Consider the following 229,422-nt stretch of genomic DNA (forward strand, 5'->3'; position numbering starts at 1 on the left):
GGTGCTGCTCAAGTCGGTCGACGGCATCGGCAGCCCCGGCGCCAAGACCGGGACCTACCGCCAGATCGTGGCCGACACCCCGTCGTTCGTGCGCACCGGCTTCAAGCTCTTCCTGCAGGAAGACGTGGAGCGGGGCCACCGCCTCATGACACCCCGCGAGGTGATGAGACTGCGGCCCCGGCCCGACTACGTCGTCTTCGAGTAGGGCCTCAGCCCTTGATGCCCGTCTCCGCGACGCCCTGCACCAGGTAGCGCTGGAGGAAGACGAACACCAGCACCAGCGGCGCGATCGAGAGCAGCGCCGCCATGAACAGCTCGTGCAGGTTGATGGTCTGCGCCGTCAGGAGCGTCGAGAGCGAGACCTGCACGGTCCACTTCGACGGGTCCTGGCCGACGACCAGCGGCCAGAGGAACTGGTTCCACGCGGCGATCACCGTGATGACCGAGATGGCGGCGAAGAACGCCATCGAGTTGGGCACCACGATCCGGAAGAACACGCCGAGGTAGCCCAGCCCGTCGATGCGGCCGGCCTCCTCGAGCTCTTTCGGGAAGTTCAGGAAGTACTGCCTGAACAGGAATGCCGTGAACCCGCTGAACATCACCGGGACGATGATGCCCTGGTAGGAGTTCACCCAGCCCAGCCGCGAGACGATGATGAAGCTCGGCACGAAGGTGACGGCCGGCGGCACCATCAGGGTCACGAGCACCGCGTAGAAGATCGGCGTCGAGAACCTGAAGGGGATGCGGGCCAGCGCGTAGCCGCACATCGAGGCGAGCAGCACGGTGCCGGCGGTCTGCGCCAGCGCGATCACCGACGAGTTGATGAGGCTCTGCTTGAAGCTCACCGACGGGTCGTCGAACACCTCCTTGACGTTGCCCCAGTGCAGCGACTTCGGGAACAGCGTCCAGTCCGGCGAGGTGATGTCGGTCTCGGCCGAGAGCGCGTTGCGCAGCATCAGGTAGAACGGCAGCAGGAACAGCAGCGTCGCGACGACCAGCGCGCCGTAGCGCGCCACTGCCCCGAGGACGGAGCCGGGTGTGCGGTGGTGCGGCCGGTGCGTGTGCGAGGTGACGGGGGCGTCCTGCGCCACGGTGGCAGTGCTCACTTCTCCGCCCTCCCGAAGCCGAAGATCCTGCCCTGCACGAGGGTGACGATGATGATGAGGATGGCCAGGATCATCGCGCCGGCGCTGCCGTGGCCGTAGTCCTGGTTGCCCTGCGCGGTGTAGTAGAGGTAGACCAGCGGCGGACGCGCGAGCGAGCTGTTGCCCAGCAGGTTGTAGAACTCGTCGAACGCCTGGTACGCCGCGATCAGCAGGAGCAGCAGCACCGACACCGACGTGGTGCGCAGCTGCGGGACCGTGATGAAGCGGAACGTCTGCCAGCCGGGCTTCGCGCCGTCGACGTAGGCCGCTTCGTAGAGCTCGGGCGAGATCCGCTGCAGGCCGGCGAGGAACAGGATGATGTAGAAGCCGAGCTGCAGCCACAGCCGGACCGTCGCCAGCACCAGCCAGTACCACGGTGGGCTGATCGACGACAGCCACGCTATGTTGTCGAAGCCGAACGCGCCGATGACCTGGTTGGCCAAGCCGAAGCGCACCCCGTTGAAGATGGACAGCTTCCACACCATGGACGCGACGACGTAGGAGCACGCGGTCGGCAGGAAGAACGCGGAGCGGAAGAACGCCCTCGCGATCGTGACCTGGTTGAGCAGCACGGCGAGCAGCAGCGCCAGGGCGAAGGTCAGCGGCACGATGATGGCCGCGAAGATCGTGAAGGTCCACAGGCTGCTGCGGAACGGGCCCGGCTTGAGCAGGTCGACGTAGTTGTCGAAGCCGATGAAGTTGGTCGAGGTGACCGTGTTCTGGGCGCTCGTGAAGCTGAGGACGGCGCTCCAGATGATGGGCAGGTAGACGAAGACGACCAGGCCCAGCAGGAACGGGCCCGCGAACAGCCAGAACGCGCGGGTGGCTCCCTTGTTGCCCCGCCGGCGCCGCCGCGGCGGCGCAGTCGTGGCAGTCGGTCCCACAGCCGTGGTGGCGTCAACTGTGCTCATGGACACTCCTTGTCCGTCAGAGCCGTCGGGGCCGGCACCCTGCACGGGTGCCGGCCCTGCGGCGCGGGATCACTTGGAGAGTCGGGCCAGCTCTGACTCGACGACGGCCTTGGCCTTGGCCAGGTTGGAGTCGACGTCGCCCTTCTTGCGCACGATGGCGGTCGCGGCGTCGGCGTAGGCGGAGTTCATCTTCGGCGTCCACATGGGGTTGCCCGGCACCGCGTAGTCGTTGAAGATCTTGAGCGCCTCGGCCGGCACGCCGCTCTGCAGCTTGGTGGCCTTGGCCGCGAGCGCCTTCTTCGGCGGCACGTGGAAGCCGTAGGAGGTGTTGAAGTCCTCCTGGTCCTTCTCGTTGTCGACCCAGAGCCACTTCGTGTAGGCCTTGGCCGCGTCGACGTTCTTCGACTTGGCGCTGACCATCGAGGTCCACCCGCCGAGGAAGGTCGACGGCTTGCCGACGCTGGCGGAGAGCTTCGGCCAGGGGACGACGCCCACGTCGTCGCCGAGCGCCTTCTGGATCCCGGGGTAGGCCCACAGGCCGCACCACTGCATGGCGGCGAGGCCCTGGGTGAACGACGACGGGTCCCACCAGTCGGTGGGGGCGCCGAGCAGGATCGTGCCGCTGTTGGCCAGCTGCTGGAGCTTGAGGAACGACTGCTTGACCTCGGGGGTCAGGAACCCCGGCTTGCCGTCCGGTGTCAGGAAGTCGCTGCCGGCCGCCCAGCAGATCTGGCCCAGCAGCGACCCGCCGCCGAACGCCGGCGTGACGCCCGCGTCGTTGCCGATGAAGAGGCCCTTCATCTTGTTGCTGGACAGCGCCTTCGTCACCGAGATGAGCTCGTCCATCGTCGTCGGCGGTTGGACGCCGGCCTTCGACAGCAGGCTCTTGCGGTAGTAGAGCAGGCCCATGTCGTCGACGATCTTGACGCCGTAGATCTTGCCGTCGACCGAGGTCGCCTTGATGTCGGCGTCGGTGTAGTCGGCCTTGTTGACGATGTCGTCGAGCGCGACGCACTGGCCGCTCTTGACCGAGTCGACGTCGACGTTGCTCTCGTAGACGTCAGGACCGTTGTTCGACAGCAGGCCGGAGGCCAGCTTCGAGGTGTAGTCGCCCGGGGTCCACTGCACCTTCACGTTGGCGTCGGGGTACTCCTTGGCGTAGCGCATGACCGCCTGCTGGGTGCCGGCCTCGCCGTAGAGGTGGTACCACTGGCTGAGGGTCGGCTTGCTGCCACCACCCCCGCCGCCGCCTGATCCCGCCGAGCTGGTCGACCCACCGCCGCCGGAGGCGCTGCCGCCCACCCCGCCGCTGTCGCCGCCGCACGCGGCGAGCGCGCCGGCGAGACCGACACCTCCAGCGAGGGCGAGGAAGGTGCGGCGGGTCGAGGCCGGGAGCCCGTCGAGTGAGACGCTGCCGTCTGGTTCTTCGTGTGTCATAGCGGACTCTCTTCGTTGTGAGCGCTAACACGTGCCCGCAGACCGGGCTTCGGTGGTCGACGCGACCACGGGGGTCGCGAGGACGAGGTCGAGGCCTGCTCTGCTGGACCGGACATTCGCACCGTACGGAGGTGGGAGCCCCTGGCCAAGCATTCGACGGTCACGAATCAATAACGTGCACCGACGCGGCCGGCTATCGGACGAAACCGATCACTCAGAAGGGCGAAACGCTCAGAAAGTCCTTGCCTGGGCGAAAGAAATCGGCGTGCGGCGGGACGCAGTGGTGCGGCCCGCGACCGGCGCCACCCCTGCCACGCCCAGCGCGGCGAGCATGAGCGCGCCACCGACCACGCCGTCCAGCAGCCAGTGGTTGGCCGTCACGACCACGACGAGCAGGGTGCCGACGGCGTAGGCGTAGGCCGCCGCCCGCTGCCACCTGTGCCTCGCGAGACCAGCCAGCACCAGCGCGACCCAGACCGCCCAGCCGACGTGCATCGAGGGCATCGCGGCGAGCTCGTTGGTCGCCCCGCCCAGGCCGCGTGGTGCGGAGGCGTGCGCGCCCCACCAGCCCCAGGCGGAGGTCGCGTCCAGCACGTCGGTGTAGCCGCCCAGCAGGCGCGGTGGTGCGGTCGGGAAGAGCAGGAAGCCCACCAGCGCCGCAGCGGTCGCCAGCACCAGCGCGCGACGCGCCGGCCGGTAGACCGCCGGGCCGCGGCGCCACACGAGCAGCAGGACCGCGGGTGTGACGACGTAGTGCAGCACCGCGTACCAGTAGGCGGCGCCGACCTCGAGCCAGCGCACGTGCAGCACCGCGTCGTTGAGCACGTGCTCGACGTCGATGTCGAGGAACCGCTCGACCGACAGCACCTGCCGCGCGTGGCGGCGGGCCTCGGCGACGTCGCCGTCGGCGAGCAGGCGGCTGGTGGTGTAGCCGACGTAGAGCAGGGCCAGCAGCAGCAGCTCGCGCGCCGCCGGCAGGGCGCGCAGCGGCGCGCGCAGGACGCGGGCCACGGGGGCGGCGGGGACGACGGCGGGAGCGGTGCGCTCGAGGGTGGGGGCGCTCACGGCTGCTGCTCCAGGACGGGCTGCCGCAGCACCGGGAGCAGCACGGTGTCGACGAGGTCGAGGACGAAGGACTCGTCGACGGGCTGGCGCATCGCCAGCCGGGCCATGAGCAGGGCGGGGAGCAGGTCGTGCGCCAGCGGCAGGCGCGCTGCGCCGGCCGGCAGCTCGCCACGGGCCACGGCGCGCTCGACGATCTCGACCATGACCCGGCGCCGCGGCTCGGTGAGCCGCTCGCGGACCGCGGTGCACAGGCGCTCGTCGGTCTTGGTCGCGTGGGCGACGCTGGCGAACAGCCCGGAGCGGCTGGCCGCCACGGTGCCGAACGCGCGGGCGGCCTCGAGGAGGTCGTCGCGCAGGCTGCCGGTGTCGGGCACCACGAAGCCGCAGTCGCCCACCAGGCGCAGGGCGTCGACGATGAGCTCGGCCTTGTTGGACCAGCGCCGGTAGATCGTGGCCTTGCTCGCCCGGGCGCGCTTGGCCAGCGCGTCCATCGAGAGCGCTTCGTAGCCGGTCTCGGCGAGCAGGTCGAGGGCCACCGTGCAGAGCTCGCGCTCACGGGCGTCGAGCTGGGCACAGGGCGAGGTGTCCGACAGGGCCGCGGGCGGCCCGTCGACGGTGGTCGGGGGTGCGGACAGCACGGTCACGAGCCCCTCCTCTCCTGTCCCGAGTACGGTACCGTACCGTACTCCTCGATGCCAGGGACTCCAGTCCCGACATCACCCGGTCGGCGCAGCGCGGTACCGGGCCGGTGGTCCCAGCCTGGCCGGTCGGGCGGCCCGCGCCCACGGTGCTGGCTGGAGTCCGCGAGGTGGGGCCAGCACCACCGTGCACCCCGGGTCTGACAGCGACGGACGGCGCTCAGCCGCCGAGCGCGGCGAGGTAGCGCAGCGCCCGGACGCCGGGCAGGAAGAAGTACGCGCCGCCGCGGACGGTGACGAAGGCGGGGAGCCCGCGCGTACGCCGGCGCACCGGCACCGCCTGCTCGGTGAAGCTGTGACCGGTGGGGAGGTGGCCGCCGAGCAGCGGGTCCGCGTCGTCGTAGAGGCCGTCGAACTGGGCGTTGAGCGCCCACGTGTGCGTCACGAACTCGAACTGGCGGGCGACGTCGGCGCACAGGCACAGGAAGTGCAGGCCGCGTACGTCCCCCGCCTCGTCGTCCCAGCGCGGGAGCTCGCCGCCGGCCAGGACGCCGGCGAGGTCGACCGGCGGGCCGTACTCACGGCCGCGCCTCATCAGCCGGTGGCGCTTGCCCACGGCCACGGAAGCGTCGGTGCCGGGCTTCGGCGGCAGCGAGTCGCGCGGGTTGGTGCGCCGCACGTGCGCGCCGACGGGGCACACGTGTCCAGCGAGGTCCGCGGCGTAGCCGAACTCGTTCGACTCCGCGAGCGCCGGGTCGTCGTGCTCGGGCGACTGCGTCACGGGCGCGCCGCCGGGCCAGCGACCGACCATGCGGGCCGCGAGCCGGGTGCGAGCCGCCCCGTCGCTGCTGCCGTCGGCCCGCCGCGTGCACTGGTCGAGGAACCGCCAGAAGGCGTGGACGTCCTGCTCGAGCTGCCGGACGACGAGGTAGGACCCGTCGCGGCCGAGGTCGCGCCGGCCGCCGGCCGTCTCCGGGAGCACGTCGAGCCGGTCCGTGGCCGCGTCGACCGTCGGCGTCGGCGGCACCTGGTCGTGCTCGTTGCGGTAGCCCAGCACGAACTCGCCGGCACGCACGGTGTGCATCGCCGGCCCCGGGCGGCCGAAGCCGGCGATGGCCGGCTGCGAGACGCCGTCGCGGAACCCGAAGTGCTCGACCGGCCCGAGGTCGTGCGTGTCGAGCGCGCGCACCAGCCGCAGGCCCGACGCCTCCGCGCGCGCAGCCTCCTCGTCGCGCAGGCGGGCTACCTGCTCGTCGTCGGGCGCGTAGAGCAGGAGCAGCAGGTCGGGCGACGGGCTCCCCGGCCCGCCCCACTCCCAGCCCGCCGGCGCTGCCGCGCCCACGTCGCCCAGCAGTCGGCTGCGGTGCGGGCTGGTCATGCCCTCCTGGACCTCGACGGGGAACTCGGCGAGCGACGCCTCAGCGAGCCCGAGCCGGCGCAGGCCCTCGTGCGTGACCGCGACGTTGACCGCACGCCCGTCGGGGCGCCCGGACCCGGCGCTCACCCGCGGCACCAGCGAGGCGAGCCAGCCGCGGGCCCGAGCCGGGTCGACCACCTCGAGCACGAGGTAGCAGGCGCCGCGCAGCTTGCCGTAGCCCTGGAAGACCAGCGCCTGCACGTCGTCCTCGTCGACTCGCTCGATCGCGAGCCGCCCTCGCCTGCTCAGAGCCGTGCCAGCCACCGCGCCGCCTCCTGCTCGGTCATCGGCCCGCGCAGCCCGGCACGGATCGCCGCGTTCTCGTCGACCGTCACGGCCGCGAGCTCCGGGTAGGCCGACCACCACACCGGCGTCTCGATCTGGTGGCCGCGGATGAACGCCTTGAAGCCGACCTCGTCGTGCGCGCCGTCGCGGACGAGCCAGCGGGTGCGCGGAAAGCCCTCCTCCACGCCGAAGACCGTGTTGAGCACCCACGCGATCTGGTCGACGAAGTCGTTGTTGTAGCTCTCGAGGCTGCCGTCGTAGTAGCTCGTGAACAGCATCCGGTCGCCGACGCGGTCGAAGCGGGCGAAGTGCACCGTGCGCAGGCCCGAGAGGCCCTGGTGGTTGAAGACGTGGCGGGCGACGTAGTCGCCCACGGCGATCGACATGCTGCAGGACACCGACCAGAAGCGCCCGGGCTTGACGGGCGCGATGCTCGTGAAGGCGTTCTGGACGCCGTAGTCCTCGGCGTCGCCGAGGGCGCGCAGCCGCGCCGGGTCGAGGGGTACGCGTGCGGCCGGGTCCCGCCGCTCGTGCCGGCGCAGCGCGAGGAACCACAGCACCAGAGCCGGCAGCACGACCGGCAGCAGCACGAGCAGCGCAGCCGGCACCGCCACGCGGTGGGCCGCCTCACGCAGGCGGAAGCGCAGCGCCGGGCGGGCGGGCCGGTCGAGCGCCTCCGTGAGGTCGGGCCGGGACGCGACCTCGCGGCGGAGCCGTTCACGCACCTCTCGGCACGATCTCTCGACCGGGCCGCCCTCGTCGAGGGAGTCCTCGAGCGCGGCGCGCAGGCGGGCTTCGAGGCGTACCTGCTGCACCGTACGTCCGACGTCGTGGACGTAGACCACGGCGCTCCTCTGCCGGTGGCTGCGCAGGAAGCGGGCACGTCCCGACGGGCGCGCGACCGCGGGGTAGCCCTGGCAGCAGCCGAGGAGCCGGTCGAGTCCCTCGTGCTGGGAGAGCGCCCTCAGCAGCCGGCGCTCCGGCGCGTCGCAGTCGAGCATCAGGAAGAGGAGCGGAGAGGTCTGCTCGTCGACGACGACCACCCGCGCGAAGTGCAGCCCGGGCAGCTCGGCGAAGGGCAGCACGTCGTTCGCGGCAGGGTCGTCGGCCATCGCGGTGAGCACCTCGCGCAGGCCGGGCAGCCGCCCGGGTCGAACGGCCGCGCGGATGGTGACCGCGACCTGGTGGGGCATCAGAGCGGGTGCCGGATCCCGCCGAGCTGCTCGACGAGCTCGAAGCGGTCGAAGGCCACCCGCACCTCGCGGATCCGGTCGCCCTGCAGGTGGAAGATGTCGATGCCGGGCACGGAGACGTGCCGGTCGGTGAGGTGGAGCCCGAGGAAGCTGGCCCGGTGCGTGCCCGTCCAGGTGAAGCGCACGGCGGCCTTGTCGTCCTGCCAGAGGATGTCGTCGATCGTGAAGTGCACGTCGGGGAACGCCTTGAAGAAGACACCGAAGAAGCGCTTGACCTCTGCGTGGCCGGTGGCGAGCCCGGTCGGCACCCAGGCCGGGTCGTGGAAGGCGATGTCCTCGGTGAACAGCGTGTCGACGTAGGACACGTCGTGGGCGTTGGTCAGCTTGTCGAAGTAGCTGCGGGCGACGGCTTCGGTGTCCACCGGCTCAGGCGCCCGGTGAGGCGATGAGCTCGCGGAAGTAGTCGTTGAGCAGCCGGCCTCCGGGGTCGTAGCGCCGCCGGTGGGCGTCGAACTGCTCGATGCGCGAGCCGAACGCCTTGTCGACCTGCTCGCGCGTCAGGAAGTTGGTCTGGTTGAACAGCGGGACCCCGCCGAGGTCGCTGCACAGCTGGTTGTAGGCCCGCAGGAACTGGTCCCAGCCCTCGCTGCCGGTGGACACCGGGTCGAACGTGATGACGGTCCCGTTGTAGCTGTAGGAGAACAGCGAGCTCTGGTCGTCGTTGATGCGGTAGCCCACGCTGAGGAGGTCGACGCGGTAGCCGGTGCGGCGGTAGTGCTCCTTGGTGAAGGCGAAGTAGGCCCGCAGGCACTCGACGTAGCGCTCCTCGGGGAACGCCCAGATGCTGAAGGTGTAGCGGGCGTTGGTGGGCACGACGGGGTAGCGGATCTGCTGCGCCATGGCCGCCGTGCGCTCGCCCTTCACGAAGGTCAGCAGGGCGAAGACGATGAAGCGGTTGTAGAGGTCGTAGAGCAAGCCCCTCAGACGCCTGCTCCTCACCAGGGTGGTGACCCGATGGCCGAACAGTGGCGCGGCGTGGCTCCAGACGTAGTTGCGCAGCTTCCACTGCCAGGACGTCAGCGTGCGCGGGTCGCCGACCGGCTCGTAGTGGCGGAACTCGACGGTCACGCTGTCGGTGAAGGGGTTGATGTAGAGCATCATCGACTCGCCGCGGGCGCTGAGCTCGGGCAGCCGGGCGGCGAACTGCTCGAAGGTGAAGTGCTCGTGGTGGACGCTGAGGGCGTCGAGCCGGCGCACGCGGAACGTGGCCTCGTAGACCACACCGAACAACCCGTAGCTCGAGCGCGCCACCTGGAGCAGCTCCGGGTCGTCCTCGGTGAACTCGACCAGCTCGCCGGAGGGTGTGACCATCTTGATCGCGACCGCGTAGGACGCGAGCTGGCCGAACTCGCCCGCGAACGACGCGTCCTTGGTGCCGCCCGTGCAGGCGCTGCCGATGGTGATGTTGCCGAGCTCGACGTTGACGTAGAACTGCAGGCCGTTCTTGCGCAGCAGGATGTTGACGTCGAGGTAGAGCGCGCCCGCCTGCGCCGTCACCGTGTCGTCGCGGATCTCGAGGATGCGGTCCATCTTGCGCATCACCAGCAGCGTGCCGCCTTCGGCGACGCCGCAAGGGGTCGTCGAGTGGTTGGACCCGACGGCGCGCACAGGAGCGGGATAGCGCTCGGGGTCGCGCATGACCTCGACGATCTGCTCGACCGTCTCGACCTCCACGACGACCCGCGGCGCGGAGACGATCGAACCGAACCAGTTCGACACTCGGATCGACTGCATGGGGGCCTCCTGGGCGCCGTTGATCACAACACACCACCGGGGCAGGTCCGTGTCAAGCGCCTGCCCTCCCAGACATTGACAGGGGCGCACCACCGGCGTCACCGTCGTGACAACGGCTCTGCGCGAAGGGGAAGCCATGCTGCTGAGTCCCGCTGCTGCGCGGAAGACGCTCGCCACGATCCGCATCGTCAACGGCGCCGCCGGCCTGCTCGCGCCCCAGCTGCTGCTCGGCCGCCTCGGCACCGACACCCGGCTGGACCGGTCGGGCTTCTACCCCTTCCGCATGTTCGGGATCCGCACCGTGCTCATCGGCGCCGACCTTCTGGTGCTGCAGGGGGAGCAGCGCCGGCGGGCGGTGCAGCTCGCGGTCCTGATCCACACCACCGACACGCTGTCGGCGGCGACGGCAGGGGTACGCGGTGACCTCCCCCGCCGTGCTGCGGTCGTCACGACCCTGGTGTCGGCGACCAACACCGCGCTGGCGCTGGTGGCCGCGTCGGGGGAGTAGGCGCAGGATGGCTCGATGGTCGACACCCTGTGCCCCTCCTGCGGCTCTCGCTCACCGGACGTGCTCGACGTCCTCACCGACCAGCGGCGCCGCTACAGCTGCCAGCGGTGCGGCGAGGTCTGGGTCGCCGGGGACCCGCAGCCGGTGCCTCGCGCGGCCGGCGGCCGACGCCCGGCTGTGCAGGCGTACTCGCGGTCCAGAGCCGACTTCCCGACGCCCGAGCAGGTGGAGCCTGACCGACGCGCCCGCGTCGAGGCGCTGAAGGCGCGCTTCCTCGCGGAGCACCCGGCCCCTGAGCCGCGCGTGGCGGAGTTCTGGGCGACCTATCAGCGGGTCTTCGCCGAGGACGGCCTCGACCGGGCCGACCCCAAGGCGTTCCACTTCTTCGCCAACAGCCCGGTCGGGGCCTACGCGGGCCAGATGACGGTCTTCAACAACGAGTGGAAGGACCTCGGGCCGCGGGAGGGCGCGCGACGGGTCGCGGAGTCCGTGCGGTTCCTGCTCTACGGCCCGGAGGACCAGGTCATCGAGGACCGGCTGACCTACCTCGTGCAGCCTGGTTGCCCCATCGGCATGAAGGGGTGGAAGGAGGCCCTGCTCACGAAGGTCCTCTGCATCGTCGAGCCCGACCGGTTCCTGCCCATCGTGACCTACGGGAGTCCCGACGTCGGCAAGCGCGCTCTGGCGCGTTCCATCTGGGGCCTCGAGCTGCCGGCGGCCGACAGGACGTCGATGACCCTGGGCCGGCTCGTGGTCTGGAGCAACGACCTGTTGCGCGCCTTGGCGGGTGACGGCTTCGCGCACGCGGAGCATGCGTCGTCGTTCCTGTGGTGGGCGAAGGACTTCGCCGGCGATCTCGCCGGCGCAGCGCCCGCGCGCGCCGCCGGAGGCAGTGCCTCGAGGAGGTGAGGGGTGCGCGAGGGGGGACTTGAACCCCCACACCCTTTCGGGCACTGGCACCTGAAGCCAGCGCGTCTGCCATTCCGCCACTCGCGCATGCACCGCCGGACCCACGCGGAGCGACCGCGGAGCGAACCTCCGGGCAGCCGGAGCAGGACGTTGCAGTCCCTGAGGGTAGCAGCCTCCACAGGCACGCGTACGCGTCGGGACGTCCCGCGGCCCCTGCGCGTTACGATCGGGGTGCGCCACCGCTGGTGCGCCGACGAGCGAACTCCGCCTGGCAGAGGCCCCGGCGGGATCCGACGACGCGAGACGAGGGAGGTGCCGTGGGCGTCCTGCAGCGCTTCGAGCGGCGCGTCGAGACCCTCGTCAACGGCGCGTTCGCCCGCGCCTTCAAGTCCGAGGTCAAGCCGGTCGAGATCGCGGCCGCGCTGCAGCGCGAGGCCGACGACAAGGCCCAGGTCCTCTCCCGCGAGCGGGTGATGGTGCCCAACTCCTACGTCGTCGAGCTCAGCCCGCGCGACTCCGAGCGGCTCGACCCCTGGTCCGAGCCCCTGCGCGCCGAGCTGGCCGCGATGGTGGCCGAGCACGCCGAGGCCCAGGGCTACTCGCCGACGGGCCGGGTCGGCGTCGAGTTCGAGCGCCACGACGACCTCGACACCGGCATGTTCCGCGTGCGCTCGCGGGCCGACGCGGCACCCCCGCCCGTCCGCGTCGAGGCGCGCCGGGCCCCGGCACCCGCCCCCGCTCCGGCGGGGGCCGCCTGGTCGGAGCAGGAGCGGCGGCCTCCGGCACCCGTCCCGCGCGGCGCCGACGCGACGGTCGTGCAGCGGGTCGCGCGCACCCCCGAGCCGTGGCTCGAGGTGGAGGGCGCGCGCGTACCCCTCCGCCAGGGCGTCACCGTCATCGGCCGCGGCTCCGAGGCCGACCTGCGCCTCGACGACCCCGGTGTCTCGCGCCGGCACGCATCCCTCCAGGTCGCAGGGTCCCGCGCCCGGCTGCTCGACCTGGGCTCCACCAACGGCACGATCGTCGCCGGCCAGCGGGTGCGCGACACCGACCTGCGCGACGGCGACACGGTGGTGCTGGGCCGCTCGACCGTCGTCTTCCACAGCGACGCGGTCGCCCTGCGACCCGACGCCTACGGACCCGCCGGCGAGGACCCCGACTCCTTCGTCCCGGGGCTGCGATGATCTCGCCAGCAGCGGCGACGAAGGGCTGGTGACGTGGAGGAGCTCTCGGGGCTCACGCTCGGGGTCATCAAGCTCGGGTTCCTGGCCGTCCTGTGGCTGTTCGTGCTGACCGCCGTGGGCGTCATGCGCTCCGACCTGTTCGGCACCCGGCTCGCGCGCCGCGGCACCGGCTCGGGCGGCGCCATCCGCGCGGAGCGCCCTGCGCGGGCCTCCCGGGCGCCGAAGGAGCCGCGCCGCCGCCGTGGCGCCCCGACCACGCTCGTCGTGACCGAGGGCCCGCTCGCCGGCACGACGGTCCCACTGGGACCGGTGCCCATCACCGTCGGCCGGGCGCCCGACAACACGATCGTGCTGGCCGACGACTACGCCTCCGGCCACCACGCGCGGCTGTTCGGCCAGGACGACGAGTGGTACGTCGAGGACCTCGGCTCCACCAACGGCACCTGGGTCGAGCGCACCCGCGTGGCGAGCCCGACCAGCGTGCGGGCCGGGGTGCCCGTACGCGTGGGCCGCACCGTCCTCGAGCTGCGGAAGTAGGCGCATGGCGACGGCACTGCGGTTCGCCGCGCGCTCCGACGTGGGCCTGCTGCGCGACGGCAACGAGGACTCCGGCTACGCCGGCCCGCGGCTGCTCGCGGTCGCCGACGGCGTCGGCGGGCACGTCGCCGGCGAGGTCGCGAGCTCGCTGGCGATCGCCACCATGGCAGCCCTCGACGAGGACCCGCCCGGCAACGACCTGCTGACCTCGCTGCGCGCCGCCGTGACCGCGGCCAACGAGCAGATCGGCGCGATGATCCTCGGCGACCCCGCGCTCGAGGGCATGGGCACGACGCTCACCGCGCTGCTGCGTACCGGCTCCCGCCTCGCGCTCGTGCACGTCGGCGACTCGCGCGGCTACCTGCTGCGCGACGGCTCGCTCGAGCAGATCACCCACGACCACACGTTCGTGCAGTCACTGGTCGACGAGGGCCGCATCACCCGCGAGGAGGCCGGCTCCCACCCCCAGCGCAACCTGATCACCCGCGCGCTCTCCGGCCACGGAGAGGTCGAGCCCGACCTCTCCGTCCGCGAGGCCCGCGCTGGGGACCGCTACCTGCTCTGCAGCGACGGGCTCTCCGGCGTGGTCTCCGACGAGACCCTTCACGAGGTGCTCACCGAGGCCGTCGACCCGGACGCCGCGTGCGAGTCGCTCGTGCAGTACGCGTTGCGCGCCGGCGGCCCCGACAACGTCACGGTCGTGGTGGCCGACGTCGTCGACACCGGCGCGAGCCCGTCGCAGGTCCCGCAGGTGGTCGGCGCGGTCGCCGACGAGCGCGCCGGTCGCGGCGGCGGGATGCTGCCGCGGCCCTCGGCCGCCCAGCGCGCGGCCGCTCTTCGTCCTGCCGCCATCGAGGTGGCGACGCCCCCGCCGCCCGAGCGGCCGCGGCGCTGGCCGATCGCGCTCGTGCTGGTGCTCGCCCTTGCGGCGCTCGGCGCCGGCGGGTGGGGCGCCTGGCACTGGTCGCAGGGCCAGTACTACGTCGGCGCCCACGAGGGCCACGTCGCGATCTACCGCGGCCTGCCGCAGTCGCTCGCCGGCGTCTCGCTGTCCTCGGTGGTGCAGGACGAGCCGGTCGCCCTCACCGACCTGCCCGACTTCGCGGTGCAGAAGCTCAACGACGGGATCGCGGCCGACAGCCTCGCCGACGCCCGCGTCCGCGTCACGACCCTCGCCGAGCAGGCGGCACGCTGCCGGCAGACCCCCGACGCCGCCGAGTGCCACGACGCCGACGACGAGCTGGCCACGACTCCCAGCGCCAGCCCGGGAGCGACGTCGTGACGACGACCAGCGCGATGACGCTGACCCCCCAGGCGACGCGCAGCCGACGGGGCGCGGAACTGTTCCTGCTGGTCGTCGGCGGGTTGGTCTTCGTGGGCGCGTACGCCGCGGTCGGCCTCGGCGTCAACGGCGAGCTCCCTGCCAACCTCGGCACCTACGGCGCGTTCCTCGCGGTGCTGCTGCTCGCCGCCCACCTGGTGGTGCGCCGGACGGCCCGCTACGCCGACCCGGTGCTGCTGCCGGCGGTCGGGGTCCTCAACGGGCTCGGCCTGGCGATGATCCACCGGCTCGACCTCGCCGACGTGAAGCGCGGCGAGGAGGCGCGGGGCGCGCTGCCCAGCGGCGACGCGCTCTCGCAGCTGACCTGGATGACCGTGGGCGTCGCGCTCTTCGCGCTCGTGCTCATCGGCGTGCGCGACCACCGCACCCTGCAGCGCTACACCTACACCGCGATGGTGCTCGGCATCGGGCTGCTGCTCCTGCCGCTGGTGCCGGGCATCGGCGTGACGCTCAACGGCTCGCGCATCTGGATCCGCGCCCTCGGCTTCTCGTTCCAGCCCGGCGAGGCCGCCAAGGTCGTGCTGATGGTGTTCTTCGCGGGCTACCTCGTCGTCAAGCGCGACGTGCTCGCGCTGGCGGGGCGGCGGGTGCTGGGGGTCGACCTCCCGCGCGGGCGCGACCTCGGCCCGCTGATGCTCGTCTGGCTCGCCTGCCTGGCGATCCTCGTCTTCGAGAAGGACCTCGGCACCTCGGTGCTGTTCTTCGGCTCGTTCGTCATGCTGCTCTACGTCGCCACCCAGCGGCGCAGCTGGCTGATCCTCGGCGCGCTGCTGTTCGCCGTGGGCGGGTGGTTCGCCTACAAGTCCTTCGGCCACGTGCACGTGCGCGTCGACGCCTGGCTGCACCCCTTCGCCCACCCCGAGCTCGGCCCGACCCAGTTGACGCAGGGGCTCTTCGGCCTGGCGGCCGGCGGCATCCTCGGCACGGGTCTGGGCCTCGGGCGGCCCGACCTCGTCCCGCTGGCCAAGAGCGACTTCATCGTCGCCTCGATCGGCGAGGAGCTCGGGCTCACCGGGCTGATGGCCGTGCTGCTGCTCTACGGGATCATCGTCGAGCGCGGCCTGCGCACTGCGATCGCCTCCCGCGACGCCTTCGGCAAGCTGCTCGCGGCCGGCCTGTCCTTCATCATCGGCATCCAGGTGTTCGTCGTCGTCGGCGGTGTCACCCGGCTCATCCCGCTGACCGGCCTGACCACGCCGTTCCTCTCCTACGGCGGGTCGTCGCTCGTCGTCAACTGGATGATCATCGCGCTGCTGCTGCGCATGAGCGACGCGGCCCGGCGCCCCGCACCCGTACCGTCGACGGCCGCGAGCACCGCGAGCGCGACCACCGGGCGACAGCCGGCGGTGCAGCCGTGAACCGCCCCCTCCGGCGCATGGCGGCGGCGATGATGGTGCTGTTCGCGCTGCTCATCCTCAACGTCAACTACCTGCAGGCCGTCGAGGCGGGCAGCCTCAACGCCAAGCCGGGCAACCGGCGGGTCCTGCTGCTCGAGTACAGCAAGCAGCGCGGCCCGATCAACGTCGGCAGCCGGGCGATCGCGACGAGCGTCAAGACCGACGACCAGCTCGTCTACCAGCGCACCTATCCCAGCCGCGGGCTGTTCGCCCACGTCACGGGCTACTGGTCGCTGTTCGACAAGACCGGCATCGAGAAGGCGCAGAACCCGGTCCTGTCGGGCACCGACGACCGGCTGCGCATCCGCCGGCCGATCGACCTCGTGACCGGCCAGAGGATCCAGGGCGGGGCCGTGCAGCTCACGCTCAACACCAAGGCCCAGCAGGCCGCCACGGTCGGGCTGCAGAAGGCGGGCTCGGTCGGCGCGGTCGTCGCCATCGAGCCGAGCACCGGCAAGATCCTCGCCCTGCAGAGCCTGCCGACCTTCGACCCGACACCGCTGGCGAGCCACGACGCCGGCACGGTGCTGAAGGCCTACGACGCGCTCAACGACGACCCGGCCAAGCCCCTGCTCGACCGCGCGCTGGGCGAGAACTATCCGCCCGGCTCGACGTTCAAGCTGGTCACGGCGGCCGCGGCTCTCTCGTCGGGCAAGTACACCCGGCTCGGCAAGGTGCCCGGGCAGGCGAGCCTCGACCTGCCGCAGACCGACAAGGACCTGCCCAACGAGAACGGCCGGCCCTGCGGCGACGGCAGCCCGACCCTGCAGGTCGCGCTCGAGAAGTCGTGCAACACCTCCTTCGGCGCGATCGGCATGGCGCTCGGCCCGGACGCCCTGCGCGAGCAGGCCGAGCGCTTCGGCTTCGACGACACCGAGCTGACCGTGCCGCTGCCGGTGGCCACCAGCTCGTTCCCCGGCAACCCGACGCCGCCGCAGGTCGCGCAGAGCGCCATCGGCCAGTTCGAGGTGAAGTCGACCCCGCTGCAGATGGCCATGGTGGTCGCGGCGATCGCCAACAAGGGCTCGCTCATGAAGCCCTACCTCGTCGACCGGGTGCTCGGGCCCGACCTGACGGTGCTCGACCGCACGACGCCCGAGCAGCTCAGCGAGGCCGTCACGCCGGAGGTCGCGGGCGAGCTCACCACGATGATGGAGGACGTCGTCACCAACGGCACCGGCACCAACGCCCGGATCGACGGCGTACGCGTCGCCGGCAAGACCGGCACCGCGCAGGTCGGGGGCGGCAAGAACCCGCACGCGTGGTTCGTGTCCTTCGCCCCCGCCGACGACCCCAAGGTCGCCGTCGCCGTGGTCGTCCCGAACGGCGGGACAGCTCGAGAAGTCAGCGGCAACCAGGTTGCCGCACCCATCGCGAGAGCCGTGATGCAAGCAGTGCTCGGAGGTACGTCGTGACGCTGTCCGAAGGAAGCCTCCTCGGGAGCCGCTACGAGCTGCGGGTGCTGCTCGCCCGCGGCGGCATGGGCGAGGTGTGGCGCGCCGTCGACACCCGGCTCGGCCGCGAGGTCGCGGTCAAGGTCCTGCACTCGGCCTACGCCGGCGACTCCGACTTCCACGAGCGCTTCCGCGCCGAGGCGCGCAACACCGCCGCCTTCAGCCACCCCGGCGTCGCGCAGGTCTACGACTTCGGCGAGGCCGACGGCACGCCCTACCTCGTCATGGAGCTCGTGGCCGGCGAGCCGCTCTCGACCGTGCTCGACCGGCAGGGCGCCATCGGCGTGCCGCGCACCCTCGACGTGCTCGCCCAGACGGCCCGGGCCCTCGAGGCCGCGCACGCCGTCGGCGTGGTGCACCGCGACGTCAAGCCCGGCAACCTGCTCGTCACGCCGGACGGCACCGTCAAGGTCACCGACTTCGGGATCGCCCGCGCCGCTGACGCGCTGCCGCTGACCGCCACGGGCACGGTCATGGGCAGCGCCCCCTACCTCTCGCCCGAGCAGGCGCACGGCCGCGCGGCGACGGCCGCGAGCGACGTCTACGCGCTCGGCGTCGTGGCCTACGAGTGCCTCGCGGGGCATCGGCCCTTCGTCGGTGAGACCGCTGTCGACGTGGCGGCCGCCCACGCGCAGGACGCGCCGCCGCCGCTGCCGCCGGCGATCCCGACGCCGCTCAAGGAGCTCGTCCTCGCCATGCTCGGCAAGGACCCGGCTGCCCGGCCCGACGACCGTGCGGTCGCCGAGCGCGCCGAGGCGCTGCGGGGCGCGGGTGCCGCCGGCGCGGTGGGCACGCTGACCTCGGCCCAGACGGCGGCGCTGCCGCCGCTGCGCCCGGACCCCACGCCCACGCGTGCCCAGCAGCTCGCGCCGCCGGTCGGCGCCCAGTCCGCGCTGCGCCCGTTCACCCCGGAGCCGCGGCGCCGGCGCGGAGCGCTCGTCGCCCTGGTCACCGCTGCGGTGGTGATCGTCGCCGGCGGTGCCTACGGGCTCAGCCTGGCCCTGACCGGCGGCAGCGGCGACGGGGGCTCGGCCGACCCGGGCACCGGCTCGGCACCCGCCGCGCCGGTCGCGACTGCCACCTCGGGGTCGCCCGCGGCGTCCGAGGCTCCAGCGCCGTCGGCGGAGGCGTCCACGCCGGCGGCGGAGCCGACCCCGACCCCTACGCGGGCGAGCACGCCCACGCCGACCCCGACACCGCGTACGACACCGACGCCGACGCCGAGCGACACGGCCAGCGCGACGCCGACCCCGACCCCCACGCCCACGTCCTCGGCGAGCCCGAGCAGCGCGGCGTTCGACCCCGACGCGCTCGTGGGCGGGCCCGAGACCGAGGCCTACGCGGCGATCAGCGCCGCCGGCTTCTCCTTCGCGCGCCTGCACCGGGCCCTGGACGACAGCCACACCGCGTGCACCGTCGCCGACGTGCAGCCGGACGGCGACAACTCCTACGACGTGACCGTCTGGTGGCCGAAGGACGGCGCGACCGCGTGCGCGCCGCTGTCCAAGGGCGGCGCGGCGCCGCAGTCCGTCGCAGTCGGCGGCGACAATGCAGGCGGCGGACATGCAGGTGGCCACGGTGCCGGCAGGCACGACGGCCGCGGCAACGGTGGCTCCGGGAAGGGTGACACGTGAGCGAGACGCCACCGGTGGTCCTCGGCGGCCGCTACGAGGTGCGCGAGGTGCTCGGGCGCGGCGGCATGGCCGAGGTGCACCGGGCGCTCGACCTGCGCCTCGGGCGCATCGTCGCGGTGAAGATGCTGCGGGCCGACCTGGCGCGCGACCCCGAGTTCCAGGACCGCTTCCGCCGCGAGGCGCAGTCGGCCGCGTCGCTCAACCACCCGACGATCGTGGCGGTCTACGACACGGGCGAGGACGTCGTGAACGGCGCCCGCGTGCCGTTCATCGTCATGGAGCTGGTCGAGGGCGCGACCCTGCGCGACCTGCTCGCGTCGGGCCGGCGCCTGCTGCCCGAGCGGGCGCTCGAGATCACCGCGGGCATCCTCACCGCTCTCGACTACAGCCACCGCCACGGCATCGTCCACCGCGACATCAAGCCCGCCAACGTCATGCTCACCCCGCGCGGCGACATCAAGGTCATGGACTTCGGCATCGCCCGCGCGGTCGCAGAGGCGACCTCGGCCATGACGCAGGGCTCCGCCGTCGTCGGCACCGCGCAGTACCTCTCGCCGGAGCAGGCCCGTGGCGAGCAGGTCGACGCGCGCACCGACCTCTACAGCACCGGGTGCGTGCTCTTCGAGCTGCTGACCGGCCGGCCGCCCTTCGTCGGCGAGTCCCCGGTCTCGGTGGCCTACCAGCACGCCCGCGAGCTCGCGCCCGCGCCGAGCACCATCGACCCGGCCATCTCGCGCAGCGTCGACCTGGTCGTGCTCAAGGCGCTGGCGAAGGAGCGCACCGACCGCTACCAGACGGCCGCCGAGATGCGTGCCGACGTGGAGCGCGCCCGCGGGGGCGGCGCCGTCCTGGCCCGGCCGACCGACGGCACGATGGCCACGACGGTCCTGCCGCCGGTCGCCGCCCGCACCACGGTCCAGCGCGGCGTCCCGGTGGAGCGGGTCGTCGAGCGCCGCGAGGTCCCGCCGCCACCGCCGCGGCGGCACGGTGGCGCCTACCTGCTCCTCGCCCTCGCCGTCCTGGCAGTGGTCGCCGGGGGCATCGTGCTGGCCCAGCGCTACTTCGTCAACGACAAGGTGCTGGTGCCCAACGTCTCCAACATGACCGTGCAGGAGGCGACCGCCCGGCTGGTCGCCGGCCACCTGACCGTCAACCCGAAGACCACGCCGCGGCCGGATGCGCAGGTGCCGGAGAACAACGTGGTCGACACCGACCCGAAGGGCTCGGTCAAGAAGGGCACGCAGGTCACGCTCATCGTCTCCAGCGGGCCCGACAAGGTGAAGGTCCCCAGCGTCGTGACCAAGGACTACTCCGAGGCCGCCGACGACCTGCAGGCGCTGGGGCTGGTCCCGGTGCCGACGCCCACCGACTCGGCCGAGGACAAGGGCACCGTGCTCGCTCAGGACCCGGCGCCGAACACACCGGTCCTCCCGGGCACGACGGTCAAGGTGCAGGTGGCGAGCGGGAAGGTGCCGGTGCCCAACGTCGTCGGCAAGGCCCGCCTCGACGCCATCCAGACCCTTGCAGCGAGCGACGGCCACTTCGGCTACTCCTCGCGCAGCGTCGCGGTGACCGACCCCGGCCAGGACGGAGTGGTCCAGAGCACCATCCCCGACACGAGCCAAGGCACATCGGCACCCAAGGGCAGCAAGATCATCCTGGTGATCGGCAAGTACACCGCCCCGCCCCAGTCGAGCCCGCCGGCGAGCGAGCAGCCCCCGGCCGGCGGTGGCGACGCCTCCTCGCAGCCGCAGCCGTCGTGACGACGCTCGGCGCCTAGCCCGCCGCGCCGACGACGGGGGCGAGCCCGCGGCTGCGCTCGAGGGCACCCTCGTCTCCGCAGGTCACGAGCCAGTTGGCGAGCATGCGGTGCCCGCCCTCGGTCAGCACCGACTCGGGGTGGAACTGCACGCCCTCGATCGGGGCGTGCCGCGCGCGGGCCGCCATGATGACGCCGCCCGCCGTCGTGGCCGTGACCTCGAGCTCCGGCGTCACGGTCGAGGGCTCGATCGCGAGCGAGTGGTAGCGCGTGGCGGTGAAGGGGCTGTCGAGCCCGGCCAGCACCCCGCGGCCGTCGTGCTGCACGGAGCTCGTCTTGCCGTGCAGCAGCTCGGGGGCGCGGTCGACGGTGGCGCCGAAGGCGACGCCGATCGCCTGCAGACCCAGGCACACGCCGAAGACAGGGGTGTCGCGGGAGGCGGCGGCGCGTACGAGCTCGACGCTCACGCCCGCGCGCTCCGGCGTGCCGGGACCGGGCGAGACGAGCACTCCGTCGTAGCGCCCGTCGAGGGCCGTCTCGACGTCGACCTCGTCGTTGCGGCGCACCTCGACCTCGGCGCCGAGCTGGCCGAGGTACTGCACCAGGTTGTAGACGAAGCTGTCGTAGTTGTCGACGACGAGGATCCGGGCGCTCACGGCGTCAACCCTACGCGGGGGCGGACCTCAGGAGTCGACCGTCACGCGGGTGAACGGCAGCACCTGCTCGGCCCACGGGAACACCACCGTGAACAGCAGCGCCACCACCGCGGCGACCAGCACGAGCGCGAGCAGCAGCCGCACCGCCACCGGCCCGGGCAGGTGGCGCCAGATCCATGCGTACAACGGCTAGCCCCTCTTCACCGCTGAGCGCAGCGTCAGGTCGACGATGAGCCGCTGGGTCGAGGCCCAGCGCGGGTTGCAGGTGGTGAGGGTCATCTTGCGCTCGGTGGCGTGCGCGCCCGGCTTGCCGGGCACCGGGGCGATGACCTCCACGGCGGTCGGCTGCACCAGGAACCACGGCTTGTCGACGACGTAGGTGTAGGTCGTGTCCCGCGTGATGACGACGACGGTGTCTCCCGGGCGCATGCGGTCGAGGTTGCGGAACGGCTCGCCGTTGGTGGCCCGGTGTCCGGCCAGCGCGAGGTTGCCGCGCCCGCCCGGCAGAGCCGTGCCGACGTAGTGACCGATGCCCTCGTGCAGCTGCTCGGCGTCGACGCCCTCGACGATGGGCTGCGCCCAGTCCTTGCCGAGGCGCGGGATGCGGATCAGCGCGAGCGGCGTCCCCTTGGGCGGGCGCACCGCCGGCGACGGCGTCGGGCTGGCGCTGGGAGCCGCGCTGGCGGACGCGGACGGGACGGGTACGCCGTAGTCGGGTGCCGTCGGCGACGCCCACGACGAGCGCAGGTCGGAGATCGCCGAACTGCGCGCCTGCGCCGCCGCGACGTTGGTCCACCACAGCTGGTAGACGACGAACAGCAGCACGACGGCGCCCGCGGTCATCAGCAGGTCGCCGACCACCGTGAGGGCGCGGGTGCTGCCCCTCACGACGGGGGCGTCGGTGCCGCCGACGCCGCGGGCGAGGCCGCGCCCAGGCCGAGGGGACCGTCGAAGGCCGGCAGCTCGAGGGCGCCGCGGCGCAGCTGGTAGCCGAGCCCGACCCGCGTGACGTAGTCGCGGAAGACGCGCACGGAGGGCTCGGCGTCCAGGGCGGCCTCCAGCGCGTCGGGGTCGCCCACCGCCCGGACGACGAACGGCGGGGCGTAGGTGCGGCCGTGCAGGTAGAGCACGTTGCCGGCACAGCGTACGGCGCTGGTGCCGATCAGCCGCTGGTCCATGACCGCGACGCCGCGTGCACCACCGGCCCACAGCGCGTTCACGACGCCCTGGATGTCCTGCTGGTGCACGACGAGGTCGTCGGGCCGGGTGCCCGGCGGCAGCGCGGGGTCGTCGGCGTCGCGCGGGCTGTCGTCGAGCGTGACGGTGAGCCCGTCGCCGCTGACCGGGTCGAGCCCCGCCCGGCGGGCGAGGACGTCGGCAGTCTGCTGGGCGGCTCCCGCCGGGCCGCCGGCCGCGCGGCTGCGCTGCTCGACGGCGTCGCGCAGCCGCGTCACCTGCGCCTCGCGCACCCGCACCTGGTGCTCCTGCGCCGAGATGAGGTCGACGAGGTCGGTGCGCGACCCGGCGCGCGGGTCGTCACCGGCCGAGACGGCCCCGGCGGCGAACAGCAGGCCGGCCAGCGCCGCGACCACGGGCACCAGGACGCGCCAGCGCCCTGCGCCCTCCGGTCGCGTCATCGCCTGCACCCCTCGCCTCGTGCTCGAACGTCTACGCTAACGGGGTCCCGCCCGTGCCCGTTCCGTCACCCGAGGTCCTCAGTGCCCAAGTCGCGTCTCCGTCGCAAGGCCGCCTACACCCCGCCGCAGGAGCGTGTGGCGGCCGTCCACGTGGGCAACCCGCGCTGGCTGGTGCCGCTCATGCTGGCGTGCTTCGCGGTGGGACTGCTGTGGATCATCGTCTACTACGTCAGCCAGACCGACTACCCCATCGGCTCGATCGGCGCCTGGAACATGGGCGTCGGCTTCGGGCTGATCCTGGTCGGCTTCGGGCTCTCGATGCGCTGGCGGTGAGGCCGCTGGGAACTCGTCACCCGCGGGACCTCGTGTCGCGCGGGTGACGTGCCGATGACCGCGGTGCGGCCGACGGATGGCCGAATCCCACCGGTGTGATTCTCCACAGGGGTTCTCCACAGTGTGGAGAACCCCCCGCTCAGCGGGCGCTCAGGAGATGCAGTCCAGGAACCCCTGCGTGCCGGCGGGGTGCCGCAGCTCGCAGGCGGCGACCGTGGACGCGCTGGTGCCCGCCCCGAACTGGCCGAGCACGTCGACGGTGCGCCAGGTCGTCAGGGCGAGGGCGGCGAGCAGGACCGCCACCAGCGCCACGCCCTGCACGAGCGCCCGGCGCGCCGCAGGGGCGTAGACCAGCGCTGCAGCCGCCAGGGCACCACCGACGAAGCCTCCGGCGTGCGCCCGCCAGTCGACGCCGTTCATGACGAAGCCGAGGGCGACGTTGACCGCCAGCAGCGTCCACAGCCCGCTGGACTCGCGCCCGAGCCGACGGTTGACGACCAGGTGCGCGGCGAACAGCGCGAACACCGCCCCCGAGGCGCCGAGGCTGGCGCTGCCGAGCGAGGAGAACGCGTACGACGCCGCGACCCCGCACACCGCACCCAGCAGGTAGAGCGCGGCGAAGCGCACCCGGCCGAGCGCCGCCTCGAGGGGCGGGCCGAACAGCCACAGCGCGTACATGTTGAAGAGCAGGTGGAGCAGGTTCTGGTGCAGGAAGGCCGCCGTGACCAGGCGGTACCACTGGCCGCTGGCCAGCCCGGCCGAGAAGCCGCCGAAGGACGGGCCGCCGGAGTACATCCAGAACCGCGGTGCGATCGAGCTGTCGGTCGTGGTCAGCAGCAGCAGCACGACGTTGACGCCGATCAGCACCTTGGTCACCCAGGCGGGGTCGCTCGTAGCCCGGCCGCCGAAGGGGGTGCGGGGCGTGCGCACGCCCCGGTTGCCCTCGCGCACGTCGTCGGGGCACTGGAAGCCGACGGCCGCCGGGATCATGTCCTCGGGGCAGATCGGCCGGTTGCACCGCGTGCACCGGACGTAGGTGACCCGGTCGGGGTGCCGGTAGCAGGTCGGCTCAGCGGCCGGCGGCGCGCCCGCGGGCTGGCCCGGCTGCTCGGGCTGGTCGGGCTGCGTCATCGGCGGGCGGAAGGGCGGGCGGTCATGCCCCCGACGCTACGCGAGCGACGGGGGCACGGCGGCCCAGGAGGTGCGCGCGGCGGCTACTGCTCGCGGGTCTCCACGACGACGGACTCGATGCGCACGTCGTCGGACGGGCGGTCCATCGCGCCGGTCGAGACGGCGGCGATGCTGTCGACGACCGCCCGGCTGTCGGCGTCGGCGACCTCGCCGAAGATCGTGTGGCGGCGGTTGAGGTGCGGCGTCGGCGCGACCGTGATGAAGAACTGCGAGCCGTTGGTGCCCGGGCCGGCGTTGGCCATGGCCAGCAGGTAGGGAGCGCTGAACTGCAGCTCGGGGTGGATCTCGTCGGCAAAGCGGTAGCCGGGGCCGCCGGTGCCGGTGCCGAGGGGGTCACCGCCCTGGATCATGAACCCGGAGATGACGCGGTGGAAGATCGTGCCGTCGTAGAGCGGGCGGCTGGTGCGCTCGCCCGACGAGGGGTCGACCCACTCGCGCTGGCCCTGCGCCAGCTCGGTGAAGTTGGCGACCGTCTTGGGCGCGTGGTTCGGGAAGAGCCGCACGACGATGTCGCCCTTGTTGGTCTTCAGGGTTGCGTAGAGCTCTTCGGCCACGAGGCGTCTCCCAGCGTTGCTTCAGCATCCGGGCGCACGCGTGCGCCGGAGTGGACGCAACATCCTGACACGACCACCATGATCAGGGAGGCATGGGCCCCGCCCGCGGTGGGGAAGGGGCTCAGAAGATCGTCCATGCTCCTGGAGGTAGACATCGTGAAGCGTCCCTTTGCAGGGGATCGGACCCCGCCCCCCGTCGTGCCGCCCGCTTCGGTCGCGAGCACGGCCAGTGCCGCCAAGCTCGCACTGGCCAGCGGCGCAGCGGCCGTCGCCGGGTCCTCGGCGGTCGCCGCAGCGCGCGAGCGCGCCACCCCGCTGGTCGACGCCGCACGCGAGCGGGCGACGCCGGTGGTGGAGGCGGCGCGCGAGCGAGCGACGCCCGTGGTGGAGGCCGCGCGCGAGCACGCCACGCCGCTGCTCGAGTCTGCCCGCGAGCGGGCGACCCCCCTGGTGGAGGCCGCGCGCGAGCGCAGCACCCCCCTGGTGGAGGCAGCCCGCGAGCGCACCTCGAGCGCCGTGCAGGCGGCCCGCCCGCACGTCGAGGCCGCTCGCGAGTCGGCGCTGACGGCGACCCGCGAGAACGTGATCCCCGCCGTCCACGACGCCGCGGTGCGGGCGTCGGAGAAGGTCGAGGAGGTGGCGCCGCGCGTCGCCGCCGCCGTCGGAGGTGCGGTCACGACCGCGCTGGCCGCCAGCGAGCCCGTCCGCGAGGAGGCGCTCTCGCGCGGCGCGGCGGCCATCGCCGCGCTCAAGGGCGAGGTCGTCGTGGTGCCCAAGCGCCGCCGGCGCGGTCGTCGGCTGCTCGCGCTCTTCGCGCTCGCCGGGGTGGCGGGCGGCGCGGTCGCGGCCTGGCGCCGCAGCCAGCGCTCCGACCCGTGGACCGTGCCCTCGACCAGCGGTTCGGCGACCACCGGCATCACGCCCAAGCACGCCGCGGGCACATCGCGCCCCGCCGGCACGGGGTCGGCAGCATCGACGACCGGCGGCCCGCTGCTGGCCACCGGCAGCAGCAGTGCGACGAGCAGCGCCACGTCCGGCAGCTCCACCAGCGCGCCCTCGGCCGGCGTCGCCGCGTCGGGCTCGTCCGGAGGTCCCGGCCCGGTCGCGGTCGACCCGGACGACCGTGCCGAGCTGGCGGTGGACACTCCCGAGGCCCCGCCGGAGACGCTCGAGTCCGACGGCATCCACGTGTCGACCCCGCCCGCCGACGTGCTGGGCGGAGCGGCGGGCGGCACCGGTGCGGCTGACGCGACCACGCCGGTCCTCGACGACGACGTGCCGACGCCGGCCGAGGGCAGCGCCAAGGTGCACGGCGACGTCTTCGAGGTCACCGACGAGCCGGGCAAGGGCGGGGCCGGCACGAGCTGAGCCGGCCGCTCGCTCACAGACGCCGAGAGCCCCGCGGACCCGGTCCACGGGGCTCTCGTGCTGTCCCGAGGACGCGGTCGTCAGCTGCGCCCGACCAGGCGCCGGGCGGTGCGCACGTCGCTGCCCAGCCGACCCAGGTGCGCGGCGAGCTCGTCGCCCGCTGCGAGCAGCGCGGCGTCGTCGAGCGGCTCGAGCGCGTCGAGCACGAACAGCGCCGACACCGTGTCGTCGCGAAGCGCGGTGCGCCGGCCCTGGCGCCAGTTCCAGCGCCGGCAGGTGACCGCGACCTCGTCGCGCCACACGACCTCGCCCGCCTCCGGATGCTCGACGACCGGCTCCCCTGCGTCGACGGTGTCGAACGGCTCGTCGCCTGCGGCGCGCACGAGCTGCGGCGCGCCGGCGTAGCGGTCGAGGTCCTCCCCACCCACCGGCACCGAGTGCAGCACCGACACCGCGTTGTAGACGTCGGTGAGCCGGTTGACCCGCGGCAGGCCGCCCGCCGCCCGCCGCAGCAGTGCCTCCAGGCTGTTGCGCGTGCGTTGCGGCTTCGCGCCGAACGCCCGGTAGGCCTCGCGCCACGCTGCCACGTGCGGCAGGTCCTCGACGGCCCGGCCGTCGAGCGCGGTCATCGCCGCCCGCTCAGCGCGCACGAGCAGCTCCTCGCTCGCGGCGTCGCTGGGACCGGGCTCCAGGCCTTCGACGACCAGCAGCAGCGCACGGTAGTCGGGTCGCAGGGCCAGCACCTGCGGGTCGACGCGCGCTGCGGCGAGCAGCGCCTCGGTCTCGGGGCGCATGCGGGCTCTCCGGAGGGCTCGGGCGGAGCGCGTACGCCTGCGGCCGAGCGGCGACGCGGTGGTGCGGGTGTGGAGACGAGGGGAATCGAACCCCTAACCCCCGCCTTGCAAAGGCGGTGCTCTGCCAATTGAGCTACGTCCCCGGGTCGGGGTCCTCGCCCGCCGGGCGCTCCCGGTGCGGCGTGCGCCGGGTTCCTGCGTCAGACGGGGTCGGTGCCCTCGCGCCAGAGGTCAGCGCCGGCGCGCTGCTCCTGCACCGTGCGCACGGCCCGGGCGGTGAGCACGCCGACCGCTCCGGACACGGTCAGCACCAGCAGTGCCTTCACCGGGACCTCCTCACGAGAGGGCGCCTCGCCGGACGAGGGTGCCGGGGAGGACGTGGGCCTAAGTGGACTTGAACCACTGACCTCTTCCTTATCAGGGAAGCGCTCTAACCAACTGAGCTATAGGCCCGTCGTGCACGAGCGGCGCAGGGGCGGACCCCCGGGCCGACCCGGTGCGCGTCGATGATAGCCGAGCCCACGACCGCCTCGTGCAGGCGGCCGGGCGCTCGACGCCGAGCGGAGCCGCTCAGCCGTCCTCGGTCAGGGTCAGGTGCAGCCCGCCGACGACGGCGGCCGACACGTTGTAGATGAACGCGGTGAGCGTCGCGAGCGCGGTGATGAGGATCGCGTCGACCGCGGCCACGCCCGCAGCGAGCCACAGCACCCGCTTGAGGCTGAGCCACTCGCTGAGGTCGGTGCCGTTGTCGGTGTTGTTCTTCGTGACGTCGGCGACGGTCTTGGTGACCGAGTCGAAGACGCCCATGCCGTCGAGCACGCCCCACAGCACGGCGACGGCGACGACGAGCACGATGCCGAGGGCGATCGAGAGCAGCGCCGAGAGCTTCATGACCGACCACGGGTCCACCCGGCTGAGCACGAGCCGGGCGCGCCGCGGCGCCTTGGCCGCCCGCTCGCGAGGGGCCGAGCGGGCGAAGGGGCGGGCGCCCGCGCGGGCCGAGAGCGGCCCACCGCCGGCCGGTCTCGGGGACTCCACCGGGCGCGCCTCGGTCGAACTCACTCGGCACCGTCCTCGTCATCGGCGTCGGCGGGAGCGCCGCTGGCCAGATCGTCAGCGTCCAGTTCGGTCGCGTCAGGGGAAACGGTACCCGCTGCGAGGTCGTCCTGGACCTCCACGACCTCCGGCTCACCCGCACCGGTGGGCGTGTCGGTGCCGGTCACGGCCTCGACGGCGGTCGACGGGTCGTGCGTCGCGACCTCGACCTCGGCCGCCTCGACGGCCTCCTCGAGCGCCTCGTCGTCGGTGTCGGGCTCGGCGTTGCGGGCGATCGAGAGCAGCGTGTCGCGCTTGCCCATGACCACGAGCGTCACGCCCATGGTGTCGCGACCTGTGGGCCGCAGGTCGGTGACGCGGGTGCGGATGACGGTGCCGCTGCTCGTGATGGCGTAGACCTCGTCGGTCTCGCCGACCACGAGGGCGCCGACCAGACCGCCGCGGTCGTCGGTCACCCGGTGCGCGCGCAGGCCCAGCCCGCCGCGGCCCTGGACGCGGTAGTCCTCGACCGGCGTGCGCTTGGCGAAGCCGGCGTCGGTCGCCGTCAGCACGAACTCCTCAGCGCCCTCGCGCACGACGTTCATGGACAGCAGCTCGTCGCCCTCGCGGAAGCGCATGCCCGTCACGCCGCTGGTGGCACGGCCCATCGGGCGCAGCGCCTCGTCGCTGTTGCGGAAGCGCACGGCCATCGCGCCCTTGCTGACGAGCAGCAGGTCGTCCTCGGCGCTGGCCAGCCGCGCCGAGATGAGCTCGTCGTCCTCGCGCAGGTTGACGGCGATGACACCGCCGGCGCGCGGCGAGTCGTACTCGGTGAGCCGGGTCTTCTTGACGATGCCCCCGCGGGTGGCGAGCACGAGGTAGGGCGAGACGTCGTAGTCGCGCAGGTCGAGCACCTGGGCGATCTTCTCGTCGGGCTGGAAGGCGAGCAGGTTGGCGACGTGCTGGCCGCGCGCGTCGCGCGCCGCCTCCGGCAGCTCGTAGGCCTTCGCCCGGTAGACCCGGCCCTTGTTGGTGAAGAACAGGATCCAGTGGTGCGTCGTCGTCACGAAGAAGTGCTCGACGATGTCGTCCTCGCGCAACTGCGCACCGCGTACGCCCTTGCCGCCGCGCCGCTGCGAGCGGTAGAGCGCGGTGCTGGTGCGCTTGGCGTAGCCGCCGCGGGTGATCGTGACGACCACCGGCTCCTCGGCGATGAGGTCCTCCATCGACATCTCGCCCTCGGCGGCGATGATGGGGGTACGCCTGTCGTCCCCGAACTTCTCGACGACCGCCGCGAGCTCCTCGCTGACGATCTGGCGCTGTCGCTCCTCGCTGGCGAGGATCGCGCGGTACTCCGCGATCTCGGTCTCGATCTCGGCCAGCTCGTCGATGATCTTCTGCCGCTCGAGGGCGGCGAGGCGGCGCAGCTGCATGTTGAGGATCGCGTCGGCCTGCTCGGTGTCGACCTCGAGCAGCTCGATCAGCCCTTGGCGCGCGTCCTCGACCGCCGGCGAGCGGCGGATGAGCGCGATCACCTCGTCGAGCATGTCGAGGGCCTTGACCAGGCCGCGCAGGATGTGGGCGCGCTCCTCGGCCTTGCGCAGCCGGTAGCGGGTGCGCCGGACGATGACCTCGACCTGGTGGGCGACGTAGTGCTTGACGAACTCGTCGAGGCGCAGCGTCTTCGGGATGCCGTCGACCAGCGCCAGCATGTTGGCGCTGAAGTTGTCCTGCAGCTGGGTGTGCTTGTAGAGGTTGTTGAGCACGACCTTGGCGACGGCGTCGCGCTTGAGCACGATCACCAGGCGCTGGCCGAGGCGCTCGTTGCCCTCGTCGCGCACGTCGGCGATGCCCGCGACCTTGCCGTCCTTGACCAGGTCGGCGATCTTGGTGGCCAGGTTGTCGGGGTTGACCTGGTAGGGCAGCTCGGTGACGACCAGGCAGGTGCGGTTGTTGATCTCCTCGACGTTGACCACCGCGCGCATGGTGATCGAGCCGCGGCCGGTGCGGTAGGCGTCCTCGATGCCGCGGCGGCCCACGATGAGCCCGCGGGTCGGGAAGTCGGGGCCCTTGACCCGCTCGAGGAGCGCCTCCAGGAGTTCCTCGGCGCTCGCGGTGGGGTTGGCCAGTGCCCACTGCACGCCCGAGGCGACCTCGCGCAGGTTGTGGGGCGGGATGTTGGTGGCCATGCCGACCGCGATGCCTGCGCTGCCGTTGACCAGCAGGTTGGGGAACCGGCTCGGCAGGACGTCGGGCTCCTGCGCCTTGCCGTCGTAGTTGGGCGAGAAGTCGACGGTGTCCTCGTCGATGTCGGCCATCATCTGCATGGCCAGCGGCTGCAGCCGGCACTCGGTGTAGCGCATCGCCGCGGCCGGGTCGTTGCCCGGCGAGCCGAAGTTGCCGTTGCCGTCGACGAGCGGGTAGCGCAGCGACCACGACTGGGCCAGGCGCACCACGGCGTCGTAGATGGACGAGTCGCCGTGCGGGTGGTACTGGCCCATCACCTCGCCGACGATGCGGGCGCACTTGCTGTAGCCACGGTCGGGGCGGTAGCCCCCGTCGTACATGCCGTAGAGCACCCGGCGGTGCACCGGCTTGAGCCCGTCGCGCACGTCGGGCAGCGCCCGGCTCACGATGACGCTCATCGCGTAGTCGAGGTAGGACTGCTGCATCTCGACCTGGAGGTCGCGCGGCTCGACGCGACCGCCGGGCGGCGGCGTGACAGGGGTCTCGGTCACTCTTTGGATCTCCTACGCGGGCGGGCGGGGCGGGCGGACGGGCGCTGCGGTGCTCGGCGCCGCGCTAGATGTCGAGGAAGCGGACGTCCTTGGCGTTGCGCTGGATGAAGCTGCGCCGCTGCTCGACGTCCTCGCCCATGAGGACCGAGAACAGGTCGTCGGCCGCGGCGGCGTCCTCGAGGCTGACCCGGAGCAGGACCCGCCGGTCGGGGTCCATGGTGGTCTCCCACAGCTCGTTGGCCGGCATCTCACCCAGGCCCTTGAACCGCTGGATGCCGTCCTCCTTGGGCAGCCGCTTGCCGTTCTCGACGCCGAGCGCGATCAGCCCGTCGCGCTCGCGGTCGGAGTAGGCGTAGGAGACCGGCTCGCGCCCGGCCCACTTGAGCTTGTAGAGCGGCGGCTGGGCGAGGTAGACGTTGCCGTTCTCGATCAGCGGGCGCATGAAGCGGAACAGGAACGTCAGCAGCAGGGTGCGGATGTGCTGGCCGTCGACGTCGGCGTCGGCCATCAGGATGATCTTGGAGTAGCGCAGCTTGGCGATGTCGAAGTCGTCGTGGATGCCGGTGCCCGCCGCCGAGATCAGCGCCTGCACCTCGTTGTTCTGCAGGATCCGGTCGATGCGGGCCTTCTCGACGTTGAGGATCTTGCCGCGGATCGGGAGGATCGCCTGGAAGCGGGAGTCGCGCCCGCCCTTGGCCGACCCGCCGGCGGAGTCGCCCTCGACGATGTAGAGCTCGCACTTGTCGGGGTCGGTCCACTGGCAGTCGGCCAGCTTGCCGGGCAGGCCGCCGGACTCGAGCAGCCCCTTGCGGTTGCGGGCCAGGTCGCGCGCCTTGCGCGCGGCGACGCGGGCGCTCGCGGCGGCGATCGCCTTGCGGACGATCTCGCGGCCCTCCTGGGGGTTCTGCTCGAGCCACTCGCGCAGCTTGTCGTTGCAGACCTTCTGGACGAACGAGCGCGCCTCGGTGTTGCCGAGCTTGGTCTTGGTCTGCCCCTCGAACTGGGGCTCGCCCAGCTTGATCGACACGATGGCGGTCAGGCCCTCGCGGATGTCCTCGCCGGTGAGCCTGTCCTCCTTGCGCTTGATCAGGTTCCAGGTCTCGCCGAAGTCGTTGACGAGGTTGGTGAGCGAGGAGCGGAAGCCCTCCTCGTGGGTGCCGCCCTCGTGGGTGTTGATGGTGTTGGCGAAGGTGTAGACCGACTCGGCGAAGCTGGTGTTCCACTGCATCGCCACCTCGAGGGAGAGCGTGCGCTCCTTGTCCTCGGACTCGAAGGCGATGATGTTGGGGTGCGCCGCGCCCTTCTTGGCGTTGAGGTGGCGCACGAAGTCGCTGATGCCGCCCTCGTAGTGGTAGGTCACGTCGCGCGCGGCCTTGATCTCGGCGTCGCCCCCGGTCTCCTCGACCCGCTCGTCGCGCAGCGAGAGGGTGAGCCCCCGGTTGAGGAACGCCATCTCGCGGAAGCGCGTCGAGAGGGTGTCGAAGGTGTAGTCGGTGGTCTCGAAGATCTCCGGGTCGGCCCAGAAAGTGACCGTGGTGCCGGTCGCGTCGGTCGGCTCGCCGCGCTCGAGCTCGGCGACGGGCGCCCCGCGCACGAACTGCTGGCGCCACACGTAGCCGTCGCGGCGCACCTCGACCTCCACCCGGTGGGAGAGCGCGTTGACGACCGAGACGCCGACGCCGTGCAGGCCGCCGGAGACGGCGTAGCCGCCGCCGCCGAACTTGCCGCCGGCGTGCAGCACGGTCAGCACGACGGTGATGGCCGGCTTGCCCTCGGAGGGCACGATGTCGACCGGGATGCCGCGCCCGTTGTCCTCGACGCGCACGCCGCCGTCGGGGAGGATCGAGACCTCGATCGTGTCGCAGTAGCCGGCCAGCGCCTCGTCGACCGAGTTGTCGACGACCTCGTAGACGAGGTGGTGCAGGCCGCGCTCGCCGGTGGACCCGATGTACATGCCCGGGCGCTTGCGCACCGCGTCGAGGCCCTCGAGCACCGTGATGGCGCTGGCGTCGTAGGTCGGCAGGCCGTGCGCGTCGCCCATCCCGGCGCCCGGTGAGACGGCGTCGCCGGCGGGCGAGGCTGTCGTGGGGTCGGTGGTGGCGTCGGTCGTCGCGGTCACGCTGGTGTCGGTCACGAGCACCCTTCACGGCACGCGGGTGCTCTGCGCGGCTGCACGTGAGCGCGCCGCGGAGGCCTCCCGCTCTGCAAGAGGGGGGTCCGTGTGGCCGCCGCCTCCGCGGACGGAGGCTGCGACCTGCGGCTCGTCCCCCTCGGGACGGGTCCAGTCTACCCGGCGCAAGGGCCCGCAGCCCGTCGTCCACACCCGCAGAACGGCCTCAGATGCCCCGTGGCGCGACCGGACCCCGGTTCGCGACCCCTCCTACGTCGGCGGGGGCGGCCGGCGTGGGACGGCGGTCAGCCGTACGTGTCGCGCGGTCCGCGCCCGCGGACCGTCAGCGGGCCCTTCCGCCACGACGGCGCAGCGGGCCCGAGAACCTTGATCGAGGTGCAGACCCCGCGCCCCAGCTCGGCCGCGATGCGTGCCTGGATGGCCGGCACGAGGTCGCGCAGCTCGGTGGCCCACGCGGTCGAGGACGCGCGCACGGTCAGCACGCCGTCCTCGAAGGACTCGGGCGTCGCGTGCGCCGCGACGTCGGCGCCGACGACGGCGTCCCACCGGCCGAGCAGCGCGCCGACCGCGGCGTCGAGCTCCCAGCCGCGGTCCCTGACCAGGCGGTCGACGGCGCGGGAGAAGGCCTGCGGGTCGCGGTCGTCGGGGCGGGGTCCGCTGCGCACCTCGTCGACGGGGCGCCGGCGCGCGGTGCGCCCGGCGGGCGGGCCGTCGAGCCCGCCGCCCGCCGCGGGGGCAGTGCCCCGGCGCAGGCCCCGGCGGCGCGCCTCGGCACGGGCGGCCGCGAGCGCCTGGCGCGCGACGTCGACACCGCTGCGCACCGGCGGGAGGTCCGCAGGGTCCGGCACCTCGGCGGGCGCCGCGGGGTCGCCGGCCCCGGGCGGCGGCTCGGCGCTCACGGGGAGCCGACCTCGGAGGCCGGCGCTGCGTCGCCGACGCGCGCGCCCGAGCCGACAGGCGTCACCTCGCCCGCCTGCACGAGCAGGCGCGCACCAGCGAGCTCGCCCGGCACGTCGGCCTCCACCGCGGCGGTGATCAGCACCTGCTCGGCACCCGACACCCGCCGCGCCAGCCGCTCCCGGCGCGAGGAGTCGAGCTCGGCGAACACGTCGTCGAGCACGAGCACCGGCTCGCCGCCGTCGGCCCGCAGCAGGTCGTAGGACGCGAGCCGCAGCGCCAGCGCGTAGGACCACGACTCCCCGTGGCTCGCGTAGCCCTTGGCCGGGGTCGCACCCAGGCCGAGCACGAGGTCGTCGCGGTGGGGGCCCACCAGGCACACCCCGCGCTCGAGCTCGCTCGAGCGGGCTGCGGCGAGCGAGGCGAGCATGACCTGCTCGAGCTCGGTGCGCTCGGCGGGCAGGGGCCCGCCCGTCTCGGCGCCGACGCTGCTGCGGTAGTCGAGCGAGGTGGGCCCGCCGCCCAGCGACACCTCGTCGTAGGCCTGCTCGACCCGCGGGCCCAGCGCCGCCACCAGCGAGAGGCGTGCCGCCAGCAGGTCGGCACCGGCCCGCGCCAGGTGCGCGTCCCACACGTCGAGCGTCGACACGTCGTACTGGCCGCCGGCCGACGCGTACCTCGCCCCTCGGCGCGCCGCGCCCGCAGACTTCAGCAGCGCGCTGCGCTGCTTGAGCACCCGGTCGTAGTCGGCCCGCACCGCGGCGTAGCGCGGTGCGCGCGACACGAGCAGCTCGTCGAGGAAGCGGCGCCGCTCGCCGGGGTCGCCCTTGACCAGCGCGAGGTCCTCGGGCGCGAACAGCACCGTGCGCAGCGCGCCCAGGACCTCGCGCGGTCGCGGCACCGGCCCGCGGTTGATGCGCGCCCGGTTGGCTCGACCCGGGTTGATCTCGATCTCGACCAGCATCGAGCGCTCGTCGCGCACGATGCCGGCGCGCACCACCGCGCGCTCGGCACCGACGCGTACGAGCGGGCCGTCCGAGGCGACCCGGTGCGAGCCCAGCGTGGCGACGTAGCCCAGCGCCTCGACCAGGTTGGTCTTGCCCTGCCCGTTGCGCCCGAGCAGCGCGGTCACCCCAGGCTCGAGCGCGACCTCCGCGCTCGCGTAGGAGCGGAAGTCGGTGAGCGAGAGGTGCCGGACGTGCATCTCGTCGACGCGGCGGCCCCGCTAGGCGGGGGCCTCCGCCTCGCCCTTCGCGACCGCGTGCACCGCGTGGCCGCCGAACTGGTTGCGCAGCGCGGCAACCGCCTTCATCGCCGGGGAGTCCTCCTGGCGGGAGACGAAGCGGGCGAACAGCGCGGCGGAGATGACGGGCGCCGGCACGCGGTGGTTGATCGCCTCCTCGACGGTCCACCGGCCCTCGCCGGAGTCGTCGACGTAGCCGGTGATGTCGGCCAGCTCGGGGTCCTGCTCGAGGGCGAGGACCAGCAGGTCGAGCAGCCAGGAGCGGATGACCGTGCCCTGGGTCCAGGACTTGATGACGCCGGGCACGTCCTCGACGACGGGGGAGGCGCTGAGCAGCTCGTAGCCCTCGGCGTAGGCCTGCATCATGCCGTACTCGATGCCGTTGTGGACCATCTTGGCGAAGTGCCCGGCGCCCACGGGCCCGGCGTGCACGAAGCCGGAGTCGCCCTCGGGCTTGAGCGCGTCGAAGATCGGCTGCGCCTTCGCGACGTCCTCCGCGCTGCCGCCGACCATGAGCGCGTAGCCGTTCTGCAGGCCCCACACGCCGCCCGAGACGCCGGCGTCGAGGTAGCCGATGCCCTTGGGAGCGAGCATCTCGGAGTGCACCAGGTCGTCGGTGTAGCGCGAGTTGCCGCCGTCGATCACGACGTCGCCCTCGGAGAGCAGGCCGCCCAGCTGCTTGACGGTCTCCTGCGTGGGCCCGCCGGCGGGGACCATCACCCAGACCAGCCGGGGTGCGGGCAGCCGCTCGACCAGCGCCTCGAGGCTGTCGACGTCGCGCGCCGAGTCGGGGCTGCGGTCGAAGCCGACGACGGTGTGGCCGGCGCGGCGCAGCCGCTCGGCCATGTTGCCGCCCATCTTGCCGAGCCCGATGATGCCGATGTCCATGGTGGCCCTCTCCTGCTGGTGGAAGCGTGTGGCTGCTGTGCGGTGCGTGCTCGTGCGTCCGCGAGCGTCCCCTACCCCGCTGTCAGGCTCCTGAGAGCCGCACCGGCATCAGCAGGTAGCGGTAGTCGCGGCTGGGCTCGGCGTCGGCGGTCGCCCGGCCGGTGAGGACGGCGGGCTTGGTCGCCGTCGTGAACGAGAGCTGGGCGTAGGGGGCGTCGATCGCGCCGAGGCCGTCGAGCAGGTAGCCCGGGTTGAAGGCGATCGAGATCTCGGCGCCCTCGAGGTCGGCCTCGAGCGTCTCGGACGCCTGCGCGTCGTCCCCGCTGCCGGCCTCGAGCGTGACGGCACCCGCGGTGAAGGCGAGCCGCACCGGGGTGTTGCGCTCGGCGACGAGCGCCACACGCTTGACCGCGTCGACGAAGGGAGCGGTCTCGAGCACCGCGATGCTCGCGGACTCGCTGGGCAGGAGCGACTGGTACTTGGGGAACTCGCCGTCGAGCAGGCGGGTCGTGGTGCGGCGCGAGCCGCCCTCGAAGCCCACGAGGTTGTCGCCGGCACCGCCGGAGGACAGCGCGACCACGACCTTGTCGCCGCTGGCCAGCGAGCGTGCGGTGTCGGACAGCGTCTTGGCCGGCACGAGCGCCACGGCGGAGAGCCCCGCCTGCTCGGGCGACCAGGCCAGCTCGCGGACGGCGAGGCGGTAGCGGTCGGTCGCGGCCAGCACGACCTTCTCGCCCTCGATCTCGACCCGGACACCGGTGAGCACGGGGAGGGTGTCGTCGCGGCCGGCCGCGATCGAGACCTGGGAGACGGCGGCGGCGAAGGCGTCCCCGGGCAGCGAGCCGGAGGCCGAGGGCATCACCGGCAGCGCGGGGTACTCCTCGACGGGCAGGGTGAGCAGGGAGAAGCGCGAGCTGCCGCAGCGCACGACCACCTTGGAGCCGTCGCTGGCGACCTCGACCGGCTGCTGGGGGAGGCTGCGGCAGATGTCGGCGAGCAGCCGGCCGCTGACCAGCGCCCGGCCCGGCTCGGAGACCTCGGCCTCGACCGTGACGCGTGCGGAGACCTCGTAGTCGAACCCGGCGAGGACCAGGCCCTCGTCGGTGGCCTCGACCAGCAGGCCGGCGAGGACGGGCACCGGGGGACGGGCGGGCAGGCTGCGGGCAGCCCACGCCACGGCCTCGGCGAGAACTTCGCGCTGGACCCGGAACCTCACGTCTCCACCTTCCTCGACACGCACCGTCGGCACAGAGCCTCGACGCACAGCGGGACTGCCGTCCTGCGGGGCGACGCTATCGCTCGGCGCCGACATCCACAGCAGGGGCGCCACCCCGTTCCTCGCAGGTGTCATCTCCATAGGTATCTGTAGAGCTAGTCATAGGGGCTGTGGACGCTGTGGACACCCGCCCCGGGGTCGGGCCGGACGGCGGCCGCTCGCCGGCTGCGGCGCAGGTCACGAGGGCTCACGGGCCCGGCTCGGACCGCGCGGTCGGGCCGGTGGGCCCTGTGGGGAGCGTGTGCACGACGCAGGGCACGAGTGGCACGGCCTGGGGACGAGCCCGCGTCCCACGGGTGGACCCACAGGTGTGTCCACTCCGCAGCCCCCGCAATCCACAGATCTATGCACAGCATGTGCAGAACGCACGGGGGCGTGCAGGGGCGCCGCTCGGGGCGGGCGGTGGTGCGGCGGCAGCCGCGCTGGACGGCGCGGCTGGACGGCGCGGCAGTCGGCCGCGGCAGTCGGCCGCGGCAGTCGGCCGCGGCGCAGGGGTGCCTCAGCCCTGTCGGGACTGGCTCTTGATCCGGTTGGTGAGCTCGTGCACCTGGTTGTAGAGCGCGCGCTTCTCGGGGAGCTGCTGGCGGATCTTGCGGTCGGCGTGCATGACCGTGGTGTGGTCGCGGTTGCCGAACTGCTGCCCGATCTTGGGCAGCGAGAGGTCGGTGAGCTCGCGGCAGAGGTACATCGCGATCTGGCGCGCCTGCACGAGCCCCCGGGAGCGGGAGGACCCGCACAGGTCCTCCATCGACATGCCGAAGTAGGCCGCCGTCTGCGCCATGATCGTCGCGGCCGTGATCTCCGGGCCGCGCTCGTCGGGGATGAGGTCCTTGAGCACGATCTCGGCCAGCGCGAGGTCGACGCCCTGGCGGTTCAACGACGCGAACGCCGTGACCCGGATCAGCGCGCCCTCGAGCTCGCGGATGTTGGTCGAGATCTTGCTGGCGATGTACTCCAGCACCTCGGGCGGGGCGTCGAGGCCGTCCTGCGCGGCCTTCTTGCGCAGGATCGCGATGCGCGTCTCGAGGTCGGGGGGCTGGACGTCGGTGGTGAGGCCCCACTGGAAGCGGTTGCGCAGCCGGTCCTCGAGCGTCACCAGCTGCTGCGGCGGCCGGTCGCTCGAGAGGACGATCTGCTTGTTCTGGTTGTGCAGCGTGTTGAACGTGTGGAAGAACTCCTCCTGGGTGCCTTCCTTGTTCTCCAGGAACTGGATGTCGTCCACCAGCAGCACGTCGATGTCGCGGTAGCGCTTGCGGAACGTCTCGCCCTTGCCGTCGCGGATCGAGTTGATGAAGTCGTTGGTGAACTCCTCGGAGCTCACGTAGCGCACGCGTACGCCGGGGTAGAGGCTCGCGGCGTAGTGGCCGATGGCGTGCAGAAGGTGGGTCTTGCCGAGGCCCGACCCGCCGTAGACGAACAGCGGGTTGTAGGCCTTGGCGGGCGCCTCGGCGACCGCGACGGCGGCAGCGTGGGCGAAGCGGTTGCTCGCCCCGATGACGAAGGTCTCGAACAGGTAGCGCGGGTTGAGCCGGGTCGGCTCGGCGCTGCGGCCGGTGCTCTCGCGCCCGGTGCCGGGGCGGCTGCCCTCGAGCGGCGCAGCGGTCGGCGCCACCGGAGCGGCCTCGGCGGACTCCGGGGGAGCGCTGGGAGAGGGGATCGCGCCCGGTGCCGGCTCGGCGGCGCCGTCGGCCAGCGTGTCGTCGAGCGTGACGACCAGGCGCACCTCGCGACCCAGTGCGCGGGAGAGGCTCTGGGTCACGATCGGACGCAGGTCGGTCTCGAGCTGGGAGCGGATGAAGTCGTTGGGCGCTGCGACGAGGGCGGTGTCGTCGTAGAGAGCGAGGGGGCGCGTCAGCCGCAGGAACGGGCGGGTGCGCGGCGGCACGAGGCCATCGCCGCTGTCGACCAGCTCGTCGAGGGTGCGGTGCCAGATCGGGGCGAGGTCCCCGGGATCATCAGCCATCCGGGGCACCTCCTCGCGCTCGCATCTCGACCCGCCCGACATCGCTCACGCCTGTCGTCCACACGGTTGTCCACAGTTGTGGACGACGTGGAGGTTGCTCGCGAGGGGCCGACGCTAACAACCTCGGAGCCCCCGTAGCAACCGTTCCGCCGAATCCGGCGGACCCGCTCCGGCGTGTCGACAGGCTGGCACTCGGAGTCGCCGAGAGACTAGGCGGTCCACTGCCGTCGGGTGCGCCGGGGTCCACAGGATGCCCGCCCGGGCAGCACCCGCCGCTCCCTGCACGACACCCGGCGTTTGACCGTGCCGTGCCGTCCCGCGTACCGTGAGCCGGTCGAGCAGGAGCCGACCTCTTTGGCGTGCGCAGCGACTGGCGCGCCGGGTCGGGTCGTCCTGCTCCCCCGTCTTCGTCGATGCAGGAGCCCCGCACCCGTGAGCAAGCGCACCTTCCAGCCGAACAACCGTCGTCGCAGCAAGACCCACGGCTTCCGGCTGCGCATGAGCACCCGCGCGGGCCGCGCCATCATGTCGGCCCGCCGCCGCAAGGGCCGCGAGAAGCTCTCCGCCTAGCTGCGCGCCGCTCCGTGCTCGCGCGCCCGAACCGCCTGCGCCGCTCCGGGGACTTCACCGAAGTGATGCGCCGCGGGGCCGGGCACGGCCGTGGCGCGTCGCGCTCCGTGGTGGTCCACGTCGCGCTCGAGCACACCGTCCCACCCGCGTGCCCCGGCCCGCGGGTGGGATTCGCCGTCTCCAAGGCGGTCGGCAGCGCCGTGACCCGCAACCTGGTCCGCCGCCGCCTGCGCGCCCTGACCCGCGCCCGGCTGACCGGGTGGCCGGCGGGCGCCGACGTCGTGGTGCGCGCTCTCCCCGCCGCAGCCACCGCCACCGTCGACCAGCTCGGCTCCGACCTCGACCGCGCGTGGTCCCACGCCTACCGCCAGGTGGCCCGGTGAGCTCGCCGGTCGGCCGGGCGCTGGTGGGCCTGGTCCGCGGCTACCAGCGGTGGATCTCCCCGCTGTCGGCACCTCGGTGCCGGTTCTACCCCTCGTGCTCGCAGTACGCGGTGGACGCGATCTCCTCGCGAGGCCCCATCATGGGGACGGCGTACGCAGTGCGCCGCCTCCTGCGCTGCCACCCGTTCACCGCGGGTGGTTACGACCCGGCACCCGCGCCGAGGGAGCACTCCCGCTCCCGTCGCCGGGACCCACGACCCGTCTAGGAGACCCTGTCCGTGGGCAAGATCCTCGCCCCGCTCGAGTACGTCGTCTCGAAGATCCTCATCGCGTGGCACTCGCTGTTCACGTCGCTGGGGCTCCCCGGTGACGGCGGCATCACCTGGGCGCTGTCCATCGTCGGCCTGGTCGTGGTCATCCGGATCCTGATCACCCCGCTCTTCATCCGGCAGATCAAGGCGCAGCGCGGCCTCCAGCTGCTGCAGCCCGAGATCAAGAAGCTGCAGGAGAAGTACAAGAACGACCGGGAGCGCCAGAGCAAGGAGCTCATGGAGCTCTACAAGCGCACCGGCACGAACCCGTTCGCGAGCTGCCTGCCGATCCTGCTCCAGGCGCCGATCTTCTTCTCGCTGTTCCGGGTGCTCAACGGGGTCGCGCACGAGAAGCGCGTCCCCGGCTTCCCCGGCGACCTCAACCTCGTCCGCGACGCCGCCAACGCGAAGATCTTCGGTGCGAGCATCTCCGACAGCTTCTTGGGCGCTGACAACGGTGCGGCCAAGACGCTCACCGTCGTGCTCATCGTCCTGATGTCGCTGACCTCGTTCCTGACCCAGCGCCAGGTGATGACCAAGAACATGCCGCCCTCGGCGGCCGAGGGGCAGTTCGCGCAGCAGCAGAAGATGCTGCTCTACGTCTTCCCGCTCGTGTTCGCCGTCTCCGGCGTCAACTTCCCGATCGGCGTGCTCATCTACTGGCTCACGACCAACCTGTGGTCGATGGGCCAGCAGTTCTACGTCATCGCCTTCAACCCGACGCCCGGCTCGCCGGCGGCGATCGCGCGCGAGGAGCGCCTGCGCCGCAAGCACAAGGCGACGCCAGGCGCGGGCACCGGCTCCAGCTCGGGCGGCACCCCGGCGGTGGGCGGCGGCGCGACGTCCGACGGCACCGGTTCAGGCCCGAACCTCGCCAAGCGGCCGCCCGGTCAGCGCCAGCAGCCGCGCCGGCAGCCCCGCGCCAAGCGCGACCGGCCTCCGGGCGGCGCAGCTCCGGGCAACGCCGAGCCCGACCCGTCGTAGCCTCGAGGTCCGCCGGTTGCTCAGCACCCGCGTACCGATCCCTGCTCCACCTGTCCCTCCCGGACCCTGCCCCGACGCCCCGAAGCCAGGAGCTCCCGCCGTGACCGACCTGCCCGACACGAACCTCGCCGCCGACGACGTCGCGGACGCTCCTGACGACGCCGTCACGGACGAGGGAGCGGCCTCGGCGGCTCCGGCCGGCGACGACGCACCCGCCGCTCCCTCGCGCCGGGCTGCGCTGGTGCAGCGGCTCGAGGAGGAGGGCGACGTCGCGGCCGACTACCTCGAGGGGCTGCTCGACATCGCCGACCTCGACGGCGACATCGACATGGACGTGGAGGCCGACCGCGCCGTCGTCGCGATCGTGGGCACCGGCCTCGACCCGCTGGTGGGGCCCTCGGGCAAGGTGCTCGACGCGCTGCAGGAGCTGACGCGGCTCGCCGTGCAGACGCAGACCGGCGAGCGTACGCGGCTGCTCCTCGACGTCGGCGGCTTCCGCGCCGCCCGCCGCACGGAGCTGACCGAGGTCGGCCGGAAGGCTGCCGAGCGCGCGCGCGGAGGTGAGCGGGTCGAGCTCGAGCCGATGAGCGCCTTCGAGCGCAAGGTCGTCCACGACGCGGTGGCCGCCGCCGGGCTCACGTCGGAGTCCGAGGGTGTCGAGCCGGCACGTCGTGTGGTCGTGCTGCCGCCCTCTGCATGACCGAGGCGCACGAGGCCAACGGTGTTCCACGTGGAACACCGGACGCAGACGTGGCTGCCCAGGTGTTCGGCGACCGCACCGCGCTCGCGTCCCGCTACCACGCGTGGTTGGCCGGAGCCGGTGTGGAGCGCGGCCTGCTCGGCCCGCGTGAGGTCCCCCGGTTGTGGGAGCGGCACATCCTGAACTCCGTCGCCGTGGCAGAGCTCGTCGGCCAAGGAGCATCGGTCGTCGACATCGGTGCTGGAGCCGGTCTGCCTGGCATCCCGCTGGCGCTGCGGCGCCCGGACCTCCAGATCACCCTCGTCGAGCCGCTGCTGCGACGCGCCACGTTCCTCGACGAGGTGGTGGCGGATCTGGAGCTCGGCAACGTCGTGGTGCGACGCGCACGCGCTGAGGAACTGCCGCGAGCGGCCTGGTCGGTGGCCACGGCGCGCGCTGTCGCTCCGCTCGGGAAGCTGGCCGGGTGGCTGCTGCCGCTCGTTGTGCCCGGAGGGCTGGTCGCTGCCCTGAAGGGCGCTTCCGCCGCCGAGGAACTGGAACGCGACGCGGCGGTGCTGCGCCGGCTCGGGGCGACGACCCTCGCGGTCCGTGAGGTCGGCGGAGTCGACGGCATCCCGGTTGCTACGGCGGTCACGATGCTGCGAGCCCTGGAGCCGGCTCGTCTACCCTCTCGTGGTGCGCGCTCCAACCCTCGCCCCGCCAGCCGCTCTGGTCCCAACCGCCCGCGCGGGGGCCGTCCCCGTGGTTGAGACGGCTGCCGGCCTGGGATGGCCGTTGCCCGCCGCTCGAGGGAGCCGTCGCGGCCTGGGATGGCCGGCGCTCCCGGGCGAGCAGGTGGCAGAGCCTGCCGACATGGCGCTCCCTGGCGGGTTGGCGGACGGCGCCGTCCACGAGTCCCTCGACGCTCACGTCACTGCTCCCCTCGAGACGGACACCGCTGTCCCGCCCACAGGTCGCGTCCCGCACGTTTCACGTGGAACGTCAGCTCCACTGCCCCGACCGGCGACTCCGCGAGTCATCACGGTCGCGAACCAGAAGGGCGGCGTCGGCAAGACCACATCGACGGTCAACCTGGCTGCAGCGCTGGCCTCGGCGGGACTCCGGGTCCTCGTGCTCGACCTCGACCCGCAAGGCAACGCCTCCACGGCACTGGGCATCGACCACACGCGCGGCGTGCCGGACGTCTACGCCGCGCTGATCGAGGGTCTGCCCCTGGCCGACGTGGTGCAGCAGACCCCGGACCTCCCCGAGCTGCTGTGCGCACCGGCGACCATCGACCTCGCCGGCGCTGAGATCGAGCTCGTGCCGCTCGTCGCGCGTGAGTCTCGGCTCCGGCGGGCGATCGAGACCTACCTCGCCAGCCGCACGCCCGAGGACCCGGCGCCCGACTACGTCTTCATCGACTGCCCGCCCAGCCTCGGCCTGCTCACGGTCAACGCGCTCGCCGCGGCCACCGAGGTGCTGATCCCCATCCAGTGCGAGTACTACGCGCTCGAGGGGCTCAGCCAGTTGCTCACCAACATCGAGCTGGTGCAGAGCCACTTGAACCCCTCGTTGCGGGTGGGCGCGGTGCTGCTGACCATGTTCGACGGTCGCACCCGGCTGGCCGCGCAGGTGGCCGACGAGGTGCGCGCCCACTTCGGCGAGCGGGTGCTGTCCACGGCAGTGCCGCGCTCGGTGCGCGTGTCCGAGGCGCCGAGCTACGGGCAGACGGTCGTGACCTACGATCCGTCGTCGAGCGGTGCGCTCGCCTACACCGAGGCGGCGCGCGAGCTGGCCCGCCAGACCGTCGCCATGGAGGTGCGTCCGTGAGTGATCGACCGCGTGGACTGGGCCGGGGGCTCAGCGCCCTGATCCCCACGGCCGCCCGTCCTGCGGAGGCCGCGGAGTCGCCGTTCGGGCGCGCAGCGGTCGGCTCGGTCGAGCCAGAGGCGCTCCGCGAGGGAAGTCCACCGCCGGACGCGAGCCTGACGCCTGAGGCTGCCTCGACGCCCGAGGCCGTGGACGTCGCAGCCCAGGAGGAGCTCGCAGCGCAGGCGCAGGACCAGCCCGCCGTAGCGGAGGACTCCGACGAGCGGGTCGGCGCTGACGCGCAGGACGGCAGCACAGGCGTACCCGCCGTCGCGTCCTACGCCGAGCTCGACCCGGCCACGATCTCGCCCAACCCCCGCCAGCCGCGGACGGTGTTCGACGAGGACGCGATGGCCGAGCTGGTCGAGTCCATCCGCACGGTCGGACTGCTCCAGCCCGTCGTCGTGCGCCAGACCTCGCCGGGCAGCTACGAGCTGGTGATGGGTGAGCGCCGCTGGCGCGCAGCCCAACTGGCCGGCCTCGGCGCAGTCCCGGCGATCGTGCGCAGCACCTCGGACGACGACCTGCTGCGCGACGCCCTGCTCGAGAACCTGCACCGCAGCGAGCTCAACCCGCTCGAGGAGGCCGCTGCCTACGACCAGCTGCTGCAGGACTTCGCGTGCACGCACGAGGAGCTCTCCCAGCGGCTGGGCCGGTCGCGGCCGCAGATCAGCAACACGCTGCGGCTGCTCAAGCTGCCGGCGATCGTCCAGCGCAGGCTGGCCGCCGGTGTGCTGAGCGCCGGGCACGCCCGTGCGCTGCTCGGGCTCACCGACGCCGCTGCGCAGGAGCGTCTCGCCCAGCGCATCGTCGCCGAGGGGCTCTCGGTGCGCGCGGTCGAGGAGATCGTGGCGCTCGGGGAGGCGGGCGAGCCAGCAGTGCGGCGCAAGTCGCTCCGGGCACCTACCTCGCCCAGGCTGGGCGAGATCTCGGAGCGTCTCTCCGACCGCTTCGAGACGAGGGTCAAGGTTGACCTCGGCCGCCGCAAGGGCAAGATCGTCATGGAGTTCGCGAGCCTCGACGACCTCGAGCGCATCCTCGGGCTGCTCGAGCCGCCCGCGAGCCCCGAGCAGCAGCCGTCGGAGCAGCACTCGCCGGAAGAGCAGCACTAGAGACCCACCTCGCGCAGCCGGAGTCCCGATGTCACGTCGCGTCGCCGCCGTCACCCTCGACAACCTCGACGACCTCCCGGTCCGCTGCCGCGGCTGCGTGTTCTGGGAGCTCGACCCGGTGACCGGCGAGCGCGCCGCCAACGACGGCGACCCCCGGCTCGAGAAGGAGTCCTGGGTCTCCTCGGTGCTGCTGGAGTGGGGCTCGTGCGGCCGGATCGTCTACGTCGAGTCGGCGCCGGCCGGGTTCGCGCTCTACGCGCCACCGGCGTACGTGCCGCGCGCGTCCGCCTTCCCCACCTCGCCGGTGAGCGCCGACGCCGTCCTGCTCACCACGATGCACGTCGTGCCGGAGTTCACCGGCGCCGGGCTGGGGCGGGTGCTCGTGCAGACGATCGCGAAGGACCTGCAGAGGCGAGGGGTGCGCGCGGTCGAGGCGTTCGCCGACGCGAAGCACGAGGGGCCGCACTGCCTGGTGCCGGCCGACTTCCTGCTCTCCGTCGGCTTCAAGACCGTGCGCCCGCACCACCGGTTCCCGCGGCTGCGGCTCGAGCTCAAGGCGACGGTGTCCTGGCGGGAGGACATGGAGGTCGCGCTCGAGCGGCTGCTCGGCTCGATGGCGCCCGACCCCGCGCTGCGCCCCGTCTAGCGGGGTCGCTCAGCGCGCGACGAGCGCGTCGAGGTGGAGCGTCCCGGTGGGCGCGTCGTCCTCGGTGGGGAGGTAGAGCCGCTGGATCGCCACGACGACCGCCTCGGCGAGCGCGTCGCGGAAGGTGGGGTCGGCCAGGCGCACCGCGTCACCGGGCGAGGTGAGGTAGCCGGCCTCGATGCGGACCGCGGGCATGCGCGTGCGTCGCAGCAGGTCCCACGTCTTGGCGTGCGTGCGGCAGTCGAGCAGGCCGGTGCGCGCCACGACCTCGCGCTGCACGAGCCCGGCGAAGCGCTCGCCGACGACCGAGCTGTTGCCGCGGCCGCCGCCGAAGAAGTAGGTGGCGACGCCCTCGGCGCGCGGCGAGCGGGACCCGTCGACGTGGAGGGAGACCACGAGGTCGGCCTGGAAGTCGTTGGCGAACTCCGCGCGCGCGGTCTCGTCGAGCTCCATGTCGGGCCGCCGGGTGAGGAACGCCTGCACGCCTGTGGCGACGAGCCGGCCCTCGACGCGGGCAGCGAGGTCCTCGACGACGGCGGCCTCGTCGAGACCGGAGCTCTGCACACCGCGGTCGGACCCGCCGTGTCCTGGGTCGATGACGACGACCTTGCCGGCCAGGCGGGGCCCGCTGCGCGCGATGTGGAGGTCCTCGCGCAGCGCGTCGGGCCGCCCGCCGATCACGGTGCGGCGCAGCCGGTCGAGCGCCTTGAGGGTCGCGGGCCCGCAGATGCCGTCGGGCACGACCCCGACGTTGCGCTGGAACTCGCGCAGTGCGGCGTCGGTGTCGGCGCCGAAGATGCCGTCGGCGCGACCGGCGTGGAAGCCCATGTCGAGCAGCCGGCGCTGCAGCTCGAGGACGTCGTCGCCCGCGAGCGGGTGGGTGACGGTGTAGTGCAGGATCCGAGCGCCCAGCTGCCAGCGCGCCTCGTCGAGCGCGCGGTAGGTCGCCGGGCCGACGACGCCGTCGCCGGTGATGCCGCGCTCCTGCTGGAAGCGACGCACCGCGGAGTCGACCTCGGCGTCGAAGCGGGCGTCCGCGAGCGCGGCCAGCGCGTCAGCGGGCGGCGGCAGCAGCCCGAGCAGGACGAGCTTGTGCCGGATCTCGGCCACCGCAGGGCCGCGCGACCCCAGACGCAGTGGCTCGGTCATCAGGCGGCTCCGGGGAGAAGGACGGCTCGAGCACGAGCGCGCCGGGCGGGCCGGCGCAGCGGGTGCCCGGCAACGGCCCATCGTAACTGCCACCGGGAGGGCAGCCTCGCAACGCGGCCGCTGCTCAGTCCTCGTCAGGGACGCTGGGAGGTACGCGGTTCGGCCCCGCCTCGGCGGGCCGCGGACGGTCCTGGCGGTGCAGGCGGATGGCCACCAGCGCCACGTCGTCCTCCTGTTGCTCCGGCAGCATCTGCGCCAGCAGCCGGTCGCACAGCTGCTCGAGGGGCAGCCCCGACGAGCCGAGGCGGGCGAGGGCCTCCCGCAGCGCCTGGAGCCCGTCTTCGAGGGACTCGCCCCGCCGCTCGACCAGCCCGTCGGTGTAGAAGAGCACGGTCGACTCCCGCTGGACCGTGACGACCTGCTCGGAGCGCTGCTCGGCCGGGTCGATGCCCAGCAGCAGGTCGGGCTCGGCGCTGCTCAGCACGCTCACCGTGCCGTCGGGGTGCAGGACCATCGGCGGCGGGTGCCCCGCGTTGGACCAGCGGATGCGGGTCAGTCCCTGCGCGCGCTCCTCGGGCGTCTGCTCGACGCGGGCCACGACGACGGTGGCGGTGACGCCCACCTGCAGGGTCTCGATCGCGGCGTCGACGCCGCGCAGCACGGCGGAGGGTCCGAGACCGGAGTAGACAGCGATGCCGCGCAGCAGCGTACGCACCTGTCCCATCGCCGCGGCGGCGGCGGTGTCGTGCCCGACGACGTCTCCGATGACGAGCACGGTGGCGCCGTCGGGCTGGAGGAACGCGTCGTACCAGTCGCCGCCGACCTGCGCCGCTTGGGCAGCGGGGACGTAGCGGACGGTGATGGCGGTGTGGTCGGGCTCTACTGGGGCGGTCAGCAGCGAGCGCTGGAGCCCCTCGGCGATGTCGCGCTGCTGGCGGTAGAGGCGGCTGCTGTCGAGGGCCAGCCCGGCACGGCCGGCCATGTCGCGGACGATGTCGAGGTCGCGGTCGTCCAGCGGGCCGCGCGCAGCGCCGTTGAACAGCGTGAGCATGCCGACGGTGCGCCCGCGACCCTGCAGCGGCAGCACGACGAAGGAGTCGGGAGCCAGCTTCGCGACCAGCTCTCGCGCCTCGCCCTCGACGAAGACCTGCGCCACCGACTCGGTCGCGCCGCCGCGGCCATGCACCAGCGTGCCGGCGCGCAGCGCCTGCAGCACGTAGGCGTCGTCCTGCAGCTCGCGGAAGCGCAGCTCGGCGTAGCGGTCGAGCAGGGGCATGGCGGCGGGGTCGACGTGGTGCCAGGCGACGTCGCGGAGCCCGCGGCGCGAGGCGGCGTCGTGGTCGTCGTCGACGAGGGTGACCAGGCACCAGTCGGCCAGCGCGGGGACGACCAGCTGCGCCAGCCGGGCCACCGCCTCCTCGGCCTCGAGCGTGCTGCTCAGGGCGGTCGTGTCCTCGGCGAGCAGCTGGGCCCGCGCCGCCGCCTGCTGCGCCTCGTCGTGGGCGGCGCGCCGCTCGGTGATGTCGAGGAAGTAGACGGCTAGCCCGTCCGGGTCGGGCCAGGCCTGGACCTCGAACCACGCCTCGAGCGGCGCGGGGTACCACGCCTCGAAGCTGGTGGGCTCGCCGGAGACCATGGCCGCGCGGTAGTGCGTCTCGAAGTCGGTGCCGAGCGCGAGCGGGAACAGCTCCCACACGTCCTGCCCGAGCAGCTGGTCGCGCGCGTGGGCGAGCAGCCGCTCGGCCCGCCCGTTGACGTAGGTGAACCGCCACGAGCGGTCGAGGTGGAAGAAGGCGGCGTTCATCGTCTCGAGCACGCGTGCGACACGGGCCTCGGAGTCGCGCTGCGCAGTCGTGTCGTAGGCCGCACCAAGGACCCGGACCGCCGGCCCGGACTCCCCGCCGAGGGCGCGACCGCGTGCCGCGACCCAGCGCATCGCACCGTCGGGACGCACGATCCGGTACTCGGCGCTGTAGCCGCCGCACGTCTCGACCGCGGACTGCAGCGCGTGGGCGACGCGCTCGCGGTCGTCGGGGTGCAGCAACGCGTTGAAGTCGTCGATCGTCCCGACGAACCCGTCGGCGCCGCCGGCGATGCCGAACAGCTGCACCATGCGGCCGTCCCAGCTGAGCTCGCCGGTGCGCAGGTCCCAGTCGAAGGTGCCGACCTCCGCCGCCTCGATGGCCAGAGCGAGGGCGACCTGGCTCGTGGTGTGCTCGTCGCTCAGCGCGGCGAGCTCCAGCTCGGCGACCACGGAGCTGGCGAGCTTGGACAGTATGGAGACCTCGACCGGGGACCAGGACCGCGGCGAGAGGTCGAAGACGCACAGCGCTCCGACGGTGCTTCCGTCTGAGGTGGAGAGCGGCACGCCGAGGTACGACCCCACCTGGCCGCTCGAGACCGGTGGCAGGCCGGAGACCCTGCTGTCGTGGACGGCGTCGGGCACCACCAGCGGCGCGCCGGTCGTCACGGTGACGGTGCAGAGCGAGTCGGCGCGAGGGGAGCGGAGTCCGACCGACGCCGCTGCCCCGCCTGCGCCGCCCACGACCGTCTGCACGTCGGTGATCAGCGAGATCTGCGACGAGGAGGCGTGCAGCAGGGTGGACGCCAGCTCGGCCAGCCGGTCGAGCCCGGTGCCGGCCGGAGCGTGCGCGACCAGGCGCGACGCGGTCGAGGGGCCCTCGCTGGCCGGGGCGTCCGCCATCGGCGCTCCACTCTCCGCTCGGGGCTCGTGCGCTGGCGGCGCGGGCGGCCCTCCTCGTCGTCCGCGCCGGTGCAGGGCGGGGACCTCCATCCTGTCAGCGCTCCACGCGCGCGTCCTCCGGGGCGACGTCGAGCTCGAACCACACGTCCTTGCCGTCGCCGGGCACGGTCTCCGCCCCCCAGCGGCGCGAGAGCGCCTCGACGAGGACCATCCCCCGCCCGTGCTCGGAGTCGGGCGCCGGCGCGCGCGTGGCCGGCATCACCGAGCTGTCGTCGTGGACGGAGACGCGCAGCAGCCGCGGCCAGCGCCGGGCCGTGACCGTGACCGCGCCGCGACCGTGGCGGACGGCGTTGCCGGCGAGCTCGCTCACCAGCAAGGTGGCGACCTCGACGACCGGTCCGGGCGTCGCCCAGGAGGTGAGCACGCGGTCGAGGAACCGGCGCGCGGACCCGGCTGACTCGGGGCTCGCCGGCAGGCGTACCTCCCGCGTGGACCGGTCGTCGCAGTCTGTGCTCACGCTCGGGTCCTACCCCGCCACCGCGCGAACGCACCTCCGCGGCGCAGGCCTCACCCGGCCGGGTGCCCCGACGCCCTCCGACGCGACGAGGACCGCCCACCCGGCGTGCAGGTGGACGGTCCCCCAGCGCGGGCAGTCGCTCAGATCAGGCCTTCGAGGTCCTTGAGCAGCAGGCGCTTCGGCTTGGCGCCGACGATGGTCTTCACGACCTGGCCGCCCTGGTAGACGTTCATCGTCGGGATCGAGACGATGCCGTACTGCGAGGCGATGCCGGGGTTCTCGTCGATGTTGAGCTTGACGATGTCGATCTTGTCGGCGTACTCGCTGCCGATCTCGTCGAGGATCGGGGCGACCTGGCGGCACGGGCCGCACCACTCGGCCCAGAAGTCGACGAGGACGGGCTTCTCGCTGGCGAGGACCTCGGTGGCGAACGTGGCGTCCGTGACTGCCTTGCTCATGTGGTGCTTCCCTTCGGTTGGGCGGTGGGGTGCAGGTGGGTGGGGGTCGCTAGATGAGGACGGCGGCCTGGACGGCGTCGCCGGTGAGGGCGACGTCCTCGAGCGAGGCGAGGTAGCGCTCGGCGTCGAGAGCCGCCGCGCACCCCGAGCCGGCCGCGGTGATGGCCTGGCGGTAGGTGTGGTCGACCAGGTCGCCGGCCGCGAAGACGCCCGGCAGGTTGGTGCGGGTCGAGCGGCCCTCGGTGAGGACGTAGCCGTTCTCGTCGAGGTGGACCTGGCCGTGCAGGAGCTCGCTGCGCGGCGCGTGGCCGATCGCGACGAAGACGCCGGTGACGTCGAGGTCGCGCTCGCTGCCGTCGACGGTCGAGCGCAGCCGGACGCCGGTCACCTTGTCCTCGCCGAGGATGTCGGCGACCTCGGAGTTCCAGGCGAAGGTGATCTTCGGGTTGTCGAGCGCCCGCTCCTGCATGATCTTCGACGCGCGGAGGGTGTCGCGGCGGACCACCACGGTCACCGAGGCGGCGAAGCGGGTGAGGAACGTGGCCTCCTCCATCGCGGAGTCGCCGCCGCCGACGACGACGATGTGCTGCTCGCGGAAGAAGAAGCCGTCGCAGGTCGCGCACCACGAGACGCCCTTGGCCGACAAGCGCTTCTCGTTGGGCAGGCCGATCTCCTTGTAGGCGGAGCCGGTGGCCAGGATGACCGCCTTGGCGCGGTGCTCGGTGCCCTCGCCGTCGACGACCGCCTTGACCGGGCCGGTGAGGTCGAGCGAGACCGCGTCGTCGGTGACCAACTCGGCGCCGAAGCGCTCGGCCTGGGCGCGCAGCGCGTCCATCAGGTCGGGGCCGGTGATGCCTTCGGGGAAGCCGGGGAAGTTCTCCACCTCGGTGGTGTTCATGAGCGCACCGCCCTGCGTGACCGACCCCTCGAGGACCAGCGGGCGCAGGCCGGCGCGGGCCGCGTAGATGGCGGCGGTGTAGCCGGACGGCCCCGACCCCACGATGACCACTTCACGTACGTCGCCCACGAGCAAGTCCTCCCGACACGTCCGACCCGAGCACAGCGCGGAGGCGGCTCCGTACGCTGCCTCCGCTCAACGGATGCTACGGGCCGCCCATTCCCCCGGGCGCTCGCCCGCACGGCCCTCGCCGAGCGGCTCAGCGGCCCGGCCGAGCAGCGTCTGTCACCAGCAACGGTTCCCGCGCCTGCTCGGCGCCGCACGGCTGGCGCACCACGGTCAGCCGCAGCCGCGACGCGCCGACCGGCTGGACGACCAGCAGCGCGGAGCGTCCGCGGAAGCTCCCGGGGAGCACCAGCTCGGGCGCGGCGCCGCCGAGGCCGCCGAGGCACGCGGGCGGGAGCGCGGGCGAGTCGCTGAGGTCGTACGCGCCGGTGAGCAGCACGCGCGCCTGCGCCTCGATCCCGGCGGGCGTGGTGGCGAGCACGACGCCCGACGGAGCGGCGGGGGCAGCCCCGGTGGCGGCGCTCGCCGCGGGCGCCGAGGTCGTGCGCGACGAGCCGCCGCCTGCGGCCGCGGAGGCCGCGGACTCCGCCGCCGCGCCGGCCGAGGCCGCGGCGGACGCCGCGGGCGCTGCCGCCGCCCCCGAGGACCCCGACGAGTCGCTGGCGCCGCCGGTGTCGGGCAGTACGCGGGTGAGCCCGTAGACCGCGAAGCACGCGGCGGCCACGGCGCCGAGCTGCACCAGCGAGCGGTTCGGCCGCGGACGCCGGCGAGCCCGGGCCGCCGGGGCGGACGGAGCCGGCGGCGGTTCCGGCAGGGCGTCGGGCCGTGCGGAGAGCCCGGTGGTCCAGCGGGCGCGCAGCGCCGCCGGCACCGGCTCGACCTGCCGGAGCTCCGCCAGCCCGTCGCGCACGTCGGCGATCGACGCGAGCAGGGCTGTGCAGCGCGGGCACCCGGCGGCGTGCCTGCGCCAGGACACGGCCTCGTCCGGCTCGAGCAGCCCGGCGTCGAGGTCGGCGGCGAGGTCCAGGTCGAGGTGGCCTGTGGCCTCGTCCGGGGTGCGGGCAGGCTGCAGCGGCTCCTCCGAGCTCATCCGGCACCTCCCGACCCGACCGTACGAGGGTCCGACGCAGCGTCCGCGCCGGAGGTTCCGCCCCGGCGTCCAGGGGCGAGCAGCGGTGCCAGCCGCGCGCGGCCGCGGGCGCACCGGCTCTTCACCGTGCCCTCGGCCACCTCGAGCACGTCGGCCGCCTCGCGCACGCTCAGCCCCTCGACGTCGACGAGCACGAGGGCCAGCCGCTGCTCGGTCGGCAGGGTCGCGAGGGCCGCCGCGAGGTCCACGGTGTCCTCGCGGCGCCCGATGGCGTCGACCGGGTCGGCGACGCGCTCCTCGCCGGACTCGCTCTCGGGCAGCGCGTCGGCCGCGCGGACCGTGCGCCGGCGCACGCGGTCGAGGCAGGCGTTCACGACGATGCGGTGCAGCCAGGTGGTGACCGCCGAGTCGCCGCGGAAGCTGCCCGCGGCCGAGGCACGGAACGCGGAGAGCAGGGCGTCCTGCACGGCGTCGGCCGCCTCCTCGCGGTCGCCGATGGTACGCAGCGCCACCGCCCACAGCCGGTCGCCGTGCCGCTCGACCAGCTGCCCGAACGCCTCGCCGTCACCGGTCGCGCGGTGGCGCGCGAGCAGCGCCGCGTCGTCGAGGGCGGCGTAGTCGACGAGCGGGCTCACGGCGTGGTGCCGCTGACGCGCACGTCGTCGACCTCGGCGCGGAAGGCGTCGGCGCGATCGGTCGCCGGCGGCAGCCGGGTCAGCCAGACGGTGAGGTAGCGCGCCTCGACGGCCGGCTGCACGGCCAGCCGCGTGGTGGCGCCCGCCGAGCTGGTGGCGGCCGCAGGCGTACCGGTCGGTGCGGCCGTCGGCCGCTCGCTCGAGGCGTAGACCTGCACCGCGGCGCCCGGCACGGCGAAGTCGAGCTCGACCGCGTCCACCTCCCGCACGCCTCCCAGGTCGAGCAGCAGCCCCACGCCTGCCTTGAGCCCGCCCAGGTCGGGCCGGTGCAGGTAGGCGACCGTGCGCCAGCCCGTGGACGGGTCGCCGTCGACGGCGAGCTCGCCGCGGCCCTCGGTGCCGTTGCCCAGCGGGTCGAAGCCGGTCGCGGCGCGGACGGCGAGCGGCGAGGGGCTCGGGGCCGGCGTCGCCGAGGCGCGCGCGACCGGCTTGCCCGGCCGCACCCGCTCGCCGGGGTCGTGCTGGACGGCGCGGGTCACCTGCCAGGCGAGCAGCCCGAAGCCGACCGCGAGCACGGTGCCGACCGCCGCCGGGGCGAGCCACCGCCGGCGGCCGGGCTCCTCGGCCTCGGCCGGCTCCGGCGCCTCGACCGGCAGGGCGCGGAAGAGCCCCGCCAGCTCGCCGGCCGCCGGCTCGGGCTCCGCACCGAGACCCGTGCAGCGCGCGACGAGCTCGTCGAGCTCGTGGCTGACGTGTGCGCGCACCTGGCGCGGCGAGGTGGCGCGGCCGGGCTCGCCCGCGGGCGGCGGCAGGGCGACGGGAGGCCCGGCGTTCGGGTGGGCCAGCGGCCAGCGGGCGGTCAGGGCGGCGTAGGTGACGGCGGCGCAGCGCTGCGCGGCCGAGCCGGGACCGCCCGGTGCGCCCCAGTGCCGGTCGAGCGAGACCCGCGCGCCGTCGGCGGTGAGCAGCACGTCGCCGGGCGTCAGCGCGGGCAGCGGCAGAGCGGGGTCGCCGAGGGTGGAGACGGCGGTCAGCGCCTCGCCCAGCACGATGCCCAGCGAGCGCACCCGGGCGTCGTCGAGCGGGCCGTCGCGCAGCAGGACGGTCTCGAGGTCCTCGCCGACGACCCACTCGGTGACCACCAGCCCGGCCAGGTCGTCGGCCTCGCCCGGCTCGAGGTGCTCGGCGTCGAGGACGTCGAGCACCCGCACGAACGCGGTGCCGAGCAGGCGGGCGGCGGCGCGCGCACCGGCGAGGACGGCGGCGGCGTCGGGGCCGGGACCCACGAGGTGGACGGCGACGGGGCGGCGCAGCAGCTCGTCGCGCGCGCGCCAGTGCCGCTCGTCGGTGCCCGCGGGTGCGGCTCCCGCCGGTGCGGCGCCGCCCGCGGGGGCGACGTCGAGCGCGTCGACCAGCAGGTAGCGCCCTGCGAGCAGCGAGCCAGGGACCACGAGGCTCGGCTGCACGGGCCCACTGTAGGCGCGGCACGGCCGCTGGGAGTACGCCCTAACGGCGGAGGCTGCCCACCAGTTCGCCCACCTCGCGCACCCGCATCCGCGCGCACGCCCAGAGGTAGCCGAGCAGCAGCACGAGCCCGGCCACCGCGCCCGAGAGCACCTCGGGGCCGAGCGCGTCGCCGAGCAGCCGCCGCAGCCCGAGCAGGACGGTGAGGCCGAGCAGGCCGCCGACGACGGCGGCGAGCACCAGGCGTACGTAGGTGCGCACGACGCGGCGCTCGTCGAGGCCGCCGAGGCGCCGGCGCGCGAGCGTCGCGGTCACCGCGAGCGCCACCCAGTAGGTCACCGCGTAGACCCCGGCCAGGCCGACGGTGCGCCACTCGGCGGACAGCAGCGGGGTGACCGCGAGGGCCAGCGCCGCGTTGCAGGCCGAGACGACGCAGGCGATGAGGAACGGGGTGCGGGTGTCCTCGTAGGCATAGAACGAGCGCAGCAGCACGTGGTGGCAGGCGAAGGGCACCAGCCCGGCTGCGAAGACCGCGAGCACGATGCCGATGTAGGTGCCGTCGGCGCGGCCGTTGGCGCCGTGCCCGAACAGCGCGGCACCGGCGGTCTCGCCGAGCAGCATCAGGCCCGCCGCCGAAGGGACGATCGCGACGCCGACCAGGCGCAGGGCCTGCGAGAGCATCTCGCGCACCCGGCCGGTGCGGCCCTCGGCGGCTGCGGCCGACATCGTCGGCAGCAGCACGGTCACGAGCGACACGGTGATCACCGAGTGCGGGAGGATGAAGAAGAGGTACGCGTTCTGGTAGGCGTTGATGCCCACGCCGCGCGACGTGCCGAACTGGTCGCCCGCCGAGCCGGCCAGCGCCACGACCACTAGGTAGGCCGCCTGGTTGACCAGCACGAACCCGATCGTCCACTTCGCGAGCGTCGCCGCCTTGCCGAGGCCGTAGCCGCGGAAGTCGGTGCGCGGGGTGAAGCGGTAGCCGGCGGCGCGCAGGTAGGGCAGCAGCACGACCGCCTGCGCCACGACGCCGAGCGTCGTGCCGAGGCCGAGGAACGCCGCCTCGCCGTGCGAGACGCTGCCCGCCCGGCCGGGCTCGATGTCGGCGCGCACGAGCAGCAGCCCGACCGCGATGGCGACCACGTTGTTGACGATGGGCGCCCACATCATCGGGCCGAACACCCCGCGGCTGTTGAGCACCTGGCCGAGCACGGTGTAGACGCCGTAGAAGAAGATCTGCGGCAGGCACCAGTAGGCGAACAGCACCGACAGCGGCCGCCCGCTGACGTCGTTGTGGTAGGTCAGCCGGATCACCAGCGGCGCGGCCACCGTCGCCACGACGGTCAGCACGAGCAGCGCGATCCCGGTCAGCGTGAGCAGCCGGTCGGTGTAGGCCTTGCCGCCGTCCTCGTCGTTCTTGGCCGCGCGCACCAGCTGCGGCACGAACACCGCGTTGATCACCCCGCCGACCAGCAGCAGGTAGATCATGTTGGGCACGGTGTTGGCCACCGCGAAGGTGTCGCCGACCAGCCGGGTGCCGATCGCGTAGGTCAGCACGAGCGAGCGCACCAGCCCCAGCACGCGCGAGGCGACGGTGCCGACCGCCAGCAGACTGCTCGACTTGACGAGGCTCACGCGGGAGAGGTCCCTTCGGGGTGGGGCGAGTCGGTGCCGGGTCGCCGGCGGCGCACGATGCGGGCTCCCGCGGCGAAGAGGAAGACGACTCCGGCGAGCGCGACGACCGCCTTGGCGGGCCCCCCGGCTCCTCTGACCCGGAGCCGCAGCGGCTGCGCGTCGCCGAAGAGCTTCCCGCGCGGGGTGATCAGCTGCATCGTGATGTCGGCGGGACCGTTGGCGCTCGCCCTGGTCTGCACCGAGACGCGGGTCGCCTTGCCCGCTGGCACGCGCACGACCTTGGTGGTCTGCACCGAGACGCGGCCGGACTTCGAGAACGCCACGGCGACGCGTACGTCCTGGTCGAGGTCGTTGCGCACGGTCAGCGGGAAGCTCGACCCGCCGGGCACCGTGATGTGCCCGTTGGTCACGACGCGCACCTGCGCCTCGCGGGCGCGCAGCGCGCGCTCCGAACGGTCGAGGAGCGTGGCGCCGTCCTGCGTCGCGACGACCGACTCGAGGCGCAGGCGCTCCGCGGCGTACGCGGCGGCGAGCGCCGTGGCGCGCTTGGTCGTCGCCAGCACGGTGGAGAACTGCGTGCCGGCGGTGGCGTGCGCGGCCACCGAGGTGAGGTAGCTGCGGCTCAGGGACGCCGAGACGGTGCCGGAGGGCACGTCGGCCTCGCGCTCGTCGGTCGCCGGCTCGGCCGCCAGCGGGGCGAGCGAGCTGGGCACCACCCAGTCGGCGGCCGCCAGCGTCGCGTGCAGCGCCCGGGCGTAGCCCGCGCTGACCGGCACCCAGTCGCGGGGCAGCACGACGACCAGGGCCCGCGGCCGGCCGGGCAGCTCGGCGGTGTGCATCGCGGTCTCGGCGAGGAAGCGGGCGAGGGCGTCGGCGCGCCGTGAGGTGCCGGTGAGCAGCCCGGTCAGCGCGGTGTCGGAGAGCAGGGCCGGGCTCGACACGCCGTCGCCGAGGCGCACGTCGGTGCGGGCGGAGGGCGTGGAGCTCGCGTCGGGGTCGGCGGGCACCCAGCTGCCGGGAAGCACGACGGTGTGGACGCCGGCCCGGTCGAGCGCGGCGACCTGCCGCGCCGTCCAGCCCTCGCCCTGCGGCAGTCCGACCCGCACGGCGAGCGAGGCGCCGAGCACGGTGGAGGCGACGGCGCGCGCCCTGGCGACCGCGGCCTTGAGGTCGGCCTCCCGCCGGGCGGCGACCAGCGCGGCCACGTCGACGTCGCCGTAGGGGAGCAGCGTCACCGCCCCGGGCTGCGCGGCCCGGGCCCGCAGGGCAGCGAGCACGTCGGCCGCGGCGGCGCTGCGCGGGCGCCGGGTGCTGCCGGTGGCCGTCGCGACGAGGTAGCCGGTGGGCCGCGCCATCTCGGCGAGGTCCTCCGCGAGCATCGGGTCGAGCGCGAGGGTCCAGCCCTGCGAGGCGTCGAGCAGCGTGCGGAGCCGGCCGTCCGCGGCGACCTCACGGGCGAGGCTGTCGTCGACGAAGACGTCGTCGGCCGTGCGGTGGGGCTCGTCGTGCAGCGGCCAGACGACGGCCAGCTTGGTGGCGCGCTCCTCGTTCGCGGCCGGGACCCAGGGCAGGAAGGTCTTGTCCAGCGCGACGCGGCGGGTGCCGCCATCGGGGTCGTCGGCGCGCACGTCGAGGGAGAGGACGCGCACGCCGACGTCCGGGCCGCCCGACACGGCGGCGGCGGGCAGGACGACGCGGAACCGGTGCGACGCACCCGCGGCGAGGCTCGCCGACACGTCGACCAGGGTGCCCGGCGTCCCCTCGGGCGAGGTCGACTCCACGGCGTTCTGGAGCTGGGCCCGCACGGTGACCGAGCGGCGCACCCACACGCGCACGGTCACGTCCTCGAGCGGCTCGGCCGCGGTGACCACCCCGGTGACGACCACGTCGGTGCCGGGCCGCGCGACCTGGGGGCTGAGGCTCGACAGCGCCACGGTGGCCGGGCCCCCCGTCGGGTCCCCGGGCGCGGGGACCGCGCTCGACGGTGCCGGCGTGGGCGCGGCCGCGGCCGCCGGGCCCAGCGCGCCCGCCAGGCAGGGCAGGGCCACGAGCAGGACGAGGGCGCAGGTGCGGAGTCGCCCGCGCGTCACGCCGTGTCCGAGAGCATCCGCCGGGCGGTGTCGACCAGCCGGCGCTCCCCGTCGTAGGCGAGCCGCTCGCGGAGCTGGTCGATCGGCACCCAGGCGACCTCGGTCACCTCGACGTCGGCGTCGGAGAGCTCGCCGCCGGAGGCCTCGAGCAGGAAGTGGTGCACGGTCTTGTGGACGCGCCGGTCCTCCGCGACGAACCAGAAGTCGACGGTGCCCAGCGGCGCCACGACGCGCCCGCGGATGCCGGTCTCCTCCTCGACCTCGCGGATCGCGGCGTCCTCGGTCGTCTCGCCGGCCTCGATGTGGCCCTTGGGCAGCGACCACAGCAGCCGGCCCCGCCGGTCGAGCCGGCCGATCAGCGCGGCGCGCATCTGCCCCATGTCGACGACGAGCCCGCCGGCCGAGAACTCCTCCACCCGGGAGAGGCGGCGGCGCGCGTTGCGGGCGACCGGCTTGGGGCGGGGCGGGTCCTGCGGCGGTGCGGCGTGCTCCTCGAGGGGCTGGGCGACGGGCTGCGCCGCCGGCTGCTCGGAGGCCGCGAAGGGCACCGGCACGCCGGCTGCGGGCGTCGCTCCGGACGGCCGCTGGCGGCTCGCCCGCCGCGACCGGTCCTCTTCGCCCGGCGTACGCGCCATGACGTCGATGTTAACCGTCGCCGCGACCCCTACCCTTGTAGCCCGTGCCTGTCGCCGCGTCCTCCCCTCCGCCCCCCGAGCCCTCCGACCCGTCGGCGGTGCGGCGCCGCGCGGTCGCCGAGCTGCTGCGCGCGACGCCGGTCACCGAGGACCTCGGCCGCCGGTTCGCCGCCGCCGGCCACGAGCTGGCCCTCGTCGGCGGATCGGTGCGCGACGCGCTGCTGGGCAGGCTGGGCACCGACCTCGACTTCACCACCGACGCCCGTCCCGAGCAGATCCTGGCGCTGGTGCGCCCGTGGGCCGACGCGGTCTGGGACGTCGGCATCGCCTTCGGCACCGTCGGTGCCCGCAAGGACGGCTGGGACTGCGAGATCACGACCTACCGCGCCGAGAAGTACGACCGCGAGTCGCGCAAGCCCGAGGTCTCCTTCGGCGACTCGCTCGAGGACGACCTGCGCCGTCGCGACTTCCGGGTCAACGCCATGGCGGTCGCCCTGCCTGGCACGACCTTCGTCGACCCCTTCGACGGGTTCGCCGACGTCGCCGAGCGCATCCTGCGCACGCCCGGCACGCCGGAGGAGTCCTTCGACGACGACCCGCTGCGCATGATGCGGGCCGCGCGCTTCGCCTCGCAGATCGGCTTCGTGCCGGCCAACGACGTGGTCGCGGCGATGACCGCGATGTCCGACCGGCTCTCCATCGTGTCGGCCGAGCGGGTCCAGGCCGAGCTGACCAAGCTGCTGCTGGGCGACAGGCCGCGCCTGGGCCTCGGCCTCATGGTCGAGACGGGCCTGGCCGACCAGGTGCTGCCCGAGCTGCCCGCGCTCGCCCTCGAGATCGACGAGCACCACCGCCACAAGGACGTCTACGAGCACACGCTGACCGTGCTCGAGCAGGCGATCGCGCTCGAGGGGTCGCTGCCGGGCGGTGGGCCCGACCTCGTGCTGCGCCTGGCCGCCCTGCTGCACGACATCGGCAAGCCGCGCACCCGCGTCTTCGAGGCCGACGGCGGGGTGAGCTTCCACTTCCACGAGGTGATCGGCGCCCGCATGGCGAAGGCGCGGCTCAAGGCGCTGCGCTACGACAAGGCGACGATCGAGGACGTCTCGCGCCTGGTCGAGCTGCACCTGCGCTTCCACGGCTACGCCGAGGGCGCCTGGACCGACTCGGCCGTGCGCCGCTACGTCCGCGACGCCGGCCCGCTGCTCGAGCGGCTCCACGCGCTGACCCGCTCGGACTCCACGACCCGCAACAAGCGCAAGGCCCTCGCCCTGCAGGTGGCCTACGACTCCCTCGTCGAGCGCATCGAGGCGCTGCGCGCCCAGGAGGAGGTCGACGCGATCCGCCCCGACCTCGACGGCACGCAGATCATGGAGGTCCTGGGCGTGCCCCCGGGCCCGGTCGTCGGCAAGGCCTACAAGCACCTGCTCGAGCTGCGCATGGACAACGGGCCGATGGCGCACGACGACGCCGTCGCGGCGCTGCAGGAGTGGTGGGCGGCGCAGCAGTAGCCGCGTACGCCGCTCAGAGCTCCGCGAGCCTCGGCACCACGGTCTCCCCGACCCGCTGCACCCAGGCGGGCAGCCCCGCTGCGCGCGAGCTGACCCAGACCGTGCTGACGCCGAGCTGGGCGTAGGCCCGCATCCGCGCCACGAAGGCGTCGGGGTCGGCCAGGGGGTCGATCCCCGACACGACCGTCTTCGCGACCGAGGCCGGGTCGCGGCCGACGTCCTCGCAGTGCTGGTGCAGCACGGCGGTCTTGGCGGCCAGCACGTCGGGGCCGGCGTCGAACAGGTTGCAGGCGCTGGCGTACTGCGCGACCAGACGCAGCGTCTTGCGCTCGCCCATCCCCCCGACGACGATCGGCGGCCCGCCCGCCTGGAGCGGCTGCGGCTGGCAGATCGTCTCCGCCAGCGAGTAGTGCTCCCCCTCGAACGGCCCGTCGTCGGCGCTCCACATCTGCCGGCAGATCCGCAGCGTCTCCTCGAGGCGCTCGAAGCGCTCGGCGACCGGCGGGAACGGCACCCCGAGGCCGAGGTGCTCGCGCTCGTACCACGCGGCACCGATCCCCAGCACCGCCCGGCCGCCCGACAGGACGTCCAGCGTCGCCAGCGTCTTGGCCAGCAGCCCGGGGTGGCGGTAGGTCACGCCGGTGACGAGCAGCCCGAGCTGGATGCTCTCCGTCTGCCCGGCGAGGAAGCCGAGGGTCGTGTAGCCCTCGAGCATGGGGTCGGTCGCCGGCGCCGTGCCGTCCATCTGGAACCAGTGGTCCATGAGCGTCAGGGTGCGGAAGCCGGCCTGCTCGGCGGCCTGCGCGGTCGCCGCCAGGCCGGAGGCGATGCCCTCCGGCGGGCCGAACGGCGTGAAGTCCATGACGTGCAGGGCGATCTCCATGCGGGCCAATCTGCCGTACGCGGCGCCCTCCCGCGCCGGTTCCGCTCAGACCGCGGCGGCGACCGCAGCCGCCCGCCCCTCGACCGGGTGCGGCGTGCGGCGGGTCACCACCGCGTACGCCGCTGCTGCCGCTGCGTAGGCGAGGGCCATCAGCCACGACAGCGCCGTGCTGTGCCCGCCGGTGGGGACGAGTACGGCCGCCGCGACAGCGGCCGACACGAAGGTGACGTTGAAGACGGTGTCGTAGAGGGAGAACACCCGGCCTCGGAAGGCGTCCTCGACCGACTGCTGGACGACCGTGTCGACGCAGATCTTCACTCCCTGTGCCGAGATGCCGAGCACGAGCGCGGTGGCGACGACCGTCGGGTGCGCGACCGGGAGCAGCGAGGCGGCGGCCTGCGCCACGGCGGCGAGGGCGAGCAGCAGCGCCACCCACGTGCTCTTGCGGATGCGGGTGGTCACCTCGGGCGTCAGCACCGCGGCGAGGAAGTAGCCCACTCCACTGGCGGCGACCACCTGGGCGAGCCCCGCGAGCGCGGCGTCGGTGTCGCTCGGGTCGTGCAGCGTGTTGCGGTAGAGCAGCAGGGTCGCGACCGTCCACAGGCCGTAGACGAAGCGGTGCGCGGCGATCGCGCTCAGCGCGCGGAAGGCCGGCCGCGTGGCCGCGACGTGCGCGGCGCCGTCGGCCATCCCTCGCGCCACGACGCGCAGCGCGTGCCCGAGCGGCGCGGGCACGTTGACCTCGTCGGGACCCAGCTCGTCGCGCGGGATCCGGGAGGCGACCGCCGCCGCGGCGCAGGACAGGACCGCTGCCCCGACCAGCACGCCGGCCTGCGCCCCGTCGCCGCCGCCGAGCAGGGTCCGCAGCCCGAACGCGAGCCCCGCACCGATGAGCGAGCTGGCGGTGCCGGAGGTCGTCGAGACGCTGTTGGCCATGACCAGCTCGCGGGGCGGCACGACGTGCGGCAGTGCGGCCGACAGGGCCGAGAGGTAGAACCGGTTGACCGACAGGATGACCAGGCCGGTGGCGTAGAGCCCGACGCCGGCGTAGTCGGCCGCGACGCACGCGCCGAGCACCAGCACGAGGGCGGCCTTGAGCAGGCTGGCCCGGGCGAGGATGCGCTGGCGGCGCCAGCGGTCGAGCAGCACCCCGGCGAACGGCCCGACCAGGCTGTAGGGCAGCAGGGTGGCCGCGAAGGCGAGGGCCGCGTCGGTGGCGGTGGCCTGGCGCTCGGGGGAGAAGAAGACGAACGAGGTCAGCGCGACGGTCGTCATGCCGTCGGCCGACTGGGCGGTCAGCCGGGTCGCGAACAGCCGGCGGAACCGCCTGCTGCGCAGCACGTCGGCGAGGTCACCCAGGAAGGACCCCGGACTCGGCATCACGCCAGACTAACCGGCTGCTCCCACGACATCGTGGTCCCGGATCGCCCCATAGGGGTCGCCAGGCACCACGATGTCGTGGGGGTGGGGCTAGCGCTCGACGTCGCCGCGGATGAAGGCCTCGACGTTCTGCTTCGCGAGGTCGTCCGCGTACTGCACGGGCGGGGACTTCATGAAGTAGGACGCCGCCGAGAGGATCGGGCCGCCGATGCCGCGGTCCTTGGCGATCTTGGCAGCGCGGACCGCGTCGATGATGATGCCGGCCGAGTTCGGGCTGTCCCAGACCTCGAGCTTGTACTCGAGGTTCAGCGGGACGTCGCCGAACGCGCGGCCCTCGAGGCGGACGTAGGCCCACTTGCGGTCGTCGAGCCACTGGACGTAGTCCGACGGGCCGATGTGCACGTTGCGGGCACCGAGCTCGTGCTGCAGGTTGCTCGTGACGGCCTGGGTCTTGGAGATCTTCTTCGACTCGAGGCGGTCGCGCTCGAGCATGTTCTTGAAGTCCATGTTGCCGCCGACGTTGAGCTGGTACGTGCGGTCGAGCTGCACGCCCCGGTCCTCGAACAGCTTGGCCAGCACGCGGTGCGTGATGGTCGCGCCGACCTGGCTCTTGATGTCGTCGCCGACGATCGGGACGCCGGCCTCGGTGAACTTGGCCGCCCACTCGGGGTCGGAGGCGATGAAGACCGGCAGGGCGTTGACGAAGGCGACCTTCGCGTCGATGGCGCACTGCGCGTAGAACTTGTCGGCCACCTCGGAGCCCACCGGGAGGTAGGACACGAGGACGTCGACGCGCTGGTCCTTGAGCACCTGCACGATGTCGACGGGGGCGTCGTCGGACTCGGTGATGGTCTCGCGGTAGTACTTGCCGAGCCCGTCGTGGGTGTGGCCGCGCTGCACGATGACGCCGGTGGGCGGCACGTCGGCGAACTTGATCGTGTTGTTCTCCGACGATGCGATCGCGTCGGAGAGGTCCTGGCCGACCTTCTTGGCGTCCACGTCGAACGCGGCGACGAACTCGATGTCGCTGACGTGGTAGGGCCCGAACTGGACGTGCATCAGGCCGGGGACGCGGCTGGAGGCGTCGGCGTCCTTGTAGTACTCGACGCCCTGGATGAGGGAGGAGGCGCAGTTGCCCACTCCGACGATTGCTACGCGAACGGAACCCATCCGGAAAGCACTCCTCACGGTTGTTGCGTGCCGGACGGGCCGGCCACGTCGTTGTCGTTGTCATGGGCGGCACGCGGAGCCCGGGGGGCACTGCTGCCGATGGCGCGCTCGTCGTCGATGAGCTCGCCGAGCCAGCGGACCTCGCGCTCGACCGAGTCGAGCCCGTGGTTCTGCAGCGCGAGGGTGTAGGTGTCGAGGCGCTCGCGCGTGCGGACGAGGGACGTGCGGAACTTCTCCCGCCGCTCCTCGAGCCGTGACCGACGGCCCTCGAGCACCCGCAGCCGCGTCGCCGCGTCCGCGTGGCTGAAGAACGCGAGGTGGACGCCGAAGCGCTCGTCCTCCCACGCGTCCGGTCCCGCGTCGGCGAGGAGGTGCTGGAACTCCTCCTTGCCCTCAGCGGTGATCTTGTAGACGATCCGGGCGCGCTTGCCGGCCGTGGCCGGGGCGGCGTCCGGGTCGTCCGGGCTCTCCTGGGCGATCCAGCCGGCCTCGAGCATGGTGCGCAGGGCCGGGTAGAGCGAGCCGTAGGAGAAGGCCCGGAAGGTGCCGAGCAGCAGGTTGATCCGCTTGCGCAGCTCGTAGCCGTGCATCGGACCCTCGTGGAGCAGGCCGAGGACCGCGAGCTCGAGCACGCCGGTGCGCTTGGCTGCCACCGGCCACCCCCTCTCGGTCCGCGACCAGCCCGCTGCCGGTCAGTGGTTCCGCCGAGCCGAGCACCGCTCTCCGATACATCGGTGCGATGTAGCCGACCGATGTAGTGATGCGATGTATCGACTCGATACATCGACGACGATACGGCGCAGTCCGGCGCTCTGCAAACGCGACACGCCGACATCACCCCGCCGGACGCGTACGCGGTGGGCTCGGAGTGCTGCGGCGACCCGGGCCGCCACGCCCCGCCCCGCCCCGCTGATTGGCACGATGTGACTTCTTGCCAATCGGATGGGCAAGAAGTCACATCGTGCGGGCCCACGGCAGCGCTCGAGAGCCGGGCGCACTCGGACGCGGAACTGCGCACCTCGTCGCATCCCGGGCACGCCCGTACGCTGGACGGCGTGCAGGCGCGCACCCGCGACGTGGTCGACTACGCGCTCCAGCGCAGGGCCGCGCTGGCTGCGCTGGCCACCGGGCGCGCCTCGCGCGAGGAGGTCTGCGACGCCCAGCCCTACCTCCGCAGGGCTGCCGTGCACCTGGGCGAGCTGACCGACCGGCTCTGCCCGGTGTGCCGGCGCGAGCAGCTGCTGCAGCTGGTCTACGTCTACGGTGACGAGCTGGGGCAGTTCTCCGGGCGCATCCGCAAGGCGGCCGACCTGCCGGAGATCGCGGCCACGAGCGGCGACGTGAAGGTCTACGTCGTCGAGGTGTGCGCCGGCCCGCCGGTGGTGCCCGGGGTGCCCCGCATCGACCGCGGGCTCGACGGTCGCCGCGACTTCCGGCGGCCCGCACGCACGCGGCAACGAGGCTGCGGATGGAACGCACTGGTCCTGTCGTACGTCGTGGGCGACGGGGTCCCGAGACGCCCACCGCGGCGCCGACCGACGATCGAGGACGAGCTTTGAGCAGCAGCACCCGGCCACCCGCGCCGGCGAAGGGCTTCATCGACTACCCGAGGGCCGGCCGCGGCATGCCGTGGAAGCTGCTGCCCTCGTGGCGCCAGGTGCTGCTGCTCGGGGTGCTCGGCGCGGCCATGCTCGTGGGCGCGTTCTTCGTGGCCTACGCGCGCACGACGGTGCCCAGCGCCGACGCCGCGGCGGTCGCGCAGACCTCGACCGTCTACTACTCCGACGGCAAGACGCTCATGGGCAAGATCTCCGGCGGCACCAACCGCACGATGATCCCCGACATCGACACCATCCCGGTGGTGCTGCGTCAGGCCGTGATGGCCGCCGAGGACCGCGACTTCCAGACCAACAGCGGCGTCTCGCCCAAGGGCATCGTCCGGGCGTTCTGGACCAACATCAAGGGCGACTCCAAGAGCCAGGGCGGCTCGACCATCACCCAGCAGTTCGTGCGCAACTACTACGCCGACGTCGGTCAGCAGAAGACCTACCAGCGCAAGATCCACGAGGCGATCCTCGCCATCAAGATCAACAAGCAGAAGTCCAAGGACGAGATCCTGCGCGACTACCTCAACACGATCTGGTGGGGGCGTCGCTCCAACGGGCTGCAGGCGGCCGCGCAGGCGTGGTTCCCCCGCGGCCTGAACGACTACAAGTCGCTCAACCTGAGCCAGTCGGCGTTCCTGGCGGGGGTCATCCAGGCGCCCGACACGTTCGACTACCGCCGGCACGAGGGCGCGGTCGACGCGGGCAAGCGGGCCAAGGCCGAGAAGCGCTTCCGCTACGTGCTCTCCGGCATGGTCCAGAAGGGCTGGATCACCCAGCAGCAGGCCGACGCCGCCAAGCTGCCGCAGCTGGTCGTCAGGGACGACCTGGTCACCAACTACAGCGACAGCCCCACCGGCTACCTGCTCAAGTTCGTCCGCGACGAGCTCACGAACTGGGGCTTCACCGAGCAGGAGGTCGAGGGCGGCGGGCTGCGGATCATCACCACGTTCGACCACGACGCCCAGGTCGCGGCCGAGACGGCGATGGACCCCGACAAGGGCCAGTTCCCCAAGACCGACGCCGAGGACGTGCACGCCGGGCTCGCCAGCATCGACGTGAAGACCGGCGCGGTGATCGCGATGTACGGCGGCAAGAACTACCTCGAGCGGCAGATCAACGACGCGACGCAGCCGGTTCTCCCCGGCTCGACGTTCAAGCCCTTCGCGCTGGCCGCGGCCATCGAGGACGGGCACAGCATCTTCTCGCGCTACTACGGCAACTCCCCGCTGCCGGCGACCGGCACGCGCAACGAGTTCGGCGACGACTACGGCTCCCGCGTGTCCCTGCTCACCGGGCTCGAGAAGTCCATCAACACCGTCTACGTCGACGCGGCCATGGACATCGGTCCCGAGAAGGTGGTGCACGCGCTCACCGACGCCGGCGTCCCTGCGGATGCGCCGGGTCTCGCTGCGGTCCCCTCCGTGCCGCTCGGCACGGCCAACGTCTCGCCGCTCAACATGGCGCTCGCCTACTCGAGCTTCGCCGGCCAGGGCGTGCGCGTGAAGAAGCCGCACTCGGTGGCTCGGGTGCTCTACCGCGACAGCCGCGACCCTTGGAAGCCGCCGGGCAACCCGACCGTCAAGGCCTTCCCCAAGGACGTCACGGCCGACGTGACCTACGCGCTCTCGCAGGTCGTCGATGCGCCGGGCGGCACGGGCACGGAGGCGCGCGCGGTCCCGGGTGCCGTGGCGGGCAAGACCGGCACCCACGGCCAGGACGACAACACCCTGTCGGCGTGGTTCGTCGGGTTCAGCCCGCGCATCGCCACGGCGGTCGACTTCTACAAGGGCAACGGGCGCGAGGACCTCGACGGCGTCGGCGGCGACACCCACGCCGCCTTCTTCGGCGGTGGCTTCCCGGCGCAGATCTGGACCGCCTACATGAAGGCCGCGGTCCAGCTGAAGCCCTGGAAGACCTCCGACGACTTCCCCGAGCGGGTCTGCAAGAACTGCAACGGGCAGGACACGTCCAACGACAGCACCCCTGCCCCGACGAGCTCGCCGAGCTCGTCGCCGAGCACGAGCGCGACACCCGTACGCCCGACGCCCACCCCCACGCCGACGCCGTCCCAGCCGGCGACCTCCGAGGCGCCGGTGGAGCCGGCGCCCGACGGCTCCGGCGCGCCCGCGGCCCCTGCCGCCCCGCAGCCGGGTGCGTCAGGGTAGGAAAGGACGCCGTGAGCACTCCGCGAAGCGACCCCGCGCCCGTCCCGCCCAGGGAGCCCACGCGTACGTCGCGGGGCGGCGTGCTGCCGACCCTCGACGACCCGGTGGTGGCGGGCGCGAGCGAGCTCGTCGGCGGGCCGGCCGGCCGGCGCCTGCTCGTCGAGTCGCGGTGGTGGACCCCGCTGCGCGTGTGCCTGCTGTTCGCGGCGCTGACGACGCTGGTCTTCGGCTTCGGGGCCAAGGAGCACTGCCGGTCGTCGGGCTGGGTGCCCAACAACATGTACTTCCACGCCTGCTACAGCGACGTGCCGCCGCTCTACTCGGGCCGCGGGCTCAACCAGGGACTGTTCCCCTACGTCCACAGCGACGCGGTGCTCGCCGCCCACGGCGTCTACAGCCAGGTCGAGTACCCCGTGCTCACCGGGATGCTGATGTGGGTCGAGGCGAAGCTGGTGCCGGGCGACAGCAAGGACCCGTTCACCACCTACTTCGACATCAACCTGCTGTTCGCCACGGCCTTCCTGCTCGGCATGGTCGCGCTCACCGCGCTGACCGCTCGCCGACGGCCCTGGGACGCGGCGCTCGTCGCGCTCGCCCCCGCTGTCGGGCTGGCGATGACCATCAACTGGGACATGCTCGCGGTGGTGCTGCTGGCCGGGGCGATGTACGCGTGGGCGCGCGACAGACCGGCGCTGACCGGGGTGCTGCTCGGGCTCGGCACGGCGGCGAAGCTCTACCCGGCACTGATGCTGCTGCCGCTGCTGCTGCTGGGGTGGCGGACCAGACGGCTCGGCCCGGTCGGAGCGGTCGCCGGGTGGGGTGCGCTCACCTGGTTCAACTGCAACATCGCCTTCGTGCTCGTGAACTTCGAGGGCTGGAAGGAGTTCTACTCGCTGAGCCAGAGCCGCCCGGCCGGCTTCAGCTCGATCTGGTACGTGCTCCAGATCAACGGCCACGGCTTCACCCCGCTCAACACCTGGGCCAGCGGCCTCACAGTCGTGCTCTTCCTCGCCATCGCAGTGCTCGCGCTGAAAGCGCCACGCAGACCACGCCTGGCCTCCCTGACCTTCCTCGTGGTGGCTGCGTTCCTGCTCACCAACAAGGTCTACTCGCCGCAGTACCTCCTGTGGCTGGTGCCGCTGGCTGCCCTCGCCCGGCCGCGCTGGCGCGACTTCTGGATCTGGCAGGCCGGCGAGCTCGTCCACTTCTTCGGCATCTGGCTCTACCTGGGGCAGTACGCCGACCCGAAGCGCGGCCTCGGCGACACCGGCTACACCTGGACCGTGCTCGCGCACGTCGCCGGCACGCTGTGGCTCGCCGGCATCATCGTGCGCGACATCCTGCGGCCCGAGTGCGACCCGGTGCGCGCCGACGGACTCGACGACGACCCGGCGGGCGGCGTGTTCGACGGTGCTCCGGACGCCGGTCCTGCTGCGGTGGCGGAGGACCGGCCGGCCGTCCCCGTCGCCGGGTGAGCAGCGCGCTGCCGCAGGACGCGGCTCAGGCGAGCCGGTCGTCGCTGCTCCCGCCGCTCGCCGTGTGGCTGCTGACGCGGGTCGGCGTCTACCTGCTCGTGGCGATCGGGGGCTATGCGTTCCACGACGGACCACTCGTCCCGCACGTGCAGCGCTGGGAGCGGTGGGACGCCCAGCTCTTCGAGCGCATCGCCGCCCACGGCTACTCCTACGCCAACGACGAGGCGTTCTTCCCAGGCTTCCCCCTGCTGCTGAGGGGCATCTCGTCGCTGGGCATCTCGCCCGGGCTGTCGGGGCTGCTCATCTCGCTGGTGGCCGGCGCCGTCGGAGCCCTCGCCCTCGCCCGGCTGGCCGAGCTCGAGGGCGGTCCGGCCGCGGGGGAGCGGGCGGTGCTGCTGCTGGTGCTCTCCCCGGCGGCGGTGTTCCTCGCCGCCGGCTACACCGAAGCGCTCTTCCTCGCGCTCGCGGCGCCCGCCTGGCTGGCGGCCCGGCGCGGCCAGTGGTGGCTGGCCGGCTGCCTCGCGGCGGGGGCGTGCAGCGTACGCATCTCAGGCGTCTTCCTCGTCGCCGCGCTGGTCGTCGAGTTCCTCACCGCGTCCTCCGGCCGCGACGCGGGAACCGGCGCGCGCCGATGGCGCGAGCTGCCCGCGCTCGCCCTCCCGCTGCTGCCGCTGGTGTCCTACGCGGCCTACCTCCAGCACACCAAGGGCGACTGGCTGGCCTGGCAGCACGCGCAGGAGGCGGGATGGGGCCGTCGTTTCACCAACCCGGTCACGGTGCTGCGCACCACGTGGGACGCGGCGTTCGGGTCGAGCCAGGACCTCACCTTCCGCGTGGACTTCCGCCTCGAGCTGGTCGCCATGGCGGTCGGCGTCGTGCTGACCGCGGTGCTGCTGGTCGTGCGGCGCTGGGGAGAGGCGACCTACGTCGGGCTCAGCGTGCTCGCCCTCGGGACCTCGACCTGGTACTTCTCCGTGCCGCGGGCGACCCTGCTGTGGTGGCCGCTGTGGGTCGGGCTGGCGGTGCTGACGCTGCGGCACCGGCTGCTGCTCGTGGCCTACCTCGCCGTCGTGGCGCCGGTGTCGGCGGTGTGGGTCGTGCTGTTCACGACCGGTCGCTGGGCCGGCTGACCGGGCGGCGCACCGCGGGCGGCAGGTACCTCGCGCCGGGGCCCCGCTCGCCCGCACGGTCCCCGGGGTTGGACAGCGCGCAGGTGCGCATCGAGAGGCAGCCGCAGCCGATGCAGCTGGTGAGCCCCTCGCGCAGCGCCACCAGGCCCTCGATCTGCTCGTCGAGCCGGGCGCGCCACGAGCTGGAGAGCCGCTCCCAGTCGGCGGGGGTGGGGGTGCGGGCGAGCGGCAGCGTGGAGAGCGCGTCGCGCACCTCGTCGAGCTTGAGCCCGACGTTCTGGGCGGCGCGCACGAACGCGAGCCGGCGCAGCACCGAGCGCTCGTAGCGGCGCTGGCCGCCGGCCGTGCGCCCGCTGGCGATCAGCCCCTCCTTCTCGTAGTAGCGCAGCGCCGAGGTCGCCATGCCGGCCCGCGCCGCCACCTCGCCGATCGTCAGACTGCCGCTCGCCACGTCCCCACCGCTTGACTTGAAGTTCACTTCAAGATGCAGCCTGCACCGCATGACTCCTCATGCGCAAGCCCCTGTCCGGCCGGTCGCCCTGGTGACCGGCGCCTCCCGCGGCCTCGGCCGTGCCCTCGCCCGCGAGCTCGCAGCACAGGGCTGGGCCCTCGTGCTCGACGCCCGCGACCCCGTCCGCCTCCACCGGGTGGCCGTCGAGCTGGGGGCGCTCACCGACGTGAGCGCCCTGGCCGGGGACGTGGCCGACCCTGCGCACCGCGAGGCGCTCGGCCGTGCCGTGGACGCGCACCGCCGCCTCGACGCGCTGGTCAACAACGCCAGCGTCCTCGGCCCGAGCCCTCTGGTGCCCCTGCGCGAGCTCGACCTCACCGAGCTGCAGCGCACCTGGACCGTCAACGCCCTCGCGCCGCTCGCCCTCGTGCAGCGCGTCCTGCCGGCGCTCGAGCGCACCGGCGGCGCCGTCGTCGACGTCAGCTCCGACGCGGCGGTCGAGGCCTACGCCGGCTGGGGCTGCTACGGCTCGGCCAAGGCCGCGCTCGACGCGCTGACCGCGGTGCTGGCGGTCGAGCAGCCGGAGCTGACCGTCTACGCCTTCGACCCCGGCGACATGGCGACCGACCTGCACCAGCAGGCGTTCCCTGGGGAGGACGTCTACGATCGCCCCGCGCCCGAGTCGGTGGTGCCGGCCCTGCTCGAGCTCGTCTGCGGGCGGCTGCCGAGCGGGCGCTACCGGGCGGCGGACCTCGCCCCGGTCGAGGCAGAGGCGGTGACCGCGTGACGGCGGCGGCACCGACGCGTACGCGGTTCGTCCTCCCGCCCGGGCGGCTGGCGACCGAGCCGCCGGAGTGGCGTGGGCGCGGACGCGACGACGTCCGCCTGCTCGTCGCATCGAGGTACGCAGTGGTCCATGAGCACTTCCCCTCGTTGCGTGAGTACCTCCGTGAGGGCGACGTGCTGGTCGTCAACAACTCTGTGACGCTGCCCTCGGCGGTGGCCGCACGCGACGGGAGCGGTCGGCGCTTCCCGCTGCACGTGTCGACCGCTCTGGACGACGGGAGGTGGGTGGTCGAGGCACGGCGACCCGACCAGTCGGGGCCTGACTTCTCGCTTTCCCCGGGGACGAGGCTGGCGCTGCCCGGCGGCGTGGAGCTGGTGGTCGACGAGCCGTTCCCCGACGCCGGTGCACGGCCGAGCCGCCTTTGGTCTGCTGTGGTCTCACCCACCGTCGACCGGGCGCGCTACCTCGAGCGGTTCGGGTCGCCGATCGTCTACGACTACGTCACCGGCCACCCGCCGACCTCCTACTACCAGAACGTGTGGGCGAGCGAGCCCGGCAGTGCTGAGATGCCCAGCGCTGGTCGGCCGTTCACCGCCGAGCTGCTCGTGCGACTGGTCTCTCGTGGCATCACCGTCGTGCCAATTACCCTGCACTGCGGCGTCTCGAGCCCTGAGCTGCACGAACCGCCGGCGCCCGAGCCGTTCCGCGTCAGCGAGTCGGCCGCGGCAGCGGTGAACAGCGCGCGTGCGCGCGGCGGACGGGTGGTGGCGGTCGGCACCACAGTCGTACGCGCCCTCGAGTCCGTCGCGTCACCCGACGGCACGGTGCACGAGGGCGCCGGGTGGACCGACCTCGTGCTCAGCGCCGAGAGACCTGCGCGCGTCGTCGACGGGCTCGTCACAGGGCTGCACGAACCGGAGGCCAGCCACCTCGACCTGCTCGACGCGGTGGCCGGGCCGGAGCTGGTCGACAAGGCCTACGAGGCGCTCGTGCAGGGCGACTACCTCTGGCACGAGTTCGGAGACTCGACCCTGCTGCTGCCCTAGAAGCCGGTCACCCGGTCGAAGGTGGCGGTGGTCATGCGCACGTCGACCGGCACCTCGTCGCCGATCGCCGGCGGCGTCTCGTCCTCGTGAAGCACGACCAGCGAGACCTGCATGTGCGGCGGCTCGGCGAACCAGCGGTGCTTGCCGTCGATGGTGAAGGGCGACAGGCTCAGACCACCTGCCGCCAGCGCACCGGCCGCGAACACCTTGCCGCGCGGGATGGCACCGGCCACGGACTTCGGGGCCTCGAGCCCGATGCCGTGGCTGGTGCCGCCCGAGACCACGATGAGGTAGCCGTTGCGCAGCATGTGGTTCTGGCGGTAGCCCACCCGGTCGCCGCGGGAGACGTCGTGCACGTCGAGCACGGTCGCCCGCGCACGGAACGTCTTGCGGTCACCGAGCCACAGCGCCGTGCCGATGCGCGGGCGCAGCTTCACCGAGCGCACCGACTTCTGCAGGGCCTTGAGCTTGTCGCCCTGCACGTGGCTCAGCCACACCGTGCCCTCGGTGATGCCGTGGGCCTTGAGGATCTCGCGGGACTCCTCCACCGGGTCGCCGACCAGGGGCAGGTGCAGCGACCAGCCCAGGGAGCGCAGGCGGCCGGCGTGCGGCGCCTGCAGCAGACCGTGGCGCCGCATCGAGGTGCGCAGCTCGACGACGGCGCGGTAGTTGGTGCCGCTGAAGATGGCGACCGCCTCGGGGTGCGCGAGCGTGCGCACGATCTTGGGGTCGGACTCGCCGACCTGGTCGCCCGCCAGGCGGGGGTGCCAGGGCTCGAGCACGTGGATGTCGCCCGAGAAGTAGGGCCGCACGACGTCGACCTCGCGCCGCACGCCGACGGCGATCGTGTCGACACCGAGCCGCGACGCCTCCGCCGCCAGCCGGGTGAGGCCGAAGCCGTAGCCGTTGCCCTTGATGACGGGGACGAGGCCGGGGTTGCGCTCGAGTACGCGCGCGAGGTGCGCCCGCCAAGCGTCCGCGTCGACGTCGAGAGTGAGCGCCATGTCAGCCTCTCCGAGACATGTAGAGGTCGAATCCCTTGTAGAGCAGGCGGTTCAGCGGCAGGTCCCACTCGCCGACGTACTCGACCGCCTCACCGCCCGTGCCGAGCTTGAACTGGATGAGACCGAAGTGGGGGTCGGTCTCGAGGATCGTGTCGGTGATGCCGCGCAGGTCGTAGACGCTGCACCCGGCGGCGAGCGACTCGCGGATCATCGCCCACTGCACGGCGTTGGACGGGCGCACGTCGCGGCCCTCTGTGGACGACGCGCCGTAGGAGTACCACGCGTGGCCACCGACGCGTACGAGCGTGGTGGCCGCGAGCAGCGTGCCCTCGTGGCGGGCGAGCAGGAGCGTGATGCGCGAGGGGTCCTCGTCGGTCATGGCCCGCCACATGCGCTGGAAGTAGGCCAGCGGCCGCGGGGTGAAGCCGTCGCGACGAGCCGTCTCGACGTAGAGCGCGTGGAAGGCCGGCAGGTCCTCGGAGCCGCCGTGCTCGACGACGACACCGGCCTTGTCGGCCTTCTTGATGTTGCGCCGCCACTGCTGGTTGAAGCCGCGCAGCACGTCCTCCTCGCTGCGGCCGGCGAGCGGCAGCTGGAAGACGTAGCGCGGCTGCCCGGCGGTGAAGCCGCCGGCCTCGGCGGGCGGCCGCCAGCCCCGCTGGCGCAGCGCCTCCTCCACCCGGGTCCCGCGCTCCTCGGTCGCAGTAGGCGGCACGTGGGCCAGCCGCGCCGCGCCGCCGGAGGCGATGGCCGCCTTCAGCTCGTCGGCGCCCCACCGCCGGGTGACGACGGGGGGACCCATGCGTACGCCGAAGGCACCCTTGCTCCTGAGGTGCGCGACCATCGGGTCGAGCCACCCCGCGGGGTCGGCGGCCACGGCGTCCCAGTCGAGCACCGGGCCCTCGGGCAGGTAGGCGAGGTAGCGCCGCAGGCGGGGGAGCCGGCGGTAGAGCACGAGCCCCACCCCGACCAGCTCGCCGCCCGGCGTGAACCAGCCCAGCGACTCGGAGCCCCACTCGGCCTTGACCTGCGCCCACGAGGGGAGCTGGAGGAAGCTGGCGCTCGGCTGCGCCGCCACGAACTCCAGGTGCTCTTCTCGGCGGACGGGTCGGACCAGCACGACGTGGGAGCCTACCCAGATCCTGATGATCATCCCTGTCGAGACGGGGTAGGGAGGCTGCGACACCCCCTCTGCCGAAGGAGCGCCCCATGCTGGTCGCCGCCGCTGCAGCCGGCTCGAGCTCGGGCACCGACACGCGGCTGGTCGTCGCGGCCCTGCTCGGCATCGCCCTGATCATCGGCCTCATCACCGCGCTCAAGCTGCACCCGTTCGTCAGCCTCACGCTGGGCGCCCTGCTGGCCGCCGGCGTCTCGGGCTTCGGGCTCAGCAAGGGCGCCGACAGCTTCTCCAAGGGCTTCGGCACGACGACCGCGAGCGTGGGCATCCTCATCGCCCTCGGCGCGATGCTCGGCCGGTTGCTGGTCGACTCGGGCGGCGCCGACCAGATCGTCGACACGCTCGTCGGGCGTGCCGGCCCTACGCTGCTCCCCTGGGCGATGGCGCTGGTGGGCGCGCTGGTCGGCCTGCCGATGTTCTTCGAGATCGGGCTGGTCCTGCTCATGCCGGTGATCGCGCTGGTGGCCGCCCGCTCGGGCCAGCCGCTGATGCGGGTCGCAGTGCCGGCCATCGCCGGGCTCTCGGCCATGCACGGCTTCGTGCCGCCGCACCCCGGGCCGCTGGTCGCCATCGGGCTGCTCAAGGCCGACCTCGGGCTCACGCTCGGGCTGGGCATCCTCGTCGCCATCCCCTCCCTGCTGCTCGCCGGGCCGCTGTTCGGCAGCGTCGCGGCGCGCTGGGTGCCGGTCGGCGCTCCGCCGCTCTACGCGGACGGCGGGTCGGGCGCCTCGGCCGGCGCGGGCGCCGAGGCGGAGGGCGGCGCGGAGTCCGAGGGCGTCGGGGAGGCGGCACGGCGTACGCGGCGGCCGAGCTTCGCCGTCACGCTCGCGACCGTGCTGCTGCCGGTCGTGCTCATGCTGGGCAAGTCCCTCGCCGACGTGCTGCAGGACTCGACCCCGAAGGCGCAGCCGCGCCAGGCGCTCGACCTGGTCGGCAGCCCGATGATCGCGCTGCTCATCGGCGTGCTGGTGGCGCTGTTCAGCTTCGGCACCGGGGTCGGGCTCGGCAAGGAGGCACTGGCCGGCGTGCTCGACCGCTCGCTGCCGCCGATCGCCGGCATCCTGCTCATCGTCGCGGCCGGCGGAGGGTTCAAGCAGGTGCTGGTCGACAGCGGTATCGCCAAGGTGATCTCGGGCTGGGTCGAGGACAGCTCGCTGTCGACGCTGTTCCTCGCCTGGCTCATCGCGGTGTTCATCCGCTTGGCGACGGGCTCGGCCACGGTCGCCACCACGACCACGGCCGGCATCCTCGTGCCGGTCACCTCGCAGCTCTCGAACTCGCACACCTCGCTGCTCGTGCTCGCCATCGGCGCGGGCTCGCTGTTCTTCTCCCACGTCAACGACGCGGGCTTCTGGCTGACGAAGGAGTACCTCGGGCTCTCGGTAGGCCAGACGATCAAGACCTGGTCGGTGCTCGAGACGATCCTGTCGGTGTCCGGGCTGGCCGTGGTGCTCGCGCTCTCGGTCGTGGTCTGAGCGCCTCGTCCCGGGAGTCCTGTCGGTGGGCGGACGTACGGTGTCGGGCATGAGCCAGAGCAGCCTGCGGGTGGGTGCCCACGTCGACCAGGCCGACCCCGTCGCCGAGGCGGTCGAGCGCAAGGCCGACCTGGTGCAGTTCTTCCTCGGCGACCCCCAGGGGTGGAAGGCGCCGGAGGTCCGCTTCGCCGGCGGTGCGGCGGCGCTGCGGGCGGCCGCCGAGTCGGCGGGCGTCGACCTCTACGTCCACGCGCCCTACGTGCTCAACGTCGCGACCAGCAACAACCGCATCCGCATCCCGAGCCGCAAGCTGCTCGCCCAGCACGTGCAGGCGGCGGCCGAGATCGGCGCCAGGGGGATCGTGGTCCACGGCGGGCACGTGCTCAAGGACGACGACCCCGAGCTCGGCTTCGAGAACTGGGTCAAGACGTTCGAGCGCATGGAGCTGCCGATCCCGGTGCTCATCGAGAACACCGCGGGCGGCGAGCAGGCGATGGCCCGTCGCCTCGAGCGCATCGCCCGGCTGTGGGAGCGCATCGCCGACCGGGTCGAGAGCGACCGCATCGGGTTCTGCCTCGACACCTGCCACGCCTACGCCGGCGGCGAGGAGCTCGCCGGCCTGGTCGAGCGGGTCAAGGCGGTGACCGGCCGCATCGACCTGGTCCACGCCAACGACAGCCGCGACGCCTTCGACTCGGGCGCCGACCGGCACGCCAACCTCGGGTCCGGCTCCATCGGCGGCGAGGCGGTGGCCGCGGTGGTGGCCGCGGCCGGCGCTCCCGTGGTCGTCGAGACCCCCGGCGGCGTCGAGGGGCAGGCCGCCGACATCGCCTACCTGCGCGAGGCCGCCGGCGGCTGAGCGGGCGGCCCTGTGGACGACGGTCCCGGCGCGGCGCTCGGCCCGGTAGTCTTGTGGGACTGCTCGACGCAGTAGCCCTCCTGCCACGGAGAGACCGTGGCCGCCGAAGTCCAGAGGAGGTGGGTCAGTCATGCGTCGTTATGAGCTCATGGTCATCCTCGACCCCGATCTCGAAGAGCGCACCATCGCGCCCTCGCTCGACCAGTTCCTCAACGTCATCCGCCAGGGCGGTGGCAGCGTGGAGAAGGTCGACATCTGGGGTCGTCGCCGCCTGGCCTACGAGATCCAGAAGAAGGCCGAGGGCGTCTACGCCGTCGTCGACCTGACCGCCACGCCTGACGTGGTCAAGGAGCTCGACCGCCAGCTCAACCTCAACGAGGCCGTGCTCCGCACCAAGGTGCTGCGCCCGACCCGCTGAGCCTGCGCCGGGCGCCTCGCCCGGCACGTCGTCCCGGGTCCCGGCCCGAGGCAGCTCGTCCCCCCGCTTCCTCCACCCTTCGCGACAGCACAGGAGAGACGCCCATGGCAGGCGACACCGTCGTCACGATCGTCGGCAACCTCACCAGCGACCCCGAGCTCCGGTTCACCCCGTCGGGGGCAGCTGTCGCGAACTTCACCGTGGCGTCCACCCCTCGCCAGTTCGACCGCAACAGCAACGAGTGGAAGGACCAGGAGACGCTGTTCATGCGGTGCTCCGTGTGGCGCCAGGCGGCTGAGAACGTCGCCGAGTCGCTCACCCGCGGCACCCGCGTGATCGTCTCCGGCCGGCTCAAGTCGCGGTCCTACGACACGAAGGAGGGCGAGAAGCGCACCGTCGTCGAGCTCGAGGTCGACGAGATCGGCCCGAGCCTGCGCTCGGCCACCGCCAAGGTCAACCGCACGACCCGCCAGGGCGGCGAGGGCGGCGGCTTCTCCGGCGGTGGCGGCGGCGGGGGCTTCTCCGGTGGCGGCGGTGGCGGCGGCTACAACGGCGGGGGCGGCTTCAACGCCGGCAGCTCCGCTCCGGCCGACGACCCGTGGGCCAGCTCCGGTCCTGCTGCCGGCTCCGGCGGCGGCGGCTGGGGAGGCTCCTCCGGCGGCGGTGGCGGCGCCAGCTACGACGAGCCGCCGTTCTAGCTCCGCCCTGCACGTCAGCTCCACCCGCACGTCCTGCACCACCCGCACGTCCACTGTCCACCAGGCCCTCCCGGCGCCCGAAGCGCCGGGCTACCACGACCGCTCCCCGGAAGGCGAGCGGCAGACTGGAGCTCCACGATGGCCAAGCCTCCTGTGCGCAAGCCCAAGAAGAAGGTCAACCCGCTGCAAGCGGCGAAGATCGAGACGATCGACTACAAGGACACCGCTCTCCTGCGCAAGTTCGTGTCCGACCGCGGCAAGATCCGCGCCCGTCGCGTGACCGGCGTGTCCGTCCAGCAGCAGCGCGAGCTCGCCAAGGCGATCAAGAACGCCCGCGAGATGGCGCTGCTGCCCTACACGAGCACTGCTCGCTGAGAGGGGACGACACCATGAAGCTCATCCTCACCCAAGAGGTCGCCAACCTGGGCGCCCCCGGCGACGTGGTCGAGGTCAAGGACGGCTACGGCCGCAACTACCTCATCCCGCAGGGCTTCGGCCTGCGCTGGACCCGCGGTGCCGAGAAGCAGATCGACACGATCCGCCGTGCCCGCGCCGCCCGCGCGGTCAAGGAGCTCGAGCAGGCCAAGTCGCTCAAGACGAGCATCGAGGGCCTGAAGGTCAAGCTGGCGGCCCGCGCCGGCGGCACCGGCCGGCTGTTCGGCGCCGTGACGCCCTCCGACGTCGTCGAGGCCATCGGGGCCAACGGCGGCCCGGTGGTCGACAAGCGCGCTGTCCACATCGTCGAGCCGATCCGCACCCTCGGCCGCCACGAGGTGCGCGTGCGCCTCAACGGCGACGTCGAGGCCAAGCTCAACGTGGACGTGGTCTCCGGCTGAGCACCGCCTCCGGCTGAGCACCCGCTCCACCTGCGGCGTCCCGCGCCGCGCACGAGGCCCGTCACCGTCCTGCGAAGGACGGCGGCGGGCCTCGTCGTGGGTTGGGGCACTCCTCCAGCGGGCATCTGCGCGGCTTGGAGTGCCGTCCCAGGGAAGCAGGTGTGCTGTGCGAGCGGTGGTCTACCGCGGGCCGTACCGGCTGCGCGTGGAGGAGAAGGACGTGCCGCGCATCGAGCACCCGAACGACGCGATCGTGCGGGTGACCCGGGCGGCGATCTGCGGGTCCGACCTGCACCTCTACCACGGGATGATGCCCGACACCCGGGTCGGCTCGACCTTCGGGCACGAGTTCATCGGCGTGGTCGACTCGGTGGGCTCGTCGGTCGAGAGCCTGCAGCCCGGCGACCGGGTGATGGTGCCGTTCAACATCTACTGCGGCTCGTGCTTCTTCTGCGCGCGCGGGCTCTACTCCAACTGCCACAACGTCAACCCGAACGCGACAGCGGTCGGCGGCATCTACGGCTACTCCCACACGACCGGCGGCTACGACGGCGGCCAGGCCGAGTACGTTCGCGTGCCCTTCGCCGACGTCGGCCCCTCGATCATCCCCGAGTGGCTCGACGACGACGACGCGGTGCTGATGACCGACGCGCTGTCGACCGGCTACTTCGGCGCGCAGCTCGGCGACATCGAGCAGGGCGACGTCGTCGTGGTCTTCGGCGCCGGCCCGGTCGGTCTGTTCGCCGCCAAGTCCGCCTGGCTCATGGGCGCCGGCCGCGTCATCGTCATCGACCACCTCGACTACCGGCTCGAGATGGCGCGCACCTTCGGCCACGCCGAGACCTACAACTTCAGCCACTACAAGGACATCGTCGTGGAGATGAAGAAGGCGACCGGGCACCTGGGCGCCGACGTCGCGATCGACGCGGTGGGCGCCGAGGCCGACGGCAACCTGCTCATGCACGTCACCACGACCAAGCTCAAGCTGCAGGGCGGCTCGCCGATCGCGCTGAACTGGGCGATCGACTCGGTGCGCAAGGGCGGCACGGTCTCGGTGATGAGGGCCTACGGCCCGCTGTTCAGCGCGGTGAAGTTCGGCGACGCCTTCAACAAGGGCCTGACGCTGCGCATGAACCAGGCGCCGGTCAAGCGCCAGTGGCCCCGGCTGCTCGAGCACATCCGCAACGGCTACCTCAAGCCCAGCGACATCGTCACCCACCGCATCCCGCTCGAGCACATCGACGAGGGCTACCACCTCTTCTCGGCCAAGCTCGACGGCTGCATCAAGCCGATCATCGTCCCGAACGCGGCCTGAGGAGGCCCTGGTGACCTACACCGCCGACAAGCCGCCCCTGCCCGAGACGGTCGAGCAGCTGAAGGCTCGCATCCCGGGCTGGGGCGCCGACCTCGACCCGGCCGACCGGCCCGCGGTGCCGCGCGAGCGCTTCGACCCGGCGGCCAGCGGCGCCCACTGGGACTTCCCCGAGCGCCAGCCCGAGACGTACCCGCGCGAGCGCTCGATCGAGCACGCGATGCTGACGCCGGTCTTCGGCACCTCGTGCCCGCCGAAGGGGCTCTCCGGCGTCATCCGCCGCTACTCCTACGCCCGCTTCAGCGAGGGCCGGGCCGCGCACTGGCTGCTGCTCATCGCCGCCGACCGCGTCGACTCGCTCGAAGGGGTCGTCAGCTCGATCGCCAGCGGGCGGCCCGACCTGCCCTTCCGCGAGACCGGGCTGCGCGGCGAGGTCTCGGCCCACGGCATCGCGTCGCGCCGGGGCCAGGGGCGCGTCGACAACGTCCACCAGCCGCTCGACGCCCTGGTCGTCGCCGGGCCGTGGGTGCTCGGCGTCGGAGCGGCCGTGGCTGCCGTACGCGCGGTGCGGCGCCGAGCGCGCGCCTGACCGGTTCCCCGGTGCGGGCTCAGGCGCCCGTGCGCACCCACGCGTCCTGGCGCCAGCGCACGACCAGCGTGACGGCGCGCGCGAGGAGGAAGGCTCCGAAGGCGAGCCACAGCGCGACCAGGCCGCCGCCGCGCGCGTGCACCAGCAGGGCGAGCGGGGCGTAGACGGCGAGGGTGACCAGACCGGCGCGGGCGAGGTAGGGACCGTCGCCCGCGCCGATCAGCACGCCGTCGAGCACGAAGACGACGCCGGCCAGCGGCTGGAGCAGCGCGACGACGGCCATCGCTGCGGCCAGCTGGTGGCGCACCTGCGGGTCCGAGCTGAACACCGGCCCGAGCACCGGGCTCAACGCCAGCGTCAGCACGCCGAGGGCTGCTCCGCCACGGGCGCCCCACACCAGCATCCGCGCTGTCACGGCGCGGGCCTGGTCCTCGCGCCCGGCCCCCAGCCACCGGCCGACCAGCGCCTGGGCGGCGATCGCGAGCGCGTCGAGCGCCATGGCGAGCAGGCCGAAGGCCGTGGAGGCGATCTGGTGGCCGGCGAGCGCCGGCTCCCCGCCCGGCGTGCGCGCCGCGACCCACGTCGTCAGCAGCATCGCCGCCCGCAGCGTGACGGTGCGCAGCAGCAGCGGCACCCCGGCTCGTCCGACGGCGCCGACCCCCGCCGCGTGCGGGCGCCAGGAGACGCCGCGCGCGGACGCAGCCCGCACGACCGGCACGCTGAGCACGGTCGCCATCGCGACCTGCACGACCGCTGTGCCGATCGCCGACCCGCGCAGCCCGAGGCCGACGGGGTGCACGAGCACGATGTTGAGCCCGGTGTTCGCGATGGCGGCACCGAGGCCGACGACCAGTGGCGTACGCGTGTCCTGCAGGCCGCGCAGCACGCCGGTCGCGGCGAGCACGACGAGCATGCCCGGCAGTCCCAGCAGCCCGATGCGCAGGTACGCGGTGGCGCCCTCCAGCGTCGCCCCGCTGCCTCCCAGCGCACGGACCGCCGCCCGTGCGAACGGCTGGCCGGCGACCGCGGCCACCATCCCGATGCCTGCCGCGAGCCACATGCCGTCGAGCCCGCGGCGCAGGGCGCCAGCGAGGTCACCAGCGCCCAGGCTGCGGGCGACCGACGCGGTGGTCGCGTAGGCGAGGAAGACGCAGACGCTGGCCACCGTCGCCAGCGCCGCGGCGGCCACGCCGAGCGCCGCCAGCGGCACGGTGCCGAGGCGTCCGACGACCGCGGAGTCGGCCAGCAGGAACAGCGGTTCGGCGACCAGGGCCAGCAGTGCGGGCAGGGCGAGCCGGACGACCTCGCGGTCCAGCTCGCGACCCGCAGCGCCCGACACGACCGCCAGCCTAGGGACCGTGCAGATTGATGTTGTCCACAGCCGGTGGATTTGCATCTGCGCAGGTGGGGAGCCGCGTGTCGCACCTTCGCCACAGTTGTCCCCAGCTCTGTGCACAGGTCCTGCACACGCCGGTGGGCGTGCTGTCCCCAGGCCGTCCCCAGGCTCGCGCACAGGGCTGCTTGATGCGACGGACGATCCTCCCTAACGTCGCTCGCGGTCGGGGAGCGTGCGGCCCTGTCAGTGGTCGGTAGTACACATGTTCGAGGCCGGTGCGGGACGCGCGCCAGCCACGGACGGCGAGGAGGAGCACAGCAGATGTCGGTCGCCGAGGTCTACATCGCCGACCCGACCGACGGGCGCAGCAACGACCGGCTGCCCCCGCAGAACGTCCCCGCCGAGCAGTCCGTCCTCGGCGCGATGCTGCTGAGCAAGGACGCGATCGCCGACGTCGTCGAGGTGCTGCGCGGCAACGACTTCTACCGGCCGGCCCACGAGCTGGTCTACGACGCCGTCCTCGACCTCTACGGCCGGGGCGACCCGGCCGACGCCGTCACCGTCGCCGCCGAGCTGACCAAGCGCGGCGAGATCGCCCGCGTCGGCGGCGCGACCTACGTCCACACGCTGGTCTCGATGGTGCCGACGGCTGCCAACGCCGGCTACTACGCGGGCATCGTGCGCGAGCAGGCGATCCTGCGCCGCCTCGTCGAGGCCGGCACCAAGATCGTGCAGATGGGCTACGCCGGCGACGGCAACGCCGACGAGGTCGTCGACCGCGCCCAGGCCGAGGTCTACGGCGTCACCGACAAGCGCGCGAGCGAGGACTACCAGCCGCTCTCCGCGATCATGGAGGGCGCGCTCGACGAGATCGAGGCCATCGGCTCGCGCGGCGGGCAGCTCGTGGGGACGCCGACCGGCTTCGCGGACCTCGACGAATTGACCAACGGCCTCCACGGCGGGCAGATGATCATCATCGCGGCCCGTCCGGCGGTCGGCAAGGCGCTCGCCCTCGACACCCCGCTGCCGACGCCGTCCGGCTGGACGACGATGGGCGAGGTGTGCGTCGGCGACCAGCTGCTGACCGCCGAAGGCCGGCCGACGACGGTCGTCGCGGCGACCGAGGTGATGGTCGACCGGCCCTGCTACGAGGTGCACTTCTCCGACGGGTCGGTCATCGTCGCCGACGCGCAGCACCAGTGGCTCACCGAGACGCGGGCCTCCCGCCGGTCGGCGCAGCAGGCGGCCACCGGCTACAACCGCTACCGCAACCAGCGGACCTTCGCCGAGGTCCGTACCACCGAGGACATCGCTCGTACGCTGCGCTGCCCCACCGCCGACCGCCGGCTCAACCACTCGGTGCGCAACGCTGCGCCGCTCGTGCTGCCCGAGCGGTCCCTGCTCGTGGCGCCCTACGTGCTCGGCGTCTGGCTGGGTGACGGTCACAGCGCGGCGGCCCGGTTCACCACAGCCGACCCGGAGATCGTGACCTACGTCGAGGGAGAGGGCTACGTCTGCTCGGAGCAGGCTGGGCTCAACTACGGCATCGCGCTCGCCGCCCCGGAGCGGCTCGTCGCCCGCTCGTGCGTCGTCTGCGGGGCGAGCTTCGTACCGAAGGCCCCTCAGGTCCGCTGCTGCGGCCAGTCGTGCGGCGGGAAGGCCCGCTTCGTCTCCGACCCGGTGCCTGCTCCTACGTGCTCCTCGTGCGGCGGCCCCTGCAAGGGAGTCCTCGGGCTCTGCGCGGCGTGCCGCGCGACCGAGGCATCCGTCCAGGCGCAGCTGCGCGAGCTGGGGGTCCTCGGCGACAAGCACATCCCGACCGACTACCTGCGAGCCTCGGTGCAGCAGCGGCGCGACCTCCTCGCCGGTCTCATGGACACCGACGGGACGGTGCTGCCCTCCGGCGTCCTGCAGTTCGCCGTGACCTGCCGGCGGCTGGCCATGGACTTCCGCGAGCTCGTGGTCAGCCTCGGCATGCGCTGCACCCTCACCACCAAGCGGGTCAAGGGACGGACGGCCGAGACCTCGACCGCCTTCGTCTTGACGTTCAGCAGCGACGAGGACGTGTTCCGGCTCGAGCGCAAGCGGTTGGCGCACAAGGAGCGAGGTGCTCGCCTCTTCCAGCGCCGTGACAGCCGCTTCGTCACCGAGGTCCGTCGCGTCGCGTCGGTGCCTGTCCGCTGCGTCCAGGTGGACGACGAGTCGCACCTCTACCTGGCTGGCGGGACGATGATCCCCACGCACAACTCCACGCTGGCGCTGGACTTCGCCCGTGCCGCGGCGATCAAGAGCCAGCTGACAACCGCTTTCTTCTCCCTCGAGATGGGGCGCAACGAGATCACGATGCGCCTGCTCTCCGCCGAAGCGCGCGTACCGCTCCACCACATGCGCACCGGCTCGATGACCGACGACGACTGGAACCGCCTGGCACGTCGCATGGGTGAGGTGTCCGAGGCGCCGCTGTTCATCGACGACTCGCCCAACATGACGATGATGGAGATCCGAGCGAAGTGCCGGCGGCTCAAGCAGCGCCACGACCTTCGCCTGGTCATCGTCGACTACCTGCAGCTCATGCAGTCGGGCAAGCGCGTCGAGTCGCGCCAGCAGGAGGTCTCGGAGTTCTCCCGCTCGCTCAAGCTGCTGGCCAAGGAGCTCGACGTGCCGGTCATCGCGCTGTCCCAGCTCAACCGTGGTCCTGAGCAGCGCACCGACAAGAAGCCGATGATGAGCGACCTGCGTGAGTCCGGCTCGCTCGAGCAGGACGCCGACATGGTCATGCTGCTGCACCGCGAGGACCTCTACGAGAAGGAGTCCCCGCGCGCGGGCGAGGCCGACATCATCGTGGCCAAGCACCGCAACGGCCCCACCGCGACCATCACGGTGGCCTTCCAAGGCCACTACTCCCGCTTCGTCGACATGCAGTCGTGAGCAGCTGAGCTCGGGTCGCCCGACGCCGCGCTAGCCGGGCTCGGTCCGCAGCTGCTCGGCGAGCTGCACAGAGGCCGCGATCTCGGCCCGCCGGATCGAGACGCTCTCGACGTTGAAGCCGAACGGCACGCCCAGCCGGCGGCAGAACGCAGCGAGGTCCGCTGCGGTGGCCGAGCAGTGGTCGAAGGACGCCGACAGCGGGTCGTCCGACCTCTCCATGTCGTTGCACATCCAGCGAGGGACGTCCACACCGAGCCACTGCAGGAACGCCAACGTCTTGAGCGACCCGCACACCGAGAGCGTGAAGACCACCGGGGCAGGTTCGAGGTCCCGGTCGAGGCAGGCGTAGAAGTAGTCCGATGCCATGCTCTTGGCCGCGTCAGCGTCGTAGACGACCTGGGTGACGAAGAACGACGCCCCGTCCTCCTGCTTGCGCAGCATCCGTTCGTGCTCCTGGCCGCTGCTCGTGTGCCGTTCAGGGATCGCGACAGCACCCAGGGGCAGCGCCGGGGACGTGCTGCGCCAGAGCGCGAGCGCCTCAGTGAGAGTGGAATGCACTGGTTTGGTTCGCGAGGACGAGCCGACGAACACCGTGCTCACCTGCCGAGGGTCCTGTGCGACGAGCCAGGACCGCAGGTCGGTCGGGTCGTACTTGCCCACGCACCGGTAGACGACGAGCGGACGGTCCCAGTCGGCGAGGTGGCGCGAGCAGAAGTCGCCGGGGTCCTGCGTCGGCAGGTAGGGGAACGGCCGCTCGTCAGGGTTGCGGTCGCTCTCGTCGTCGATGTCGTAGACGACCAGCGCGTCGAGGTCGAGCGGGCGGAGCCGCTCGATGGTGACATCGGCGATCCGCTGTGCCTCCTCGGGCGAGGCCGACCCCCGAGGTGGCGTGATGCTGAAGAAGAGCCTCTCGCGCTGCTGCGACGGGTCCACTGCTGCTTCCTCCCGGGCTTGCCAGCGGGCCACCCTACGCAGCGCGCGCGACAGGACCGCGCGACAGGGAGGCTGCCGCCGACCGGGTGACGGCGGTTCAGACCCGCCTGTGCCCCCGCCGACAAGACCTCCGAGGCGGTGGGACGACGCCGCACACCGCCCGGAGGAGAACAGACGTGCACCGCCGCCAGCGCCTCGCCCGCACCACCACGGCCGCCGCCGTGCTCGTGGCGGCAGCGCTCGCGACGGCACCGGCTCCGCTCGGTGCGGCCCCCGGCGCTCCGACCACCGGTACGAGCGGGGCCACCACCGGCACGGGCGCGACCACGAGCGTCGACGCGCTGATGGCGCGCACGGGCATCACGCGTACGAGCAAGCCGCGTAGCGTCGTCTCGGTCGGGACGCCGACCCTGCGCCCCGGCCAGCGCACGTCCTACACGGGCGTCGGGCTGAAGCCCGGTGCCGTCTCGATCTCCCTGGACGGGCGCACGAAGCTCGGCACGACCAAGGCCGACCGCGCAGGCAGGGTCCGCGGCTTCCTCACGGTCCCGAGGGCGGCGAAGAAGGGCCGGCACAGCCTCGTCTTCGTGTCCGGCAAGATCAAGCTGACCGTAGCCATCGCCGTCGTGGCTATGCCGGCCATGCCGGTCCCCGCCCCGCGCACGCCCACGATCCCTGCCGTCAGTGCGCCGGTCCCGACCGCCCCCACGACCGACCAGCCTCCGGCACCGACCGTCCCGGCCGAGCCCGCGGCACCCGCGCAGACCACTTCGCCCACCGTGCCGGTCCAGTCCCCCGTCCCGACGGTCAGGGTGACCCGCACCTACGCGTACGCGTACACGGCAGTCGAGAACGGCGTCAGCCACCCGGCCCAGGTCAGCGGCACCGAGTACTCCGACGGCACGGTCGTCGAGTCGGTGTCCTGGGACGGCGCCTACCACCACACCGACACCTACGCGACCGACGGCACGGTCACCACCACGTACCCCGACGGCCACCACGTCGTGAGCTACCCCGACGGCTCCTCCGACGTCTACGCCGTCGACGGCACGGTCACCCACCGGCCCGCACCGTCCGCGCACACGACGACCCCGCCCGCAGCGCTGGGGCACTACGCCTTCCTCTACAGCAACGGCTACGGCGGCGGGCACTGGAACGGGTGCCACGTCGTCACGTACCGCGTGAACCCGACCGCCCTGCCTCCCGGGTTCATGACCGACCTGGCCACCGCCCTGAGCAAGATCCACGACGTGACCGGCCTGAGCTTCCAGTACCTCGGTGCGTCGTCCTACGTCCCCTGGGGCAACGGCAGCGGCACGATCCCCGCCGCCGACGCGGACGCCGACCTGTTGGTCGCCGCAGCGGATCCGTCGGAGTCGGCGCAGCTCACCAGCAGCACCATCGCCCTCGGCGGCAGCAACTACCAGGTCCCGTCGGGGCGCGAGCCGCAGATCTACCGCGGCTTCTACCTCTTCAACACGCAGTACGACTCGCTGGCCGACGGCTTCGCGCCCGGCGTCGACAGCAAGGGCTACGTGATGCTGCACGAGCTGGGGCACGTCCTCGGCCTCGACCACGTCGGCGACGACCCGGGCGAGGTGATGTACCCCTACATCAACGGCGCGTCGTTCGACGGCGGCTACGCGAGCGGTGACCTCGCCGGCCTCCACGCGCTCTACGCCAACCCCTGCTTCTAGGTCACGTCCCGCCCACGCGCAGCACCTGGCCGAGCTTCTGCCGCCGCCGCAGCGACGACTCGACGACCACGAGCACCGCGACGCCGGCAGGAAGCAGCACGAGCGGCACGACGACGGTCCACGGGACGGCGAGCGCCGGGTCGCTCGGCTGGCCGGTGACCAGGCGCAGCGACAGCGACCTCAGGGCCGTACGCGCCAGCACCGTCCCCAGCACCGTCCCTCCGGCGGCGGCGAGGAGGGCGGGCGGCAGCAGCTCGCCCGCGACGGCCCGGCGCGCCTCGACCGGGCGCAGGCCGAGCGTCCGCAACCGGGCCAGGGTCTGGCCGCGAGCGGGGGCGGTGGCGGCCGCGCCGAGCACGAGGCCCAGCAGCGCGAGCGCCAGCATCACCGTCGCGGTGAGCTCGGCCAGGCGCAGCAGGGCCTGCGGCAGCGGTGAGGTCCGCCGCTCGTGCTGCACGGCCTCGCGCACGGTGATCGCAGCGTCGGGACCGGCCAGCCGGCGCAGCACCGAGGCCGCGCGGGGCCCGGTCGCCCACACCGTGTCGGGCGGGGCGTCGGCCCCGGCTGCTGCGAACGAGGCCGCGTCGACGACCACCAGCGGTCCACCGTCGCCCAGCGGCGGTGCACCGCCCACGACCTGGAGGGCCACCGGCTCGCCGTCCCACCGCAGGGCGAGCTTCCCGCGCAGCAGCGCGGGGTCCGCGGTGCGCACGAGTGCCGGCACCCGGCCGCCGGAGAGCCCGTGCAGCCGGGCCAGCTGCGGCGCGTCGGGCAACGGCGTGGTGGCCAGCAGCCGCTCGAAGGCGGGTGCGTCGGCCACCACGAGGCGCGCGCTGCCGGTGCTCGTGCCGCTCACCAGCGCGACGTCGGAGACCCGGGCGGGGACCGCGATGCGTACGCCGTCGCTCCCCGCCGCCCGCCCGGCGAGCGTCCGCACCGACGCCGACGCCTGCGTGTGGAGCTGCGCGTCGGCGCCGACCGCGAACCAGGCGCCGTCGGCCTGACCGCTGGTCTGCGTCGCGGCGAGGCACAGCGCGAAGCCGGCCAGCGCGCTGCCCACCGTCACGACCAGGAAGGGCAGCGGCCGCGCAGCGGTCGTCGAGGCGCGGGCGGCGACGACGAAGGGCACGGTGCGCGTACCTCGCCGCAGCCACCCGCGCGCCAGACGAGCGCCCAGCGGGAGCAGCCGCAGCAGCACGAGCGCGCCCGTCGCGGCGACCAGCGTGGGCGCGAGCGCCGGCAGCAGCGCACCGCTGACGTCGTCGGGCTCGACGGGCACGACGCCGCGCTGCCGGAGCGCCACGAGCGCGGCGGCGGCCGCGAGCAGGACGGCGACCTCGAGCGCACCCCGCCGCAGCTGGGCGGTGCGGGCGAGGCTGCGCCGGGCCGACCGGTTGGCCGGCGCCCGCCTGCCGCCCGTCGAGCGGGCGGCGGCGCGCACGCCGAGCAGTGGCGGAGCGAGCAGGGCGACGGCCAGCACCGGCACCGGCCAGGTCAGCGACGGCGGCCGGGAGCCGAGGACGCGGGCGGCCAGCAGCCCCGCCGCGGCCGCCGGCACGGTGACCAGCACCGACTCGACGGCGAGCTCGGCGAGCAGCCCGGGCAGCGAGGCGCCGCGGACCCGGAGGTCCGCCAGCGTGGCACGCCTGCGGCGGACGAGCTGCTCGGCCGCGAGCACGAGCACCAGGCTGGTCGTCAGCACGAGGCCGGCGAACAGGAGGGCGGCCTGCGCCGTCGCCGTCGCCACCCGCCGGCGCGCGCCGTGCAGCACCCGGTCGAGCTGGCTGCGCCACGTCGGAGAGCCGTCGTCACCGCCCCCGTAGCGCGCCTCGAGCCGCACGACCGCGCCGGCGAGGACTGTGGAGCTACCCCGGTCGAGCCGCGCCGGTGCCGGGGCGAACGACACCGCGCGGGTGAGGTAGTCGGAGTCGAGGGCGACGCGCGCGTCGGGCAGCGAGGTCGGCGACAGCAGCCCGCCGACCACCGTGCGGCGGACGAGCGCACCGACGTACGCCTGTGGCGCGAGCAGTCCCGGCGCCTGCTGCCAGGCCGGGTCGAGCGGGTCCACGGGCCGGAACACCCCGCTGACGCGGATGTCCATGTCGCGCTGGAGCGGGTCGCTGGCGTCGAGCCGGTCGCCGGGGCGGAGGTGCAGCGCCGCCGCCGTCTGCTCGGACACGCCCACCTCCACCGGCCACGGCCCGGAGTCGGGGGGCACGACGACGGCCGGCTCCCGGGCCGTCGTGCCCGGAGCAGAGCCCGCCGTCCAGCTCACCCGGGCGCCGCGCCCGCCCGAGACGTAGGCCAGCTGGAGCACGTCGCCCGCGCCGTGCCCGGACAGCTTGAGGTCCGCGGAGGTGATGCTCGCGGCGGGCGGCTGCAGCGCGGCGGCCAGGTCGCGAGGGATCTCGAGCCCGGCCAGCTCGACGCTGTCCCGGAGGGTCGCTGCCATGCCGGGGTCGCGCTGCTTGGGGTCTTCGGCGTAGTCGGGCTCGAAGGGGACGGTGTAGACGAGGTCGGCGTCCGCTCCGGCTCGCGCCACGAGGTCGCTCACCGCCAGGTCCGCCGCGTGCCCGACCGCGGGCGGCAGGCCCGCCGCCAGGGCGGTGCCGAGCACGACCACGGCACCCGCGAGCGCGAGCGGACCGCGGTCGGCGCGCAGCCGGCCGACGACGCTGGGCAGGTGCAGCCGCGGCAGCCTCACGACGCCACCCTCAGGTGCGCCGTGTCGGCCCGCCGGACCTGCACGCTGACGACCAGCGCGGTGAGTGCGAGGCAGCCGAGCAGCACGCCGCCCACGAGCGCGACCTCGGTGCCCCACGGCCACTGCTCGAGCACGGCCGGCGTGGGCTCGGCGCCGAGGTCGGAGCGGACCAGCCGGGTGGCGAAGGCCGCCGAGGTGACGGCGCCGACGACGGTGCCCGTGGAGAGCAGGAGGGCCAGCACCGCGCCGTGCTGGACGAGCAGCGCGGTGAGGATCGCGCGCCGGGGGAGCCCGAGCCCGCGCAGCCGGGCCACCTCGAGGGCTCGCGACTCGAGGTCGGCGGTCACGTGCAGGGTGGTGCCGACAAGCGCCAGCAGCACCGCCGCCACGAGCAGGACGCCCAGCGCGGCAGGCAGCACGACCCGCAGCGGTCCGCGCGCGAGCTCGTCGTCGAGCTCGCGGCGGCTGAGGACGTCGCCGATGTCGAGCGCCCGCAGCCGCGCCGCCGCGTCGGCCCGCTGGGGGTCGCCCACCCACCAGCCGTCGACCGCGGGGTCGAGCTGCCCCGCGCCGACCAGCGCCCGCGAGAGCAGGTCGGCGTCGGCCAGCAGCGCGATCCCGCCCGAGAGCGAGGGCACGTAGGGCACCTCGGCCGCGACGCGTACGCGGACCGTCGTCGCGCCTACCGTCACCGCGAGCTCGTCGCCCACCGAGCTGTGGATCGTCTGCAGCAGTCGGTGCGAGGCTGCGACGGGGACGACCTGCGGACGGTCGAGGGCCGTGGAGAGCACTTCCGCCCTCCCGTAGACCAGGCCGGGCACCGACACCGCCGCACGGGTGCGCACGTCGGTCGCCCCACCCGCGCTGGTGACCTGGACGCCGGCCGCGGTGACGACCTGCTCGCTCCCGGTCGATCGGTCGCTGCCGGTCGGGGCGGCGGACCAGCCGGTGGACCCGCCGGTCGCCCCAGGCAGGTGCACCGTGACGGACACGTCGGTGCTGGGCGGTGCGGGCCCTGCGTCCTGGTCCACCGTCTCGAAGCGCAGCGCGACACCGACCAGCTGGAGCCCCGGTGGCAACGGCACGTTGAGCACGAGCGGGTGCGGGGAGCCGTCGAGCCGGACAGGCGCAGCGTAGGTGAGCGTCCGCAGGCCCGTGGCGTCCTGGGTCAGCAGGCGGGGGGTCGCGCGCAGCTCGGCTCCGGCCGAGGCGGTGCCGCTGATCGTCACGCCGGTCGACGGGAGAGGCACTCCGACGATCCGGGAGGTGGGCCTCAGTCGAGAAGCGCTCGCAGCCCACGTCGTGCCGCGCCAGCGGCCGTCCCGGCGCCCGCGCAGCAGGGCGCCCGCGTGCGCGGTGTCGACGGCGAGCAGGCGGGGGGCCAGCCCCTGCTCGCCGACGAACCAGCCGACGGCGACGGGGCGGTCCGTGACCGGCGAGACGGTGCCGCCGGTCGCGGCGGCCACTCGCGCTCCCTCACCCGGCTCGGGCGGCGCCACCAGGCTCACCGAGGCGTCGGTGCCCACGCGGATGTCGGCCTGGTCGTGCTGCGAGCGCTGCCACGTCGAGCCGAACGACGCGCCGAACGTCGTCACGGCCGCGGTGAGCGCGAGCAGCAGTGCCGCGGCCACCGCGCGGGGCCGGCGGGCCGCCTCGAACGCGGCGAGCGGCAGGACGAGCGCGCGCGAGCGGCGCGCCAGCGCGTCGACGCCGCGCAGGGGCAGCGGCACCACCCGCAGCGCCACCACCGCACCGGCGAGCAGGCACAGGGCGGGGGAGACGACGCGTACGACGTCGGTGCGGGCGGTGCTCGCGGCGGGCTGGTCGCGCAGCTGCCAGACCCCCACGAGCGCCAGGCCGACCAGCAGCAGGTCGGCACCCGAGCGGGCCGCCAGGCCGCGCCGGCTCGGCCGCGTCGACGAGTGCTCGCCGCGGTCGCGGCGCAGCGCGGGCAGCACGAGCACGGCGGCGAGCGCGACGGCTCCGAGCACCACCGCCTGCAGCTGGGCGCCGTCGCTGGACGGCCCCGCAGCCAGGCCGGCGCGCTCGAGGACCGGGAGGTGCGTGAGCCCGGTGTGCGCCAGGGTGGACAGCGGCACGGCGACCACCGACGCGAGGGCGGCCAGCACCGCGGCCTCGAGCGCGGCGGTGGCCAGCAGCTGGCGCGGGCCGGCCCCCAGCGCCGCGAGCAGCTCGGTCTCGCCCGCCCGCAGCGCCGTGACGAGCCGGCCGGCCAGGCCCAGCGCCGTCGCCGTCAGCGCGATGCCGAGCAGCACCACGACCAGCACCACCGTGCGGGTGGCCGACTGCTGCGTCCGCGCCACCGCGAGGGTGCGGGGCAGCTCGGACGAGATGCGCTCGGCCGCCGGTCGCTGGCGCAGCGCGGCGGAGAGACGGGGGTCGGCGGCACTCAGCCGGGCGGACACCTCGGCGAGCCGCGCGCCCGTCACCCCCGTCAGCACCGGCGACGCCGTGACGTCGAGCCGGTCGACGGTGGAGCCGCTGGTCATCAGGTCGGGCAGGGCGACGACGAAGGGGCCGTAGGCCTGCGCCGGCTCGGTGCTGTAGCCGTCCTGGTAGGCGATCTCGACCCCCGCGCCGCCGAGCGGGTCGCGCTCCCAGCCGGCCGCGGGCCGCGGCCGGAAGGTGCCGACGACCCGCACGTCCACCGGCGAGACCGAGTTGCCGCCACCGGTCTCCGCACCGAGCGCGACGCGGGTCCCGGTCGACAGGTGGAGGGCGCGCGCCGTCGCCTCGGGCACCACCGCCTCGAGCGCACCGCCTGAGCCGCCGGCAGCGGGCCACCGGCCCGTGAGGAGGTCGGCGCGCTCGGTCAGGGCGTCGAGGGCCGAGAGGTAGCCCAGCTGCCGCGACCCGCTGCCGCCGTCCCCCAGCCGGCGCATCGCCGAGGAGAACCGACGGGTGCTGGTGGAGCCGAGCGGCTCGAGGACCCAGCGGACCACGCCGCCCGCACCGGAGGCGACGGAGGTCACGTCACCGCCGCGTACGCCTGTGGCGATGGCGGTGACGTCGAGCTCCTTCGGCTGCGCGCGGACCACGGCGACGTCGAGCGCGCGCTCCTGCGTGCGCGTGAGCAGCAGCGCGCTCACCCCCAGCAGCGTCGCGCCCGCTGTCACGACGGCGAGGACGGCGGCGAGCAGCGCGAGCTGGACGCGTGCCCGCAGGAGCAGGAGCCCGAGCACCGCTAGCCCGTGACCTGACCGTCGGAGATGCGCACGACGCGGTCGGCCAGCTCCATCATCACCGGGTCGTGCGTGGCGATCAGGGCGGTGACGCCCTCGGACTCGACCACCGCGCGCAGCAGCGCCATGATCTCGAGCCCGGTCTCCGGGTCGAGCTGGCCGGTCGGCTCGTCGGCGACCAGCAGGCGGGGTGAGGCGGCGAGCGCGCGGGCGATGGCCACCCGCTGCTGCTGGCCTCCGGACAGCTCGCTCGGCCGCTGCTCGGAGTGGTCGGACAGCCCGACGAGGTCGAGCAGCAGCGCGACGCGGCGCTCGCGGTCGGCCACGGGGGTGCGCTTCATGCGCAGCGGGACGCCGACGTTCTCGGCCGCGGAGAGCACGGGCACCAGCCCGAAGGTCTGGAAGACGTAGGTCACCGACTCGCGCCGCAGCCGGCTCAGGCCCTCCTCGTCGAGCCCGGTGACCTCGGTGCCGTCGACGCGCACGCTGCCCGCGTCCGGCCGGTCGAGACCGCCGATCACGTTGAGCAGCGTCGTCTTGCCCGACCCGGAGCGCCCGACCAGCGCCACCATCGTGCCGGCCTGCACGTCGAAGGAGACCTCGCGCAGCGCGTGCACGGCCCGCTCGCCGGACCCGAAGCTGCGCCGCACGCCCCGCACGGAGACCATCGGCTCCGCGACCACCTCGGCCGTCATGCGCCGGTGTCGGGGCGGATGGCCACCTGGTCGGTCTCGAGCGCGAGGCGCACCCGTCGGGTCAGCGCCAGCGCCTCGCGGTAGTCCTTGGGCACCTGTACGCGTCCGGCCCGGTCCATGATCGCGTACTCCTCCGCGACGACCCGGTGCTCGCCGTCGGCCCCGGTCGTCGAGCGCCGCAGCACCTCGCTGCTGGTGCGGCCGGCGCGGATGGCCACGGTCCGCTCGACCTGGCCGCTCACGTCCGGGTCGTGCGTGACCATGACGACGGTGACGCCCAGCTGCGAGTTCGCGGTGCGCAGAGCGCCGAAGACCTCGCCCGAGGTCTCGGTGTCGAGCTCGCCGGTCGGCTCGTCGGCGAGCAGCACCCGCGGCCGGTTGGCGAGCGCGACGCAGATCGCGACGCGCATCTGCTCGCCGCCCGACATCTGCGCGGGACGGCGCCGCGCGCAGTGCGCCACGCCGACCGACTCGAGCAGCTCACCCGTACGGCTCCTGCGCTCCCTGCGCGGCACGCCCGCCAGCGTCATCGGCAGGTCGACCATCTGAGCTGCGGAGAGGTAGGGCACCAGGTTGCGCGCCGTCTGCTGCCGGACCAGGCCGACCGCGTGGCGGCGGTAGTGCACGCGCTCCCTGCGCGACATCGACATGAGGTCCCAGGAGGCCACGCGCGCCCGACCCGCGGTGGGGGCGTCGGTCCCGGCGAGCAGCGAGAGCAGCGTCGACTTGCCCGAGCCCGAAGCACCGATGATGGCGACCATCTCGCCCTCGTGCACCAGCAGGTCGAGCCCCTGCAGCGCCTGCACCTCGATCGAGCCGGTCTGGTAGATCCGCACGAGGTTGTCGCACACGATGAGCGCGTCGTGGCCGAACTCCTGCTCCGGCCCGGCACGTCGTGCGCTCAGCGGCCCGTCGAGCAGGGACACGCGGATACCTCCAGGGACGTGGTCGGCCGCGCGCAGACTAGCCCGCGACCTGCTGGTGCCGCAGCGGTCGACACCGAACCGCAACCTGGCACCGGCGCGGCAAGGGCCGTGCGACGCTGGGATGCATGGCACCCGACCGCTCCGCGATGCTCGCTCTCTACGAGCGCTACCTCGCCTGCTGCAACGCGCACCGGGCCGACGACCTGGGCGAGTTCGTCTCGCAGCACGTGAGCGGTTCCGGGCCCGTCGACGGGCTGGCGGCCTACATCGAGAGCGTTCGTGAGGTCTACGTCGGCTTCCCCGACTACCGCTGGGAGGTGCAGGACGTGTTCGTCGACGGCCGCACGATCGTCGCGCGGCTGTTCGGCTCCGGCACGAACACAGGCACCTTCAGCGGCATCGCGCCGACCGGGCGGCGGATCCGCACGCAGGAGCTCGTCGTCTACCAGGTCGAGGACGGGAAGATCGCCCACTGCTGGGGCGACCTCCACCCGGTCGTCCGCGACGCGTTGTCGGCCGTCGTCAGGGCAGCTGGATGACGCCTGCGGTGATGGGGGCCTGCTCGCCGTAGGGCGCGCCCGTGATCACGAAGACGCCACCCGAGCGGCTCCACGAGCTCGGGCTGGTCAGCGGGATCGTGAAGCGGCTGTAGCCGCGCGGCATCGGCGTGCTCATGCGCTCCCACGCGCCGGGGTCACCGGCCGCCCGGTTGATGACGAAGTCGACGTCGTCGTTGCAGCTGACGATGATCGTGCCGTCCTTGCCGCCGTAGTCGGCCCACGAGACCGTGGGTGCCGAGGCCGGGGCGTGGCCGTCCTGGTCGAGCAGCTCGATGGACGGGGACGCGTCGAACTCCTCGGGGTCCCTCGCGAGCTTGTAGTGCACCGGGTAGTAGGTCGCGCTGACGCCGTACTCGTAGGTCATGATCCACAGGTGGTTCGTGATCTTCGCGACGGTCGTCATGCCCGGCCGCTTCGCGTAGTCCGTGCCCACCGCGTCGTTGACGACCGGACCCCAGGTGCGGAGGTCCTTGGTGGTCTGGTGCGCCAGCTTCTGGCCGTAGAGCGGGTCGCGCTGGTCGGAGTAGTAGCAGATCAGCCGGCTGCGGTGCAGCAGCAGGAACGGCTCCCACACCGGCGTGAACCCGTTCTCCGCACGTGGCGCTCCGCCCTCGGCGACCGTGCTGAGGAAGCTCCAGGTCTTGCCGCGGTCGGTGCTCGCCCAGAGGACGATGCGGGTGCTGTTGAAGTCGAGCGAGTTGCCGGCGCACAGGATCGCGCCCTGGGGCAGGCCGCCGAAGGGCCGCTGCAGCTCGTAGAACGACGGCTGCAGCCAGATCCTGCCCTCCTCGCCGCCCACCGTGCTGAGGTAGTGCCACGTGCGGCCGTCGTCCTCGCTGCGGTAGACCGGGAACCCGCCGGGGCTGCCGAGGCTGAACTGCTGGAAGGTCGCCAGAGTGGTGCGGGCCGTGCCGGTCTGCGGGCCGCCCAGGCGGATCGCGCGCGCGTAGGACGCGCCGGGCCCGTCGAACACCGTGACCGGGCCGAACGGCGTCTCGCCGTGCCGGGCCCTCGACCTCGCCGACGCCGCCGACGCGGGCGCCGCGGTCCCGAGCGACAGGCCGACCGCGGCTGCCGCAGCCGCGCTGCCGCCGAGGAACGCGCGGCGCGACACGGGGGTCGGTCCGGGCCTCGAGCCCTGGTGCTGCCCCGCCTCGACGGCCCTGGGGAAGCTCTGACGATCCTGCATGGGTCACCTCGCCTGTGAGATCTCCACCGCGACGCTGCGCGCTCGGGAGCACGCAGGTGAATCGTTTTCGAGCCCGGACGCTAGTGGCGTTGTGTGCCTGTGTCAACGGTCTCGTCCGGTTGGTCCGCCGGCTGCGACGAGCCCTCCCAGCGCGCGCGGCGCTCGTCGTCCGTCTGCTCCCACCACGGCGTACCACGCTCGCCGAGCGCGACCTTCGCGGCGTGTACGCGGTGGCGGGCCGCCCGCTCGGCCGCCTCGTCACCGGCGCGCAGGGCCTGGCCCACCGCGCGCCGCGCGCTCATGAGCTCCGAACGCAGGCGGGCGGCGACGTTGTCGGGCAGGAGCGGGTCGGTCGCCCGCCACCGGCGCCCGTCGATGACGACGTAGCGGCCGTCGTCCGTGTGCTCCACCTGCCGACCGGTCGCCATGCGCTGCTCCTACCCCGCCCGGAAACCGGCTGCACCAGCCGGCGGGTCCTGCCAGCACGGAGGGCGTGCGCCGTGACGACCGGATGATGCGCCCCTCCCCGGGGCCCTTCGGCGTGCGCTAGACCCACACCACCAGAGCCCCTGCTGCGCGGGGGCGGCGGTGTGCGCTCCCTCTCGGCGGGGCGGATCGGAGCACCGCCACGACGGCGCAGTCGTCCTACATCACCACGGCGATCCCCTACCTCAACGCGGCACCGCACCTCGGGCACGCGCTCGAGCTCGTGCAGGCCGACGTGCTCGCGCGCCACCGCAGGCTCCGCGGGCGAGAGGTGCGGTTCCTGAGCGGCACCGACGACAACGCGCTCAAGAACGTGACGGCGGCGGCCGCGGCGGGTGCCGGTGTGGCCGAGTTCGTGGCTGCGGGCGCGGAGCGCTTCGCCGAGCTCCGCGACGTGCTGGAGCTCTCCTTCGACGACTTCCTGCGCACCTACGACGGCGCCTACTGCCACGGGTGCGAGGCGTTCTACGAGGCGGCGGAGGCGCCGCACGGCCGGTGCCCCGAGCACGGCACCGAGCTCGAGCGGGTCGTCGAGTCCAACTGTTTCTTCCGGCTCTCCGCCCACGCGACTGCGGTGCTCGAGGCGCTGGAGTCGGGCCGCGTACGCGTCGAGCCGGCGACGCGCCTCAACGAGGTGCTCGCCTTCGTGCGCGGAGGCCTGCAGGACATCAGCGTGTCGTGATCCGCGTCCCGCAGCGGCGGGTGGGGAGTGCCCGTTCCGGGTGACCCGAGCCAGGTCGTCTACGTCTGGTGGGACGCCCTGGCGAACTACGTGACCGCGCTCGGCTACGGCGGCCCCGACGCCACTGCGTACCAGCAGTGGTGGCGGGACTCCACCGAGCGCGTGCACGTCATCGGCAAGGGCATCGTGCGCTTCCACGCGGTGCACTGGCTGGCCCTGCTGATCTCCACCGGGCAGCCGCTGCCGACCTCCGTGCTGGTGCACGAGTACTTCACGGTCGAGGGGCAGAAGCTGGCGAAGAGCTCGGGCAACGTGGTCGACCCGGCGGGCCTGGTCGAGCGCTACGGCGTCGACGCGGTGCGGTGGTGGCTGCTGGCCGACGTCGCCCGCACCGGCGACACCGACTTCACCGAGCAGCGCCTGCGCGACCGCTACGACCATGACCTCGCCCGGGCTGGGCAACCTCGTCAACCGCACGGTCAGCCTGCTGCACCGCTACCAGGACGGGCGCCTCGCGCCGGTGCCGCCGGGCGACGAGGCGGCGGGGAAGCTCGCGGCAGCGGCCGACGCCCTGCCGGCGGCCGTGGACCTGGCGCTCGACGCCTTCGACCTGCGGGGCGCTACCGACGCCGTGCGCGCGGTCGTCGACGCCGCCAACTGCGTCGCCTCCGTCGAGCGCCCGTGGGAGCTGGGCCGGGCCGCGGCGGACGGCGACGTCGCGGCCGGCGTGCACTTCAACGCCTTGCTGCACACGGTGGTCGGCGCCTGTCGACGCGTCGCCGTCGAGGTGGGGCCGTTCGTCCCTGGAGGCGCGGCGAAGCTGCAGGCCCAGCTCGGCGACGGCGCCGAGCTCCCCCCTGCGGCGCCGGTCTTCCCCCGGCTCGAGGTCTGGGACGACGCGGCACCGTACCCCGAGCCGACCGCCCGGCACCAGGGGGAGCGTCAACGGACATGTGAACGATAACAATCAGGTCACGGTGCCTTGACGGACTCGGATGTGAGCGCAAACATCCATCTCGACCAAGGCGTCGACGGAAGCGCTGTCCGGCAGGCCAGGCACTCCGAGCTGCGCCGCGGTTCCGCCGAAGGCAGCACCAGGCGGCCTTCTCCGCACCCAGCGCGTGAACCGTCGTCTCCCCATTCGTCCCACGTCCAAGGAGCTGAGCCACGATGGCTAGCAAGCGCACTACCGCCCTGTCCGCGTTGAGCGTCGCGGGGCTGGTCGCAGTCCTGTCGGGCTGCGGCGGCTCGAGCAGCCCGGCCGCGAGCGGCGGCGACAGCAGCTCCGCAGCGCCCGCTGCCTCGGCGCCCGCCGCCGCGGCCAGCGCCCCCGCGTCGTCCGACGCCGGCGCCTCCGCCCCCGCCGCCGCCGGCAGCGGCGAGGTCCCCGCAGCCATCAAGGCCGCTGGCGGCACCTCCGTGCTGCCGGGCACGCCCCCCAAGGGTGTCGAGGCGCAGTACGGCCCCCTCTGCAAGGGCTCCGACCTCGGCATCGGCAAGATCGACTTCGCCAAGGACACCATCGGCTGGGCCCAGTCGGAGAAGGAGGCGAACCCGTTCCGCATCGCCTCCACCAAGTCGCAGGTCGACGAGGCCAAGAAGCGTGGCATCAAGCTGCTCACCACGAACGCGCAGTCGAACGTGCAGCAGGAGAACAGCGACATCAAGGGCATGATCGACAAGGGCGCGAAGGCCATCATCTTCTCGCCGATCAACTCGACCGGCCTCGGCGACGCCATCTCCTACGCCAAGTCCAAGCACGTCGCGATGATCCCGGTCGACCGCAACATCACCGGTGTCGAGGGCTGCAAGGAGGTCGGCCCGCAGCTCGGCTCCGACTTCATCCAGCAGGGCCAGCGGGCCGCCGACGCCATGATCAAGGCGACGGGCGGGAAGGCGAAGCTCGCGATCCTGCTCGGTGCGACCGGCGTCAACGTCACCGACGACCGCACGACCGGCTTCCTCGACGAGCTGAAGGCCAAGAACGCCACGGGCATCGAGGTCATCTTCAAGCAGACCGCCGACTTCACCCGTGAGAAGGGCCAGACCGTCACCGAGACGCTGCTGCAGGCCCACCCCGACGTGAACGCGATCTACGCCGAGAACGACGAGATGGCGCTCGGCGCGATCACCGCCCTGCAGGACAAGGGCAAGAACGGCACGGACAAGGTCCACATCGTCTCGATCGACGGCACCAAGGGTGCGGTCCAGGCGATCGTCGACGGCGACATCGACGCGGTCATCGAGTCGAACCCGGCCTACGGCCCGGCGGCCGAGGACGCCCTCAACGCCTACGTGAACGGCGACGGTGCCCCCGCGGTCACCATCACCACCGACAACCAGTACGACAAGTCGAATGCGCAGGCTGCGATCGACAACGGCACCGCGTACTAGTCCTCAGCGGACCACGCGAGACCTGATCCACGCGAGACCAGAGAGCAGAAGAGGCGACGTGCCAGCAGACCCAGCACAGCAGCAAGCACCGACACTGTCGATCACCGGTGCGAGCAAGCGGTTCGCCGGCGTCGTGGCGCTGGACGACGTCTCGGTCGACCTCCGTCCGGGGGAGGTGCACGCCCTCGTCGGTGAGAACGGCGCCGGCAAGTCGACGCTGATCAAGCTGATGACGGGCGTGTACTCCCTCGACGAGGGGGAGCTCCGCTTCGAGGGGCAGCCGCGGACCTTCAAGTCCGCGCGTGAGGCGCAGCAGGCCGGGATCCAGACCATCTACCAGGAGGTCTTCCTGGCGCCCCAGCTCTCGGTGGCGCGCAACATGTTCCTCGGGCGGGAGCCGCAGCGCTTCGGCTCGCTGAACCTCGGCAAGATGAACCGCGACTCGCAGGAGATCCTCGAGCGCTACGGCATCGTGGCGGACGTCCGTCGTCCCCTGGGCGACCTCGGCCTGGGCGTGCAGCAGATGGTGGCTGTCGCCCGGGCCGTGTCCCAGGACGCCAAGGTCGTCATCATGGACGAGCCGACCTCGTCGCTCGAGCCCCGCGAGATCGACAAGCTGCTCTCGGTGGTCGCGCTCCTGCGCCAGCAGGGCGTCGCCATCGTCTACGTCTCCCACAAGATGGACGAGATCTTCCGCGCCTGCGACGTGGTGACCGTCCTGCGCGACGGCAAGCTGGTGTCCACCGACCCGGTGTCCGCCATGACACGGCGCACGCTGGTGTCGCGGATGCTCGGTCGCGAGGCGACCGACGTGGAGAGCGGACGTACGCAGCTGAGCGCCCGCGCGGTCGTCGACCGCGAGACCACGCCGGCCCTGCAGGCGCAGGAGGTGTCGCGCAAGCTCGTGCTCGAGGACATCTCGCTGACCGTGCACCCGGGCGAGATCGTCGGCCTGGCCGGCCTCCTCGGCTCGGGGCGCAGCGAGACGGCGCGCGCGGTGTTCGGCGCCATGCCCGTCGACTCCGGCTCGGTCGCCGTGGGCGGGGAGGTGTCGCGCCACCGCTCGCCGGCCGCGAGCATCCGGCGCGGCGTCGCGATGCTGCCCGAGGACCGCAAGGTCGAGGGGATCATCCCGGGGATGTCCATCCGGGACAACATCGCCCTGGCGGCCCTCCCGCAGCTCTCGCGCGGCGGCTTCATCAACCGGCGCAGGCAGGACGAGATCGTCGAGGTCTTCATGCGCCGCCTGCGGATCCGGGCCTCCGGCCCGCTGCAGCGGGTCAGCGAGCTCTCGGGCGGCAACCAGCAGAAGGTGCTGCTGGCACGGCTGCTCTGCCTCAACCCGAAGGTGCTCATCCTCGACGAGCCGACGCGAGGCATCGACGTCGGCGCCAAGGCCGAGGTGCAGGCGCTCATCGCCGAGCTGGCGGAGAAGGGCCTCGGGGTCATGCTCATCTCCTCCGAGCTCGAGGAGGTCGTCGAGGGCTCGGACACCGTCCTGGTCCTCCGTGACGGCGCCGCCCTCGGCACGCTCTTCGGGGACGAGATCTCCGAGGACAGCATCATGAACCTCATCGCCGGCGCTGCCGCCGACACCCTGGAGACGACCACGCCATGAGCACCGCACTCGCCCAGCGCCTCCCGAGGCTGAGCCGGCCCGCGTCCGGCGCGGAGCTCGCGCGCGACCTCGGCGTCTACATCGCCCTGGCGCTGCTCGTCCTCTACAACGTCTTCTTCACCCCCTACTTCAACCACTTCGACACCGTCCAGACGCTGATGGTCCAGGTGCCGGCCGTCATGATCGTGTCGCTCGGCATGCTCATGGTCATCGGCACGGGAGGCATCGACCTCTCCGTCGGCGCGACGATGGCGATCGCCGCTGCGGTCATGGGCAAGTTCGTCTCGCCCGAGTCGAAGAACGGGCTGCACACCGGTCTGACCGTCGCGATCGTCGCGGCGCTGCTCGCCGGGCTGGTCGTCGGCATCTTCAACGGCATCGTCGTCGGCGTGGGCGGGGTGCAGCCCATCGTGGCGACCCTCAGCCTGCTGGTCGGCGGGCGCGGCATCGCCCTCGTGATCACCTCCGGCGCCCTGATCGAGCTGTTCGTGCCCGGCCTCACCAAGCTCGGACGAGGGCGGGCGCACGAGATCCCCTACGTCTTCATCATCGCGATCGTGCTGGCGGTCCTCGTCGGCATCCTCGTCCGGCAGACCACGTTCGGCTTCCGGCTGCTCGCCATCGGCGGCAACACCCGGGCGGCCACGCTGGCGGGTCTGCCCGTGCGCCGCACGATCATCACCGTCTACGCGCTGAGCGGCCTGCTGGCCGCCGTCGCCGGCATCATCGCCACGGCGCGCACCCGTGCTGCAGACCCCTCCTTCCTCGGACTGGGCCTCGAGCTCAGCGCCATCACCGCGGTCGTCGTCGGCGGCACGGCACTCACGGGCGGACGGGTCCGCGTCCTCGGGACCATCGCCGGCGTGATCCTGATGCAGCTGCTCACGACCACGCTGACCGCCCACAACGTGCCGGACTCGGCCACCCAGGTGGCCGAGGCGGTCATCATCGTCATCGCCGTCTACATCCAGCGGACCAGCAGGAGCGCCGAATGAGCACGGCCAGCCCCCAGCACTCCGACGACCAGGTGGCCGCGGCCGTCCTGCCGCCGTCGACGGGTGCCGTGCACGACGCGACGAACGAGCTCGGCATCAGCGCCGGCCGCCAGCGCGCCCGCTCGCTCACCTCGACGCTGCTGCGCAGCGGCGCCCTCGTGGTCCTGCTGCTCACCTGCCTGCTCGCGGCGGTCTTCGACGAGGGCTTCGCCTCGGCCGACAACCTGCGCAACGTCGCGCTCGCGGCCTCGTTCCTCGGCATCATCGCCGCCGGCATGACCTTCGTCATCATCAGCGGCGGCATCGACCTCTCGGTCGGCTCGCTGTTCGCCCTCGGCGTGCTCGTCAGCGCGTTCCAGTCGAAGCACGGGTCGTTCGTGGCCATCGCGATCTCGCTCGCGTGCTGCGCCGCCGCCGGCCTGGTGCAGGGCCTGGTCATCGCCTACCTGCGCCTGCCGCCCTTCATCGTCACGCTGGCCGGCCTGACCGGCATCCGCGGGATCGTCTACTACATCACCGACGAGGGCAACACGGTCCCGCAGGTGCCGGGCAAGAAGTGGTTCGAGCACCTGGGCACCGGCAAGTTCCTCACGCTGGGCCTGCCCGTCTGGATCATGCTCGTCGTCTTCGCCGTGGGCTGGTGGCTGCTCAACCGCACCGCGTTCGGCCAGGCGGTGCAGACCATCGGCGGCAGCGACACCGCCGCCGAGCTCATGGGCCTCCCCGTCAAGCGCGTCAAGGTGCTCGTCTACGTGCTGAGCGGCTTCTGCGCCGGCCTCGCCGGCGTGCTCACGACCGCGCTGTCGGGCGGCGGGCAGGAGGCGCGCATCGGCGACTCCTACGAGCTGGTCGCGATCGCCGCAGTGGTCATCGGTGGCACGCTGCTCAGCGGCGGCGTCGGCTCGATGGCCGGCTCGCTGGCCGGGATCCTGCTCTGGTACGTCATCAACAACATCGTCGTGCAGGGCCTGCAGTTCAACACCTACGTGCAGCAGGTCATCAGCGGTGGCTTCCTCCTGGTGGTGGTGGTCCTCCAGACCCAGCTCGGCAGGCGGGCGGCAGGGGCGGTCCGTTGACGGCCGGCTGAGCCGGGCGGACGCTGGTCGGAGCCCGTCGTCCCTCGACCACGCACTGCTGGACCGAACGGGGGTGGGAGTCGATGGTCGCTGCACGCCGGTCGCCGACGATGATCGACGTCGCCACGTACGCCGGCGTCAGCTCGCAGACCGTCTCCCGCGTGATCAACGGCTCGAGCTCGGTGCGCCCCGCCACCCGGGCGCGCGTGGTGGCGGCGGTCGAGGAGCTGGGCTACCTGCCCAACGCCGCGGCCCGCGCCCTGGTGACGCGGCGCAGCCGGACCATCGGTGTCGTCAGCTTCGGCACGCGGCTCTACGGCCCGACCAGCATGGTGTTCGGGATCGAGCAGGCGGCCCGCGAGGCCGGCTTCTTCGTCAGCGTCGCGAGCGAGCCGACGATCGACGCGCTGACCCTGCGCCGCGCGCTGCACCGGCTCGGTGAGCAGGTGGTCGAGGGCGTCGTGGTCATCGCACCGCAGAAGCAGGCGCAGCTGGCGCTCACGCGGCTCAGTCCCGACGTGCCGGCGGTCGTCGTCGACGGCCACGACGTCGACGGGCCGCCGCGCGTGTTCGTCGACCACTTCTCCGGCGCCCGCGAGGCGACGCGGCACCTGCTCGCCCAAGGCGTACGCACCGTGCACCACGTCGCCGGTCCCTCCGACTGGGTCGAGGCGGAGGAGCGGCTCGAGGGCTGGTCGTCGGTGCTCCGCGAGGCCGGCGCCGTGGTGCACGAGCCGCTGCGCGGCGACTGGAGCGCCGCCTCCGGCTACGCCGCGGGACGCGAGCTCGCCCGCGACCCGGCGGTCGAGGCGGTCTTCGTCGCCAACGACCACATGGCCCTCGGGCTGCTGAAGGCGTTCGCCGAGGCCGGTCGCGACGTGCCCTCCGACTGCCTCGTGGTCGGCTTCGACGGCTCCCCGGAGGCCGAGTTCTTCCGCCCGGCGCTCACGACGGTGCACCAGGACTTCAGCGAGCTGGGGCAGCGCAGCGTCCACCTGCTCCTCGCCCAGATCACCGGCGGGCCCGCGCCGCTCGCGACCTCAGTGACGGCGGGGCTGGTCGTGCGGGCGAGCTCCGTACGCCGTGGTGCGCCCGCGCTGCTCGGAGGCGGCCCGTGAGCCAGCACGCCCAGCGCTACTCGCCCGAGCTCCGCGACCGCGCCGTGCAGATGGTCGCCGAGACGAAGACCAAGCACCGCTCCGACTGGGCCGCCATCGTCCAGGTCGCCGAGCAGCTCGGCGTCGGAGCGCCCGAGACCGTGCGCCGGTGGGTGCTGCACGCGGGCGCCTCGCCCGCCCGGCCCGCGACCCTGACCGCCGGCGAGGCCGCCGAGGTCGACGCGCTCAAGCGCGAGAACGCCGAGCTCGCCCGAGAGCGCGACGAGCTCAAGCACGCCAACCTCGAGCTCCGGCGCACGAACGCCGAGCTGCTGCGGGTCAACGGCATCCTGCGCGGCGTCGCGAACTTCTTCCTCACCGAGTCCGAGCGGCTCGAGCCTTAGCCCGCTAGGGCTGACCGGGCCCGCCGGGGACGCGGGCGGCCAGGACCGCGATGTCGTCGGAGAGGTGCGGCGTGACCCGGGCGACGAGCGTGCGCGCCAGCTGGTCCGGCGGCAGGTGGGCGATGCCGCCCGCCTCGCGCCGGAGCACGTCGAGGCCGTCCGAGAGCGAGGCGCCCGGGCGCTCGACGAGGCCGTCGGTGTAGAGCACGACGGTGGAGCCGGCCGGCACGTCGGCGGAGTGGTCGTGCCGCGGCAGGTCGGCCACGCCCAGTGGGAGGTCGGCGTCGCCGGCGAGGTAGGCCGGCGCTCCCTCGGCCGTCAGCAGCAGGGGCGGCGGGTGCCCCGCGTTCGACCACGTGAGGCGCCAGCCGGTCCGCTCCCCAGGGGAGAGCTGGGCGTAGACCGCCGTCGCCAGCTCGAGCGTGCCGAAGTGCTGCAGCAGGACGTCGAGCCTGCGCAGCACGTCCGAGGGCGCGGTCGCGCGGTCGGCAGCCACGGCGCGCAGCTTGTGCCGGACCGAGCCCATGGTGCCGGCGGCCTTGAGGTCGTGCCCGGCCACGTCACCCACCACCAGGGCCAGCCCGCCGTCGGGCACGCAGAACGCGTCGTACCAGTCGCCGCCGACCTGTGCGGCGTCGCCGGCGGGGCGGTAGGTCGTGCCGATCTCGACTCCGCCGACGCGGCAGGGCAGCACCGGGAGCAGGGCCCGCTGCAGCTGCTCGGCGCGCGCGGTGCTGCGCCGCAGGAGGTACGCGGTGTCGACCGCCGTCGCCGCCCGCCGTCCGAGGTCCGCGGTGAAGGCGACGTCTGCGGGAAGGAACGGGCGTTCGGGATCGGTGCGCACGAGCGTGACCGCCCCGAGGATCCGGCGGCGGGCCTTCAGCGGAGCGGTGATCGCCTCGGCGGCGCCCAGCAACGCGAACAGCGCCAGCCTCGCCGCCCCCAGCGGGCCCGGCGCCTCCGCCGGGTCGGCGAAGACGGTGGTGTGCTGCGTCGGTGCTCCTCGGAGCACCTGCGCGAGCGAGCCCTGGTCGAGCGAGCTGGGGTCGGGCAGGCGCCCCAGCACCGAGCGGCCCACCTGCTGCAGCGCAGGGTCGCGGTGCGTCAGGGCTGCGCGGTGCAGTCGTCCGGTGTCCTCGTCGACGACGTCGACCACGACCCAGTCGGCGAGCCGGGGCACCACCAGGTCGGCCAGTGCCTGGAGCGCGTCGGACAGGTCGGCGTCGGCGAGTGCCTCCGACACGTCGGCGAGCACGGCCAGGCGCACGTTGGTCTGCTCCGCGAGCACCGCGCGCATGTGCTGCACGTCTGTCGGCGCTGAGTCGACGGCCTGGAGGGCGACCACGCCGCCGACCGGCAGGGCGGCGATGACGGTGGGCGCGAAGGCCCACTCCACCGGCAGGAGGGTGCCGTCGGCGCGGATGAGGACCTCGTCGGCGCCGAAGGCGGGCCGGGTGCCGACCAGTGCAGCGAACAGCGCGCACTCCTCGCGGGGGAGCCTCCTGCCGTCGGGGTGCTGCGCGTGCAGGGTCTCGTGCAGCGGCTTGCCGAGGAGCTCGTCCTCGGTGTAGCCGAGCAGTCGGCCGGCGCTCTCGGTCACGCCCGTCACGGCGCCCTGCGCGTCCACGGCGAGCATGGCACCGTCCGCCGGCCCGAACAGCGCGGGGAGCAGGCCGGCCTCCACCGGCACTCGCGTGTCGCGCGTCTGCAGGCTGCCGTTCAGGCGCTGGGGGGCGCTGTCGTCGTGCATGGGGTGAGCACATACCCGGGCGAAGCGCCCTTCGACCCCGTGTGGGCCGACGTCGTGCCCAAGCCCCCCGCCGGGGTGGTCCTGCCTCGCGCTGTGCGCAACCGTCAGGGCCCGCGCGCCGCGCGGTGCGAGACTGCGGCGTGCGACGTACCCCTTTCCTGCTGGCCGGTGTCCCTGCGCTGCTTCCGGCGGTGGCCGGCTGCACCGGCTCGGGCGCTCCGACCGTGCTGCCGCAGCCGTCGCCGTCGACGAGCCCTGGTGCCGCGCCGACGTCCCCGCAGGCGTCCGCGGGGTCGCTGCACCTCGAGCCGACCCTGTCCGACTCGCGCCCGGTGCTGGACGTGGCCGGACAGCGCGGGTCCCGGGCCTTCTCCGTGCGCAGCTCAGCCACCGGTCTGGGCGTTGCCGCGCGCGTCGCCTGCTCCGGCGGGTCGGGGCGGGTGCGGCTCGAGCTCGCCCCTCGAACGGGTCCGTCCATGACCGTCGAGGGCCCCTGCGACGGGACGCCGTCCTCCTACCTCAGCGGGCACGCGCGGTCGGCGTCGGTCGTCGTGACGGCTCCGCGAGGCGTCCGCTGGTCCCTGCTCGTGGAAGACCTCGCGCCCGCCTGAGCGCAGCGGGGGTGGCGGACGCCGGTGTCGCTACGATCAGCCGCACGGCAGGCCGGCCGGACACCCGCGGGAGGCTCGAGGCATGACCGTGCAGGCGGGTGACACCTCGCTTGGCACCTCCCTCGACGTCGTGGCAGTGGTGGCCGCCGGGGGCGTGCTCGGCGCCGAGGCGCGCTACGCCGTCAGCCTCGCGGCCCCGCACGCCGCGTCCCAGTTCCCGTGGGCGACCCTGCTCGTCAACGCGCTGGGCTGCCTGCTCATCGGCGTCCTGATGGTGCTGGTGACCGAGCGGTTCCGTCCTCACCGCCTCGTCCGGCCGTTCCTGGGCGTCGGCGTGCTGGGCGGCTTCACGACGTTCTCCGCCTACGCCGTCGACATCAACCGCCTGCTGCTGGCCGGACGCCCGGCCGTCGCGCTGGCCTATGCAGCGTCGACCCTCGTCGCGGCCGTGCTGGCGGTGTGGCTGGGGGCGACCGCCACCCGGCGGCTCGCCGGTGCGACCGCGGGACGACCGGCGTGACCGCGCTGATGGTGGCCCTGGGCGCGGCGGTCGGCGCGCCGGCGCGCTACCTCACCGACCGCGCGGTGCAGCGGCGGCACCCGTCGCCGTTCCCCTGGGGGACGCTGGTCGTGAACGTGGTCGGGTCCTTCGTCCTCGGCGTGGTCGTGTCGGCCGGGTCCCGTGGGCACGAGGCAACGGTGGTGGCCCTGCTGGGCACCGGGTTCTGCGGTGCGCTGACGACCTACAGCACCTTCAGCTGGGAGACGCTGCGGCTCGTCGAGCGCGGCGAGGGTGGGGTGGCTGCCCTCAACGTGGTCGCCTCGGTCGTCGCGGGTCTTGTCGCCGCAGCGCTCGGGTGGGCCGTAGGCACCCCGCTGCGCTGAGCGGCGTCAGAGGGCCAGCGCCCACGGCACCGTCTCGGCGATCACGTGGCGGGCGTTCGCCGCGAGCGGCAGGTTAGTCTCGCGGTAGTAGGGCAGCTGGATCAGCGCCTGCGAGAGCGACCAGCCGGCGCTGCGGCGCCACGTCTCCTCGTCGACCTGCAACTGTCTGCGGAGCCGTGCGCGCAAGGGTGGTGTCAGGAGGTTCCAGGCGACACCCAGGTCCGTCGCCGGGTCGCCGCGCCCCACGCCACTGAAGTCCAGTACGCCGGAGAGCCTGCCGCCGCGGACCAGCAGGTTGCCTGCGGTGATGTCTCCGTGGACCCACGGGCCGGGCAGCTCGGCGGGCGGGGTGTCCCGCAGGACCGCCCATGCAGCAGCGACTTCCGGCGCGTCGACGAGGTCGGCGACCTCGTCGATGCACGACAGGACCTGGTCGTCCCGGTCGGCGAGCCGCACGCGGCTGCGCAGCGGTGCGGCGGCCGGGTCGAGGCCGTGGAAGTGGCGCAGGAACGAGGTGAGGTCGTCGACCAGCGCCGGACCGGTCGTCGCGGGCCCGGGGTTGTCACCAGCGACGTAGCGGCACACCGACCACGGGAACGGGTAGCCGTCGCCGGGCTCGCCGAGCGCGACCGGCTCCGGCACGTCGACGGGCAGGAGCGGCGCGAGGTGCCGCAGCCACTGCCACTCGTGGGCGATGCCCTGCGACACCGACGCGATGCGCGGGAGCCGGGCGACCAGGTCGGTGCCCAGCCGGTAGATCGCGTTGTCGGTGCCGGCTGAGGACAGGTGCGTGACCGGGAGCGCCGCCCACTGCGGGTGCTGGGCGGCGACCAGCCTGGCCACGAGAGCCTCGTCGGTGTCGACCTCGTCGGCGTGCATGCGCCCGGGCGCGGGCATCAGCGCGGACCGCGCCGCTCGTAGTCGCCGCGCGCGAGCGCCACCTGGTCGGCCGACGCCTCGAGCAGGTCGGCCAGCGCGCGCAGGTGGCCGGCGACCCCGGCACCCAGCGGGGTCAACGAGTACTCCACGCGCGGCGGGATGGTCGTGACCACGTCGCGGCGCACCATGCCGTCGCGCTCGAGCTGCTGCAGCGTCTGCGAGAGCATCTTCTCGCTGACGCCCTCGACCCGGCGGCGCAGGGCGTTGAAGCGGTAGGCCCCCTCGCCGAGCGCCAGCAGGGCGAGCGAGGCCCACTTGCTCGACACGTCCTCGAAGGCCGCGCGCGAGGTGCAGTCGCGGGCGAAGACGTCGCTGACCAGCGCCTGCTCCGGCCCCGGCTCGTGCTGCGTCACGGCTGCCATCGTACGGCGGGAATGCAAGGTACTTCCCCTCGGTTAGTGCCCAACGTCAGGTTAGCCATCACGGAGGAGAAGCCATGCCCACCTACGCCGTCACCGGAGCCAGCGGCCACCTCGGCCGCGAGGTCGTCGTCCAGCTGCTCGGCCGCGGGGTCCCGGCCGCCGATGTCGTCGCCGTGGTCCGCAGCCCCGAGAAGGCCGCCGACCTGGCCGAGCGCGGCGTGCAGGTGCGCCACGGCGACTACGACGCGCCGGACACGCTCCCGGCGGCGCTGGCCGGCGTCGACACCCTGCTGCTGGTGTCCGGCAGCGAGCCGGGCGGGCGCGTGCGCCAGCACACCGCGGTGATCGACGCGGCGAAGGAGGCCGGCGTGGGCCGCATCGTCTACACCAGCATCCTGCGCGCCGGCGCGACGTCGAACCCGCTCGCGCCCGAGCACGAGGCGACCGAGGAGGTCCTGCGCGGCAGCGGGCTGCCCTTCACCTTCCTGCGCAACGGCTGGTACACCGAGAACTACACCTCCCAGCTCGACCAGTACCTCGCTCGCGGCGAGATCGTCGGCGCCGCGGGCGACGGTCGGGTCGCCGGCGCCACCCGCGCCGACTACGCCGGTGCTGCAGTCGCCGCACTGCTGCGCGACTCCGACGTCGACGCGGTCTACGAGCTCGGCGGCCCGAGCTTCGACTTCGCCGAGCTGGCTGCGGCCGTGACCGAGGTGACCGGTACGCCTGTTGCCTACCGCGACCTGTCGGTGCAGGACTACGTCGCCGCCCTCCAGGCCGCCGGCCTCGACGAGGGCACGGCGGGCTTCGTCGCCTCGATCGACGAGGCGATCGCCAAGGGCGAGCTCGACACGGGCAGCACCGACCTGACCGACCTGCTCGGCCGTCCGGCCACCCCGCTGGTCGACGCGCTGCGCGCCGCCCGCGGCTAGCTCAGAGGACCGAGAAGCCCTCGGGCAGGGGTCGCCGTCCGGTCGCCGACAGCAGCAGGGCGGCGGCCCCGCCCACCTGGGCAGCGACAGCGGCGACCACGCCGAGCGCCTGCTCGGCAGCCGTGGCCGGCGGTGCCGCCTCGACACCCAGCGCGACCGAGAGGTCGCAGGTGTGCGTGACGAGCTCGAACGTACGCGTGGGCAGGTAGTCGCGCAGGCGCATCCCGCCCGCGAGCGTCGTCAGCAGCTCCTCGCCGGTGCACCGGCCCACCAGCTCGACCACGCGCTCGGCGAGGACGGCGACCGCTGCGACCGGGTCGTCGCCCAGCGCTGCGCCTGCTTCGCGCCCGCGCTCGGCCACGCCGGGCGCGGCCGCGGCCGCGCGGATGGCGGTGACGTAGCCCGCCGCCGTCTCGACCTCGACGCGCTCGGGCGGCACGGCGAGGTAGGACTCGACCGTGACGAACGAGCGGGTGGTGTGGCCGACCAGCGAGCGCAGGTCCCACTCGCCGAGGCCCGGCTCGGCCCACCGGTCGCCCACGAGCGCCGCCGTCACCACGAACCAGTGCGCCGCGTCGGCGTAGGCGGCCCGAGACTCGTCCCAGGGGAAGATCACCGGGCCAGGCTAGCGACGAGTCCGCGCCCTTCCCTCCGTCAGACCTGCGTGGCACGGTGTCGGCACACGCGCGGCACCGACCGGAGCTCGAGGAGGAGCGCATGGCGACGACGCTGGTGGCCATCGGGACGAACAAGGGGCTCTTCGTCGCCCGCAGCGACGACGACCGCGCCTCGTGGACGCTCGACGGGCCGCACTTCCTGATGAACGGCATCTACGCGGTCAGCATCGACACGCGCGGCGCCGTCCCGCGCGTCATGGTCGGCGCCGACAGCTCGCACTGGGGACCGTCGCTGTTCTGGTCCGAGGACCTCGGCGCCACCTGGCAGGAGTCGGCCAGCAGCGGCCCGCGGTTCTCCATCGACGACGGCACCTCCGTCGAGCGGCTCTGGTCGATCGCGCCGTCGCCCACGGAGCCCGACGTCGTCTGGGCGGGCAGCCAGCCCTCGGCGCTGTGGCGCTCCGAGGACCGGGGCGACTCCTTCTCGCTGGTCCGCCCGCTGTGGGACCACCCCCACCGGCCGAAGTGGGGCGCCGGCTTCGGCGGCCAGGCCATCCACACCGTCCTGCCGCACCCGCGCGACCCGGGCAACGTGCTCGTGGCGATGTCGACCGGCGGGGTCTACCGCACCTCCGACGGCGGCGGGTCTTGGGAGCCGGCCAACAGGGGCATCAAGGCCTACTTCTTCCCTGACCCGTGGCCCGAGTTCGGCCAGTGCGTCCACAAGGTCGCGCGCGATGCGGCCGAGCCCGACCGCCTCTTCGCCCAGAACCACCACGGCGTCTACCGCAGCGACGACGCCGGCACGACCTGGGTCTCCATCGCCGACCCCCTGCCCACGGACTTCGGCTTCACGATGGTGACCCACCCCCGGCGGCCGGAGACCGCCTACAGCTTCCCGATCGTCGCCGACGGCAAGCGCCTGCCGCCGGACGCGCGGTGCCGGGTCTTCCGCACCTCCGACGGCGGTCGCAGCTGGGAGGCGCTCAGCCGGGGGCTGCCGCAGGAGGACTACTACGGCACGGTCCTGCGCGACGCGATGACCACCGATGACGCCGACCCGGCCGGGGTCTACTTCGGCACCCGCACGGGTGCGGTCTACGCCAGCCGCGACGAGGGCGACTCGTGGACCGAGCTCGCCCGAGACCTACCCGACGTGCTGTGCGTCCGGGCCGCCGTGGTCGGCTGAGCCAGGCTCAGGCGGTGGTGGCGTCGCTCGGCGCGGCGTCGCTCGGCGCTGAACCGTCCGGCGCGCCGCCGGGCAGCTGGCCGGCTCCCGGTCCGTCGGTGGCCGACGACCCGGCGAGGACGCGCTCGGCGTACGCCGTGCCGCCGCTGGTCGACGCGATCGCGTGCACGAGCACCGTGTCGCCCGTCTGGAGGCTGGTGACGCTGACGGCCGAGCCGTCATCGAGCACCTGCGTCGAAGCGTCGACCGCGTAGGTCGCGGTCGTGCCGTCGCTGCTCTTGACGCGGAGGCTCGAGGCGGCGACCGAGACCACCGTGCCCGAGACGTGCGTCTCCCCGGCCATGCCGCCGCCGGGCCCGCCACCGCTGGGCAGGCCACCGCCGGGCGCGCCCAGCCCCGCGGACGTGCGCGTCGTGCTGCTCGCCGTGCTCGCCGCCGCGGAGTCGTTGCCCTTCACCGCGGTGATCGCGCCGCCGCCGACGACCACGGCGAGCAGGGCCGCCGCGGCGGAGCCCACCAGCGTGCGCCGGGAGGCTCGCGGCCGGGCGGCCGGGGCAGGCGTACGCGGCTCGGGCCCGCTGCTCAACTGCTCACCCGGCTCCTGCGCGTCGGCGGGGTAGAACACGAACTCCGGGTGCTCGGAGGGCGCGTTCCTGTCGTGGGGGTCCATGTCGTCCTCGCAGCTGTCGTCCGGTGGCCGTCGAGCGGCCCGTGCTCCCAAGGTCGCCGCCCCGGCTGGAGAGGGGCTCGGCCTGCGCTGTGCGGCACCTGTGACCCGGGTCGGGCTGGCGGGAAGGACGAGCAGGTCGGGCCGTGCGGGTGCCGGCCCGGCACCTGCGACCGATCCGTCGGGCGTGCCCCGCGGCGAGGCTCGAAGGCATGCACCTCCGACTCCTCTGCGCGGGCCTCGCCGCCGCCACCACGACTGCCGCCTTCACCCTGCACCACAGCGCTCCTGCCGATCCGACCGCCGGGCTGACGAAGGAGATGTCGGCCCGTGTGGACGACGCCATGGCCGCGGCGCGGGCCGCAGGCGTACCGCTCCACATCACCTCCGGCTGGCGCAGCGCCGCCCACCAGCAGCGCCTGCTCGACGAGGCGATCGCGAAGTACGGCTCTGAACGTGCTGCCACGCAGTGGGTCCTGCCGCCCAGCGAGTCCGAGCACGTCGCCGGCAGGGCGGTCGACGTCGGGCCAGCGGCGGGATACCGCTGGCTGCAGCAGCACGGCGAGGCCTACGGACTGTGCCGCCGCTACGCCAATGAGCCCTGGCACTTCGAGCCCCTGGTCCGCCGCGGCGGCACCTGCCCACCCCTGGAGTCGCACCCCGCGGCGTGAGCCTCAGCGCAGGCCGTGGTCGTGGGCGAACACGACGACCTGCACCCGATCGCGCAGGCCGAGCTTGCGCAGGACCGCGCCCACGTGGGTCTTCACCGTCGACTCGCTGAGGAACACCGACTCGGCGATCTCGGCGTTGCTCATGCCCGACGCCACGAGCAGCAGGATCTCGCGCTCCTTGTCGGTGAGCGTGAAGAAGGCCTTGGGCGGCGGGGGCTTCGACGTGCCGAGCGAGCCGTCGAGCAGCAGCCCGAGGTCGTCGGGCGCCAGCACCGCGTTGCCGGCGTGCACCGTGCGGATCGCCGCGCGCAGGAAGTCGGGCGTCGCGTCCTTGAGCAGGAACCCGCTGGCGCCGTAGCGGATCGCCGTGGCGGCGCGGTCGTCGAGGTTGAACGTCGTCAGGACGATGACGCGTACGGGGTGGCTGCGTCGCGCCGCCGCCTGCGGCAGGAACAGCTGCCGGGTCGCCTCGACGCCGTCCATCTCGGGCATCCGGATGTCCATCAGCACGACGTCGGGCTCGAGGCGCTGGACCATCGCGACGCCGTCTTGGCCGTTGGCGGCCTGGCCGACGACCTCCATGTCGGGCTGCGCGTCGATGTGCACGGCGACGCCGGAGCGGAAGAGCTCCTGGTCGTCGACGAGCGCGACGCGGATCGGCTCGCCGGTCACCGGGCGGCCAGCGGGATGCGGGCGGTCGCCGTGAACGTGGCGCCCTCGCGGTCGTCGGTGCGCGCGACGTCGAGGGTGCCGCCGACGGACTCCAGTCGCTGCTTCATGCCGGGCAGCCCGCGCCCACCGCCGCTCGTGCCACCGTCCGGCGCCGTGCGGTTGCAGACCCGGAGGACGAGCGCGTCCTCGCTCCACTCGCGGTGCACGTCGATGGCCGACTCCTTCGATCCGTGGCGCAGGGCGTTGGTGAGCATCTCCTGGAGCACGCGGTAGGCCACCACGTCGCGCTCCCCGTCGAGCGCCCCGGGCACCCCCGACACGACCGAGCGCAGCTCGTGGCCGGTGTCGCGGATGCCGTCGGGCAGGCTGTCGAGCTCGCGCGGCGCGCCGCCCGTACGCGGTGCGTCCTCGAGGCTCGAGAGGACCTGCCGCACGTCGCCGAGCGACTGCCGGGCCGACGCGGCGATGGTGGCCATCGCCTGGCGCACGCGGTCGATCTCGTCGTCGCGGAGGTACTGCGCCGAGTCGGCCTGGGCCACGATCACCGCCAGCGAGTGGCCGACGATGTCGTGCACGTCGCGCGCGAGGTTGGCCTGGCCGGCGCGGAGCTCAGCCATCTCCTGGGCGCGGGCTGCTTCGGCCTCGGCGCGGCGACGGTCGACGTCGGAGCTGCGGTAGCGCTCGTCGAGGCGCAGCAGCAGGCCCAGCACCCACGGCGCGGCCAGCACGGCGGCGACCACGACCAGCGCGGCGGACTCGCGGCCCGACACCGAGTCGCGGACGGTGCGCGAGGTGACCAGCTGGTCGAAGGGGAAGCGCGCGTAGACCAGGGTTCCCCGGTCACGGGCGTAGACGAGCGCCAGCAGGGCGCCGGCGGGCACCGACAACCCGCTCAGCCACACGGTGACGTGCGCGCCGTAGCGGGCGGTTCCGTAGGCGACGACGAGCAGCGCCAGCTCGACGACCGCGAAGTCGAGGCCCTGCTGCACCTGCCAGCCCGCGGCGCACCAGCTCAGCGCCAGCGCCGCCCCGGGCGCGCGCCGGTAGAGCGCGGCGGCGAGCGCGACGAGGGCGACCAGCACGAGGCGTACGAGTGTGGTGCCGCGCCCGTAGACGTCGACCGCCCCGACCTCGACCACCCCGGCGAGCAGCGTCGCGAGACCCACGCCGACGCCCAGCCAGTGGACGCCGCGCAGGCGCGGCTCCCCCGGCAGGCTCATCGCACCAGGCTAGGCGGCACGGGCGAGCGCTGCGCTGACGAGCAGGTCGAGCAGGTCGGGGTAGTCGACGCCGGCCGCCGCGAAGATCCGCGGGACCTGTGAGTGGCGGGTCATGCCGGGCATCGTGTTGACCTCGTTGAGCACGGGCCCGTCGGCGGTGAGGAAGAAGTCGACACGGGCGACGCCCTCGCAGCCGAGAGCCTCGAACACCGCTGTCGCAGCAGTCGTCAGGCACTCCAGCTCGGCGGGGGAGAGGTGCGCCGGGATGACGAAGCGCGCGCTGCCGTCGTACTTCGCGGTCGTGTCGAACAGCCCACCCGGCGCCACCTCGATCTCGAGCGGTGGCCCGACCAGCAGCGATCCGTCGGCGCGGCGGAGCACAGCGACGTCGACCTCGCGGCCATGGACGACCGGCTCGACGAGCACACGGTCGTCGAGCGCCAGCGCCGCTGCGAGGGCCGGCGCGAGCTGCTCGGCGTGCTCGACGAGGCTGACGCCGAAGCTGCTGCCGGCCTCGACCGGCTTGACGACGACGGGGAGCTCGACCTGGGGCGCGTCGCCGGCGCGGACGAGCGCGCCTCCTGCGGTGCGCACGCCGACGGCCTCGGCCACCAGCTTGGTCGCCCACTTGTCCATCGCGAGCGCACCACTGCGTACGCCGGAGCCGACGAACGGCACCGCGGCCAGTACGCAGAGGGCGGCGAGCGTCCCGTCCTCGCCCCGCGGACCGTGGACGGCGGGGAAGACGACGTCGGTATGGGCCAGGCGGTCGAGGGCACCGGCCATGCCGCTCGCGAGCGGTGAGCCGTCGGACCCGAGCCAGCGCCCGTCGGGCGCGATGGTCAGGCAGTCGACGACGTAGCGGTCGTGGTCGAGCGCGGCCGCCACCGACGCCGCGCTGGCCAGGCCGACCTCGTGCTCGCAGTTGGCACCACCGCCGATGACGGTCACCCGTGTGCGGCTCACGAGCCCACCGCCGCGAGCGAGGCGGCCTCGACCGTCCGGCGCACCACGCGGGGGCCGACGCCGGAGACGATCTCGTGCGCGAGCGTCCCCGCCCAGCCCGCCCACTCTTCCGCCGTCGGCTCCCCGCGGTGCCCCGGCCCGAACACCGTCGCGACCTCCCCCGGCGCGACCGGGTCGTTCCCCACGTCGACCACGACCGAGTCCATCGACACCATCCCGGCGACGGGCCGTCGCCGTCCCCGCAGCAGGACCTCGGCGCGACCGGACGCAGTGCGCGGCAGGCCGTCGGCGTAGCCGACGGGGAGCAGGGCCAGCCGCGTACGCCGCTGTGTGAGCCAGTTGCGCCCGTAGCCGACGTACGTGCCGGCGGGCACGTCGCGCACGCTGACGACCGGAGCGGTGAGCGTCGCGGCCGGCTCGAGCGGCGTGCGCCCGGCCGGGTCGATGCCGACCAGCCCGGCGCCCACGCGGCACAGGTCGTAGTGGAGCGCGGGCAGGTGCAGCGTCGCCGCCGTCGCGGCGAGGTGGCGCCAGTGGGGGCGCAGGCCGGCGAGCCGCGCGACGGCGACCGCCTCCTCGAACCGGCGGCGCGCGCGCAGGTTGAGCGTGTCCCCTGGGGTGTCGGCCCAGCCGAGGTGGCCCATGACGCCGACCACCTCGACGTTGCCCGCCCGCTCGGCCCGCGTCGCCGCGAGGCAGAGGTCGGCCCACCGGCGCGGCGGGGCGCCGTCGCGGGCCATGCCGACGTCGACGTGCAGGTGGATGCGTGCCCGGCCTCGCCCTGCGGCTGCGGCAACCGCTGCCAGGTGCTCGGTCGACGGCACGGCGATCTCGACGCCCAGCGCGAGCGCCGGGCCGAAGTCGGCGTCGACCGGGTTGAGCCAGCTGAGCACCGGGGCCAGCAGGCCGGCGCGGCGCAGGGCGACCGCCTCGGCGACCGTGGCGACCCCGAGCCGTCCTGCGCCGTTGGCGAGGGCCGTGCGGGCGACTGCAGTCGCGCCGGCACCGAAGCCGTCGCCCTTCACGACCGCCATCAGGGTCGCCGGCGTGGCGGCGGCGAGGACACGGGTGTTGTGCGCCACCGCGCCGAGGTCCACGGTCAGCATCGGCGCGGCGCGCTCGGCAACTCTCGTCATGCCAGCGACGCTAGGAGCGGCGCTCCTCAGCCACCTCAGCCTCGAGTGCCGACTGCCGGCACCTCAGGGCCGCCGTGATCAGTCGCGCGGTGCCCGCATCCAGCTCAGCCGGCCGCGCCGGTGCAGCGGCTCGGTGCGCCAGTCGGCGGTGACGGTGCCGGCGGCTGCGTCGCAGACCAGCTGCAGGGTGTGCGGCGTCTCGAGGAAGGCGACGTCGACCGCCAGGGCGCCGTCCTCGCGCCACGCGCCGCTGGTCGCGAGCGGCACACTCTTCCCGTGGGCGGCGAGCGGTTCGGAGACCGCCCACCCGTTGGTGCCGAGCGGGACGCGGAGCTCGGTCACGGGCTCCTCGGGGCTGACAAGGAGCAGCTCCCAGCCGTCTTGGTCTCGTGTGAGTGCGACCGAGGCGAGGGGCGAGCCCGCTTCGCCGTCGGCGTGGAAGCCGTCCCAGCCCTCTTCGGCCGGCTCCGCGCTTCCCGTGACCGGCGGGACGGTGAGCGAGGCCATCCGAGCGGCCAGCGCGTCGTCGGCCTCCGGTGTGCCTGCGCCTTCGAACGCCGGGAGCAGGTGCTCCCACGCGAGGTCCATGAGCCCGTGGATGTCGCTGCCCTCGGTCGTCAGCGCGAGCACCGCGCCCTGCTCCGGCAGCACGATCGCGAGCTGGCCGTAGGCGCCGTCGGCGCGGTAGCCGTGCCGTGCGACCCAGAACTGGAAGCCGTAGCCCGCCTGCCAGTCGGGGTGGTCCTCGAACCCCTCGTTGGACACCTGGGAGCGCGTCGCCTGGGCGACCCAGCCCTCGGGCAGCAGGCGCTCGCCCTCCCAGACGCCGTCCTGCAGGTAGAGCTGGCCGAGCCGCGCGATCGCGTCGGTCGTCGCGTGCAGGCCCGAGTAGCCGAGCTCGGCCCCGGACCGGTCGCGCAACCACGCGACCTCGCCTATGCCGAGCGGGTCGAGCAGCCGCGTACGCAGGTAGTCGGTGAGCCCCTCGCCCGACTCCCGCATGACGATCGCGCCGAGGGAGTAGGTGCACGGCTGGTTGTAGGCGAAGACGCTGCCCGGCTCCTCCTCCGGCGGGGTGAGGAGGAAGCCGCGCACCATGTTGTCGGGGTCCCGATCCAGCGCTGCCTCGCGGCGCTCGCCGGTGTGGCCGCTGGCCATGGCGGCGACGTGGCGGATCTTGATCGCCCGGCTGCGCGAGTCGGTCACCTCGGCGTCGAGCTCGGGGAAGTGCTGGAGCACTGTGTCGTCGAGGTCGGCGAGGCCCTCGCCCACGGCGATGCCGAGAGCGCTCGAGGTGAAGCTCTTGCTGAGGGAGTAGAGCAGGTGCAGCCGGTCGGCGGAGTACGGCGCCCACCAGCCCTCGGCGACCACCGTGCCGTGGCGCAGCAGCATCATTGAGTGCGGCGAATTGTCGGACGCCTCGAGCGCGTCGACGAACGCGAGCACGCCTGCGGCGTTGACGCCCTGCTCGGAGGAACGGCTGCGGGGGAGGGGCGAGGGGCTCACTGGCGCATGCTAGGCGTCGCCTGCCGGCCGTCCTCAACCCTCGCACCTCTGCATCGGCGGTGAGGGCCGTTCGGTCGACGGTGCCGACCGTGTGGACCATCGTGGCGAGGATGCTGCCGCCGAGGCCCGGCCTAGCGCGTCCGCGCCACCAGGCGGTTGAGCAGCCGCAGTCCGCTCGGGTCGAGCATCCCCGATCCGCTGTCCCACAGAGCTCGTCCGCGGCAGCCGTCCAAGGCCAGGTAGACGTCGGCTTGCATCTCACCGAGCACTGCGTACGTGTGCACCGCGGCGCTGCACGTAGGCGCCCCCGCGTGGAGGCGCTGCACGAGAGTGGCGATGTCGCGCCGAGAGGAGGGTCCTGCAGCCGTGAGCTCCGGGTCGCCGCCGCCGCTGTCGGGGGCGACGTCGCGGTAGATGCAGACGCGCTGCTCGCCGAGCGGGTCGAGAGGCGCGGCCGTGGCTGCAGGCCTGTCTCGCTCTACCATGATCATGTTCTTCCATTGCTCGGCGCAGCCACTGTCGAGCGCCCGCTGCGAGGAGATCTGCCGCTCCCACACCGCGCGGACCTTCCGCAGGCGCAGGTGCTGATACGCCTGCACCGCGGCTGGGACGGGCGCGAAGCACGTGCCTCGCGGCTCCCGGGCTTCGACATCACCGAAGGGCGTCGTGAAGGTGACGAGCAGCGCGCCGTAGCCGATCGCCAGGCAGGGGCCGTGGCCGACGGGCCCATCCGGGTGCTGGTACGCGTCCACGAGCGTTCCCAGGCCGCCGACGACGTCGTAGGTCACCGTTTCCAGCCACAGGCCACGACTGCGGCGCCGCGCAGTGATCTGTCGGCACAGGTGGGCGCCGGTCACCGTGAGGTGGGCGGGGAGCGGCCGGTCTGCTGCACCTAGGTCCGGCATCGCGTTCGGGGAGGGGGTCGAGCGGCAGCTCAGGCTCCTCCCCTGTGGCACTGGTGGTGGCGACTGAGTCGCCGGTGCCGTCGACGCTGCTCCTATGACCGAGCTGCTCGGGGGCGTTGCCGGCGCACAGCCGGCGAGCAGCGCCAGGAGGAGAGCTGCCCCAGCCCGTCGCCTCATCCGACCCCTCCCGTCAGCAGAACGATAGGACGTACCGACGGTCGTCGCCGGTTCCCCGCACGAATGGACGGGCTCTGCCGGCGGGCATGGGCGGGCAGGTCCGGGGTATCCAACGGCACATGGACCGCGACGGTGCTTCGCCTTCGCCCTCTCGCACGGAGTCTCGGGCGGACGCACCGCGGGCCGGGCGGCGTGCGCCGTCGGTACGCGTCGGCGCAGCGTCTGCCGCTCTTGGAGTCGCGTGGATCGTTGTCGACCGCATCCTGACAGCGCGGTATCCGGACGACTGGGGTGGACCGAACGTCGGCGGAGGAGCGCTCCTCCTGCTGGCCTACGCGTTCATCGTGGCCGGCCTGGTCGGTCTCATCGGAGGGCTTCTCGAGCGGCGGCACTGACGACCATCGAACGTCGTCGACTCTCGCGATGGACGCTTCGTCCAGGAGACGCTCATGGATCTTCCGCACGAGCGAGTCCTCACGCGGAAGGCGGCCTGCTCGCGGGAAGGCGCCGACCCCGACGAGCGAAGCCCACACGGTGTCGACGAGCGCAGCGGCAGATGCGGACGGTTCAGCGGAGATGCCGGCTGATGACCTCCGCCAGTTCCGACGCCTCGAGCTCTCCAGTCGCTACGTCGAGGACCATGCGCTCGGCGTCGTCGACGTCCATGACGAGGTCGGTTCCGTTGAGCAGGCAGAACACTCGCGTGGCCGACCAGGCGAGGCGCTTGTTGCCGTCGACGAGAGGGTGGTTCCTTGCCAGGGAGTGCATCAGCGCTGCGGCCTGGTCCGGCAGGGTCGGGTACGCCTCGCGACCGAAGACGGTCGTGCGCGGACGGGCTGCCGCAGACGCCAGCATCCCGAGGTCGCGGACCAGCACGCCATCGACCACTCCGGCAGCGATCTCGAGCAGGTCTTCGGTGGAGAGGTGGTCGTACGGGCGGGTCGGTCCGGTCACCGGGCGAGGCGGGCGAGGAGTTCTGCGTCCTCGGTGCGGACACGGTCGATGGCTGCTCGCAGACGCGCGGGCCGGTCGGACACGTACTCGGCGATGGCGGAGCGGGCCACTTCCTGCATGGAGCGGCCTTCCTGCTCAGCGCGCTGGCGCAGAGCTTCGGCTTCCTGGTCCGTCAGTCGGAGGTTCATCGCCATGCGACCACGGTACCAGTCTGGTACCAATCTGGTGCGGCTGACGCGGACCGGGCGGGGCGTGCCTCGACGCCGGGCGGGAGCCGTCGGCCGGAGGGGGCGCGGGGACGTGGCGGCGCCGTGGAGCGTCACTCTCGAAGGTGGGTGGCGCAGGCACGCGACGAGACGGGGGAGCACAGGGTGCACGCTGCAGGGACCGAACGCGCGCACGAGGACGACGGCGTACCAGCTCCGGCAGAGGCGGCGTGGTGGGCCGGCATCGTGGTCGGCAACGCCCTCTCGGGCATACTCGGAGGGGTAGCAGCGGTCTTCGGCCTACTGCTCGTCGAGGGGCTGGCCCAGGAGTGGGGCCTCCAGCGCCAGGACCCGACGCTGTTCCGCGACGGCCTGAGTCCCTGCATCGTGGTCTTCATGTCCGTCGGTGCTCTCGACCTGCTGCTGACGGTGGGGGGCAACGTCGGCTGGCGCACCACGCGCCGGCGTGGCGGGCTCGCCGTGGCCGCCGCCAGCCACCTGGCGGTCGCTGGTGCGGTCGCACGGTGGTTGTTGGAGGGCATGCCTCACTAGCGGCGGGCGCCTTCGCGCGCGGGCAGAATGAAGTGTTTGCGGTCGACGAAGAGGAGCACGTCTGTGGCACAGCGAGGCCGGTCCCGGTCAGCCGGCGCGCGGCCCGAGCGCGTGACTCAGCGCCGTCCAGCCGGGCGCCGGGTCCAGCGCGGGCTCGTCGCTGTGCTCACCGAGGCGGCGCGCGAGGTCGGGAGCGCGGTGCAACGTACGCCGACCCGTCCCTCCGTGCGGACGAAGTTCCAGGTCGTGGCCCTGCTGGTGCGCGAGGAGCGGGCGCGCGTGATGGCGGACAGCGCCCTCAGCGAGTCGGCCCGTGCCGCGCAGGTCAAGCAGCTCGCCGGGATCGCGACGTCGCTCGCCAGGACCGCCACCCGCGACAGCTCGCTGCTGGAGCTGCTCGCCGAGGACGCCCAGCTCACTCCGGCCGGTCGCGCCCTGAAGGCGTCCGTGCTGCGGGAGGCCGGCCGCGAGCCGGAGGAGGAGCCGGCCCCCGCCGAGCCAGCCGCACCGACAGCTGAGAACCCCGTCGCGGTCGTGCCCAGGGCAGTAGTGTCCCGTCGCCTCGCGAACCCGTTCCTCGCGCCGGACCACGAGGCCGCCGCCGCGCCCGCGCCCGTCCGCTACTCCGTGCTCGCCGGCTGGGAGCTGCTCGAGCCGCTCTTCCGGTCCTTCGAGGAGGGCGGCGACGGCGCACCGGCCTGCATGCCGCTGCCGAAGCCGAAGCGACTGGTGAGGAACGGGCGGCACCTGATGCGCCACCAGGCGCAGGTCGTCGAGGCCGCGGCCGAGGGGCACCGCACCTTCCTGCTCGCCGACGAGCCGGGCCTCGGCAAGACCGCCCAGGCGCTGCTCGCGGCGCAGGCGGCCGACGCGTACCCCCTGCTCGTCGTCGCGCCGAACGTCGTGAAGGCGAACTGGGCGCACGAGGTCGAGCTGTGGACGCCGCACCGGCGGGCCACCGTCGTCCACGGCGACGGTGACGACCTGGACGGGTTCGCCGACGTCGTGATCGTCAACTACGAGATCCTGGACCGCCACGTCGGCTGGCTCGGCGAGCTCGGCTTCCGCGGCATGGTGGTCGACGAGGCGCACTTCATCAAGAACAAGCGGTCGCAGCGCTCGCAGCACGTCCTCGCCCTGTCCGAGCGTCTCCGCGCTCGCACCAGCCGGCCGCTCCTGATGGCGCTCACGGGCACCCCACTGGTCAACGACATCGAGGACTTCGCCGCCATCTGGCAGTTCCTCGGCTGGATCGACGACAAGAAGCCCGTCGGGGAGCTAGCGGCCGCCCTGGAGGCGAACGGGCTGACCCCCGCCGACCCGGGCTTCTACCCCGCAGCGCGAGAGAGCGTGATCAACGCCGGCATCGTGCGGCGCCGCAAGATCGACGTCAGCGCCGACATCCCGGCCCGTCGGGTCGCGGACCTGCCGGTCGAGCTGGAGGGCGCGGCCGCTCGTTCGATCCGGGCCGCCGAGACGGCGCTCGCCAAGCGGCTGGTCGCGCGCTACCACGCGGCTCTGGACGCGCGGGCCGACGGCGATGCCGTCGACGGGATCGACGAGGCGCTCGTCCTCCGGGTGGCCTCAGCTGAGCTGAAGGCCTCGAACGCGGCCGAGGGCGACAACGTCTTCACCATGGTCCGCCGCATCGGGCAGGCCAAGGCCGGGCTCGCCGCCGACTACACCGCGCAGCTCGCCCGCAACGTCGGCAAGGTCGTCTTCTTCGCCAAGCACGTCGACGTCATGGACCAGGCCGAGCAGACCTTCACCGAGCGGGGCGTCCGATTCGCCTCCATCCGCGGCGACCAGACGCCCAAGGCGCGCGCGGCCAACATCGCGGCGTTCACGGACGACCCCGATGTCTCGGTCGTGGTGTGCTCCCTGACCGCGGCGGGCGTCGGGATCAACCTCCAGGTCGCGTCCAACCTGGTGCTGGCCGAGCTGTCCTGGACCTACGCGGAGCAGACCCAGGCGATCGACCGCATCCACCGGATCGGCCAGACCGAGCCCGTCACGGCCTGGCGCGTCATCGCGGCGCAGACCATCGACGCCAAGATCGCCCAGCTCATCGACAGCAAGTCGGGTCTGGCTGCCCGTGCCCTCGACGGCGCGCCGCAGGACGACGAGTCGACCTCCACGTCGGTGCACCTCGACGCCCTCGTCTCGATGCTCACCGACGCTCTCACCGCGCGGGCCCTCTGACCGCGTCCGCGGATGCGGAATCGGGGAGGCCGAGGAGCCGCATCTGCGGCTATCATGCGTCCATGGCTGCCCTGCGCATCTCCGAGGCCACCCGGCTGCTCGGCGTCAGCGACGACACGCTCCGCCGGTGGGTGGAGGCGGGCCGGCTCGAGGCCAGGACCGACGAGGTGGGTCGCCTGGTCGTCGAGGGTGCCGAGCTCGCGCGCGTCGCCCGCGAACGCGCCGAGCGCACCGAGCTGCTCGAGGCCGGCCCGATCGTCAGCGAGTCGGCCCGCAACCGGTTCACCGGCATCGTCACGCGCGTGACCAAGGACCTCGTGATGGCCCAGGTCGAGATCCAGGCCGGTCCCTTCCGCGTCGTGTCGCTCATGAGCAGCGAGGCGGCGACCGAGCTCGGGCTCGAGCCGGGAGTGCTGGCCGTCGCGAGCGTGAAGTCGACCAACGTCGTCGTCGAGGTCCCGCAGCAGCGGGCGTGACCGGCATGCGCACCGCAGCACCAGCCCTGGTCGCCCTCGCGCTTCTCACCAGCGCGTGCGGCGGCTCGTCGTCACCCGCCGCGTCGAGGGCAGCGTCTTCCGCCGACCCGAGCGGCAGCATCACGGTCTTCGCGGCCGCGTCCCTGACCGGGGCGTTCACCGAGCTCGGCCAGCAGTTCGAGCAGGCCAACCCCGGCACGAAGGTCACCTTCAGCTTCGGCGCGAGCTCGACGCTCGCCCAGCAGGTAATCGCCGGGGCGCCGGCCGACGTCTTCGCTTCGGCGAGCCCGAAGAACATGGCGCAGGTGACCGACGCGCGTGATGCCATTAACGCGCGGACCTTCGCCACCAACGTCGCCGAGGTCGCCGTCGCGCCGGCGAGCAAGGCGAAGGTGACCGCCCTCGCTGACCTCGCCAAGCCCGGGATCAAGGTGGCGCTCTGCCAGCCGCAGGTGCCGTGCGGCGCCCTCGCGCAGACAGTGCTCGACAAGGCGAAGGTGTCGGTTCAGCCCGTCACCCAGGGGCTCGACGTCAAGAGCACCCTCGCCTACGTCACCAGCGGCGAAGCGGACGCGGCGATCGTCTACGCCACAGACGTACGCGCTGCTGGCGACTCCGTCGTCGGCGTCGAGGTGCCGGCCGCGCAGAACGCGAGCACCGCGTACCCCATCGCCACCGTCAAGAGCAGCAAGAACGCTGCGCTGGCAGCGGCTTTCGAGGACTTTGTCCTCTCGTCCGCTGGGCAGTCGGTGCTCGGCACCGCGGGGTTCTCGGCCCCGTGAGCGAGGGGGTTGCGACGCGTACGCTGCGGCGCGCCCCGCGCCTCGCGACCCTGCTCGTCCCGCCGGCGGCCCTGGCCCTGCTCTTCCTCGTGCTGCCGCTGGTGGGACTGCTGGTCCGCGCGCCGTGGCGCGACCTCTGGCCGCTGCTGAGCGAGCCGTCGGTGCGCCAGGCGCTGCGGCTCTCGCTGCTCTGCGCGTCGCTGGCGACCGCCCTCTCGCTGGTCCTCGGCGTGCCGCTCGCCTGGGTGCTCGCGCGGCTGCGGTTCCCCGGGCGGCGACTCCTGCGCGCACTGGTGCTGCTGCCGCTGGTGCTGCCCCCGGTCGTCGGCGGCGTCGGCCTGCTCTACGCGCTCGGCCGGCACGGTGTCCTCGGCGGCGCGCTGGAGTCGGTGGGTGTCACGCTGCCGTTCACCACCGCGGGGGTCGTGGTCGCGGAAGCCTTCGTCGCCATGCCGTTCCTCGTCGTGACGGTCGAGGGTGCGCTGGCAGCGTCCGACGAGCGCTTCGAGGAGGCCGCCGCGACCCTCGGCGCCACCGGCTGGACGACGTTCTGGCGCGTCACGCTGCCTCTGATCGGGCCGTCCGTGACCGCCGGCGCCGTGCTGTCCTTCGCGCGGGCGCTGGGGGAGTTCGGCGCCACCATCACCTTCGCCGGCAACCTGCCGGGCACCACGCAGACCATGCCGCTCGCCGTCTACATCGCGCTCGAGACCGACCCGCGTGCGGCCGTCGCGCTCGCGCTCGTGCTCCTGGCCGTCAGCGTCGCGATCCTGCTGGCGCTGCGGGAGCGCTACGTGCGGCCGAGTCCGCGGTGAGCCTGCACGCACGGGTCGGTGTCGAGCGCCCGGGCTTCTCGCTCGACGTCGCGCTCGAGGTGGCCGACGGCGAGGTCGTCGCGGTCATCGGGCCCAACGGCGCCGGGAAGACGACGCTGCTGCGGGCGTTGGCGGGACTGGTGCCACTCCATATAGGCCGGGTCGAGCTGGCCGGGCGGGTGCTCGACGACCCGGCCGCAGGCGTACGCGTCGAGACCCGCGAGCGCCGCGTCGGCGTGGTCTTCCAGGACTACCGGCTCTTCGAGCACCTCAGCGCCCGCGACAACGTGGCCTTCGGCCCGCGGAGCACGGGGATGCCGAAACGCGAGGCGCGGAGACTCGCCGACGCGGAGCTCACCCGGCTGGGCCTCGCCGACCTCGGCGATCGCCGGCCGCGAGAGCTCTCCGGCGGCCAGGCCCAGCGGGTCGCCCTGGCCCGCGCGCTGGTCACCGCCCCCGAGCTGCTCCTGCTCGACGAGCCGCTCGCCGCCCTCGACGCCGAGACGCGGACCGCCGTGCGCACGGTGCTGCGAGACACGGTCGCCGACTTCCGCGGTCCCGTGGTGCTGGTGACCCACGACCCGGTCGACGCGCTCACCCTCGCCGACCGGCTCGTGGTCGTCGAGGGCGGGCGCGTCGTGCAGGCTGGCGCGGCGGCGGCCGTCGCCGACCGGCCGGCCACCGCGTACGTCGCCTCGCTCGTCGGCCTGACGCTCTGCCGCGGGCCCGCGGTCGACGGCGTGCTGGCGCTCGAGGACGGTACGCGCCTGGTGACCGCGGACCCGACACGGCAAGGACCGAGCCTGGCCGTCGTGCGGCCGAGCTCGGTCCTGCTGACCCGCGAGCCGCCGCGGTCCAGTGCGCGCAACGTGTGGCAGCGGGAGGTCGCCTCGCTCCAGGTGCTCGGCGACCGGGTGCGTGTGACGCTCGCCGGCTCGCCCGCCCTGCACGCCGACGTGACGAGCTCCGCTGTGGCGGAGCTGCGCCTCGCCGCCGGCGACAGGGTCTGGGCGAGCGTGAAGGCGACCGACGTGACGGTCTACGCCGACTCGGCCGACATCGCGTAGACGAGCAGGAACGGCTGGTCCGGCAACGTGATGGAGACCGCCTGCTTGGTGGCGTCGACCGCGAGCCGGTCATGCCAGATGTGCACGGTCAGGCCGTCACCGCCGCCATCGACGTAGTAGCGCTCCGACGCGCTGAGCGCCGTGCCCTCGCCGAGCCGCGGTGCGCCCGCGGCCCAGTCGGTCGCGGCCAGCTGCACCGTAGAGGTCGTGCCGTCCGAGTAGTGGACGGTCGCCGGGCCGGTGAAGTCGCCGTTGTGCGCCGAGACCAGCAGGTCGAGAGCCGAGTACTTCGCCGGAGCCAGGGCGATCGTCTGCCCGTGCGTCGAGACGAAGTTCTTGGCCGTGCCGGTGGTGTCGGGGAAGCGGTAGGCGCCTCCAGCGGCCACCCCGACGCCGCCCGCCGGCAGCTGCTCGGCCGGGAAGCTCCAGCCACCGCCGTCGAAGTTGCCCTCGTTGCGGGCGTTCGCCGTCGCGACGCCGTCGACGTCGTAGGCCGACGACAGGTCCTGCGGGCAGTAGCCACCCGACTCGGAGCAGGCCCCGATGACCGAGAGAGTCGCCGTCCGCTCGACCGAGCCGCCCTGGGTGTCCTTGGCGGTGACGGTGATGCGGTAGTCGCCCTTCGGCGTGCCGGCCGGCACGGTGACCTTCAGCGGGAACTGCTGCGTGGCCGGCAGGTTGTCGGACTGCACGCGCGCCGAGCCCGTGGCCGGGGTGACGCTGAGCGGCGCCTGTGCCGAGGCCGCCACGGTGACGTAGGCCCGCCCCGGGGTGGTCGCGACCACGGAGGCGTTGACGTCGACCTGCTGGGCGCTCGTCCCGCCGACCAGCGTGGTCGACGAGGGCTGCAGCGCCAGAGCGAGGTGGTGCTGCGCCGAGTAGCCACCCACCAGCGACGGCGGGGCGGCGTTCTTCTTGGTGCCCCACGACGACGGGGTCGTCGCCAGCGTGTAGGACAGATCCTTGCCGGCCCGCAGGTCGGCGCTGGTCACCCAGGTCTGCTTGAGGTTGCGCCCGCCGAGCTGCGCCGACGCGATGTAGCGGGTGCTCGCCGAGCTGCCGGGGGCGGAGATGTCGAGCGAGCCCTTCGGGTACCACGACGGGTCGAGCGTGAGGTGCACCGAGTCGAAGATCGGCGTGCTCAGGCCCCACACGTCGCTGCCGGGCAAGATCGGGTAGAGCCCGATCGCCGAGAGCACGTGCCACGCCGACATGGTGCCGAGGTCGTCGTTGCCCGTCATGCCGGTCGGGCCGTCGGTGAACAGCGTGATCGCGGCGTGCACGACGTCGGTCGTCTTCGACGGCTGCCCGGTCCAGAGGTAGATGTAGGGCGAGTGCAGGTCGGGCTCGTTCTGCGGGTTGTACTTGTCCTGGTTGTAGTAGGAGTAGGCGCCGTTGACCCACACCTCGCGCGCCGTCTTCGCCGGGTCGGCCAGCAGCTGGTCGTAGGCGAAGAACTTGTCGAGCCGCCCGTTCGTCGCGTCGGTGCCGCCGATCAGGTCGACCAGGTCGGGCACGTCTTGCTGTGCGAGCCACATGTACTGGACCGCAGTGCCTTCGTGGAAGCCCAGGCTGTTGGCGGGGTCGTCGGGGCCGACGAACGCACCGTCGGCGTCACGGCCGCGGAACCACGACGTACGCGGGTCGAAGACGTTGCGGAAGTTCTGTCCGCGCGCGGCGTAGCGTGCGGCATCCTCGGTGTGCCCGAGGCTCTTGGCCATTGCCGACAGGGTGGCGTCGGAGAGCGCGTACTCGAGCGTCGCCGACGGGCCGTGCTGCAGGTCGTAGTCGCCCGGCTTGCCGACTGCGTCGGGCAGGTAGGGGACGTAGCCGTCGCGGAGGTACTGCACGTTGCCCGAACGGCCGTTGAACTGCGAGTCGGCCGGGGGCACGCCGTCGGCGTTCTTCTTGAGCGCCGCGTAGGCCTCTTCCTCGTGGCCCTTGAGCAGGCCCTGCTGGTATGCACTGGTGAGATACGCGGTGACCGGGTCCCCGGTCATGATGTTGGTCTCGACGGTGCCGTAGCCCCAGCGGGGGAGCCAGCCGCCTTCGGCGTCGATGCGCAGCAGCGAGAGCGCCATGTCGCGCGCCTGCTGCGGCGCCAGCAGCGAGAGCAGCTGCTGCTGGGTGCGGTAGGTGTCCCAGAGGGACCAGTTCTGGTAGTAGGTAAAGTCCTTGGCCTCGTGAATCTTCTGGTCCCAGCCGGTGTAGCGGCCGTCGACGTCGGTGCCGGTGTTGGGCGCGAGGAAGGAGCGGTAGAGCGAGGAGTAGAACGTACGCCGCTGCTCCGTCGTCCCGCCGGTGGTGCGTACCTGGTCGAGCCGCGACTCCCACGTGGCCTTCGCGGCCGCGACGACGGAGTCGAAGGTGCCGGAGCCCTCGGCGGCGAGGTTCTTGCGCGCGCCGTCGGCGTCGACGTAGGAGATCGCCGTCGTGGAGACGACGTCGTGGTCCGAGGTGGTGTCGAAGCGGAGGTACGCGCCGCGCCGGCCGTCGCCGCTCGACGACGTGCTGCCCGCGGTGACGGTGTCGCCGGCCCAGGTGCCGCTCGAGGCGAAGGGCCGGTCGAAGCGAGTGGTGAAGAACAGCGTGTAGGGCTTGGTGTCCTGGCAGAACCCGCTGCCGGTCACCCGCGTCTCGACCGTGTGGTCGTCGACGATGCGGACGCTGCTGTCGTGCACCGAGTGGAGCGCCTGGCCGGCGTTGACGAGGACGTCGGCCGAGGTGGTCGCCGGGAACGTGTAGCGCGCCCAGCCGGTGTGGGTGGTGGCGCCGAGCTCGGCGCGCACCGCGCCGGCCGGTGCCTGCAGGTCGACGGCGTAGTAGCCGGGCGACGCGGTCTCGGTGTCGTGGCTGTAGGGCAGCGCGTAGTTCGCGTAGTCGGTCGAGGTGACGTCGCCGGTCGTGGGCAGGACCGGCAGGTCACCGCCGAGGCCGCACCCGACGCCCGAGATGTGGACCATGCTGAAGCCGCGGATGCGGCCCTCGGTGTAGTCGTAGCCGGTGTTGTGGCCGGTGTCGGGGGACAGCTGCACCATGCCGAACGGCACGCTCGCCCCCGGGTAGGTGTTGCCCTCGTTCTGCGAGCCGATGAACGGGTTGACCAGGCTGGTCAGCGGCTCATCGGCGGCGGGCGCGGCGCTCGCGGCGGATGCCGTCGCGAGCGGCAGGGCGGGAAGGGCGAGGGCGACGAGGCCGACGAGGGCGCTCGCGGCTCTGGCTCGGTGCATGGGTCTCCTCGGGCAGCTGTGACCGTGTAGCCGGCTGCCCGAGCCGCGGAGGTGCGGCGGGGCGGGGACCGGCCCGGGCCACTCTGACACGGATAACGTTATCCGTGTCAAGATGCCCGCTTCTGACCGTTCCGTGAGCCGGGTGCGATCAGGCGACGACGACGACCCGCGTGCCGACACCGGCGAAGTTCCACAGCGCCAGGGCGTCGGCGGGGGCCTCGCGGATGCAGCCCGCGCTCAGCGGGCGGCCCAGCTGGGCGAGCCGCTGCTCGGGCCGGCCGCGCCGGTCGCGCGGGATCTCGTGGAAGCCGATGGCCGCGCCGGTGTGGATGCCGTGGGTGAAGCGCACCATGCGCCGCATCGTGGCGCTCGAGACCGCGCTGTGGGCGAGCGGCGAGCGCGAGTAGACGCGGTAGGTGCCCGGCCGCGGCTGCGAGGCCTGGCCCGACACCAGGTAGGTGCGCACGACCGTGCCCTTCGCGTCGACGAGCCAGACCTGCTGCGCCCGCTTGGCGTAGACGACGCGGCGGCCGCTGCCGCTGCGGGCCGGCAGTGCGGTGCGGGTCGGGGCGGGCGCACGGTCGACGTTGCGCGCCGGTGCTGACGCGGGCGGCCGGACTGCGGCCGGCGCGGCGGGGACGGCCGGCGCTGCGCCGTGGAGGTGGGCCGAGAGCAGGGCGGCCAGGAGGCCGAGGGCAGGTGCGGTCACCGGTGCTGTCCTCCTCGAGGTCACGGGGTCGTGCGGTCGTCGCCCACCCTAGGCGCCGCCGGAGTCCGGCCGCTCACTCCGCGCGTCCCGCACCGTCTCGACGTGCGGGCCTGCGATCCGGGGCAGGACAGGACGAGACAGGAGGGCGGCGCAGTGGTTGACGCGACGCGCGCGTTCAGCGGGTTCTCGGTGGACGACATCGACAGGGCCCGCGACTTCTACGGCCGGACGCTGGGCCTGGTGGTCCACGACCAGGGCGGCATGCTCGGCATCGACATCGGCGCCGGGAGCGTCCTCGTCTACCCCAAGCCCGGCCACCAGCCCGCGAGCTTCACGATCCTCAACTTCCCGGTCGACGACATCGAGAAGGCGGTCGACGACCTGGTGGCAGCGGGCGTGGAGATGCTGCGCTACGACGGGTTCGACCAGGACGAGCGCGGCATCATGCGCGGCGGCGGACCGTTGATCGCCTGGTTCGCCGACCCCGCCGGGAACGTGCTGTCGGTGCTGCAGGGCTGAGCGGCATGCTGAGGGCGTGACGGACGACGGTGGGACCGAGGACTGGGAGCAGCGCGTCGACGCGCTGTGGGCGCGGATCGAGTCCGAGCAGCCGGACGCGTTCCTGGCGCAGGTCGAGGCGCTGGCCGCTGAGCTGCCCGACGGCAGCGCACGCGCGGCGTTCGAGCGCGCCTGCGCGCAGGACTCGACGGGGCACCCGGACCTCGCGGTGCCGCTCTACCGCCAGGCGCTCGACGCGGGGCTCGTCGGCCTGCGCCGCCGGCGCGCGGTCATCCAGCTGGCCAGCTCCCTGCGCAACCTCGGCGACCCGGAGCAGGCACTGGCGCTGCTCGACGAGGAGGCTCAGCGAGGCGCCGACGAGCTCACCGGCGCCCTCGCCGCCTTCCGCGCCCTGGCGCTCGCCGACCTCGGTCGCGAGCGCGAGGCCGTCGCCGTCGCGGTGGGCGCGCTGGCCGCGTACCTCCCGCGCTACAACGGCTCCGTGCAGCGCTACGCCGCGGCCCTGCGGGGCGAGTGACGCGTACGCCGCAGCACCGCGAACCCGACCGCACCCCCTGCCAGCGAGTAGCCGCCCGTCACGAGCAGCTGGAGGGCGGTCGGCGTGCCGGAGATCGCGCCGGCGACCACGGCGCCCCCGGCACCGGCCGTCGTACGCAAGCCTGCTCCGAGGGTGAAGACCTGCGCGCGCACGTGCGGCGGTGACAGCGTCTGGCGGGCCGTGAACAGCGCCCCCATGAAGGGCCCGCTCGCCAGGCCCGACAGCGCGAAGAGCAGGCCGACGACCACGAGGGCGGGAGCCGTACGCGGCACCAGTGCCGCCAGCGCGATCGGTGCCGCCGTGGCGACGAGCCCGGTCATGACGACCGCCGGCGCGTGGCGGGCGGCCAGCGGCCGCACGGTCCAGGCGAGAGAGCCGAGCAGCGCCCCTGCGGCGACCGCCGTCATCAGCCACCCGCCCGCCGTGCGCTCGCCGACCGAGGTCGCCAGCACGGCGGCCACGACGGGCAGCGCGCCGTAGGTGACCATCTCGAGCGTGCTCGCCAGCGTCACGGTCGCCAGCAGCGGCGACTCGCGCACTGCCCGCAGCCCGGCGGTCATCGTCGGCGCTGCCTCGTGCTCCGGCCGATCGTGCCGGCGGCCGGTCGGCAGCGTCACGATCGCGAGGGCACCGAGGCCGGCGAGGCCCGCCAGCACGTACGTCGCGGCCTCCGGAGACACCAGCCCGCTGACCAGCGCGGCGACAGCCGGGCCGCCGATGCCGGCGATGTTGTAGGTCAGGGAGTCGAGGCCGAAGGCGCGCGGCACCGCGTGCTCAGGCACCAGGTTCGCCAGGTGACTGGTGAGCGCGCCGGTGAGCGCCGGGCCGCAGCAGCCGCCCGCGACGAGCACCGCGATGGTGACCGGGTGCGGCACCCGCCCGAGCAGGGCAGCCGTGGCCGCGAGGGCGACGGCGAAGCCGGCCGCACCGGCACCGGCGACGTGCTGCGGGCCGCGCGCCCGGTCGGTCAGGACGCCGACCGCCGGTGCGGCCAGCACGTGGGGCAGCATCAGCGCGCCGACGAGCAGGCCGCCCAGCCCGGCGCCGTGCCCGCTGTCGATGGCGAGCAGCACGAGGCAGACCCGCGCGCCCTCGTCGGCGAGCCTGCCCAGCCCCGCGCCGGCGACGTAGCGCGCGAGCAGCAGGGGTCGGACGACCTCGGCGGCAGGCGACGGGGCGAGAGGAGGCGCGGACACGCCCCCATCCTCCCCCGTGTCAGCCGGTGGCGATCAGGTGCTCGTCCCACGACCGGGCGGCGACCACCGGCACCGAGGGGACCTCGCCCTCGGCCTCGGTGCGACCGGTGGACAGCTCGCCGGCCTTGAGCGCGAGGGCCGCCTCGTGGGCGGTGATGCCGCGGGCGCTCATCAGGCGGGCGATCGCGCCCGACACCACCGCGGTGGAGAACGAGGTGCCCGACCAGCGCGCCCAGCCCGAGTAGTCGACCGCCGGCTGGTCGGCCTCGAGGGCGACGGGACCGGTGACGTAGGTGCTGAGCAGCCGGTGCCCCGGTGCCGCGAGGTCCACCCAGGGCCCGCGGTTGCTCCACGTGCTCCAGGTGGTCGACGAGGCGTCGTCGACGGAGCCCACGGCCAGCACCTGCTCGACCGCCGCCGGCCAGAACGGCTGCGGGGTGGTCGGGTCGTCGTTGCCGTCGATGTTGCCGGCGGCGGCGACGATCACCATGTCGGGGCGGATCCGGTAGAGGTCCTCGGCCAGCCGGCGCATCACCGTCTTCGAGGCGGCGTCGTCGGAGAAGCACCCGAGCGAGAGGTTCAGGACGTGCACCCCGCGGCGCGCCAGCGTCGTGGCCGCCTCGACGACGGCGCTGGTGAGGCCGTTGCCGCCCGAGTCGAGCGCACGCTCGAGCCACACGCTGGCCGCTGGGGCCTGCTGGAGCACGAGGCCGGTGACGAAGGTCCCGTGCCCGGTCTCGCGGCGCGACCTGGCGGCCGCCGCCTCGTCGGGACCGGCGTCGCCACGCCTGGACGCCGCGACGACCTGGCGGCGGGCCTGCGTCCCGGAGGACTCGAAGTCGTTCGGGGAGGCGAGGTAGGCGCCGTCGAGCCAGGGGTGCGCCCGCATGCCTGTGTCGACGACCCCGACGAGGACACCCTCGCCGGTGTCGCGCGCGTCGTCGACGGACCCGCCGAGCCGCGGCTCGAGCTCGCGCAGCGACGGCAGCGGGTGGTCCTCGCCACGCATGTCCATCGGTGCGCCCTCGACGGTGGGGGCGCCGACGACCGCCGTGGACATCGTCCGGTCGACGTCGACCCCCAGCGCGCCGCCGGCACGGAACTGCTCGAGCCGGTCGGAGGTCACCTCCGCGTGCAGCAGACCGCCGTCGCCGAGGGGTCGCCAGGTGTCGTCGGCGCCCACCACCTGCTGCGTCCGCGAGAGCTGCCGGTCGACGACGAGGACTCTGGGCATGGCGCTCCTTCGTGGAAGATCTTCGTGGCGCAGTGTGACGAAGTCCGCCCCACAAGTCGAGAGGAGCGTCGAGCGGCCCGCCTGATACGTCTCGGCGAGGACACGCTGCGTCACTTCGCCGGGCCGCACGGTCTGGTGGGACGGGGCCCCGGCCCGCTAGCCTGGCGCCGGAACCCAGCGGGAGGTCAGTGTGTCGGCGCGGGAGCTCGCCGAACAGGCGTCACGCACCTACCTGTCGGACCCCGCAGAGGCGCGCCGGTTGGCGACGGAGGCCCGGTCGCTGGCCACCGCCGGCCGCGACTGGGGCGCGGTGTCGGCCGCCGACCGCGTGCTCGGCCGGATCGCCGGGCACCTCGACGACAGCCGTACGGCCGACCTGCACTTCCGCTCCGCGGCGCGCACCGCCGAGCGCGCCGGCGACGACGTCGGGGCTGCGCGGGCGCGGTCCGACCTCGCCTACGTGCTCGTCCGGCAAGGTCGCAGCGCGGCGGCGCTGCGCGAGATCGAGCGCGCACGACCTCTCCTGGCAGGCAGCGAGCCCGGCGAGCTGCTCACCACCGAGGCCCTGGTGCTGCGCTCCCTGGGCCGGTGGCACGAGGCGCTCGACGTCCTCGGCCGCGCGGTCGACGCGATCCGTCGGGCCGGCGACCAGCACGAGCTCGCTGTGGTGCTGGCGAACCGGGCGGTCCTGGAGCTCGTCCGCGGCGAGCTGGCGGGCGCCCAGCGCGACCTCGAGGAGTCGCGCGGACTGCTCGCCGGCCTGGGCGACGACCTGCACCAGGTGATCCTGACCCACAACTTCGGCTACCTCGCCGCCCTGCGCAACCAGGTGCCGGAGGCCCTGGCCCACTACGCAGCCGCGGAGGCGGGCTACGCGCGCCACCGGGAGGTGCCCCCGGAGCTCTGGCGCGACCAGTGCGAGCTGCTGCTCGCCAGCGGGCTGGCCGCGGAGGCGCGTGAAGCGGCTGAGAAGGCGGTGGACGCGGCGGAGCGCCGGCTCGAGGCGGGCGAGCTGGCGGAGGCGCGGCTGCGTCTCGCCCAGGCCCAGCTCGCCGAGGGCGACCCGCACGCCGCCGCCGCGCACGCCGAGGCCGCCACTGCCGCCTTCCGGCTGCAGCGCCGCACCGGCTGGGCGGCTCTCTCCCGGTGGGTGGAGCTGGAGGCGCGCCTCGGGCTGGACGCCGCGAGCGTGACCGACGTGGAGCTGCGGCGAGCGGCCGTGCAGCTCGAGCGCGCGGGCTGGTCGTCGTACGCGCTCGACGCCCGCCTCCAGGCGGCCCGGTGCGCGCTGGAGCGGGGAGCCCAGCGCCGCGGCCTCGACGACCTCGAGCGGCTGCGCGCCCTGCGCCGCGCCGGCGGGCCGGTGTGGCACCAGCACCTGGGCTGGCACGCCGAGGCGCTGCTGCGCCGGCACCGCGGGGACCGTACGGGTGCGCTGCGTGCCGCCGTGTCCGGCCTGGCGCTGGTCGACGACTACCGCGACAGCCTGGGCGCGACCGACCTGCGGGCGGCCGCCTCCGCGCGCGCGGCGGCGCTCGCCGACCTGGGCCTCCACGTGGCGCTCGACGACCGGCGTCCCGAGGTCGTGCTGCAGTGGGCCGAGCGGACGCGGGCGGCGGCGCTGCTGCGCCCGAGCGTGCGCCCGCCCGCCGACCCGGAGCTCGACGCCGAGCTGGCCCAGCTGCGGCAGGTGATGAGCCTGCGCCGCGAGGCGGTGCAGGGCGGCCGCGCGGACCCCGCCCTGGTGGAGCGCCAGGTCGCGCTCGAGCGCAGCATCCGGGCGCGTACCCGCACGGTGTCCGGCGCCGCCGGCGAGCCGGTCACCCGCGTCCCCCCGCCCCGCCGGCTCGTCGAGGCGCTCGGCGACGCGGCGCTGGTCGAGTACGCGAACGCCGCCGGCCGCCTCTACGCCGTCACGCTGGTGGCCGGACGGCTGGAGCTGACCGAGCTCGGGCCGGTCGTCGCGGTCGAGCGCGAGCTGCACCACGCCTTCTTCGCCCTGCGCCGGCTGGTCCTCGGCTCGGCCCGGGCCCAGGAGTCGGTCGAAGCCTCCGGCGAGCGGCTGGACGACCTGCTCGTGCGGCCGCTGCTGCCCCAGCTCGGCGACCGTGACCTGGTGGTGGTGCCGACCGACCCGCTGCACGCCACGCCGTGGTCGCTGCTGCCCTCGTGCCGCGGCCGGTCGCTGACCGTGTCGCCGAGCGCGACGGTGTGGCTGGAGGCGCGCCGCCGATCGGCGTCCGGAGGGCGGACCGTGCTGGTGGCCGGCCCCGACCTCGAGCACGCCGAGAGCGAGGTGGCCGTGCTCAGCCAGCTGCACCCCGACGCCGAGGTGCTCGTCGGCTCCGACGCCACCGCCGCCCGCGTGCTCGCGGCGATGGAGGGCGCCGACCTCGTGCACGTCGCTGCCCACGGCCGCTTCCGCGGCGACAACCCGCAGTTCAGCTCGCTCGAGCTCGTCGACGGCCCGCTCACCGTCTACGACATCGAGCAGGTCCGTCGGCCGCCGCTGTCGGTGGTGCTCTCGGCCTGCGAGGTCGGCCGCAGCTCGGTCTCGGTCGGCGACGAGCTGCTCGGCCTGGCGGCGGCGATGCTCTCGCTCGGGGTCCGCTCGCTGGTCGCGCCGCTGCTGCTGGTGCCCGACGCGGAGACGGAGCCGCTGATGATCGACCTGCACCGCGAGCTGGTCGCGGGGCGCAGCCCGGCGGCGGCGCTGGCGGGCGCTGCGGGCCGCGCACTGGGCCGCTCGGGCGCCGACGCCGCAGCAGGCTCGGCGTTCGTCAGCTTCGGTGCGTGACGCACGTCACACTGGTCTGGACGCGCCGCGGTGTATCTCTCGGTGCGTCACCCGCTCATGACAGGCAGAGTGCGACCCGCCGGCGGTGCCCCCGCCACCACCGGCTCGCGCACCGGCAGGAGGAACCCATGACCGACGAGCACGACGTCGCCGACCTCGTCCGCGCGGCGCGCGACGGCGACCAGGCAGCGTGGGACGCCCTCGTCGACCGCTACGCCGGCCTGGTCTGGTCGGTCGTGCGCGGCTACCGCCTCGCCTCCGACGACGCGTCGGACGTCTTCCAGACGGCCTGGCTGCGCCTGGTGGAGCAGCTGCCCAGGCTGAGGGAGCCGGAGCGCGTCGGTGCCTGGCTCGCCACGACGGCCCGCCACGAGTGCCTGCGCGTGCTCAAGTCGCGCACCCGCGAGACGGCCACCGACACCGACGTCCTCGACCTGCGCACCGACGACGACAGCGCCCCGCCCGGCAGCGACCTGCTGCGGGCGGAGCGCGACTCCGTGCTGTGGCAGTGCTTCGAGGCGAGCTCCGGGCCCTGCCGCCAGCTGCTGGGCGTCCTCATCGCCGACCCGCCGCTGAGCTACCTGCAGGTCGCCGAGACGCTCGGCATGCCGGTCGGGAGCATCGGCCCCACCCGGCGGCGCTGCCTCGAGCGGCTGCGCCGCCAGCTGGTGGAGGCGGGCGTCGATGCAGAGGCCTAGCGCATCCCGAGGACCCCGACCAGCCCGAGCGAGCGAGAGGAGCGGTCGATGAGCGACCGAGAGCCCGACCTCCACGAGGTCGGACCGGAGCCCGGCGCCGACGACCTCGCGCTGCTGCAGGACATCGCCCGCCTCGCGGCGCGCCGCGACCCGGTGCCTCCGGCCCTGGTCGCGATGGCCAAGGCGAGCTTCACCTGGCGCACGGTCGACGAGGAGCTCGCCGAGATGGTGTGGGACTCCGCGGTGCAGGCGGGGGAGGGTGCACTCGTCCGCAGCGCCGCCGCCGGCGTACGCCTGCTGACGTTCGCCACCCCGCACCTGACGCTCGAGCTGGAGGTCGTCCAGACGGGCACCCGGCGCCGGCTGGTGGGCGAGCTCACCCCGGCGACGGGGGCGCGCGTGGTCGTGGAGCACGACGGCGGCACCAGCGAGGACGTCTCCGACGAGCACGGCCGCTTCCTCGTCGACGACGTGCCGGCGGGCCGCATCAAGCTGCGCTGCGTGCCCGCCGACGGCGCCGGCGCCGCGCTGGTGACCACCTGGATGGAGGTCTGAGCCGTCGCCCGGACCTCCGTCCAGCGGAGCTCGGCTCAGAGCGTGCCGGTGGTGACGTCGCCCTGCTCGTGGAGCAGGCGGTCCCAGGTGTCCCAGCTCATGGTGAACGAGCCGTCGTCGCCCCAGTCGGGCCCCCAGCTGTTGACGCAGCGGACCGTGCGCGCCTCGACGTCGATGCCGTGCACCTCGAACTCGTGGCCGCCGCGGACGCTGCCCGCGATCTCCACGAGCCCGTCAGCCGCCGGCTTGTCGAAGCCCTCGTACCAGTTGACCCCGGTGATCACCGGGGTGAGCACCAGCGCGCGGAGCGCGTGCTGCAGGCCGAACGCGTGGGAGTACGCGGTGAGCCAGCCCGCCTCGCGCGCCGCCTTCATCGCCGCGAGCCCCGAGCTGCCGGTGTCGTCGGGCGGGTAGACGCCCCGGAACCGGTCGAGGTGGGTGGCGCGGGCGTAGACCGCCACCGCGTCGTCCTCGTCGAGCTCGCGCCCCGGCCGGTAGAACGGCTCGGTCATCAGCAGGCCCACGGTCGCGTTGCCCGTGCAGCTGCCGAGCTGGCCCTGGTCGAAGGGCGGGCAGTGGCGCCGGTGCAGCGCGCTCACCAGCGCCGGTGCCTCGCGCGCGACGAAGTCCCGGCTGCGGGGGTCGTGCCGCACGTGGCGGCCGAGCCGCATGCCGGGGACCACGTCCTCGTGGATCACGACCGTGTCGAGCTCGTGCCCGCCGCCCTGGCCGGTGCCGTCCATCATCCGTCTCCTCTCAGTGGTGACCTGACGAGGAGGAGAGCGTCGGGAGGGGTGCGCTGATACGGGGTGCGCTAGGCCGGCACCCCGTCGGCCGCCGCCCGCAGCGCCGCGATGTCGAGCTTGCGCATGCCGAGCATCGCCTGCATCGCGCGCTGCGCCCGCTCGGGGTCGGGGTCGGAGAAGACCTCGTCCATGCCGTCGGGCACGATCTGCCACGACAGGCCGAAGCGGTCGCGCAGCCAGCCGCACTGGCTCTCCTCGCCGCCGTCGGTGAGCTGCTCCCAGTAGCGGTCGAGCTCGGCCTGGTCGGCGCAGGTGACCTGGAAGGACACCGCCTCGCTGAAGCGGAACTGCGGGCCGCCGTTGATGCCGACGAAGCGGTTGCCGTCGAGCTCGAACTCGACGGTCATGACCGAGCCGGCCTGGCCCGGCGCTCCCTCGGGGTAGCGCGCCACCGAGCGGACGCGCGAGTTCGGGAAGACCGAGCAGTAGAACTCCGCCGCCTGCTCCGCCTCGGTGTCGAACCACAGGTTGGGGATGATCGGACCCAGCACGACGTGCTCCTCTCGCGGGGGTCGGGCCGGCCGGCCCGGCCGTCACAGCCTTGCTCACGTGGAGACGCGGCGGAGGGCACCGACTGGTCGGCGGGAGGGCGAGTGGGCCCAGTCACACCGGCCCTCGCTTGACGCCCCAGGCCCCTTAGGTCAGGCTTACCTAAACGGAACGAGAGGCGGCGGAGTGTTCGGCAACTACCTGATCGGCCTGCGCGAGGGCCTCGAGGCCTCGCTCGTCGTCAGCATCCTCATCGCCTACCTCGTCAAGGTCGACCGGCGCGACCGGCTCGTCGCCGTCGGCGGCGGCGTCTCCGCCGCCATCGCCGTGAGCGTCGCGTTCGGCGCGCTGCTGACCTACACCTCCACCTCGCTGCTGTCCTCCGGCGCGGCGCAGGAGACCTTCGGCGGCACGCTGTCGCTGGTCGCGGTCGCCTTCGTCACCTGGATGGTCTTCTGGATGCGGCGCACCGCCCGCAGCATGAAGTCCGAGCTCACCGGCCGGCTCGAGTCCGCGCTCGCGCTGGGCGGCGTCGCGGTCGCCGCCACCGCCTTCCTCGCCGTCGGGCGCGAGGGCCTCGAGACCGCGCTGTTCTTCTGGTCGGCCGTGCAGGCCGCCGGGTCGACCGCCTCGCCCGTCGCCGGCTTCACCCTGGGACTGCTCACCTCCGTCGTGCTGGCGTGGCTGCTCTACCGGCACTCGGTCAAGCTCAACCTCGCGACGTTCTTCACCTGGACCGGCGCCGGTCTGATCGTGGTCGCCGCCGGCGTCGCCGGCTACGGCGTCCACGACCTGCAGGAGGGCGGCGTGCTCGGCGGTCTGAACACGCTGGCGTTCGACGTGCGCCAGCAGATCCCGCCGACGAGCTGGTACGGCACGCTGCTCAAGGGCGTCTTCAACTTCAGCCCCGACACCACGGTGCTCCAGGCCGTCGCCTACCTCGCCTACCTCGTGCCGGTGCTCACCGCGTACCTCTGGCGCCCGCGGCGCACCGCGGCCCCCGCCGCCGCGTCCGCGAAGCCCGCTGCCGCCCCCACCACGACCCGCCTCGCCCCGAGCGTGCTGCAGGAGTCCACTCGATGATCCGCCTCTTCCCGAGCGTCCCGACCCGGGCGCTCGCGCCGAGCGCTGCCCTCGTCGCCCTCGCCCTCGCCCTCACCCTCTCCGCCTGCGGCGGCTCGTCGAGCGACGCCGCCGCCTCGTCGTCGGGCGGCTCCGGCGGCACCGCCGCCAAGGGCCAGAAGGTCTCTGTGGAGGCGAAGGACGAGAGCTGCACGGCGTCGGCCTCGGAGCTGCCCTCCGGGCGGCACACGTTCTCGGTCAAGAACAGCGGCGGCGACGTCACCGAGTTCTACGTCTACGCGCCGGGCGACCGCATCGTCGGCGAGGTCGAGAACATCGGGCCCGCCATCTCGCGCACCCTCACCGTCGACCTGGCGCCGGGCAGCTACGAGCTGGCCTGCAAGCCGGGCATGGTCGGCAAGGGCGTACGCGCTCCGCTCGTCGTCAGCGGCGCGAGCGCCAGCGCGGAGCCGCTCGACGCCCAGCTCACCGAGGCCGTCAGCTCCTACCGCACCTACGTCGAGACGCAGGCCGCCGCGCTGCTCGCCACCACCACGCCGTTCGTGGCTGCGGTGAAGGCGGGAGACGCGGCGAAGGCCCGCGCGCTCTACTCGCCGGCGCGGCTGCGCTACGAGTCGATCGAGCCCATCGCCGAGTCGTTCGGCGACCTCGACCCGCTCATCGACATGCGCGAGGACGACGTCACCGCCGGCACCCCGTTCGTCGGCTTCCACAAGCTCGAGCAGGACCTCTTCAAGACCAAGGACATCGGTGCCTCCGGCCCCACCGCCGACGCCCTGCTGGCCAACGTCGAGAAGCTCGTCGCGCTCATCCCCAGCGTCGAGATCACGCCGCTCACCATGGCCAACGGCGCCAAGTCGCTGCTCGACGAGGTCGCCAAGAGCAAGGTGACCGGCGAGGAAGAGCGCTACTCCCGCGTCGACCTGGTCGACTTCGCCGGCAACGTCGAGGGCGCCAAGACCGTCTACACCCAGCTGCGCCCGGCGCTCGAGGCGCGCGACGCGTCGCTGGTCAAGACCCTCGACACCCGTTTCGCGGCGCTGCAGGACCTGCTCGGGACGCACGCGTCCACCAAGGGCGGCAAGGGCTACGTCGCGGGCAGCGGCTACGTCTCCTACGACGCGCTGACCCCGGCCGAGGTCAAGGCGCTCGCCGTCGAGGTCGACGCCATCAGCGAGCCGCTCGGGTCGATCCCCGCGGCCATCACGGCGGCATGACCCCCGGCCACCTCTCGCGGCGCTCGCTGCTCGGCCTGCTGGGCGGCGGCGCGGCCGCCGTCGGCGTGGGCGGAGTGGGCGGAGCCGCCGTCGCCCGGGCCACCGAGACAGGCGACGACGACTCGGGCACCGTCGCGTTCCACGGCGAGCACCAGGCCGGCATCACGACACCGGCGCAGGACCGCCTGCACTTCGCCGCCTTCGACGTCACCACCACCAGCCGCGACGAGCTCGTCGCGATGCTGAAGGAGTGGACGGCTGCCGCCGAGGCGATGTGCGCGGGGCGCGACGTCGGCGAGGGCGGCACCGCCGGCGGGCCGGCGCAGGCGCCCCCCAGCGACACGGGCGAGGCGTTCGGGCTGCCGGCCGCCAAGCTCACGATCACGGTGGGCTTCGGGCCGAGCCTGTTCACCGACGCGCACGGCAAGGACCGCTTCGGCATCGCGGCCCAGCGGCCCGCGGCCCTCGCCGACCTGCCCGCCTTCCCTGGCGACGCGCTCGACCCCGAGCGAAGCGGCGGCGACCTCTGCGTCCAGGCGTGCGCCGACGACCCGCAGGTGGCCGTCCACGCGATCCGCAACCTGGCCCGCATCGCGCGCGGGAAGGCCAACGTGCGCTGGTCGCAGCTCGGCTTCGGCCGGACCTCGACCACCTCGACGAGCCAGTCGACCCCGCGCAACCTGATGGGCTTCAAGGACGGCACCAACAATCTCAAGCTCGAGGACGCCGGCGCCCTGGCGAAGTCGGTCTGGGTGGCTCCGGGCGACGGTCCGGACTGGATGGCCGGTGGCAGCTACCTCGTCGCCCGCCGCATCCGCATGCTCATCGAGCCGTGGGACTCCACGCCGCTGGCCGAGCAGGAGCGCGTCATCGGGCGCACCAAGGGCACCGGCGCGCCGATCGGGCGCGAGAAGGAGTTCGACGCGCTGGACCTGGAGGCCACCGGGCCCGACGGCTCGCCGCTGGTCGACGAGAAGGCGCACGTGCGCCTCGCGCACCCGAGCACCAACGGCGGCGCCGAGCTGCTGCGTCGCGGCTACAGCTTCACCGACGGCACCGACGGGCTCGGCCGCCTCGACGCGGGGCTGTTCTTCCTCGCCTACCAGCGCGACCCGCGCGCGCAGTTCGTGCGCATCCAGACCTCGCTGGCCGGTCGCCACGGCGACGCCCTCAACGAGTACATCCAGCACAACGGCAGCGGGCTCTTCGCCTGCCCGCCCGGCGTACGGCCCGGTGGCTGGTGGGGCGAGGGGCTCTTCGCCACCACGTAGGCTGGGTTTCATGACCAGTCTGGTCGGGTTCCCGGACCCGGTGAACGAGACCTCCGCCCGGGTCGTCGCCGGCGGTGTGGTGGCGCTCTCGACGGCCACGATCGCGCTCGACCAGCCGTGGCTGCTCGCCCCGCTCACCTACGGCTTCGCCGCCCGCGTGGTGGCGGGCCCGCGCTTCAGCCCGCTGGGCCAGCTGGCGACCCGCGTCGTCACCCCGCGCATCCGCGCCGAGCACCGCTTCGTGCCGGGCCCGCCCAAGCGCCTCGCGCAGGGGGTCGGGCTCGCGGTGTCGGCCTCGGCGCTCGTGCTCCACTACGGCTTCGGCCGGCGGCGGGCGGCCTACTCGGTGCTCGGGGTGCTCGTGGCCGCCGCCAGCCTGGAGGCCTTCGCCGGCTTCTGCGTCGCGTGCCGCGCGTTCCCGCTGCTCATGCGCGCGGGCCTGGTGCCCGAGGGCACGTGCGAGCGCTGCGCCGACATCTGGTCGCGCCCGGCCGTCACGAGCGGCTGAGCGGCTGACCCCTCAGCCCGCCGGGCGCTCGCGCGCCGGGAGCCGGGAGACGACCGCGGCGTACGACCCGTCGACCGCCTCGAGCAGCTCGTCGCGCGGGATCGCGCCGTCGAGGCGCAGCCGGTTCCACCCGTAGCGACCGGTGTAGGCGGAGGCGGTCGCGTCGTCGGGGTAGCGCGCGAGCCACTCGTCGGCCTCCGCCCGCGTCGCGCCGCACTTGAGCGCGACCGAGCCGGTGTCGGGGCCGCCGAGGAACGCGAAGATCTTCGGCCCCACCTTGACGACGGTGTCGTCCTCCCACGGCTGGTCGAGCCACGCACCCGGCTTGCGCAGGCAGTGCTCCAGCAGCTCGGCGTGGGTCAGACCTGCCACGCCTCGCACGATAGCGACCGGCCGGCCTCCAGGTCGACCACGAAGACCGAGCCGTGCGGTGCGGCGTCCTCGTGGCGGACGTCGGCGCCGTTGGCCTGCGCCAGCCCGCGCACGATGTAGAGCCCGAGCCCGGTGCCCCGGACTGCCGCGGCGTCGCGCTCGGCGCGCGCCAGGCGCTGGAAGAGGCGGGGACGGAACTCCGCGGGCACGCCGGGGCCGCGGTCCTCGACGCGTACGCGCACCCGCCCGTCGCTCGACCCCACCGCCACGCGCGTGGCACCACCGCCGTACTTCCCGGCGTTCGTCAGCAGGTTGACGAGGATCTGCTCGAGGTGGCCGGGGTGCGCCTCGACGGTGGCATCGAGGTCTCCGACCAGCTCGGCGCCGACCGCGCCGGTCGCGGCGACGGCCGCGGCGACGTGGTCGCGCAGCCGCAGGGTCGAGCGCTGGGCGTGCAGGCTGCCCGCGTCGATGCTGACCATGGCGAGCACCTCGCGCACGATCTCGTCGAGCCGGCCGGCCTGGCGCCCGATGACCTCGAGCGCCCGACGCCGGTCGGCCTCGTCGAGGACGTCCCAGGAGTCCCCGGCCAGCTCGGCGTAGCCGAGGATCGAGGCGAGCGGGTTGCCGATCTCGTGGCCGAGCATCCCGATCAGGTCGAGCTTGAGCGCGTTGGCCTCCTCGAGCGCGCTGTTGCGCGACGCGAGCTCGGCGGCGGCCTCGTCGCGGGCGCGCTCGGCGGCCTTGCGGTCGGAGATGTCGGAGACGACCTCGATCAGGTGCTTCGGCAGCCCGTCGGGGTCGCGCACCAGCGAGCTGGTCGTGTGCACGTCGAGCCAGCTGCCGTCGGCGCGCCGCAGCCGCGTCTCCGCGCTGGAGGAGTCGCGGTCGCCGGCGAACAGCCCGGCCACCTCGGCCCGCGCGGCAGCCAGGTCGTCGGGGTGCAGGTAGTCCTCGTCGCGGGTACCCACGACCTGCTCGGCCGGTCGACCGACCATCTCGGCGAAGGCGCGGTTGACGTCGAGCAGCGTGCCGTCGAGCGCGCGCACCGCCTGACCGGCGGCGGAGGAGTCGAACTGGGCGCGGAACCGCTGCTCGCTCTCGGCGAGCGCGCGCTCGGACGCGCGCGCCGCGGTCACGTCGGTGGAGACCTCGAGCACGGCGACCGGCGAACCGGCCGCGTCGCGCTGGAGCACCTGCCGGCTCAGCACGGTCACCGTGCGCCCGGCGGCGGTGAGCTGGGCGAGCTCACCGGTCCAGCTGCCCGTCTCGAGCAGCGCCGCGGTCAGGTCGCTGACGCTGCCGCCGGCCGGGAACGAGGTGGCGAGCAGCCGGTGGGCGACCTTGCCGACGGCCGCGGCCTGCGGCCAGCCGTAGGTCGCCTCGGCGCCCGCGTTCCACCAGCGGACGGTGCCGTCGAGGTCGCGCACGACCACGGCGGCCGGGATGAGCTCGAGCAGGCGGGCCTGGCGCTCGAGCTGGGCCTGGGTGGTGCGCGCGGCCGTGACGTCCTCGACCTGCAGCACCGCGTACAGCGGCCGGCCGTCGTCGTCGCGCACGGTCGCGAGCCGCAGCGACACCCACAGGTGCGACCCGTCCTTGTGGACGTACCTGCGCACGCCGGCGGCGGTGTCGGTCTCGCCCTCGAGGATCGCGCGCAGGGCCGGGGTGGTGGCCGGGACGTCGTCGGGGTGCTGGAGGTCGCGGTAGCTCATGCGCGAGAGCTCGGCGCCCGACCAGCCGGTGATGGCGCACATCGCGGGGTTGACCTGGATGTAGGTGCCGAGGTCGGTGGGGTCGAGGCTGACCAGCGCCATGCCCAGCGGCGAGTTGTCGAAGGCCAGTCGGAACCGCTGCTCGGAGGCCTCGAGCGCCTCGAGCGTGGACTCGGTCTCCTGGAGCTGGCGGCGGTGGCGGGCGTAGTCGTCGGCGTGGCGGAGGGCGGAGCCGAGGCTCCCGGCCAGCAGCCCGAGGTGCTGGGCGTCGGCGTCCTCGAAGGCGTCCGGCCGGCGCGCGGAGACCTTCAGCGTGCCGATGACCCGGTCGCCCGAGCTGAGCGGTGCCACGAGCATCGAGCGGACGCCCTGCCGCGCGCACGTGACCCGGTCCGCTCGCGGGTCGGTCGCGGCGTCGGCGCAGTAGGCAGCCGCGCCCGCCGCGACGACGCTGCCGCTGAACGAGCCGGAGGCCGCGAGACGGGTGCCGACCCACTCCTGCAGAGAGCCGGCGGCCACGGCGCAGACCAGGTCCGCGCCCTCGACGAGCTCCACCGCCGCGCCGTCGGCGGCAGGGAAGGTCTCCACCGCGCGGCGCGCCACGAGGGCGAGGGTGGCGTCCCTGTCGTTGGCGGCGGCCGTGACGTCGCGCTGGACGTCGAGGGAGTCCTGCAGCCTCTCGACGAGCCGGGCCTGCGCGGTCACGTCGTGCACGGCGCCGTAGACGACGCCGACCTCGTCGACCGCGCTGCGCACCGCCATGTGCCACGGGGTGCCGTCGGTGCGGCGGCTGCGCTGGTGCAGCTCGGCGGGCGTGCCGGGCACGCTCGCGGCCACCTCGCGCAGGTGCTCGACGAGCCGGGTGTGCTCGGCCGGGTCCAGCAGCCGCTCGAGCAGCGCGGTCGGCTCCGGCTCGCCTGCCCGGTCGCTGCCGTGCAGGGCGTAGAGCCCGTCGGACCACCAGGCCTCCCCGGTGATCGGGTCCCAGGTGAACGTCCCGACGCCGGCCAGGGCCTCGGCGTCGCGCACGCGGCGGGTGGCGCGCTCGACCGCGACGCTGACGTCCTCGTCCGGGCGCGCCCGCACGGGCGCCGCCGCTTGCCGCGGGAGCGGGGACACGAAGCTCACGCGTCTGCTTCGACGCTCTCCGCGCGGACTTGAGGACCGGGCGGCAGGATCAGCGGCGTACGCCTGCGGCCCGCTCCTGCTCCGGGGCGGGCCAGCGCGGCACTGCGCGCAGGTCGGTGCCGAGCCGGGCGAGGCGCCGTCGGCGCCGCACGCGGGCGGCGCGGGTGGTCGCGAGCACTCCTGCTGTCGTCACGGGTTCCTCCTGGTCCTGGTGCGTCGCGGGCCGGGGTCGTCCGGCCACGAGGTGCGACGTCCGGCGGCGGGACGGCTCCCCTCCAGATGCCCGTCCCGACGCCCGCGTCGGTGGACCAGAGACGGTTCGAGCCGGCGTGATACACGCGGAGTGAGGAATTCTGCCCGGAACGGGCCCGTGGGCGCCTCGACGTTTGCGCTGCGTAGCGACGGGAGACGATCTTCATGACCAGAGAGGAACTCCCATGCCGGTGCTGCTGATCGTCGCCCTGATCTTGTTCGTCGTCTTCGGCGGGCTCGGCTTCGTCGCCCACGTGCTGTGGTGGGGCCTGATCATCGCCCTCGTCGTCGTGGTCGTCCACGCGCTGACGGGCCGTCGCTCGGTCTAGTCGCGCTCCGTCAGCACGCAGGCGCGCAGCAGGTCGAGCGCGCCCTCGATCGCTGCGTCGTAGGGCTCGCGGCTGCCGGCGGCACGCGCCTCGACGTACGCCCCCTGCACCACCGCGACCAGCGTGGCCGCCGTGCGCTCAGGTGACAGCGCGGGCGACAGCTCGCCGCGCGCCACTCCCTCGGCCAGCACCTGGGCGATCCGCCCGCGCTGCCAGGCGATCGCGTCGGCGACGGGCGCGCGCAGCTCGTCGTCGGCGACCACTTCGGGGTCCTGCGTCATGCGCCCCACGCGGCACCCGCGCAGCGCGTCGCGCTCGAAGCGCAGGTAGGCCTCGACCCGGGCGTACGCCGTGCCCTCTGCGCCGAGCAGCTGCTCGGCGCGCTCGCGCACCTGCTCGGTGGTGAGCCGCATCGCAGCGACCGCGAGGTCGTGCTTGCCGGAGAAGTGGTGGTACATGCTGCCCTGACCGGCGCCGGCCCGCTCCTGGATGGCGCGGGGGCTGGTGCCGACGTAGCCGCGGTCCCAGAGCAGGTCCTGCGTGCTCTCGAGCAGCCGGGTGCGCGTGTCCATCGGACCACCGTACGCGCAGGTACAGGCTCCGTGTTACTCCCTGGACGTCTGTACCTACTAGTAGGTACCGTGCCGGTAGCGCTCCGGGGAACCCGCCCCGGTGCAGACCGGAGAGGGACCACCGCATGAGAGTCGCCATCAACGGCTTCGGCCGCATCGGCCGCAGCATGCTCCGCGCCTCGCTCGCCCGCCCCAGCGACCTCGAGGTCGTCGCCGTCAACGACCTCGGCGACGTCGAGACGCTCGCCCACCTGCTGCGCTACGACACCGCGAACGGGCCGCTGTCCGTGCCGGTCGAGGTGTCCGGCGACACGATGGTCGTCGGGGACTCGAAGATCCGCGTGCTGGCCGAGCGGCGCCCGGCCGACCTGCCGTGGCGGGAGCTCGACGTCGACGTGGTCGTCGAGTCGACCGGCGCCTTCACCTCGGCCGACGCCGCCCGCGCCCACCTCGACGCCGGCGCCCGCAAGGTGCTCATCTCGGCTCCGGCCAGCGGTGAGGACCTCACGATCGCCTACGGCATCAACTCCGACCAGTACGACCCCGAGCGCCACCACGTCGTCTCGAACGCCTCGTGCACCACCAACTGCCTGGCACCGCTGGCGAAGGTGCTGCACGAGGCGGTCGGCATCGAGAGCGGCCTCATGAACACGGTCCACGCCTACACCCAGGACCAGAACCTGCAGGACGGGCCGCACAAGGACCTGCGCCGCGCCCGTGCAGCGGCGGCCAACATCGTCCCGACCACCAGCGGTGCGGCGAAGGCGATCGGGCTCGTCCTGCCCGAGCTGGCCGGCCGGTTGTCGGGCTTCGCGCTGCGGGTGCCGGTCGTCACCGGCTCCATGACCGACCTGACCGTCACCACCTCGCGCGACACCACCGTCGAGGAGGTCAACGCCGCCTTCCGTGCCGCCGCCGAAGGTCCCCTCGCTGGGATCCTGCGCTACAGCACCGTCCCCCTCGTCTCGAGCGACATCGTCGGCAGCCCGGAGTCGTGCATCGTCGACGCGCCGCTCACGGCGGTCTCCGGCCGCACGGTCAAGGTGCTCGGGTGGTACGACAACGAGTGGGGCTTCTCCAACCGGCTGCTGGACACTGTGGCGCTGATCGGCGCCTAGCCCCTCGGCGCTCAGCTGCTCGGCGCCTGGGCCTTATGGGCGCGGCGGCGTCGCGCACGCGGTGGCGGCGGCACCTCGCTCGAGGCGCGGATGCTCAGGCTCACCGGCAAGATGATGTGCTGCCGCTCGCGCTCGGGCTCGGCCAGCCGGGCGAGCAGCAGGTCGACCGCCGTGCGGCCCAGCCCCTCGAGGTCCTGGTTGACCGTGCTCACCGGGTGCGCGAGCAGCTCGGCGTTCTCGAGCGAGTCGAAGCAGAACACGGCCAGCTCGCCGATCGCGGGGCCCAGCTGGCGCAGCACCTGCCAGGAGATGACGTTGTTGCCGGTCACCAGCGCCGTCGGCGGGGCGCTGCACCGGCGCATCCGGTCGAGCGCGTCGGCGACCATCTCGGGCCCGGCCTCGCCCGTCGTGACGCTCGCGTCCTCGACGGCGAGGCCGGCCTCCTGCAGGCAGCTGCGGAACGCCTCGGCGCGCAGGCGCCCGGTGTAGATGCGCTCGCTGTCGCCGATGTAGGCGATCTCGCGGTGCCCGCGCGCGAGCAGGTGCTCGACCGCGGCGCGGATGCCCCCGGCGTTGTCGCTGACGACGGAGTCGGCGGGGACGTCCTCGAGCGGCCGGTCGACCGCCACGACCGGCAGGCCGGCCTCGACCTCGGCCACGAGGTACGGCGTGGCAGCACCGATCGGCTCGACCATCAGCCCGTCGACGCGCCGCTGGCACAGCGACTCGATGACCTGCGCGTAGAGCGCCGGGTCGTCCTCGGTCGACGCGGCCAGCGTCATGAAGCCGGCCGCCCGCGCAGTGTGCTCAGCCGTGTGCTCCCACATCCCGCCGGTGCCGCGCAGTGCGGCACCGATGGTCTGGCTCGAGCCGCGGCGCAGCTGGCGCGCGCGCTCGTCGGGCCGGTAGCCCAGCCGCGCGATGGTGCTGTGCACCCGGCCGGCCATCTCGGCGTTGACGTTCGACTCCCCGTTGACGACGCGCGAGACCGTACGCAGCGCCACCCCCGCCTCGCGGGCGACGTCGCGCATCGTGGGCCGCCGCTCCGGCGTCCGTCGTGGGGTGCTCACGGACGGGAGCATAGGCGCAGGTACGCGTCCGCGGTTGTGCTTGCGGAGCAGTGCTTCGAGAGGGTCTTGACATGGACGGCGGTTCGCGCCACAGTCGCGGTATAACGTTATCCCGTCGGTCGGGAGAGACCCGCCGACACCGGCCCGCGTGCACGCGGGCCGGAGCAGAGCGATGTCGCGCACGCCCACCGCACCAGGGCCTCGACGCAGTGCCCGCCCTGGTCCAAGACCACGCACCGCCGCGTGAGTAGGGACACACATCCGATGCAGCGCAAGATCTTCCTCCTGGCCGCCGCCGCTGCCGTGGCAGCGACGACCCTCACCGGCTGCGGGGGCTCGAGCAGCCCCGGCAAGGCCGCCGCCCAGAGCGGGCAGGGCGGCGGGACGACCGGCACCATCAAGATCGCCTACCAGCGCTTCGGCGAGAACCGCATCATGGACAACTTCCTCGCGGGCGTGAAGACGGAGTACGAAGCCGCCAACCCCGGCAGCAAGGTCGAGCTCGACCCGATCGTGGCCTCGGAGAACGACTACTACACCAAGCTCGCGCTGATGCTGAAGTCGTCCAAGACCTCGCCAGACCTCGTCTACGAGGACACGTTCCTCATCAACTCCGACATCAAGGCGGGCTACCTCAAGCCCCTCGACAGCTACCTGTCCTCGTGGGACCAGTGGTCGCAGTTCGAGGAGAGCGCGAAGGGTGCGGCGAAGGGGCAGGACGGCAAGACGTACGGCGTCCCGGACGGCACCGACACCCGCGCGCTCTGGTACAGCAAGGACATCCTCAAGAAGGCCGGCATCCCGGTGCCGTGGCAGCCCAAGACGTGGGACGACGTGCTCACGGCGGCGCGCGCGGTCAAGGCGAAGGTGCCGGGGGTGACGCCGTTCAACATCTACTCGAGCAAGGCGGCGGGCGAGGCCTCCACGATGCAGGGCTTCGAGATGCTGCTCTACGGCACGGGCGGCACGCTCTACGACGACGCCTCCAAGAAGTGGGTCGTGGGCAGCCCGCACTTCGTCGACTCGCTGAAGTTCGTCAAGACCGTCTTCGACGAGAAGCTCGGGCCTGACGCGCAGGACGCCACGGACGCCCAGCTCAGCGACAAGATCCAGCAGCAGTGGCTTCCCAACGGCAAGCTGGCCATCGCCCTCGACGGTTCCTGGATCACCGGCAGCTGGCTGCCCACCGGTGGCAAGCCGTGGCCGCAGTGGAGCGAGGCGCTCGGGCAGACGCCGATGCCGACGCAGAAGGGCCAGGCGCCGGGCAGGATCAGCCTCTCCGGCGGCTGGACCTGGGCCATCAGCGCCAAGTCCGACCACGCCGACGCGGCCTGGAAGTTCATCCAGGCGGCGCAGACGGAGAAGAACGCGGCGAAGTACGCGGTGGCCGCCTCCCAGATCGCCGTCCGCAAGGACGTGGCGGCCGACGCGAGCTACACCGCTGCCAACAGCAAGGCACCGGTCTTCTCCGAGGTGGTCGCGGTGACGAAGTACCGGCCGGCCTACCCGGAGTACCCGCAGATCTCCAACCAGATCCAGGTCGCGATGGAGTCCGTGATGACCGGCCAGTCGAGCCCCGAGGACGCGGCGAAGGCCTACGACGAGTCGGTCAAGGGCATCGTCGGTGACGACGGGACGACCACCCAGTGAGTGTCGCGCACCCTCGCGCCGACGCCTCGCAGTCGCGGCGTGCGGTCGCCAGGGCGCTGCCCCTGGCGCCCGCCACGCTGCTGCTGCTGGTCTTCCTGGCCGGGCCCATCGTCTGGTCGGTCTACGGCGCGTTCACCAACACGGCCCTGAGTGGTGCGGGCGCGGCGAACTCGCACTTCATCGGCCTGGACAACTTCCACAAGGCCTTCGACAGCAGCGCCTTCCGCAACTCGGTGGTGCTGACCCTGGTCTTCACGTTCCTGTCGGCCATCGTCGGGCAGAACCTCGTGGGCCTGTGCCTCGCTCTGCTCATGCGCGCGGGCAGCAAGGTGGTGCGCACACTCGTGGGCGCGTTCGTGGTCGGCGCGTGGGTGATCCCCGAGGTGGTCGCCGGCTACATCTGGTACGCGTTCCTCGGCAAGGACGGGTCGCTGAACGCGTTCTTCGACTCCGTCGGGCTCGGGCACCAGGCGCTGCTCTTCAGCCACCCCATCGTCGCGGTGTCCATCGCGAACATCTGGCGGGGCACGGCCTTCTCCATGCTCGTCTACTCCGCCGCACTGTCCGAGGTGCCTCGTGAGCTGGAAGAGGCCGCGGAGGTCGACGGTGCGAGCGGCGCCCGGAGGCTGTGGAGCGTGACCCTGCCGCTGATCCGGCGCTCGGTCACCACCAACCTGATGCTGATCACGCTGCAGACGCTCTCGGTCTTCGGCCTGATCTACACGATGACCAAGGGCGGACCAGGCACCAAGAGCCAGACGCTGCCGCTCTACATGTACGAGCAGGCCTTCAGCTTCGGCCAGCTCGGCTACGGCACGGCGCTCGCGCTGGTGATGCTGGTGGTGGGCGCGGTCTTCTCGCTGGTCTACCTCCGCGTGCTGAAGACGGAGATCTGATGGCCACGACGATGAGCCGGCCGGTCACCGCGGCGGCCGCGCCCCGCTCCCGGACGATGCACGCGCGCTCGCGCGCGCAGAAGGCCGTGGTCAACCTCGTGCTGCTCCTGATCGGCGCGATGTTCGTGGTGCCGCTGCTGTGGGTGCTGCTCGCCTCCGTCAACGCGGACGCCGGCCTGAGCGTCAGCTGGCCGGGGCATCCGAGCCTCGACAACTTCAAGGCCGTGCTCGACGAGGAGACGACGTTCCGGCCCATGCGCAACGGGCTGCTGCTGTGCGGTTCCGCGGCGGTCCTGACGCTGGTCGCGTCGACGCTCGCCGCGTACCCGCTCTCGCGCTACGACACCCGCTACCGCAAGCCGTTCCTGCTCACCATCCTGTTCTCCACCGGGCTGCCCATCACCGCGATAATGGTGCCGGTCTACGGGCTGTTCGTGCAGATCAACCTGGTCGACACCCGCATCGGCACGGTGCTCTTCCTCGCCACGACCGGCCTGCCCTTCGGCATCTGGCTGATGAAGAACTTCATGGACGGCGTGCCCGTCTCGCTGGAGGAGGCGGCCTGGACCGACGGCGCCTCGAGCCTGCAGGCACTGCGGTTCGTCGTCCTGCCGCTGATGTGGCCGGGGCTCGCGGTCGTCGCGATCTTCACCTTCATCGGCATGTGGGGCAACTTCTTCGTGCCCTTCGTCCTGCTGCTCTCGCCCGACAAGCTGCCGGCCTCGGTGAGCATCTACACGTTCTTCAGCCAGTACGGCCAGGTCGCCTACGGCCAGCTGGCGGCGTACTCGCTCATCTACGCGCTCCCGGTGGTGCTGCTCTACCTGCTGCTCTCGCGCAAGCTCGGCGGCGCCTTCACGCTCGGTGGCGCGGTCAAGGGCTGAGCACCGCCCTCCCTCTTCCCCGCACGACAGACGACAGGACCCCTCCATGCACGACGACCACGTCCACGTCGAGAACCGGCTGCGGCGCGCGCTGCGCGAGCGCATCCTCCCGGCGGTCCACCCCGTGTCCGAGCCGCTCGAGGTCACGGCCTGGCACGTCGAGGGCGAGCCGGTGCCGGTGGCCGACGCGCTGGGCGCGACCTACGAGCCCTTCCCCGTGGGCTCGAGGTGGGGCTCGCCGTGGGCGACGTCGTGGCTGCGCGTGCGGGGCACGGTGCCGGAGTCCTTCGCCGGGCGGCGGGTGGAGGTGCTCGTCGACCTGGGCTTCGACTCGGGCGGCCCGGGCTTCCAGGCCGAGGGCCTCGCGCACACGGCCGACGGCGTACCGGTCAAGGGCATCTCACCGCGCAACGCCTACGTGCCGGTCACTCCGCGCGCCACTGGCGGCGAGCGCATCGACCTGCTGGTCGAGGCGGCCGCGAACCCGACGGTGCTGCCCTGGTCGGCGGACGACACCGAGTCGGCGTTCGTGCCGACGACCTACGGCGACCGGCCCAGCGGGCCGGCCGACCCGCTCTACGTGCTGCGCCGCGTCGACGTGGCCGTGCTCGACGAGGAGGTGATGGCCCTCGCGCTCGACCTGCAGGTGCTCGAGGAGCTGATGCTCTCGCTGCCGTCGAGCGAGCCGCGGCGGGCCGAGATCCTGCGGGCGCTGGAGCGCAGCCTCGACGCGCTCGACCTGCACGACGTGGCAGGCACGGCGGCGGCGGCCCGCGAGCAGGTGCGCGACGTGCTGTCCCGCCCGGCCAACGCGAGCGCGCACCGCATCTCGGCGGTTGGCCATGCGCACATCGACAGCGCGTGGCTCTGGCCCATCCGCGAGACCAAGCGCAAGTGCGCGCGTACGTTCGCCAACGTCACCGCGCTCGCTGCCGACTACCCCGAGCTGGTCTTCGCCTGCTCCTCGGCGCAGCAGTACGCATGGGTCAAGGAGCAGCAGCCGGCGATCTTCGCGCGCATGCAGAAGGCCGTCGTCGACGGCAACTGGGCGCCGGCCGGCGGCATGTGGGTGGAGTCCGACGCCAACATGCCGGGCTCGGAGGCGCTCGCCCGCCAGTTCGTGCAGGGCCAGCGGTTCTTCCGCGAGGAGTTCGGCGTGGAGTGCGAGGAGGTGTGGCTGCCCGACTCCTTCGGCTACACCGCCGCCTTCCCCCAGATCGCCCGGCTCGCCGGCGCCCGCTGGTTCCTCACCCAGAAGCTGTCGTGGAACGCGACCAACAAGCTGCCGAACCACACGTTCTGGTGGGAGGGGCTCGACGGCACCCGGGTCTTCACGCACTTCCCGCCGGTCGACACCTACAACGCCGAGGTCGTCGGCGCCGAGCTCGCCCACGCGGTGAGCAACTTCGCCGACAAGGGCGGGGCCACGCGCTCGCTCATGCCCTTCGGCTACGGCGACGGCGGTGGCGGACCCACCCGCGAGATGCTCGAGCGCGCGCGCAGGTTCGCCGACCTCGAAGGTGCCGCGCGGGTGCAGGTGCAGAGCCCGCACGACTTCTTCACCGCTGCGGAAGAGGAGTACGCGGACGCCCCCGTCTGGTCGGGCGAGCTCTACCTCGAGCTGCACCGCGGCACCTACACCTCCCAGGCGCGCACGAAGCGCGGCAACCGCCGCTCGGAGCACCTGCTGCGAGAGCTCGAGCTGTGGGCCACGACCGCTGCGGTGCGCGCGGGGGTCGACTACCCGCACGAGGCGCTCACGAAGGCGTGGCAGACCGTGCTGCTGCACCAGTTCCACGACATCCTCCCGGGCTCGTCGATCGGCTGGGTGCACCAGGAGGCCGCAGAGACGTACGCAGCGCTGCGTACCGAGCTCGAGTCCCTGATCGCTGCCGCCGTGGAGCCACTGACCTCGGGGAGCGCGGCGGTGCTGAACGCCGCACCGTTCGCGCGGGCCGAGGCCGTCGCCTCTGCCGATGGTGGTGTGGTGTGGGTCGAGGCGCCCGCACTTGGTGTGGGCTCGGTGGTGGAGTACTCCGGCACTCCGGTCACGGTGACGTCCGAGGACGGCGCGACCGTCCTCGACAACGGCGTCGTGCGCGTGTCGGTGGACTCCCGTGGCCTGATCACGAGCGCGGTGGATCTGCGCACCGGCCGAGAGGCTCTGGCGCCCGGGTCCGCCGGCAATTTCCTGCAGCTGCACCCCGACCACCCGAACCAGTGGGACGCCTGGGACATCGACCCGCACTACCGCCGGGTACGGTCCGACCTGACCGACGCCGTCGCGGTGGAGGTCGTCGGGAGCGGGCCGCTGGTCGGCAGCGTCCGGGTCGAGCGGCGCTTCGGCAGCTCGAGCGTCGTGCAGGTCATCTCGCTCGCAGCAGGGTCGGCCCGGATCGACATCGACAACGAGATCGACTGGCACGAGCAGGAGAAGGTGCTGAAGGCGGCGTTCCCGCTCGACGTGCGCGCCGAGGTGTCGAGCGCCGAGGTGCAGTTCGGGCACGTTCAGCGCCCGACGCACAACAACACCAGCTGGGAGGCGGCGCGCTTCGAGATCTGCGCCCACCGCTGGGTGCACGTGGGCGAGCCGGGCTACGGGCACGCGGTCGTCAACGACTCGACCTACGGCCACGACGTGACCCGCACGACCCGCCCTGACGGCGGCACGACGACGACCGTGCGGCTGAGCCTGCTGCGCGCGCCGCGGTTCCCCGACCCGCGGGCCGACCAGGGGCAGCACTCGCTGCGCTACGGGCTGGTCGTGGGCGCGAGCGTGGCCGACGCGGTGGAGCACGGGTACGCGCTCAACCTGCCCCTGCGGGTGGTCGGCAGCGGCTCTGCCGCCGCCGCGCTGCCGCCCCTGGTCGAGGTCGAGGGCGACGGGGTCGTCGTCGAGGCGGTCAAGCTGGCCGAGGACGGCTCCGGCGACGTGGTCGTCCGCCTCTACGAGTCGCTCGGCGGGCGGGGCTCCGCCGTGGTGCGCCGGGGCTTCGAGGCGGGCGAGCCGGCCGTCGTCGACCTGCTGGAGAGGCCGCTGCAGGACCCGGCGCTGTCGCCCGAGGTCAGCGCCGTCGAGGGCGGCGTGCGGCTCGCGCTGCGCCCGTTCCAGATCGCGACGCTGCGGTTCGCCCGGCGGGGGTGAGGTGAGCGGACGGGCGCCTACTGCTCCCCGTTGAGCGCCCGGCCCGCCACCTCGGCAGCGTTGCGGAGCGCGTGCGCGAGCGCGTCGCGCTCGGCCCGCAGCGAGCCGAGCTGCTGCTCGAGGCTCTCCTTCTGCGCCTGCGCGCTGGCGTTGAGCTGGCTCATGGCCTGCTCGGTCTCGTTGCGCGTGCGCGCGGCCTGCTCCTCGGCGGCGGAGCGCACCTGCTCGGCGGAGGTCTCGGCCTCTCGGCGGATGCCCTCGGCGTCGCGGCGGGCGGCCTCGAGGATCTCGGCAGCCTCCTGCCGGGCGCCGTTGACGGCCTCCTCGGCGGTGCGGGTGGCGGCCGTGAGCAGGTCGAGGGCGCGCGAGACGTCGGGCGTCGGCATGTCGGTGGAGGAGGTCACCGTCGAACCGTAGACCGTGGGGCCGCCCTGCGCGCAACCCCCTGGCGAGGTCCTGCCGCTCAGCGCCGCCGGGTCGTGCGCCGGCGCCGGGGGGCTGTGCCGAACAGCGAGCGCGCGATCTCGCGCCCGGCCGCGCTGGCCGCCGAGCGGGCGAAGGACCTGAACACCGACGAGCCGAGGATGCCGCCGAGCGCGCTCTGCTCGTGCTGCTCGGGCCGGCGCTCCTCGTGCGGCTCCCGCGGCTGCTCCCGCGGCGGCTCCGGGGCCGGTGGCTCCTCCCGCTCGGTCGCCGGCTCCGGCGCGACCTTGGCCAGCAGCCGCTCGTAGGCGGAGTCGCGGTCGACCGCCACCGCGTACTCCGCCGCGATCGGCGACGCGGCCACCGCGGCCGCGAACGCCGTCGGCTCGAGCGGGCCCATCAGCGAGCGCGGCGGCTGGAGCCGCGTCCGCGCGACCGGCGTCGGCGACCCGGACTCCGAGAGCACCGTCACGACGGCCTCGCCGATCCCGAGCGCGGGCAGCAGCTCGTCGAGGTCGTAGCCCGAGCGCGGGAAGGTCGACACCGTCGCCTTCAGCGCCTTGGCGTCGGCCGGGGTGAAGGCGCGCAGGGCGTGCTGCACCCGGTTGCCGAGCTGGGCGAGCACCTCGTCCGGCACGTCGGTCGGCGACTGCGTGACGAAGAAGATGCCGACGCCCTTCGACCGGATGAGCCGCACGGTCTGCGCGATCGCGGCGAGGAACTCCTTCGACGCGTCGCGGAAGAGCAGGTGCGCCTCGTCGAAGAAGAAGACCAGCTTGGGCTTGTCGACGTCGCCCACCTCGGGCAGGTCGTGGAAGAGGTCGGCCAGCAGCCACATGAGGAAGGTCGAGAACAGCGCGGGCCGGTCCTGCACGCTGGGCAGCTCCAGCACGCTGACGACGCCGCGGCCGTCGGGCGCCAGGCGCAGCAGGTCGGCGGTGTCGAACTCCGGCTCGCCGAAGAACGCGTCGGCGCCCTGGTCCTCGAAGCCGACCAGCTCGCGCAGGAGCACGCCGGCCGTCGACTTGGCCAGCCCGCCCAGCTCCTTGAGGTCGGCCGCGCCCTCCTCGCTGGTCAGGTGGGTGATCACCGCCCGCAGGTCCTTGAGGTCGAGCAGCGGCAGCCCCGCCTTGTCGGCGAAGTGGAAGACCAGGCCCAGCGAGGAGCTCTGCACGTCGCTGAGGCCGAGCACCTTCGAGAGCAGGACCGGCCCGAAGCTCGTCATGGTCGCGCGCAGCGCGGCCCCCTGCCCGACGCCGCCGAGCGCGTAGAACTCGGCGGGGTACGCGGTGGCCGCCCACTCGAGGCCGACGTCCTTCGCGCGCGTGGTGACGCGCTCGCTGGTGGCGCCGGGCGCCGCGATGCCGCTCACGTCGCCCTTGATGTCGGCGAGGAAGACGGGTACGCCCGCGGCCGACAGCTGCTCGGCCATCAGCTGCAGCGTCTTCGTCTTGCCGGTGCCGGTCGCGCCGGCGACCAGGCCGTGCCGGTTCATCATCGAGAGCGGCAGGCGTACGTGGACGTCCGGATGGCTCGTGCCCTCGGTCACCAGCGCCCCGAGCTCGACGGCGGGGCCGTCGAACGCATAGCCGTCGCGTACGGCGCTGACCAGGTCGTCGCTCATGGCGAGAGGCTACGGGGTATGGGCTAGCATGTCTGCGGTCGCGGGCTCAGGCGCGCGTCACGCGGGTGTAGTTCAATGGTAGAACATCAGCTTCCCAAGCTGACAGTGCGGGTTCGATTCCCGTCACCCGCTCACTCCTTCCCCTCGCAACGCGGCCGGCCGACGGCGCAGGTGCGCCGCCGGCCGGGTCCGGACAGGGTCGAAGTCGAAGGCTGTCAGTAGCGGAACGCCGCGACCAGGGTGCTCAGCTCGGTCGACATCCGGGCCAGCTCCGCGGTCGCCTGCTGCGACTCGGTCACGCCCTCGCTGGTGATGTGCGCGGCCTCGGCCACGCCGACGATGCTGCTGGCGATCTCGTCCACGCCGGTCGCCGCCTCGCTCACCGAGCGGTTCATCTCGCCGGTCGTCGCGGTCTGCTCCTCGACGGCGGAGGCGATGGTCGTCTGGAAGTCGCTGATCCGGCCGATGACGGCGGAGATCTGCTCGATCGCCGTGACCGCGTTCTCGGTGTCGGCCTGGATGGCCTGCACGCGGTTGGCGATGTCCTCGGTGGCCCGCGAGGTCTCCTGCGCGAGGTCCTTGACCTCGCCGGCGACGACAGCGAACCCCTTGCCGGCCTCGCCCGCACGGGCGGCCTCGATGGTGGCGTTGAGCGCCAGCAGGTTGGTCTGCTCGGCGATCGAGGTGATCACCTTGACCACGTTGCCGATCTCCGCGCTCGACTCGCCCAGCTTGCCGATGGTGGCGGTGGTCACCGCTGCGAGGGTGACGGCTTCCCCAGCCACGCGGACGGCCTCGTTGGCGCTGTGGGAGATCTCCGAGATGGAGGCACCCATCTCCTCGCTGCCGGCGGCCACCGTCCCGACGCCGCGCGACACCTGCTCGGTCGCCGCCGACACCGCCTGGGCCTGCGCCGCCGCCTGCTCGGCAGACGCCGCGATCTGCATGGTGACGCCGTTCATCTGCTCCGAGGCGCTGGCCAGGGATCCGGCGGAGCCGTCGATCGTCGAGACCGTGCTGCGCAGCTTCACCATGGCCGTGTCGAGCGCGCGGGCCATCTGGCCGACCTCGTCGTTCGTCGTGAGACCGACGTCCTGGGTGAGGTCGCCCTCGGCCAGCGCCTCGGCTACGGCCTTCACGCGGGAGATGGAGCGGACGAGCGCGCGGGATATGGCGATGCCGAGACCCAGGGCCGCGAGGACACCCAGCAGCAGCAGGACGATCGCGCGGGTGCGGTTCGACGTGTAGGTCGAGTGCGCCGCGGCCGCGTTCTTGCTCGCGTCGCCCTGCTCGGCGGCGCGGATGTCCTCGAGGTCCTTGGTCAGGCGCGCGATGAAGGGGCCGGCGAACTGGTCCCGCGCCTGCTCCCAGGCGGCCATGTCGTTCGCTTGGCCGGCCGGGAAGAGCTTCGTGCGGGCCACGTCGAGGTAACCGGACCACGCCTGCTTGAGGTCGTCGATCGTCTCGGGCTTCGCGGCAGGGTGGGCCGTGGCGTAGAGCGCCATGCTCTTGTCGAAGTCCTGCGCGTCCTGCTGGGCGGCAGTGATGTACTTCTGCATCGACGTCTCGTCGGTGCTGATGGCCTGGTTGGCGTAGTTGAGCCGGGTCCGGATCACCGCACGCTCGACCTGGCCGACGGCGACGACGGACATCACGTTGCTCTTGTAGATCGTGTCGGCGCTGCTGCTCGTGCTGCTCAGCGCGCTGATGCCGGTGACGCCGACGGCCACGGCGGCGACGAGGCCCGCCGACACGGCGGTGAGCACCTTGGCGCCGACCGGCAGGTCTGCGAGGCCGCGGCGACCGCGGGCTGCGCTGGAGTACGACATGGATGTCCCTTCTACGTGCCGCCACGCTCTGACGGCCCCCGGACACTGTCGACACTGCATCGCTGGAGTTGAGCGTGGTGCCTCCCCGATGCGGACGTCAGGGGTCTCGGAAGCGCGCGAGGCCCCGCACCCGGGCGCGGGTGCGGGGCCTCGACGTCGGCGCGGTGCGCCGAGCGCCCTACGGGACCAAGGGGTCCGGGGTGAGCGACCCGGCCACCACAGCGGAGTAGCCCGAGGTGTTGCCCTGGGCGTCCTGAGCGGCGACGCGGTAGTAGTAGACGCCGCCGTCAGCGGGGGTGTCGGCGTACGACTCCGCGCTGGCGTAGACCGTGGTCACGCCGGTCGCGAAAGTCGAGTCCGCCGAGCGCTGCACGACGTAGCGGCTGCGGTCGTCCTCGGCCGCCCCCTGCCAGGACAGGTAGACCTTGCCGCTCTCGGCGTCACCGTAGGCCTGGAGGTCCGACGGATCGCTCGGGGCGGTGATGTCGGTGCCCGTCGTGACGGAGACCACGCGGGTGGTCGCCGACTCGAGGCCGTGCGCGTCGACCGCGACCACGCGGTAGTAGAACCGGTCCGTGGTCGACGGGGTGAGGGTGAGGGTGGTAGCCGACCCGGCGTCCGACGTCATGGTCGGACCGCCCGTGAAGTCCGGGTCGTTGCTGATCTCGACCCGGTAGCCCGTCGCTGACGCTGACGCGTCCCAGCTGAGGGTGACGCTGCCGGTGATGACCTGGTACGCGTTCCGGTCGACCGTGACGTGGAAGCCGTTCGGCGTCGCCGGCCCGGTGACCGACAGGGATGACACCACGCTGGACCACGCCCCGACGTTGCCCGCGGCGTCCACGGCCGCGATGCGGAAGTAGAGCGGGTTGTCCGGGGACACCCAGGTGCTGTCGTGGTAGGTCGTGCTGGTGGTGGTGGACTCGTTCCACTGCTGGGCGGGGAAGGACGGGTCGTCCGACTCCTGGACCACGTACTTCGTGACCCAGACGTCGTCCTGCGCCGGGGCCCAGGTCAGCGTGTAGCCGATGTCGGAGCTGCCGTCGTTCCACGCGGCGATGGCTGCGCCGGTGGTGACCGACGGGGTCGCCTGGTCGCCGAGCGACGCGGCAGTCGTGGCCGACCACGCGCTCACATTGCCGCGCGCGTCGACCGCCGCCGCCCGGTAGTAGTAGGTCGCCGTGTCGCCCGCAGCGAGGAAGTCGGCGTAGGAGTTGCCGACGAGCTGGCCGCCACCGGCTGCGAGCTCGGTGAGCGCGACGGCGTCGTGGAAGTCGGCGTCGGTGGCGCGCTCGAGCACGTATCCGGCGGCGGTGACGTCGGTCGGGCCGATGCGGTCGCTCGTGGTCGGCCACCACAGGTCGATGCGTTCCTGGTCGGGGACGAGCTCGGCGACGACCTCGCTGGGGATCTCCGGGGCGTCGAGGTCGGCAGCGGTGCTGGCGGCGACGACGGAGTTGGTCTGGTCCGACCGGTTGCCGGCCGCGTCCACCGCCCAGACGCGGTAGTAGTAGACGGCGTCGTCGCCGGGGTGGTCCACGTAGCTGGTGCCCGTCACGTGGCCGAGGGCCACGGTCTCGGCAGGGTCCGAGAAGTCGGGGAGCGTGGAGCGCTCGACGTCGTAGGACACGGGCAGGCCGCTGTCGTCGGAGGACGGTGCCCAGACGACGGTGACCTCGCCGGTGCCGCCGGCGCGCTCGGTGGCGTGGGCCGTCACGAAGGAGACGTTGTAGGGCGAGAGCGTGTCGACGTACGGTGCGGTCGGCTCCGGCGCCGGCGCGTCGGTCGGCTCGGGGTTGGCGGCGGGCGCCGGCTCGGTCGCGGCCGGGACCTCGGGCTCTGGTGCAGCCGCGGGCGCCGGGGCGGCGGGGGCCGGAGCGGCGGGGGCCGGAGCGGCGGGAGCAGGAGCGGGGGTCTTCGGGGCCGGGGCGGGAGCCGTCGGCTTCGGAGCTGCGGGGGCCGGCGCCTTCGGGTGGCCGGTCACGTTGTCGCCCGCGCCGCGTACGACGGTGTCGCTCTTGTCGGCCGCGACCCGGTCCTTGCCCGCACCACCATCGACGGTGTCGACGCCGGCGCCCGTGGCGATCCGGTCGTTGCCCGCACCGCCGGCCACGCGGTCGTTGCCCGCGCCTCCGTTCAGTGTGTCGGCGCCCGCGCCGCCGTCGATGCGGTCGTTGCCTGCGCCGCCGTCGACCCGGTCGTTGCCCGCTCCGCCGACGAGGACGTCGTCGCCCGCGCCGCCGAAGATGGTGTCGTTGCCCGCGCCGCCGTCGAGGCGGTCGTTGCCGGCGCCGCCGGAGATCCAGTCGTCGCCCGCCCCGCCGAACGCCGAGCCGTTGACGCAGATGATGTCGTTGCCGCCGAAGCCGTAGACGGTGGACCCGGCACCGCGGGCGAGGATGACGTCGCGCCCGGAGGTGCCCTTGACCACGACACCGGCCTTCGAGCTCTCGATGGTGGCGGTGTGGCCGTTGCAGGCGTGGCTGGCGAACGGAGCTGCCGCCGCGTGGGCAGCCGGTGCGCCGGCGAGGACGAGCGCCAGGGCGGCCGTCGTGCCCGCAGCGAGCCGGGCAGTGGTGGATGGCATGGGGCTGGGCGCTCCTCGGGACAAGGGCGGCGCTCGATGCGCCGCACCTCCGTATCGGTGCCGTGGGCAAAGATCGGATGAGAACGCTCGAACTGGTGCGATCACCTCGCGAACCACTGCCCGGGCCGACCGGCCCGGAGGAGCATCGTCGCCGACGTCGTGTGCGAGTCCTTCTTTGTCCACAGAGGTTTCTCTTCAGCGCCCGACGTTGTCAGTGGTCTCCCGTAGTGTCGTCGGCATGGCAGTGGTGAGCGGTGGTCTGGGAGTGCGCGACGTCGTCGCCGTGCTCGCGGAGCTGCACTCCTCACTCGTCGACGTGGTGCCCGAGGTCGGCGGTGACGACCTCGTCGAGCTCGAGCGGGCGCGCAGCCTGCTCGACGCTGTCAACGCCCGACTGCTGGCCGCCTTCGACGCGAGCAAGGAGTTCCGCACCGACCTCTCGCCGTCGGTGGTCGCCTGGCAGCGGCGTCATCTCCGCCTCGACGCCGGCGAGGCGCAGCGCCGGCTGAAGACGGCGCGGCTGCTGCGCGACCTGCCCGACACGCCGCCGCGCTGGGCGAGGGGCGCGTCAGCATGCGCCACGTCGAGGAGATGGAGCGGGCCGTGCTGGGCGTCGGCGTGCCGGTGCTGCAGGAGGCCGAGCCGGTGCTGCTCGAGCTCGCGGCCCGCGCCGAGCCTCGGCAGGTGCGGCTGGCCGCCAGCCGGCTGCGCGACGTGGCCGACCCGGGCGAGACCGAGGTCGAGCGGTCCGAGCGGCTGAGGGCGTCGCGCTACGTGCTGCTGACCCGCGGGTTCGAGGGCTGCTGGACCTCGAGGGCCGGCTCGACCCGGCCGACGGCCAGCTGCTGCGCGAGGCGGTCACCGCGCTGTCGGGGTGGAAGCCGCTGCCCGACGGCTCTCCCGACCCGCGCACGGAGCCGCAGCGGGCCGCGGACGCGCTCGTCGAGCTGGCGTCGCGCACGCTGGCCACCGGCGACGTGCCGCAGGTCGCGGGCGTGAGCCCGCACGTCACGCTCGTGCTCGACCTCGAGACGCTGCGGGGCGAGACGCGCTGCCTCGACCCGAGCCCGACCGGCCCCGGCGCGCCGCGCGTGACGCCGTCGAAGCTCGCGGCGGCGCTCGGCCGCTCCTTCGGTCGCGCAGCCCTCGAGCGACTGGCCTGCAGCGCCGACATCACCCCGCTGCTCATCGACGGGTTCGGCCAGCCGCTCGCGCTCGGCCGCTCCTCCCGCCTCGCCTCGCCGCACCAGATGAAGGCGATGTGGGCGCGCGACGGCGGCTGCGTGGTGCCGGGGTGCGGCAGCCGCTTCGTCCAGGCCCACCACATCCAGGAGTGGTTCGCCCACGACGGCCCCACCGACGTCGACGAGATGGTCCTGCTCTGCGAACGCTGTCATCACCTCGTCCACGACGACGGCTGGGTGGTCGAGCACGATCCCGAGCGGTGGGGCCGCATGCGCTTCCGACATCGCACCCGAGGGGTGACGGTGCCGGCAGTCCATGCGGTCGACCGCGAGCCCGGGGCGACGATCCCGCTGCCGAGGCAGGGCGGGGTGGGCGAGCACGGCGTCCTCGACGGTGGGGAGGGAGCGACCTGACAGCCGAGGCGCGGGCATGCCTCGAGCCGCTAGGTTGTTGAGAGGTCAACGACCAGAGGAGTGGACCATGGAGCTCGGCGTCACCACGTTCGCGGAGACCTACCCGACCGGCCCGTCGGGCGAGACGCCGACGCACGGCGAGCGCCTGCGCGAGGTGCTCGAGGAGGTGGAGGTCGCCGAGCAGGTCGGCCTCGACGTCTACGGCGTCGGCGAGCACCACCGTGCCGACTTCGCCGCCTCCGCGCCTGCGGTCGTGCTCGCGGCGGCCGCGGCGCGTACCTCCCGCATCCGGCTCACCAGCGCGGTCACCGTGCTGAGCTCCGCCGACCCCGTGCGCACCTTCCAGGACTTCGCCACCCTCGACCTGGTGTCGGGCGGCCGCGCCGAGCTGATGGCGGGGCGCGGCTCGTTCACCGAGTCGTTCCCGCTGTTCGGCTACGACCTCGCCGACTACGACGCGCTGTTCGAGGAGAAGCTCCAGCTCCTGCTCGCGATCCGCGACAACGAGCGCGTCACCTGGTCGGGCTCCTTCCGCCCGGCCCTCACCGACCAGCCGGTCTACCCCAGGCCCGAGCAGCGCCCGCTGCCCGTGTGGGTGGCGGTCGGCGGCAACCCCGAGTCGGTGGTGCGCGCGGGCGTGCTCGGCCTGCCCATGGCGCTGGCCATCATCGGCGGGTCGCCCAGCGCGTTCGCGCCGCTCGCCGACCTGCACCGCCGCGCGCTCGAGCACGGCGGACACCCGGCCGGCAGCGCGCCGGTCGCGGTCCACGCCCACGGCTACGTCGCCGAGAGCATGGAGGACGCCGAGCGCGACTTCTACCCCGCCTACGCCCGTGCGATGACCCAGCTCGGCCGCGAGCGGGGCTGGCCGGCCATGTCGCAGCGCTCGTTCCGCGCGATGGCCGGACCGGAGGGCTCGCTCGTCATCGGCAGCCCCCGCCAGGTGGCCGACAAGATCCTCACCATGCAGGAGCAGCTCGGCATCGAGCGGTTCATGCTCCACATCAGCGTCGGCACGCTGCCCCACAAGGACGTGCTGCGCGCCATCGAGCGCCTGGGCACGGAGGTCGCGCCCCTCGTCGCCGCAGGCTAGTCGCACCGCCGCCGCTCAGTCGTGCCCGCGCGTGATGTCGAAGTGCTGGTAGTCGCGGAAGCTCGCGCCCCAGTGCCACCCCTGCCCGGCGAACGCGCGCACCACCGCGCCGCCGGGCACGATCGAGGCGGGGGAGCGCCGCGTACGGTCCGCGAACCACGCGTGCGGCCAGGTCCCGTTGCGCGCGACGTCGGGGTTCTCGAGGGTGTTGAGGTCGATCGCGATCCCGTAGGAGTGCGGGCTGCGCCGGCTCTCCTGCCCCACGACCTGCCGGCAGTTGAAGCCCGAGGAGTTGTCCGCGGCCATCGAGGCGTAGTCGTCGGCGCCGCGCAGGCTGCGGTTCCAGCCGAAGCGGTCCTCCCGGGCGAGCGAGCGGATCGGGTACCCCGCGGCGTAGAGCGCGGTGAAGATCCGCCGCACCTGCCCGACGACCCGCGTCGCGACGACCAGCTCGCCGCGGTGCCGGAACCCGTCGAAGCCGTAGTAGTTGAGCGTCAGGTAGCGCAGCCCCGAGCGCCCGACCGGGCACCCCTGGTGCCAGGTCGCGCCCACCATCTCGCCCCAGACGGCGTCCGGCACGGCGCTGACCCGCAGGTCGAGCCCCCGCGTCGTCGCCCTCGGCTGCACGACCGCGGCCACGGCCCGGTAGGGGACGGGGGGCTCAGGCACCACCGCGTACGCCGGGGTGACGGTGAGAGCGCGCGTCGCGCTGACGGTGCCGAGCGCCTCGGGCACCGGCGCGGCGGCGACCCGCCACGCACCCGTCTGCACCGCGGGCACGGCGAACGCGGCGGCGCCGCGGGCGTCGGTGCGCCGCCGCTGCACCGTGCGCCACGACTGCCCCGCGCGCTGCTGGAGGAGCAGCGTGCCGGGCACGGGCAGCCCGTCGGAGGTGGTCCACGTCGCGACCGGGCGCCACGTGGTGTCGGACCGTACGCTGCGGCGCGCGCTCAGCGCGAGCGTGCTGGGCGCCGGCTCGGTGAGGACGGGGAACGTCGCGCTGGTCGCCGACGGCGACGCGCTGCGCAGCCGGTAGAGGTTGGAGCCGGCCGGCACGAAGCGGATGGACACCGCGCCGCCGGCGTCCGTGGTGCCCTCGGCCACGGCCGTCCAGGTCTCGGCGTCGCCGGGCCGCCGCTCCAGCACGACGACCACGCCCGCCGGCGCGTCGGCGTGCAGCACCGCGGTGACGACGGTCGGCACGCCGCGGTGCACCAGCGCCGGGGCCGCGACCGTGTCGATGACGGCGTCCTGCGCCCGCGCGGGCCCCGCGGGCAGCAGCACCCCGACGGCGACCGCCACCGCGGCCGCCACCAGGCGCGTGCCGCCCGGTCCTCGTCCTGCTCGCACCCGTCGACCTCCTCCGGCCACCACACAACCCACCCGTATGGCCGCAGCGCCGCCCTCAGAGCCCTCCGACCACAGCCGATTGACAGTGAACGGCAACCGACGGAACGGGCCAGCACATGACACGCGTACATGGATGGGGGCGTTCGTCGACCCCTGCCTGCGCGCGTGCAGGCCGGCCGCTCGACGAGCCCACCACAGACGTACCGGACACCCTCGAGACGGTGGTCCGCCTGGCGGCCCTCGTGTGCGCCGCGCCCCACGCGGCGCTGCTCGCCCGGCGCGACGACGGCTCGTACGCCGTGCTCGCCTCGACGGGGACCGCGCCCTCCGCTGGCGCCGCGCAGGTCGAGGTGCCCCTCGCGCCGGTCGCCGGTCTGCCCGGCGCCGCCCTGGTCGTCACCACCCCAGCACCTCCTGAGCTCTCGGGCCCGGCGCTCGAGCTGCTGGCCGTCCAGGCGCACCAGCTACTCTGCGAGCGACGGGCCGCCGCGGCGTCCGCGGTGCTGCGCGAGGTCCTCGCGGCCGCCGCGTCGGCCCGGACCCCTGCCGAGGCGCTCGAGTGCGCGCTGGGGGCGGTCTGCACCTTCGCCGGCTGGCCGGCGGGCACCGCGTACCTCGTCGACCAGGGCAGCGGCGACGACCGCGCCGTCGCGTCGTGGGCGTCGGGCGAGCCCGCCGCCGGGCCGCTGCGGAGCGTCCCGGTCCTCGAGGGCGGGACGCAGGTCGGGCGGCTCGAGCTGTCGACCGGCGCCGCGACGCCGCCCGACGCCGAGCTCGACGGGCTGCTCGCGCAGGTCGGGGTCGCGCTCGGCAGGGTCGTCGAGCGCCAGCGGGCCGCCGCCGAGCTCGCCCACCGCGAGGAGCGGCTGCGCCGCATGGTCGACTCCGCAGGCGTGGCGTTCTTCTCCGCCGACGCCGCGGGCCGCATCACCGCCTGGAACGTGCCGGCGCAGGAGCTCTTCGGCTGGCCCGTGGACCAGGCGCTCGGGAGCGCCCTGGCCGACGTCCTGCTGCTGCCGGGCCTGGCAGCGGACGGCGTGCAGGGCTGGCTCGCGTCCCGGACGAGCGTGCCCGCCGACGAGCCCGTCATCGCGGCGGCACGCCACCGCGACGGCTCCCCGACCCCGGTCGAGATGGTGGCGTGGGCCACCGGCGAAGGCCCCCGCGTGGAGCTCAACGCCTTCGTGCGCGACATCACCCACCGCCACGAGGTCGAGCGGCTGGTGCAGGCCGACCTCGAGCGCAAGGAGCGGCTCGTGGAGGAGCTGCGCGGCGTCGACCGGTTCGCCAACGACGTGGTGACGACGGTGTCGCACGAGTTCCGCACGCCGCTCACGAGCATGCTCGGCTACCTCGAGCTGCTGTGCGACGACTCCTCCGCACTGGCACCGCTGCACCAGGAGGCGCTCTCGGCGGTGCACCGCAACTCCCACCGGCTCAAGCGGCTCGTCGACAACCTGGTCACGGTCTCGCGACTCGACGCGGGGGAGGCCGCGAGGGTCTCCACCGACGTCGACCTCTCGGCGACGGTCGCCGAGCTCGTCGAGGAGCAGGCCGCCGCGGCGCTCGCGAAGGGCGTGCTGCTCAGCGCGCACGTCGACCCGCACGTGGGCGTCGAGGGCGACAACGACCTGCTCGACCGGCTCGTCTCCAACCTGGTCGGCAACGGGCTCAAGTTCACACCCGCCGGCGGCTCGGTACGCGTGTCGCTGCGTCGCGAGGGCGCCTGGGCGCTGCTGCAGGTGCGCGACACCGGCATCGGCATCGCGCTCGAGGAGCAGGAGGCGGTGTTCCAGCGGTTCTACCGCGCCGCCGACGCCGAGGCCCGGGCGATCCAGGGCTCGGGCATCGGGCTGGCGATCGTGCGCGAGGTCGCAGCGGCGCACGAGGGGTCGGTCACGCTGGTGTCGCAGCCGGGGGCCGGGACGACCGTGACCGTACGGCTGCCGCTGGTCCCGGCGATGGCCGGGACCGCGGCGGAGCAGTAGGCGGACGCCTACCAGACGTCGTCGGCGCCGACGGGGGTCGAGCGCTCGACGGCGTTGATCAGCGCGGAGGCGATGAAGGGCTTGGTCAGGTAGGTCGCACCGACCTCGCGGCCGCGGGCCACGTCGTGCTCCTGCACACGGGCGCTGAGGAAGACCACGCGCACGTCGGAGCCGCCGAGCCCGCGCAGGGCCTGGACCAGCTGGAAACCGTCCATGCCCGGCATGCTCACGTCGAGCACCGCCACCTCGGGCAGGCCGCGCTCCTCCACGAGCGCCAGCGCGGCGTTCCCGTCGCCCACCGCGACCACCCGGTGCCCGGCGGCCTTGAGCCGCATCGACACCAGCCCGCGGATGTCCTCGTCGTCGTCGACGACCAGCACGCGTGCCATCTCTACCTCCTGAGCTCGGCTGGAGATGCTCCAGCTGTCGCTGCACCTTCGGAGCGGGCCGCGGACGACCTGAGCACGGAGCCGGGTCTGTGGAGAACGCCTGCGGCATCCACAGCGACCTGGCAGTGTCGCCACAGGCAGGGCCAGAAGTGGGTACACATCCTCAGGGACGGACGACCCGGTGCCGATGAGAGGTGGACACCGGACTTTCGCCGGACGTTCGCACAGAGGGAGCAGCCTGGTGCTGATGGCAGCAGACGCAGTCGGCCGGTCGGCCACGCCCGGCGTGCGCCCGCGTGCGGCACGCCTGCGCACCCCGCTGGTCCGCAAGCTCGCCGGCGTCGCCGTCGTCGCCGCCGGGGTGTGCGCCTCGGTCGCCGGGCTGCAGCGCGTCCCGGCCTTCTCCCTGCTCCCCGCCGTGCTCGGCCTGTCGGCCTTCGTGATCGGCAAGTACGTCTTCTGCCCCCTGCGCTGGCAGGCGCTGTCGGTCTCGGAGCACAGCACGGCGTGGTTCGTCCGCGCCTTCGCCGAGGCCGAGCTGCTCGGCCTGTGCACGCCCGGCCACGCGGGCGCCGACCTCTGGCGGGTGCGCCGCCTCGAGCGCACCGGTCGCCGTCGCGCCTGCGCCTTCGGCGAGGTCGCCGCCGACCGGCTGGTCGGCTCGGTCGGCATCGTGGCCTTCGCCCTGCTCTCCGGCACGACGCTGCCGCGTCCCCTGCTCGTCGGCGCCGTCGGCGGCCTGCTCGCCGCCGTGGCGGCCGTCGCCGTGCTGCTGCGCGCCCGCCCCGGCCTGCGCGAGCGGGTGCCCTCGCTGCCCGGTCCGCGCCGGCTCGCTGCGGCCGTCGCCTACAGCCTGGGCTACCAGGCCTCCGTGCTCGTGATGCTGGTCGGCGTCGTGGCCGCGGTCGGCGCCTCGGTCGACCCGCTGCAGCTCGCCGGCGTCTTCGCCGCCAGCCAGCTGGCGGGCGTCGTGCCCGGCCCGCAGGGAGCCAGCCCCAAGGACGGCGCGCTCGCCTTCGGCATGGTCGCGCTCGGCGTGCCGCTCGAGGCGGCGCTGGGCGCCGTGTCGCTCAAGGCAGCGCTCGCCTGGGTCCCCGGCCTGGCGCTCGGCAGCACCGCCTTCCTGGTCAGCCGCGCCTCCGTGCGCCGCGCCCGCACCGCCGTGGCCGCGCTGCCGCACCCGGCCCTGCCGGCGATCCCCGCCCTGCCGCACCCGACCCTGCCGAGCCTCCCTGCGCTGGCCGCCCTGCCGCACCCCTCGCTCCCCGCCTTCGCGCCGCTCGAGGGCGTCGTCCCCGACGGCGTTCCCGCGCTGGGCGCGGCCGCCGCGTGACCAGCGGCGCGAGCGGGCGCCGCGTGCTCGCGGCCGCCCACCGCGGCGGCAACTCGGTCCACGCCCTGGAGCAGGCGGCCGACAGCGGAGCCGACATCGTCGAGCTCGACGTCCAGCCCGGGCCGCGGCTCGAGGTGCGCCACGCCCGCGACCTCGCGCCCCTGCCGCTGCTGCTCGACCGCGGCCGCCTGCGCCGCGGGTGGGGCCCCAGGCTCCACCTCGACGAGGTGCTCGACGTCGTCGAGGAGCTCCTCCCGCCCACGACCCGGCTGCTCGTGGACCTCAAGGGCACGTCGACCTCGATCGGCGCCGAGCTCGCCGCCGTCCTCGAGCGGCGCGGGCCGAGCCCGCGCGCGGTGCTCGTCTGCGGCCGGCACTGGCCCGCTCTCGACGCCTTCGCCGGCCTGCCCCAGGTCGGGGTGATGCTCTCGGCCGGCAAGCCCGGCGAGCTCGCCCTCCTGCGCCGCCGGCTCGCCGACGGCACGCTCGTCTCAGGGCGCCCGCCCGCCGGCGTCTGCCTCTCCCACACGCTCGTCGACGCACCGCTCGTGCGCGAGCTCGAGGCCCAGCTCCCGCTCGTGCTGTCGTGGACGGTCAACCGGCGCACCCATCTCGACCGGGTGCTCGAGGCCGGCGTCGGCGGGGTCATCACCGACCGGGCCGACTTCCTCCGCGAGCTCTCGGGCGTGCCCGCCGGGCGCTGAGCCCGAACACCCTCCCGGGTCAGTGTCGCAGTGCGAGCCGCCGGGTAGGACCCAGCGCGACAGCGCGTCGGGAGGTCCCTCCCGCGCGCCCCTTCGCAGATGGAGGAACTCCCCATGGGCATCGGCATCGGCATCCTGCTCATCGCCGCGGGCCTGATCCTCGCCCTCGCCGTGGACGCGACGGTCTCCGGGCTCGACATCCAGGTCGTCGGCTGGATCCTCGTGGCCGCCGGCGTGCTCGGGCTCGTGCTGGAGCTCGCGCTCTTCGCGCCGCGGCGCCGCTACCCCGGGGCCGTGGCCCCCGACGTGCGCGAGCGCACGGTCTACCAGGACCGCCCCGTCGTCGAGGAGCGCCGCGTCTACGACGACCCGCGCTACTAGGGGCCGGCGAGCGGCACGACCGCTCAGGCGGGGGCACCCAGCAGCGGCAGCACGAGCTCGCCGGGTGCGCCCGCGACCAGCCGGACGGGCACGCCCCAGTCCTGCTGGTGCACGTGGCACGCCGGGTTCTCCCCGGCGTCGTCGCACGCCGCGGCCGTGGCGGCGACGTGCAGCACGCCGTCGCCCGCCGAGGCGTCGAGCTCGAGGGTCCGCACCAGCTCGCTGCCGCGGCCCTCGCCCGAGCGCAGCAGCCCCGGCGGGGTCGACGAGACCGAGAGCCGCGTCGCGGGGCCCCACCTCTCGTCGAGGTGCTGGCCCGGAGGCGGGACGAAGACCACCTCGAGACGTACGCTGCCCGCCCTCAGTTCGGTGGGCGGGCGCTGCGTCCGCGACCGGGCGCCCATGACCTCCGTGCCTCCGGTGAGCTCCACGGCGCGCACCCGGTGCGCGGCCGACTCGACGACCCGCACCCGGTCGCCGTCGACGAGGACGTCGGAGGGCTCCGCCAGCCCGGTCGCCACGGTGGCGACCGTCCCGCCAGACCCGTCGGGCGACCAGCGCCGCAGGGCGCCGTTGAACGTGTCGGCGACCAGGACGCTGCCGTCGGGGCACGCAGCGACGCCGAGCGGGTGCTGCAGCAGCGCCGAGCCCGCCGGGCCGTCGACGTGGCCGAAGTCGAACAACCCGGTGCCGACCACCGTGTCCACCTCGTAGCCGCCGGCAGCGGCCCGGCGCAGCCGGCGCAGCGCCGAGGACTCGCTGTCGGCGACCCACAGCAGCTCGGCGTCGGACCCGAGCGCCGAGAGTCCCGACGGCTGCGAGAACCACGCCTGCCCGGCCGGCCCGTCGACGAGGCCCTCGTTCGTGGTCCCGGCCGCCACCTGCACAGCGCCCGTGCGCGGGTCGAACGTCCAGAGCTGGTGGATGCCGGCCATGGCCACCCAGAGCCGGTCGTCCCACCAGGCGAGGTCCCACGGCGAGGACAGGTCGCCGGTGCCGGAGCCCTGCATCCACTGCCGGCCGGACCCCGCGACGGTGACGAGCTCGCCGCTGGGCAGGCGCAGGCCGCGCAGCACGTGGTTGACCGTGTCGGACACCACGACGTCGTAGCCCGCCGCGGCGGCGACCTCCTCGGGCAGCACGCACAGCCCCTGCGGCTCGGCGAGCTGCGCGTCCGCCGGCCCGCCGTCTCGCAGCCCGCGCGTGCCGCTCCCGATGCGGCGGACGACCTCGCCGGCGTCGTCGAGCACCACGAGGCCGTGCCGGCCGGAGTCGCTGACCAGCAGCCCGCCGCCGAGCCGCTCGGGCAGGCGCACCGCCTTGCCGGGGAAGCGCAGCTCCGTGTTCGCCGGGGCTGTCGGTACCCACGGGCCTGCGCCGCGCCGCAGCGTGCCCCGCCGCTCGTGCTCGGCCACCTGCTCGGTGAGGATCCGGTCGAGCGCATGGGCGTGGCCCTCGCCGGCCAGGTGCGTGACGACGTAGCCCTCGGGGTCGACGAGCACCAGCGTCGGCCAGGCGCGCACCGCGTAGGCCGACCACGTCGTCATCGCCGCGTCGTCGAGCACCGGGTGGTGCACGTCGTAGCGCTCCACCGCTGCTGCGACCGCGTCGGCGTCGGCCTCGTGGGTGAACTTGGGCGAGTGGATGCCGAGCACCACGAGCTCGTCGCTCCACCGCTGCTCGAGCTCGCGCAGCTCGTCGATGACGTGCAGGCAGTTGATGCAGGCGAAGGTCCAGAAGTCGAGCAGCACGAAGCGCCCGCGCAGCTCGTGCAGGGTCAGGGGCACGCCGCCGGTGCCGATCCAGGTGCCCCGGGCGAGCTCCGGTGCGCGCACCCGCGCGCGGCCGCCGCTCACAGCCGTCGGTCGCGCAGGACGGGGAACTCGGCCCGCGTGGTGGCGACGAACGAGAGGTCGATGTCGGCGACCAGCACCTGCTCGGTGTCGTCGGCCTCGGCGACCACCTCGCCCCACGGGCTGACGACGACCGACCGGCCGCCGAGCGCGACGCCGCGCTGGGTGCCGGTCTGGTTGCAGGCGACCAGCCACACCTGGTCCTCGATCGCGCGGGCCCGAGCCAGCGTCGACCAGTGCCCGATGCGCGCCGCGGGCCAGGACGACGCCATCACGACGAGCTCGGCCCCGAGGTCGACCAGCGCGCGGAAGAGCTCCGGGAAGCGCAGGTCGTAGCAGGTGGCGAGCCCGGCGACCGTTCCCGCCACGGCTGCGGTGACCGGGCCGGGACCTGCGCCCAGCACAGCCGCCTCGCCGGAGTCGAAGCCGAAGCGGTGCACCTTGCGGTAGGTCGCGAGGGTCGCGCCGTCGGGCCCGAGTAGGACCGCGGTGTTGTAGAGGGTGCCGTCGTCGGCGCGCTCGACGACGCTGCCGCAGTGGAGGTACGCGTCGGCCGCCCGCGCCGCGTCGGCGAGCACCGGGACCACCGACCCCGGGAGCGGCTCGGCGCTCGACGCCCACTCGCGCGCGTTCCACGCGCCCTGCGCCCACAGCTCGGGGAGCACGACCAGGTCGGCGTCGCCCAGACCGGCCACCGTGCCCGCGACCTCCTCCACACGCTGTGCGAGCGGCGCGGACAGGTCGCCGCCGAGCTGGACCAGGGCCGTGCGCATCCTCCGATCCTGCCAGCAGCCGGTCACCACGAGTGACCCGCCTCTGGACGCCGGGGGGCCCGACGGGCCACAGTGGCTGCACGCACAAGCTCCGGCCACGGAGGCCGGGGCGCAGCCGAGGAGCACACCAGGCATGAACGACTTCGACGAGCGCAGCTCGGCGATCGACGACCTCACCGGCGACTACGCGTTCGACCCGGCCCACACCCGCATCGGGTTCGTGGCCCGGCACGCGATGGTCACCAAGGTCCGCGGCACCTTCACGCAGTTCGAAGGCTCGTTCCACCTCGACGCCGCCGACCCCACCCGGTCGTCGGTGCAGCTGGCGATCCAGGCCGACAGCATCGACACCGGCCAGGAGCAGCGCGACGCGCACCTGCGCACCAACGACTTCCTCGACGTGCCCAACCACCCGCAGCTGGTGTTCCAGAGCAAGGAGATCAAGCCGGTCGACGAGGACGTCTACTCGGTGACCGGCGACCTCACCATCAAGGGCGTCACCCGCCCGGTGACGCTCGAGGTCGAGTTCACCGGCAGCGCGAAGGACCCCTTCGGCAACATGCGCGCGGGCTTCGAGGGCCGCACGACGATCAACCGCACCGAGTGGGGCGTCAACTGGAACGCGGCCCTCGAGACCGGTGGATTCCTCGTCAGCGAGAAGGTCGTGCTCGAGATCGACGTCTCCGGCATCAAGCAGGCCGACAGCGCCGGCTGAGTCCACAGCGGGCCACCGGAGCCACTGCGTACCCGTTGGCTCAGCGCGAGAGCCACGCCTCCGCGACCTGGACGAACAGGTCGTTGGCCTCGCGCTCGCCGATGGTGACGCGTACGCCGTCGGCTCCGTAGGGCCGCACCGACACGCCCACCGCGTCGCAGGCGGCGGCGAACTCCGCGCTCCGGTCGCCGAGCCGCAGCCAGACGAAGTTGGCCGAGCTGTCGGGCAGCGTCCAGCCCTGCCGGCGCAGCGCGGCCGTCACGCGCTCGCGCTCGGCGACGAGCGCCTCGACCCGCTCGAGCAGCTCGTCGCGCGCCGCGAGCGACGCGATGGCTGCGGCCTGCGCGAGCCCGCTCACGCCGAAGGGCACGGCGGTCGCGCGCAGGGCGGCCGCGACCGGAGGGGCGGCCAACGCGTACCCGACGCGCAGGCCGGCGAGCCCGTAGGCCTTCGAGAACGTACGCAGCACCGCGACGTTCGCGTGCTCGCGGAAGGCGGCCACCCCGTCGGCCGCGTCCGCGTCGCGGACGAACTCGGTGTAGGCCTCGTCGACGACGACGAGCACGTCGGAGGGCACGGCGGCGAGGAACCTGGCGAGCGCGTTGGTCGCGATCGTCGTGCCCGTCGGGTTGTTGGGCGTGCACAGCAGCACCAGCCGGGTCCGCGGTGTGACGGCGGCCAGCATCGCGTCGAGGTCGTGGCCCTCGTCGGCGGCGAGCGGCACCGGCACGGCGCTGGCGCCGGAGATCTGCACGACGATGGGGTAGGCCTCGAACGAGCGCCAGGCGAAGACGACCTCGTCGCCCGGCCCGCAGGTCGCCTGCACCACCTGCTGCAGGACGCCGACGCTGCCGGTGCCGGTGGCGACGCACTCGACCGGCACGGCGTGGAACGCCGCGATCTCGCGCACCAGCGCGGCCGCCGACATGTCGGGGTAGCGGTTGACCGAGCCGACCGCCTCGCGGAGGACCTCCTGCACGCTCGCGAGCGGCGGGTAGGGGTTCTCGTTGCTCGACAGCTTGTAGGCCGGGCGCCCGTCCGGGGCGACGGCCGGGCGGCCCGGGACGTAGGCGGGCAGCGCGCTGACAGCGTCGCGCAGCTTCGGGGCGGCGGGAGTCGTCACGCCGCGAGCCTAACGGGGCTCAGTCGCCCGTCGAGCCGTCGATGCACTCGCGCAGCAGGTCGGCGTGGCCGTTGTGGCGCGCGTACTCCTCGACCATGTGGCTGACGATCCAGCGCAGCGAGAAGCGGCCGTCGCGGCCCCGGCTGCGCACGTCGTAGCTGGTCTCGGCCGCGACGAGCCGGCGCGAGTGCTCGCACTCTGCCTCGAAGCGGGCGACCACCTCGGCGGCCGGGGTCGAGGCGAGGTCGTCGAAGTCGTCGTCGGGCGCCTGCTCCGAGTAGTAGACCGGCTCCACCTGCTCACCGGCGAGGGCCCCGCGGAACCAGCCGCGCTCCACCTCGGTCAGGTGCCGCAGCAGGCCGAGCAGCGAGAGCGACGACGGGGGCACCGGGCGCCTGGACAGCTGCTCCTCGGTCAGCCCGGCGCACTTCCCCAGCAGCGTGGCCCGGTGGTAGTCGAGCCACCCCTCGAGCATCGCGCGCTCGTCGAGGTCGGCGTCGGGCGCCGGCTCGGTGCGGGCGGGGGCTGCGGCGAGGGGGAGCTCGGTCATGGACGTGGAGTCTGGCAGGGCCTAGGACTCCTCCGCCCGCACGACGTGCATGACCGCGTTGACCAGCGCGAGGTGGGTGAACGCCTGCGGGAAGTTGCCCAGGTGCTTGCCGGTGCGGGGGTCGAGCTCCTCGGCGTAGAGCTGCAGGTCGCCCGACAGCGAGAGCAGCTTCTCGCAGAGCCGGCGGGCGCGGTCGACCTCGCCGATCTCGACGAGGGCGGACACCAGCCAGAACGAGCAGATCGTGAAGGTGCCCTCCTCGCCGTGGAAGCCGTCGTCGGTCTCCTCCGGGCGGTAGCGCAGGACCAGCCCGTCGACGGTGAGCTCGTCGGCGACCGCCAGCACCGTCGCGCGCAGCCGCGGGTCGTCCTGCGGGAGGAAGCGCAGCAGCGGCGCGAGCAGCACCGAGGCGTCGAGCGCGTCGCTGCCGTAGCGCTGCACCAGCACGCCGCGCTCGTCCAAGCCGTGGGTGAGCACGTCGTCGCGGATCTCGTCGGCGAGCGCCGACCACTCCTCGGCGCGCTTGGTCTGCTCCAGCATGCGCGCGATGCGTGCGCCTCGGTCGAGCGCGACCCAGCACATGATCTTGGACGAGACGAAGTGCTGCGGCTCGCCGCGCACCTCCCAGATGCCGCGGTCGGGCTCGCGCCAGGCGTCCATGGCCCGCTGGGTGAGCGCCTCCATCAGCGGCCAGATGCGCTCGTCGATGTGCTCCTGCACCTTGGCGTGGAGGTAGACCGAGTCGAGGATGGCGCCCCACACGTCGTGCTGCACCTGGTCGTAGGCCGCGTTGCCGATCCGCACCGGTGAGGCTCCCGCGTAGCCCGGCAGGTGGGGCAGCTCGCGCTCCGGGAGCTCGGCCTCGCCGCCGATGCCGTACATGATCTGCACCTCGCCGTCGCTGGTCGCGACGTCGAGCAGGAACGAGAAGAAGTCGACCGCCTCCCAGTCGAAGCCGAGGGTGTACATCGCCCACAGCGCGAACGTGGAGTCGCGGATCCAGGAGTAGCGGTAGTCGTAGTTGCGGCTGCCCTGCGGCGTCTCCGGCAGCGAGGTCGTCGCAGCCGCCATGATCGCGCCGGTGGGTGCGTAGGTCAGGCCCTTGAGCGTGAGCGCGCTGCGCTGCAGGAAGCTGCGCCACGGGTGGTCGGGGAAGTTGCCGCGCGCCAGCCAGTGCTGCCAGTGGTGGGCGGTCCACACGAGCTTGTCGTAGGCCTCGGCGAAGGTCCGCGGCGGCACGGCGCCGTGCCACGACATCGCGACGAAGCGCTCCTCGCCCTCCTTGAGCAGCGTGCGGGCGGTGGCCAGCCCGCCCTCGAAGCCGAGCCGCATGTCGCTGGTGAGCACCAGCTCGAGGTCGGTGCCCTCGGCGCGGGCGACGCCCTGCGAGTAGTCGTCGCCGGTGTAGGACCAGACCACCGGCACGCGGCCGTAGTCGGCGACCGGCTCGCAGTCCATCACCACCTGCACCTCGCCCGAGGCGCAGCGCACCGTGCGCAGCAGGATGTGCTCGGCGTCGTAGTCGGTCGGCGGCCGCTTGTGGGTGCCCGAGCGCTCGTGCTGGTGGTGCCAGGGGCCCATGACGAGCACGTCGCGCACGATCAGCCAGCCGGTCGAGGTGCCCCAGCTGGTCTCGAGCACCATCGTGCCCGGGAGGTAGCGCCGTGCGTCGGGCACCGTGCGGTCGCTGGGCCCGAGGCCGAACGCGCCCGCGTGCCGGCCGAGGATCGCGCCGAAGACGCTCGGTGCGTCCATCCGCGGCACGCTCATCCACTCGATCGCGCCGCTGGGGGCGACCAGGGCGGTGACCTCGCCGTCGGAGATGAAGCCGTAGTCGCCGATCGGGGGGAAGGCGGAGGTCGACGGCCCGCTGGCCGGGGGAGTCGCCTCCTGCGTCACGTCGTCCGGCTGTGCCGGCTCGCCGTCGGTGTCCGTCGTCGCCACAGGGCTCCTCCCTCTCGCGGGCACCGTACCCCCGGAGCGGCGGGAGGGCGCGCGCGGCGCGGCGTCGAACCGCGAGGGGCCGAACCACCGCGTCGCGCCCACGGGCTCAGCCCTTGACCGAGTCGTCGTCCAGGCCGTCGAGGAGGTCGGCGCCCGGCCCGCCGTGCAGGCTGTCGTGGCCGTCGCCGCCGAAGAGGTGGTCGTCGCCGGCGCCGCCGTGGATGGTGTCGTCACCCGCACCACCGCAGACCACGTCGTTGCCGTCGCCGCCTTGCACCTTGTCCTTGCCGCCGAGCGCCACGATGACGTCGTCGCCAGCGGTGCCGGTGATCCTGTCGTTGCCCTCGGTGCCGACGATCGTCGCGACCTGCCCGTCGCAGCGCAGCAGCGTCACCGGGCCGCCCGGATCGGTGACGATGCCGTTGGCGGTGAGGTCGGAGTCGCCACGGACGCCGTCGACCAGGTGCAGCGTCACGGTGTCGCCCGAGACGGTCGCGCCGGTGCCGCCCGCGAAGGAGAAGTCGTACCAGGCAGGGGTCGGCGCGCCCGGTCGCGGGCCGTGCTTCCAGTACGCGTCCGGTGCCGTCCCCGGCGGCAGCAGCAGCTGCACCGTGGCGGTCGGACTCGCGGTGACCGAGAAGCTGAAGGCGCCGACCGGCAGCCGCACGCCCGCCGGGGCGCCGGGTGCGGGCGCCGTCGTGTGCACGTCCTGGAGCACCGAGCCCGGGCTGGCGACGAAGGTGACGTAGCCGGCACCGTTCGCCGCCGGCAGCGAGGCCACGCCCGGCTGCAGCCGGTCGGGGATGCCGTCGCTGTTGCCGTCGCCGCCGTGCGGTGCGCCGTCCTCGGTCGCCGGCGAGACGCCGTCGCCGTCGCTCGGGGGCTGGTACTCGTAGGCGCCGAGGTCGCACCGCGGCGTACCGTCCAGGTCACCGTCGACCGGTCGCGGCTGCTGGCGCGCGTCGTGCGTGCCGCAGTCGAAGAAGGTCGCGGACGTGCCGGACACGTCCGCGTCGATCGCGGGGCTGCCGGAGAGCAGGGCGTGGGTACGCGGCAGACCGCCGTTCGCGCCGAGCGGGCCGAGCCGCGGGTCGAGGGGCGCCTCGCCCGTGCCGCTCTGGATCGTGCTGTGGTCGCCGAAGATCGTGTCGCGGATGACGCAGCTGTCGCTGAGCACCCCGAGCAGGTTGTCGCGGTGCGAAGTCATCCGGAAGGTGGTCGGGCTGTAGCAGTCGGGTCCGTAGCCGCTCTGGAAGCGGTCGCGGTTGTCGGTGTTGCCGGCGATGACCGAGTTGGCGACGTTGACCTGCGCGACCGGCCCGAGGTTCATGATGCCGCCGCCGAAGCGGTCCGGCTCGCCCGAGCCGCCCGGCCGGTTGGCCTCGTTGCCGGTGATCGTGCTGAAGCTGATGTCGAGCACCGCGTCGTCGCTCACGTTGCGGATGCCGCCGCCACCGCCCCAGACGCGGTTGCCCGAGACAGTGACGCCCACGAGGTCGGCGTGCTTGAGGTTCGACAGGCCGCCGCCGCGCGTCGCGACGTTGCCCGCGAGGGTGGTGTCGGTGAGGGTGAGGCTGCCGTTGTTGAAGATGCCGCCCCCCTGCGAGGTCTGCCCTCCGCCGCCCTCGGGCAGCGAGTTGTCGCGGACCTCGCTGCGGCGGACGTCGAGCACGCCCCAGTTGCTGATGCCGCCGCCGAAGACGGACGAGGAGTTGTCGCGCACGACGCTGTCGCTGAGCGTCACGCTGGCGCCGGCGTTGACGTAGAGCCCCGCGCCCGGCACGCCGACGTCGCTGCGCCCGTTGCGCAGCGTCAGTCCCGTCACGCTCACGATCGGGCCGTGGCCGGTGCCGACGCGAGGCGCCAGGCAGGCAGGAGTGTCGAGCAGCGGTGACCCGGCTGTCCCCGCCAGGTGGACCCCGCGGTAGGCGCCGGTGGTGCCGGAGTAGCGGAGCACCTGCCTCGTGCCGAAGCTCAGCACCAGCAGGTCGCCGTCCTCGGAGAAGACCAGGTCGGTGGGCCGGTCGAGGCCGCCGGAGCCGGCCGTCACGAACGTGCTCTGGTAGGCGCCGGTCGTGGCGTCGTACTTCAGCACGCGGTCGTTGGCCCAGCTCGAGACGTAGAGCGAGCCACCGCGTACCACCATGCCGCGGGGCGTGTCGAGGCCACCGGAGAAGGGCGCCACGAGCGCACCGAGGTACGCGCCGGTGCCCGCGTCGTAGCGCAGCACCGCGTCGCTGCCGGCGCTCGTGACCAGCAGCTCGTTCCCGCGGAACAGCAGGCTGTTGGGGTTGGCGAGACCGCCGGACCTGGCGGGGACGACGACGTCGACGAACGCGCCCGTGAACCGGTCGTAGCGCAGCACCCGGCTGGCGACGTAGTCGGTGACGTAGAGGTAGTCGCCGTGGAACTCTGCATCGGTCGCACCGCCGAGGCCGCCGGACCCGTTGGCCACGAAGACGCTCTTGGGAGCGCCGGTGCGGCCGTCGTAGCGCACGACGCCCGTGGAGAAACCGGTGACGTAGACGTCGCCGTCGTTGCCCGGGGTGACGGCACCGGGGATCGAGAGCCCGCCAGCGCCGGGGCTGACCAGCGTGCCGTTGCGCTGGCCGTTGCGGTCGACGCTCACCACGCTGTTTCGCGCACTGTCGCAGACCAGGAGCTCCGCGGTGCGCACCTCGAGCACGCTGTCGTGGTGCTGCCCGTCGAGCACCGTCGTCGCGGCACCGCCGGGAGCGTTGAGGAAGAGCGAGTCCTCCACCCGCAGGGCGCTGTCGAGCAGGTAGGTGCCCGGGGGCACGGTGACGGTGTCCATGCCCGGCAGGGCGTCGGTCTGCTGCACGGCAGCTCTCAGCGTGCAGGCACCTCCCGCTGCGGCGCAGACGCCGTCGCTCAGGTCGGCGTCCGGGAGGTCGGCGGTGCTGGTGACCGTGACGGTGGTGGCGAGCGCCGGTGTGGCACCTATGACCACAACGGCGCTCGACACGCCACCTAGTACCAGTGCGGCGCTGACAGTCATGGCGAGGCGGCGACGCCCCCGCGAGTTCTCCCCCATGCTGGCACGGTCGTCCTGGCCGGCGTCGAAGTCAAGGGTCTGCCGGGCAGGCGTAGGTTCGGCCCGTGGCAGCTCCCGAGGACCCGGTCCGGACCGTCGCACCGATCGCGCCCGTTGCACCGAGCAGCGACGCCCACGTGCGGCTGCGGCCGCTCGGCCTGCGCGAGGTGGCGCTGACCGGCGGGCCGTGGCTCGACTGGCAGTGGGCCAACCGCGACGTGACAGCGCCGCACGAGTTCGAGTGGCTCGAGCGCGACGGCACGGTGGACAACCTGCGTCGCCTGGCCCCCGGCGCCACCGGACCCGAGCGACGCGGCTTGTGGTTCACCGACCCGACCTCTACAAGGCCCTCGAGGGAGTGGCCTGGGAGCTCGGGCGTGCGGACTCGCCGGCGCTCGCAGCGCTCGTCGACGAGATGGCCGGCGTCATCGGCGCAGCGCAGGGGCCCGACGGCTACGTCAACTCCTTCGTGCAGGCCGGGCTCGACGTGCGCTGGGACGACCTGGTGAAGAGCCACGAGCTCTACTGCATCGGGCACCTCGTGCAGGCCGGCATCGCGCACCGCCGGGCGACGGGCAGCAGCTCGCTGTTCGACGTGGCGGTCCGCGCGGCCGACTGCGCGGTGCGCGACTTCGGCGGCGGGCGCCGGCGCGACTCCGACGGCCACGAGGAGGTCGAGATGGCGCTGGTCGAGCTCTTCCGCGAGACGGGGGAGCGCGCCTACCTCGAGCTGGCCCGCCAGTTCCTCGACGACCGCGGCTACGGCCTGCTCGGCACCGACGGCCACTTCGAGCCCGCCTACTTCCAGGACGCTGTGCCCGTGCGCGAGCAGACCGAGGTCGTCGGGCACGCGGTGCGCGCGGTCTACCTGATCGCCGGCATGGTCGACGTCTACGTCGAGACCGGTGACCAGACCCTGCTCGACGCAGCGGTCGCGCAGTGGGAGTCGATGACGGCGCGCAAGGCCTACGTCACCGGGGCTGTCGGCTTGCGCGTCGAGGGCGAGGCGTTCGGCGACCCCTACGAGCTGCCGCCCGACCTCGGCTACGGCGAGACCTGCGCCAGCATCGGCGTCGTGATGGCGTCGTGGCGGCTGCTGCTCGCCACCGGCGAGGCGCGCTTCGCCGACGCGGTCGAGCGGGCGCTGCACAACCTGGTCGCCGCGTCGACCTCGGTCGAGCGGACCGGCTTCTTCTACAGCAACCCCGCCCAGCGCCGGGTGCCCCACGAGCCGGCGCCGACCGACACCCGGCCGACCCGCGCGGCGGCTCCGGGCACCCGCCCGCCGTGGTTCGAGTGCGCGTGCTGCCCGCCGAACGTCCTGCGCACCATCGCCTCCCTCGGCGCCTATGTCGCCACGTGGTCGCCCGCCGGCGTGCAGGTGCACCAGTACGTCCCCGCCACCGTCGCCGCCGACCTGCCCGAGGGGCGCGTCGAGCTCGAGGTCGCCACCGCGTACCCGCTCGACGGGGTCGTCGACGTGCGCGTCGTCACCTCGCCCGACGAGCCCTGGGAGTTGCGGCTGCGCGTGCCCGCGTGGGCGGGCGACGGGGCGCGGCTCGAGGTCGACGGCGAGGGGCGCGCCGCCGGAGGGCCGGGGTACGCAGCGGTGGCCCGCCGCTGGGAGGCGGGCGAGCGCGTACGCCTCGTGCTCCCCGTCGCCCCGCGCCTCACGGTGGCCCACCCCTCGGTCGACGCCGTGCGCGGCCAGGTCGCCGTCGAGCGCGGCCCGGTCGTGCTCTGCTTCGAGTCGCCCGACCAGCGCGGGCTCGACCTCGAGCGCGTCGAGCTGCTCGTCGACCGCCCGCTCGAGGAGGAGACCGTCGAGCTGCTCGGCCAGCGGGTCGTGCGGGTCCGGGCGAGGGGCGTCCAGCGCGACGACAGCGGCTGGGCGGGCTCGGGCTGGGCGACGCTGGGGCAGGAGCCGGCCGGCGCGGCCCGCGAGGTCGAGCTCGTGGCGGTGCCCTACGCGCTGTGGGCCAACCGCGGGCCGTCCACGATGCGCGTCTTCGTGCCCGCGCGGCGCGGCTGACCCGACCACCCGTTAGGGTCGCTCGCGTGATCCTGTCGGACGGCACCATCCGCCGCCTGCTCGACGAGGGCCGGCTCGTGGTCGACCCGATCGAGCCCAGCCAGGTGCAGCCGGCCAGCGTCGACGTGCGGCTCGGCGCGGAGTTCCTCGTCTTCCGCAACCACACCGCCGAGGTCATCGACCCCTACGCGCGGCGCAGCGACCTCATGCAGAAGATCGCGGTGGGCGAGGGCGACGCGTTCGTGCTCCACCCCGGCGAGTTCGTGCTCGGCACCACCCTCGAGGCGATCGGCCTGCCCGACGACCTGGTCGCCCGGGTCGAGGGCAAGAGCAGCCTCGGCCGGCTGGGCCTGCTCATCCACGCGACCGCCGGCTTCGTCGACCCCGGCTGGAAGCGCGGCCAGATCACCCTCGAGCTCTCCAACGTCGCGACGCTGCCGATCAAGCTGTGGCCGGGCATGCGGGTCGGGCAGCTCTCCTTCCACACCCTCGACGCGCCGGCCGAGCGGCCCTACGGCCACCCCGACCTGGGCTCGAAGTACGTCGGCCAGCAGGGCCCGGTCGCCTCGCAGTACGAGCAGAACGCACGCAGCTAGCTCTCGTCGGAGAGCTCCACGACCACCGGCGCGTGGTCGGAGGCGCCCTTGCCCTTGCGCGCCTCGCGGTCGATCCAGGCGTCCGTGACCCGCGTGCGCACGGGCTCGCTGGCGTAGACCAGGTCGATGCGCATGCCGAGGTTCTTGTGGAACATGCCGGCGCGGTAGTCCCAGTAGGTGAACGGGATGTCGTACTTCAGCGCGCGCGGCACCACGTCGCCGAGGCCCAGGTCGCGCAGCGCGGCGAGGGCGCCGCGCTCGGGCGGGGTGACGTGCGTGGAGTGCGTGAAGGCCTTCGGGTCCCAGACGTCGGCGTCGGTGGGCGCGACGTTGAAGTCGCCCATCACCGCCAGCGGTCCGGGCAGCTCGGCGGCCACCGCGTCGCGCAGCGCGTCGAACCACGCCAGCTTGTAGGCGTAGTGCTCGTGCCCCGGCTCCCGGCCGTTGGGCACGTAGACCGACCACACGCGTACGCCGCCGCACGTCGCCGACACCGCGCGCGCCTCGCGCACGTCGGGGGTCGGGAAGCCGGGGTCGCTGGGGAGGCCGCGGCGTACGTCGTCGATCCCCACGCGTGAGAGCAGCGCCACGCCGTTCCACCGACCCTCGCCGTGGGCGGCCACCTCGTAGCCCAGCGCCTCGACGCCCGCGCGCGGGAATGCGGCGTCGTCGCACTTGGTCTCCTGCAGGCACACGACGTCGGGCGCGACCCGCTCGAGCCACTCGAGCATCCGGGGCTCGCGGGCCAGCACGGAGTTGACGTTCCAGGTGGCGATGCGCACGGGGCCAAGCATGGCGCACCAGCGCTGGGCGCACCCGTTCGGCCAGAATGGCGGGCGTGACGGTCCTGGTCGTGCAGCACAAGCCGGTGGAGGGGCCCTACCGCCTCGGGCAGGCGCTGGTGCGCGCCGGGCGGGCGCTCGACGTGCGCCGCACCTACCTCGGCGACCCCGTGCCGGCCGACGCGTCGAGCCTGAGCGGGGTCGTCGTCATGGGCGGGCCGATGGCCGCCTACAGCGACGAGGGCTTCGCGAGCAGGACGGCCGAGCTGGCGCTGCTCGAGGACGCGCTCGACCGCTCGGTCCCGGTGCTCGGCATCTGCCTGGGCGCGCAGCTGCTGGCCGTCGCCTCCGGTGGCTCTGCGGTGCCGGGGCACGGGCTCGAGGTGGGCTGGGGCGACGTCGAGCTCACCGAGGCCGCAGCCTCCGACGAGCTGCTCGGCAGCCTGCCGACCCGGCTGCGCACCCTGCACTGGCACGGCGACACGGTCGTCCTGCCGCCGCAGGCTGCCCACCTGGCGCGCAGCGCGGCCTACGAGAACCAGGCCTTCCGCGTCGGCGCGGCCGCCTGGGGGCTCCAGCCGCACCTCGAGCTCGACCGCGCCGGCGTCGACGCGTTCTGCACGGAGTTCGCCGACGAGGCGCCCGGCCCGCTGGGCGAGGAGATCCGCGAGCGGGCGCCGGAGGCCGTCGCGGCGCTCGCGGGGGTCGCCGAGGTGGTGTTCGGGCGGTTCGCGGCTCTCTGCCGCTGAGGCAGGCGAGGGCTCTGCCGCTGGCCCTCAGCCGTCGAGCAGGCCCGCGGTGACGGTCGGCCAGCTGCCCTCGGGCGGCGCCGGCCGGCGCAGCAGGTAGCCCTGGGCGGCGTCGCACCCCAGCTCGCGCAGCGTCGCCAGCTGCTCGGGCGACTCGATGCCCTCGGCGGTCGAGCTCACTCCGAGGCTGCGCGCCAGCGAGATGATCGCCTGCACGATGCGCCGGTCGCGCTCGTCGCGGTGGACGCCGGCGACGAAGGTGCGGTCGATCTTCAGGCTCTGCGGCTCGAGCTCCTTGAGGTAGGCCAGCGAGGAGTAGCCCGTGCCGAAGTCGTCGATCTCGGCGCTCACGCCGAGGTCGCGCAGCGTGTGCAGGCAGGAGATGGAGGTCTCGGGGTCCTGCATCAGCGTCGTCTCCGTGATCTCCACTCCCAGCGCTGAGCCCGGCAGGCCGAACTCCTCGAGCAGAGCGCGTACGTCGTCCTCGAGCCCGAGCGCGAGGTGCGCCGGGCTGACGTTGACGAAGACGCGGCCGGTGGCGCCGGCGCGGCGCCAGCGCGCCGCCTGGGCGCAGGCGGCGCGGAGCACCCACCGGCCGATCGGCAGGGTCAGCCCCATCGACTCGGCGACGTGGAGGAACTCGCCCGGGCCGACGAGCACGCCGTCGCGGCGCCAGCGCAGCAGCGCCTCCGCGCCGGTCACCTCGCCGGTGCGCAGCGACACGATCGGCTGGAAGTGCAGCTCGAGCACGTCGCCCGCAAGGGCGGCGTGCAGGGCCTGCATGAGGTCGAGCCGGCGGCCCGAGGTGTCGCCGTGGGACCGGTCGAAGGTGGCCAGCTGACCGCGCCCCCGCTCCTTGGCGAGGAACAGTGCCGCGTCGGCTTCCGAGAGCAGCGTCGAGGAGTCGGTGCCCGGGCCTGCGACGGCCAGGCCGAGGCTCGCGCTCTGGCGCAGGGTGCGACCCTCGACGAGCACGGGCTCCTCCAGCGCCCGCAGCAGGCGGCCGGCGATCACGGAGGCCTCGTCGGCGGAGTGCAGCTCCTCGCAAAGGAGCACGAACTCGTCGCCGCCGAAGCGGGCGAGGGTGTCCTCGGGCCGGATCGCGGCCGAGAGCCGGGCGACGACCTGCACCAGCAGGGCGTCGCCGAAGCCGTGGCCGTAGGTGTCGTTGGCGAGCTTGAAGTGGTCGAGGTCGATGAACAGCACGGCGAGCACGCCCGGGTGACGGGCGGCGCGGGCCACCGCGTGCTCGAGCCGGTCGGTGAGCAGCGCCCGGTTGGGCAGTCCGGTGAGCGTGTCGTGGGTGGCCTGGTGGGCTGCTTCGACCTCCGCGTTCTTGCGGTCGGTGACGTCGTCGTAGGTGATGATCACGCCGCCGCCGGACCGTGGGACGACGATGCTGTGCCACCAGTGCTCGTCGGTGCCTGCCGGGCGGGCGTGCGTGTCGGCCTCGTAGCGGCCCAGCCTGCCGCGCAGGACGGCCTCGATGCCGTCGGCGAGGTCGACCAGCCCGGCGTTGGCGGTCGCCTCGCCCACCGAGCGCATCGCGGCGGCGTAGCGGCCCTGGTGGTGGTCGAGCAGCTCGAGGAATCGCGGGGTCGCGGCGCTCGAGTCCATCAGGGCCCGGTTGGTGAGGTCGACGACCCCGTGCTCGTCGAGCGTGAGCACCAGTACGGGCAGGGCGTCGAGGACCTCGCCTGCTCGCCGGGCGACCTCGGCGCGGGCCTCCTCGGCCTCGCGCTGCAGCGCGGCGGCCTCCCGGCCAGCCAGCGCCAGCTGGCAGTTGACCACGTGGAGCGAGACGCGCGCCGCCAGGAAGCGAGCGAGCTCGAGGTCGGCCTCCGTGAAGGCCGCCTGGGCCGCGTTGCGGTGGAACGACAAGGTCCCCCTCACCAGGCCGTCGAACATGATCCGCGCGACGACCATGTGCTGCCTGGTGGACGCGGAGCCCTCCGCCTCAGCGGCCGCCCTCTCCAGGGGTCCGAGGGGCTCGTCGGTGGAGATCAGGTCACCGGTCTCGAGCGCGCGGGCCAGCACCGGCGGGACGTGGTCGGCGCTCCACAGCCGGCCGGGTCGCGTCGCGGCTCCCCGGCCCGGCGGGGCGTAGGCCGAGGCGCCCACCGCCCCGGTCGCGACGTCGCGCAGGAGCACGAAGCTGGCCTGCCCGGTGATGTCCCGGCTCGCCTCGGCGACGGCGCGGGCGACGACCTCCATGTCGGGCGCCTCGCGCTGCAGCTCCACCAGCCGGTCGGCCAGCCCCGAGAGCACGCGTTCGCGGGCGTAGGCCTCGGCGAGCCGCTGCTCGGCCGCCGCCCGCTCGGCCGCCTCCCGAGTGGCCGCCTCGAGCAGGCGTGCATTCTCAAGCGGCAGCGTGACGGCCTCGGCGAGGGCGAGCAGAGCCGCCTCGTCGTCGTCGTCGTAGGGCTCGGCGCCGGCCGGCCGCGCGCACAGCAGCACGCAGCGCGAGCCGTCGCGGCTGGGGACCTGCAGCCCGAGCTGGTGGGCGCGACCCTCGGTCCCCCAGAGGGCGACCAGCGGTGCGGTCGGGAGGTACGGTGCAGCCACCCGCCGCACGACCGGCTCGTAGCGGAGGGCGGTCAGCGTCCCCACCAGCGTGGCCGAGCCGCCGCGCAGCCGCTTCGCCGAGGCGTCGAGCGCCTGCCTCGCCGTGGCGTCGGGGTGGCCCAGGCCGACGTGCTCGCACACGGAGGACGTGGGGTCCAGCAGGACTGCGGCGCTCGCCTCGCCCACGAGCTGAGCGGCCGCGTCGGCGACCACCGCCGCCACCTCGTCGAGGCCCGCCGCGCCCATGACCCGCGTGGCCACCGTGGCCAGGACCTCGGCGCGGCTCGCCGCTGTGCGCATGGGCCCCCGCCACCTTTCCCCGGGGTGACCTGGCAGGCCACCACCTCAGAGGTGGCCGTAACGTACCCCGGTCCGTGCGCTTCGCAACGAAGAACCGGGGGACGTGTCCCGCGAGCCGCTCAGCTGCTGACGTCGTTGAGGTTGGCGGGCGTCGTGCCGGTGGCCTTCGAGTACCAGACCGCTGCCTGGCGGCTCGCGGCCAGGCGGGCCAGGCCGATCACCGCGCCCGAGAGCAGCGCCCAGCCGACGGCCTCCACCCACTCGACCTCGGGGTCCTCGGGGTTGGCCGGCGGCTCGTTGCCCGTCGTGAGCTTCCAGCCGGTGGTGACCAGCTTGCGGGCCGCCCAGGCGGCGCCGACCGCGCCTCCGGCGGTGAGCACCTTGAGCCCGATGCCCGCGTCCTGCTTGCTCATGGTCGTCCTCGATCCTCGCTGTCGCGCCTGGTCGCTGTCTGCGCCCCATCCTGCCCGCCGGCGGGCGCGAGCACGCCCGCGGGGGCAGTGACGCAGGAGACGCAGGAGAGTTGAGCCGGGTGGAATCAACTCGGCTTGACGTCCGTTGGGACTGTCGGGAAGCATTGAGCCAGCAGGGCTCAACTGTGGTCCGACCCAGCAACTACCGGAGGTAACCCCATGGCTCGTGCCGTCGGCATCGACCTCGGGACGACCAACTCGGTCGTCTCGGTCCTCGAGGGTGGAGAACCCACCGTCATCGCCAACGCCGAGGGCGCCCGCACGACGCCGTCGGTCGTGGCGTTCGCGAAGAACGGCGAGGTGCTCGTCGGCGAGGTCGCCAAGCGCCAGGCCGTCACCAACCCCGACCGCACCATCCGCTCGGTCAAGCGCCACGTCGGCACCAGCTGGACCGTGGACATCGACTCGAAGAAGTACACCCCGCAGGAGATCAGTGCCCGCGTGCTGCAGAAGCTCAAGCGCGACGCGGAGGCCTACCTCGGCGAGAACGTCACCGACGCGGTCATCACGGTGCCGGCCTACTTCAACGACTCCCAGCGCCAGGCCACCAAGGAGGCCGGCGAGATCGCGGGTCTCAACGTCCTGCGCATCGTCAACGAGCCGACCGCGGCCGCCCTGGCCTACGGCCTTGACAAGGGCGAGAAGGAGCAGACCATCCTGGTCTTCGACCTCGGCGGTGGCACGTTCGACGTGTCGCTGCTCGAGATCGGCGACGGCGTGGTCGAGGTCAAGGCCACCTCCGGCGACAACCACCTCGGCGGTGACGACTGGGACCAGCGCGTCGTCGACCACCTGGTCGAGAAGTTCCGCGCGGCGCAGGGCATCGACCTGGCCAAGGACAAGATGGCCATGCAGCGCATCCGCGAGGCGGCCGAGAAGGCCAAGATCGAGCTCTCGAGCTCGCAGCAGACCTCGATCAACCTGCCCTACATCACCGTCGACGCCGACCGGAACCCGCTGTTCCTCGACGAGACGCTGACCCGCGCCGAGTTCCAGCGCATCACCGGCGACCTGCTCGAGCGCACCAAGGTGCCGTTCCGCAACGTCCTGCGCGACGCGGGCATCCCGGTCGACAAGATCGACCACGTCGTGCTCGTCGGCGGGTCGACCCGCATGCCGGCCGTCGTCGACGTCGTCAAGGAGCTCACCGGCGGGCGCGAGCCCAACAAGGGCGTCAACCCCGACGAGGTCGTGGCGATCGGCGCCGCGCTCCAGGCCGGCGTGCTCAAGGGCGAGGTCAAGGACGTCCTGCTGCTCGACGTCACCCCGCTGTCCCTCGGCATCGAGACCAAGGGCGGCATCATGACCAAGCTGATCGAGCGCAACACCACGATCCCGACCAAGCGCTCGGAGATCTTCACCACGGCCGACGACAACCAGCCGTCGGTGCAGATCCAGGTCTTCCAGGGCGAGCGGGAGATGGCCTCGGCCAACAAGAAGCTCGGTATGTTCGAGCTCACCGGCCTGCCGCCGGCTCCGCGCGGCGTGCCGCAGATCGAGGTCACCTTCGACATCGACGCCAACGGCATCGTGCACGTCGCGGCCAAGGACCTGGGCACCGGCAAGGAGCAGCGGATGACCATCACCGGCGGCTCCGCCCTGCCCAAGGACGACATCGAGCGCATGGTGAAGGACGCCGAGGCCCACGCCGAGGAGGACCGCAAGCGCCGCGAGGACGCCGAGGTCCGCAACACCGGCGAGTCGCTCGTCTACCAGACCGAGAAGTTCCTCTCCGACAACGCCGACACGGTCCCCGCGGACCTCAAGGGCGAGGTCGAGGAGGCCCTCGGGTCGCTGAAGTCCACGCTCGAGGGCGCCGACTTCGAGGCGATCAAGGCGGCCACCGACCGGGTGGCGCAGGCCAGCTCCAAGCTGGGCTCGGCGATGTACGCCAACGCCCAGGCATCCGGCGAGGCCGGCGCGGGCGCCTCGGCGGGCGGCGCGGGTGCCGGTGCCCCCGGGGCCGGTGCCGACGACGTGGTCGACGCCGAGATCGTCGACGAGGACGACCAGCGGTGAGCGAAGAGCTCCGGCCCGACCAGGAGCCGGTGGTCCGCGACAAGCGGCGCATCGACCCGCAGACGGGAGAGGTCCGGGAGCCGGCGGCGACGCCGGCTCCGGGGGCCGTCCCCGCGGGTGACGCCGCTCCTGCGGAGGGCGCCGGTTCCGACGACCAGGCCGGCTCCGACGCCCAGGTGCTGCTCGAGATGCAGCTCGCCGAGCGCACGGCCGACCTGCAGCGCCTGTCGGCGGAGTACGCCAACTACCGCCGGCGCGTCGACCGCGACCGCGAGGCGGTGCGGGAGACCGCGCTCGCCTCGGTGCTCACGGCGTTCCTGCCGGTGCTCGACGACATCGACCGCGCAGCGGCGCACGGCGAGCTGGTCGGCGGCTTCAAGGCCGTCGCCGACTCGCTGAGCGCGGCGGTCGAGAAGCTCGGGCTGGTGCGCTTCGGCGAGGTGGGCGACCCGTTCGACCCCACCGTGCACGAGGCGCTCATGCACGAGCTGTCGGCCGAGGTCACGCAGGCCACCGCGGTGCAGATCCTGCAGCCGGGCTTCCGCATCGGCGAGCGGGTCGTCCGCCCGGCGCGGGTGGCCGTCGCCGAGCCCGACCCCGGCGCCTAGCCGCACCACCGCCGCCTCTGCTCCCGCCAGCGGAGGCGGCGGGGCGGTGGGAGCAGCACTGCAACCACGACCAGCACGACCCGCACGACCCGCACGGACCACAGAGGGAGGAGACGCCGGGTGAGCACGAAGGACTTCCTGGAGAAGGACTACTACAAGGCGCTCGGCGTCGCCAAGGACGCTCCGGCCGACGAGGTCAAGAAGGCCTACCGCAAGCTCGCGCGCCAGTTCCACCCCGACGCCAACAAGGGTGACGCCGGTGCCGAGGAGCGGTTCAAGGAGATCTCCGAGGCCTACGACGTGCTCTCCGACCCGACCCGGCGCAAGGAGTACGACGAGGCGCGCTCGCTGTTCGGCAGCGGGGGAGCGGGTCGCTTCCGCGCGCCGGGCGGGGCGGGCCCCGGGCCCGGATTCGACCTCGGTGACATCTTCGCCCAGGCCGGCGGCGGCTCCGGCGGGCTCGGCGACGTGCTGGGCGGGCTGTTCGGCGGCGGCGGGCGACGGGGCGCCGGCCCGCGCCGCGGCTCCGACGTCGAGTCCGAGGTGCGCATCAGCTTCGTCGAGAGCGTCGAGGGCCTCACGGTCCCGCTCCGCATGACGAGCGAGAAGCCGTGCCCGGCCTGCCGCGGCACCGGCGGGCGCGACGGCGCCCTGCCCCACACCTGCCCGACCTGCGGGGGCAGCGGCCAGACCAGCGTGGGCGGCGGCTCCGGCTTCGCCTTCGCCGAGCCCTGCCGCACCTGCAAGGGCCGCGGCCTGGTCGTCGACGACCCGTGCCCGGTGTGCTCGGGCTCCGGGCACGCCGCGGCCAGCGAGGTCATCAACGTCCGGCTCCCGGCCGGCGTCAAGGACGGCGCACGCGTGCGGCTCAAGGGCCGCGGCACTCCCGGCGAGCGGGGCGGCCCGGCCGGCGACCTGCTCGTGCTCGTCCACGTCACGCCGCACCCGGTCTTCGGCCGCGACGGCGACAACCTCACGCTGACCCTCCCCGTCACCTTCGCCGAGGCGGCGCTGGGAGCCGACATCCGCGTACCCACGCTCGCCGGCTCGACCGTCACGCTCAAGGTGCCGGCGGGCACCGCCAACGGACGCACGTTCCGCGTGCGCGGCCGCGGCGCTCCGCGCAAGGACGGCACCAAGGGCGACCTGCTCGTCACCGTCTCGGTGGCCGTGCCGGCCAAGCTCTCCGACGACGCCCGCGCCGCGCTCGAGGCCTTCGCTGCAGCGACGGCCGGCGACGACCCGCGCGCGGCCCTGCTCTCCGCCGCCACCCGGAGGTGATCGACGTGCAGCTCGAGGACGGTGCGCCCGTCTACGTGATCTCGGTGGCGGCCGAGCTCTCCGGCCTGCACCCGCAGACGCTGCGCCAGTACGACCGGCTCGGCCTGGTCTCGCCAGGCCGGGCCGCCGGGCGAGGGCGCCGCTACAGCGCCCGCGACATCGCCGCCCTGCGCGAGGTGCAGCGACTGACCGCCGACGGGGTCAACCTCGCGGGGGTCAAGCGCATCCTCGAGCTCGAGCTGCAGGTCGACGCCCTGCGCTCGCGCGTGCAGGAGCTGCAGCAGGAGCTCGACGGCGCGCTCAGCTCGGCCGAGGTGCGCGCCCGGCAGGCGGCCTACGAGGCCACCCGCGCCTCGCGGCGCGACCTCGTGCCCTTCGCCCGCGAGACCGCCGCCCTGGTCGTCTGGCGCCCCGAGCCCCGCTAGCCCGCGCCGCCCACCAGGGGCGCGCGCTGCTCACCGACGGCGCGGCCGCTCAACGGGCGCGCGCCACGGGCAGCGGCAGCGTCGCCCACACCGCCTTGCCGGTCGGCGTGGGCCGGATCGCCCAGCGCTCGGCGAGCCGCGCGACCAGCTGCACGCCGCGCCCGTGCTCGTCCTCCGGCGTCGGCCGCATCAGCGTGGGCGCCGAGCTGGTGCCGTCGCTGACCTCGAGCACCAGGGAGCGGGGAGCGCGCCGCACCCGCAGCACCACCGGGCTGCGCCCGTGCACCAGCCCGTTGGTCACCAGCTCGCTCACCAGCAGCAGCGCGACGTGCTCGGTGTCCTCGTCCACGTCCCACTCGCGCAGCGAGCGCCGCACCGCCCGTCGGGCCACGCCGACGGCCGCCAGGTCGTCGGGCACGGGCACCGTGATCGCCCGGAGCTCGCTGCTCGGGTCGACCTGCACGAGCAGCACCGCGACGTCGTCGTCGGGGCCCTGCGGCAGCAGCCGGCCGACCAGCTCGCGCGGCGTGCCGGCCTGCAGCTCGCGGGCGGTCGCGCCCAGCGCCTCGGCGAGCGAGTCGATGCCCGCGTCGATGTCGCTGTCGCGCCGCTCGACCAGCCCGTCGGTGTAGAGCGCGAGCACCGCGCCGGGCTCGAGCAGGATGCGGTGCTCCGGCGGCGCGCCCGTGGCCGTGCCCAGCGGGGCGCCGGCGGGCGAGTCGAGCCGCGCGACCGTGCCGTCGGCGGCCCGCAGCAGCGGGGGCAGGTGGCCCGCGTTGGCCCAGGTCAGCGCGTGGTCGTGGGGGTCGTGGACGGCGTAGACGCAGGTGACGATCTGGTCGTCGCCGAGGTCGCGCACGACGCCGTCGAGGTGGGCGAGCACGTCGCCCGGCGGCAGGTCGAGACGGGCGTAGGCCCGCACGGCGGAGCGCAGCTGCCCCATCACCGCCGCCGCCCGCACGCCGCGGCCCATCACGTCGCCGAGCACCAGCGCCGTGCGCCCCGCGCCCAGGTCGATGACGTCGTACCAGTCACCGCCGACCTGCGTGCCCTCGACGCCCGCCCGGTAGTAGGCCGCGACGGTCAGGGTGTCGGCGCGCACGTCGGCAGCGGGCAGCAGGCTGCGCTGCAGCTCGTCGGCGATGCTGTGCTCGCGAGACGCGGCCTCGGAGCGCGCAGCCGCGTCGGCGAGGGCGCGCTCGGCGGCCCGCTGCTCGCTGACGTCCTGGTTGCTGCCGCGGATGCGCGTCGGTGCGCCGGTCTCGTCGTGCTCGACCTCGCCGAGCGTGCGGTAGGTGCGCACCTCGCCGTCCTGGCCGGTGATCCGCACCTCGTAGTCGATGGGCGATCCGTTCGCGGTCGCCGCCTCGAGCACGGTGCGCACGTGGTCGCTGTCGTCGGGGTGGACGCGCGCCGCGACCAGCTCGGCGCCGCCGGGCCGGGCGAGCTCCTCGCGGGTGAACCCCACCTGGCGGGCGAACTCCGGCGAGGCCGTCACCGCGAGGGTGGCCAGCTCGACCTCCCAGCTGCCCACCTGCGCCAGTCGCTGGGCCTGGTCGAGCAGCTCCTGGCTGCGCTCGAGCGCGCGGCGGGTGCGGCGCACCCGGTCGAGCTCGAGGTTCGCGCGCACCCGGGCGAGCAGCTCGCGCCCCGAGAACGGCTTGACGAGGTAGTCGTCGGCCCCGGCCTCCAGCCCCTCGACCGTCGCCTCCTCGCCGGCGCGCGCGGACACCATGACCACCGGCACCTGCGCGGTGAGCGGGTCGGCTCGCAGGGCTGCGAGCAGGCCGAAGCCGTCGAGCGCGGGCATCATCACGTCGGTGAGCACCAGGTCGGGCGCCGCCTGCCGGGCCAGTCCCAGGGCCGCCGCGCCGTCCTCGGCGACCAGCACCCCGTGGTCGGGGGCGAGCAGCCGCGCCATGTAGTCGCGCATGTCGGCGTTGTCGTCGGCGACGAGCACGCGCGGCCGGGTGCCGCTCTCCGTGTCAGGGGTACGCGGGCGGTCGCGACCCGGCGTCGCGCCGCCGCCCGCGGAGCTGTCGTCACGGGCGTCGAGCCAGCGCAGCGCCTCCGCGAGGAAGCCGCGGGCGCTGCGCTCCGCCGCGCCGGTTCCCGCCTCGGTCGCGGTGCCGAGCGTGCCGTCGGAGCCGCCGGCCTCGTCGCCGCGGCTGGCGGGGATGCGCACGGCGAACGTCGAGCCGCGGCCCGGCTCGCTCTCGAGCGAGACCTCGCCGGAGTGGGCGGCGGCGAGCTCGGCGATGAGGGCGAGCCCGATGCCCGAGCCCTCGTGGCTGCGCGAGGCGGCGCCGGCGACCCGGTTGAAGCGCTCGAACAGCCCGGCCTGCCGCTCGGGCGGGATGCCGGTGCCGGTGTCCTCGACCTCCAGCACCACGAAGTCGCCCTCGGCGCGCAGCCGCACGCTGATCCGGCCCTCGAAGGTGAACTTGAGCGCGTTGGAGAGCAGGTTGAGCACGATCTTGGCCCACATCTCGCGGTCGACCAGGACCGGCGAGCCCAGCGGCGGGCAGTCGACCTCGAGGCTGAGCCCCACCCGCTGCACGGCGACGGTGAAGGTCGCGGCGAGCTCGGCGGTGTAGGCGGCGAGGTCGACGGGCTCGAACTCGGCGTGCAGGCTGCCGGCCTCCAGGCGGGAGAAGTCGAGCAGCGTGTTGACCAGCTTGAGCAGGCGCTCGCCGTTGCGCTCGACGATCTCCATCCGCTCGCGCTGCACCGGGTCGAGGGGGTGGCGGGAGTCGGCCAGCGCGTCCTCCGCCGGCCCGAGCAGCAAGGTCAGCGGGGTCCGGAACTCGTGGCTGACGTTGGTGAAGAAGGCGGTCTTGGCGCGGTCGAGCTCGACCAGGCGCTCGGTGCGCTCGCGCTCCTGCTGGTAGGCCCGCGCGGTCGCGAGCGCCGACCCGAGCTGGTCGGCGAGCAGCTCGACGAAGCCGCGGGCGTCGGCGTCGACGGGCCGGTAGGGGTTGAGCCCCGCGACCAGGAAGCCGTGGGCGCCCGCGGAGCCCTGCTGCCGGAACGGCAGGAGCAGCGCGTGGGACGGCGGGCGGTCCCATGCGCCGGTGGGCAGGTCGGCGAAGCGGTCGGCGAGGTCGTCGAGCGTGACGACCTCGCCGTCGAGCACCCGCGCGAGCGGCCACGGAGCGTGCGTGTCGTCGAGGCCGAGCACCGCGGGCGCGGCGGGGTGGCCGGCGGCAAGGCCGGTAGAGGCCGCGAGCACCGCGGAGCCGGAGTCCTCGGCGAGCTGGTAGACCATCGTGAAGGGAAGCTCGCGCGGGTTGGCGGAGAGCTGCGCGCTCGCGGCCTCGAGCACGTCGGCCTCGCTGCGCAGTGCCGTGACGTGGGCGCCGAGGTCGCGCACGGTGGCCAGGCGCCGGGCGCCGATCACGCGCTCGGTGTCCTCCGACACGACGCACAGCATGCCGACGATGGCGCCGTCGTCGTCGGTCAGCGGGCTGTAGGAGAACGTGTGGTAGGTCTCCTCGCGGTAGCCCGAGCGCTCGAGGAACAGCAGCAGCGCCTCGTCCCAGGTGGCCTCGCCCGTGCCGGTCACCGACTCGATGCGCGGGCCGATCTCCGGCCAGATCTCGGCCCAGACCTCGCTGGCGGGCCGGCCGAGCGCCCACGGGTACTTCGCGCCGAGGGTGTCGCGGCGGTAGGCCTCGTTGCAGAAGAACGTGAGCTCCGGTCCCCAGGCCATCCACATGGAGAACCGCGACGAGAGCAGCACGCGCACGACGCTGCGCAGGCTCTGCGGCCAGTCCTCCGGCGGGCCGAGCGGGGTCGACGCCCAGTCGACGCGGGCCAGGTCGCGGCCCACCTCGCCGCCCGCGGAGAAGACGGCGGGGAGCTCTGGTCCGGAGGCGTCCGTCCCGTCGACGCGGTCGGGCGCCTGGCTGGTCATGCCGTCGAGTATGGACGAACCGGTCACGGGCGCAGCGCGGCCTTCACTGCCGCGACGGACACCGGCGCCATCGACAGCTCGTCGACGCCCAGGGCGACCAGGCGGGCGGCTGTCTCCGGGTCACCGGCCAGCTCGCCGCAGACCGCGACGCGGCACCCGCCGCGGCGCGCCCCCGCCACGACCTGCTCGAGCGTCCGCCAGACCGCTGTCGCGTCGGGCCGGTAGAGCCCGGCGACCTCGGGCAGGGTGCGCTCGGCGGCCACGAGGTACTGCACCAGGTCGTTGGTGCCGACGCTGACGAAGTCGACGACGGCGGCCAGCTCGTCGACCGCGAGCGCCGCGGCGGGGACCTCGACCATGACGCCGAGGGCGGACGGCAGCGCGTACGCAGCGCCCTCCGCCTGCAGCTCGGCGCCCGCCCGCTCGACGACGTCGCGGAACGCCTGCGCCTCGTCGGCGAAGGTGACCATGGGCGCCATCAGCGCCACCTCCGAGGCGGTGCTGGCGGCGGCGCGCAGCACCGCGCGTACCTGCGTGCGCAGCACCTCTGGGTGGGCGAGCCCGTGCCGCAGGCCGCGCTCGCCGAGGAAGCCGTGGCGCACCGGGTCCAGCCGCAGCGCCGGCAGCTGCTTGTCGCCGCCGACGTCGAGCGTGCGCACCACGACCGGTGCGCCGTCCAGCGCGGCGAAGACCGCGGCCAGCCCGGCCGCCTGCTCCTCCTCGCCGGGCAGCTCGGCGCGGTCGAGGAACATCAGCTCGGTACGCAACAGCCCCACCCCGTCGGCACCGGCCTCCCGCGCGGCGCGGGCCTCCGCGACGCTGGCGACGTTGGCGCGGACCTCGACCCGCCGGCCGTCCGGCAGCACCACCGGGGCAGCGGCGGCGGCCTGCGCCTCGTGGCGCTCGCGCTCCGCCGCAGCCCGGCGCTCGTGCGCCTCGGCGACCGCCGCCGGGTCGGCCGGTGCCGTGAGCCGTCCCGCCGTCCCGTCGAGCACAGCGGGCACCCCGGCCTCGAGCCCGAGCACCGCGCCACCCAGCCCGACCACCATGGGCAGCCCGAGCCCGCGCGCGAGCAGGCTCGCGTGCGCCGTGCGAGCCCCGCCCGCCGTCGCCACCCCGGCGACGCCCGCCTCGGCCAGCTGCGGCACCTGCGAGGGCAGCAGGTCCGCTGCCACAACGACCGCGCCGGCCAGGCGCTCGGCCGGCGGGAGGGCCGCGTCGAGCGAGGGGTCGAGCAGCGCCAGCACCTGCAGGCCGACGTCGAGCACGTCGGCCGCCCGCCCGGCCACCACCTCGTCGCCGCCCGCCAGCACCGCCCGGGCGTCGCCGACCACGCGCCACCAGGCGCTGGCAGCTGACGCGCCGCCGGCCACGAGCTGCTGGGCCGTCCCGGCGAGCGCCGGGTCGGCGAGCAGCGCGCGGTGCGCCTGCACGACGTCGTCGCTCGAGGCGGCGAGCCGGGCGTCGAGCGTGCGCAGCGCCTCCTGCAGCCGTGCCCCCTCGGCCGCGGAGTGGGACCCGATCTCCGCCGCGGTGCGCTCCGGGACGTGCGGCTCCTCGCCACCCAGGTGCACCAGCGGCCCGGCCGCCACTCCGGGCGAGGCGGCGGTGCCGGAGAAGTCCGGCCCGGTCGACGCCGCGTCGCTCGTCCTGCCGGGCGACGGTGCCGGCTCCGGCGGCCCGTCCAGCTCGCCGAACCCCTGCTCCACCAGCTCGGCCACGGTGCGGACGGCGGTCGCGGCGTCGGGGCCGGAGACGCGTAGGTCCACCTCGTCGCCGCCGCGCAGCGCGAGCCCCACGACGCCGAGCACGCTGCGCGCGTCGACACCCGGCCCGCCGGGCCGGCCGAGCGTCGTGCGCGCGTCGAGCCCGGCCAGCGCCCGGGCCACGGCGGCGGCCGGCCGCGCGTGCAGGCCGAGCGGGTTGACCAGCACCAGCGTCGTCCGCTCCTCGGCGTCGTCCCCCGCCTCGGGCGCGGCGCCCTGCGCGAGCCCTGCCGCTGCAGCGACCACCTCCTGCACGCCGGCACGTCCCTGCGCGGCCACGGCCGCCGCCAGCGTCCCTTCGACGAGGGGCGCGTCGACCACGGTGACGAGCCGGCGCACGTCGTCGTCCAGCAGCTCGAGCGCGGTCTCGGTCGTCAGCAGGGCCGAGCCGAGGTCGTAGGTCACCACGACCCCGGAGGCGTCGGCCGACGCCTGCTCCAGCGCGGTCAGCACCCGGTCGAAGCTCGTGCCCACGCCGCCGTCGTCGGTGCCGCCGGCGGGCAGCACGAGGACGTCCGGTGCCATCTGCCGCGCCAGCTCGGCCACGCCGTCGGCGATGCCGGCGACGTGGGAGACGACGACGAGGCCGACCCGCGCGACGACGCCGTCCGCCACCGTCACTGCCCGGCGACGGAGGCGAAGGCGGCGAACAGCATCGCGGTGGAGGTGGCGCCCGGGTCCTGGTGGCCCGCGCTGCGCTCCCCGAGGTAGCTGGCCCGGCCCTTGCGCGCCACGAGCGGCACGGTCGCGGCTGCCCCGTCCTGCGCCGCGGCCGAAGCCGCCGCCAGGACCGCGGAGACGTCGCCACCCCCGTCGAGCGCCGCCTGTGCCGCCTCGACGGCCGGCGTCCAGGCGTCGACCATCGTCTTGTCTCCCGGCTCCGCCTTGCCCCGGCTGACGATGCCGTCGCGGGCCGCGACCAGCAGCGCCACGACGTCCTCGGCGCCGAGCTGGTCCTTGCCGGCCACGGCGGTCGACGCGCGCAGGAAGGCCGTGCCGTAGAGCGGCCCGGACGCCCCGCCCACCTTGCGGATCAGGGTGGTCGCCACGGCCTTGAGAGCGTCGGCCGGAGATGCGGGCGGCTCCGCCGCGAGCGCCTCGAGGGCTGCCGCGAGCCCGCGCGCCATGTTCTCGCCGTGGTCGGCGTCGCCGATGGCCGAGTCGAGGTCGATGAGGTACTGCCGGTTCTCGGTGACGACCGCGCCGAAGCGCGTGACGGCGGCGACCACGTCGGCCGTGGTCAGGGAGTCCGTCACGGGCGTGCTCACGCTCCCCAGCGCAGCGCGGCGGTGTGCACGGGCGCGTCCCAGAGCTCGACCATCTCGTCGTCGAGGCGCAGGAGGCTGACCGACATGCCCTGCATCTCCAGGCTGGTGATGTAGTTGCCGACCAGGCGACGCTCGACCGTGATGCCGCGCTCGCGCAGCACGGCCTCGGCGTGCCGGTAGGCGATGTAGAGCTCCAGCAGCGGCGTGCCGCCCATGCCGTTGACGAACAGCAGCGCCCGGTCGCCGGAGGCGAACGGCAGGTCCTCCAGCACCGGGGCGAGCAGCCGGTCGACGATCGCGTCGGCGGGCTCGAGCGGCAGCCGCTCGCGGCCCGGCTCGCCGTGGATGCCGATGCCGATCTCCATCTCGCCCTCGCCGAGCTCGAACGTCGGCTTGCCCGCGTGCGGGACCGTGCACGAGGTCAGCGCCATGCCCATCGAGCGGACGTTCGCGTTCACCCGCTCGCACAGCGTCCGCACCGCCGCCAGGTCGTCGCCGCGCTCGGCGGCCGCGCCGACGATCTTCTCGATCAGCACGGTGCCGCCGACGCCGCGGCGACCGGCGGTGTAGAGGCTGTCCTTGACGGCCACGTCGTCGTCGACGACGACCGCGGCCACCTCGATCCCGTCGGCGGCGGCGAGCTCGGCGCCGGTCTCGAAGTTGAGCACGTCGCCGGTGTAGTTCTTCACGATGTGGAGCACGCCCGCCCCGCCGTCGACCGCCTTGGTGGCGGCCTCGATCTGGTCCGGCGTCGGGGAGGTGAAGACCGCGCCGGGGCAGGCGGCGCTCAGCATGCCGCGCCCGACGAAGCCGCCGTGCAGCGGCTCGTGGCCGCTGCCGCCTCCGGAGACGACGGCGACCTTGCCGGGGACGCCGCCGCCCTTGCGCACGACGACGGCCGGGTCGAGCCGGACGTCGATGAGGTCGGCGTGCGCCAGGGCCATGCCCTGCAGCGCCTCGGCCACGACGTCGGACGGGTCGTTGATGATCTTCTTCACGCACGCCTCCACGGTGAGACAGCGCCCACGGCCGCGGGCTGGTGATCACGTCCTACCGGATCACCGGTGCCCTGGCCAGGGTGCAGCGTTCGGCAATGCCGACGCCTGTGCGCAGCCGTCAGTCGAGCGCGTGGTCGCCGTAGGCCGTGACCGACAGGAAGCGCACCGGCAGCTCGACGAGCTCGTCGGGCCCGTGGGCGCCCTCGCCGTCGAACTGCAGAGCGTCGCCCGGGTGCAGCGTGTAGCGCGCGTCGCCGTGGCCGTAGACGACCACGCCCTCGAGCATGAACAGCAGCTCGGTGCCGGGGTGCTGGAACAGCGGGAAGACCTCGCTCGACTCGGTGAGCGTGACGAGCACCGCCTCCATGCGCTTGTGCGGCCCGCGCAGCGCCCCCAGCAGCTCGTAGTGGTGTCCGACCCGGCTGCCGCGGCGCACGATGCGCGCACCGGAGCCCGCTGGCACGTAGACCGCCTCGCGCTCGCTGTCGACTCCTCGGAACAGCGCCGTGACCGGCACCTCGAGGCCGGCGGCCAGCCGGCCCAGGGTCGTCAGGCTGCACGAGGTCTGCGCGTTCTCGATCTTCGACAGCATCGCCTTGGAGACGCCCACCCGTGCGGCCATGTCGGCGACGGAGAGCCCGGCGGCCAGGCGGTAGGTGCGCACCTGCCGGGCGATGGCCGCCTCGAGCTCGCCGGGGGCCGACTCCTGCGTCACGAGGCTCATCGTGCCGCAGCCCCTGCCAGGTGGGCGGCGAGGGTGAAGCGCTCCTCGCGGGGCGGTACGCCGGTGGCGAGGTCCGCCGCCAGCTCCCCGACCAGCGGCGCGAACTTGGCACCGTGCCCGGAGCACGGCGAGCACACGACGACCGAGCCCTGCCGGTCGATGACGAAGTCCTCGTTCGCGGTGTTCGTGTAGAGGCAGGTCGTCTCCGACGACGGCTGCGGGTTGAGGCCGGGGAGCCACCGGCGTACGTAGTCGACCGTCCGCTCGCGGGCGGCGTCGAGCACCACGCCGTCCCGCGTCGTGGCGCTCGTGGGCACCGACCAGTCGTGCTCGGCGACCTTGCGGGCGTCGCCGGGACCGCCCGACCGGCCGCCGGGCAGGTGGTAGACGCCGCGCTCGCCCTTGTGGATGACGACGGGGGTGTCGGCGGCCAGCGTCGTGCGCTCGAAGTGGAAGACCTGCTGCTGGTAGACCGTCAGCGGCGGCAGGGGCACGAGCCCCCGCAGCAGGTCGGGCATCCACGCGCCGGCAGCGGCGACGACCCGCCTCGCAGTCACCGGTCCCAGTGGCGTGGTGAGCTCCGCACCGCCGGCGTCGGCGTGGATGCGGGTCACCGCAGCACCCGTCACCACCTGCGCGCCGTGCGCCGCCGCACCGGTGAGGAAGGCGGCGACCGCGCCCTCGGCATCGACCGTGCCCGCCTGCGCGTGGTGCAGCACCGGGCCGTCGAAGACGAGGCCCGGCCAGCGGGTGGCTGCCTCGTCGGCCGGCAGCAGCTCGCACGGCACGCCCGCGCCGCGCAGCGTCTGCGCGAGGGTGTCCGGGTCGCGGCCCCCGCCGTGGTCGAGCCCGCCCACGAGGCGCAGCAGCGACGTGCCGGTCGTCTGCTCCAGCTCGCGCCAGAGCTCGAACGCCTCGCCGGTCAGCCGCACCCAGAACGGGTCGGGGTAGGCGCGGCGCACGATGCGCGCGCTTCCCGACGAGCTGCCGCCGGCGTGGGCTGGCTGGTGCTGCTCGAAGAGCACGACGTGCAGCCCGCGGCGCGCCGCGGCCCAGGCGGTGGCGGCGCCCATCAGGCCACCACCGACCACTGCGACGTCGTAGGCACTCACAGGCCGGTGCCCGGGACCCACGTGGTGCCGGCGAGGGGCACTCGTGCCATGGCCGCCGCCTCGATGGTGAGGGCCACGAGGTCCTCCGGCTCGAGCGAGCGCAGGTGCGACTTGCCGCACGCTCGGGCCAGGATCTGCGCCTCCATGGTCATGACGCGTATGAAGTTGGCCAGCCGGTGCCCGGCGAGCTCGGGATCGAGGCGCGCGGCCAGGTCGTCGTCCTGGGTCGTGATGCCGGCCGGATCGCGACCCGCTTGCCAGTCGTCGTAGTAGCCGGCGGCCGAGCCGAGGGCGCGGTAGTCCTCGTCGTACTCCGGCGAGTTGTCGCCCATCGCGATGAGCGCCGCCGTGCCGATCGCCACCGCGTCGGCTCCGAGGGCCATGCACTTGGCGAGGTCTGCGCCGCTGCGGATGCCGCCCGAGACGATGAGCTGGACCTTGCGGTGCACGCCCTGCTCCTGCAGCGCCTGCACCGCCTGCGGGATCGCGGCCAGGGTCGGGATGCCGACGTGCTCGATGAAGACGTCCTGCGTCGCCGCTGTCCCGCCCTGCATGCCGTCGACGACGACGACGTCCGCGCCCGACTTCACGGCCAGGTTGACGTCGTAGTAGGTGCGGGTGGCTCCCACCTTGACGTAGATCGGCTTCTCCCAGTCGGTGATCTCGCGCAGCTCGCGGATCTTGATCTCGAGGTCGTCGGGCCCGGTCCAGTCGGGGTGCCGGCAGGCGCTGCGCTGGTCGACGCCGACGGGCAGGGTGCGCATCCCGGCCACCCGGTCGGTGATCTTCTGGCCGAGCAGCATGCCGCCGCCGCCGGGCTTCGCGCCTTGGCCGAGCACGACCTCGATCGCGTCGGCCCGCCGCAGGTCGTCGGGGTTCATGCCGTAGCGCGACGGGAGGTACTGGTAGACGAGCTGCTTGCTCTGACTGCGCTCCTCGGGCGTCATGCCTCCGTCGCCCGTGGTCGTCGACGTGCCGACCTCGCTCGCGCCGCGCCCGATCGCCTCCTTCGCCCGCCCCGACAGGGCGCCGAAGCTCATGCCGGCGATCGTCACCGGGGTCGAGATGTGCAGCGGGTACGTCGCGTGCCGGTCGCCGAGCACCACGTCGGTGTCGCAGCGCTCGCGGTAGCCCTCGAGCGGGTAGCGCGACATGCTGGCGCCGAGGAAGAGCAGGTCGTCGAAGTGCGGGACCGGCCGCTTCGCCCCGCCGCCGCGGATGTCGTAGATCCCGGTGCGCGCGGCGCGCTGGATCTCGGCGATGGTCGCGCGGTCGAACGTCGCCGACTCGCGGAGCACGGGCGCTGGCTGGGACATCAGTAGGCACCTGCGTTCTCGACGTGGAAGTTGTAGAGGGTGCGGGCCGAGCCGTAGCGGCGGAACGTCGCCGGGTCGGCCTCGATGCCCGCCTGCTCGAGCAGGTCGGCCAGCTCGGCGAGGTGCTCGGCGCGTACCTCCTTCTCGACGCAGTCGGCGCCGAGCGACCGTACGCGCCCGGCGACGTAGATGCGCGCCTCGTAGAGCGAGTCGCCGAGCGCGTCTCCCGCGTCGCCGCACACGACGAGCCGGCCGGCCTGGCCCATGAAGGCGCTCATGTGCCCGACGCTGCCGCCGACCACGATGTCGACGCCCTTCATGGAGATGCCGCAGCGGGCGGAGGCGTTGCCGTGGATCGCGAGCAGGCCGCCGTGGGCGGTGGCTCCCGCCGACTGCGACGCGTCGCCCGTCACGACGACGCGGCCGGACATCATGTTCTCGGCGACGCCGACGCCCACGTTGCCCTCGACGACCACCTCGGCCTGCTGGTTCATGCCGGCGCAGTAGTAGCCGGCGTGGCCGGCGATCTCGACGCGTACGGGTGCGTCCAGGCCGCACGCCACGTTGTGGGCGCCCTCGGGGTTGAGGACGCGCCAGAGCGGCGCAGGGTCGGGTGCGTGCAGAGCGCTGTTGAGCTCGCGGACGCTGGTCTCGGCGAGGTCGACGAGCGTCGCAGTGGTCTGCTCTGGTGCTGTCATCGTCGCCACGTGTAGACCTCTTCCGGCTCGGGCTCGAAGATGCGGGCTGCACCGATGCCGGGCAGCTGGGCCAGCGCGCGGTACTCCGACGCCATCGCGACCCACTGCTCGGTCACGGCGAGGATCGCGGGCTTGCAGGCGATGGCGTCGCGCACGACTGCGAACGTGTCGGCCGTGGTGACGACCAGCGTGTAGAAGCCGTCGAAGGTCTCGCACAGCAGGCGCAGCGACTTCTCGAGGTCGTTGCCCTCGGCCATGCGGGCGGCGAGGAAGCGCGCGCCGACCTCCGAGTCGTTGTCGGAGTCGAACACCGCACCCTCTGCGATCAGCTCGCGCCGGATCGTCGCGTGGTTGGCGAAGGACCCGTTGTGGACCAGGCACAGGTCGTCGGCCACGGAGAAGGGGTGGCTGTGAGCGGAGGTCACCGCCGACTCGGTCGCCATGCGCGTGTGCGCCAGGCCCTGCCAGCCCTGGCGGCTGCCCAGCGCGATGTCGACCGCCAGCTGGTCCGGGTGGCCGGTGCCCTTCAGCACCGCGAGCTCGTGTCCCCGGCCGATGACGGTCGCCTCGGGGAAGGCCTGCCGGGCCAGCAGCTCGAGCTCGGCAGGTTCCCTGCTGCCCCGCACGACCGTCGTCTCACCGGCCACGACGGTGCTGAGGTCCGCGTCCGCCGCAGGGTCGTCGACGCCCAGCAGCGACACGGCCGACAGACCGGGCGGCGTGAGGTCCGGGTCGCCGTAGAGCGCGACGCCGGCGGAGTCGGGCCCGCGCTCGCAGACCTGGTGGAGCATGGCCGCCATCAGCGAGCCGAGCTGGGGGTGGAGGGCTGGGTCGAACAGCTGCAGCCCGGCGATGCCGCACATGGGCGGTGGGGTCCTCTCGGTGGACGGAGCGGGTCAGACGGCGGTCAGGTAGCGGTCGATCTCCCACGGGCTGACGGCGCCGTGCCAGTCGTAGAACTCCTCGCGCTTGAGCTCGGCGTAGTAGTCGCTCACGCCGGCACCGGGGTCGACCGAGTCGAGCACGCCGCGCAGCACCGGGCTGGCCTCGAGCGCGGCGACCGCGTCCAGCAGCGTGCGCGGGAGGCTGTGCGGCGCCGCAGTGCCCGGGGCACCCGGATCGAGCCCGCGCTGCACGCCGTCGAGCCCGGCGCCCAGGGCGGCGGCCGCGGCGAGGTAGGAGTTGGCCGACCCGTCCCCGGCGCGCAGCTCGACGCGGTGGGCGTCGGGGACGCGGACCATGTGGGTGCGGTCGTTGCCGCCGTAGCTCGCCTGCCGCGGCGCCCAGGTGGCGCCCGACGCGGTCGTCGTTGCGCCGGTGCGCTTGTAGGAGTTGACGGTCGGCGCGATGAGCGCGTGCAGCGCCGGGGCGTGCTCGAGCAGGCCAGCGACGAAGGAGTACGCGGTGGGCGAGAGCCCGAGGCCGTGCGGGTCGTCGCCCGTGCCCGGGAAGAGCGCTTCGCCCTCGCGCCACAGCGACAGGTGCAGGTGCATCCCGCTGCCCGTGCGGTCGGAGAAGGGCTTGGGCATGAACGTGGCCGTCATGCCGCGCTGCTCCGCGAGCACCTGGATGACGTAGCGCAGGGTCACGACACGGTCTGCAGTGGTCAGCACGTCGGCGTGGAGGAAGTTCTTCTTGAACTGGCCGTTGCCGTCCTCGTGGTCGCTGGCGTAGGGCGACCAGCCGAGCCCGGCCATCACGTCCGACACCGTCGTGAGGTGGTCGAGCATGCGGGTCAGCCCGCGGGCGTCGTAGCACGGTCGTGCCGCGTCGTCGCGCGCGTCGGCCGGCACGAGCGAGCCGTCGCTGGCGCGGTGGACGAGGAAGTACTCGATCTCGGCGCCGGCGACCAGCTCGAGCCCCTCGCGCCGGGCGCGGTCGATCATCGAGCGGAGGATCACGCGCGGCGCGTAGGCGTAGGGCCGGCCCTCGACGTGCGGGTCGCAGTGGACGATCGCCAGGCCGGGGCGCACGCTCGGGATGGGCGTGTAGGAGCGCACGTCCGGGACCGCGACGATGTCGGGATCGCGCGGCTGCTGGCCCATCGCACCGGCGGCGTAGCCGGCGAAGCCGACCCCGTCGGCCTCGAAGGCGTCGGCAGCGGTGACGGGCACGAGCTTCGCGCACGGCTTGCCCGTCAGCGTCGTGAACGTCGCGAGCAGGAACCGTACGCCGTCGGCCGCCGCCCGCTCGGCGAGGCTCGGTCCTGCTGCGGGCGCCGGGCGGTCCGCGCCGTCGAGGGTCGAGCCGTCGATCACGGGTGCGTCGAGGGAGAGGGTCACGAGTTGCCTCCGGTCCACCATCAGGAGCCGATGTCTCCTGACAGTGAACCGGTGGCGGATGTCCGGCGTGTTACGCCGACGTGAGATCCGCCGGCGTCAGCTGAAGTCCCGACCCACCCGCCAGAAGCACAGCCCGCACAGCAGTGCCGAGGCGAGGAGGAGCAGCCCGGTCTCGCGCAGCTGCAGCGCCCAGAAGTGCGAGGCCGGCTGGATCACCACCAGCTGCCGGTAGCCCTCGTTGCGCAGCCGGGTGAAGCAGGCCTGGCGGGCCGCGTCACCACCCTGCTGCGCGGTCCGGGTGACCGGGCCGCTGGGCGGCGGGCCCTGCGACACGTCGGGCGGCGGGCCGCCGCCGCAGTCGAAGACCCACGCCGGCAGCGACTGCACCACCGAGCCGGTGCCGTCGACGGTGTCGCTGGTGAGCTGCCAGTCGCCCGAGCCCGCACCGTCGACCACCAGGCGGGTGATCGACGAGGCAGGGTCCCGGGGCCCGTCGCCGCGGGCCTGTATCCCGGCGAAGTTCTCGGCCGTCACGACCAGTGTGCGCCGCTCGGGAGCGACCAGGCGCGCCCGCAGCTCCATCGGCACCAGCACCTGCACGACGGCGACGAGGGCCAGGGTGAGGCCCATCGCGAGGACGCTGCGCCGCAGCAGCAGGCCGAAGGTCGCCCCCACGGCGAGGGCGAACAGCGCGTAGCCGACCGGGACGATGCCCCGCGTACCGAACAGGACCGGGTCCATCCGCGGCGCGGAGAACCGGCCGGCCCCGTGCCCGCGGGCGACGGCGAGGTCGATCGGGTGCGCCCACCAGCCGACCGCGAAGGTGAGCACCGCCGTCCCGGCCGCCACCAGAGCGGCGGCGACGGCGAGCTTGGTCGCCAGCCACCGCGTACGCGTCGTGCTCTGGGTCCACGCCAGGCGGAACGTGCCGGACTCCAGCTCGCGGGCGAGCAGCGGCGCTCCCCAGAACGCACCGACGAGCCCCGGCAGCAGCAGCAGGAGGAGCCCGCCGACGACGTAGAGCAGCCGCTCGGTGCGGTCGAACTGCAGCTGGGACAGGAAACCCGCCCCGGCGCTGCTGCGCAGGTCGCGGATGCGCGGGCCGGTCGCCCCCACTGCCACGAGGGCGACGAGCGCCGCGGCGGCCAGGACGGCAGCCTGCGTGCGCAGCTGGCGCCAGCTCAGCCAGGTCATCGCAGTGCCTCCAGTGCTGGGGTCGGGGCGGCGCCCGGGCGGGCCTCGGGCGCCATGTAGGCGAGCACCAGGTCCTCGAGCGTCAGGGAGTCGACCGCCCACACGGGGTCGAGGACGGGGCGCTCGGTCCGCACGATGAAGCTGGACTGCCGGTCGGTGTGCCGCGCGGAGACGACGTGCTGGTCGGCCGGCAGCGACGCGGCGTCGCGGCGGGGGCCGGTGAGGCGCACGTGCGTGGTGAGCAGGGTGTCGATGTCCCCGGCGACCTGCACGCGCGAGTCGACGAGGACCACGACGTAGTCGCACGCCCGCTCGACGTCCGAGACGACGTGGGACGAGAGCACGACGCTGAGCTCCTGCTCGGCGACCGCCTCCATGAGGTCCTGGAGGAACTCCCTGCGCGCCAGTGGGTCCAGGCTCGCGACGGGCTCGTCGAGCACGAGCAGCTCCGGCCGCTTGGCCACCCCGAGGGTGAGCGCCAGCTGAGCGCGCTGGCCGCCGCTCAGCCGGCCGGCCCGCTGCGCCGGGTCGAGGCCGAGCCGCGAGACCCGGCGCTCGGCGAGCTCCTGGTCCCAGGTGCCGGCGTTGAGGCGCGCCCCGAGGCGCAGGTGGTCGGCGACGCTGAAGGCGGCGTACGTGGGGGTGTCCTGCGCGACGTAGCCGACCCGCGCGAGCTGGCCGGCGTCTCCTGCGGGCGTCCCGCCGAGCACGCGGATCGCGCCGGTCGTGGGACGCAGGAGTCCCACGGCGAGGTTGAGCAGCGTGCTCTTGCCGGCGCCGTTGGGCCCGACCAGCCCCACCACGCGCCCCGCGGGCACCTCGAGCGTGCAGTCGGTCAGCGCCCAACGCCGCCGGTACCTCTTGCCCAGGCCCTCGGCCTGGAGCACGGCAGTCATGCGATGTCCTCCTGTGCGGCTGATCGGACGGTGCTGCGGAAGAGCGCCTCGATCGACTCGTCGTCGAGCCCGGCGCGGCGGGCCTTCGCCAGCCAGCGCGCCAGCTCGTGGCGCAGGGGACCGTGGGCGGCGAGGCTGGTGTCGGTGAGCGTGCGGGTCACGAACGTCCCGAGGCCCGGGCGCGGGCTGACCAGGCCGTCGCGCTCGAGCTCGCGATAGGCCTTGAGCACGGTGTTGGGGTTGATGGCCAGCACCGCGACGACGTCCTTCACCGTCGGCAGCTGGTCGCCCTCGCGCAGGATGCCGAGCCGGAGGGCGTGGCGCACCTGCTGCACGATCTGCAGGTAGGGCGAGACGCCCGAGCGGCCGTCGAGGTGGAACTCGATCATCGCCACTCCATTGCACTAGATGAATAGCACAATAAGACTCCCGTCCCCGGTGCGGCGTCAAGGGCCTCGTGCGCAGCGGGTTCGCTAGCGTTCGCAGCGGGTCGGCGCGGAGCAGTGCCGCCGTGAGGGAGGAACGCCCGTGGACCGCCGCTTCCAGCTCGACACCTCACCGGTCGCGCACCCCGACGCGGTGCTGCAGGGGGACACCTGGCGCATCACCGTGCTGGCCGAGGGTCTCGTGCGCCTCGAGTGGGCGGCCGACGGTCGCTTCGAGGACCGCGCGTCGGTGCTCGCCCTGCACCGCGACCTGCCGGTGCCGGAGTTCACCGTCACCGAGACCCCGCAGGTGCTCGAGGTGACGACCGAGCGGTTCCGGCTCGTCTACGACCGCGGGCCGTTCAGCCCGTCGGGGCTGAGCCTCCAGGTGCGCGGGAACATCTCGAGCTACCACAGCGTCTGGCGCTTCGGTGAGCCCGCGGGCGACCTCGGCGGCACCGCCCGCACGCTCGACATGGCCGACGGCCGACTGCCGCTCGGGCCCGGCGTCGTGTCGAGGTGGGGCGTCGCCGAGCTCGACGACTCGGCCTCGCTGCTGCTCGACGACGACGGGTGGGTGGCGCCGCGCGACGGGAGTCGCATCGACGTCTACGTCTTCGCCTACGGCCGCGACCACCAGGCCGCGCTCGATGCGTTCTACTCGCTGTCGGGCCGGCAGCCCGTGCTGCCGCGGTGGGCGCTGGGCAACTGGTGGAGCCGCTACAAGGCCTACACCGCTGATGAGTACCTCGCGCTGCTCGACCGCTTCGACGAGGAACGGCTGCCGTTCTCGGTGGCTGTGCTCGACATGGACTGGCATCCCGTGGCATCGGTCGACCCGGTCCACGGCAGCGGCTGGACGGGATACAGCTGGAACCGCGAGCTCTTCCCCGACCCGCGCGCCTTCCTGGCCGAGGTGCACCGCCGCGGCTACCGCGTCACCCTCAACGTGCACCCGGCCGACGGCGTACGCGCCTTCGAGGACGCCTACGCGGACCTGTGCCGCGCGCTCGGGCGCAACCCCGACAGCGGCTCGCCGATCGCCTTCGACGTCACCGACCCCGACTTCATGACCGCCTACTTCGACGTGCTGCACCGCCGGCTCGAGGACGACGGCGTCGACTTCTGGTGGGTCGACTGGCAGTCGGGCCCGTTCTCGCGGGTGACGGGCATCGACCCGCTGTGGGTGCTCAACCACTTCCACTTCCTCGACAGCGCGCGTGACGGGGGGCGGCCGCTGACGTTCTCGCGCTACGCCGGACCGGGCAGCCACCGCTACCCCGTCGGGTTCTCGGGCGACTCGCTCATCACCTGGGCCTCGCTCGACTTCCAGGCGGAGTTCACGGCCACCGCCAGCAACATCGGCTACGGCTGGTGGAGCCACGACATCGGCGGACACCTCTTCGGCGTGCGCGACGACGAGCTGGCGCTGCGGTGGTTCCAGCTCGGCGTCTTCTCGCCGATCCTGCGGCTGCACTCGTCGAGCAACCCCTTCCTGGTCAAGGAGCCGTGGAACTTCGGTGCCGAGACGGCCGCGGCGATGGGCGACGCGCTGCGGCTGCGCCACCGGCTGGTGCCCTACCTGCACTCGATGAACCACCGCGCCGCGACCGAGGGCATCCCGCTCGTGCGACCGATGTACTACCTCGACGGCTGGGCGCCGGAGGCCTACTCCGTGCCCAACCAGTTCGAGTTCGGCTCCGAGCTCGTGGTCGCGCCGATCACCTCACCGCGCGACCCGGTGACGCTGCGCGGGTCCGTACGCGCGTGGCTCCCGCCCGGCACGTGGGCCGACCTCCTCACGGGGCTTGTCTACGACGGCGGGCGCGAGCTGGTCCTGCACCGCGACGACCGCTCGGTGCCCGCCCTGGTGAAGGCCGGCGGCATCGTGCCGCTGGCCGCCGAGGACGACCTGCGCGCCGACCGCAACCCCGAGCGGTTCGAGGTCGTGGTGGTGCCGGGGGCCGACGGTGCGTTCGTGCTCGTCGAGGACGACGGCACGGGCAGCAGCACCGAGACGATCCCGACGGTGCGCACGCCGCTCGTGTGGGACCAGTCCGCCGGCACGTTGACGATCGGCCCGGCGGAGGGCGCCACTGGCGCGGTCCCGCCGACGCGCACCTGGACCGTCACCCTGCTCGGCGCCGACGACCAGACCGGCCGGCGCAGCGTGACAGTGGCCGACGCGCCCGTGGACGCGGCGGTGACGGTGGCGTTCGAGCCGGGGCTGCAGCCGCGTACGTCTGCGGTGCGCGAGCGCCTGCTCGACCTGGTCGACCGGGCGCAGCACCCCTACGAGGACAAGAGCGCGATGTGGGCGGTCCTCGAGTCGGAACTGCCGCCCGCCGCCCAGCTGGGTGCGCTCCAGGCGCAGGGCGTCACCGGCGCGCTGCTCTCCGCCGTCACCGAGCTGCTCACCGCCCGGGCCTGACCGCCCCGGAGCCGAGCCCCACGACGTCGTGGTCCCTGGTCGCCGCTCCCGGGCCACGGAGCACCACGATGTCGTGGTCCCGGGCGGTCGCCAGAGGGCCATGGGGACCCACGACGTCGTGGGAAGTTGAGTGGAATGGGCTCAACTCTGGGTACGTTGGACCTGGTGAAGCCCGACCCCCGACCGCATGGAGTGCACCCCAGACCATGGACACCAGCTCGCTCACCACCCGCAGCCAGGAGGCCCTCACCGACGCCGTCCGGCGTGCCGCCACCGCCGGTCACGCGCAGGTCGAGCCCGTCCACCTGCTGCTGTCCCTGCTCGAGCAGGCCGACAGCGCCGTGCCCCCGCTGCTCCAGGCGCTCGGCGTCGACCGCGCCGACCTGCACGCCAAGGCTGAGGCGATCACCGCCCGCATGGCGAGCGCCACCGGTGCGAGCGTCAACGCGCCGCAGCTGGGACGCACCACGTACGCCGCCCTCACCGCCGCCGGCGAGTCGGCCCGCGCGCTCCACGACGACTTCGTCTCCACCGAGCACCTGCTCGTCGGCCTGGCGCAGGCCGGCGGCGAGGTCGCCTCGCTGCTCCAGGGCGTCGGCGCGACGCCCAAGGCGCTCCTCGACGCGTTCGAGCAGGTCCGCGGCTCGCAGCGGGTGACGAGCAAGGACCCCGAGGGCACCTACCAGTCGCTGGAGAAGTACGGCGTCGACCTGACCGCCCGTGCCCGCAACGGCGAGCTCGACCCGGTGATCGGCCGCGACTCCGAGATCCGGCGCGTCATGCAGGTGCTCTCGCGCCGCACCAAGAACAACCCCGTGCTGATCGGCGAGCCCGGCGTCGGCAAGACCGCCGTCGTCGAGGGGCTCGCCCAGCGCATCGTGGCGGGCGACGTGCCTGAGAGCCTGCGCGGCAAGCGGCTCGTGGCGCTCGACCTCGCGGCGATGGTCGCCGGTGCGAAGTACCGCGGCGAGTTCGAGGAGCGGCTCAAGGCCGTGCTCGGCGAGATCCAGAAGTCCGAGGGCCGGATCGTCACCTTCATCGACGAGCTGCACACCGTCGTCGGTGCGGGCGCGTCCGGCGAGGGCGCCATGGACGCCGGCAACATGCTCAAGCCGATGCTGGCGCGCGGCGAGCTCCGGCTGGTCGGCGCCACGACCCTCGACGAGTTCCGCGAGCACATCGAGAAGGACCCCGCTCTGGAGCGGCGCTTCCAGCAGGTGCTGGTCGGCGAGCCCACGGTCGAGGACACGATCGGCATCCTGCGCGGGCTGCGCGGGCGCTACGAGGCGCACCACAAGGTGGTCATCAGCGACGCCGCGCTGGTCGCGGCCGCGACCCTCTCGGACCGCTACATCACCTCGCGCTTCCTGCCCGACAAGGCGATCGACCTCGTCGACGAGTCGATGTCGCGGCTGCGCATGGAGATCGACAGCAAGCCGGTCGAGATCGACGAGCTGCAGCGCGCGGTCGACCGCATGCGCATGGAGGAGATGGCGCTCGAGCGCGAGGACGACCCCGCGTCCCAGGAGCGGCTGGCGGCTCTCCGCGTACGCCTCGCCGACGAGAACGAGCGCCTCACCGCGCTCAACGCCCGCTGGGCGCAGGAGAAGAAGGGCCTCAACCGCGTCGGCGAGCTCAAGGAGCGGCTCGACGCCCTGCGCGGGCAGGCCGAGCGCGCCCAGCGCGACGGCGACTTCGAGACCGCCTCGCGGCTGATGTACGCCGAGATCCCGGTGCTCGAGAAGGAGGTCGACGAGGCCGCCGCCTCCGACGTCGCCCGCGAGGCGATGGTCAAGGAGGAGGTCGGGCCCGACGACGTCGCCGACGTGGTCGCGTCCTGGACCGGCATCCCGGCCGGCCGGCTGCTCGAGGGCGAGACCGCGAAGCTCCTGCGCATGGAGGACGAGCTGGGCCGCCGGCTCATCGGCCAGAAGGCCGCCGTGCGGGCGGTGTCCGACGCCGTGCGCCGGGCACGGGCCGGCGTCTCCGACCCCGACCGGCCGACCGGCTCGTTCCTCTTCCTCGGCCCGACCGGCGTCGGCAAGACCGAGCTGGCGAAGGCGCTGGCCGACTTCCTCTTCGACGACGAGCGGGCGATGATCCGCATCGACATGAGCGAGTACGGCGAGAAGCACTCCGTCGCCCGCCTGGTCGGCGCGCCTCCCGGCTACGTCGGCTACGAGGAGGGTGGCCAGCTCACCGAGGCGGTCCGCCGTCGGCCCTACTCCGTGGTGCTGCTCGACGAGGTCGAGAAGGCGCACCCGGAGGTCTTCGACATCCTGCTCCAGGTGCTCGACGACGGCCGGCTCACCGACGGCCAGGGCCGCACGGTCGACTTCCGCAACACCATCCTCGTGCTGACCTCGAACCTCGGCTCGACCTACCTGGTCGACCTGACCCTGCCGGCCGAGGCGAAGAAGAACGCGGTGATGGACGTCGTTCGCGGCACCTTCAAGCCGGAGTTCCTCAACCGGCTCGACGACGTCGTCGTCTTCGACCCGTTGGGCACCGAGGAGCTGACGCGCATCGTCGACCTCCAGGTCGCCGCGCTGCAGCGGCGGCTCGAGAGCCGGCGCCTCACGCTCGACGTGACCCCCGCCGCCCTCGAGTGGCTGGCGATCGCTGGCTACGACCCGTCCTACGGTGCGCGCCCGCTGCGCCGGCTCGTGCAGTCCTCGATCGGCGACTCGCTCGCCCGGGCGCTGCTCGCCGGCGACCTGCGCGACGGTGACACCGCCGTCGTGGACGTGGCCGCCGACGGCAGCGGCCTGAGCGTCACCCGGGGCTGAGCCGGGCTGTGGGACCGCTGGTCACAGCGGTCCCACAGTGGTGCCACACCGGCACGACAGCAGCGGCCCCGAACGTGGGGGGCATGACCACACCAGCCCTCTCCGACGCCGCCGCCGTCCGGCGCTCGACGGTGCCCAGCCCGCCGGTGCTCGACGTCGTCGTCCCCGTCTACAACGAGCAGGACGACCTCGAGCCGTGCGTACGCCGCCTGGTCGCCTACCTGCGCTCCTCGCTGCCGTTCACCTTCCGCGTCACGGTCGCCGACAACGCGAGCACCGACGCCACGCTCGCCGTCGCGGCGCGCCTCGCCGGCGAGTACGCGGAGGTGCGCGCCGTCCACCTCCCCCAGAAGGGCCGCGGGCGCGCGCTGCGCTCGGTGTGGTCGGGGTCGGACGCCGAGGTCCTCGCCTACATGGACGTCGACCTCTCGACCGACCTCAACGGCGTCCTGCCGCTGATCGCCCCGCTCGTCTCCGGGCACTCCGACGTCGCGATCGGCACACGGCTGTCTCGCTCGTCGCGCGTGGTCCGCGGCGCCAAGCGCGAGCTGATCTCGCGCGCCTACAACACGATCCTGCGGCGTACGCTCGCGGCCGGCTTCAGCGACGCGCAGTGCGGCTTCAAGGCGGTGCGGCGCGACGTCGCCCAGCGGGTGCTGCCGCTGGTCGAGGACCCGGGCTGGTTCTTCGACACGGAGCTGCTCGTCGTGGCGCAGCGCGCCGGCCTCCGCATCCACGAGGTGCCCGTCGACTGGGTCGACGACCCCGACAGCCGGGTGGACATCGTCTCGACCGCGGTCGCGGACCTCAAGGGCGTCGCCCGGCTCTCCCGCGCCCTGGCCACGGGCTCGCTGCCGATCGCCCGGCTGCGCGCCGAGCTCGGTCGCGGCCCGCTGCAGGTGCCCTCGGCGGTGCCCGGCGTGCCGCGCGGCATGGCCGCGCAGCTCGCGCGGTTCGCCGCCATCGGCCTCGCGAGCACGCTCGCCTACGTCGCCGTCTTCGCCCTGCTGCGCGGTTCCATCGGCGGGCAGGCCGCCAACGTCGTCGCCCTGCTGCTGACGGCCGTGGCCAACACCGCGGCCAACCGCCGGCTCACCTTCGGCGTCACGACGAGCGAGGGCACTCTCGTGCACCAGGCGCAGGGACTGGTGGTCTTCGCGCTCGGCCTGGGGCTCAGCAGCGGCGCGCTGGCGCTGCTCCACTCTGCCGGCGGAGCGTCCGGCTCTGTCGAGCTCGTCGTCCTGGTGGCGGCCAACCTGCTGGCGACCGTCCTCCGCTTCGTCCTGCTGCGTGCGTGGGTCTTCCGTCAGGCGCCGACGGCTGTGGCGTCCTCCAGCACGCGCGAGGAGCCGGTGTAGACGTTGAGCCCGTCACCGCGTACGAAGCCGATCAGCGTCATGCCCGCCTCCTCGGCGAGGTCGACCGCGAGCGACGACGGTGCACTGACGGCGGCGAGCACGGGGATGCCGGCCATCCAGGCCTTCTGCGTCAGCTCGAACGACGCGCGGCCGCTGACCATGAGCACCGTGCCGCGCAGCGGCAGCAGGTCGTGCGTGAGCGCCCAGCCGACCACCTTGTCGACGGCGTTGTGGCGGCCGACGTCCTCGCGCATGCAGAGCATCCGGCCCTCGGCGGTGAAGAGCCCAGCGGCGTGCAGGCCGCCCGTGCGGTCGAAGACCTTCTGCGCCGCGCGCAGCGCGTCGGGCAGGCTGGTCACCAGTCCGGCGGTCACCTGCACCGGGTCGTCAGCCACTGCGTACGCCGTGCTGGTGCGCACGGCGTCGAGGCTCGCCTTGCCGCACACGCCGCACGACGAGGTCGTGTAGAACGCCCGCTCGACCGACGGGTCGGGCGCGGCGACGCCGGGCGCGAGGGTCAGGTCGAGCACGTTGTAGGTGTTGAGCCCGTCCTCGCCCGCGCCGTCGCAGAAGCGCATGGAGGACAGGTGCTCGGGCTTGGTGACCACGCCCTCGCTGACGAGGAAGCCGGCGGCGAGGTCCATGTCGTCGCCCGGCGTGCGCATGGTGACGGCGAGCGCGCGGCCGCCGACACGGATCTCCAGGGGCTCCTCGACGACCAGGGTGTCCGGGCGCTCGGTGCGGTGCTCGCCCCGCAGTCTCACCACGGGGCGGCGGGCGGTCACGCGGCTCATGTCTCCAGCGTCGCACAGGGGCGCCGACCCCGCGGCGTAGCCTGCACGGCGGGATCCACCACGAGGAGGCAGCCGTGAGCAGCGGCCTGGAGCAGCAGCTCCGCACCGACCTGACCGAGGCCATGCGGGCGCGCGACGAGCTCACCACGTCGACCCTGCGCATGGCGCTGACCGCTGTGCAGACCGAGGCGGTGTCGGGCAAGTCCGCGCGCGAGCTGACCGACGCCGAGGTCCTGCAGGTGCTGACCCGCGAGGGCAAGAAGCGGCGGGAGTCGGCCGAGGCCTACGACGCGGCGTCGAGGCCAGAGCTGGCCCAGCGCGAGCGGGCCGAGGGCGAGGTGCTCGCGCGCTACCTGCCGACGCCGCTCACCGACGAGGAGGTGGTCTCGATCGTGTCGGCGGCCATCGCGTCCTCGGGCGCCGAGGGCATGAAGGCGATGGGTGCGGTGATGAAGCTCGTGACGCCGCAGACGACCGGCCGCGCCGACGGTGGGCGGGTGTCCGCCGAGGTTCGGCGGCAGCTCGGCGCCTGAAGACGTACGTTGTCGCTCATGACGCTCGAGGCGACCTACCGGCTGACGCAGTTCGCCCACGGCGGCGGGTGCGCCTGCAAGATCCCGCCCGGTGAGCTGGAGGACGTCGTCGCGGGGCTGCTGCGCCCGGCGGTCGCCTCTGAGCACGAGCTGGTCGTCGGGCTCGACGACGGCGACGACGCGGCGGTGGTGCGCGTGCGCGACGGTCTCGGCATCGTCGCCACGGCCGACTTCTTCACCCCGGTCGTCGACGACGCCTACGACTGGGGACGCATCGCGGTCGCCAACGCGCTGTCCGACGTCTACGCCATGGGCGGGCGCCCGCTCGTCGGGGTCAACCTGCTGTCGTGGCCGCGCGACGTGCTGCCCTTCGAGCTGGCGCGCGAGGTCCTGCGCGGCGGGCTCGACGTGGCGAGCGAGGCCGGCTGCCACGTCGGCGGTGGGCACAGCGTGGACGACCCCGAGCCGAAGTACGGCATGGCGGTCACCGGCCTCGTGGACCCGGGGCGGCTGCTGCGCAACGACGCGGGCGCGGCCGGGCTTCCGCTCACGCTGACCAAGCCGCTGGGCATCGGCGTGCTGAACAGCCGCCACAAGTCGACCGGCGAGCGCTTCGAGCAGGCCGTCGACGCGATGACCACGCTGAACCGCGCTGCGTCGGAGGCGGCGCTCGCCGCTGGTGCGGTGGCGGCGACCGACGTCACGGGCTTCGGGCTGCTGGGCCACCTGCACAAGCTGGCCCGCGCCAGCGGGGTCACCGCAGTGGTCGACTCCGCGGCGGTGCCCTACCTGGACGGCGCCCGCGAGGCGCTCGCGGACGGGTACGTCTCCGGCGGGACCCGCCGCAACCTCGACTGGGTGCGCCCGCACGCCGACCTCGACGGGGTGCCCGAGGGCGAGGCCCTGCTCCTCGCCGACGCCCAGACCTCCGGTGGGCTGCTGGTCGTCGGCGAGGTGCCGGGCTACCCGGTGGTGGGTGAGCTCATCGCTCCCCGCGAGGGCGTCACCCTCGTCGTGCGCTGACCTTGCCACCGCTGCGGCCGTTGCGCGAGGGCGCACCGGCGGTGCCGCTCGGGTCCGAGCCGGCGCTCGCGGCAGCCCCCTCGGTGTCGCGCAGGTAGAGCCACCAGTAGGCACAGGCGACGAAGATGCCTGCTCCCACCAGGTTGCCGAGGAACGCGAAGACCCAGTTGTCGAGGATCGCGCCCCAGCCCATGCCCGGGACGCCGGCCCAACGGGCAGCGGGGAGGAAGAACATGTTGGCGATGACGTGGTCGAAGCCGAGGGCGACGAACGCCATGATCGGGAAGAAGATGCCGAGGATCTTGCCGCCGATGTCGTCCGCCGCCATGGCGAGCCAGACCGCCAGGCACACCAGCCAGTTGCAGCCCACCGCGCGCAGGAAGATCTGCCAGTTCGTCTCGGTCACGGCCTTGCCGGTGGCGATGCCCGCCAGCCGCGTGTAGGTGGAGGCGCCGGCGCTGCCGGCCTGGCTGTGCACGGTGCCGATGACCCCGGTCTTGACCGCGAGGAAGTAGGCGACGAACAGCGAGCCGAGCAGGTTGGCGACCAGCACGACGGCGAAGTTGAACGACAGCCGGCCGATGGTGACCCGCTTCTGGAGCACGGCCATCGGGACCAGCGCCATGTTGCCCGTCAGGAGCTCGGCTCCGGCGAGGACGACGAGGATGAGCCCGAGGCTGAAGACGGCGCCCGTGATGAGGGAGATGATCCCGCCCCACTGGGCCTTGTCGAGCCCGGCGGTCACCACGATGGCGAGCAGCCCACCGAAGGCGATGTAGGCACCGGCGAGGAATCCGCCGACCAGCATGCGATCAGGCGTCAGCAGTGCCTTCTTCTCGCCGCTCGCCACTGCGGCGACGGCGATCTGGTCAGGGGTCTTGTAGGGCATCGGCGCCTCCGTGTCGTGGCGGGGCGCCGAGGTGCGTCCCGCGGGGCTAGCGGTCCGAGCGCGCGGGGCGCCCCTGCTGGAGCCGCTCGCGTTGTGGGACCACGACGTACTTCGGGTCCTTCGTCGACGCGACGCCTGCGTAGAACACGCCGAAGCGCGTCAGGAGGGAACCCGCGAGCAGGGACGTACCCGCCAGGGCGGAGATCACTCGTGATCGCCGCCCGAGCACTGCGCCCGCCGCGCCCGCGACGGTGAGCGCGCGGGCGGCACGCAGCTGGCGGCCGGGCCGGTCCTCGCGGTAGGGCTCGCTGAGCAGGCCGTGGGAGTGCTCGACCAGGTGCGTGCCGGCGAGCTCGGCCGCCGCACCGAGGACGGCTGCCCGCCGGGCGCCGCCGGCCTGCGCGGTAGGCGCGAGCACGAGGCCCATGCCGCCGCCGCTGGCCAGCGCACTGCCGGCGAAGACGAAGGGCAGCTCGCGGTAGACCTCGTGCCACGACGGCACGGCGGTGTCGGCGAACAGCACGGCGGTGTAGGTGGCGAGCGCCGGCGCGACCGCAGCCGCACCGAAGCCCGCAGCGCTGCCCGCGGGAGGCAGCACCGTGCGGAGCAGACCGAGCGGCCCGCGCCGCGGCAGCAGCGGCGCGGCCTCGGAGACGGCGGCGGCCCCGGCGAGACCGCCGTAAGCGGCGAGGATCCACGTTCCCACCGACATCGGCGACGTCGGCTTGGCGACACGGAGCATGTTGTAGAAGCGCTCCTTGCGGCCGAGGTCGTTGATGAGGAAGTACGTGCTGGCGAGCAGCGCTCCCATCGACGTCACGCGACCGGCGCGGCGCAGCGCAGGCGCGCCGGTGACGTCGGCACCGGCTGCCACGAGGGAGGAGCCGGCAGCGAGGCCGCCGGTGAACAGGTAGATGGCGATGTCGTGCGTCCACACGGGCGCCTTGAGGATCGGACGCCCGTAGTAGGAGCGGAACTCCGCCTCGGGGACCATGACGCTCTCGTCCTGGCGGCGCCCGCGGCCGCGGCGGCCACGGCCCTTGCCCGAGCTCCACACCGGAGCGGTGACGGCGGCGTCGGGGCTGCCCGCGTGGACGGGGTCGCCCGCGGCACCCTGCTTGCTCATCGGGCGGACCGCCTGCCGAGGAAGGAGAGCACGGCGCCGGCCACCATCATCGCGGCCGCTGCGCCGGCGTGCTTCCACATGTCCGGGAGGTCTCGCGTGGTCACCACCGGGTCCGGCGGCAGGCCGTAGACCTCGGGCTCGTCGAGCAGGAGGAAGAACGCGCCGTCGCCGCCGACGCCGTCGTTGTCGTCCTCGCCGTAGAGCCGGGCCTCGGTGACGCCGGCTGCGTGCAGAGCCTCGACCCGCTTCTCGGCCCGGTCGCGCAGCTCGACCAGCTCGCCGAACTGGATCGACTCGGTCGGGCAGGCCTGCGCGCAGGCGGGCGTCTGGCCGGCGCCGAGCCGGTCGTAGCACAGCGTGCACTTCCACGCGCGGCCGTCGTCCTCGCGCTTGTCGATGACGCCGTAGGGGCAGGCCGAGACGCAGTAGCCGCAGCCGTTGCAGATGTCCTCCTGCACCACGACGGTGCCGAACTCCGTGCGGAACAGCGACCCCGTCGGGCAGACGTCGAGACAGGCCGCGTGCGTGCAGTGCTTGCACACGTTGCTCATCATCAGCCAGCGGAAGTCGGAGCGGCCCTCGACGCCGGTCTCGCGGCCGGGTGGCTGGGAGCCCGGCATGCCGAGGAACGCCTGTCCCACACCGGCCTTGTCGGCCGCCTCGGCCGCGGCCTCCGCGACGGGGATGCCACCGGGGACGGCCGTGCCGAGCTTGTCGGTGTCGAGCGACCGCACGCCCGCGGCCACCACGTCGAACGCCGGCCCGGCCGCCGACGGGCCGGTCGGGGTGTCGGTGAAGGGTGGGGTCTTGCGGCCCAGCGGCAGCGGCTGCTCGATGAAGGCGACCGCGCGCCACGAGTCGGCGCCGAGCCCGCCGGTGTTGTCGTAGGAGAAGCCCAGGAGGTTCAGGCCGTCCTCGGGGACGGCGTTCCACTCCTTGCAGGCCACCTCGCAGGCCTTGCACCCGATGCAGACGCTGGTGTCGGTGAAGAACCCGACCCGCGCCGGCGGGTCTTCGTAGCCGGCGTCGGCTGCGGGGTCGAGCGGACCGTAGAGGCTGTTGGCCGAGACCACGTCAGACCTCGCCTTCTGTGATGGCTTCGGCGAGGGCTGCCTCGTCGGCGGCCCGGTCGGCCTGGTCGGCCAGCAGGTGGGTGGTGGCTGCCACGGTGCCCGTCTCCTCGTCGACACGGCCGCGCAGCTTGTAGTCCTCCATCAGCGCGAGGACCGCGGGTCCGCGCGGACGGCGCCCCGGGCGTACGTCGCACGTCCCGGCCTTGCACTCCTGGATGTGGACGTTCGGGTCGAGCGTCAGGTGCGGCAGGTCGTTGACCACGTCGCCGGTGGTGAGACCACCTGGTCCCCAGTGGTAGGGCAGCCAGATCTGGTGGATCGTCTGGTTCTGCACCCGCAGCGGGGTGAGCCGGTCGGTGATGAGCACCCGCGCCTCGATGACGGCGCGCACGGTGATGACGTGCGCCCAGTCGAGGTGCGAGAGCCCGCGCTCGGCCGCCAGCTCCGGCGATACCTCCATGAAGAGCTCGGGCTGGAGCTCCGAGAGGTAGGGCAGGAACCGGCTCATGCCGCCCGCGGTGTGGTGCTCGGTCAGGCGGGAGGTCGTCCAGACGTAGGGGAAGACGCCGGAGCCGTACTCCGGCGGGCTCGGGTGCATCTCGTTGAAGCTCGCGGTGTAGATCTCGCGGGTCGGGTTCTGCTGCTGGGTGTAGACCGAGTTGCGGATCGGCGACTCGCCCGGCTCGTAGTGCGCGGGCAGGGGCCCGTCGAGGGCACCCTTCGGCGCGTAGAGCCACGCCTTCCCGTCGGCCTGCATGACGAACGCGTCGTCGCCGGCCAGCGCGTCAGGACCGCTGGCGCCCTGCTCCGGCTGGAAGTGCGGGTGCTTGGTGGCCTGGAAGTCGGGGACGTCGTGCCCGGTCCAGGTCTGCTCCTCCTCGTCCCACCAGACCAAGGCCTTGCGCTCGCTCCACGGCTTGCCGTCGGGGTCGGCCGAGGCGCGGTTGTAGAGGACGCGACGGTTGGCAGGCCAGGCCCAGCCCCACTCGCCGGCGAGCCAGTTCTGCTCCTTGCCCGGCTTGCGGCGCGCGGCCTGGTTGACCCCGTCGGCGAAGACGCCGGTGTAGATCCAGCAGCCGCCCAGCGTCGAGCCGTCGGCCTTCATCTCGAGGTAGGAGCTCAGCGGCTTCTTCGTCGCGACCTCGTAGCCGTTGATCTCCATGAGGACGGCCTCGGCGTCGGGGTCCTGCTTCTCGCCGATGAGCGGGTAGTCCCAGGTGACGTCGAGCAGCGGGCGGTCGCGCGGGTCCGTGGAGGCAGCCAGCTTCTCGCGCATCTTGCGACCCAGGTGGTAGATGAACCACAGGTCGCTGGTGGCCTGGCCCGGCGCCTCGACGGCCTTCTCGCGCCACTGCAGCAGCCGCTGGGTCTGGGTGAAGGTGCCCTCCTTCTCGACGTGCGTCGCCGCGGGCATGAAGAACACCTCGGTGCGGCACTCCTCGGGCACGATCTCGCCGGTCTCGATCTCGGGCGCGTTCTGCCAGAACGTCGCGCTCTCGATCATGACGAGGTCGCGCACGACGAGCCAGTCGAGGTTGGCCAGGCCGAGGCGCTGGGCGCGCCCGTTGGCGGAGCCGACCGCGGGGTTCTGGCCCAGCAGGAAGTAGCCGAAGATCTTCCCGCCCTCGATCATGTCCATGACCTGGCTGTAGGTGCCGTGGTCGGCGTTGATGCGGGGCAGGTAGTCGAAGCCGTAGTCGTTCTCGGCGGTCGCCTTGTCGCCGAACCAGGCCTTCAGCAGGTTGATGATGTAGGCGTCGGCGTTGCCCCAGAAGCCCTTCTGGTTGGCGCCCTTGATCTCGTCGATGTAGTGCTCGAGGTCGCTGTGCTCGTCGACGTGCGGCATCGAGAGGTAGCCCGGCAGCAGGTTGTAGAGCGTCGGGATGTCGGTCGATCCCTGGATGCTGGCGTGCCCGCGCAGCGCCATGATGCCGCCGCCCGGGCGGCCCATGTTGCCCAGCAGCAGCTGGAGGATCGCGCCGGTGCGGATGTACTGCACGCCGGTGCCGCGCTGGGTCCAGCCGACGCTGTAGACGAGCGCAGTCGTACGCTCGCGGCCGCTGTTGGCCGTCCAGGCCTCGACGACCTCGTCGAAGAGGTCGGGTGAGACGCCGCAGACCTCCTGCACCATCTCGCGGGTGTAGCGGGAGAAGTGCCGCTTGAGGATCTGGAAGACGCAGTGCGGGTGCTGGAGCGTCTCGTCCTTCTGCACCTCGTGGCTCTCGAGCGCGGGCCCGCCGGAGCCGTGCTGCTGACCCTTCTCGGAGGAGCTGGCGCGGTCGGTCTCGTGGCCCTGCCCGCCATCGGAGTCCTCCTTGCCGGCGTACTGCCACGACGTCGTGTCGTAGGAGCGCCTCTCCTCGTCGAAGCCGGAGAACAGCCCGTCGAGGTCCTCGGTGTCCTGGAAGTCCTCGCTGATGATCCACGAGGCGTTGGTGTAGGCGCGGACGTAGTCCTCGAACCACAGGTCGTTGCTGAGGACGTGGTTGATCACGGCCCCGAGCAGCACGATGTCGGTGCCCGTGCGGATGGGCACGAACGTGTCGGCGAGCGCGCTGGTGCGCGTGAAGCGGGGGTCGATGTGGATGACCTTCGCGCCGCGCGCCTTCGCCTCCATGACCCACTGGAACCCGACCGGGTGGCACTCGGCCATGTTCGAGCCCTCGATGACGATGCAGTCAGCGTTGGCGAGGTCCTGCAGGGAGGTGGTCGCGCCGCCGCGACCGAACGAAGCACCCAGACCGGGCACTGTGGCGGAGTGTCATATGCGGGCCTGGTTCTCGACCTGGATCGCGCCCATGGCCGTGAACAGCTTCTTGATCAGGTAGTTCTCTTCGTTGTCGAGCGTCGCGCCGCCGAGGCTCGCGATGCCCATCGTGCGCCGCAGCGTGCGGCCCTGGTCGTCGGTCTCCTGCCAGCCGCGGCGGCGGGCGTCGATGACGCGGTCGACGATCATGTCCATCGCCGTGTCGAGCTCGAGCTCCTCCCACTCCGTGCCGTAGGGCTTGCGGTAGAGGATCTGCGTCTGGCGCAGCGGGCCGTTGACCAGGCTCTCGCTGGCGGCGCCCTTGGGGCAGAGCCGGCCGCGCGAGATCGGGCTGTCGGGGTCGCCCTCGATCTGGGTGACCCGGCCGTCCTTGACGAACACGCGCTGGCCGCAGCCGACCGCGCAGTAGGGGCACACCGACTTGGCGACCTTGTCGGCGGTCTCGGTGCGGGCGGTGAGCGTCTTCGACCGGTGCGACTGCGACGCGGCGCCGCGACCCAGCGGGTCGTCGCCGGTCAGCTGCCGGTAGACCGGCCAGCCCTCGAGGAAGGTGCGTACGCCCACGCCGTCTACCTCCCTGTTCCGTGCGTGCTCAAACGTCGGAGCTCGCACCATAACCCCACCACTCGCCCCGCGCACCGCGTGCCCCGCACGACGGCCCGGCGCGGCGCTAGGACCGTGACGATGGCCATCGTGCCGACGGGGGAGGGTGCCGCGTACGGTGGCGGCGCGCGGGGAGGCGTCTGCGTTCCTGGTGGGCGTCCCGGTCTTCAAAACCGGTGAGGGCGAGCAGCTCGTCCTGGCGGGTTCGATTCCCGTCCGCCTCCGCTCGCGCGCCCGTCGGTGGGCGTTGTTAGGTTCGGCGCGTGGACGACCCGCGCCGCCGCGTACCCCGCACCGACGCGCTGCTCGGCGACCCCCGGCTGGCCGAGGCCGCCGACCGCCTGGGGCGCGCGCGGGTGAAGGCCGCGGTGCAGGAGCAGCAGGGCGCCGTACGCGCCGGTGCCCCCGCGCCCGACGACTGGGCCGCCGCCGTGCTGGCCGCGCTGCCGCGGACCGCGTCGTCGCTGCGACCCGTGCTCAACGCGACCGGCGTCGTCCTCCACACCAACCTGGGCCGCGCCCCCCTCGGGCCGGCCGCGGTCGAGGCCGTGGCGGCGGCCGCCGGCTACACCGACGTCGAGTTCGACCTGACCACGGGTGCGCGCGCCCGCCGTGGCCGCGGCACGCTCGCGGCGCTGCTCCGCGCGGTGCCCGACGCCGAGGACGCGCTCGTCGTCAACAACGGCGCCGCCGCGCTGGTGCTCGCGACCACCGCGCTCGCTGCAGGGCGGGAGGTCGTGGTCAGCCGCGGCGAGATGGTCGAGATCGGCGACGGCTTCCGGCTGCCCGACCTCATCGCCTCGACCGGCGCGCGGCTGCGCGAGGTCGGCACCACCAACCGCACCCACCTGCGCGACTACGACGACGGGGTCGACGAGGACACCGGCTGCGTGCTCAAGGTCCACCCCAGCAACTTCCGGGTCGAGGGCTTCACCAGCTCGGTCGAGGTCGACGCGCTGGCCGGGCTCGGCGTGCCCGTCGTGGTCGACGTCGGCAGCGGCCTGCTCGCCCCCGACCCGCTGCTGCCCGACGAGCCCGACGTCGCGAGCGCGCTGCGCGCCGGCGCCGACCTGGTGACCTGCAGCGGCGACAAGCTGCTGGGCGGCCCGCAGGCCGGCCTGGTGCTCGGCCGTCGCGGCACGGTCGAGCGGCTGCGCCGCCACCCGCTCGCCCGCGCGCTGCGCGTCGACAAGACGACGCTCGCCGCCCTGGAGGCGACGCTCGAAGGCCCGCTGACGCCGGCGTGGCGGGCGCTGCGCACCTCCTCCGACGAGCTGCGCCGACGCGCCGAGTCCCTCGCCGCGGCGTTGGGCGGCGGCGAGGTCGTGCCGAGCGCCGGGGCCGTCGGTGGCGGCGGCGCGCCGGGGGTCGAGCTGCCGGGCTGGGCGGTGGCGCTGCCCGAGGTGGTGGCGCCGCGGCTCCGGGCCGGCACCCCGCCCGTCGTCGCCCGCGTCGAGGGTGGCCGCTGCCTGGTCGACCTGCGCTGCATCGAGCCGGCCGACGACGCGGTGCTCGCCGGCGCGGTGCGCGCCGCGGTGGAGGGCTAGCCGGGTGCGCGTCGTCGCCACGGCCGGGCACGTCGACCACGGCAAGTCGACGCTGGTCCGCGCGCTCACCGGCATGGAGCCAGACCGCTGGGCCGAGGAGCGCCGGCGCGGCATGACGATCGACCTGGGCTACGCGTGGACGACGCTGCCCGACGGCGAGACCGTCAGCTTCGTCGACGTGCCTGGCCACCAGCGCTTCCTCGGCAACATGCTCGCCGGGCTCGGGCCGGCCCCCGCGGTGATGTTCGTCGTGGCCGCCGACGAGGGCTGGCGGCGCCAGTCCACCGAGCACCTCTCGGCAGTCGACGCGCTGGGCGTGGAGCACGGCCTGCTCGCGGTGACCCGCTCCGACCTCGCCGACCCGGGCCCGGCCACGCGCGAGGCGCTCGAGCACCTCGCGGCGTC

General features: G+C 73.6%; 203 protein-coding genes, 5 tRNA genes and 2 pseudogenes (2 of these 210 only partly in view). 98 read left to right on the top strand and 112 right to left on the bottom strand.

The window, feature by feature from the left end; genetic code table 11:
* A protein-coding gene (locus CLV35_RS03645; protein WP_231121448.1) for a hypothetical protein crosses the window boundary here: on the top strand, positions 1-205 show its 3' end. It extends 782 nt beyond the left edge of the window; only the last 205 of its 987 coding nucleotides appear in the window; the start codon falls outside the window, past its left edge; it ends in the stop codon at positions 203-205.
* 4 nt (positions 206-209) lie between these two features.
* Here CLV35_RS03645 and CLV35_RS03650 read toward each other — a convergent pair whose 3' ends face one another.
* From CLV35_RS03650 to CLV35_RS03690, 9 genes are all read right to left on the bottom strand, one after another.
* The gene (locus CLV35_RS03650) at positions 210-1,091 is read right to left on the bottom strand and encodes a carbohydrate ABC transporter permease (RefSeq protein ID WP_407938183.1); all 882 of its coding nucleotides are present in this window, start codon (positions 1,089-1,091) and stop codon (positions 210-212) included.
* A gap of 11 nt (positions 1,092-1,102) precedes the next feature.
* Entirely contained in the window at positions 1,103-2,056 is a 954-nt protein-coding gene (locus tag CLV35_RS03655) for a carbohydrate ABC transporter permease (RefSeq protein ID WP_121192029.1), read from the bottom strand.
* 69 nt (positions 2,057-2,125) lie between these two features.
* Positions 2,126-3,493 (bottom strand): ABC transporter substrate-binding protein, encoded by a 1,368-nt coding sequence (locus CLV35_RS03660; RefSeq protein ID WP_121192030.1) that lies wholly within the window; start codon positions 3,491-3,493, stop codon positions 2,126-2,128.
* Positions 3,494-3,724: 231 nt separating this feature from the next.
* Positions 3,725-4,558, bottom strand: a complete 834-nt coding sequence (locus CLV35_RS03665) for a phosphatase PAP2 family protein (protein WP_121192031.1) — start codon at positions 4,556-4,558, stop codon at positions 3,725-3,727.
* Complete coding sequence (locus CLV35_RS03670) at positions 4,555-5,202, bottom strand: TetR/AcrR family transcriptional regulator (RefSeq protein WP_121192032.1); 648 nt, start codon at positions 5,200-5,202, stop codon at positions 4,555-4,557. Before CLV35_RS03670 ends, CLV35_RS03665 begins: the two co-directional genes overlap by 4 nt.
* 214 nt (positions 5,203-5,416) lie before the next feature.
* Positions 5,417-6,877 carry a Dyp-type peroxidase gene (locus CLV35_RS03675; protein WP_231121450.1) on the bottom strand — a complete coding sequence of 487 codons (1,461 nt, stop codon included), beginning with the start codon at positions 6,875-6,877 and terminating at the stop codon, positions 5,417-5,419.
* On the bottom strand, positions 6,859-8,091 hold the full coding sequence (locus CLV35_RS03680; RefSeq protein WP_121192033.1) for a hypothetical protein: 1,233 nt from the start codon (positions 8,089-8,091) through the stop codon (positions 6,859-6,861). Before CLV35_RS03680 ends, CLV35_RS03675 begins: the two co-directional genes overlap by 19 nt.
* Entirely contained in the window at positions 8,091-8,513 is a 423-nt protein-coding gene (locus tag CLV35_RS03685; protein WP_121192034.1) for an ester cyclase, read from the bottom strand. The genes CLV35_RS03680 and CLV35_RS03685 overlap by 1 nt, the downstream gene beginning before the upstream one ends.
* 4 nt (positions 8,514-8,517) lie before the next feature.
* Positions 8,518-9,885 (bottom strand): FAD-binding oxidoreductase, encoded by a 1,368-nt coding sequence (locus CLV35_RS03690; protein ID WP_121192356.1) that lies wholly within the window; start codon positions 9,883-9,885, stop codon positions 8,518-8,520.
* A 136-nt stretch (positions 9,886-10,021) separates the two neighbouring features.
* On the opposite strand from CLV35_RS03690, the gene CLV35_RS03695 reads away from it, so the two are divergent.
* On the top strand, positions 10,022-10,393 hold the full coding sequence (locus CLV35_RS03695) for a hypothetical protein (protein ID WP_121192035.1): 372 nt from the start codon (positions 10,022-10,024) through the stop codon (positions 10,391-10,393).
* A 15-nt stretch (positions 10,394-10,408) separates the two neighbouring features.
* Entirely contained in the window at positions 10,409-11,302 is an 894-nt protein-coding gene (locus tag CLV35_RS03700) for a hypothetical protein (RefSeq protein ID WP_121192036.1), read from the top strand.
* Between the two features lie 4 nt (positions 11,303-11,306).
* Here the strand turns inward: CLV35_RS03700 and CLV35_RS03705 are convergent.
* Positions 11,307-11,389, bottom strand: a tRNA-Leu gene (locus tag CLV35_RS03705).
* A 230-nt stretch (positions 11,390-11,619) separates the two neighbouring features.
* Between CLV35_RS03705 and CLV35_RS03710 the strand changes: the two genes are divergently transcribed.
* From CLV35_RS03710 to pknB, 7 genes are read left to right on the top strand one after another with little or no spacing between them, the layout of a single operon-like run.
* On the top strand, positions 11,620-12,486 hold the full coding sequence (locus CLV35_RS03710) for an FhaA domain-containing protein (protein ID WP_121192037.1): 867 nt from the start codon (positions 11,620-11,622) through the stop codon (positions 12,484-12,486).
* 33 nt (positions 12,487-12,519) lie between these two features.
* Complete coding sequence (locus CLV35_RS03715) at positions 12,520-13,023, top strand: FHA domain-containing protein FhaB/FipA (protein ID WP_231121451.1); 504 nt, start codon at positions 12,520-12,522, stop codon at positions 13,021-13,023.
* A gap of 4 nt (positions 13,024-13,027) precedes the next feature.
* Positions 13,028-14,305: a Stp1/IreP family PP2C-type Ser/Thr phosphatase gene (locus CLV35_RS03720; protein ID WP_121192038.1), complete on the top strand. Its 1,278-nt coding sequence runs from the start codon at positions 13,028-13,030 to the stop codon at positions 14,303-14,305.
* A gap of 14 nt (positions 14,306-14,319) precedes the next feature.
* Complete coding sequence (locus CLV35_RS03725) at positions 14,320-15,723, top strand: FtsW/RodA/SpoVE family cell cycle protein (RefSeq protein WP_121192360.1); 1,404 nt, start codon at positions 14,320-14,322, stop codon at positions 15,721-15,723.
* Positions 15,720-17,177 carry a peptidoglycan D,D-transpeptidase FtsI family protein gene (locus CLV35_RS03730; protein ID WP_121192039.1) on the top strand — a complete coding sequence of 486 codons (1,458 nt, stop codon included), beginning with the start codon at positions 15,720-15,722 and terminating at the stop codon, positions 17,175-17,177. Before CLV35_RS03725 ends, CLV35_RS03730 begins: the two co-directional genes overlap by 4 nt.
* The gene (locus tag CLV35_RS03735; RefSeq protein ID WP_231121453.1) at positions 17,174-18,850 is read left to right on the top strand and encodes a protein kinase domain-containing protein; all 1,677 of its coding nucleotides are present in this window, start codon (positions 17,174-17,176) and stop codon (positions 18,848-18,850) included. The genes CLV35_RS03730 and CLV35_RS03735 overlap by 4 nt, the downstream gene beginning before the upstream one ends.
* Complete coding sequence (gene pknB, locus CLV35_RS03740; protein WP_121192040.1) at positions 18,847-20,613, top strand: Stk1 family PASTA domain-containing Ser/Thr kinase; 1,767 nt, start codon at positions 18,847-18,849, stop codon at positions 20,611-20,613. The genes CLV35_RS03735 and pknB overlap by 4 nt, the downstream gene beginning before the upstream one ends.
* Before the next feature lie 13 nt (positions 20,614-20,626).
* Here pknB and CLV35_RS03745 read toward each other — a convergent pair whose 3' ends face one another.
* The 4 genes from CLV35_RS03745 to CLV35_RS03755 are packed head-to-tail and all read right to left on the bottom strand — an operon-like array spanning position 20,627 to position 22,902.
* Positions 20,627-21,265 (bottom strand): aminodeoxychorismate/anthranilate synthase component II, encoded by a 639-nt coding sequence (locus tag CLV35_RS03745; RefSeq protein ID WP_121192041.1) that lies wholly within the window; start codon positions 21,263-21,265, stop codon positions 20,627-20,629.
* A 27-nt stretch (positions 21,266-21,292) separates the two neighbouring features.
* Positions 21,293-21,451: a hypothetical protein gene (locus CLV35_RS19880; protein WP_183061652.1), complete on the bottom strand. Its 159-nt coding sequence runs from the start codon at positions 21,449-21,451 to the stop codon at positions 21,293-21,295.
* 3 nt (positions 21,452-21,454) lie between these two features.
* Positions 21,455-22,153 (bottom strand): class E sortase, encoded by a 699-nt coding sequence (locus tag CLV35_RS03750; protein WP_121192042.1) that lies wholly within the window; start codon positions 22,151-22,153, stop codon positions 21,455-21,457.
* Positions 22,150-22,902, bottom strand: a complete 753-nt coding sequence (locus CLV35_RS03755; protein WP_121192364.1) for a DUF881 domain-containing protein — start codon at positions 22,900-22,902, stop codon at positions 22,150-22,152. The genes CLV35_RS03750 and CLV35_RS03755 overlap by 4 nt, the downstream gene beginning before the upstream one ends.
* Before the next feature lie 81 nt (positions 22,903-22,983).
* Here CLV35_RS03755 and crgA point away from each other — a divergent pair, with 81 nt between their 5' ends.
* A complete protein-coding gene (crgA, locus tag CLV35_RS03760) occupies positions 22,984-23,235 on the top strand; it encodes a cell division protein CrgA (RefSeq protein ID WP_121192043.1) in 252 nt (83 codons plus the stop codon).
* A 150-nt stretch (positions 23,236-23,385) separates the two neighbouring features.
* Here crgA and CLV35_RS03765 read toward each other — a convergent pair whose 3' ends face one another.
* Complete coding sequence (locus tag CLV35_RS03765) at positions 23,386-24,366, bottom strand: rhomboid family intramembrane serine protease (RefSeq protein ID WP_121192044.1); 981 nt, start codon at positions 24,364-24,366, stop codon at positions 23,386-23,388.
* Positions 24,367-24,449: 83 nt separating this feature from the next.
* On the bottom strand, positions 24,450-24,980 hold the full coding sequence (locus tag CLV35_RS03770; protein ID WP_121192045.1) for a peptidylprolyl isomerase: 531 nt from the start codon (positions 24,978-24,980) through the stop codon (positions 24,450-24,452).
* A 198-nt stretch (positions 24,981-25,178) separates the two neighbouring features.
* Here CLV35_RS03770 and CLV35_RS03775 point away from each other — a divergent pair, with 198 nt between their 5' ends.
* Positions 25,179-26,348 (top strand): DUF5324 family protein, encoded by a 1,170-nt coding sequence (locus tag CLV35_RS03775; RefSeq protein WP_121192046.1) that lies wholly within the window; start codon positions 25,179-25,181, stop codon positions 26,346-26,348.
* Positions 26,349-26,428: 80 nt separating this feature from the next.
* Here the strand turns inward: CLV35_RS03775 and CLV35_RS03780 are convergent, their stop codons facing one another.
* The 12 genes from CLV35_RS03780 to dnaA all read right to left on the bottom strand — a co-directional run bounded on the left by CLV35_RS03780 (position 26,429) and on the right by dnaA (position 39,313).
* A complete protein-coding gene (locus CLV35_RS03780; RefSeq protein WP_121192047.1) occupies positions 26,429-27,142 on the bottom strand; it encodes a B3/B4 domain-containing protein in 714 nt (237 codons plus the stop codon).
* 70 nt (positions 27,143-27,212) lie between these two features.
* Positions 27,213-27,285: transfer RNA gene (locus tag CLV35_RS03785), tRNA-Ala, on the bottom strand.
* Positions 27,286-27,342: 57 nt separating this feature from the next.
* Positions 27,343-27,468 (bottom strand): hypothetical protein, encoded by a 126-nt coding sequence (locus CLV35_RS20750; protein ID WP_269203879.1) that lies wholly within the window; start codon positions 27,466-27,468, stop codon positions 27,343-27,345.
* Positions 27,469-27,521: 53 nt separating this feature from the next.
* Positions 27,522-27,595 (bottom strand) — tRNA-Ile (locus CLV35_RS03790).
* Between the two features lie 117 nt (positions 27,596-27,712).
* Positions 27,713-28,204 carry a DUF3566 domain-containing protein gene (locus tag CLV35_RS03795; RefSeq protein ID WP_121192048.1) on the bottom strand — a complete coding sequence of 164 codons (492 nt, stop codon included), beginning with the start codon at positions 28,202-28,204 and terminating at the stop codon, positions 27,713-27,715.
* The gene (gene gyrA, locus CLV35_RS03800) at positions 28,201-30,915 is read right to left on the bottom strand and encodes a DNA gyrase subunit A (RefSeq protein ID WP_231121454.1); all 2,715 of its coding nucleotides are present in this window, start codon (positions 30,913-30,915) and stop codon (positions 28,201-28,203) included. The genes CLV35_RS03795 and gyrA overlap by 4 nt, the downstream gene beginning before the upstream one ends.
* A gap of 64 nt (positions 30,916-30,979) precedes the next feature.
* Positions 30,980-32,956 (bottom strand): DNA topoisomerase (ATP-hydrolyzing) subunit B, encoded by a 1,977-nt coding sequence (gyrB, locus tag CLV35_RS03805; protein WP_121192365.1) that lies wholly within the window; start codon positions 32,954-32,956, stop codon positions 30,980-30,982.
* Positions 32,957-33,330: 374 nt separating this feature from the next.
* A complete protein-coding gene (locus CLV35_RS03810) occupies positions 33,331-33,945 on the bottom strand; it encodes a DUF721 domain-containing protein (protein ID WP_231121455.1) in 615 nt (204 codons plus the stop codon).
* Complete coding sequence (gene recF / locus CLV35_RS03815; protein ID WP_121192049.1) at positions 33,942-35,147, bottom strand: DNA replication/repair protein RecF; 1,206 nt, start codon at positions 35,145-35,147, stop codon at positions 33,942-33,944. Before recF ends, CLV35_RS03810 begins: the two co-directional genes overlap by 4 nt.
* Before the next feature lie 21 nt (positions 35,148-35,168).
* Positions 35,169-36,074, bottom strand: a complete 906-nt coding sequence (gnd, locus tag CLV35_RS03820; protein ID WP_231121456.1) for a phosphogluconate dehydrogenase (NAD(+)-dependent, decarboxylating) — start codon at positions 36,072-36,074, stop codon at positions 35,169-35,171.
* 82 nt (positions 36,075-36,156) lie between these two features.
* Complete coding sequence (gene dnaN / locus CLV35_RS03825) at positions 36,157-37,290, bottom strand: DNA polymerase III subunit beta (RefSeq protein WP_121192050.1); 1,134 nt, start codon at positions 37,288-37,290, stop codon at positions 36,157-36,159.
* A 559-nt stretch (positions 37,291-37,849) separates the two neighbouring features.
* Positions 37,850-39,313 carry a chromosomal replication initiator protein DnaA gene (gene dnaA, locus CLV35_RS03830; protein ID WP_121192051.1) on the bottom strand — a complete coding sequence of 488 codons (1,464 nt, stop codon included), beginning with the start codon at positions 39,311-39,313 and terminating at the stop codon, positions 37,850-37,852.
* A gap of 432 nt (positions 39,314-39,745) precedes the next feature.
* Here dnaA and rpmH point away from each other — a divergent pair, with 432 nt between their 5' ends.
* From rpmH to CLV35_RS03875, 9 genes are all read left to right on the top strand, one after another.
* Positions 39,746-39,883 (top strand): 50S ribosomal protein L34, encoded by a 138-nt coding sequence (gene rpmH, locus CLV35_RS03835; RefSeq protein ID WP_121192052.1) that lies wholly within the window; start codon positions 39,746-39,748, stop codon positions 39,881-39,883.
* 14 nt (positions 39,884-39,897) lie between these two features.
* On the top strand, positions 39,898-40,266 hold the full coding sequence (gene rnpA / locus CLV35_RS03840) for a ribonuclease P protein component (RefSeq protein ID WP_121192053.1): 369 nt from the start codon (positions 39,898-39,900) through the stop codon (positions 40,264-40,266).
* A complete protein-coding gene (yidD, locus tag CLV35_RS03845; protein ID WP_121192054.1) occupies positions 40,263-40,532 on the top strand; it encodes a membrane protein insertion efficiency factor YidD in 270 nt (89 codons plus the stop codon). The genes rnpA and yidD overlap by 4 nt, the downstream gene beginning before the upstream one ends.
* Before the next feature lie 12 nt (positions 40,533-40,544).
* On the top strand, positions 40,545-41,561 hold the full coding sequence (gene yidC / locus CLV35_RS03850; protein ID WP_231121457.1) for a membrane protein insertase YidC: 1,017 nt from the start codon (positions 40,545-40,547) through the stop codon (positions 41,559-41,561).
* 238 nt (positions 41,562-41,799) lie between these two features.
* Positions 41,800-42,261, top strand: coding sequence for a Jag family protein (locus CLV35_RS20355; RefSeq protein ID WP_407938184.1), 462 nt, complete (start codon positions 41,800-41,802; stop codon positions 42,259-42,261).
* Complete coding sequence (gene rsmG / locus CLV35_RS03860) at positions 42,258-43,010, top strand: 16S rRNA (guanine(527)-N(7))-methyltransferase RsmG (protein WP_121192056.1); 753 nt, start codon at positions 42,258-42,260, stop codon at positions 43,008-43,010. Before CLV35_RS20355 ends, rsmG begins: the two co-directional genes overlap by 4 nt.
* 103 nt (positions 43,011-43,113) lie before the next feature.
* A complete protein-coding gene (locus tag CLV35_RS03865; protein WP_121192057.1) occupies positions 43,114-44,073 on the top strand; it encodes a ParA family protein in 960 nt (319 codons plus the stop codon).
* Positions 44,070-45,224: a ParB/RepB/Spo0J family partition protein gene (locus CLV35_RS03870; protein WP_121192058.1), complete on the top strand. Its 1,155-nt coding sequence runs from the start codon at positions 44,070-44,072 to the stop codon at positions 45,222-45,224. Before CLV35_RS03865 ends, CLV35_RS03870 begins: the two co-directional genes overlap by 4 nt.
* Before the next feature lie 28 nt (positions 45,225-45,252).
* Positions 45,253-45,870 carry a GNAT family N-acetyltransferase gene (locus tag CLV35_RS03875; protein ID WP_121192059.1) on the top strand — a complete coding sequence of 206 codons (618 nt, stop codon included), beginning with the start codon at positions 45,253-45,255 and terminating at the stop codon, positions 45,868-45,870.
* Between the two features lie 9 nt (positions 45,871-45,879).
* Here the strand turns inward: CLV35_RS03875 and CLV35_RS03880 are convergent, their stop codons facing one another.
* The 11 genes from CLV35_RS03880 to CLV35_RS20960 form a co-directional block, all read right to left on the bottom strand.
* Positions 45,880-47,019, bottom strand: coding sequence for an N-acetylmuramoyl-L-alanine amidase (locus CLV35_RS03880; RefSeq protein WP_121192060.1), 1,140 nt, complete (start codon positions 47,017-47,019; stop codon positions 45,880-45,882).
* Between the two features lie 124 nt (positions 47,020-47,143).
* A complete protein-coding gene (locus CLV35_RS03885; protein WP_121192061.1) occupies positions 47,144-49,723 on the bottom strand; it encodes a SpoIIE family protein phosphatase in 2,580 nt (859 codons plus the stop codon).
* A gap of 94 nt (positions 49,724-49,817) precedes the next feature.
* Positions 49,818-50,240 carry an ATP-binding protein gene (locus tag CLV35_RS03890; RefSeq protein WP_121192062.1) on the bottom strand — a complete coding sequence of 141 codons (423 nt, stop codon included), beginning with the start codon at positions 50,238-50,240 and terminating at the stop codon, positions 49,818-49,820.
* Positions 50,241-50,380: 140 nt separating this feature from the next.
* Complete coding sequence (trxA, locus tag CLV35_RS03895; RefSeq protein ID WP_121192063.1) at positions 50,381-50,698, bottom strand: thioredoxin; 318 nt, start codon at positions 50,696-50,698, stop codon at positions 50,381-50,383.
* A gap of 49 nt (positions 50,699-50,747) precedes the next feature.
* The gene (gene trxB / locus CLV35_RS03900) at positions 50,748-51,725 is read right to left on the bottom strand and encodes a thioredoxin-disulfide reductase (protein WP_121192064.1); all 978 of its coding nucleotides are present in this window, start codon (positions 51,723-51,725) and stop codon (positions 50,748-50,750) included.
* Between the two features lie 130 nt (positions 51,726-51,855).
* A complete protein-coding gene (locus CLV35_RS19885; protein ID WP_183061654.1) occupies positions 51,856-52,752 on the bottom strand; it encodes a hypothetical protein in 897 nt (298 codons plus the stop codon).
* Positions 52,749-53,387 carry an RNA polymerase sigma factor SigM gene (gene sigM / locus CLV35_RS03910; protein ID WP_121192065.1) on the bottom strand — a complete coding sequence of 213 codons (639 nt, stop codon included), beginning with the start codon at positions 53,385-53,387 and terminating at the stop codon, positions 52,749-52,751. Before sigM ends, CLV35_RS19885 begins: the two co-directional genes overlap by 4 nt.
* Positions 53,384-54,853, bottom strand: coding sequence for a protein kinase family protein (locus CLV35_RS03915; protein WP_121192066.1), 1,470 nt, complete (start codon positions 54,851-54,853; stop codon positions 53,384-53,386). Before CLV35_RS03915 ends, sigM begins: the two co-directional genes overlap by 4 nt.
* Positions 54,854-54,893: 40 nt before the next feature.
* Positions 54,894-56,486 (bottom strand): murein biosynthesis integral membrane protein MurJ, encoded by a 1,593-nt coding sequence (gene murJ, locus CLV35_RS03920; RefSeq protein WP_121192067.1) that lies wholly within the window; start codon positions 56,484-56,486, stop codon positions 54,894-54,896.
* On the bottom strand, positions 56,483-58,576 hold the full coding sequence (locus tag CLV35_RS03925; protein WP_121192068.1) for a DUF6049 family protein: 2,094 nt from the start codon (positions 58,574-58,576) through the stop codon (positions 56,483-56,485). The genes murJ and CLV35_RS03925 overlap by 4 nt, the downstream gene beginning before the upstream one ends.
* Entirely contained in the window at positions 58,573-58,956 is a 384-nt protein-coding gene (locus CLV35_RS20960; RefSeq protein ID WP_121192368.1) for an NUDIX hydrolase, read from the bottom strand. The genes CLV35_RS03925 and CLV35_RS20960 overlap by 4 nt, the downstream gene beginning before the upstream one ends.
* Positions 58,957-59,255: 299 nt before the next feature.
* Here CLV35_RS20960 and CLV35_RS03935 point away from each other — a divergent pair, with 299 nt between their 5' ends.
* A complete protein-coding gene (locus CLV35_RS03935; RefSeq protein WP_231121459.1) occupies positions 59,256-60,722 on the top strand; it encodes a CCA tRNA nucleotidyltransferase in 1,467 nt (488 codons plus the stop codon).
* 13 nt (positions 60,723-60,735) lie between these two features.
* On the opposite strand, the gene CLV35_RS03940 is transcribed toward CLV35_RS03935, so the two are convergent.
* The 4 genes from CLV35_RS03940 to CLV35_RS03955 form a co-directional block, all read right to left on the bottom strand.
* Positions 60,736-61,605, bottom strand: a complete 870-nt coding sequence (locus CLV35_RS03940; protein ID WP_121192070.1) for an LLM class F420-dependent oxidoreductase — start codon at positions 61,603-61,605, stop codon at positions 60,736-60,738.
* Positions 61,606-61,650: 45 nt separating this feature from the next.
* Positions 61,651-62,985: an MFS transporter gene (locus tag CLV35_RS03945; protein WP_121192071.1), complete on the bottom strand. Its 1,335-nt coding sequence runs from the start codon at positions 62,983-62,985 to the stop codon at positions 61,651-61,653.
* Between the two features lie 90 nt (positions 62,986-63,075).
* Positions 63,076-64,155 (bottom strand): inositol-3-phosphate synthase, encoded by a 1,080-nt coding sequence (locus CLV35_RS03950; protein ID WP_121192072.1) that lies wholly within the window; start codon positions 64,153-64,155, stop codon positions 63,076-63,078.
* A gap of 14 nt (positions 64,156-64,169) precedes the next feature.
* Positions 64,170-64,808 (bottom strand): PadR family transcriptional regulator, encoded by a 639-nt coding sequence (locus CLV35_RS03955; RefSeq protein ID WP_121192073.1) that lies wholly within the window; start codon positions 64,806-64,808, stop codon positions 64,170-64,172.
* A 402-nt stretch (positions 64,809-65,210) separates the two neighbouring features.
* Between CLV35_RS03955 and CLV35_RS03960 the strand changes: the two genes are divergently transcribed.
* Genes CLV35_RS03960 through CLV35_RS03975 form a run of 4 tightly spaced genes read left to right on the top strand, consistent with a single transcriptional unit; the run spans position 65,211 to position 70,532 of the window.
* Positions 65,211-65,714: a DUF5318 family protein gene (locus CLV35_RS03960; protein ID WP_121192074.1), complete on the top strand. Its 504-nt coding sequence runs from the start codon at positions 65,211-65,213 to the stop codon at positions 65,712-65,714.
* A complete protein-coding gene (locus CLV35_RS03965; protein ID WP_121192075.1) occupies positions 65,711-67,927 on the top strand; it encodes a transglycosylase domain-containing protein in 2,217 nt (738 codons plus the stop codon). Before CLV35_RS03960 ends, CLV35_RS03965 begins: the two co-directional genes overlap by 4 nt.
* 11 nt (positions 67,928-67,938) lie before the next feature.
* Positions 67,939-69,402 carry a glycosyltransferase family 87 protein gene (locus CLV35_RS03970; protein WP_147431862.1) on the top strand — a complete coding sequence of 488 codons (1,464 nt, stop codon included), beginning with the start codon at positions 67,939-67,941 and terminating at the stop codon, positions 69,400-69,402.
* Positions 69,399-70,532 (top strand): mannosyltransferase family protein, encoded by a 1,134-nt coding sequence (locus tag CLV35_RS03975; RefSeq protein ID WP_231121460.1) that lies wholly within the window; start codon positions 69,399-69,401, stop codon positions 70,530-70,532. The genes CLV35_RS03970 and CLV35_RS03975 overlap by 4 nt, the downstream gene beginning before the upstream one ends.
* Here the strand turns inward: CLV35_RS03975 and soxR are convergent.
* A complete protein-coding gene (soxR, locus tag CLV35_RS03980; protein ID WP_231121461.1) occupies positions 70,507-70,983 on the bottom strand; it encodes a redox-sensitive transcriptional activator SoxR in 477 nt (158 codons plus the stop codon). The genes CLV35_RS03975 and soxR overlap by 26 nt on opposite strands.
* A 49-nt stretch (positions 70,984-71,032) precedes the next feature.
* Here soxR and CLV35_RS03985 point away from each other — a divergent pair, with 49 nt between their 5' ends.
* Entirely contained in the window at positions 71,033-71,770 is a 738-nt protein-coding gene (locus CLV35_RS03985) for an SDR family NAD(P)-dependent oxidoreductase (RefSeq protein ID WP_121192078.1), read from the top strand.
* Positions 71,767-72,816, top strand: coding sequence for an S-adenosylmethionine:tRNA ribosyltransferase-isomerase (locus CLV35_RS03990; RefSeq protein WP_121192079.1), 1,050 nt, complete (start codon positions 71,767-71,769; stop codon positions 72,814-72,816). Before CLV35_RS03985 ends, CLV35_RS03990 begins: the two co-directional genes overlap by 4 nt.
* Here the strand turns inward: CLV35_RS03990 and CLV35_RS03995 are convergent.
* Positions 72,813-73,820 carry an alanine racemase gene (locus tag CLV35_RS03995; protein WP_121192080.1) on the bottom strand — a complete coding sequence of 336 codons (1,008 nt, stop codon included), beginning with the start codon at positions 73,818-73,820 and terminating at the stop codon, positions 72,813-72,815. The two genes, CLV35_RS03990 and CLV35_RS03995, sit on opposite strands and share 4 nt — an antisense overlap.
* A gap of 1 nt (position 73,821) precedes the next feature.
* Positions 73,822-74,973, bottom strand: a complete 1,152-nt coding sequence (locus CLV35_RS04000; protein ID WP_121192081.1) for a lipid II:glycine glycyltransferase FemX — start codon at positions 74,971-74,973, stop codon at positions 73,822-73,824.
* 56 nt (positions 74,974-75,029) lie between these two features.
* Between CLV35_RS04000 and CLV35_RS04005 the strand changes: the two genes are divergently transcribed.
* The 8 genes from CLV35_RS04005 to CLV35_RS04040 all read left to right on the top strand — a co-directional run bounded on the left by CLV35_RS04005 (position 75,030) and on the right by CLV35_RS04040 (position 81,184).
* Complete coding sequence (locus CLV35_RS04005) at positions 75,030-76,472, top strand: GntP family permease (protein ID WP_121192082.1); 1,443 nt, start codon at positions 75,030-75,032, stop codon at positions 76,470-76,472.
* Positions 76,473-76,521: 49 nt separating this feature from the next.
* Complete coding sequence (locus CLV35_RS04010; protein WP_121192083.1) at positions 76,522-77,331, top strand: deoxyribonuclease IV; 810 nt, start codon at positions 76,522-76,524, stop codon at positions 77,329-77,331.
* A 130-nt stretch (positions 77,332-77,461) separates the two neighbouring features.
* Positions 77,462-77,749, top strand: a complete 288-nt coding sequence (rpsF, locus tag CLV35_RS04015; protein WP_121192084.1) for a 30S ribosomal protein S6 — start codon at positions 77,462-77,464, stop codon at positions 77,747-77,749.
* Between the two features lie 104 nt (positions 77,750-77,853).
* Positions 77,854-78,447, top strand: a complete 594-nt coding sequence (locus tag CLV35_RS04020; protein WP_121192085.1) for a single-stranded DNA-binding protein — start codon at positions 77,854-77,856, stop codon at positions 78,445-78,447.
* A 138-nt stretch (positions 78,448-78,585) separates the two neighbouring features.
* Entirely contained in the window at positions 78,586-78,822 is a 237-nt protein-coding gene (gene rpsR / locus CLV35_RS04025; protein ID WP_121192086.1) for a 30S ribosomal protein S18, read from the top strand.
* Between the two features lie 14 nt (positions 78,823-78,836).
* Complete coding sequence (gene rplI, locus CLV35_RS04030) at positions 78,837-79,283, top strand: 50S ribosomal protein L9 (protein ID WP_121192087.1); 447 nt, start codon at positions 78,837-78,839, stop codon at positions 79,281-79,283.
* A 166-nt stretch (positions 79,284-79,449) separates the two neighbouring features.
* Complete coding sequence (locus CLV35_RS04035; protein ID WP_121192088.1) at positions 79,450-80,598, top strand: zinc-dependent alcohol dehydrogenase; 1,149 nt, start codon at positions 79,450-79,452, stop codon at positions 80,596-80,598.
* Between the two features lie 10 nt (positions 80,599-80,608).
* Positions 80,609-81,184 (top strand): hypothetical protein, encoded by a 576-nt coding sequence (locus CLV35_RS04040; RefSeq protein WP_121192089.1) that lies wholly within the window; start codon positions 80,609-80,611, stop codon positions 81,182-81,184.
* 19 nt (positions 81,185-81,203) lie between these two features.
* On the opposite strand, the gene CLV35_RS04045 is transcribed toward CLV35_RS04040, so the two are convergent.
* Complete coding sequence (locus CLV35_RS04045) at positions 81,204-82,523, bottom strand: MATE family efflux transporter (protein ID WP_231121463.1); 1,320 nt, start codon at positions 82,521-82,523, stop codon at positions 81,204-81,206.
* Between the two features lie 318 nt (positions 82,524-82,841).
* On the opposite strand from CLV35_RS04045, the gene dnaB reads away from it, so the two are divergent.
* Positions 82,842-85,448, top strand: a complete 2,607-nt coding sequence (gene dnaB, locus CLV35_RS04050) for a replicative DNA helicase (RefSeq protein ID WP_121192091.1) — start codon at positions 82,842-82,844, stop codon at positions 85,446-85,448.
* A 30-nt stretch (positions 85,449-85,478) separates the two neighbouring features.
* On the opposite strand, the gene CLV35_RS04055 is transcribed toward dnaB, so the two are convergent.
* On the bottom strand, positions 85,479-86,381 hold the full coding sequence (locus tag CLV35_RS04055) for a methylenetetrahydrofolate reductase (protein ID WP_121192092.1): 903 nt from the start codon (positions 86,379-86,381) through the stop codon (positions 85,479-85,481).
* A gap of 176 nt (positions 86,382-86,557) precedes the next feature.
* Here CLV35_RS04055 and CLV35_RS04060 point away from each other — a divergent pair, with 176 nt between their 5' ends.
* Positions 86,558-88,078, top strand: a complete 1,521-nt coding sequence (locus tag CLV35_RS04060; RefSeq protein ID WP_121192093.1) for a matrixin family metalloprotease — start codon at positions 86,558-86,560, stop codon at positions 88,076-88,078.
* 1 nt (position 88,079) lies between these two features.
* On the opposite strand, the gene CLV35_RS04065 is transcribed toward CLV35_RS04060, so the two are convergent.
* From CLV35_RS04065 to CLV35_RS04080, 4 genes are read right to left on the bottom strand one after another with little or no spacing between them, the layout of a single operon-like run.
* Entirely contained in the window at positions 88,080-90,782 is a 2,703-nt protein-coding gene (locus CLV35_RS04065) for an FtsX-like permease family protein (protein WP_121192094.1), read from the bottom strand.
* On the bottom strand, positions 90,779-93,985 hold the full coding sequence (locus CLV35_RS19895) for a permease (protein ID WP_183061657.1): 3,207 nt from the start codon (positions 93,983-93,985) through the stop codon (positions 90,779-90,781). The genes CLV35_RS04065 and CLV35_RS19895 overlap by 4 nt, the downstream gene beginning before the upstream one ends.
* Before the next feature lie 2 nt (positions 93,986-93,987).
* Positions 93,988-94,680, bottom strand: coding sequence for an ABC transporter ATP-binding protein (locus tag CLV35_RS04075; RefSeq protein WP_231121464.1), 693 nt, complete (start codon positions 94,678-94,680; stop codon positions 93,988-93,990).
* Positions 94,677-95,600, bottom strand: a complete 924-nt coding sequence (locus CLV35_RS04080; RefSeq protein WP_183061713.1) for an ABC transporter ATP-binding protein — start codon at positions 95,598-95,600, stop codon at positions 94,677-94,679. Before CLV35_RS04080 ends, CLV35_RS04075 begins: the two co-directional genes overlap by 4 nt.
* Positions 95,601-95,731: 131 nt before the next feature.
* Between CLV35_RS04080 and CLV35_RS04085 the strand changes: the two genes are divergently transcribed.
* Positions 95,732-96,145, top strand: a complete 414-nt coding sequence (locus CLV35_RS04085) for an ester cyclase (RefSeq protein ID WP_121192095.1) — start codon at positions 95,732-95,734, stop codon at positions 96,143-96,145.
* On the opposite strand, the gene CLV35_RS04090 is transcribed toward CLV35_RS04085, so the two are convergent.
* Complete coding sequence (locus tag CLV35_RS04090) at positions 96,129-97,355, bottom strand: hypothetical protein (RefSeq protein WP_231121466.1); 1,227 nt, start codon at positions 97,353-97,355, stop codon at positions 96,129-96,131. The genes CLV35_RS04085 and CLV35_RS04090 overlap by 17 nt on opposite strands.
* An 80-nt stretch (positions 97,356-97,435) precedes the next feature.
* Entirely contained in the window at positions 97,436-97,783 is a 348-nt protein-coding gene (locus tag CLV35_RS04095) for a hypothetical protein (protein WP_121192096.1), read from the bottom strand.
* Positions 97,784-98,016: 233 nt separating this feature from the next.
* Between CLV35_RS04095 and CLV35_RS20365 the strand changes: the two genes are divergently transcribed.
* From CLV35_RS20365 to CLV35_RS04130, 9 genes and pseudogenes are all read left to right on the top strand, one after another.
* Positions 98,017-98,523, top strand: coding sequence for a class I tRNA ligase family protein (locus CLV35_RS20365; RefSeq protein ID WP_231121501.1), 507 nt, complete (start codon positions 98,017-98,019; stop codon positions 98,521-98,523).
* 27 nt (positions 98,524-98,550) lie between these two features.
* A pseudogene (locus CLV35_RS20905) lies at positions 98,551-98,916 on the top strand (class I tRNA ligase family protein); the annotation flags it as partial.
* A gap of 46 nt (positions 98,917-98,962) precedes the next feature.
* A complete protein-coding gene (locus CLV35_RS20370; RefSeq protein WP_231121467.1) occupies positions 98,963-99,487 on the top strand; it encodes a methionine--tRNA ligase in 525 nt (174 codons plus the stop codon).
* Positions 99,488-99,693: 206 nt separating this feature from the next.
* Positions 99,694-100,917: a substrate-binding domain-containing protein gene (locus CLV35_RS04105; RefSeq protein WP_147431863.1), complete on the top strand. Its 1,224-nt coding sequence runs from the start codon at positions 99,694-99,696 to the stop codon at positions 100,915-100,917.
* A gap of 58 nt (positions 100,918-100,975) precedes the next feature.
* Entirely contained in the window at positions 100,976-102,535 is a 1,560-nt protein-coding gene (locus CLV35_RS04110; protein WP_231121468.1) for a sugar ABC transporter ATP-binding protein, read from the top strand.
* The gene (locus tag CLV35_RS04115; RefSeq protein WP_121192099.1) at positions 102,532-103,530 is read left to right on the top strand and encodes an ABC transporter permease; all 999 of its coding nucleotides are present in this window, start codon (positions 102,532-102,534) and stop codon (positions 103,528-103,530) included. Before CLV35_RS04110 ends, CLV35_RS04115 begins: the two co-directional genes overlap by 4 nt.
* A complete protein-coding gene (locus CLV35_RS04120; protein WP_121192100.1) occupies positions 103,527-104,606 on the top strand; it encodes an ABC transporter permease in 1,080 nt (359 codons plus the stop codon). The genes CLV35_RS04115 and CLV35_RS04120 overlap by 4 nt, the downstream gene beginning before the upstream one ends.
* An 83-nt stretch (positions 104,607-104,689) precedes the next feature.
* Entirely contained in the window at positions 104,690-105,724 is a 1,035-nt protein-coding gene (locus tag CLV35_RS04125; RefSeq protein ID WP_231121469.1) for a LacI family DNA-binding transcriptional regulator, read from the top strand.
* Complete coding sequence (locus tag CLV35_RS04130) at positions 105,721-106,107, top strand: transposase (RefSeq protein ID WP_121192101.1); 387 nt, start codon at positions 105,721-105,723, stop codon at positions 106,105-106,107. The genes CLV35_RS04125 and CLV35_RS04130 overlap by 4 nt, the downstream gene beginning before the upstream one ends.
* Before the next feature lie 4 nt (positions 106,108-106,111).
* On the opposite strand, the gene CLV35_RS04135 is transcribed toward CLV35_RS04130, so the two are convergent.
* The gene (locus CLV35_RS04135; protein ID WP_121192102.1) at positions 106,112-107,857 is read right to left on the bottom strand and encodes a SpoIIE family protein phosphatase; all 1,746 of its coding nucleotides are present in this window, start codon (positions 107,855-107,857) and stop codon (positions 106,112-106,114) included.
* A 140-nt stretch (positions 107,858-107,997) separates the two neighbouring features.
* Here CLV35_RS04135 and CLV35_RS04140 point away from each other — a divergent pair, with 140 nt between their 5' ends.
* The 3 genes from CLV35_RS04140 to crcB (CLV35_RS04150) all read left to right on the top strand — a co-directional run bounded on the left by CLV35_RS04140 (position 107,998) and on the right by crcB (CLV35_RS04150) (position 109,353).
* The gene (locus tag CLV35_RS04140; protein WP_147431864.1) at positions 107,998-108,468 is read left to right on the top strand and encodes a hypothetical protein; all 471 of its coding nucleotides are present in this window, start codon (positions 107,998-108,000) and stop codon (positions 108,466-108,468) included.
* A gap of 82 nt (positions 108,469-108,550) precedes the next feature.
* Complete coding sequence (gene crcB / locus CLV35_RS04145) at positions 108,551-108,988, top strand: fluoride efflux transporter CrcB (RefSeq protein WP_121192104.1); 438 nt, start codon at positions 108,551-108,553, stop codon at positions 108,986-108,988.
* Positions 108,985-109,353, top strand: a complete 369-nt coding sequence (gene crcB / locus CLV35_RS04150; protein ID WP_121192105.1) for a fluoride efflux transporter CrcB — start codon at positions 108,985-108,987, stop codon at positions 109,351-109,353. The genes crcB (CLV35_RS04145) and crcB (CLV35_RS04150) overlap by 4 nt, the downstream gene beginning before the upstream one ends.
* A gap of 6 nt (positions 109,354-109,359) precedes the next feature.
* Here crcB (CLV35_RS04150) and CLV35_RS04155 read toward each other — a convergent pair whose 3' ends face one another.
* The gene (locus CLV35_RS04155) at positions 109,360-110,250 is read right to left on the bottom strand and encodes an aminoglycoside phosphotransferase family protein (protein WP_231121470.1); all 891 of its coding nucleotides are present in this window, start codon (positions 110,248-110,250) and stop codon (positions 109,360-109,362) included.
* Positions 110,250-110,654 (bottom strand): winged helix-turn-helix transcriptional regulator, encoded by a 405-nt coding sequence (locus CLV35_RS04160; RefSeq protein ID WP_121192106.1) that lies wholly within the window; start codon positions 110,652-110,654, stop codon positions 110,250-110,252. The genes CLV35_RS04155 and CLV35_RS04160 overlap by 1 nt, the downstream gene beginning before the upstream one ends.
* Positions 110,655-110,728: 74 nt before the next feature.
* On the opposite strand from CLV35_RS04160, the gene CLV35_RS04165 reads away from it, so the two are divergent.
* On the top strand, positions 110,729-111,586 hold the full coding sequence (locus CLV35_RS04165) for an SDR family oxidoreductase (protein WP_121192107.1): 858 nt from the start codon (positions 110,729-110,731) through the stop codon (positions 111,584-111,586).
* Between the two features lies 1 nt (position 111,587).
* Here CLV35_RS04165 and CLV35_RS04170 read toward each other — a convergent pair whose 3' ends face one another.
* The gene (locus tag CLV35_RS04170) at positions 111,588-112,202 is read right to left on the bottom strand and encodes a maleylpyruvate isomerase N-terminal domain-containing protein (RefSeq protein ID WP_121192108.1); all 615 of its coding nucleotides are present in this window, start codon (positions 112,200-112,202) and stop codon (positions 111,588-111,590) included.
* A 101-nt stretch (positions 112,203-112,303) separates the two neighbouring features.
* Between CLV35_RS04170 and CLV35_RS04175 the strand changes: the two genes are divergently transcribed.
* Positions 112,304-113,392: a WD40/YVTN/BNR-like repeat-containing protein gene (locus CLV35_RS04175; protein ID WP_121192109.1), complete on the top strand. Its 1,089-nt coding sequence runs from the start codon at positions 112,304-112,306 to the stop codon at positions 113,390-113,392.
* A gap of 7 nt (positions 113,393-113,399) precedes the next feature.
* Here CLV35_RS04175 and CLV35_RS04180 read toward each other — a convergent pair whose 3' ends face one another.
* Positions 113,400-114,062 carry a hypothetical protein gene (locus CLV35_RS04180; protein WP_121192110.1) on the bottom strand — a complete coding sequence of 221 codons (663 nt, stop codon included), beginning with the start codon at positions 114,060-114,062 and terminating at the stop codon, positions 113,400-113,402.
* A gap of 209 nt (positions 114,063-114,271) precedes the next feature.
* On the opposite strand from CLV35_RS04180, the gene CLV35_RS04185 reads away from it, so the two are divergent.
* Complete coding sequence (locus tag CLV35_RS04185; RefSeq protein ID WP_121192111.1) at positions 114,272-114,730, top strand: M15 family metallopeptidase; 459 nt, start codon at positions 114,272-114,274, stop codon at positions 114,728-114,730.
* Between the two features lie 3 nt (positions 114,731-114,733).
* Here CLV35_RS04185 and CLV35_RS04190 read toward each other — a convergent pair whose 3' ends face one another.
* From CLV35_RS04190 to CLV35_RS04225, 8 genes are all read right to left on the bottom strand, one after another.
* Positions 114,734-115,402 carry a response regulator gene (locus CLV35_RS04190; RefSeq protein WP_121192112.1) on the bottom strand — a complete coding sequence of 223 codons (669 nt, stop codon included), beginning with the start codon at positions 115,400-115,402 and terminating at the stop codon, positions 114,734-114,736.
* On the bottom strand, positions 115,399-116,622 hold the full coding sequence (locus CLV35_RS04195) for a sensor histidine kinase (protein ID WP_121192113.1): 1,224 nt from the start codon (positions 116,620-116,622) through the stop codon (positions 115,399-115,401). The genes CLV35_RS04190 and CLV35_RS04195 overlap by 4 nt, the downstream gene beginning before the upstream one ends.
* A 9-nt stretch (positions 116,623-116,631) precedes the next feature.
* The gene (locus CLV35_RS04200) at positions 116,632-117,588 is read right to left on the bottom strand and encodes a D-alanine--D-alanine ligase family protein (RefSeq protein ID WP_121192114.1); all 957 of its coding nucleotides are present in this window, start codon (positions 117,586-117,588) and stop codon (positions 116,632-116,634) included.
* Positions 117,585-118,724, bottom strand: a complete 1,140-nt coding sequence (alr, locus tag CLV35_RS04205) for an alanine racemase (RefSeq protein ID WP_121192115.1) — start codon at positions 118,722-118,724, stop codon at positions 117,585-117,587. The genes CLV35_RS04200 and alr overlap by 4 nt, the downstream gene beginning before the upstream one ends.
* 78 nt (positions 118,725-118,802) lie before the next feature.
* A complete protein-coding gene (locus CLV35_RS04210; RefSeq protein WP_121192116.1) occupies positions 118,803-120,230 on the bottom strand; it encodes a serine hydrolase domain-containing protein in 1,428 nt (475 codons plus the stop codon).
* Positions 120,231-120,361: 131 nt separating this feature from the next.
* Entirely contained in the window at positions 120,362-121,087 is a 726-nt protein-coding gene (locus tag CLV35_RS04215; RefSeq protein ID WP_147431865.1) for a hypothetical protein, read from the bottom strand.
* 792 nt (positions 121,088-121,879) lie between these two features.
* A complete protein-coding gene (locus tag CLV35_RS04220) occupies positions 121,880-122,266 on the bottom strand; it encodes a type II toxin-antitoxin system death-on-curing family toxin (RefSeq protein ID WP_121192118.1) in 387 nt (128 codons plus the stop codon).
* On the bottom strand, positions 122,263-122,460 hold the full coding sequence (locus tag CLV35_RS04225; protein WP_121192119.1) for a FitA-like ribbon-helix-helix domain-containing protein: 198 nt from the start codon (positions 122,458-122,460) through the stop codon (positions 122,263-122,265). The genes CLV35_RS04220 and CLV35_RS04225 overlap by 4 nt, the downstream gene beginning before the upstream one ends.
* Positions 122,461-122,637: 177 nt before the next feature.
* Between CLV35_RS04225 and CLV35_RS04230 the strand changes: the two genes are divergently transcribed.
* From CLV35_RS04230 to CLV35_RS04255, 6 genes are all read left to right on the top strand, one after another.
* Positions 122,638-123,024: a hypothetical protein gene (locus tag CLV35_RS04230; protein WP_147431866.1), complete on the top strand. Its 387-nt coding sequence runs from the start codon at positions 122,638-122,640 to the stop codon at positions 123,022-123,024.
* 27 nt (positions 123,025-123,051) lie between these two features.
* Positions 123,052-125,226: a DEAD/DEAH box helicase gene (locus tag CLV35_RS04235; protein WP_121192121.1), complete on the top strand. Its 2,175-nt coding sequence runs from the start codon at positions 123,052-123,054 to the stop codon at positions 125,224-125,226.
* Between the two features lie 62 nt (positions 125,227-125,288).
* Positions 125,289-125,702 (top strand): TOBE domain-containing protein, encoded by a 414-nt coding sequence (locus tag CLV35_RS04240; protein ID WP_121192122.1) that lies wholly within the window; start codon positions 125,289-125,291, stop codon positions 125,700-125,702.
* Positions 125,703-125,707: 5 nt separating this feature from the next.
* On the top strand, positions 125,708-126,484 hold the full coding sequence (modA, locus tag CLV35_RS04245) for a molybdate ABC transporter substrate-binding protein (protein ID WP_121192375.1): 777 nt from the start codon (positions 125,708-125,710) through the stop codon (positions 126,482-126,484).
* Complete coding sequence (locus CLV35_RS04250) at positions 126,481-127,299, top strand: ABC transporter permease (protein ID WP_121192123.1); 819 nt, start codon at positions 126,481-126,483, stop codon at positions 127,297-127,299. The genes modA and CLV35_RS04250 overlap by 4 nt, the downstream gene beginning before the upstream one ends.
* Positions 127,296-128,366: a sulfate/molybdate ABC transporter ATP-binding protein gene (locus tag CLV35_RS04255; protein ID WP_121192124.1), complete on the top strand. Its 1,071-nt coding sequence runs from the start codon at positions 127,296-127,298 to the stop codon at positions 128,364-128,366. The genes CLV35_RS04250 and CLV35_RS04255 overlap by 4 nt, the downstream gene beginning before the upstream one ends.
* An 890-nt stretch (positions 128,367-129,256) precedes the next feature.
* On the opposite strand, the pseudogene CLV35_RS04260 reads toward CLV35_RS04255, so the two are convergent.
* Positions 129,257-131,596, bottom strand: a pseudogene (locus CLV35_RS04260) (GH92 family glycosyl hydrolase); the annotation flags it as partial.
* A gap of 148 nt (positions 131,597-131,744) precedes the next feature.
* Positions 131,745-132,305 (bottom strand): L,D-transpeptidase, encoded by a 561-nt coding sequence (locus CLV35_RS04265; protein ID WP_183061660.1) that lies wholly within the window; start codon positions 132,303-132,305, stop codon positions 131,745-131,747.
* Between the two features lie 153 nt (positions 132,306-132,458).
* Between CLV35_RS04265 and CLV35_RS04270 the strand changes: the two genes are divergently transcribed.
* Both CLV35_RS04270 and CLV35_RS04275 read left to right on the top strand, forming a co-directional pair.
* The gene (locus tag CLV35_RS04270; RefSeq protein ID WP_121192127.1) at positions 132,459-132,824 is read left to right on the top strand and encodes a VOC family protein; all 366 of its coding nucleotides are present in this window, start codon (positions 132,459-132,461) and stop codon (positions 132,822-132,824) included.
* Positions 132,825-132,840: 16 nt separating this feature from the next.
* Positions 132,841-133,341: a tetratricopeptide repeat protein gene (locus CLV35_RS04275; RefSeq protein ID WP_121192128.1), complete on the top strand. Its 501-nt coding sequence runs from the start codon at positions 132,841-132,843 to the stop codon at positions 133,339-133,341.
* On the opposite strand, the gene CLV35_RS04280 is transcribed toward CLV35_RS04275, so the two are convergent.
* Positions 133,314-134,558, bottom strand: coding sequence for an MFS transporter (locus CLV35_RS04280; protein WP_121192129.1), 1,245 nt, complete (start codon positions 134,556-134,558; stop codon positions 133,314-133,316). The genes CLV35_RS04275 and CLV35_RS04280 overlap by 28 nt on opposite strands.
* Positions 134,559-134,577: 19 nt before the next feature.
* Positions 134,578-135,792, bottom strand: a complete 1,215-nt coding sequence (locus CLV35_RS04285) for a S8 family peptidase (RefSeq protein WP_121192130.1) — start codon at positions 135,790-135,792, stop codon at positions 134,578-134,580.
* Between the two features lie 190 nt (positions 135,793-135,982).
* Between CLV35_RS04285 and CLV35_RS04290 the strand changes: the two genes are divergently transcribed.
* The 3 genes from CLV35_RS04290 to CLV35_RS04300 all read left to right on the top strand — a co-directional run bounded on the left by CLV35_RS04290 (position 135,983) and on the right by CLV35_RS04300 (position 139,842).
* Positions 135,983-138,589, top strand: coding sequence for a CHAT domain-containing protein (locus CLV35_RS04290; protein WP_121192131.1), 2,607 nt, complete (start codon positions 135,983-135,985; stop codon positions 138,587-138,589).
* A gap of 128 nt (positions 138,590-138,717) precedes the next feature.
* A complete protein-coding gene (locus CLV35_RS04295) occupies positions 138,718-139,287 on the top strand; it encodes an RNA polymerase sigma factor (RefSeq protein WP_121192132.1) in 570 nt (189 codons plus the stop codon).
* Positions 139,288-139,335: 48 nt separating this feature from the next.
* Entirely contained in the window at positions 139,336-139,842 is a 507-nt protein-coding gene (locus CLV35_RS04300; protein WP_121192133.1) for a hypothetical protein, read from the top strand.
* 35 nt (positions 139,843-139,877) lie between these two features.
* Here the strand turns inward: CLV35_RS04300 and CLV35_RS04305 are convergent, their stop codons facing one another.
* Positions 139,878-140,585, bottom strand: a complete 708-nt coding sequence (locus tag CLV35_RS04305; protein ID WP_121192134.1) for a C1 family peptidase — start codon at positions 140,583-140,585, stop codon at positions 139,878-139,880.
* Between the two features lie 71 nt (positions 140,586-140,656).
* On the bottom strand, positions 140,657-141,136 hold the full coding sequence (locus CLV35_RS04310; RefSeq protein WP_121192376.1) for a VOC family protein: 480 nt from the start codon (positions 141,134-141,136) through the stop codon (positions 140,657-140,659).
* A gap of 187 nt (positions 141,137-141,323) precedes the next feature.
* Between CLV35_RS04310 and efeU the strand changes: the two genes are divergently transcribed.
* The 4 genes from efeU to CLV35_RS04330 are packed head-to-tail and all read left to right on the top strand — an operon-like array spanning position 141,324 to position 145,216.
* On the top strand, positions 141,324-142,220 hold the full coding sequence (efeU, locus tag CLV35_RS04315; RefSeq protein ID WP_121192135.1) for an iron uptake transporter permease EfeU: 897 nt from the start codon (positions 141,324-141,326) through the stop codon (positions 142,218-142,220).
* Positions 142,217-143,437, top strand: coding sequence for an iron uptake system protein EfeO (gene efeO / locus CLV35_RS04320; RefSeq protein ID WP_121192136.1), 1,221 nt, complete (start codon positions 142,217-142,219; stop codon positions 143,435-143,437). Before efeU ends, efeO begins: the two co-directional genes overlap by 4 nt.
* A complete protein-coding gene (gene efeB, locus CLV35_RS04325) occupies positions 143,434-144,708 on the top strand; it encodes an iron uptake transporter deferrochelatase/peroxidase subunit (protein WP_121192137.1) in 1,275 nt (424 codons plus the stop codon). The genes efeO and efeB overlap by 4 nt, the downstream gene beginning before the upstream one ends.
* Before the next feature lie 10 nt (positions 144,709-144,718).
* Positions 144,719-145,216, top strand: coding sequence for a DUF4395 domain-containing protein (locus CLV35_RS04330; protein WP_121192138.1), 498 nt, complete (start codon positions 144,719-144,721; stop codon positions 145,214-145,216).
* A gap of 12 nt (positions 145,217-145,228) precedes the next feature.
* Here CLV35_RS04330 and CLV35_RS04335 read toward each other — a convergent pair whose 3' ends face one another.
* Genes CLV35_RS04335 through CLV35_RS19900 form a run of 3 tightly spaced genes read right to left on the bottom strand, consistent with a single transcriptional unit; the run spans position 145,229 to position 148,624 of the window.
* On the bottom strand, positions 145,229-145,579 hold the full coding sequence (locus CLV35_RS04335; RefSeq protein WP_121192377.1) for an MmcQ/YjbR family DNA-binding protein: 351 nt from the start codon (positions 145,577-145,579) through the stop codon (positions 145,229-145,231).
* Positions 145,576-148,431: a sensor histidine kinase gene (locus tag CLV35_RS04340; protein ID WP_121192139.1), complete on the bottom strand. Its 2,856-nt coding sequence runs from the start codon at positions 148,429-148,431 to the stop codon at positions 145,576-145,578. The genes CLV35_RS04335 and CLV35_RS04340 overlap by 4 nt, the downstream gene beginning before the upstream one ends.
* A 49-nt stretch (positions 148,432-148,480) precedes the next feature.
* Entirely contained in the window at positions 148,481-148,624 is a 144-nt protein-coding gene (locus CLV35_RS19900; RefSeq protein WP_183061662.1) for a hypothetical protein, read from the bottom strand.
* A gap of 244 nt (positions 148,625-148,868) precedes the next feature.
* On the opposite strand from CLV35_RS19900, the gene CLV35_RS19905 reads away from it, so the two are divergent.
* A complete protein-coding gene (locus tag CLV35_RS19905; protein WP_183061664.1) occupies positions 148,869-149,012 on the top strand; it encodes a hypothetical protein in 144 nt (47 codons plus the stop codon).
* Here CLV35_RS19905 and CLV35_RS04345 read toward each other — a convergent pair.
* A complete protein-coding gene (locus CLV35_RS04345) occupies positions 149,009-149,584 on the bottom strand; it encodes a TetR/AcrR family transcriptional regulator (RefSeq protein ID WP_121192140.1) in 576 nt (191 codons plus the stop codon). The genes CLV35_RS19905 and CLV35_RS04345 overlap by 4 nt on opposite strands.
* Positions 149,585-149,709: 125 nt before the next feature.
* Between CLV35_RS04345 and gap the strand changes: the two genes are divergently transcribed.
* The gene (gene gap / locus CLV35_RS04350) at positions 149,710-150,702 is read left to right on the top strand and encodes a type I glyceraldehyde-3-phosphate dehydrogenase (protein ID WP_121192141.1); all 993 of its coding nucleotides are present in this window, start codon (positions 149,710-149,712) and stop codon (positions 150,700-150,702) included.
* 11 nt (positions 150,703-150,713) lie between these two features.
* Here gap and CLV35_RS04355 read toward each other — a convergent pair whose 3' ends face one another.
* Positions 150,714-151,772, bottom strand: coding sequence for a LacI family DNA-binding transcriptional regulator (locus tag CLV35_RS04355; protein ID WP_231121475.1), 1,059 nt, complete (start codon positions 151,770-151,772; stop codon positions 150,714-150,716).
* A gap of 264 nt (positions 151,773-152,036) precedes the next feature.
* Between CLV35_RS04355 and CLV35_RS04360 the strand changes: the two genes are divergently transcribed.
* Genes CLV35_RS04360 through CLV35_RS04375 form a run of 4 tightly spaced genes read left to right on the top strand, consistent with a single transcriptional unit; the run spans position 152,037 to position 158,347 of the window.
* A complete protein-coding gene (locus tag CLV35_RS04360) occupies positions 152,037-153,422 on the top strand; it encodes an ABC transporter substrate-binding protein (RefSeq protein ID WP_121192143.1) in 1,386 nt (461 codons plus the stop codon).
* On the top strand, positions 153,419-154,318 hold the full coding sequence (locus CLV35_RS04365; protein WP_121192144.1) for a carbohydrate ABC transporter permease: 900 nt from the start codon (positions 153,419-153,421) through the stop codon (positions 154,316-154,318). The genes CLV35_RS04360 and CLV35_RS04365 overlap by 4 nt, the downstream gene beginning before the upstream one ends.
* Complete coding sequence (locus tag CLV35_RS04370; RefSeq protein WP_231121476.1) at positions 154,318-155,202, top strand: carbohydrate ABC transporter permease; 885 nt, start codon at positions 154,318-154,320, stop codon at positions 155,200-155,202. Before CLV35_RS04365 ends, CLV35_RS04370 begins: the two co-directional genes overlap by 1 nt.
* A 46-nt stretch (positions 155,203-155,248) precedes the next feature.
* Complete coding sequence (locus CLV35_RS04375; protein ID WP_121192145.1) at positions 155,249-158,347, top strand: alpha-mannosidase; 3,099 nt, start codon at positions 155,249-155,251, stop codon at positions 158,345-158,347.
* 17 nt (positions 158,348-158,364) lie between these two features.
* Here CLV35_RS04375 and CLV35_RS04380 read toward each other — a convergent pair whose 3' ends face one another.
* Both CLV35_RS04380 and CLV35_RS04385 read right to left on the bottom strand, forming a co-directional pair.
* Positions 158,365-158,751, bottom strand: coding sequence for a hypothetical protein (locus tag CLV35_RS04380; protein WP_121192146.1), 387 nt, complete (start codon positions 158,749-158,751; stop codon positions 158,365-158,367).
* Between the two features lie 59 nt (positions 158,752-158,810).
* Complete coding sequence (locus CLV35_RS04385; RefSeq protein ID WP_121192147.1) at positions 158,811-160,394, bottom strand: helicase HerA-like domain-containing protein; 1,584 nt, start codon at positions 160,392-160,394, stop codon at positions 158,811-158,813.
* A 61-nt stretch (positions 160,395-160,455) separates the two neighbouring features.
* Between CLV35_RS04385 and CLV35_RS04390 the strand changes: the two genes are divergently transcribed.
* A tRNA-Gly gene (locus CLV35_RS04390) sits at positions 160,456-160,526 on the top strand.
* Between the two features lie 83 nt (positions 160,527-160,609).
* Here CLV35_RS04390 and CLV35_RS04395 read toward each other — a convergent pair.
* The 3 genes from CLV35_RS04395 to CLV35_RS20380 all read right to left on the bottom strand — a co-directional run bounded on the left by CLV35_RS04395 (position 160,610) and on the right by CLV35_RS20380 (position 165,282).
* Positions 160,610-162,223, bottom strand: coding sequence for a methyl-accepting chemotaxis protein (locus tag CLV35_RS04395; RefSeq protein ID WP_121192148.1), 1,614 nt, complete (start codon positions 162,221-162,223; stop codon positions 160,610-160,612).
* A 178-nt stretch (positions 162,224-162,401) separates the two neighbouring features.
* Complete coding sequence (locus CLV35_RS20375; protein WP_231121477.1) at positions 162,402-164,810, bottom strand: hypothetical protein; 2,409 nt, start codon at positions 164,808-164,810, stop codon at positions 162,402-162,404.
* A 304-nt stretch (positions 164,811-165,114) separates the two neighbouring features.
* Positions 165,115-165,282 carry a hypothetical protein gene (locus CLV35_RS20380; protein WP_231121478.1) on the bottom strand — a complete coding sequence of 56 codons (168 nt, stop codon included), beginning with the start codon at positions 165,280-165,282 and terminating at the stop codon, positions 165,115-165,117.
* Between the two features lie 328 nt (positions 165,283-165,610).
* Between CLV35_RS20380 and CLV35_RS04410 the strand changes: the two genes are divergently transcribed.
* On the top strand, positions 165,611-166,408 hold the full coding sequence (locus tag CLV35_RS04410) for an HNH endonuclease signature motif containing protein (RefSeq protein WP_231121502.1): 798 nt from the start codon (positions 165,611-165,613) through the stop codon (positions 166,406-166,408).
* Positions 166,409-166,475: 67 nt separating this feature from the next.
* Entirely contained in the window at positions 166,476-167,501 is a 1,026-nt protein-coding gene (locus tag CLV35_RS04415; protein WP_121192150.1) for an LLM class flavin-dependent oxidoreductase, read from the top strand.
* Between the two features lie 15 nt (positions 167,502-167,516).
* Here the strand turns inward: CLV35_RS04415 and CLV35_RS04420 are convergent, their stop codons facing one another.
* The gene (locus tag CLV35_RS04420) at positions 167,517-168,851 is read right to left on the bottom strand and encodes a M15 family metallopeptidase (RefSeq protein WP_147431870.1); all 1,335 of its coding nucleotides are present in this window, start codon (positions 168,849-168,851) and stop codon (positions 167,517-167,519) included.
* A gap of 221 nt (positions 168,852-169,072) precedes the next feature.
* Here CLV35_RS04420 and CLV35_RS04425 point away from each other — a divergent pair, with 221 nt between their 5' ends.
* Complete coding sequence (locus CLV35_RS04425; RefSeq protein WP_183061668.1) at positions 169,073-170,839, top strand: ATP-binding protein; 1,767 nt, start codon at positions 169,073-169,075, stop codon at positions 170,837-170,839.
* Between the two features lie 8 nt (positions 170,840-170,847).
* Here CLV35_RS04425 and CLV35_RS04430 read toward each other — a convergent pair whose 3' ends face one another.
* Positions 170,848-171,228: a response regulator transcription factor gene (locus CLV35_RS04430; RefSeq protein WP_121192153.1), complete on the bottom strand. Its 381-nt coding sequence runs from the start codon at positions 171,226-171,228 to the stop codon at positions 170,848-170,850.
* 247 nt (positions 171,229-171,475) lie between these two features.
* Between CLV35_RS04430 and CLV35_RS04435 the strand changes: the two genes are divergently transcribed.
* The 3 genes from CLV35_RS04435 (at position 171,476) to CLV35_RS04445 (ending at position 173,646) form a co-directional block, all read left to right on the top strand.
* Positions 171,476-172,561, top strand: a complete 1,086-nt coding sequence (locus CLV35_RS04435; RefSeq protein ID WP_183061670.1) for a lysylphosphatidylglycerol synthase domain-containing protein — start codon at positions 171,476-171,478, stop codon at positions 172,559-172,561.
* The gene (locus CLV35_RS04440) at positions 172,558-173,265 is read left to right on the top strand and encodes a glycerophosphodiester phosphodiesterase (RefSeq protein WP_121192155.1); all 708 of its coding nucleotides are present in this window, start codon (positions 172,558-172,560) and stop codon (positions 173,263-173,265) included. The genes CLV35_RS04435 and CLV35_RS04440 overlap by 4 nt, the downstream gene beginning before the upstream one ends.
* 99 nt (positions 173,266-173,364) lie before the next feature.
* A complete protein-coding gene (locus tag CLV35_RS04445) occupies positions 173,365-173,646 on the top strand; it encodes a DUF6458 family protein (RefSeq protein WP_231121479.1) in 282 nt (93 codons plus the stop codon).
* A 23-nt stretch (positions 173,647-173,669) separates the two neighbouring features.
* Here CLV35_RS04445 and CLV35_RS04450 read toward each other — a convergent pair whose 3' ends face one another.
* A complete protein-coding gene (locus CLV35_RS04450) occupies positions 173,670-175,502 on the bottom strand; it encodes an NHL domain-containing thioredoxin family protein (protein WP_121192157.1) in 1,833 nt (610 codons plus the stop codon).
* Positions 175,499-176,272, bottom strand: coding sequence for a nitrilase-related carbon-nitrogen hydrolase (locus tag CLV35_RS04455; RefSeq protein ID WP_121192158.1), 774 nt, complete (start codon positions 176,270-176,272; stop codon positions 175,499-175,501). Before CLV35_RS04455 ends, CLV35_RS04450 begins: the two co-directional genes overlap by 4 nt.
* A 133-nt stretch (positions 176,273-176,405) precedes the next feature.
* On the opposite strand from CLV35_RS04455, the gene CLV35_RS04460 reads away from it, so the two are divergent.
* Positions 176,406-176,987 (top strand): YceI family protein, encoded by a 582-nt coding sequence (locus CLV35_RS04460; RefSeq protein ID WP_121192159.1) that lies wholly within the window; start codon positions 176,406-176,408, stop codon positions 176,985-176,987.
* A 40-nt stretch (positions 176,988-177,027) separates the two neighbouring features.
* Here the strand turns inward: CLV35_RS04460 and hisC are convergent, their stop codons facing one another.
* From hisC to CLV35_RS04480, 4 genes are all read right to left on the bottom strand, one after another.
* A complete protein-coding gene (gene hisC, locus CLV35_RS04465) occupies positions 177,028-178,110 on the bottom strand; it encodes a histidinol-phosphate transaminase (protein ID WP_121192160.1) in 1,083 nt (360 codons plus the stop codon).
* 19 nt (positions 178,111-178,129) lie between these two features.
* Positions 178,130-178,660: a DinB family protein gene (locus CLV35_RS04470; protein WP_121192161.1), complete on the bottom strand. Its 531-nt coding sequence runs from the start codon at positions 178,658-178,660 to the stop codon at positions 178,130-178,132.
* A gap of 21 nt (positions 178,661-178,681) precedes the next feature.
* Positions 178,682-180,604 carry a glycoside hydrolase family 15 protein gene (locus CLV35_RS04475; RefSeq protein WP_231121480.1) on the bottom strand — a complete coding sequence of 641 codons (1,923 nt, stop codon included), beginning with the start codon at positions 180,602-180,604 and terminating at the stop codon, positions 178,682-178,684.
* Between the two features lie 106 nt (positions 180,605-180,710).
* Positions 180,711-183,590 (bottom strand): choice-of-anchor U domain-containing protein, encoded by a 2,880-nt coding sequence (locus tag CLV35_RS04480; protein WP_183061672.1) that lies wholly within the window; start codon positions 183,588-183,590, stop codon positions 180,711-180,713.
* A gap of 388 nt (positions 183,591-183,978) precedes the next feature.
* On the opposite strand from CLV35_RS04480, the gene CLV35_RS04485 reads away from it, so the two are divergent.
* Positions 183,979-185,691 carry a glycoside hydrolase family 127 protein gene (locus CLV35_RS04485; protein ID WP_183061674.1) on the top strand — a complete coding sequence of 571 codons (1,713 nt, stop codon included), beginning with the start codon at positions 183,979-183,981 and terminating at the stop codon, positions 185,689-185,691.
* 26 nt (positions 185,692-185,717) lie between these two features.
* Positions 185,718-186,287: a dCTP deaminase gene (gene dcd, locus CLV35_RS04490; protein WP_121192164.1), complete on the top strand. Its 570-nt coding sequence runs from the start codon at positions 185,718-185,720 to the stop codon at positions 186,285-186,287.
* Here the strand turns inward: dcd and CLV35_RS04495 are convergent.
* Entirely contained in the window at positions 186,284-187,069 is a 786-nt protein-coding gene (locus CLV35_RS04495; RefSeq protein WP_121192165.1) for an exodeoxyribonuclease III, read from the bottom strand. The two genes, dcd and CLV35_RS04495, sit on opposite strands and share 4 nt — an antisense overlap.
* Before the next feature lie 56 nt (positions 187,070-187,125).
* Between CLV35_RS04495 and CLV35_RS04500 the strand changes: the two genes are divergently transcribed.
* Positions 187,126-187,818 carry a type 1 glutamine amidotransferase gene (locus CLV35_RS04500; RefSeq protein WP_183061676.1) on the top strand — a complete coding sequence of 231 codons (693 nt, stop codon included), beginning with the start codon at positions 187,126-187,128 and terminating at the stop codon, positions 187,816-187,818.
* Between the two features lie 27 nt (positions 187,819-187,845).
* Here CLV35_RS04500 and CLV35_RS04505 read toward each other — a convergent pair whose 3' ends face one another.
* Entirely contained in the window at positions 187,846-190,683 is a 2,838-nt protein-coding gene (locus tag CLV35_RS04505; RefSeq protein WP_121192167.1) for a putative bifunctional diguanylate cyclase/phosphodiesterase, read from the bottom strand.
* Positions 190,684-190,802: 119 nt separating this feature from the next.
* Positions 190,803-191,096, bottom strand: coding sequence for a DUF4235 domain-containing protein (locus tag CLV35_RS19650; protein WP_147431872.1), 294 nt, complete (start codon positions 191,094-191,096; stop codon positions 190,803-190,805).
* A gap of 219 nt (positions 191,097-191,315) precedes the next feature.
* Between CLV35_RS19650 and dnaK the strand changes: the two genes are divergently transcribed.
* The 4 genes from dnaK (at position 191,316) to CLV35_RS04530 (ending at position 195,489) form a co-directional block, all read left to right on the top strand.
* A complete protein-coding gene (dnaK, locus tag CLV35_RS04515) occupies positions 191,316-193,175 on the top strand; it encodes a molecular chaperone DnaK (protein WP_121192169.1) in 1,860 nt (619 codons plus the stop codon).
* On the top strand, positions 193,172-193,783 hold the full coding sequence (gene grpE, locus CLV35_RS04520; protein ID WP_121192170.1) for a nucleotide exchange factor GrpE: 612 nt from the start codon (positions 193,172-193,174) through the stop codon (positions 193,781-193,783). The genes dnaK and grpE overlap by 4 nt, the downstream gene beginning before the upstream one ends.
* A gap of 120 nt (positions 193,784-193,903) precedes the next feature.
* On the top strand, positions 193,904-195,064 hold the full coding sequence (gene dnaJ / locus CLV35_RS04525) for a molecular chaperone DnaJ (RefSeq protein ID WP_121192171.1): 1,161 nt from the start codon (positions 193,904-193,906) through the stop codon (positions 195,062-195,064).
* 5 nt (positions 195,065-195,069) lie between these two features.
* Entirely contained in the window at positions 195,070-195,489 is a 420-nt protein-coding gene (locus CLV35_RS04530) for a heat shock protein transcriptional repressor HspR (RefSeq protein WP_231121481.1), read from the top strand.
* Between the two features lie 49 nt (positions 195,490-195,538).
* Here CLV35_RS04530 and CLV35_RS04535 read toward each other — a convergent pair whose 3' ends face one another.
* The 13 genes from CLV35_RS04535 to CLV35_RS04595 form a co-directional block, all read right to left on the bottom strand.
* Positions 195,539-199,405, bottom strand: a complete 3,867-nt coding sequence (locus tag CLV35_RS04535) for a SpoIIE family protein phosphatase (protein WP_121192173.1) — start codon at positions 199,403-199,405, stop codon at positions 195,539-195,541.
* 23 nt (positions 199,406-199,428) lie between these two features.
* The gene (dhaM, locus tag CLV35_RS04540; RefSeq protein ID WP_183061678.1) at positions 199,429-201,786 is read right to left on the bottom strand and encodes a dihydroxyacetone kinase phosphoryl donor subunit DhaM; all 2,358 of its coding nucleotides are present in this window, start codon (positions 201,784-201,786) and stop codon (positions 199,429-199,431) included.
* A 2-nt stretch (positions 201,787-201,788) separates the two neighbouring features.
* Positions 201,789-202,439, bottom strand: coding sequence for a dihydroxyacetone kinase subunit DhaL (dhaL, locus tag CLV35_RS04545; protein WP_121192175.1), 651 nt, complete (start codon positions 202,437-202,439; stop codon positions 201,789-201,791).
* Positions 202,436-203,437, bottom strand: a complete 1,002-nt coding sequence (gene dhaK, locus CLV35_RS04550) for a dihydroxyacetone kinase subunit DhaK (protein ID WP_121192176.1) — start codon at positions 203,435-203,437, stop codon at positions 202,436-202,438. Before dhaK ends, dhaL begins: the two co-directional genes overlap by 4 nt.
* 118 nt (positions 203,438-203,555) lie before the next feature.
* A complete protein-coding gene (locus tag CLV35_RS04555) occupies positions 203,556-204,161 on the bottom strand; it encodes a helix-turn-helix domain-containing protein (protein WP_121192177.1) in 606 nt (201 codons plus the stop codon).
* Positions 204,158-205,273: an FAD-dependent oxidoreductase gene (locus tag CLV35_RS04560; RefSeq protein ID WP_231121483.1), complete on the bottom strand. Its 1,116-nt coding sequence runs from the start codon at positions 205,271-205,273 to the stop codon at positions 204,158-204,160. Before CLV35_RS04560 ends, CLV35_RS04555 begins: the two co-directional genes overlap by 4 nt.
* On the bottom strand, positions 205,270-206,589 hold the full coding sequence (locus tag CLV35_RS04565) for an FMN-binding glutamate synthase family protein (protein WP_121192178.1): 1,320 nt from the start codon (positions 206,587-206,589) through the stop codon (positions 205,270-205,272). The genes CLV35_RS04560 and CLV35_RS04565 overlap by 4 nt, the downstream gene beginning before the upstream one ends.
* Entirely contained in the window at positions 206,589-207,287 is a 699-nt protein-coding gene (locus CLV35_RS04570) for a glutamate synthase (protein ID WP_121192382.1), read from the bottom strand. The genes CLV35_RS04565 and CLV35_RS04570 overlap by 1 nt, the downstream gene beginning before the upstream one ends.
* Positions 207,284-208,150, bottom strand: coding sequence for a class II glutamine amidotransferase domain-containing protein (locus tag CLV35_RS04575; RefSeq protein WP_121192179.1), 867 nt, complete (start codon positions 208,148-208,150; stop codon positions 207,284-207,286). Before CLV35_RS04575 ends, CLV35_RS04570 begins: the two co-directional genes overlap by 4 nt.
* 33 nt (positions 208,151-208,183) lie before the next feature.
* On the bottom strand, positions 208,184-209,569 hold the full coding sequence (glnT, locus tag CLV35_RS04580) for a type III glutamate--ammonia ligase (protein WP_231121485.1): 1,386 nt from the start codon (positions 209,567-209,569) through the stop codon (positions 208,184-208,186).
* Positions 209,570-209,665: 96 nt separating this feature from the next.
* A complete protein-coding gene (locus CLV35_RS04585; protein WP_121192181.1) occupies positions 209,666-210,763 on the bottom strand; it encodes an ABC transporter permease subunit in 1,098 nt (365 codons plus the stop codon).
* Positions 210,760-211,659 carry an ABC transporter ATP-binding protein gene (locus CLV35_RS04590; RefSeq protein ID WP_121192182.1) on the bottom strand — a complete coding sequence of 300 codons (900 nt, stop codon included), beginning with the start codon at positions 211,657-211,659 and terminating at the stop codon, positions 210,760-210,762. The genes CLV35_RS04585 and CLV35_RS04590 overlap by 4 nt, the downstream gene beginning before the upstream one ends.
* On the bottom strand, positions 211,656-212,048 hold the full coding sequence (locus CLV35_RS04595) for a GntR family transcriptional regulator (protein WP_121192183.1): 393 nt from the start codon (positions 212,046-212,048) through the stop codon (positions 211,656-211,658). Before CLV35_RS04595 ends, CLV35_RS04590 begins: the two co-directional genes overlap by 4 nt.
* A 139-nt stretch (positions 212,049-212,187) precedes the next feature.
* On the opposite strand from CLV35_RS04595, the gene CLV35_RS04600 reads away from it, so the two are divergent.
* The 3 genes from CLV35_RS04600 (at position 212,188) to CLV35_RS04610 (ending at position 218,662) form a co-directional block, all read left to right on the top strand.
* The gene (locus tag CLV35_RS04600; RefSeq protein ID WP_121192184.1) at positions 212,188-214,515 is read left to right on the top strand and encodes a glycoside hydrolase family 31 protein; all 2,328 of its coding nucleotides are present in this window, start codon (positions 212,188-212,190) and stop codon (positions 214,513-214,515) included.
* A 206-nt stretch (positions 214,516-214,721) separates the two neighbouring features.
* Complete coding sequence (gene clpB / locus CLV35_RS04605) at positions 214,722-217,304, top strand: ATP-dependent chaperone ClpB (protein WP_121192185.1); 2,583 nt, start codon at positions 214,722-214,724, stop codon at positions 217,302-217,304.
* 83 nt (positions 217,305-217,387) lie between these two features.
* Complete coding sequence (locus CLV35_RS04610; RefSeq protein ID WP_121192186.1) at positions 217,388-218,662, top strand: bifunctional glycosyltransferase family 2/GtrA family protein; 1,275 nt, start codon at positions 217,388-217,390, stop codon at positions 218,660-218,662.
* On the opposite strand, the gene fdhD is transcribed toward CLV35_RS04610, so the two are convergent.
* Entirely contained in the window at positions 218,611-219,456 is an 846-nt protein-coding gene (gene fdhD / locus CLV35_RS04615) for a formate dehydrogenase accessory sulfurtransferase FdhD (RefSeq protein ID WP_183061680.1), read from the bottom strand. The genes CLV35_RS04610 and fdhD overlap by 52 nt on opposite strands.
* Before the next feature lie 74 nt (positions 219,457-219,530).
* On the opposite strand from fdhD, the gene CLV35_RS04620 reads away from it, so the two are divergent.
* Positions 219,531-219,989, top strand: a complete 459-nt coding sequence (locus CLV35_RS04620; protein WP_121192187.1) for a GatB/YqeY domain-containing protein — start codon at positions 219,531-219,533, stop codon at positions 219,987-219,989.
* Between the two features lie 18 nt (positions 219,990-220,007).
* Complete coding sequence (gene selD, locus CLV35_RS04625; protein WP_121192188.1) at positions 220,008-221,012, top strand: selenide, water dikinase SelD; 1,005 nt, start codon at positions 220,008-220,010, stop codon at positions 221,010-221,012.
* Here the strand turns inward: selD and CLV35_RS04630 are convergent.
* From CLV35_RS04630 to fdh, 4 genes are read right to left on the bottom strand one after another with little or no spacing between them, the layout of a single operon-like run.
* On the bottom strand, positions 220,993-221,901 hold the full coding sequence (locus CLV35_RS04630; protein ID WP_121192189.1) for a formate/nitrite transporter family protein: 909 nt from the start codon (positions 221,899-221,901) through the stop codon (positions 220,993-220,995). The genes selD and CLV35_RS04630 overlap by 20 nt on opposite strands.
* A 46-nt stretch (positions 221,902-221,947) precedes the next feature.
* Positions 221,948-223,027, bottom strand: a complete 1,080-nt coding sequence (gene nrfD, locus CLV35_RS04635) for an NrfD/PsrC family molybdoenzyme membrane anchor subunit (protein ID WP_121192190.1) — start codon at positions 223,025-223,027, stop codon at positions 221,948-221,950.
* Positions 223,024-224,100, bottom strand: coding sequence for a 4Fe-4S dicluster domain-containing protein (locus CLV35_RS04640; protein ID WP_121192191.1), 1,077 nt, complete (start codon positions 224,098-224,100; stop codon positions 223,024-223,026). Before CLV35_RS04640 ends, nrfD begins: the two co-directional genes overlap by 4 nt.
* Before the next feature lies 1 nt (position 224,101).
* Positions 224,102-227,431 carry a formate dehydrogenase gene (gene fdh, locus CLV35_RS04645; RefSeq protein WP_183061682.1) on the bottom strand — a complete coding sequence of 1,110 codons (3,330 nt, stop codon included), beginning with the start codon at positions 227,429-227,431 and terminating at the stop codon, positions 224,102-224,104.
* Between the two features lie 171 nt (positions 227,432-227,602).
* On the opposite strand from fdh, the gene CLV35_RS04655 reads away from it, so the two are divergent.
* The 3 genes from CLV35_RS04655 to selB form a co-directional block, all read left to right on the top strand.
* Positions 227,603-227,695: transfer RNA gene (locus tag CLV35_RS04655), tRNA-Sec, on the top strand.
* A 38-nt stretch (positions 227,696-227,733) separates the two neighbouring features.
* A complete protein-coding gene (selA, locus tag CLV35_RS04660; protein WP_121192194.1) occupies positions 227,734-229,017 on the top strand; it encodes an L-seryl-tRNA(Sec) selenium transferase in 1,284 nt (427 codons plus the stop codon).
* Between the two features lie 4 nt (positions 229,018-229,021).
* On the top strand, positions 229,022-229,422 hold the 5' end (the start) of the coding sequence (gene selB / locus CLV35_RS04665) for a selenocysteine-specific translation elongation factor (RefSeq protein WP_121192195.1). It continues 1,345 nt past the right edge of the window; only the first 401 of its 1,746 coding nucleotides appear in the window; the start codon lies at positions 229,022-229,024; its stop codon lies off the right edge, out of view.

The sequence above is a fragment of the Motilibacter peucedani genome, assembly GCF_003634695.1.
Lineage (GTDB): Bacteria > Actinomycetota > Actinomycetes > Motilibacterales > Motilibacteraceae > Motilibacter > Motilibacter peucedani.

Coding starts and splice junctions, on each gene's coding strand:
- dnaA (WP_121192051.1), bottom strand. CDS start 39,313: ATGGCTGATGATCCCGGGGACCTCGCCCCGATCTGGCACCGCACCCTC.
- CLV35_RS04095 (WP_121192096.1), bottom strand. CDS start 97,783: ATGGCGACCGGTCGGCAGGTGGAGCACACGGACGACGGCCGCTACGTC.
- CLV35_RS04535 (WP_121192173.1), bottom strand. CDS start 199,405: ATGACCAGCCAGGCGCCCGACCGCGTCGACGGGACGGACGCCTCCGGA.
- CLV35_RS20375 (WP_231121477.1), bottom strand. CDS start 164,810: ATGCCATCCACCACTGCCCGGCTCGCTGCGGGCACGACGGCCGCCCTG.
- efeB (WP_121192137.1), top strand. CDS start 143,434: ATGACCCCCGGCCACCTCTCGCGGCGCTCGCTGCTCGGCCTGCTGGGC.
- CLV35_RS20380 (WP_231121478.1), bottom strand. CDS start 165,282: ATGACGCCGCTGCCAGGCGACCACCGACGGCGAGAGGTCGGTGCGGAA.
- crcB (WP_121192104.1), top strand. CDS start 108,551: ATGACCGTGCAGGCGGGTGACACCTCGCTTGGCACCTCCCTCGACGTC.
- rplI (WP_121192087.1), top strand. CDS start 78,837: ATGAAGCTCATCCTCACCCAAGAGGTCGCCAACCTGGGCGCCCCCGGC.
- CLV35_RS04300 (WP_121192133.1), top strand. CDS start 139,336: ATGAGCGACCGAGAGCCCGACCTCCACGAGGTCGGACCGGAGCCCGGC.
- CLV35_RS04430 (WP_121192153.1), bottom strand. CDS start 171,228: ATGGCACGCGTGCTGGTCGTCGACGACGACGAGGACATCCGCGGGCTG.
- rpsF (WP_121192084.1), top strand. CDS start 77,462: ATGCGTCGTTATGAGCTCATGGTCATCCTCGACCCCGATCTCGAAGAG.
- CLV35_RS04345 (WP_121192140.1), bottom strand. CDS start 149,584: ATGGACACGCGCACCCGGCTGCTCGAGAGCACGCAGGACCTGCTCTGG.
- fdhD (WP_183061680.1), bottom strand. CDS start 219,456: ATGAGCCGCGTGACCGCCCGCCGCCCCGTGGTGAGACTGCGGGGCGAG.
- CLV35_RS19885 (WP_183061654.1), bottom strand. CDS start 52,752: ATGAGCTCGGAGGAGCCGCTGCAGCCTGCCCGCACCCCGGACGAGGCC.
- selD (WP_121192188.1), top strand. CDS start 220,008: ATGACGCTCGAGGCGACCTACCGGCTGACGCAGTTCGCCCACGGCGGC.
- gyrB (WP_121192365.1), bottom strand. CDS start 32,956: ATGGGCGACGCGCACGGCCTGCCGACCTACGACGCCAGCGCCATCACG.
- CLV35_RS19650 (WP_147431872.1), bottom strand. CDS start 191,096: ATGAGCAAGCAGGACGCGGGCATCGGGCTCAAGGTGCTCACCGCCGGA.
- CLV35_RS03875 (WP_121192059.1), top strand. CDS start 45,253: ATGTCACGTCGCGTCGCCGCCGTCACCCTCGACAACCTCGACGACCTC.
- CLV35_RS04460 (WP_121192159.1), top strand. CDS start 176,406: ATGAACGACTTCGACGAGCGCAGCTCGGCGATCGACGACCTCACCGGC.
- CLV35_RS04135 (WP_121192102.1), bottom strand. CDS start 107,857: ATGCACGACGACAGCGCCCCCCAGCGCCTGAACGGCAGCCTGCAGACG.
- recF (WP_121192049.1), bottom strand. CDS start 35,147: ATGCACGTCCGGCACCTCTCGCTCACCGACTTCCGCTCCTACGCGAGC.
- CLV35_RS03690 (WP_121192356.1), bottom strand. CDS start 9,885: ATGCAGTCGATCCGAGTGTCGAACTGGTTCGGTTCGATCGTCTCCGCG.
- CLV35_RS20960 (WP_121192368.1), bottom strand. CDS start 58,956: ATGGGGCAGATGCGCGCCGCGCTGATCGGCCGGCTCGACCGGCGGGGC.
- CLV35_RS04000 (WP_121192081.1), bottom strand. CDS start 74,973: ATGATCATCAGGATCTGGGTAGGCTCCCACGTCGTGCTGGTCCGACCC.
- CLV35_RS04375 (WP_121192145.1), top strand. CDS start 155,249: ATGCACGACGACCACGTCCACGTCGAGAACCGGCTGCGGCGCGCGCTG.
- modA (WP_121192375.1), top strand. CDS start 125,708: ATGCGCACCGCAGCACCAGCCCTGGTCGCCCTCGCGCTTCTCACCAGC.
- CLV35_RS04010 (WP_121192083.1), top strand. CDS start 76,522: ATGAGCCAGAGCAGCCTGCGGGTGGGTGCCCACGTCGACCAGGCCGAC.
- CLV35_RS04105 (WP_147431863.1), top strand. CDS start 99,694: ATGGCTAGCAAGCGCACTACCGCCCTGTCCGCGTTGAGCGTCGCGGGG.
- CLV35_RS04505 (WP_121192167.1), bottom strand. CDS start 190,683: ATGCGCACAGCGGCGAGCCGCGCCGAGGTCCTGGCCACGGTGGCCACG.
- CLV35_RS04630 (WP_121192189.1), bottom strand. CDS start 221,901: ATGCCCTACAAGACCCCTGACCAGATCGCCGTCGCCGCAGTGGCGAGC.
- CLV35_RS03995 (WP_121192080.1), bottom strand. CDS start 73,820: ATGGCGCTCACTCTCGACGTCGACGCGGACGCTTGGCGGGCGCACCTC.
- CLV35_RS04395 (WP_121192148.1), bottom strand. CDS start 162,223: ATGTCGTACTCCAGCGCAGCCCGCGGTCGCCGCGGCCTCGCAGACCTG.
- dnaB (WP_121192091.1), top strand. CDS start 82,842: ATGTCGGTCGCCGAGGTCTACATCGCCGACCCGACCGACGGGCGCAGC.
- CLV35_RS04175 (WP_121192109.1), top strand. CDS start 112,304: ATGGCGACGACGCTGGTGGCCATCGGGACGAACAAGGGGCTCTTCGTC.
- CLV35_RS03765 (WP_121192044.1), bottom strand. CDS start 24,366: ATGACGCAGCCCGACCAGCCCGAGCAGCCGGGCCAGCCCGCGGGCGCG.
- CLV35_RS04570 (WP_121192382.1), bottom strand. CDS start 207,287: ATGACAGCACCAGAGCAGACCACTGCGACGCTCGTCGACCTCGCCGAG.
- CLV35_RS20370 (WP_231121467.1), top strand. CDS start 98,963: ATGACCTCGCCCGGGCTGGGCAACCTCGTCAACCGCACGGTCAGCCTG.
- CLV35_RS04225 (WP_121192119.1), bottom strand. CDS start 122,460: ATGGCGATGAACCTCCGACTGACGGACCAGGAAGCCGAAGCTCTGCGC.
- CLV35_RS04195 (WP_121192113.1), bottom strand. CDS start 116,622: ATGAGCCTGCCGGGGGAGCCGCGCCTGCGCGGCGTCCACTGGCTGGGC.
- CLV35_RS03950 (WP_121192072.1), bottom strand. CDS start 64,155: ATGGGTTCCGTTCGCGTAGCAATCGTCGGAGTGGGCAACTGCGCCTCC.
- CLV35_RS04020 (WP_121192085.1), top strand. CDS start 77,854: ATGGCAGGCGACACCGTCGTCACGATCGTCGGCAACCTCACCAGCGAC.
- CLV35_RS04575 (WP_121192179.1), bottom strand. CDS start 208,150: ATGTGCGGCATCGCCGGGCTGCAGCTGTTCGACCCAGCCCTCCACCCC.
- CLV35_RS03660 (WP_121192030.1), bottom strand. CDS start 3,493: ATGACACACGAAGAACCAGACGGCAGCGTCTCACTCGACGGGCTCCCG.
- CLV35_RS04470 (WP_121192161.1), bottom strand. CDS start 178,660: ATGACCGAGCTCCCCCTCGCCGCAGCCCCCGCCCGCACCGAGCCGGCG.
- CLV35_RS04445 (WP_231121479.1), top strand. CDS start 173,365: ATGGAGGAACTCCCCATGGGCATCGGCATCGGCATCCTGCTCATCGCC.
- CLV35_RS03940 (WP_121192070.1), bottom strand. CDS start 61,605: ATGGAGATCGCCCTGCACGTCATGGACTTCACGCCGTTCGGCCCGCCG.
- CLV35_RS03985 (WP_121192078.1), top strand. CDS start 71,033: ATGACTCCTCATGCGCAAGCCCCTGTCCGGCCGGTCGCCCTGGTGACC.
- CLV35_RS03695 (WP_121192035.1), top strand. CDS start 10,022: ATGCTGCTGAGTCCCGCTGCTGCGCGGAAGACGCTCGCCACGATCCGC.
- CLV35_RS04330 (WP_121192138.1), top strand. CDS start 144,719: ATGACCAGTCTGGTCGGGTTCCCGGACCCGGTGAACGAGACCTCCGCC.
- CLV35_RS03655 (WP_121192029.1), bottom strand. CDS start 2,056: ATGAGCACAGTTGACGCCACCACGGCTGTGGGACCGACTGCCACGACT.
- CLV35_RS03700 (WP_121192036.1), top strand. CDS start 10,409: ATGGTCGACACCCTGTGCCCCTCCTGCGGCTCTCGCTCACCGGACGTG.
- rsmG (WP_121192056.1), top strand. CDS start 42,258: ATGACCGAGGCGCACGAGGCCAACGGTGTTCCACGTGGAACACCGGAC.
- CLV35_RS04160 (WP_121192106.1), bottom strand. CDS start 110,654: ATGGCAGCCGTGACGCAGCACGAGCCGGGGCCGGAGCAGGCGCTGGTC.
- CLV35_RS04360 (WP_121192143.1), top strand. CDS start 152,037: ATGCAGCGCAAGATCTTCCTCCTGGCCGCCGCCGCTGCCGTGGCAGCG.
- CLV35_RS04185 (WP_121192111.1), top strand. CDS start 114,272: ATGCACCTCCGACTCCTCTGCGCGGGCCTCGCCGCCGCCACCACGACT.
- CLV35_RS03720 (WP_121192038.1), top strand. CDS start 13,028: ATGGCGACGGCACTGCGGTTCGCCGCGCGCTCCGACGTGGGCCTGCTG.
- CLV35_RS04005 (WP_121192082.1), top strand. CDS start 75,030: ATGCTGGTCGCCGCCGCTGCAGCCGGCTCGAGCTCGGGCACCGACACG.
- CLV35_RS03945 (WP_121192071.1), bottom strand. CDS start 62,985: ATGCCGAGTCCGGGGTCCTTCCTGGGTGACCTCGCCGACGTGCTGCGC.
- CLV35_RS04595 (WP_121192183.1), bottom strand. CDS start 212,048: ATGATCGAGTTCCACCTCGACGGCCGCTCGGGCGTCTCGCCCTACCTG.
- CLV35_RS19905 (WP_183061664.1), top strand. CDS start 148,869: ATGCCGGTGCTGCTGATCGTCGCCCTGATCTTGTTCGTCGTCTTCGGC.
- nrfD (WP_121192190.1), bottom strand. CDS start 223,027: ATGAGCAAGCAGGGTGCCGCGGGCGACCCCGTCCACGCGGGCAGCCCC.
- CLV35_RS04180 (WP_121192110.1), bottom strand. CDS start 114,062: ATGGACCCCCACGACAGGAACGCGCCCTCCGAGCACCCGGAGTTCGTG.
- rpsR (WP_121192086.1), top strand. CDS start 78,586: ATGGCCAAGCCTCCTGTGCGCAAGCCCAAGAAGAAGGTCAACCCGCTG.
- gap (WP_121192141.1), top strand. CDS start 149,710: ATGAGAGTCGCCATCAACGGCTTCGGCCGCATCGGCCGCAGCATGCTC.
- CLV35_RS04295 (WP_121192132.1), top strand. CDS start 138,718: ATGACCGACGAGCACGACGTCGCCGACCTCGTCCGCGCGGCGCGCGAC.
- CLV35_RS04075 (WP_231121464.1), bottom strand. CDS start 94,680: ATGACGGCCGAGGTGGTCGCGGAGCCGATGGTCTCCGTGCGGGGCGTG.
- CLV35_RS04565 (WP_121192178.1), bottom strand. CDS start 206,589: ATGTCCCAGCCAGCGCCCGTGCTCCGCGAGTCGGCGACGTTCGACCGC.
- CLV35_RS04415 (WP_121192150.1), top strand. CDS start 166,476: ATGGAGCTCGGCGTCACCACGTTCGCGGAGACCTACCCGACCGGCCCG.
- CLV35_RS04610 (WP_121192186.1), top strand. CDS start 217,388: ATGACCACACCAGCCCTCTCCGACGCCGCCGCCGTCCGGCGCTCGACG.
- efeO (WP_121192136.1), top strand. CDS start 142,217: ATGATCCGCCTCTTCCCGAGCGTCCCGACCCGGGCGCTCGCGCCGAGC.
- CLV35_RS04235 (WP_121192121.1), top strand. CDS start 123,052: ATGAAGTGTTTGCGGTCGACGAAGAGGAGCACGTCTGTGGCACAGCGA.
- CLV35_RS04590 (WP_121192182.1), bottom strand. CDS start 211,659: ATGACTGCCGTGCTCCAGGCCGAGGGCCTGGGCAAGAGGTACCGGCGG.
- clpB (WP_121192185.1), top strand. CDS start 214,722: ATGGACACCAGCTCGCTCACCACCCGCAGCCAGGAGGCCCTCACCGAC.
- alr (WP_121192115.1), bottom strand. CDS start 118,724: ATGACGAGAGTTGCCGAGCGCGCCGCGCCGATGCTGACCGTGGACCTC.
- trxA (WP_121192063.1), bottom strand. CDS start 50,698: ATGAGCAAGGCAGTCACGGACGCCACGTTCGCCACCGAGGTCCTCGCC.
- CLV35_RS04385 (WP_121192147.1), bottom strand. CDS start 160,394: ATGAGCGACGACCTGGTCAGCGCCGTACGCGACGGCTATGCGTTCGAC.
- CLV35_RS04370 (WP_231121476.1), top strand. CDS start 154,318: ATGGCCACGACGATGAGCCGGCCGGTCACCGCGGCGGCCGCGCCCCGC.
- gnd (WP_231121456.1), bottom strand. CDS start 36,074: ATGGACATCGGCATCATCGGGCTCGGCAAGATGGGCGGCAACATGGCC.
- CLV35_RS04155 (WP_231121470.1), bottom strand. CDS start 110,250: ATGCCCGCGCCCGGGCGCATGCACGCCGACGAGGTCGACACCGACGAG.
- CLV35_RS04285 (WP_121192130.1), bottom strand. CDS start 135,792: ATGCCCAGAGTCCTCGTCGTCGACCGGCAGCTCTCGCGGACGCAGCAG.
- dnaK (WP_121192169.1), top strand. CDS start 191,316: ATGGCTCGTGCCGTCGGCATCGACCTCGGGACGACCAACTCGGTCGTC.
- CLV35_RS04115 (WP_121192099.1), top strand. CDS start 102,532: ATGAGCACCGCACTCGCCCAGCGCCTCCCGAGGCTGAGCCGGCCCGCG.
- CLV35_RS04305 (WP_121192134.1), bottom strand. CDS start 140,585: ATGGACGGCACCGGCCAGGGCGGCGGGCACGAGCTCGACACGGTCGTG.
- CLV35_RS04125 (WP_231121469.1), top strand. CDS start 104,690: ATGGTCGCTGCACGCCGGTCGCCGACGATGATCGACGTCGCCACGTAC.
- CLV35_RS03865 (WP_121192057.1), top strand. CDS start 43,114: ATGGCGCTCCCTGGCGGGTTGGCGGACGGCGCCGTCCACGAGTCCCTC.
- CLV35_RS03680 (WP_121192033.1), bottom strand. CDS start 8,091: ATGCCCCACCAGGTCGCGGTCACCATCCGCGCGGCCGTTCGACCCGGG.
- CLV35_RS04555 (WP_121192177.1), bottom strand. CDS start 204,161: ATGAGCCTCGTGACGCAGGAGTCGGCCCCCGGCGAGCTCGAGGCGGCC.
- CLV35_RS03725 (WP_121192360.1), top strand. CDS start 14,320: ATGACGCTGACCCCCCAGGCGACGCGCAGCCGACGGGGCGCGGAACTG.
- CLV35_RS04165 (WP_121192107.1), top strand. CDS start 110,729: ATGCCCACCTACGCCGTCACCGGAGCCAGCGGCCACCTCGGCCGCGAG.
- CLV35_RS04090 (WP_231121466.1), bottom strand. CDS start 97,355: ATGCAGGATCGTCAGAGCTTCCCCAGGGCCGTCGAGGCGGGGCAGCAC.
- CLV35_RS04455 (WP_121192158.1), bottom strand. CDS start 176,272: ATGCGCACGGCCCTGGTCCAGCTCGGCGGCGACCTGTCCGCGCCGCTC.
- CLV35_RS03780 (WP_121192047.1), bottom strand. CDS start 27,142: ATGCGCCCCGAGACCGAGGCGCTGCTCGCCGCAGCGCGCGTCGACCCG.
- CLV35_RS03885 (WP_121192061.1), bottom strand. CDS start 49,723: ATGGCGGACGCCCCGGCCAGCGAGGGCCCCTCGACCGCGTCGCGCCTG.
- CLV35_RS03755 (WP_121192364.1), bottom strand. CDS start 22,902: ATGACGCGACCGGAGGGCGCAGGGCGCTGGCGCGTCCTGGTGCCCGTG.
- CLV35_RS04585 (WP_121192181.1), bottom strand. CDS start 210,763: ATGACCTGGCTGAGCTGGCGCCAGCTGCGCACGCAGGCTGCCGTCCTG.
- CLV35_RS04240 (WP_121192122.1), top strand. CDS start 125,289: ATGGCTGCCCTGCGCATCTCCGAGGCCACCCGGCTGCTCGGCGTCAGC.
- CLV35_RS04085 (WP_121192095.1), top strand. CDS start 95,732: ATGGCACCCGACCGCTCCGCGATGCTCGCTCTCTACGAGCGCTACCTC.
- CLV35_RS03880 (WP_121192060.1), bottom strand. CDS start 47,019: ATGACCGAGCCACTGCGTCTGGGGTCGCGCGGCCCTGCGGTGGCCGAG.
- CLV35_RS04435 (WP_183061670.1), top strand. CDS start 171,476: ATGGCAGCAGACGCAGTCGGCCGGTCGGCCACGCCCGGCGTGCGCCCG.
- CLV35_RS04120 (WP_121192100.1), top strand. CDS start 103,527: ATGAGCACGGCCAGCCCCCAGCACTCCGACGACCAGGTGGCCGCGGCC.